This is a genomic window from Embleya scabrispora DSM 41855, assembly GCF_000372745.1.
Taxonomy (GTDB): Bacteria; Actinomycetota; Actinomycetes; order Streptomycetales; family Streptomycetaceae; genus Embleya; species Embleya scabrispora.
Genome location: NZ_KB889574.1, coordinates 1 through 229,393, shown reverse-complemented (window position 1 = coordinate 229,393; position 229,393 = coordinate 1). Strand labels below are relative to the sequence as shown.

The following is a 229,393-nucleotide window of genomic DNA, read 5'->3' as shown; positions in this document are numbered from 1 at the left end:
CGTGAGCGTGGCCATCTGTGCGTCCCCGCGGCGTCTTGGACCACGCTCGTGCGAACCCTCAAGGGTGAGCGCGGCCGCTGAGCGGCACACTCGGCCGGGCCCGGCAACCGTGGTCAGAACAGCGGTGCCAATGTGCGGTCGTAGCGCGGCTTGCAGGCTGTGCACGGGATCGGGCGTCCTTCGTGGTCTTCGCCGCGCCAACCGCCCTTGCAGCCGCAAGGGGGTGGCGCCGCCGGGGTGGGCGCCGGGTCTCCGCTCATGGATCGGCGGAACGTCTCGCGCATGGTGGTGTGTATCTCGATCGCCTCGTCGAGGCGGTACAGGAGGACGGCCAGTGGTGAGCGGATGCCGGGGCCGGTGAGTGGTCCACGGGTGCGGATCGTGTCCGCGAGGTCGTGGATCAGGACGTCGCGGTCGGCGCGTTGGGCGAGCTTGAGGGCGACGCGGTGCAGGCCGGGCATCAGGAATTCGTGGGACTCGGGCGGGAGTTGTTCGACCAGGACCTTCGCCGCTCGGAACGACGCGTTGTCCGGCGGGCTCGCGCGGGAGGGAGTGGGGGGAGACCCCGTTTCCTCCCTGATAGAGGTAACTACAGGGAGCGGCTCATCCAGATGAACCGTTGAGGCGCCGTGGTGAGCGGTTGAGCGCCTGCGGGTCGTGTCCGGTGAGGGGCTCAACGGCTCATCCCGGTGAGCGGTTGAGCCGGCACTCAGCGGTCCATCCGGATGAGCCGTTGAGGGGATGAGCAGGGCGTACTCGCTGGGTGATGAGGTGCCGTCCCCGAGCCGATGGCCGCGGTGGACCTGGAGCAGGAGCCCGCGTTGCTGCAACGTGTCGAGTGCGCGACGAACGGTGGAGAGGTGGAAGCCACCGTCGGCGGCGAGCATGGCGTGCGTGACGCGGATGCCGGTGCCGTCCGACTTCGCGTGGGATGCGAGCAACAGTGCGAACAGCAGCAGCGTTCGCTCGATCCCCGGATCACCGCGCACGACCTCCTGCCACCTGGCACGACGCGCATATGGGGGAATAGCGGGGGAATCGGTGGTCGGGAAGGAAGTGTTCAGGCATGCTTGTGCCTGAGGATGCGCCGTCACTTCGGCGTTGCCTTTCGGTCGATTCGCTGCCTGAACAGCGGGTTGACTAGCGGCGATCACCTTCTGAGGGGTGATCGCCGCTTTCCGTAGTCGAACCGTAACGGCCGTTTAATCGCCGATGCCCAACTTTCACCCGATCGAGCGACCAACCATTTTTTGACACCCCGTCACCGCTGAGCGCGGCGCCGATGTGTTCGCGGGGTGGGCGCCTGTATCCCTCGAACCACCCACGCAACGTGCCCAATTCGTGACTGTGTACCGGTGCGACCCATCAGCGCCCACGGCCGTTGTCTCCTGCGAACTCGCCTCAGAACCTGACCCCTGCTCCATGGCTGGTTCAGGGACTGCCGCGAATGTCCTTGCGGCGAGCTTGCATCGAGCATGGCGATTCACGCGCATACGCGACCGAACGATGGTTGGAGGAGCACCTTCAGCTCGGCCGAACCGAACCCGGTGTGTGGGAGGCGGTTGCTACGCCGGACCCAGTCGCGGCGAGCAGGAGCATCCTGCCGGGCGGGCGGCTGTCGGTCGTCGATCGGGAGCGGGCGGCGGCCGGAGAGGCCCTGACGCTTTGCGGCGTTCGCGGGTGGTCCTCCGGAGTGGGCAGATCGAGGAACACCTTGCCGTCGAGACGTTCGCGCGGATGCCGTCGGGCGGCAGACGCAGTACTTGAACATGTTGCCGCCGGCAATGCCTCGGATTTCCGTCGCGAGGCCAGCTGCTTGGCATTGCGCCGATCGAAGCGGCCGAGTTCGCGTGGAGAGGTGCAAAAATATTGCCCGGAATTTCCCAGGTCCAGGATTCCCGTGTGCCGCCGGGGCGTTTGCGCCACGCACCGCCCATGGCTTGATTATCGATGGGCGGCGCGTCGACGAGATTGCATCATTCTCCTATGAAACGTAGCAATCCGTAAGTACGGACGACCTCTTCTGCCGCGTTTCCGATATCTCGAATAATTTCCGTTGATTCCGCGGATGGAAGGGCTCTCAGTTCTTCGGCAAGCATTTCGGATTGAATTGGATTAAGCAAAGTCAGCCCGTACCTGGACACTCCTCGGCGGGTCGTTCCACGAGGAGCGGACTCGCATGCATGCAGAAAAGATTCGTCAGTGTCGTCCTGGAGAGTGCGAACGACCTGTTCGCCGCGATTTAGAACGTAGATTTCCATACCCCTTGCTCCTCCACTTTTCTATGAGCATGGCCTCGTGCCCGGGTGGGATGCGATCACTGTCCGGCGAACCGGAGAAATCCTCGCGTTTGGACGGCCTCATCCGCCGCAGCGCAGATGTCTTGAATTGCGGTGGACCACTCCGCTGCCGGCAAGGCTCTCAGTTCTTCGGCGAGCATTTCGCATTGAATGGGATTAAGGAAAGTCATCCCGTATCTGGATACCCCTCGGCGGGTGCTTCCTCGGGCGCCGGCCTCGCATGCATGCAGGAATGATTCGTCGTCGTCATCGCGGAGAATGCGAACGACTTCTTGTCCGCTATTGAGAAGATAAACTGTCATATTGGCACCCTCTTTCGGTCGTGGTGGCAGGAAGGGGTCAGCCCGGAACGGCGACCGGATACATGGTGATCACACTTCCCCACTTGTCGTGCACGATCATGACCCAACTGGTGGCACCACCGCCTGTCTTGCCGGAAGCTGTTCCGACGGTTTTCTTGAAGTCGAATATGCGCTCATAGTAGTTGGATTTGTTCATTGGCCCGGGGATTCCGTTTTTCATCCCGGTTTCGAAAATCTCATGGAGTTGCCCGTCTGTTACCGTCGAGTTGAAAACGCCCTTATTTACAGGGTCGCATAACGGGCCTCCGTCGAAATGATAATCTCGCACATTCTTGATGGACCATTCATCCAGTTCGGGAGGGGTGACATTCGCCGGTAGCTTCCATCCGTCCCCGTAATCGCCCGGTGCCAATCCAAGAGGATCGAATAGGATATGGGGATTTCGGGGGTAGGTATAATTATTTTCGGCGGGAGCCAGGCCCAGGGGATCCGGGCTGAGGAAGCGGCCCGTTTCCGGCTCGTAGTATCGCCAGGTGTTGAAGTGCAATCCGGTCTCGGCATCAAAATACTGACCCGGAAAGCGTAACGGGCACTGTATGGAACCGGTCTCCGGAAGAGTCGTCACTCCCCAAAGGCTCTTTCGCGCCTGCCAATTGACCCTGCCCGTTTCGTCCACAAGTCGAATCGGTGTGCCGACAAGGTCGGTGGCTACGGCATTAACGTGTTCCTGGGCCCCCCTCTCGCCTCTTCTGTGAAAGTCGGCTTGCAAAAGAGGATGAAAAGACCCTGGGCGGTACTCCCAAAGGGACTCATCGTTCTGCATTGTTGTTTGATATGCCAGGCGGGGTCCGTCCCAGTCGAAAGTAATTTCGAAACCGGCATCATCTGTGCGCTTGGCTACGCGCCGAGCGAGTGGGTCGTAGGTATAGTGCCACCGGGTTCCGTCGGGAGTGACCACGTTGAGCAGGCGGTCATCGGCGTCCCAAATATAGGACCACGTCAGCGATTTTCCGGACAGAGTTTTTCGTGAGCGACGGATGACGCGCCCCTGGGCGTCATGGGTGTAATGTGTACGACCAATCCTTCCGATCAATGTACCGGTGACATCGCTCGCGCCCTGGAAATCCTGATCCGGTCCAGGCCACGACGAGCGTACTTGATTTCCGGCCGCGTCATATGCGTAGTGTTCGGTCCAACCCTTGTTGCGAACGTCGGTGACCCGGCCGACTTCGTCCAGATCGTAAAGCGCGAGACCGGTTGTTGTCTCATCGATGGAGGATACGTATCCGTCGGCACGGTAGGTGTATGTGCGATTGTAGGTTTCGACGGATTCCAGGGTTGGATCCACCGTGAGAGCGAGTTTGCTGACGGGAAGGCCGACCCTGATTGCTTGACGTTCGAGTCGGTGAGTCTCGTTCCATTCCTGAGTGAAGGCGACCCGAGAGCCGAAGCGGCGCTGTACTTCGCGGTCGGCCGCATCATATGCGAACTCCAATGTATGGCCTGCCGCCGTCAGGGAGGAGGGCCGCCCTTTCGGGTCATAGGTCCATTCGCTCGTATGCCCCGACGGAGTGCGGCGGCGTATTCGTCGACCGAGCGCGTTGTACGTGCTGGAAAAGGTGCGGCCGTTACTGGACTCCTCGATGACGCGACCTAGCGCGTCTCGTGTGAAGACGAGATCCACATCCGCGTTGGTCGCCCGGATCAGGTAGCCTGCGGCATCGTATTGATGGGTGGTTTCGTGGCCGGTGGCTGCGTGTAGTTCGGCTGTCATCCTGCCCAGCGCGTCTCGGCTGTAAGTGATCACTTCCCCAGCGCCGTTGATGCGTTGTGTCAGCCGTCCCGCCGCGTCGTGGTGGTAGGTGAGTTTTCGGCCGTTGAAGTCGGTCTCGGCTAGCAGACGGCCTGCGGGGTCGTATTCGTAGTCCCAGGTGCGGCCCTGTGGGTTGGTGACCCGGGTCAGGCGTAGTTCCGCGTCGTAGGTGAACTCCAACCTTGCACCGTCTGGGTCGGTTCGGGCCGCGGGGAGGTCGAACCGAGTGCATTCGTAAGTGGTGATGAAGCCTGCCGCGTTGGTGTGCCGGCGGAGGGTGCCTTCACCATCCCAAGTCCAGGATTCTCGTGCGCCGTCCGGGCGTTCACGCCAGGCCGGTTTGCCCTCAATGGTCCAGGCCGTGTGGGTGGTGCCACCGATGGGGTCGACCGTCGCGATGCTGCGACCAAAGGCGTTGCGAATGACGGTGGTTGTCGCGCCGAGAGGATCAGTGATAGCGAGGGGAAGGCCGGACCCATCGGTGTCGACGGTTGTGGTGTGGCCGAGGGAGTTGGTGAGAACTGACATGCGACCGGCTTCGTCGTACATGTACGAGGTGACCGCGCCCAGTTCGTCGGTGGCCGTAAGGAGGTTGGCGCGCTCGTCGTACGTGTAGCGGCGCCGGCCGCCGTCCAAGCCCGTGACGAGGGTGGGGCGGCACAGCAGTGGGTCGAAGTCGGCGACGGTGAAGGTGCCGTTGGGGAGGACGACGCCGACCGTGTTGCCCAGGGCGTCGTACGAGTACCGCGTGGTGTGGCCGAGTTCGTCGGTGACGGCCACTCGGCGGTTGTAGGAGTCCCACTCCGTGGACCGGGTGCCGCCGAGGGGGTCGGTTTCGCGGATGACCTGGGACCAGTCGTTGTATTCGTACTCGCGGACCGCGCCGAGGGCATCGGTCATCCTGGTTATTCGGGCCGCGATGTCGTACTCGAACGTGTTGTCCATGATGCCGTCGACGCCCGAGCCGCGTACGCAGCGGCCCGCCTCGTCGTATTCGTACTGGTACCAGGTGCCGTTGCGGTCGGTCCACGACGTCATGCGGTGGTGCTCGTCGTAGGTGAAGCGGAGGGGGCGACCGGAGGAGTTGACCACTTCCAGCAGGTCGCCCGACTCGCCGTAGGCGAACGTGACCAGGTCGACCGAGGCCGTCGAGTCGTCGGACCTCATGTGGGTGACGGGGTCCGCGCCCAGCAGCCGAAACCCCGTGATCAGCCCGCCCGCCGTGTCCACCGCGACCCGATACCCACCCGAGTGGGTGACCTCGCACGGCACGCCCGCCTCGTCATACAGGTAGTCGATCCGGCTCCCGTTGCGATCGACCACCGCCCGCACCGGTATTCGCCGCGAGAGCACCTCCGGCAGTGCCGCGAACGACCAACTCCGTCCCCGCTGCGGATCGCTCACCGTGAACGTCCCGTTCGGCGCCCCGTCCCACACCAACGGCCACCGATACCCGCCCATCGGCATGACCCGCTCGCCCGGCCTGGGTACCGGATACCGCAGCACCATCCCGTCGGCGGCCGTGAACGTGACCCGGTCCGAGCCCAGTTGCAGGTACTGGTCGAACGTCGAGGCCCACCGCTCGCCGAACCACCGCCCGCCGCCGAACGCCGTCCGGTGATGCCGCTCCAGGACCAACGGCAGCGCGCCCGCCAGCGTCACATCGGTCTGCGGCAGCACCATCTCGCCGGTGACCACGTCGATCGGTTCGCCCTCGCGCGTACAGGCGTCCGCACCCCGGCAGCGCGGGTTGTCCCGCTTGGCGATGGCCTTCTCGGCGGGCGTCAACGCCTTGTTGCCACCGCGTGTCGCCAACGTCAGTGCCAGGTCGGGGGCGAGGTGGCCGAGGAAGCGCGCCGGGTTCTTCTTGAAGTCCTCCCACGAGGTGACGAGCGAGTCCTGGGCAAACCCGATCGGGTCCCGAGCCATGCCGAGCATGCCGGTCGCGATGTTCTTCAGGTCGGTCGCGTAGGCGGCCGGTTCGAGGTACGCCCGAGCCGGGTCGACGACCCCCGCGAAGCTCGCCAACTCGAAGAACGCGTCGGCCCCGCCCTTGAGGAATTCGATGCCCGCATTGCCCAGCGTCTTCCAGACGTCCGGGTCCAGATCCAACACGCCGACCGACTTCCGCAGCTCCAACATCGCGTGCGCGTCGGCCTTTTCCACCCGCTCCCGGACCCGCTTCAACTGCTCCTGGGCCTCGCGCAACATGTCGGCACCCGGATGCCCCTCGGGTTTGTGCGGTAGTTGCGGCAGGCACTCCTTGCCGACGCCGTTGGCCTTCTGTACGTCCTGATTGCGCTTCGCGAGGTCGTACGACTCCTGCTCGCGCGCCTGGGCCTCGATCAGCCAGAAGGCTTGCCTGGCCTTGGGGATGATCTCGTTCGCGCACTCGCCCTGGGCGAATCGGAGCACCTCGGCGAACTCGCGCAGCTTTTTGGCGACGCTCGGGTATTCCTTGCCGTGCAGCTTCAGGACCTCGGTGACCAGCTTCAGATCCTTGCGGAACCCCTCTGCGGCATCGCCCCGCCAGAGGTCCTTACCGTCGACCTTGCCGAGCCGATCCTTGGCCTCCAGCGCCTGGACCGAGAACCGGGTGAACACGTCGGCGACGGCGTGCAGTACCTCCCAGTCGCCCGGTATCAGACCCCGAGGCTGCGAATCGGGCGTGAGCGGTTCGCCTGACACCAACACGGTGAAGCCTCCGTCAGTCCGTCGTGCTCATGTCGTCGCCCGCATGGATCGAGGCCGCGCCGCCGGGCGTGAAGAACCTGGCCTCCGCGTCCCGTTCGGCCTCCTCGTACTGCTGGGCGGCCATCTCCAAGGTGATCGCGATGTTTTCGCCGAGGCTGACCAGCGCGGCCATCGCCTGCGCGGACTTCAGCACAATCTCGCCGGCCTGATACGGCGACGAGTAGTGCTTTTGCAGTGCCGCCAGTTGCGCCTGCAACGGCTGCTGCTTCTGGGCGATTTCGCGGGCGACCAGCAGTGCGTCGATCAACTCGGTACTCGCCCCGCGCACGAACGCGCTGTCGACCTTGAATCCGTCGTCACCCACCGGTGGCCTCCGTCTCCGGCTCGCCGTTCCACAGACTCGCCCGCAGCCGCACCGGTTGCGGGCCGGCCAGGTCCACCGCGATGTCGTAACCCGCCGGCAACAGCCGCAGCAGGTCCCCGCCCTCGCTCGCGAACCAGTCGCACGCCCCGCCGACGAACAGCGCCAACTGCTCCGCGGAGGTGAACACCGGTACGACCCCACCGCCGGGCGGTCCGATCGCGGCGAAGCCCACCTGCTCCGTGCGCTCGCAGTACAACCGGGCCGCGAGCAACGCGGCCAACAGCGCGGGCGGATCGCCGTCACCCGCGAGCAACCGGGAGATCTCCCGCTCCAGCGGCGAAGCGGCCCCGGCATCTCCGGCCGCCTCCGCCGCGCCCGCCGCCTCCGCGGCCCCCGCAATCCCGCCCTCCGGCTCGGTCATGTGTGCGCCCCCGCCTCTCGACCGAGCGTCACCCTAGCGAATTCGTTCACATTCGCGTCACCGACCGGTTGCCCACAGCTACCCGTTCCCGGGCGAACCGCGCCGTGCCCTGCTACTAGGCTGGCCGAGCAGACCAGCGTGCCCCTTGATCAAGGAGAAACTCGTGCCGTCCATCGACGTCATCCACGCCCGGGAGATCCTGGACTCCCGAGGGAACCCCACGGTGGAGGTCGAGGTCGTCCTCGACGACGGCAGCTCGGGCCGTGCCGCCGTGCCGTCCGGCGCTTCCACCGGCGCCTTCGAGGCCGTCGAACTGCGTGACGGCGACGAGACCCGGTACGGCGGCAAGGGTGTGCAGAAGGCCGTCGACGCGGTCAACGAGCGCATCTACGAGGAGATCGCCGGCACCGAGGCCGACGACCAGCGGCTGATCGATCAGGCGATGATCGACCTGGACGGCACCGAGAACAAGGCCGAACTCGGCGCCAACGCGATCCTGGGCGTCTCGCTCGCCGTCGCGCACGCCGCCGCCGAATCGGTGAACCTGCCGCTGTTCCGCTACCTCGGTGGCCCGAACGCGCACGTGCTGCCGGTGCCGATGATGAACATCCTCAACGGTGGCGCGCACGCCGACACCAACGTGGACATCCAGGAGTTCATGATCGCGCCGATCGGCGCGGAGACCTTCGCCGAGGCGGTGCGCTGGGGCACCGAGGTCTACCACTGCCTCAAGTCCGTGCTCAAGGCCCGCGGCCTGGCCACCAGCGTCGGCGACGAGGGCGGCTTCGCGCCGAACCTGGAGAGCAACCGCGCCGCGCTCGACCTGATCGTCGAGGCGATCGAGATGGCCGGCTACACCCCGGGCTCCGACATCGCGCTGGCCCTGGACGTGGCCGCGAGCGAGTTCCACTCGGACGGCGCGTACGTGTTCGAGGGCGCGAAGAAGACCTCCGCCGAGATGTCGGCCTATTACGCCGAGCTGGTCCAGGCGTACCCGCTCGTGTCGATCGAGGACCCGCTGGACGAGAGCGACTGGGAGGGCTGGGTCGCGCTGACCGCGCAGCTCGGCGACAAGGTCCAGCTCGTCGGCGACGACCTGTTCGTGACCAACCCGGAGCGGCTGGCGCGCGGCATCGAGGAGAAGGCGGGCAACGCGCTCCTGGTGAAGGTCAACCAGATCGGCACATTGACCGAGACTCTGGACGCCGTGTCGCTCGCCCACCGCAACGGCTACCGGTGCATGATGAGTCACCGGTCCGGCGAGACCGAGGACACCACGATCGCGGACCTCGCGGTGGCCACGGACTGCGGCCAGATCAAGACGGGCGCCCCGGCGCGCTCCGAGCGGGTGGCGAAGTACAACCAGCTGCTGCGCATCGAGGAGATCCTCGACGACGCGGCGGAGTACGCCGGCCGCGGCGCGTTCCCGCGCTTCGACGGCTGACCCCGGGTCGAGCGGAACATCGTCGGCGCCGAATCGAGGGAACGGCGGGAGGACGCGTGAGCGAGCAGCGCGAGGGGGGCCGCAGGACGGCCGCTCCGAGCAGGGCCGCCCGCGCGTCCCGGGCCGTCGCGCCGCCGCGTCAGGCGCGCGGTGACCGTCCGGCGGCACCGGCCAGACCGAAGGTCGTCGCCGCGGTCGGGTCCATCAAGGACTCGGCCGCGGCGGCGAGCCTGGGTCGGCTGCGCCGGCGCGGCGGCGGCAGGTGGATCGTGTTGACCCTGGTGGTCCTGAGCCTGGCCGTCGCGCTGGTGTACCCGCTGCGGCAGTACCTGGACCAGCGGGCCGCGGTGGACGACCTGCGCGAGAGCACCCGCAAGCAGCAGGCGGAGACCGAACGCATGCGGTCCGACCTGGAGCGCTGGAACGACCCGGCGTACGTGCGCCAACAGGCACGCGAGCGGCTGCACTATGTCTACCCGGGGGATACCGCCTACCTGGTGGTGCCGCAGTCGGGCAATCCGGGCAACCCGGCGCCGCCCACGCCCGCCCGGGCCGGTCCGCCGCCCTGGTACCGCAGCCTGTGGGACTCCACGCGCGACGCGGATCGGGCCGGCGCGCCGACCGCGAGCGCGACTCCCACACCCACGAGGACGCCGGCCGCGTCGATCGGGTAGTCGGCCGATTCCCCGGGTCGAGCGCGGCCGGGACGGCACCCGGATCGAACGTCGGTCCGAGTCACTCAGCGAAGCAGGAATACTTTCCTTCATGGATCAGCACGACATCGACGCCGTCAAGGCGCAGCTCGGCCGTACCCCGCGTGGTCTGCGCGGCGTCGCACACCGGTGCCCGTGCGGGCTGCCCGACGTCGTGGAGACCGCCCCGCGCCTGGAGGACGGCTCGCCGTTCCCGACGCTGTACTACCTGACCTGCCCGCGGGCGGCGTCCGCGATCGGCACGCTGGAGGCGAACAACGTCATGCGCGACATGAGCGCGCGCCTGGCCGAGGACGAGGACCTCGCGGCCCGCTACGCCGCCGCGCACGAGGACTACATCGCGCGCCGGGACGCCATCGAGGTGCTGGAGGGCTTCCCGTCGGCCGGCGGCATGCCGGATCGGGTCAAGTGCCTGCACGTGCTGGCCGGCCACGCGCTGGCCGCCGGGCGCGGCGTCAACCCGCTCGGCGACGAGACGCTGGACGCGCTGCCCGAGTGGTGGGCCAAGGGCCCGTGCGTGTGTGTGGACAAGCCGGCCGACGCCGAAGCCCCGGAGGACGAGACCCGATGACCCGACGCGTCGCCGCGATCGACTGCGGCACCAACTCCATCCGCCTGCTCGTCGCCGACCTGGACCCGGCCGCCGGGACGCTGGTCGACCTGGACCGCCGGATGCGGATCGTCCGGCTCGGCCAAGGCGTCGACGAGACCGGCCGGCTGGCTCCGGAGGCGTTGGAGCGCACCTTCGCCGCGTGCCGCGAGTACGCCAAGGCGATCGCCGAACTGGGCGCCGAGCGGGTGCGTTTCGTGGCCACCAGCGCGAGCCGCGACGCGGAGAACCGGGATGTGTTCCGGACCGGCGTGCGCGAGATCCTGGGCGTCGAGCCCGAGGTGATCTCCGGCGACGAGGAGGCCGCGCTGTCCTTCGCCGGGGCCACCCGGGAACTCGCCGGGACCGGCGCCGTGCAGACGCCGTACCTGGTGGTCGACATCGGCGGCGGCTCCACCGAGTTCGTCCTGGGCGACGATCGGCCCGAGGCGGCGCGATCGGTGGACATCGGCTGCGTCCGGATGACCGAGCGGCACCTGCGCGCGGACCCGCCGACGCAGGATCAGGTCGCCGCCGCGATCGCCGACGTCGAGGCCGCGATCGCCCGGGCCGCGGAGGTGGTCCCGATGGCTCGCGCCCGGACCCTGGTCGGCCTGGCCGGCTCGGTGACCACGGTCGCGGGCATCGCGCTGGAGTTGCCCGAGTACGACTCCACGGCCATCCACCACTCGCGCCTGACCCTCGACCAGGTCCGCGCGGTGACCGCCCGCCTCCTGGCGAGCACGCACGCCGAACGGGCGGGCATCCCGGTGCTGCACCCGGGCCGGGTGGACGTGATCGGCGCGGGCGCCCTGGTGCTGCGCACGATCATGGAACGCACCGGCATGACCGAGGTCGTGGTCAGCGAGCACGACATCCTGGACGGGATCGCCTGGAGCCTCGCCGAAGGCTGATCGGGTCGGCGAACGACCAGGGAACCATGTCCAACGTTCGGACACGGCGAAAAGTTTGTGAATCCCTTCACATGGTCGCGGAGGCAAAACTTGGCCATGTGGGGCCGTTTTCCTCTTGATGGGCCGGCCGGACGGGGGTATTGCCTTCGAACGCGATGGTCGCCGCCGGTTCGAGGTGGAGATCACATTGCGCCGTCCCCGGATGCCTCGGGCAGGATCGACGCAGGTCACCGGGACCGGGTCGGTGGACAAGCCGGCCGAATAGGGTCGAGTGGATCTTCCTCGACGGCACGCCGTGCACAAATGCACAAGCAAAAGGACGAAGGGTACCAGATGGCCCCTTCGGTACTGCGCGCGGCCTCAAAGCACCGGCGAGTTCGATCGGTGGATACTTCCAAACATGAGCAACACGGATCGCCCTCGCATCCTTATCGTCGGCGGCGGCTACGTTGGTCTGTACGCCGCGCAGCGCATCCTCAAGAAGATGCGCTACGGCGAAGCGACCGTCACGGTCGTCGACCCGCGGTCGTACATGACCTACCAGCCCTTCCTCCCGGAAGCGGCCGCCGGCAGCATCTCACCGCGCCATGTCGTGGTGCCGCTGCGCCGTGTCCTGCCCAAGGCCGAGATCGTCAACGGCCGGGTCACCTCCGTCGACCACGACCGCAAGGTCGCGCTCGTCGAGCCGCTCGCGGGTGAGTCCTACGAGCTCGGCTTCGACTACATCGTCATCGCGCTCGGCTCGATATCGCGGACCTTCCCGATTCCCGGCCTGGCCGAGAACGGCATCGGTCTCAAGACCATCGAAGAAGCCATCGCGCTGCGCAACCACGTGCTCGGACAGCTCGACCTGGCCGACTCCACCACCGACGAGGAGATCCGCCGCAAGGCGTTGACCTTCTGCTTCGTCGGCGGCGGCTTCGCGGGGATCGAGGCGCTGGCCGAGGTCGAGGACATGGCGCGCGACGCGGTGCGCTACTACAAGAACCTCAAGCGCGAGGACATGCGCTTCGTGATGGTGGAGGCGGCCAACCGCATCCTCCCCGAGGTCGGTCCGGAGCTCGGCGCCTGGACGCTGGAGCGCCTCAAGGCCCGGGACATCGAGTTCCACCTGGAGACGTCGCTCAAGTCCTGCGTCGACAAGCACTGTGTGCTCTCCAACGACGTCGAGTTCGACGCCTCCACGATCCTGTGGACGGCGGGCGTCAAGCCGAACCCGGTGTTGTCGGAGTACGGCCTGCCGCTCGGCCCGCGCGGCCACGTCGACACCCGCACCACCCTTCAGGTGGTCGGCATGGACAACGTGTTCGCCGCCGGCGACAACGCTCAGGTGCCGGACCTCGCCGCGGGCGAGGGTGCCTGGTGCCCGCCGAACGCGCAGCACGCGTTGCGGCAGGCGCGGGTGCTGGGCGACAACGTCGTCTCGGTGATGCGTGGGTTCCCGCCCAAGGACTACAAGCACAAGAACCTCGGTGCGGTCGCGGGCCTGGGCCTGCACAAGGGCGTCGCGGTGATGTTCGGCAAGTTCAAGCTCAAGGGGCTGCCGGCCTGGGTGTTCCACCGCACGTACCACGGGGCGATGGTGCCGACGTTCAACCGGAAGTTCCGGGTGTTCGCCGACTGGACGCTGTCGGCGTTCTTCCGGCGGGAGATCGTCTCGCTCGGAGCGATGGAGCACCCGCGGGACGAGTTCGCCGAGGCGGCGCTGCCGGCGCCGCGGCCGGCGGTCGAGCCCGCGGCGAAGGCCTGACTGTTGCGTTGGGGCCCGGTACGCACCGCGGTGCGTACCGGGCCCCTTCGCGTTTGTCCTCAGACGGTGCGGGTGGCTTCGAAGCGCTTCATGCGCTCCAGGACCAAGTCCGAAGTGGGGTCGTGCATTTCGTCGACGATTTTGCCGTCGGCCAGGAAGAGCACGCGGTCCGCGTAGGACGCCGCGTTGGGGTCGTGGGTGACCATCACGATCGTCTGCCCGCTTTCGCGCACCGATCTGCGCAGGAAGCCGAGCACCTCGGCGCCCGAGCGCGAGTCCAGGTTGCCGGTCGGTTCGTCGGCGAAGATGATCTCCGGCTTGCTCGCCAGCGCGCGGGCACACGCCACACGTTGTTGCTGTCCGCCGGACAGTTCGCTCGGGCGATGCGTGAGCCGATTCCGTAGGTCGACCGTCTCGATCACGTTGTCCAGCCATGCCTGATCCGGCTTCACGCCCGCGATGTCCATCGGCAGCGTGATGTTCTCCAGTGCGGTCAGCGTCGGCAGCAGATTGAACGACTGGAAGACGAAGCCGACCTTCACCCTGCGCAGCAGCGTCAACTGCTTGTCGCTCAGGGCGGACAACTCCACGTCGCCCAACCGCACCGAGCCCGCCGAGATCGAGTCCAGGCCCGCCAGGCAGTGCATCAGTGTGGACTTGCCCGACCCGGAGGGACCCATGATCGCGGTGTACTGGGCGCGTCGGAATCCGGCCGAGACGCCGTCGAGTGCGATCACCCGCGTCTCGCCCGTGCCGTAGACCTTGGTCAGGTCGGTGGCGACGGCGGCGAGCGCGCCGTTCGTCCCGGCGCCCGCGATGGGTTCGGTGGCGGTCACAGAAGACCTCTTTCGTCGCGATCGGATCCGATGCGGGGCGGCGTACGCACTCCGTCGTGCCGGGCGGCGAGGATCCGGGACCGGGACGACCGCGGTCACCGCGTGACGGTCGGCCCGACGGACTCTCGACCCCGTGGTCCTACCCGGGTTCGGCGGCCGAATGCGGCACGTCTCCTGCTCACCCGCCCCAAAACGCCCATTCGGCACCATCTATATCGCATGCGGACGGGTCGCCTCCCGTCGCTCTCCGCGATCGAACGTATCCGCGTAAGGGGTCTGCGGGGCCTCGAAACACTAGGGGTCAACCCGGTGCGCCGGGGCCGCTACGCTCAGCATCGCCCCCGGATGGTGGAACGCAGACACGAGGAGCTTAAACCTCCTTGGCCGCAAGGCCGTGCGGGTTCGAGTCCCGCTCCGGGGACAACTCGAAACGGCGGCTGACCTGCAAGAACGCCGTATCGTCGCGGACTCGCGACAGTGGGCCTCGGTGGTCTGGACCACCAACCGGATGATTTCCCGGGCCCGCGGGCCACCCTCACTCGCGCATAGCGCAGGGTGTTCCCGTGCTGACAGCGATCGGCTTCGCGATGGATTCCATCCGACTTTTTATGACCGGACAGTGACCACGGGCACAAATCGCGTGTCCGGACGCGTTGTAGGGGAAAGATGGAAGCCCCGAGCGCTTTACTCGGGGCTTACTCTCTTAAGCCACGACCCCCACCCGGGGGCATGGAGGAGATGACATGAGGAGCAGCAACCCGGTGCTCACGCGGCGGGGGGCGTTCGAGACCGGCCGGCAGGAGCAGGCCGGTTACGGAGCGCCGCAGCCCGGGCCGCAGGGCGCCCCGTACGGTGGGCCGCAGCCGCCGCCGATGCAGCCGATGACCCCCGAGCAGCTTCAGGAGATGTACCGGGCGCAGTCCGCCGGTCCGCTCCAGACCGGCCGGATGACCATCGACGATGTGGTCGCGCGCACCGCGATGACGCTGTTGACGGTGGTCGTCACCGGCGCGCTGTCGTGGGCCTTCCTGCCGTTCGAGAACTTCGGCTGGGCGGTCGGCGCGGCGCTCGCGGCGTTCGTCGTCGCGATGATCGTGACCTTCAAGCGTGAGGTCAGCCCCGCACTGGTGCTGACCTATGCCGCGCTCGAAGGCGTGTTCCTCGGCGCGATCAGCCACGCGTTCGAGCAGCAGTACAGCGGCATCGTGGTGCAGGCGGTGCTCGGCACGGCCTCCGTCTTCGTCGGTGTGCTGGTGGCCTACAAGTCCGGCTGGATCAAGGTGACGAGCCGCTATGTGCGGATCGGCATGGCGATCGCGATCGGCTTCGTCCTCCTCACGTTCGTCAACCTGCTCGCGATCCTGATCGCCGGTGGCGACGGCCTCGGCCTGCGCAGCGGTCCGCTCGGCATCGTGATGGGCATCCTCGGCATCCTCATCGGCGCCTTCTTCCTGTCGCTCGACTTCAACGAGATCGAGCAACTGGTCGCCCAGGGCGTGCCGCAGCAGGAGTCGTGGCGGGCCGCGTTCGGCCTGACCGTGACCCTGGTGTGGATCTACCTGGAGGTCCTGCGGCTGCTGTCGATCCTGCGGGACTGACGCGGCGCCGCATGACGGCCTGAAGCGCGAGTGGCGGTGCCCCCGAGAAGGGGCACCGCCACTTTCGCGTATACGGAGATGTGTGCGGATCCGCGGAGTCGACAGTGGTCAGCGTGGCAGGGGTCTTCGACGGTGGATCGGTGGCGCGGCGGCCTCGGGGCGGGGGATCAGCTGACCCCGCCCGGCGCGTGCCGGCGACGTTCGTGCTCGCGGACGATGGCGAGGGCGTGCCCGTGTCCGAGGTTGTGCTCGCCCTGGAGCCAGGAGACCCGGTCCTCGAACCGGGAGAAGGCCGGACCGGCCTCGATTTCCCTGAACCAGTCGGGGAGTTCGCGGCCGGTGCAGGCGGGCACCCGGGCCACGAGGTTCCGGTGGGTCTCTTCGGAGAAGTGCAAGGACATAAGCGCCTCCGGTGAGCGTTCCGTTACCCGAGCGTGCATGACGGGCGAACGGTTGGCAAGCGGTCGAAGCCGACCCGCACGCGGTGTGCGTACTGGGTACGCTCCGGTTATGTCGTCCCGCATCCCCATCCCACCGGTCGGGAAACCGTCCGTTTCCCTCACGGTTGACGTGGGCCCCTTCGTGAAGGAGTCCGGCGCGGTCGCCGATCGACTCCGGCACCTGTCCGAGGCCCGGTTGAAGGCGCCGCTGACCGCCCGTCAGGAGTCCTCGCCGACTCGGGCGGGCGCGGCCCTCGCGCTGGCCCAGTGTCTGGCCGACCTCGCGGCCGCGGTCGAGGGCGAGCCGCTGCGCGAGGTCCCGGATCTGGGTGTGTTCGTGGTGGGCGATCAGGTCGCGGTCACGTCCGGCGATCTCGCGTCGGCGTTGGGGGCGTTGGCCGAGGAGCACGCGCTGATCCTGCAGGACGGCGAGCCGACGACGGCCGGTGACGTGGTGCGTCGGGCGCGGGCGATGGTGCGCGAGTTGTCGGCGGCGATCTGAGTTCGCGGTGCGGCGAGGGGCGGTGCCGGGCGGTGCCGACCCACCGGATCCGGCGAGTGTGCCGGGCCTAAGCCGGCGGCCGCACGTACAGGCGGTCGGCCAGCGCGTACGTGGTGTCCTCGTCCGTACCGAAGGTCAGCGCCCAGCCGCCGCCGATCTCGGAGGTGCCGAGCAGGCGCACCGGCAGGCCCTGGGACAGCGCGACGTCGATCAGCGACGCCGCCTCCGGGTCGCCCGGCATCACCACGAGCGAGCTGCCGTCGGCGAAATCGACCACGTCCAGCCCGCCGGCGTCGCCGGGCGAGCCGGTGCGCACGCGCGTGATCGGGGTGGCGCCGGCGATCAGGCCGGTCAGGTAGCCGCCGGTGAGGTGGGTGGGCAGCAGCGGGGTCAGGTTCTCCGACGGGTGCGGACGCCGGCCGGTCGCGTCGTCGTCCGGGTCGACGTCGAGGAAGTCCTCGCGCCCGGTTCCGGGGACGGTCAGCGGTGGTCGCTCGGCGTCCCGGCTGCGGAAGAGATGACCGACGAACGCCTCGTCCCGGATCTCCGCCATCGCGCGGGCACGGCGTCGCCGGGTCAGTCGGCGCACGACGGCGGTCACCGCGACGGCGCACGCGGCGGTGATCAGGACGGGGACGATGTAAGCGTTCGGCATGACGTGATCCGCAACCCTTGGCCAACCCGAGGAACAGCTTCTTCATCCAGGGTCGCGCCGTCGGCGGCCTGCCGCCAGAGCGTGACGTCCCGACCGGGTGGGACTTCGGCACGACCCGATCGGGTGATGTGCGACGAAGCCCGCCCGGGGGTGTCCGGACGGGCTTCGCGCGGGTACCGGGCCGAGCCGGTGGGCCGGTCAGCTCAGGCGTTCGAGCACCATGGCCATGCCCATGCCGCCGCCGACGCACATGGTCTCCAGGCCCCACTGCTTGTCGTGCCACCGGAGCGAGTTGATCAGTGTGCTGGTGATCCGGGCGCCGGTCATCCCGAACGGGTGGCCGATCGCGATCGCGCCGCCGTTGACGTTGACCTTGTCCAGGTCGAAGCCCAGGTCGCGGTAGGAGGGGATGACCTGCGCGGCGAACGCCTCGTTGATCTCCACCAGGTCGATGTCGGCCGAGGTCAGGCCGGCTCGGGCCATCGCGATTCGTGATGCCTCGACCGGGCCGTAGCCCATGATCTCCGGCGACAGGCCGGACACGGCGGTGGAGACGATCCGGGCCAGCGGGGTCAGGCCCAGCTCGCGCGCCTTGGTGTCGGACATCACGATGACCGCGGCGGCGCCGTCGTTGAGCGGACACGCGTTGCCCGCGGTGACCGTGCCGTCCGGGCGGAAGACCGGCTTGAGCCCGGAGATGCCCTCCAGCGTGGTGCCCGCGCGCGGACCGTCGTCCTTGCTCACCACGGTGCCGTCGGCGAGCGTGACCGGGGTGATGTCCTCGGCCCAGAAGCCGTCGGCGATCGCCTGCTCGGTGCGGTTTTGCGAGCGGACCGCGAACTCGTCCTGCTCGGCCCGGGAGATGCCCTTGTGCTGGGCGAGGTTCTCGGCGGTGAAGCCCATCCCGATGTACACGTCCGGGAGCAGGCCCTGCTCGCGCGGGTCGGCCCAGGTCGAGCCCTTCTCGACGGCCTCGGTGGTGCGGGTCGCGGCCTCGGCGAACAGCGGGTTCCTGGTGTCCGGGATCGAGTCGCTGCTGCCCTTGCCGCGGGTGCTGGTGACCATCTCGACACCGGCGGAGATGTACGCGTCGCCCTCGCCCGCGCGGATCGCGTGCATCGCCATCCGGGTGGTCTGCAGCGACGACGAGCAGTAGCGGGTGATGGTGGTTCCGGGCAGGTGGTCGTAGCCGAGCATGACCGCGACGTTGCGACCCATGTTGAAGCCCTGCTCACCACCGGGCAGGCCGCAGCCCAGCATCAGGTCGTCGATGTCCTTGGGGTCCAGCGCCGGGACCTTGTCCAGGGCGGCGCGGACCATGAGCGCGGTCAGGTCGTCCGACCGCAGGTCCTTCAGGGAACCCTTGAAGGCGCGACCGATCGGGGAGCGGGCGGTGGCGACGATGACTGCTTCGGGCATCGGGACTCCTTGTTGGTCTTTGCGGCCGTCGGTACGAGGACCCCGGAGGGACTCTCGTCGGTGCGGAAGCGCAACTGACGCTGAAGTTACTGCCTGGTAGTCAAAAGTGGGAGGGGCGGATCGTGCGACCTGCCCCACGCCGTAACTGACGCCCAGTCAGATTTCTTCCGCCACATTACCCCGGGCGTCCTCGAACGGGGTTGGCGCAGTCCGCTCGACCTTCGAATCGCTCTCGGCGCCGTCCGGGTCGGCGCCCGACTCGGCATCCGGCTCCACCGTCGCGGGAGTCGGGATCTGCTGCCGCCGGCGGTGGCGCAACAATGCCCACCGGCCGCGCGGGCCGCGCTCGCGCCCGCCGACGTCGGTGCCGGTCACCTCGGTGCCACCCTCGGCGGCGGCCTCGATCGCGGCCTGGGCGATCGGCAGCACGCCCTCGCCGCGGAAGCTGTCCGGGCTCACCTCGTCCAGCGGCCACAGATCCAACGCGGCGCACACGGACGGCAGCGAGGCCATCGCGGCGGTCGCGTACCCCTCGACCGAAGGGTGGAAACGATCCGGACCGAACATCGCCTTGGGCCGGGCCAGGAACTCGGGCCCGAGCAACGAGCCGAGCGAGACGGTACGACCGCCCGCCTCGACCACGGCGATGGTCTGCGCGGCGGCCAGGTTGCGGCTCCACTGCCGGGCCAGGTAGCGCAGCGGCTGGGCGATCGGCTCGATCGTGCCCAGGTCGGGGCAGGTGGCCACGACGACCTCGACGCCGGAGGCGATCAGCCGGCGGGTGGCCTGTTCGAGGTGGCGCACCGACTCGGCCGGGCGCATCCGGTGGGTGACGTCGTTCGCGCCGATCATGATCATCACGACGTCGAGTTCGTGTTCGAGGGCGCGGGTGACCTGGCGTTCCAGGTCCGAGGACTGTGCGCCGGAGAGCGCGACGTTGACCAGTCGCACCGGCACCTCGGCGACGGCGGCCAGGCCGGAGGCGAGCAACGCGCCGGGGGTCTGCATCGGGTCCTCGACGCCGAGGCCGGCGGCGGTGGAGTCGCCGAGCACCGCGAACGTGATCGGCTCGCCCGGCAGGTCGCCGTACATCCCGTCGGCGGTCGGCGGTTCGCCGTCGGGTTCGCCCACCGTGCGGCGGGCCATCTTCGCCTCGGTGTACAACACCGCGAACATCGCCCCGGTCAGCACTCCCACGCCGCCGCCACCGAAGGCCGCGGCGGCCGCCACCCGGCGGGCCATCCGAGTGCGCATCATCGCCGGGTACCGCGGCCGGCCGTCGTGTACAAGACCTCGGGCTCCTCCCCGTCGCGAACTCCACGCCGACCCTAACCGAACCGTCGGGTTCGTCGGCGGACAGCCGGGGGCGTGGTGGGGGCGTGCGGCGTGGGCGCGGGTCGAGGCCGCGGTGTCGTGTCCGGCGCGAAAGCGCGGACTAGGCTGGGAGAAGTTAGCGCAATGTGAGGATTTTGGGCCATCCGGCCCCGGCTGATGCGCACTCATGGCGGAGGTTCCGTGCGGTACCACGAATCCATGCTCGACCTGATCGGGGACACCCCCCTCGTCAAGCTCAACTCCGTCACCTCGGGGTTGTCGGCGACGGTGCTGGCGAAGGTCGAGTACTTCAACCCCGGCGGCTCGGTGAAGGACCGGATCGCCGTGCGGATGATCGACGCGGCCGAGCAGTCGGGTGCGCTGCGTCCGGGCGGCACGATCGTCGAGCCCACCTCCGGAAACACCGGAGTGGGGCTGGCGATGGTGGCGCAGCGACGCGGTTACAAGTGCGTGTTCGTCTGCCCGGACAAGGTCAGCATGGACAAGATCAATGTCATGCGGGCCTATGGGGCCGAGGTGGTGGTCTGCCCGACCGCGGTCGACCCCGAGCACCCCGACTCCTACTACAACGTCTCGGACCGGCTGGTGCGCGAGACGCCCGGCGCGTGGAAGCCCGACCAGTACTCCAACCCGGAGAACCCGCAGTCGCACTACCTCTCCACGGGTCCCGAGTTGTGGGAGCAGACCGACGGTCGGATCACGTGCTTCGTGGCCGGCGTCGGCACCGGCGGCACCATCTCCGGGACGGGGCGCTTCCTCAAGGAGGTCTCGAACGGCGGCGTGCGGGTGGTCGGCGCCGACCCGGAGGGCTCGGTGTACTCCGGCGGCAGCGGCCGGCCGTACCTGGTCGAGGGCGTCGGTGAGGACTTCTGGCCGACCGCGTACGACAGCGGGGTGCCCGACGAGATCATCGCGGTGTCCGACCGCGACTCGTTCCTGATGACGCGCCGGCTCGCCCGCGAGGAAGGGCTGCTGGTCGGCGGCTCGTGCGGGATGGCCGTGGTCGCGGCGCTGCGTGCGGCGGAGCGGCTGGGGCCGGACGACGTGGTCGTGGTGCTGCTGCCGGACTCCGGGCGCGGCTACCTCAGCAAGATCTTCAACGACGAATGGATGGCCGACTACGGCTTCCTGGACGCGGACCCGAACGAGGCCACCGTGGCCGACATCCTGGCCCGCAAGCAGGGCGACCTGCCCGCACTGGTGCACGTGCACCCGGAGGAGAGCGTCGGCGACTCGATCGCGATCCTGCGCGAGTTCGGGGTCAGCCAGATGCCGGTGGTCAAGCCCGGTGCGGGCCACCCGGACGTGATGGCCGCCGAGGTGGTCGGCTCGATCGCCGAGCGCGACCTGCTGGACGCACTGGTGTCCGGCCGCGCGTCGGCGGGCGACCCGTTGGAGAAGTTCATGTCGGTGCCGCTGCCGGTGGTCGGCTCCGGTGAGCCGATCGCGCGCCTCGCGCGGGTGCTGGAGCAGGCCGACGCGGCTTTGGTGCTGGTGCACGGCAAGCCGCAGGGCGTGGTCACCCGGCAGGACCTGCTGGGTCACCTGGCGGGCTGAGTCGGCCGTGTTTCGCCACCGGGGCGGCGACGTCACCGGATCGGTTCGCTCCGGACACGCCCGCGTAGTCGATGTGTAACACCGCCTCGACACCGTGGGGGTTCGGCGGGGACGGACCGCGAGGGGACCGCTCCGGTGGCGAGAGGCGGTAGGGACATGACGGCGATGTCGATGCGGGGCCGGGCCAGGCTCACCGTGGTGAGTGCGGTCGGCGCGGGCGAGTGGCCCTCGCACGTACGGGTGCGGGTGGCTCGGGCCGAGGACGCCGCGCAGGTGCGCGCGATGCACGAGCGGTGCTCGCCGGAGACCCGTCGATTGCGCTACTTCACCTCGGCGCCCCGGTTGCCGGAGAGCGCGCTGAGCCGGTTGCTGGTGCCCGAACACGGGGTGAGCCTGGTGGCGGTCGCGCCCGACGGGGCGATCGGCGCGCTGGCCACCCTCTTCCACCCGGCGCACGAGTCGGTCGGCGAAGTGGCGCTGCTGGTCGAGGACGGGTGGCAGCGGCACGGGCTCGGCACCACGCTGCTGCGCTCGCTCGTCGAACACGCGGCCGCGCGCGGGGCGAGCGACCTGCGGGCGCACGTGCTGCCGTGGAACCGGCGGATGCTCGCCCTGTTCGACCGGGCCGGGCTGGTCAGTCGGCGCGGCTACGAGGACGGCGTGGTGCTGGTGGAGGCCGAGGTGCCGCCGGGCGTGCTCGCGTCGGGGCGCTGCGCCTGACGTGGGGCAGAGGGGCGGGGATTTCGACCCGTATATGCGCTATGCGCCGGATTGAAGAGGGCGAATTTGCCTCTGAGGCAAGTTTTTTGCCTCTCTGGTAGGGCCTGCCTAATCTCGAAGCATGGCCTCCTCCCAAAGCTACGACACCGACGAGCCGGAGCCGGCATCCGCCGAGGCGGTACCGACCGGGCTCGGCGACCGGTTGCGTGCGGCCCGTCGGGCGAACGGGTTCAAGCTCGACGAGGCCGCGCAGCTGACCAAGCTCTCCGTCGCCTACCTCTCCCGGCTCGAACACGAGCGCCGGCAGCCGTCGTTGCCCGCGCTGTTGACCCTGGCCCGGGTCTACAACACCACCGTCTCCGAACTCCTCGGCGAGGACGGTGCCTCGGCCGAGCCGGTGGTTCGGGCCCGCGCGGCCGAGCCGGTCGAGGCGCACGGCTGGACCTATTGGCGCGTGGGCAGTCCGCGCCGGGGCATGCAGGCGCTGCGTGTGCGGGTGCCGGCGGGCCGGGCGGACGGGCCCGGGCGAGTGCATCCGGGCGAGGAATGGCTGTACGTGCTGACCGGTCAGCTCCGGCTGACCCTGGACGGGGCCACCCACCTGCTCGCGCCCGGTGACGTGGCGCACTTCGACTCGGGTCTGGCGCATCGGATGGAATCCGCCGACGCGTATCTGCCCGTCGAGTTCCTGATGGTCCACGCGGCGCCGGCACTGGTCGCGTTCTCGCCGTGTCTGCCGGCTCATGTCTGAGCCGCTCGTCTGTGAGCGCGCCGGGGTCCGAGTCCGCCCAAGTCTGAGGAGTTCGCCGTGATGGAGAGCGAGAAGAGCCGGGCGACCGGGATGTGGATCCGGATCGCGATCTACATCCTCGGATTCTCCGTCGTCTTCGGGGCACTGATGTTCACCGCGGTGACCTACGGCCACCGCTGAGCGCCCGGCGCGTCAGCGCGCCGGCGGCCGGTCGCGGGCCCGTAGGCTCGCGCTCATGGAAAATGCGACTTCCTCCGACTCCACGACCCGCTATATCCGGCTCAACCTCGAAATCGTGCTGGAGGTCACCGACGCCGACGCGCTGCGTGCCGCGGCGTTGGACAGCGTCAAGGCCGACGAGGAGTTGTCCCCGGGCGACCGGGCCGACGCGACCGCCGCGATCGAGAGCGACCTGGCCGAGTCGGTCTCGTACCTGATCGACCCGTTCAGCCTCGTCGAGGACATCGCCGGCACGGAGCTGAGCGAGGCCGGCTGGCAGTCGGAGGGCGCCGAGTACCTGCCCGAGGACGATGACGAGGACGACGAGGACGCCTGACGTCCCGACGGTTCGTGCCCCGGTCGACCGGGCGCGGCCCGGCACTACCTTGCAGACCCTGCGCAGACCTGTTCGCCCCTTCGTCCCCCCTACGCCCCGCGGAGCCTCGGCTTTGCGGGGCGTCGATCGTTTTCGCGGTGGGGTGGTTCGCGCGGTGGAGTGGGAGTGGAGCCGGGGGTGCGCGGGCGCCTGTCACCGGCGTACGGCGCACGTGCGCGTCCTCGCATGGGTGAATCGGGAAGCAACCGAACGGTCGGGCGTTGCTCGTTGCAGCGGCCTTCGTTGTCCCATGTGCCGCATCCGTTCGTGCGGCAATGTGACATGGAGGAAATATGAACACGGTCAAGAAGGCGGCCATCATCACCGCTGCCGCCGGTGGCATCCTCGCCGCGGGCATGGGTGCGGCCAACGCGAGTTCCGATGCGGACGGTGCGGCCGTCGGGTCGCCGGGCGTGATTTCGGGCAACAACATCGAGGTTCCGGTGCACGTTCCGGTGAACGTGTGCGGCAACAGTGTCAACCTGGTCGGTCTGGTGAACCCGGCGTTCGGGAACGTTTGTATCAACCAGGGCTGAACTCGCACCTTCGGTGGGCGCTGTACGGGGTGACCGGTACGGCGCCCTCTGTGCGTCCTGGGTTCGCCTCGAGCGCCGGCGGGGCTGTTCGGCCTCAAGCGCCGGCCGGGCCGGGTTGCTCGGCCGGCGGTTCGAGGGGTGTTGGTGGGGCTTCGGGTCAGGCGTGTGTGCCGCCGTCGATGCGGAGGGATGTGCCGGTGACGAATTTGCCGTCGTCGGAGGCGAGGGCGGCGATCATGCCGGCGATCACGTCGGGGTGGGCCATGCCGTCGCCGATGATCGGCATCAGCTTGCCGAAGAGTTCCCAGTCGGCGTCGTCCGGGACCTGGTTCGGGGTGTCGTCGACGATGCCGCTGGAGATGCTGCCGGGTGCGACGTTGACCGCGCGCAGGCCCTGGCGGCTGTACTCGAGTGCGATCGCGTGGGTGAAGGCGTCGATCGCGCCCTTGCTGGCCGCGTAGGCCGCCATGTACGGGTGGGCGAAGCTCGCCGACGTGGAACTGAAGTTGATGATCACGCCGTTGCCGGTCTCCAGGAGCGGGGGCAGCGCGGCGCGGGTCATCAGGAACGTGCCCGTCAGGTTGACGGTGATGATCTGATTCCACTTTTCGAGCGGGAACGTGTGGGTGTGGCCGGCGCGCAGGATCCCGGCCGCGTTCACCAGCACGTCCAGGCCGCCCAGACGCTCGACCACCTCGGCCACGCCCGCGCCGACCGCGTCCTCGTCGGAGACGTCCAGCACGCCCGTGCTCAGCCGGGCGTCCACGCCCTTCTCCGCCGCCATCGCGCGGGTCTTCTCCAACCCGTCGGCGTTGACGTCCGCCGCGTGTACCGTGCCCGCCTCGCTCAGCAGCCGCAGCACCGTGGCCTGGCCGATGCCCGAGCCGCCACCGGTGACGATGATGCGCCGATCCTGGAACCGCTCCACAGTGTTTCCTCCTCGAACGGGGTGTACGGGTCCCATCACAAGCGGTTCCGACACGCAGGAGCAAGCCTCCTGAACGGTTGGCCGGGAGTGAAATGAAACATGTTCCAGCTCACTTTCGCGGCCGATCGGATTAATTCGCCCGGATTGCGTGACGAATCGATCGGGAAGGGGTCACTCCTCATGTGAGGGGAGCCCCATCCCTCACGAAGCGGCGAAAGGCGAGGTTCCAGCCATGGCAGACTCACCCGTCCACACACCCGACAAGAGCACCACCCGTTCGGTACGGGCCGAGCGGCCGGCGACCGGCTCCGGTCACCTCACCGAGGTGACCGCGCTGGCCACGGACCGAGGGCGGACCTCGATCGCGGACGGGGTGGTGGCCAAGGTCGCCGGACTGGCGGCGCGCGAGATCCCGGGCGTGTACGCGCTCGGCGGCGGGGTCTCCCGGGCCTTCGCGGCGATGCGCAAGGCCGTACCGGGCGGTCGTCCGGACGTGGCGCGCGGAGTCGGCGTCGAGGTCGGCGAGAAGCAGTGTGCCGTCGACCTGAGCCTGGTGGTGGAGTACGGCGCACCGATCGCCGAAGTCGCCGGGGCCGTGCGTGACCACGTGATCGAGTCGATCGAGCGCATGACCGGCCTCGAGGTGGTCGAGGTGGACATCTCCGTGGACGACATCCACATCGAGCAGGAGGACGACGACACCTCCTCGCGCAACCTGGCGTGAGACCGGGCCGGCGGCCCCGAAGCCGCGTGGGAAAGGGCGGGACCGGATCGCTCCGGGCCCGCCCTTTTGTGCCGCCGCGTCCGTCAGCGCCGTCGGCCGCGCAGACTCCGGCCGACCGCGCCCACCACGATCGCCACGATCGAGGCGGCGAACACCGACCAGGCCATCGTGGTCAGCGAATCCGTGAATACGTCGTAGATCGCCTCGATGCCGTCCCGGTTCAGGGTGTTCCGGGTGGCCAGTTCGTCGGCGACCGGTCCGCTCGCGGAGGAGACCAGGAGCAGCAGCAGGCCGCTTGTGACGAACAGGCCGACGCCGGTCATGATCAGCGCGCGGAAGCGGTTCACCGCGACCGCCAGGCCGACCAGCAGCAGCACCAGGGTCAGGATCGGCAGCCACTTGCCCGCGTCGTCGACGGCCTGGAACGCGTCCCGGCCCTGCTGGGCCTCGGAGGCGTGCGGCAGTTGGGCCAGGTCGATCGGGATGCTGGTGGGCAGGCCCGCCTTCGACACCGGGATGCCGGCCTTGTTCAATCGGGGCACGATCGCGTCGAGCGGGCTCTTGAGGTTGACCACCACCCGGTCGCCGTCCGTCGTGACGTTCTTGCTGTCCCGGCCGAGGATGGACGACATCACCACGTCGTGCGCGGTGGCGATGCCCTCCTTCCAGACCGCCTTGAACGAGGGCTTGCCGATCTCCTCGTTCACCGCGCTCTGCACCACGTCGCGCGGCACCTGACCGCGCACGGTCGTCGGGAGTTGCTTGATCAACTCCTCGGTCATCAGCCGGGCGACCTCACTACGGATCGCCGGCTCGTCGATCAGCGCCACCGCGTTGTCGGTGAACCCCTGCTCGGAGACCACCTCCCAGCGCAGCCACAGCGCGGACAGCGCCGGGATCGTCAGCAGCACCGCCAGCACCAGGCTGATCCCGGCGACGGTGCCGCGCAGCGCGCCGTACGCGGATCCCGAGGACTGCCGAGGCGGAGGTCCGTAGGAGCCGCCGCCGCCCGGACCGCCCGGTTGATACGGAGCGCCCGGATCGTATGCGGGCGGCGGGGCGGGCGTGGACGCATAGGGCGGGGGCGGGGGCGGGTAGCCGCCACCCTGGCCCGGATACGAGCCCGGGGACGAGTGCATCGCGCTTCCTCCGTCGTTGTGGTCGAACCGTCGTGGGATCGGTCCGGCATCCGAGAATCTCACCCGTATGCCGCTGCCACTGCCACGCGTGCGGTGTTGTGCCTGTTCGGTGACACCGGCCCGGGCCGATACCGGCGATCCGCGCACCCGGGCATAGCCTGCGGGGATGGACACTGTGGACAACGCGCCGCAACCCGGCCGCCGGCGACCCCGGGTAGGCCATATCCAGTACCTCAACTGCCTGCCCATCTACTGGGGCCTGGCCCGCACGGGTTCGTTGGTGGATCTGGACCTGACCAAGGACACTCCGGACAACCTCAACGACGCCCTCGTGCGCGGCGACCTCGACATCGCGCCGATCAGCGTGGTCGAGTTCCTGCGCCATGCGGACGACCTGGTGGTGCTCCCGGACATCGCGGTGGCCGCCGACGGGCCGGTGATGTCGGTGATGCTGGTCAGCCAGGTGCCGATCGACAAGCTCGACGGCGCGCGGGTCGCACTCGGTTCGCAAAGCCGCACGGGCGTTCGACTGGCCCGGCTGCTGCTGGAGGAGAAGTACGGCGTGCGGCCGGAATTCTTCACCTCGGCGCCCGATTTGGGGCTGATGATGCAGGAGGCGGACGCCGCGGTGGTGATCGGCGACGTCGCACTGCGCGCGACGCTGTACGACGCGCCACGCCTGGGCCTGCTGGTCTACGACCTCGCGTACGAGTGGAAGCAGTGGACCGGGCTGCCGTTCGTGTTCGCGGTGTGGGCCGCGCGCCGCGAGTTCCTGGCCGCGTACCCGGCCGAGGTGCACGCGGTGCACCGGGCCTTCCTGGAGTCGCGCGACCTGTGCATGCAGGAGGTGGACAAGGTCTGCGAGCACGTGGCCCGATGGGAGGCGTTCGACGCGGTCACGCTGGAGCGCTACTACACCGAGGCGCTGGACTACTCGCTCGGCGCGCGACACCTGCGGGGCATGGCCGAGTTCGCCCGGCGGACCGCGCACGACACCGGGTACCCGGCGGATGTGCGGGTGCGGCTGCTCGACGCCCCGCAGGTTCCGTGAGCGCGCCGGATAGGCTCGTTCACGAGCATTCGCACCGCGCCCACCCGCTGGGCGCTCGTTCGCTCGACGCGCACTCGTCGTACGCGCAACCGTTCCACTCGTATTCGTTCCATGCGGAGGCTTCCCCGTGATCAGCGATCTCCAGCCGGTCCTGGACCGGGCCGCCGGCGGTGGGCGGATCACGCCCGACGAGGCACTCGCCCTGTACGTGCACGCACCGCTGCACGCGCTCGGCCGCGCCGCCGACGCCGCGCGGCGCATGCGCTACGCGGACACCGTCGACATCGCGACGTACATCATCGAGCGCAACATCAACTACACGAACGTGTGCGTCACCGCGTGCAAGTTCTGTGCGTTCTACGCCCCGCCCAAGAGTGAGAAGGGCTGGGTCCGGGAGATCGACGACATTCTGCGCCGGTGTGCGGAGACGGTCGAACTCGGCGGCACACAGATCATGTTCCAGGGCGGGCACCACCCCGACTTCGGCGTCGAGTACTACGAGCGCGCGTTCGCCGCGATCAAGGCCGAATTCCCGCAGCTGGTCATCCACTCGCTCGGCGCCTCCGAGGTCGCGCACATGGCCAAGGTCTCCGGCGTGGGTATCGAGGAGGCCATCACGCGCATCCACGCGGCCGGCCTGGACTCGTTCGCGGGCGCCGGCGCGGAGCTGCTCCCGGAGCGCCCGCGCAAGGCGATCGCGCCGCTGAAGGAGTCCGGCGAGCGCTGGCTGGAGATCATGGAGACCGCGCACGGGCTGGGCGTGGAGTCCACCTCGACGATGCTGATGGGCACCGGCGAGACCAACGCCGAGCGGATCGAGCACCTGCGGATGATCCGCGACGTGCAGGACCGCACAGGCGGCTTCCGGGCCTTCATCCCGTACACCTACCAGCCGGAGAACAACCACCTGAAGGGGCAGACGCAGGCCACCCTGCTCGAATACCTGCGCCTGATCGCGGTCGCCCGCCTGTTCCTGCACAACGTCGCGCACATCCAGGGCTCGTGGCTGACCACGGGCAAGGAGGCCGGCCAGCTCACCCTGCACTACGGCGCGGACGACCTGGGCTCGGTCATGCTCGAAGAGAACGTGGTCTCCTCCGCGGGCGCCAAGCACCGCTCCAACCGGATGGAGCTGCTGCACCTGATCCGCGCCGCCGGCCGGATCCCGGCCCAGCGCGACACCACGTACAACCACCTGATCGTGCACGACGACCCGGCGAACGACCCGGTCGACGACAAGGTGATCTCGCACTTCTCCTCCACGGCCCTCGACGGGGGCACCGCCCGCACCGAACTCGAGGTCGTCGACGTCCGCTGAGACCGGCTTGGGATGATGGGCGCATGTCGTCGACCCTGCATGTTGCGCCCGTTGTGCTGTCCATGGTCGGGGCGGAGCCCATTCGTGACGGGGCCGTGCTCGTGGAGGACGGTCGGATCGTCGCGGTGGGCTCGCGGAGCGAGGTGCACTCGGCCGGGGCGCGGGAGCGGGTCTGGCGCGGGGTGCTGATGCCGGGGCTGGTGAACGCGCACGCACATCTGCAGTACACCGACTTCGGCGATCTCGCGCTGTCCGGGCTGGCCTTCCCGGAGTGGATTCGCACGTTGACCGCGCGGCGGGCCGACTTCTCCGAGGTGATGTGGCAGGAGAGCGCGCGCCGCGGGGTGCACCACATGTTGCGGTCGGGGACCACGGCGGCGGCGGACGTGGTCACCGACCCGTGCGTGCTCGTGCCGGTGGGCCGGTCGGGGCTGCGCGGGATCAGCTACGTCGAGGTGATCGCGGACGACGCGATGTGGGCGGGCGGGCGGCGGGCGGCCTTCCTGGACACGCTGGACGGGGCGAGCGGCGGGCGTGCGTTGGGCGTGTCGCCGCACACCCCGTTCACGGTCGGCACGGCGGTGTTCGAGGAGTGCGTGGCGATCGCGCGCGAGCGCGGGCTGCGGCTGCACCCGCACCTGGCGGAGACCGCGCACGAGGCCGAGTTCATCCGGCACGGCACCGGCCGGTTCGCCGAGTTGAACCGGGCCGTGGGGATGGCCCTGGAACTGCTCGACGGCGGCAGCGGCGGCGGCCCGGCGGCCTACCTGGCCGGGTTCGACGGGCTGGGCCCCGACGTGCACGTCGCGCACGGCGTGCACCTGGCCGCCGAGGATCGTGCGCTGCTGCGCGAGCAGGGCACGGCGGTCGCGCTGTGCGTGCGCTCGAACGCGATCCTGGCGGCGGGGGAGCCGCCGGTCGCCGACTACCTGGCCGAGGGTGCGCCGCTCGCGCTGGGTACCGACTCGCTCGCCTCCTCGCCGTCCCTGGACATGTGGGAAGAGGCGGCGGCGGTCCGCGAACTGGCGATCCGTCAGGGCTACCGCGCCGACGACCTGGACCGGCGCCTGGTCGAGGCGGTCACGGTCGGCGGTGCGGCGGCGATGGGCGGCCTCGACGGCGCGGGCGCCCTGCGCCCGGGCGGCCTCGCCGACCTCGCGGTGTTCGACGTGCCGACGCAGGGCGACCCGTACGCGGCGCTGCTCGCGCACGGCACCGGGTCGTGCGTGGCCACCGTGCTCGGCGGGCGGCTCGTGCATCGGCGGTGACGGCGGGCCCGAAGCAGTGACGCCGGTGGCGCACGGGGGTGGTGCCGGGCGGCGCACGATCGGTTCCGCACGAGCACGCATGGCCGCGCGGAGCCCGGGCAGGCGCCCGGTCGGAACGACACGGTTCCCCCCAAGGCACTTTTCCGACCCGGGCCCTGCCCGCTCGGGATGAGGAGGCACACCATGTCCGTCGCCACCCGCATGCGTTCCATCGTCCATGCCGTGACGCCGCGTCGTCGGGGCCGTCGCACCGGCGGCGGTGGCGACGGCGTGGGCATCGGCGCTCGCATCGGCCGCGTCGGCGGCGGTGTCGGAGCCGACAAGCGTGGCGTCGGCGGCGGCGTCGGGCGTCGGTGACCGCACGGCGCCGACCCGGCGGATACCGGGCGGGTCGCGTGCGTTACGCGACCCGCCCGGTGCGTTGCGTGCCCCCAGGGCCCGAGGGCGGGCCCGGGCGCGAGATGATGGCCCGGTGACCCGAGCCTCCCTGGACAAGCAACCGCGTGAAGTCGCGTCGATGTTCGACGCGGTCGCGGCGCGCTACGACCTGACCAACACCGTGCTGTCGATGGGCCAGGACCGGTCCTGGCGCAAGGCCGTCGCGCGTGCCGTGGACGCCCGTCCGGGAGAGCGTGTGCTCGACCTCGCGGCCGGCACCGGGACCTCCTCGTTGCCCTTCCGGGACGCGGGCGCGGAGGTGGTGCCGTGCGACTTCTCCGTGGGCATGCTGCGCGAGGGCAAGCGCAGGCACCCCGAACTGCCCTTCACCGCGGGCGACGCGACCAGGCTTCCGTTCAAGGACGCCACGTTCGACGCGGTGACCATCTCGTTCGGCCTGCGCAACGTCAGCGACACCGAGGGCGCGCTGCGCGAGATGTTGCGGGTGACCCGGCCGGGCGGGCGACTGGTCGTCTGCGAGTTCAGCCGGCCCACCTGGCGCCCGTTCGAGACCGTGTACGTGGAGTATCTGATGCGCGCGCTGCCGCCGGTGGCCACCGCGGTCAGCAGCAACCCGGACGCGTACGTCTACCTGGCCGAGTCGATCCGCGCGTGGCCGGACCAGGCGGGTCTGGCGGCGCTGGTGGGCAAGGCGGGCTGGGAACACCCGGCCTGGCGCAACCTCACCGGCGGAGTCGTCGCACTGCACCGGGGCTTCCGACCGTCCCGGTGACCCACGACGGGCCGGTCGGCACCCGGCCGCGGCTCCGGCGCCGTGCCGGCACCGGTGGCCACAGGCCGCCGCCCGCCCGCTCCTCATAGACTTGTCCGGCCGGAACCGTCCCGGTTTCGGTACTGCCGCAGAGACTTCCAGGGGAGTCGTCCGTGACCGACGCAGCGCCCGTCACAACCACCAAGCGCGCCGACTCGACGCATGAGGCCGACGTCATCGTGGTCGGGGCCGGTCCGGCCGGATCGACCACGGCGTATCACCTGGCCAAGTCCGGTGTCAGCGTGATCCTGCTGGAGAAGACCGAGTTCCCCCGGGAGAAGGTCTGTGGCGACGGGCTCACCCCGCGCGCCACCAAGCAGCTGATCGCGATGGGCGTGGACACCTCGGTCGAGGCCGGCTGGCTGCCGAACAAGGGGCTGCGCATCCTCGGCGGCGGCATGCGTCTGGAGCTGGACTGGCCCGACCTGGCCAGCTACCCCGCGCACGGCCTGGTCCGCAAGCGGGCCGACTTCGACGAGATCCTGGCCCGCCAGGCGGCCTCCGCCGGCGCCAAGCTGTACGAGCGCGCCAACGTCACCGGCCCGATCCTGGACGACCGGACCGGCCGGATCGTCGGCGTCAGCGTGCGGATGAACGGCTCCAAGGAGGAGACCGTCTTCCGCGCGCCGATCGTGGTCGCCGCGGACGGCAACTCGACCCGGCTCTCGCTCGCGATGGGCCTGCACCGCCGCGAGGACCGCCCGATGGGCGTCGCGGTGCGCACCTACTTCAAGTCCCCGCGCAGCGACGACGACTACCTCGAGTCGTGGCTGGAGCTGTGGGACCGGCGTGAGGGCCGGGAGAAGCTGCTGCCCGGCTACGGCTGGGTGTTCGGCATGGGCGACGGCACCTCGAACGTGGGCCTGGGCCTGCTGAACACCTCCTCCGCGTTCAAGGACATCGACTATCGCGACCTGCTCAAGGGCTGGGTCGCGGGGATGCCCGAGGAGTGGGGCTACACCGACGAGAATCAGGAGGGCCCGATCCGGGGTGCCGCGCTCCCGATGGGCTTCAACCGCCAACCGCACTACACCAAGGGCCTGTTGCTGGTCGGCGACGCGGGCGGGATGGTCAACCCGTTCAACGGCGAGGGCATCGCCTATGCGATGGAGTCCGGCGAGATCGCGGCCCAGGTGATCACCCAGGCGGTGGCCCGGCTCACGCCCGAGGGCCGCGAGCGCGCGCTGCACGACTACCCGCGCATCCTCAAGCAGACCTACGGCGGCTACTACACGCTGGGTCGGGTGTTCGTGAAGCTGATCGGCGACCCGCGGGTGATGAACTTCGCCACCAAGCACGGCCTGCCGCACCCGATGCTGATGCGGTTCGTGCTCAAGATGCTGGCCAACCTGACCGACCCGCGCGGCGGCGACGCGATGGACCGGATCATCAACGGCATGGTGCGGATCGCACCGGCGGCGTGATGCGCGCGTAGTGCGGGCGTAGTGGTGGTGTGCTTGGCTCGGCGGCGCACCATCACTACGACTTCGGAGGACTGCTCCCATGCGAGACGCCCGCGACATGCGCGACTTCATCGCCGGACTGCCCAAGTGCGAGCTGCATCTGCACATCGAGGGCACGCTGGAGCCCGAGTTGAAGTTCGCGCTGGCCGAGCGCAACGGGATCGAGCTGCCGTACTCCTCGGTCGAGGAGATGCGTGCCTCGTATCGGTTCGACAGCCTTGCCTCCTTCCTCACGATCTACTACGAGGGCATGCGGGTGCTGGTGCACGAGCCGGACTTCTACGACCTGGCCATGGCGTATCTGCGCAAGGCCGCCGCGCAGAACGTGCGTTACGTGGAGATGTTCTTCGATCCGCAGGCGCACACCGGTCGCGGCGTGCCGTTCGACGTGGTGGTGCGCGGGCTCACCCGGGCGATCGGGGACGCCCGGCGCGAACTGGGCATCCGGGCCCGGTTGATCATGTGCTTCCTGCGTGACTTCCAGGCCGAGTACGCGATGGCCACGCTGGTGCAGTCGCTGGCGTACCGGGAGTGGATCGTGGGGATCGGGCTCGACTCGGACGAGCGCGGAAACCCGCCGGTCAAGTTCGCCGCCGTGTACGCACGGGCGCGGGCCGAGGGCTTCCGACTCACCATGCACTGCGACGTCGACCAGGAGAACAGCGTCGAGCACATCCGCCAGGCGATCGAGGACATCGGCGTGGACCGGATCGACCACGGCTCCAACGCGTTGGAGGATCCCGGGCTGGTCGCGGCGATCAAGGAGCGCGGTCTCGGTCTGACCGTGTGTCCGGTCTCCAACTCCTTTGTGGTGGACGGGATCAAGGAGCAGGAGATCCGGCGGATGCTGGACGAGGGCATCCTGGTCACCATCAACTCGGACGACCCGGCGTACATGGACGCGTACGTGCTGGAGAACCTCGAACGCACCCAGGAGGTCCTGGGCCTGAGTCGGGCCGAGGTGGCCCGCTTCGAGTACAACGCGTTCGCGATCGCGTGGTTGCCGGAGGATGTGCGGGACGGGTATGTGGCGGAGTTGGACGCCTACGCGGCGGCTGCGGGCTGAATCCGAAGACGAGCCGAACTCCCATAATCTCTCTGGGAGTTTGGCTCATCGGGCGAACGGCGCGATCAGCGGAGCGGGGTGGTCCAGGTGTCCGGGGCCCGGCAGTTGCCGAAGGTCATCGACGCGAGCATGCGCTCGAGTGCCGCATGGGGCACCACGTCGGTGTCGGTGACGGTGATCAGTACTTCGCAGCCGTTCACCTTCGCGACCATGCTTGCGCCTCCTTCGGGCATGAACAGTCCGGCAGCGGGCCGGGTGAAGTACCAGGTGTCGTGTCCGGCGATCACCCGCGGCGCGCCGGACCGTTCGACCAGGCCCAGGTGACCGCTGTCCCCGGCCATGACCTGGATGCGCAGCGCGCCCTGTTCGGACAGGCTCAGCAGTGAGCTCCGCTTCGGCACGGGTTGCGCGGCGGCGCCGAAGACGAGCACGGAGTTCGCCTGGTTCGGGGTGCGGGTGTTCGAGCCGCCGTAGTCGAGCCGGAGGGTGTCCGGCACGAAGCCGAGCCGGTAGGGCGTGGTGGTGCCGGTCGGTTCGAGCCGGACCGCCTCGGCCAGGCGCAGCAGGTCGGTGCGCTGCCGGGGGCCGGAGACGATCACCCAGGAGCCGGTGGCCTCCCGCCAGGCGACCACCGACGCCCGTACGTCCGTGGGCGAGGCGGGCACCAGGTTTCCGTTCGCGTCGACCTCGCCCTTCTTGAGGGCGGAGGCATTCTCCGGACCGGTGTGGTTCGAGGCCGGATCGATCAGGTAGTTCTCGACGAGGCGGGCCGGATGCCCCTGCACGGTGATCGCCTCGCCGGCGTCCAGCGCGGCCACGTCCACGTCGGCCGGCGCGTAGACGCCGACGACCCCGCCCTTGTCGCCGACAGTTCGGGCCTCGTCGACCGGCCGAAGGCCGTCCGAGCGGATGGTGGCCAACGCGGTGCTTCCCGAGAAGCCCCGTTCCATGACGAACAGGCCCTCGGCCCCGTCGACGCCGATGGACACCGCGGGCGGCTTCACCGTGGGTGCGGCGGGGCCGGTCACGCGCTGTGGTTCGTTGTCGGTCAGCAGCGCGAATCCGCTCGGCGCGGCGGCGCCGATCGTGAGCGCGGCGGCCATGCCCAGTCCGGCCGCCACCCGGCGTCGTCGGCGTACCCGTCGGGCTCCGGTGTACGCGGCCTCGATCATTCCGTCGGCTGCGGGGGCGAGCTGCTCGTGGCGGGTGAACGCCTCTTCGAGGTCTCGAACGTCGGTCACGCCGGCTCTCCTTGGCTCATCGAGGGGATTTTTGGCACGTCCACGGTCAGTTCCACGCGCAGGGTGGCCAGGGCCCGGGACGCGTAGGCGCGGACGGTGCCGGGTCGGCATTTCAGGGTGTCGGCGATCTCGTCGTCGGTGAGTCCTTCGTAATAGCGAAGGACCAACACGGCGCGTTGTTGGCGAGGCAGGGCGAGCAGGCGCCGCCACAGGTCGTCTCCGGCGCCGACGGCGGCGGCGTGGTCCGGCACGCTGGGGGCGTCCGGGCCGCTGATCTCCTGGTGGGTCAGGGCCACCGTGCGCACGGCCTTGCGTCGGCGCAGGGACAGGAACTCGTTGGTGACCATCGCGCGGACATAGGCTTCCGGCCGGTCCAGGGAGCCGATGCGTTTCCAGCGCACGAGCGCCTTTGTCAGTGCTTCCTGGACGAGGTCCCGCGCCAACTCCCGTTCCCCGCACAGCAGCGCGGCATAGCGCAGCAAGGCCGGCAGCCGGGCCGCCGCGAAGTCCTCGAACCGCATCTGGTCGTCTCCTTGTTCGAAAGCCTTCTCCTCTACAAACGCGCGCGGGGGTCGATCCGCTGTGCGGGCCGCGCCGATATCGCGTTCGGCCGTGGGTTCCGTCACTACTACGCATTGCGTGGTACCGTGCAACGCACAAGAGCTGGAGGGGTCATGGATCCGAGTCAGTTGCTCAAGGGAGTGCTGGACCTCGCGGTGCTTGCCGTGCTGCGCGAGGAGGACGGCTACGGCTACGACGTACTGCGCAGACTGCGCAAGGCCGGCCTCGACGACGTCGGTGACGCGTCCGTCTACGGCACGCTGCGACGGCTGTACAACGCCGGGCTCCTCACGTCCTACGTGGTGGCCAGCGACGAAGGCCCGAACCGCAAGTACTACGCCTTGAACGAGCCCGGCCGAGAGCGGTTCCGGGAGTCCACCGACACGTGGAACTCGTTCGCCCGGACGATGTCGGAACTGGTGGGGGAGACCCGATGAAGGACACCGCACTGCACCCTGTCGCGGCGGACTACCGCGTCGAGGTGGCCCGCATTCTGGCCGACCTCCCGGCCTCCGAGGCGGAGGAGATCCTGGACGACGTCGAAGTGAACCTGAGCGAGGTGGTCGCCGAACTCGACGGCGCGGTCACCTCCGAGTCGCTGCGCGCACGTCTGGGCACCCCGCACGAGTACGCCGCCGAACTGCGTGCGGCGGCCGGGTATCCGCCGCTGACGCGGACCGGACCGGGCCGCCTGTCGAACTTCGGCAGGGCCGAACTCCTGTGCCTGGGACTGCTCGTGACGCTCGGGGCGGCGTTCGTGACCGGCATCGGGCTCGGTGCCGCGAAGGACGGGCAGGACCGGTGGTGGATCTTTCCGTGTCTGCTGGGCCTGGCTGTCGAGGCACTGAACGCACTGTGGTTGCGCGGCCGTGAGCCGGGACTGCCCGAGATCGCCGCGCTGTCGGTCGGCCGACGCGCGAGGGCTCTCGGGGAGTCCTTGCGCACGGGCCGATGGGCCGAACCGGTGCGCTTCCTGATGGGTCTGCAAAGCGCGTGGTGGGTGGCGCGGGCGCTGATCGTGGCCGTGCTGGCGTGGGTCGTGGCGGGCGGCGTGTGGTGGCCGGTGGGCGCCGGTGTCCTGGCCCTGATCGGGTCGTTGTGGCTGGGCCCGCGTGCGGCGCGCGATCGTCGACTGGTGTGGGCGGCGGTGCCGATCAACGCGCTCGTGATCGGGGCCGGCATCGGGATGCTCGGCGCGGGGCAACTGAAGCCGGACGCGGGCTCGATGGAGCATGTGAGCTACGCCCCGCAGTCGCAGTACCCGCCGAGCTTCCACACCCCGGAGGGTAGTCCGCTGGACCCCGGCTCCCTGCTGGGCACGCTGGACGGGCAACGACTGCAGAACATCTATCCCTTCGACGCGCAGGGTCGCCCGCTCAAGGACGTGCTGCTCTTCGACCAGAACGGCAAGCAACTCGGGCTCGCCGGGGCCGACCACGACTATCGGTGTGGGCCCGCGGGGTCGGAGCTGAACCTGGTGCCCAATCGGGAGAGCCTGCCGTTCCCGCAGCCCCGGTTGGTCGTCGAGCCGGGCGGAGCCAAGTGCCACGTCGAGGAGGGCACGGCGCCCTTCACGATTGCGATCCCGGTGCGACCGGGCAGGCAACCCTCGGCGAATCCGGGTGCGGTGCCGCCGCCCGGTACGCAACTGCCGCAGGGCGCACCGTCGACGGCCCCCTCGGCCGGCGCCTCGGGCGCGCCGAACCCGGCGAACCGGACCACCTTGCCGGTGCCGCCGAATTCGGCTCCGCCCGCCTCACCGGCGAACCCGAAGACCGCGGAGTCGGCGGAGTCGGCGACCGCGCCTGCACAGAGCGGGAGTTGAGGCTCGGGACCCGGGCCCCGATCCGGGTCCCGGGACCGACGGTCGTCGACCGTCCGGTCCCGGATGACAGGGCGCGGTGTCGGTGGGTGATGTGTGTCCGGCCGGCGCCGCGTTCGTGCCGGCCGGCGTCGCCCGCCCGGCTCGCGTTCGGCGAATCGGCGCCGGAGGGGCCGTTGTCGGGTGGATGGCGAGTGAGCGGTAGGACGACGGCAGGACGACGGCAAGGGTGTTCATCGGGCGTCGAGTGAGCGTTGAACACGACGTGGGACAACGGGCGGACGACTTCAGCCCCGGCCGCCGCTCGGTCGCTCGTGACGCATCAGTAAGGTCTCTTATCCATGCTGACGTTTCGTGTTCTGGGAGCGCTCGAGGCGTGGGACGGTGAGCGACCGGCCGACCTGCGCGGCCCGCGCCATCGGGCCGTTCTCGCTCGGCTCGTCCTGGCGCGGGGGCACGTCGTACCGGTCGACCGGTTGATCGAGGACCTGTGGCACGGCGAGTCGCCGCACCGCGCGCTCGGCTCCGTACAGACCTTCGTGTCGCACCTGCGCCGGGCGCTCGAACCCGACCGCGCGCCGCGCACACCCTCGACCGTGCTGGTGACCGCGCCACCGGGTTACGCCTTCCGGGTCGGCACGGACGAGGTCGACGCGTGGCGCTTCGAGGCACTGGTACACCGGGCCGGCGGCCTGCTGGCGGCCGGCGCGGCCGAGGAGGCGCTGCGTGAGTTGACCGCGGCGCTGGACCTGTGGCGCGGGCCGGCATACGCGCAGTTCGCCGACGAACCGTGGGCTCGGCCGGAAGCGGCCCGACTGGAGGAGTTGCGCCTGGTCGCGGTCGAGCGGCGGGCCGAGGCCGGCCTCGCCATCGGGCAGGCGTCCGGAATCGTGCCGGGCCTGGAGGCGCACGCGGCCGCGCACCCGCTGCGCGAGGAGAGCTGGCGACTGCTCGCACTGGCGATGTACCGATGCGCGCGCCAGGGGGACGCGTTGGCCGTACTGCGCCGGGTACGGACCGCGTTGCGTGAGGAGTTGGGGGTCGAGCCGGGCGCGCGGTTGCAGCGCCTGGAGGCGGATATCCTGGCGCACGCCGCGGAGTTGGACGCACCGACGGCGGTGTCGAGCGCGGCGGGGGCCGCCGCGCCGGCGCTTCGGGAGGCGCCGGGCGCCGCAGCTCAGGCCCCTCCCTCGATCTCCGCCGAGCACATGTCGGACCACACGTCCGACCACCTTTCCGAGCAGGGTTCCGAGCAGATTTCCGGCGACGCGACGGGAGGCGGGTTCGTGGCGCGCATGACCACCTTGATCGGTCGGGCCGAGGAGACCGCGACTCTGCTGGGCGCGGCGAAGCGCGCCGACGGGCGGCTCGCGGTCGCGCTGGTCAGTGGCGACCCGGGCGAGGGCAAGACCGCGTTGACCGAACACGTACGGGAGTTGCTGGCCGCCGAGGGCTGGCGGGCCGCGTGGGGACGCTGCCCGGAATCCGGCGGCGCGCCGGCCGGGTGGCCGTGGACGCAGATGTTGCGCACGCTCGCGGCGGTGAGTCCGCCGGACGAGGAGACCGCGCGCGTGCTGGCACCGCTGCTCGCCGACTCGTTCGTCCCGGTCGGTGATCAGGCCGCGGCGAAGCTGAGGCTGCATCAGGCAGTGGTGGGCTATCTGGCCCGCGCCACCGCGGAGACGCCGTGGCTGTTGGTCCTGGACGACGTGCACCGCGCGGACGAGGAGACGTTGGCGCTGCTGTGCCACCTGGCCACCGACCGGGACGCGGCCGGACGGGTGCTGCTGGTGGTCACCTACCGGCACAACGAGGTCGGCGACCTGCTCGCCGACGCGCTCGCCCGCCTGGCGCGCTGCGGCCCGGAACGCATCGAACTCACCGGCCTGGCCCCGGAGGCGGTCGCCGATCTGGTTCGCGGCGCGGTCTCGGCGCCGATCGACGAGGACACCGTACGAGCGATCGTGGACCGCACGGCGGGCAACCCGTTCTACGTCCTGGAGACGGCGCGGGTACTGGCGGCCGAGGGGGCGCACGCAGCGGTGTCCGAGGTCCCGGTCGGGGTACGGGACGTGATCCGGCGGCATGTCGCGGGTCTGCCGAAGGCCGCCCAGGAGGTGCTCAAGCAGGCCTGCGTGCTCGGCCGGGACATCGACGTCGACGTGCTGTTGGCACAGGGCGGCACCGACGAGGACACGGTGCTCGACGCGGTCGAATCGGCGCTGCTGACCGGGCTGCTCGTCGAGCCGGACGCCGGCCAGCTGCGGTTCACCCACGCGCTGGTCCGCGACACGCTCTACGAGGACCTGTCCCAGCTGCGCCGAGCCCGGATGCACGCCCGCACGGCCGAGGCGATCGAGGCCGTGCGTCCCCGGGACGTGGCGGCACTGGCGCACCACTACCTCGCGTCGGCGTCGCGCGCGACGGCGGCGAAGGCCACCCACTTCGCCCGCCTCGCCGCACTCGACGCGGAGATCCACTTCGCGTACCGCGAGGCGGCCGAGTTGTGGCGCGGGGCACTCGTGGCCTTCGAACGCTCCGGCGTCGCGGACGAGGCGGCCCGCAAGGAGATGGAGGCGGGAGTGGAACGCTCCCTCGCCCAATCGGGAGACCACAGCCACGACTGACGCCGCGAAGCCGCCGGCCGCCGGCCGTCGGAGGCACGCTTCACGACGCCTTCGAGCTCCGCGCAAACGCAGGGTGTCGTGGCCGCCGTTCGGCTCCGGAGGGTGCGTAGACTCGATGTCGCCATCCTTTGACAACGGTCATCCTCATGGTCGCTGTGTGATCGGGTGTTTCGGCGCCAGGGATGGTCCGGTGGGGGTGTGTTCTCGGCATGCCGACCGGTTGGGTGAACAGTGACCGAATAATTCTCCTTACCCTTGCCGCAGCCGGAGTGCTCACGATCGCCCTGTTCTCCATCAAGGGCATCCTGGACCAACTGCCCGAAGTGATCGCCTCGCTGGAGCGAGTGCGCAAAGCCTGGCGGAGGTTCAGGGGGCATCCGTAGCCGAACAGCGCCACCACAAGGCCCACTCGGGGAAGCCCGAGGGGCCTTGTGCACGACCGGGGGCGGTCGCGGTCCGGGGCGGTCGGCCCGCCGGCCCGGCCTCCGCTCCGGCCCGGGTCGGCTACGCGGGGATGTGGGGGGCGATGATCGTGGCGTAGTTGGCCTCGCCGCGGCGGTTGGGGTGCAGGGGGGCGGCCAGGTCGGTGGGGACATAGCCCTCGACCCACTTGGCGGCGGGAGCCTGGCACGCGTCGTGGCCCGCGCTGGGGCCGGCCACGTCCACGTAGTCGGCGCCGTGGGTGCCGGCCTGGGCGGCGATCGTTGCGTTGAGGCGGTCCACGCTGCCCTGGAGGTAGTCCGCGTCGACAGCGAGCACCGGCTGGTACGGCCAGCAGCCGCCGGGCCTGATGTACAGACCGTAGCCGGTGACCACGACCCGCGCGTGCGGAGCGCGCTGGTGGATGCCGGTCAGTACCGCACCGAGTTTGGGCGCGAACGCGTCGACGCGCTGGGCGATTTGGTCGACCCCGCCAGCCGTCCACCTGTCCCGGCACGGGGTCGCGAACGGGTTGAGCGTCGCGCATCCCTGGGCCACGCCCACCAGGCCCACGTCGTTGCCGCCGATGGTCAGGGTGACCAGCGTGGTGTGCGTACCCAGCGCGTCGAACTGCGGCGGCGCCTCGCCCATGTCGACGCCGGCCACCGACAGATGCTGCGGCGACGTCATGTCGTCGCTGTCCGCGCCGCTGCACGTGACGTCCCGCAACTCGGCGACGTTCAGGCGCGTCGCGAGGACGTGTGCGTAATTGTTGGTGGACCGGCCGCACGCGAGCGGCCCGGTGATGTCCGGGATCAGCGGACCCGAGGCCATCGAGTCGCCGAGCGCGACGTAGACCTGACGATCCGCCGCGCCCGCCGGCGCGGTCGCGGCGACCAGTCCGGTCAGGGCCAGCGCGCCGGCCGCGATCGCCGCCGCGGTGCCGCGGGCGAACCCGCGCAGCCGACGGCGTGGCTTCCGGGGACTGCCGTGCAGCCGACTCCTCGTACGTGCAGCAGAGTTCATGACGACTCCCGCCGGTCGTGGAATGTCCCACGCGTCATCATGCAGACTCGGACACAGTGGCTTAACTGGTGAGTAACACAGACTTTCCGGGAGGTCTCTGTGACACGTGCCAACTCGCCGCGTGACCGGACGCCCACCACCCGCGCGGCGCCCCACGTGCCCGATACACCCGCCGCACCCGCCGCACCCGCCGCGCCCACGGAACAGGCCGCGCCCGCCGCGCAATCGCACCCCGATCGAGCGCGCCCCGGGCCGCTGCGGATCGGCGGCCGGCCGGTGGCGGCCCGATTGCGGGCCGGCGCGCCCCGGTTGACCAGGGAGGTGCTCGATCGGCTGCCCGCCGAGTTGCCCGCGTACGCGGCGCTGCCGGCCGAGGAACTGGGCGGGGACATCGCCGAGATCGTGCAGCACACGGTGCGGTTGTTCGCCGACGTGGTCGAGGGTCGGCTGGCGGCCTGCGATGCGGACCTCGCGCCGCAGTGCGCGTCGGCGGCCCAGCGGGCGGAGGAGGGCGTACCGCTCGACGCGATCCTGACCGCGTATCAGATCGGCGTCGAGATGTGCTGGCGCGAGACGACCGGTCAGGCGCGGCCGGAGGAACTCGGCGATGTTCTGGTCCTGTTCGCCGACCTGCTCGGGCTTCAGCGGGCCATCGTCGCGGCGGTCAGTGCGGCCTACCTGGAAGCCCGTCGATCGCTGGAGGGACCGGAACAAAGCGGCCGACACGCGCTGTTCGCGGCCCTGCTCGCAGGCGAGTCGGCGGATACGGTCGCCGGCCGGACGGGGGTGCGCCCGGCCGCCCGCTACCTGGTCCTGACCCTCGTCCTCGCCGCGCATCCGGACGAGGCCCGCCCGGGCCCGTGCGCCGCCATCGCCGCACGGCGCAAGCTGCGTCGGATCCGGCAGGCCCTGGACGGCTTCACCGGCCACCCCGCGCTGACCGCGCTCGACCCGGGCGGCGGGACCGCGCTGCTGCCGGTGGACGCCGCGCCCGACTGGCCGAAGGTACGCGCCCTGATCGCGCACGCCGCCGACGCGGCCGACACCGCGATCACCGCCGCGGCCGCGCTCACCGAGCCGACCGGCATCCCGGATGCGGTGGACCGCAACACCGAGGTGATCCGGCTGATCCGCAGCAGCGGCCGCGGGCCGGGCCTGTACCTGCTCACCGACGTGCTGCTCGACTACCAACTCAGCCGCCCCAGCGCCGCGTTGGCCGGCCTGGCCGGCCTGCTCACGCCGCTCGACCGCAGGCCCGAGCTGTTGCTCACGCTGGAGACGTACCTCACCCACGGCCGCGACCGCCGGGCCACCGCCGCCACCCTGCACCTGCACCCGAACACCGTCGACTACCGCATCCGCCGGGTCACGGGCCTCACCGGCCTGTCCCCCAACCGCGTCGAGGACCTGCATCGGCTGAACGCGGCCCTGGTCGCCCGGCGGACGTTGGGCGCGGGGACGCCGGGCGGCTGACGGGGCCGTCGGTGTGGTTGTCATGAGTGGTTCTGTGAACGGTTCGTCCCCCGACGACTCCGGTGCGTCCTTCGGCAACGCCTCGGCCCGCCCGGGAGCCGCCTCCTCGGCCGCCACGAGCGGCGCGATCGGCGCCCCGGGGGCGGTGGACGGCGCGGCGGGCTCGGCAGGCGAGGTGGGCGAAGCGGCGAGTCGCGCACGCCGTACGACGGGCCCGAAGGTGACACCTCACGTCAGGGTGCCGAGGGCCGGTCGGGTGGGTCGGTCGAGACCTCCTCCGCCGAGGCGCCTGATCGTCGCGCCGGTGCGTCCCGCGCCGCCCGCGCTCCGTCGGGCGACCGTGTTCGGTCGCGGCGACGCTTGCCGTGGTGGGGGAGAAATGGGCGCTGTTGGCCGTCCGCGAGCTGAGCTTCGGCAACCACCGCTTCGACGCGATCGTCCGCAACACCGGCGCGCCGCGCGACATCCTCACCACCCGGCTGCGCGCGATGGAGGCGGCCGGCATCCTGGAGCGCCGCCGCTACCAGGACCGTCCGCCGCGCTTCGAGTACCACCCGACCGACCAGGGCCGCGACCTCGCACCCGTGCTGCAGACGCCGGCGTCCTGGGGCGACCGCCGGCTGGCCGAGGAGCCACCGGTGGTGTTCCGGCACGGCGACCACGAACTCGACGTCGCGGTGATGTGCCGGACCTGCGGCGCGGAGGTCGAGCCCGACAGCGTGCGGCTACACGCCCACGCGCAAGGATGGGACCGGACCGGGCCGGTGGGCTGAGGGCCACGCGCCGGACCCGTCCCTGGCCCGCCCAGGAATGACCGGCGCCTGATCGGGCTTGCGCCGTTGCGGCCGATCGGGTCTCCAGGTCCCGGCACGGATGACCGGAACGGCGCCACGGAGCGGACGCGCGACCGGCCGCTCCGGTCCAGGCGAACCGTGTGCCGCCGGCATCCGGGCCGCGTCTGCCTCTCGGAGTGCACAACGGGCCGTGCTCGGTGCGGGCGGGTCGTGCGCTGCTCCGAGGCATGAACACCGAGCACGAACGAGAGGACCGCTCTCGAACCGCCGTCTCGGATACCGGTGAAGAGGTGGTGTTCCGGCCGTGCGCTCTTCGTTGTCCCTGAGCTTGATCCTTATCCTCGGGCCGGACCGGGGCTGCGGGAGAAGCAGGCCGTGAGGCAGGCGGTCTCCCTACGATGTCGCCATGACGAGCTCTGGGCAGGAACAGCCGCTGATACGTGTCCTGTACGACGAGTCCCGCCGTGACCTACGGGATTCGGCTCGTCCGCGGCCCGTCCGTCTCTACCTGTGGGAACCGGGCCATCCGCCGGCTGCGCCCGCCCCGCTGGTCGTCGTCTCGCATGGCACCGGAGGTTCGGGCAGCGACATGGAATGGCTGGTACGCCCGCTGTGCGAGGCGGGTTTCCGTGTGGTCGCCCTTGACCACCACGGCAACAACTTCGTCGACGGCTACGAGCCGGAGGGCTTCCTCCACGTGTGGGAACGGCCCCGGGATGTCTCCTTCGCCCTCGACGTGCTCGCTCGAGAGCAGCTCCTCGGTCCGGTCGGCGCCGCGGGCTTTTCCCTCGGCGCCTACACGGTGGTGGCGCTTGCCGGGGCTCGCCTCGATCCGCGGGTCCTGTGGGCCGTGTCGACGGGGGCGGTGCCCCTTCCTGAAATCCCCGAATTCCCCGGCGTGCTGGAGGCGTTGCGGACGAAATATCCGGACGATGAGTCGTCGCGGCGTGCGATGGACGGCGTCGGAGCGGAGCTTTCGGATCCCCGAGTGCGGGCGGTCTTCCAGGTGGCTCCGGGAGTCGGCGGTTTCGTGACCCCGGAAAGCCTGGCAACCGTGCGGGTGCCGGTTGGGATCCGGTGGGGTGGAGCGGACACGGTCAACCCGTACGAGGTCGACACCAGGCCGTACCTGGAGCACATTCCCACGGCGAGTGGCCGCTCGGCCGGCCCCGACGTTCGCCACGACGACTTCTTCGCGCCGGAACCTGCCGACCCGGCCGTCCGCGTCCGGGTCGGCAGGGAAGCGGCCGCCTTCTTCCTGCAGCACCTTGGCTGATCCTGCGTGGCTCCTTGTGCTTGAGGGCCGCGGGTAGCCGGCCCGGCTGCCCTGAGCCGACTTCTCGCGCGTTGCCGCCACGAGGCCGGCCGGTTCGCGCCGGCTCCGCGTTCGCCCGCTCGGCTCACCGACTCGGCACCCGTTCCGCGCCCGCCCGCCCCGCCCGTTCCGCGCCCGCCCGGCCACCCTGCCCTGTCGGGCCCGCCGTACCGCCCCGCCCGATTGTCCGCCCCCGCTTGACCCTGACACCGTGTGAGGCACTGCACTGGGAGGCGTCATGTTCACCATCGGAGACTTCGCCCGGCACGGTCGCGTATCGGTTCGCATGCTGCGGCATTACGACGCGATGGGGCTGTTGCGGCCCGCCCGCGTCGATCCGGACAGCGGCTATCGCTTCTACGAGGCCGGCCAACTCGCCCGGCTGAACCGGGTGATCGCGCTCAAGGACCTCGGCTTCACCCTTCACCAGGTGCGGAGCATCCTGGACGAGCGGGTGAGCGTCGAGGAACTGCGAGGGATGTTGCGCCTGCGACGGACCGAACTCGCCGCCACCGTGGCGGCGGACGCCCTGCGGCTGGCCCAGGTCGAGGCGAGGCTCCGGACGATCGAGGCCGAGGGGCGGATGTCGGCCGACGACATCGTGGTCAAGCGCATCCCCGCGGTCCGGGTCGCCGAGTTGACCGTCACCACCACCGCCGATGCCGACGGGCCGGAGGGGATCGGGCCGATCATCGACCCGCTGTACGACGAACTGTGTCACCGACTGGAGGCCGCGGGCGTGTCGCCGACCGGGCCGGGGATTGCCTACTACGAGGCCGCGCCGGACGAGGACGACACCGTCGTCATCCACGCCGGCATGACGGTCGCGACGGAGCCCCGCGCCGACTTCGACTTCGCGATCGTGGACCTGCCCGAGATCGAGTGCGCCGCCACCTACGTCCATCGCGGCTCCATGGACCATGTGATGACCGGTGTCCAGGCGTTGGCCGGCTGGATCGACGCCAATGGGTACCGCTCCCTGGGTTACGCCCGTGAGCTCTACCTCGAGTGTCCGGACGATCCGGAACAGTGGGTTACGGAACTCCAGGAGCCGATCGCCGCCGGCTGAATCGGGATGCCGGCGGGGTGATCGCACGCCGGCGGTGGCGCGTTCGTCGATCGCCGCCGTCACCCGCGTGGGGTCGCCTCACAGCGGACGGAACAGGCGGGCCGGGTCCGGCCCGGCGGAGGTGGCGGCCGGCGCCGCCAACGCCCGTCGTACGACGACCACGTCTTCCGCGCCGACCTCCTGCGCCAACCTGCCCTCGTACTCGGCGTGGAACTCACGTACCACCGCCAACATCGCGACGCCGCCCGGCGCCGGACGCAACTGCTTGGCGCGCTTGTCCGCCGGGTCCGGGCGGCGTTCGACGTAGCCGGCGGCCACCATCTCGTCGATCACCTTCGCCGCGCCCTGCGTCGTGATCCCGAGCCGTTCGCCGAGCCGCGTGGCCGTTGCCGCCTCCCGGTCCAGTGTGCGCAGCACGAAGCCGTACGACGATCCCACCGCCGGGAACCCGCGTTCCGCCAGGTGCGCGTGCAATGCCTGGACGAAGGTCTGGTGGGCGTGCGCCAACAACAGTCCGAAGTCCACCCTTGACGCCCTCTCGGCATTATGTTCAACTCGGGTTGTATACCTTGGTTGAACACTCTAGTGGAAGGAAACGCCGTGCCTCTCGTCAAAGCTGCCGACGCGCCGCTCTTCGAAGCTCCGTTGATGACCGCCACCGGCCTCGCCGCCCCGAGCCGCGGCTCGACGGAGAACAGCGTCTGGCGCTTCACCATGCACCCGGGCAACCCCGGTCGCGAACACGCCGTCACCCGCGAGGAGATCTTCATCGCGATCAGTGGGAAGGCCGTGGTCACCCTCGACGGTGAAACGCGCGACTTCCACGCCGGTGACGCGCTCATCGTCCCCGCGCACGTGCCCTTCGGCATCGCCGTCCCGGGCGACGAGCCCTTCGAGGCGGTAGCGATCCTGCCTGTCGGCGGCCAAGCCGAGATGGGCGGCGACCTGATCGATCCGCCGTGGGCTCAGTAGACCCGTAATTACTGTTTCTCTCTGCCTCCGCTTCTGCCCTCCGCTTCTGCCCCCTGCCCTTGCTCTCTGCCTCAAGGAGACGATCCCCATGCCGTTCATCGCCGCAGCCGAAGCGCCCGTCTTCGACAACCCGCACGCGACCTTCGTGGGCCTCGCCGCCCCGAGCCGTGGCTCCACCGAGAACGCCGCATGGCGGCTCACCCTCAAACCGGGCACGTCGTCCCCGCCGCACGCGCTCACCCGGGAGGAGATCTTCGTCGCGCTGTCGGGTCGGCTCACCGTCACCATGGACGGCGACACCTTCGACGTCGAACCGGGCGATGCGCTGGTCGTCCCGGCCGACACGTCGTTCGCCCTGGCCAACCACGGCACCGACCCGTTCGAGGCGGTCGTGGTCCTTCCGGTCGGCGGCCAGGGGCTCATCCCCGGCCAGGAGCCCTTCGTTGCCCCGTGGGCCCGGTAGCGCGTACAACTCCCGGCCCGCGCGCGGCGTTGCCGCGTCGAGCACCCGGCCGTGCATGTTGCGGACCGCGCTCCCGGGACGGAACTTGCGGCCCTCGACGAGCGGTTCGGCAGAGACGACGGCGAAGCTCAGCGGGGTCGGCGCGCCCATTCGAAATCGGTGCCCTGGGCGCGGGCCGCTCCGTTTCCGCCGCCCCCGCGTCCCCGTACGTCGCTCAGCCGCCACAACGCGCCCCACTGCCCTGCGGTCAACTCCTTGGGCAACGCATATGGCGAGAGTCGCTCGTCCCCGAACCACTCGCGCAGCGCCGGACCCGCGAACCGCCCCGTCCGGGTGAGGATTTCACGCAACCCCCGCCCCGGCCCGGTGAACACCTGCCGCACCAGCTCCTGGTACGGGCCCCGCCGTCCCTCGACCAATGGCGCGTCCCGACGGGTGATCGACAGCAGCCCGCCGTCCACCGAAGGCATCGGCCGAAACGCCCGAGCGGGCACCCGGGCGTGCAACGCGAACTCGTACCAGGGCCACCAGGCAGCCGTCAGCATCGTGGCCCCGCCCACCCCGGCCCGCCGCCGGGCCACCTCCCACTGCACCAGCAACACCGCGCTCTGCCAGTACTCGGTCTCCAGCAACCGCCGCAGCACCGACGTGGTCAGATGAAACGGCAGATTGCCCACCACGGTGTGCCGCTCGCGAGGAAAGCGAAACCGCAGCACATCGGCGGCCACGACGTCGACATGAGCGGGCACCCGCCGCGCCAGCCGCCGGGCCCGCTTCGGGTCGAGTTCCACCGCGGTGATCGGTCGTCCGGTTCGACTCAGCGGCACCGTGATGGCACCGTCCCCGGGCCCGATCTCGACGATCGGCCCGGATGTACGCGCGACAAGATCCTCGAAAAGTGCGATCACCGCACGATCGACAAGGAAGTTCTGACCGAGCTCATGACGTCCACCATGAGTGGGATAAGGCACGAGGGGGCTCCGCAAAGGCAGTTCGGAGCCGGGCAGCACGAAGAAGCCGCACCGGCAAGGGATCCGAAGTGCGGCGGAACCAGGAGAGAGAAGTCCTCAGCCCGCCGCTAGAAGCGGCGAGTCCTCGTGAAAGCGAAAGCGAACATCCCACAACCATAGCCGGCCGGGTCGCCCACGCTCATCCCGTTTCTATCCGCGATCGGCCCGGCGGCTGTCCAGGAAGGCTCCGATGCCGTGATCACACCAGTCACTGCGTGATCATTCCACTGCTTCAGGTTCTCCCTGCTCGAACGCGATGCGGCAGCGTTCCACCTGGTCGGCCACCTGCTCCATGAACCAGCGCATGATCTCGTAGGGGACCACACGATCGTCAGGGCTGTAGACGCGGACGGTCGGTCGCAGGTTCGGGTCCTCGTCCGGGACAAGCGCCACCAGAAAGGCAGCGCCGGGCAAGTGCGTCACCACGGCATCGGGGTTCTCGTCCCCCTCGGCCGGCGCAGGAACAGCCTCGCTCAGCTCCACGGCCCAGGCATCGTCGGGCAAGGCGTAGTGAAACAAGACGGCGTAGTGACGACCCGCATGTTCTTGCAGCTCCCATGGCATGTCAGCAGGCTGCCACGGCTGCCGTGTCGGAGTCTCGCGGGTATCCCGGCTCTCACCCGGGCACAGGCCGGCCGGCGTTTACGGGACAACCCTCAGCTTGACTCTGTCGGTGATCTTGGTATTTCCCGGTGCGGCAGGCTGATCATCGGGCATGCTCGGGCTGTTCCGAAGGCCGAATCAGTTCGAGGTGTCTGTCGTCCCTCCGCCCCCGTTCCGGTGAGCAGGTCCCTTCCCTGACCGCGCAGGTCGCGCGGGCGAGCAACCCGGGTGGCACGACGGCGATATGGGTGCGGGACCGCCTCGATGGGCTGTGGAACGACGAGGACTTCGCCGACTGGTATCCACGTGACGGTGGTCCGAGCCTCGCGCCTGCCCAATTGGCCACCGTCTGCGTACTGCAGTTCCTGCTCGGCTTGTCGGACCGGCAGGCGGCTGAGGCGGTGCGCTGCCGCATCGACTTTAAGCTCAGGAAAGCTCGTGACCAAAACCAACATCGCCCGCACCCAGCCCTGCGAGTTTGGCGACGTCGACGCGGTTGGATCCTTGGCCGGATCCATCGGCTCTGTTCCACACGGCAGTTGGGTGCTGCGGGTGAGGGTGGGACTGATCATTGCGTGTGTTCCATGTGGTTGGATCTCTTCCACTCAACCAGGTACGCGGGCGCAGGAGCGGGCCAGGGCTCGTTCGGATGTCCGTCCGATGGGTCTCCGTCAGCGGGAGAGCTTGATGGCTTCTGTGAAGATCATCCACGCCCGACGGTCGTACGTGTGAATGGGTCCCAACCCAACTTTGCTGTCCCTGACCAGGACACCGGGGATGTCGAGGGCGGTTTCGACACAACCACCGCCGTCGCTGTAGGAAGAGGTTCTCCACGCCGGCGTGGTGTTTGGCTGCGACATGTGATCTCCCAAACTAGGCATGCCTTTCCTCCATCATGGGACCAGGTCCGGACTCGCAGGGACGCGGGGTGGCCGATCCTGCACATGTCGTTGCGCGGTTCCAGTATCGACTGATGCAAGACGGTGGCGGAATCCACCTACCTCAAGTGGAACTCCTTTGCGCTTCGCAGGAATTCCAGGCTGTCGGCCGGCCCGAGAGACAGTGTTTCGATGCTGGCGAAGGCATCGGCAAAGCCCGCGACCTGATCTTCTTTGGTGAAGTACGTGCTACCGCTGAGGCTTTCCGTGTAGACGACGTCCGGCATCTCCGTTTCGTGCGGCAGCTTGAGCCATAGGAAAGCGTTGGTCAGTCCTCTGTGGGCTCCGGCCTCGAACGTGACCACTCTGATCGTGATGTTGGGCAGCGCGGCAAGGTCGATCAGGCGTGAGATCTGGTCACGCATGACGGTACGGCTACCGATGACGCGGCGCAGGGCGCTCTCGTCAATGAGCGCCAGCAGGCGCGGCGGAGACTCACGTCGGAGCAATTCCTGGCGACGCAAGCGCAATCGAACACGGCCCTCGACAAGCGACTGATCCGTGGTGTGCACGCTGATGATCTCTCGGGCGTACTCCTCGGTCTGGAGCATGCCGAACAACATTCCGCTGCTGACAGTTCTGAGTTCGTCGGCCGCCGTCTCGACGGCGAACAGCTGGCCCAGGCCCCGGGGGACGACGCCGGCCTCGTCTTGCCACCAATCCGGCAGCTTCGCCTTCTCCATCAGAGCGAGCGTGTCCTCGACCTCATTGGGAGTTCGCTCGTACAAGCGAAGGAGTTCGGCGATCTCGATGCGCTTGAGTGGCCACTGGCGACCGGTTTCGTAGCGCGAAATCTTGGGTGTGGAACCGTCGATCGCTTCGGCCGCCGCCTTTGCGGAAACCCCGGCTTCGTCGCGGTACTTACGCATGCGACGACCGAGTTGAACGCTGGCCACCGTCGGCTCCGGCCTGTTCTCCGCCAACACGTCTCCTCGACTGCACGTGCCCAGATGTTCGCCGTCATCTTGCCGCATGGTGCTTCGCAGCGATGCCTCGTCCAGAGACTGCGGCGGCTGAATCGTCGCACGGAGTCACTCTTCTCGTTGAAATTTCAGAGATAAGCCTTGCTCTGAGGATGTTCACTTGTACCTTGAGGTTACCTTCGCGCCACTGATCGTGATCATGCGGGAAGGGCAGTTTCGGGCGGGCAAGTCCCCCTGCTGCAAGGGAGTTCGAGATGACGTCAGCCCCAGCCCCTCACTTGTACCTGTCTAGGGACACGGTCGTGACAACGGCCGCTCGTGCATACGTGTTCGACGTGTGCACCGTGTTGGGCGTCGACCGAACCACCGAGGGCCACGCCGATTGGCTGGATGGCGTCCTCGTGGTCGCAACCGAGTTGGTTACCAACGCCTGGAAGCACACCACCGGCGAGATCGCCGTCCACTGGTGGGTCGACGGGCAAACACTGACATTCGCCGTCACGGACACCAGATTCGTAGAGCTCGTGTGGACTCGTGACTCGGACGCCGTGCCGGCGGATGGCGAAGCGGGACGGGGGTTGGGGATTGTCGCGAACCTCGCGGACCACTTGGCCTACGGGCCCATCTGCAACGACGGCCACGAGGGCAAGTGGGTCGCTGCCGGATTCACACTTCCCGAGGCCCCACACGCTGTGCGCCATCGGCGCCAAGCAAAGAGAACCGACCGATGTGGCAGCGCAACGTGACCCTGCCCCAGCGCGCCTTGGGCTCGGCTGCCGATTGAACGAAAGAGAAGGATGACCGGGGCGTCGAATGTCGCCTCTTCGACCGGCAGCGGCCGGGCGTCTCGATTCCAGGCGTGAGCCCGGCCGCTGCCTCCATCTATCCACCGTGAGGCGTGATGGAGATTCAAGAATATCGAGCCGATGCACAGCCGCCGATTCGTGTCGGTTGTCGTGTTCGGCACGTCGACGCACATGCCGACCTTCCGGAGGGGACCGTCGTGGCCCTTCCTCCGGCGCCGGAGCGTGTTGCCGTGGTGCAACCGCATCGGGCGGGGCGGTCGCCTTACCTGTGCCCGGTCGGGCACTTGGTGGCGCTCGACCTCGATGTGGAACTGGGCAAGGCGGTAAGGCGGTTGATGCGGGTGGACCATCTCGGGCGGGAACTCGGTGCGGTGTTGTTGTCGGTGACATCGATCGGGGTGCCTTGCCTCCGTCTGCCCGCGGAAACCGAATCGATTCGGGAGACGGGATGAGCAGGCGTTACGCGTGGCTCGAACTCCCCTTTGCCGTCCACGGGTTCATCGAGAAGACGGCCGGACCCGTGCTCTCGGTCGAACCCATCACCGGCCCGTACACCAGTTCTTTCGCCGCGACCGTCACCACCCCGACCGGCTCGGTGTTCGTCAAGGTTGCCGAGGAGGCCACCGCGCCGCTGTCCGCGCGGGCGCAGACGAGCGAGATCGCGGCGAGTGCCGTCACGGGTGTGTTGTCGCCGCGATTGTTGCGGCACGGCACGGTCGACGGGTGGCGGGTACTCGTCTTCGAGCACGTGGAAGGCCGCCCCCTCCGGCTGTGCCTGGATTCGCCCGACATGGTGTTGGTGGTCGGTGCCCTCGACCGCATCGGGCGCATCCGACCCGGCCGCAGCGCGGGTCTGCCCACCCTGGCCGCGCGGCTGCGCGAGCACCTTCCCCCCGGACGGACCGGGCCATTGTGCGGCAACACCCTGCTGCACACCGACCTGACCTCGGCCAACATGATCGTCCGGCCGGACGGGAGGTTGTCCGTCGTCGACTGGGGGCAGGTGGCGCTCGGGCCGCCGTGGGCGGAGGTCGGCTACCTCGGTGCCAATCTGGTGGACGCAGGCCACAACCTCGGCGAGGTCCGCCGCTGGATGTGGCGATTCCCCGACCGGCGTCGGGCATCCCCCACCGCACGGCGGGCGCTCGCGAAAGCGATGGTCGGGCACTCCGGCGACCACTCGACCTGGTGGACCCTCCTGGCCGAACCGCCGATCGTCGGCTGATCCTTCGAAGCCCGCGCCGAGTGGGGCCACCTCGACGGCGGCTCCGCTCGGCGACGGCTCCGTCGGTGCCGGCGCGCGCGCCGACGGGGATCCGAATGCCTCCCGTGGGATCGAAACGAGGTCGGGATCGATCCGGGGCGGAGTGGTGGTCGGGGAGGGCCGGGCGTCGCGGAGTGCGTCGGGGAATTCACGGTGAGTCGGTTCGGCGCTCGGTTCTCGGTTGCTCCCCAGGCGCGGGAGGCGGCCGAGCGGGTACATCGCGGCCGCCACGGCGGCGGCGTAGGCGGCGAGGTTCAGCCCTGCTGGGCCTGCGGTATCTCTTCACTCCCAGGTCCTGCACCGAGGAGAGCGGGTGCGCGACCACGTGGCACCAGGCCGGCGCGGTGATCCTGTTGTCCGTGGGCGTGGCACTGGTCTCGTGGGCGTGGCCGCACACGTGCCGGGGCACCCGCCGCCGACGCCGACGCCGGGCCCGGGAGGTCGGTCGCGCACAGGCGGGGGTGAGCCGGCTTCGGTGAGCCGAAGCGCCGGGTGCCGCCGATCAGGACGCGCCGACCAGGGCCACGGCCTGGAGGATGACGCCGATGCCCAGGACCGGGAGGCCGACCTGCCAACGGATGCGGCGCGGGAGGGTCACGGTGAGGAAGAGACTCAGGAGGGCCGCGAGGCCGCTGAGTTTGGCCAGGAGGACCAGGCGGTTGCCGGCGGCGGTGGTGTCGGCCGAGCACGAGGGTGCGCAGGTGTCGCCGTCGGCGGCGAGGGTCAGCAGCACGAATGCGTCGACCACGGCCATGGCGAGGATCGCGGCGACGACCAGGGCGACGAAAGTGACGATCGGGCCGTGGCCGGTCTTGTGGTCTCCGTATGTGGCTTGGGGCATGGCTCGACGCTAGGGAGAGACGGGCTGCGCCGGCGTGAGCATCGGTACTCATGTGGCGGCCCGAGTACGGACCGCAGCACCGGGTGAGACGCCCATGGGTCGCCGGTGTGGGTGGCCGACTCGGCGGGTATCGGAATCTCGTCGCGGGGTTACGGTCCCGCGGGACACCCACGCGAGTGGTGTGGTGGGTGGGGTGGTCGGTCCCGTTGGGTGCGAAGGGGCGCCGCCCGCCGCGACCGGGTCGGCGCGTACCGGGTCCCACGAAGGGCGCTCCTGACCCCGCCCCGGTCGACCCCGCGCCGCCCCTCGGGGCCGCTGTGGATTCGGTGACCCCCGGCGCGTCAGCGCCCACGACTTGATCGTCGACCCGTGATCGACGAGCGAGCGAGGAGAGCGGCCGGAGGCCGCCGGCAGCGCAGCGGCCCGCGCGCAGCGCGGTCTCACGGGAGCGGCCGGAGGCCGCCGGGCGGCGCATCCGCCCCCGCGCAAGGCGCGGATTTCCGGTTACGCACCGTACGCAACCGGCCGGATCATTTATCACAACCGATCATGCTCGGCCAAATTTGATGCCCCTTCGGAACCGGTGGTATAGGCGAATCCCATGATCAACATCGTCCGTGAGCGGCGGATCGTTTAGTCGGCCGAATTTCTCACCCTGTGTGATTTTTGCCTGCACGCAACCGTTTCTGATCGATCATCAGGTGGGGAAGATCACACCATGATCGTTCCCTACCCGTGTCGCAGATCACATCGGAAGGGGCCTAGGATGGGCGCCGTTCCGGCAGCTTGTGAACCCGGTCACATGCGTGACTCCGGGGGACTGAGAAGGGAGATGGGAGCGCGGTGAACCTGTACGCGCCGATCCTCGTGCTCGGGGGCATTGCCCTGGCCTTCGGAGTGGTCTCCCTGGTGATGGGGGCGCTCACCGGGCCCAAGCGCTACAACCGGGCCAAGCTCGAAGCCTACGAGTGCGGCATCGAGCCGACCCCGCAGCCGATCGGCGGCGGGCGATTCCCGGTCAAGTACTACCTGACGGCGATGCTCTTCATCGTCTTCGACATCGAGATCGTCTTCCTCTACCCGTGGGCCGTCTACTTCGACTCGCTCGGGATGTTCGGTCTCGTCGAGATGGCCATGTTCGTGGCCGCGGTCTTCGTCGCCTACGCCTACCTGTGGCGTCGCGGCGGCCTCGAATGGGACTGACCAACCGGCCTCGAATGGGACCGACCAAGGAGTAGGCAAGGACGTGGGACCGATGAGCCGAGACGCCCAGGCTTCCCCACAGGCTTCCCCCAACGATTGACGGAGAGAGGGCATCCGCGTGGGTATCGAGGAGAAGCTGCCCAGCGGCTTCCTGCTGAGCACCGTGGAAGGGCTGGCCGGCTACTTCCGCAAGGGATCCTTCTGGCCGGCCACGTTCGGACTCGCGTGCTGCGCGATCGAGATGATGGCCACCGGCGCCGGCCGCTACGACCTGGCCCGCTTCGGCATGGAGGTCTTCCGGGCCTCGCCCCGCCAGGCCGACCTGATGATCGTCGCCGGCCGGGTCAGCCAGAAGATGGCGCCGGTCCTGCGGCAGATCTACGACCAGATGCCCAACCCCAAGTGGGTGCTGTCGATGGGCGTGTGCGCGTCCTCGGGCGGCATGTTCAACAACTACGCGATCGTCCAGGGCGTCGATCACGTGGTGCCGGTGGACATCTACCTCCCCGGCTGCCCGCCCCGGCCCGAGATGCTGATGGACGCGATCATCAAGCTCCGCGAGGAGATCCAGGCGATGCCGCTGGGCGTCAACCGCGAGAAGGCGGCCCGCGCCGCCGAGCAGGCCGCCATGAAGGCGCTGCCCACCATCGAGATGTTGCCCGCGAGCGCCCGCCGAGGCGCGCACGAGCTCAACCCCGGCATCCCGGTCGGCCACGCGCCCGAGGGGGGTGCCCGATGACCACCCCCGCCAACGGCGCCCCGAACCCCACGCCCGAGGAAAAGGCGCAGCTGCCCGCCCCTCGCGACAAGCACGGCGTACCGATCGGCGAACCCATCGAGGTCCGCCACGGCATGTTCGGCGCGAGCGGATCGGGCGACACCTCCGGCTACGGCAAGCTGGTCCACACCGTCGCCTTCCCCGGCGCCGCCGCCCGCCCGTACGGCGGCCCGCGCGGTACCGCGGCCGGCGAGGGCGAGTTCGACCTGGTCGCCGACGAGCTCTCCGGCGCCCTCGCGGAAGCCGGCATCGAGTTCGACGAGGCGATCGAGAGGGTCGTGGTCGACCGCGGCGAGCTCACCTTCCACGTGCGCCGCGAGTCGCTGCCGCGGATCGCGCTGACCCTGCGCAACGACCCGGCCCTGCGCTTCGAGCTGTGCACCGGCGTCTCCGGCGTGCACTACCCGCAGGAGACCGGCCGTGAGCTGCACGCGGTCTACCACCTGCGCTCGATCACCCACAACCGGGCGGTCCGGCTCGAAGTCTCGGTCCCGGACGCGGATCCGCACCTGCCGTCCCTGGTGAGCGTGTATCCCGCGCTGGACTGGCACGAGCGGGAGACCTACGACTTCTTCGGCCTCGTCTTCGACGGCCACCCCGCGCTCACGCGCATCCTCATGCCGGACGACTGGCCCGGCCACCCGCAGCGGAAGGACTACCCGCTCGGCGGCGTGCCCGTCGAGTACAAGGGCGCCCAGATCCCGCCGCCCGACCAGCGGAGGTCGTACAACTGATGAGCGATCAGACAACGACACCCCCATCCGCCGCGCACGCGCGGGAGACCACCGAGGGCCGGATCTACACGGTCACCGGCTCCGACTGGGACGAGGTGGTCCAGGCCGCGGCGGACGCCGAAGAGCGCATCGTCGTCAACATGGGCCCGCAACACCCCTCCACGCACGGCGTGTTGCGCCTGATCCTGGAGATCGACGGGGAGAACGTCACCGAGGCCCGCTGCGGAATCGGGTACCTGCACACCGGCATCGAGAAGAACCTGGAGTTCCGCAACTGGACCCAGGGCGTCACCTTCGTGACGCGCATGGACTACCTGATGCCGCTGCACAACGAGACCGCGTACTGCCTCGCGGTGGAGAAGCTGCTCGGCATCACCGACGACATCCCCGAGCGCGCGCAGGTGATCCGGGTCCTGCTGATGGAGCTCAACCGGATCTCCTCGCACATGGTCTGCCTGGCCACCGGCGGCATGGAGATCGGCGCGCTCACCGTGATGACCTTCGGGTTCCGCGACCGCGAGCTGATCCTCGACGTGTTCGAGATGATCACCGGGCTCCGGATGAACCACGCCTACATCCGCCCCGGCGGTCTCGCCCAGGACCTCCCGCCCGGCGCCGTGGACAAGATCCGCGAGCTGGTGAACATCCTGCCCGGCCGCGTTCGCGAGTACGAGCTGCTGCTCAACGACAACGCGATCTTCAAGGGCCGCACCCAGGGCATCGGCTACCTCGACCTGGCCGGCTGCATGGCACTGGGCCTGACCGGCCCGGTGTTGCGCTCCACCGGGCTGCCGCACGACCTGCGCAAGACCCAGCCCTACTGCGGCTACGAGAACTACGAGTTCGACGTGGCCACCGCGGACTCGTGCGACTCCTGGGGGCGGTACCTGATCCGCATCGAGGAAATGAAGCAGTCGCTGCGGATCGTCGAACAGTGCCTGGACCGGCTGGCCCCCGGGCCGGTCATGGTCGGCGACAAGAAGATCGCCTGGCCCGCCCAGCTCGCGCTCGGCTCGGACGGCCTGGGCAACTCGCCCGCCCACATCGCGAACATCATGGGCACCTCGATGGAGTCCCTCATCCACCACTTCAAGCTGGTCACCGAGGGCTTTCGGGTACCGCCGGGCCAGGTCTACAGCGCGATCGAATCACCGCGCGGCGAACTGGGCGTACACGCGGTCAGCGACGGTGGCACCCGCCCCTACCGCGTGCACTTCCGCGACCCCTCGTTCAACAACCTGCAGGCCATGGCCGCGATGTGCGAAGGCGGTCAGGTGGCCGACGTGATCGTCGCAGTGGCGGGCATCGACCCCGTCATGGGAGGTGTCGACCGATGAGTACGGACCTGGGCATGCCGATGCCCCCGGCCAAGCCGGCTCCGCCGTTTCCGCCCGAGGTGCGCGCCCGCCTGGAGGTGGACGCGAAGGAGGTGATCGGGCGCTATCCGCAGGCCCGCTCGGCGCTGCTGCCGCTGCTGCACCTGGTGCAGGCCGAAGAGGGCTATGTGACCGGCACCGGCATCGAGTTCTGCGCCGACATGCTGGGCCTGACCGCGGCGGAGGTATCCGCGGTCTCCACCTTCTACACGATGTACCGGCGTCGCCAGGGCGGCGACTTCCACGTCGGCGTCTGTACGAACACGCTGTGCGCGGTGATGGGCGGCGACGAGATCTTCGCGAGCCTCAAGGACCACCTCGGGATCGGCAACAAGGAGACCACCGCCGACGGCGTGGTCACCCTGGAGCACATCGAGTGCAACGCGGCGTGCGACTACGCGCCCGTGGTGATGGTCAACTGGGAGTTCTTCGACGACGCGACCCCGCAGTCGGCCAAGGAACTCGTGGACGACCTGCGCGCGGGCAAACACGCGGTACCCACCCGCGGCGCGCGCCTGTGCACCTTCCGGGACACCTCGCGGATCCTGGCCGGCTTCCCGGACGAGCGGCCCGGCGCGGTCGACGAGGGCGGCGCGGGCGGCGCCGCGAGCCTGGTCGGCCTGCGCATCGCCAACGGCACGCAGGCCGACGAACCGGCCCGCCTCACCCCCGCACGTCGGCCGCCCACCGAGGACGTGGCGAAGGACGCCCCGGCGTCCCCGAGTTCGCACGACGCTCCGGCGCGCACCGCCGAATCCGACCCGGCCCACCCCGCGCCGCCCACCGGGCCCGCGACCGACCAGGACGGGGACCAAGCGCCGTGACCGAGCCATCCCTCCTCACCCCCGTGCTCTCCGCGAACTGGGACGAGCACCAGCCGTGGACGCTGGACACCTACCGGCGCGGCGGCGGCTACGACGGCCTGCGCAAGGCGCTGGCGATGCACCCCGACGAGGTGATCCAGACCGTCAAGGACTCCGGTCTGCGCGGTCGCGGCGGCGCGGGCTTCCCCACCGGCATGAAGTGGGGCTTCATCCCGCAGAACGACGGCAAGCCGCACTACCTCGTGGTCAACGCGGACGAATCCGAGCCGGGAACCTGCAAGGACATCCCGCTCATGTACGCCAACCCGCACGTGCTGATCGAGGGCGTGATCATCGCGTCCTACGCGATCCGCTCCGAGCACGCGTTCATCTACGTGCGCGGCGAAGTGGTCCCGGTGCTGCGCCGACTGCACAACGCGGTCCGCGAGGCGTACGCCGCCGGCTACCTCGGCAAGAACGTGCTGGGCTCGGGCCTCGACCTCGAACTCACCGTGCACGCGGGCGCGGGCGCCTACATCTGCGGCGAGGAGACCGCGCTGCTCGACTCGCTGGAGGGCCGCCGGGGCCAACCCCGACTGCGCCCGCCGTTCCCGGCGGTGGCCGGCCTGTACGCGTCCCCGACCTGCGTGAACAACGTCGAGTCGATCGCGTCGGTGCCGCCGATCCTGAACAAGGGCGTCGAGTGGTTCCGCTCGATGGGCTCGGAGAAGTCGCCCGGCTTCACGCTGTACTCGCTGTCCGGACACGTCAAGCGGCCCGGTCAGTACGAGGCCCCGCTCGGGGTGACCCTGCGCCAACTGCTGGACCTGGCGGGCGGGGTGCGCGAAGGACACCGGATCAAGTTCTGGACGCCCGGCGGCTCGTCCACGCCGATGTTCACCGACGAGCACCTGGACGTACCGCTCGACTACGAGGGCGTCGGCGCGGCCGGATCCATGCTCGGCACCAAGGCGCTGCAGATCTTCGACGAAACCGTGTGCGTGGTGCGCGCGGTGCTGCGCTGGACCGAGTTCTACGAGCACGAATCCTGCGGCAAGTGCACGCCGTGCCGCGAAGGCACCTACTGGCTCACCCAGCTGCTCACCCGGCTGGAACGCGGCGAGGGCACCGAGCAGGACCTGGAGACCCTGCTCGACGTCGCCGACAACATCCTCGGCAAGTCGTTCTGCGCACTGGGCGACGGTGCCGCGAGCCCGATCCAGTCCTCGCTCAAGTACTTCCGCGACGAATACCTGGCGCACTTCGAGCACGGCGGCTGTCCGTTCGACACCGCGGCATCCACCGCGTGGGCGAGCACAGCCCCCGCTTCAACCGGGGCAGGAGCGCACAGCTGACATGACAGTCACGACCAACACCCCCGCGGGTGGGCCGCCGGCCCCCAAGCCGGAGGACCTCGTCACCATCTCGGTGGACGGGATCGACGTCTCCGTGCCCAAGGGCACCCTGGTGATCCGGGCCGCCGAGCTGATCGGCATCCAGATCCCCAGGTTCTGCGACCACCCGCTGCTCGACCCGGTCGGCGCGTGCCGGCAGTGCCTGGTCGACGTCGAGGGCCAGCGCAAGCCGCTCGCTTCGTGCACCACCACCGTCACCGACGGCATGGTCGTGCGCACCCAGCTCACCTCGCCGGTCGCGAAGAAGTCGCAGGACGGGGTGATGGAGCTGCTGCTGATCAACCACCCCCTGGACTGCCCCGTCTGCGACAAGGGCGGCGAGTGCCCGCTGCAGAACCAGGCGATGGGCGCGGGTCGTTCGGTCTCGCGCTTCGCCGAGGTCAAGCGGACCTTCCCCAAGCCGCTGCGGATCTCCTCCGAGGTCCTGTTGGACCGCGAGCGCTGCGTGTTGTGCGCGCGCTGCACCCGCTTCTCCGAGCAGGTCGCGGGCGACCCGTTCATCGCGCTGATCGAACGCGGCGCACTCCAGCAGGTCGGGATCTACGAGAAGCAGCCCTTCGAGTCCTACTTCTCCGGCAACACGATCCAGATCTGCCCGGTCGGTGCCCTCACCTCGGCCGCGTACCGCTTCCGGGCCCGGCCGTTCGACCTGGTGTCCTCCCCGACCACGTGCGAGCACTGCGCGTCCGGGTGCTCGCTGCGCGCCGATCACCGGCGGGGCAAGGTGCTGCGCCGGCTCGCCGGCGACGAGCCCGAGGTCAACGAGGAATGGAACTGCGACAAGGGTCGCTTCGCGTTCCGTTACGCCACGCAGCAGGACCGGCTCACCTCCCCACTGGTTCGGGACGAGGAGAGCGGCGAACTGGTTCCCGCGTCCTGGTCCGAGGCGCTGGGTGTGGCCGCGCGCGGGCTCGCCGCCGCACGCGGCAACGCCGGCGTCCTGGTCGGTGGGCGGGCCACGCTGGAGGACGCCTACGCCTACGGCAAGTTCGCCCGGGTCGCGCTCGACAGCAACGACATCGACTTCCGGGCCCGGGAGCACTCCGCCGAGGAGGCCGAGTTCCTCGCCGCCAAGGTGGCCGGCACCGGACTCGGCGTGACCTACGCGGACCTGGAGAAGGCCCCCGGCGTGCTCCTGGTCGGGTTCGAGCCCGAGGACGAGTCGCCGATCGTGTTCCTGCGGCTGCGCAAGGCCGCCCGCAAGGGCCTGAAGGTCTACGGCATCGCGCCGTTCGCCTCGGCCGGCCTGGTCCGGACGAAGGGCACGCTGCTGCGCGCGGCCCCCGGAACCGAGACCGAGTGGCTCTCCGCGCTCGGCGACCCGGCGGTCGAGGGCGAACTCGCCCGCGGCGCCGCCGACCTGCTGCGTACACCGGGCACCATCGTGCTCGTCGGCGAGCGCCTGGCAGGCGTGCCCGGCGCGTTGGCCGAGGTCACCGCGCTGGCCGCACGCACCGGCGCCCGACTCGCCTGGATCCCGCGCCGGGCCGGCGAGCGCGGCGCACTCGACGCGGGCGCGCTGTACAACCTGCTTCCGGGCGGGCGACCGGTCAGCGACCCCGCGGCCCGGGCCGAGGTCGCCGCGGCCTGGGCGGTCGCCGACCTGCCCGGCGGCTACGGCCTGGACGTCACCTCGATGCTCACCGCGGTCCGCGAGCAGCGCCTGGCCGCACTCGTGGTCGGCGGCGTCGACGTGGACGACCTGCCCGACCCGGCCGGCGCGATCGCCGCACTGGACGCGGCCCGCTTCGTGGTCAGCCTGGAACTGCGGCACAGCGCGGTCACCGAACGCGCCGACGTGGTCTTCCCGGTCGCCGCGCCCGCCGAGAAGCCCGGCACCTTCGTCGACTGGGAGGGCCGCGAACGCCCGTTCGCCACCGTGCTGAAGAAGGACCAGCTCACCGGCGACCTGGCCGCGGTGATGTCCGACCTGCGGGTGCTCGACGCGATCGCCGAGGCGATGGCCGAACAGCGCGAGGGCACCCCGATCGACCTGCCCTCGCTCACCGCCGCCCGCCGCGAACTGCGCCGGCTCGGCCGGTGGAGCGGCGACCGGGGGCCGGCCCCCGAGGGCCGGACCCGCGAACTCCCGCGCCCCGGTGTGGGCGAAGCCGTACTGGCCACCTGGCGGCTGCTCCTGGACGAGGGCCGCGGGCAGGACGGCGAACCCCATCTGGCGGGCACCCGGCGCGCGCCGGTGGTCCGACTGAGTGCGTCCACGGCCGCCGAGATCGGCGCCGAGGACGGGGGCGGCGTCACCGTGACCTCGTTGCACGGGGAGGTCACGTTGCCGCTGCGCATCACCGACATGACCGAGCGCGTGGTCTTCCTGCCCGCGAACTCGCCCGGCTCCTCGGTGCGTCGCGCGCTGCGGGTGGGCGCGGGCGAGGTGGTCAGGATTCGGCCGGCCGTGGCGGATCTCGCCCAGGCGGAGGGTCCCAACGGAAAAGAGCACGAAATGCTTCCGAGCAAGGGTGGGGGCGGGCGACGGGCGGGAGAGCACGAAGTGCTTCCGAACAAGGGTGGGGGCGGGCGACGGGCGGGCGGCACCGGCCTCAACGGTCGGACCGCACACGTTCATGAGGAGGAGCGGTGACGGACAGCGGCATGCAGCTCGCCGCGGTCGGGTTCGGTACCGATGTCTGGTGGCTGATCCTGCTCAAGGCGGTGCTCATCTTCGCGTTCTGCGTCGTCATGACGCTGTTCGCGATCTGGTGGGAACGCAAGGTCGTGGCCTGGATGCAGATGCGCATCGGGCCCAAGTACACCGGCCCGCAGGGCCTGCTCCAGTCCCTCGCGGACGGCGTGAAGCTCGCGCTCAAGGAGGACATCACCGTCAAGGGCGCCGACAAGGCCGTCTACATCATCGCCCCGATCGTGGCGATGGTCCCGGCGTTCATGGCGTTCGCGGTGATCCCCTTCGGGCCCGAGGTGTCGATCTTCGGGCACCGCACGCACCTGCAACTGACCGACCTGCCGGTCGCGGTCCTCTACATCCTCGCGGTCGCGTCCGTGGGCATCTACGGCATCGTGCTCGCGGGCTGGTCCTCCGGCTCGACCTACCCGCTGCTCGGCGGGCTGCGCAGCTCGGCGCAGATGATCTCGTACGAGATCGCGATGGGCCTGTCGTTCGCGGCGGTGTTCCTCTACTCCGGCTCGATGTCCACCTCGGAGATCGTCGCCGCCCAGCAGGACACCTGGTACGCGGTGCTGCTGCCGGTCTCGTTCATCATCTACGTCGTCGCGATGATCGGCGAGACCAACCGCGCGCCGTTCGACCTCCCCGAGGCCGAGGGCGAGCTGGTCGGTGGGTTCCACACCGAATACTCGTCGCTGAAGTTCGCGCTGTTCTTCCTCGCCGAGTACGTGAACATGGTGGTGGTCAGCTCGCTGGCGACCACGCTCTTCCTCGGCGGCTACCTCGCGCCGTGGCCGATCACCGCGGTCTGGGAGGGCGCCAACTCCGGCTGGTGGCCCTTCCTCTGGTACTTCCTCAAGGTCCAGGCGTTCATCTTCGTGTTCATCTGGCTGCGCGGCACGCTGCCGCGGTTCCGCTACGACCAGTTCATGAAGATCGGCTGGAAGGTGCTGATCCCGCTCTCGCTGGTGTGGCTGATGCTGGTGGCCACCGTGCGCGCGCTCAAGAACGAGGGCTACGAGCAGTCCCGGATCGTGCTGTGGGTCGCCGGCGGTGTGGTCGCCCTGCTCCTGCTGTCGATCCTGTGGGACGCGGTCACGCCCAACCGGGACGAGGAGGCGGACGCGAAGGCGGCCGGACCCGAACCGTTCGACCCGATGGCGGGCGGGTTCCCCGTACCGCCGATGCCGGGCCAACAACTCCCGCCGGTGCCGCGCCGCAACGTGCGCAAACCCGAGCCGGTCGGTGCGCCGGCCGCGGCGGAGCTTCCGGCCGACCGCACTGAAGGAGAGGCATAGACCCGTGCCCAAGTTCCTCGGACCGGTCGCGGGGTTCGGTGTCACCTTCGCGACGATGTTCAAGAAGGCGAACACCGAGTACTACCCGTACGAGAAGAAGGTCACCGCACCGCGATTCCACGGCCGGCACCAGCTCAACCGCTACGCCGACGGCCTGGAGAAGTGCATCGGCTGCGAACTGTGCGCGTGGGCGTGTCCCGCCGACGCGATCTTCGTGGAGGGTGCCGACAACACCGACGAGGAACGCTTCTCGCCCGGTGAGCGGTACGGCCGCAACTACCAGATCAACTACCTGCGCTGCATCTTCTGCGGCCTGTGCATCGAGGCGTGCCCGACCCGGGCGCTGACCATGACCAACGAGTTCGAGCTCGCCGACACCAGCCGGGCGAGCCTGATCTTCACCAAGGAACAGCTGCTCGCGCCGCTGTACGAGGGCATGGTCCCGGCACCGCACGAGATGTACCCGGGCACCACCGACACCGACTACTACCTGGGCAAGGTCACCGCGGCCGCACCCGGCACGGTGACCCAGGGGCAGCCCCGCGACCCGGCCGAGGCGCACAAGCAGGGGACGGAGGCGGGCCGATGAGTCCCGGAATCGACTTCGCGGCCGAGGTCACCAAGACCTCCACCGGCGAGGCGCTGCAGTTCTGGGTGCTCGCGGCCGTCGCGCTGATCGGCGCCCTGGCCACCGTCTTCATGAAGAAGGCGGTGCACAGCGCGCTCGCGCTGGTCACCACGATGATGTGCCTGGCGATCTTCTACCTGGCCCAGGGCGCGGTGTTCCTGGGCATCGTGCAGATCGTGGTCTACACCGGCGCGATCATGATGTTGTTTCTGTTCGTGCTGATGCTGGTCGGCGTCTCCTCGGTGGACTCGCTCAAGGAGACGCTGAAGGGTCAGCGGATCGCCGCCGTCGGGCTGGGCCTGGGCTTCGGCATCCTGCTGGTGGCGGGCATCGCCAACGCGTCCATCACGCACTTCACCGCGCTGGCCACCAAGACGCCGGGCGGCCGGCCGGTGTATCCGGCCGAGACGAACGACGAGGCGCTGCGCGCGGCGTCCCAGGGCAACGTGCAGGGTCTGGCACACCAGATCTTCACCAAGTACATCTGGGCCTTCGAGATGACCAGCGCGCTGCTGATCACCGCGGCGGTCGGCGCGATGGTGCTCGCGCACCGCGAACGCCTGGTGCCGCGCAAGACCCAGCGCGAGTTGTCCGAGGAGCGGGTGCGCGAGAACAAGCAGGTCGCGCCGCTGCCCACGCCCGGGGTGTACGCCCGGCACAACGCCGTGGACGTGGCCGCGCTGCTGCCGGACGGCAGCGTCTCGCAGTTGTCGATCAACGGCACGCTGCGCGCGCGCGGTCAGATCCGCGACGTCAGCGCCGAGGCGGTGCACAGCGTCGCCGAGCTGGAGAGCGCGGGCGCGGACGCCGACGACGAGGCGTGGCCCGACGAGTCGGACGGCCCCTCCTCCGCACCGGTGCCCACCGCCCGGCAGGAACACGACGACGCCGACTCTTCGTCGGGCGGCGGCTCGGGCAACGAGGTTGCCGCCGGCGCAGGCTCCAAGGAGGGGCGCCCGTGAACCCGGTGAACTACCTGTACCTGTCCGCGCTGTTGTTCACCATCGGCGCGGCCGGGGTCCTGCTCCGGCGCAACGCGATCGTGGTGTTCATGTGCGTCGAACTGATGCTGAACGCGTGCAACCTCGCGTTCGTCACGTTCGGCCGCATGCACGACAACCTCGACGGCCAGATCATCGCGTTCTTCACGATGGTCGTCGCCGCGTGCGAGGTCGTGGTCGGACTGTCCATCATCATCGCCATCTTCCGCAGCCGCCGTTCGGCCTCGGTCGACGACGCCAGCCTCATGAAGTGGTAGGTCGGAACCGGTGATCGAAACCTCCTCCCTGGCCTCCGGCGTCGTGCTCGCCAACGAGGGCGGCGGCGGGCTGCACTCCGTCGCGGCAAGTGGCGCGTACTCGGCGTTGTGGCTGGTCGTGGGCCTGCCGCTGCTCGGTGCGCTGCTGCTGCTCGTCGGTGGCAAGCGCACCAACGCCTTCGGCCACATCCTCGGCACCGCGATGGCCCTCGGGTCGTTCGCGGTCGGCGTGCTGATGTTCGTGACCATGCTCGGCAAGGACGACGCGGACCGCTCGGTCGACCAGCACCTGTGGACCTGGGCGCCGGTCAATGAGTTCCAGGCCGACATCGGCCTGCACCTCGACCAGTTGTCCGTGGTGTTCGTCCTGCTGATCACCGGTGTGGGCTCGCTGATCCACATCTACTCGATCGGCTACATGGCGCACGACGAGAACCGTCGGCGCTTCTTCGGCTACCTGAACCTGTTCGTCGCCGCGATGCTGCTGCTGGTGCTGGCGAACAACTACCTTCTGCTGTACGCCGGTTGGGAGGGCGTGGGTCTTGCCTCCTACCTGCTGATCGGTTTTTGGCAGCACAAGCCCAGTGCCGCGACCGCCGCCAAGAAGGCGTTCATCATGAACCGCGTCGGCGACTTCGGTCTGGCCGTGGCGGTCTTCCTGATGTTCACCACGTTCGGCAGCTTCGACTTCGCCGACGTGCTCGGTGGCAGTGCGAGCGCGAGCGACGGCACGATGACCGCGATCGGCCTGATGTTGCTGCTCGCCGCGTGCGGCAAGTCGGCGCAGTTCCCGCTCCAGGCGTGGCTCGGCGACGCGATGGAGGGTCCGACCCCGGTCTCCGCGCTGATCCACGCGGCGACCATGGTCACCGCCGGCGTGTACCTGATCACCCGGTCCGCGGAGATCTTCAACGCCTCGCCGGACGCGCAACTCGCGGTCACCGTCGTGGGCGCGATCACCGTGCTGTTCGGGGCGATCGTGGGTTGCGCCAAGGACGACATCAAGAAGGCGCTGGCCGCCTCCACGATGAGCCAGATCGGCTACATGATCCTGGCCGCGGGCCTGGGTCCGATCGGCTACGTGTTCGCGATCATGCACCTGGTCACGCACGGCTTCTTCAAGGCCGGGCTGTTCCTGGGCGCGGGCTCGGTCATGCACGGCATGAACGACGAGGTCGACATGCGCCGCTACGGCGGGCTGCGCAAGTACATGCCGATCACCTTCGTCACCTTCGGCCTGGGCTACCTGTCGATCATCGGCTTCCCGCTGCTGTCCGGGTTCTTCTCCAAGGACAAGATCATCGAGGCGGCGTTCGCCAAGGGCGGCACCTCGGGGTGGATCCTGGGTGCGGTCACCCTGCTGGCGGCCGGTCTGACCGCGTTCTACATGACGCGCGTGATGCTGATGACCTTCTTCGGCAAGGAACGCTGGAAGGAGGCACCGGCGGGCGCCCCGGCCGACTGGCACGAGCCGCACCCGCACGAGTCGCCGACCTCGATGACCGGGCCGATGATCCTGCTCGCGTTCGGATCGGTGTTCGCGGGTGGGCTGTTCGTGCTCAACGAGTCGTTTGTCAAATGGCTGACGCCCGTCACCGGCTTCTCGCACGGCGACCTGCCGATGAGCGAGTGGGCGGTCACCGGCATGGCGCTCTCGATGGTCGCGCTCGGCTCGGCGGTGGCCTACGTGCAGTACGCCCGTCGGGATGTGCCCGCGGTGGCGCCGGCCGCGAGCCTGGTCACCGTCGCGGCGCGGCGGGACCTGTACCAGGACGCGGTCAACGAGGGCCTGGTGATGCGACCCGGCCAGTACCTGACCCGCCTGCTCGTGTGGTTCGACAACCGCGGCGTGGACGGATTCGTGGGCGGACTCGCGGCGTTCATCGGCGGCACCTCGGCGCGCGTGCGCAAGGTGCAGACCGGGTTCGTGCGTTCGTACGCGCTGTCCATGTTCGGCGGCACGCTGCTGGTCGTGGCCTGCACGCTGATGGCTCGGATGGCCTGAACATGACCATCCGGACACGACCCCAGATCGCCCACCCCGTAGGCGCCTTGGCGGAGGGACTTCGATGAACGGCCACTTTCCCTGGCTGACGACGCTCGCGGCGCTGCCGTTCGTCGGCGGGCTGTGCGTCGCCGCCGTTCCGGCCGGCAAGCGCAAGCTCGCCAAGAACGTGGCGCTGCTGTTCAGCCTGCTGACCCTCGCCGTCGCGATCGTGGTGGCGGCCAAGTTCGACAATGACGGCGGCCGCTTCCAGGTCACCGAAAGCTACAGCTGGATCTCCTCGTTCGGGGTGCGCTGGTCGCTGGGCGTGGACGGGATCGGCCTGGTGCTGATCCTGCTCACCGCGGTGCTGATGCCGCTGCTGATCCTGGCCTCGTGGCACGACGCGGACGACGCCCCGGTGGGCGCCGACGGCGCGGCCGGCACCGGCAAGGCCGCGCCGCGCAGCACGCACGCGTTCTTCGCGCTGATGTTGCTGGTCGAGGCCATGGTCGTGGTGTCCTTCGCGGCCACCGACGTGTTCATGTTCTACGTCTTCTTCGAAGCCATGCTGATCCCGATGTACTTCCTGATCGGCGGCTACGGCGGCCCGCAACGGTCGTACGCGGCAGTGAAGTTCCTGCTCTACAACCTGCTCGGCGGTCTGGTCATGCTGGCCGCCGTGGTCGGGCTGTACGTGGCCACCGCCAACCAGGGCATCGGGATCGACGGGAACGGCACCTTCGACTTCGTGAAGATCTCGCAGGCCGTGGCCACCGGGCAGCTGGACATCGACCCGACCGCGGAGAAGGCGCTGTTCCTGGGCTTCATGTTCGCGTTCGCGGTCAAGGCCCCGCTGTGGCCGTTCCACACCTGGCTGCCGGACACCATGACCGAGGCCACGCCCGGCATCGCGGTCCTGGTCACCGCGATGGTGGACAAGGTCGGCACGTTCGCGATGTTGCGGTTCTGCCTGGAGATCTTCCCGAACGCCTCGAAGTTCTTCGCCCCCGCGGTGATCACGCTCGCGGTGATCGGGATCATCTACGGCGCGCTGCTGGCGATCGGCCAGACCGACATCAAGCGGCTGATCGCGTACACGTCCATCTCGCACTTCGGCTTCATCATCCTGGGCATCTTCGTGATGACCAGTCAGGGCCAGTCGGGCGCGACGCTGTACATGGTCAACCACGGCTTCTCCACCGCAGCCCTGCTGCTGATCGCGGGCTTCTTGATCACCCGCCGCGGCAGCAAGACGATCGCCGACTTCGGCGGCGTGCAAAAGGTCGCCCCCATTCTCGCGGGTACGTTCCTGGTGGCCGGACTCGCGACCCTCTCGATGCCGGGACTCGCCCCGTTCGTGAGCGAATTCCTGGTGTTGGTGGGCGCGTTCACGAAGTACAAGGTGGCCGCGATCTTCGCCACCACCGGCATCGTGCTCGCCGCCCTGTACGTGCTGATGCTGTACCAACGCACGATGACCGGCCCGCTGCGGCCGGGCAATGAGAAGCTCCGCGACCTGGTGCCGCGCGAACTGGCGGTCGTGGTACCGCTGATCGCGTTCCTGCTCGTGCTCGGCGTCTATCCCAAGCCGGTGCTCGACGCGGTCAACCCGGTCGTGGACCACACGCTCAGCCGGGTGGAGCAGAAGGACCCGGCGCCCACCAAGCCCATCGAACAGGCCGCGGGCACCGAGGCGCACACCACTGGAGGCTCCAAGTGAGCATGAGCACCGCCGCAACGGCAACGCTCGCCGTGACGAAGGTGGACGCGCCCACCATCGAGTACGGCAAGCTCTCGCCGATCCTGATCATCGCGGGCGTCGCGGTGGTGGGCGTGCTGATCGAGGCGTTCCTGCCTCGGCCGGCCCGCTACCGCGCGCAGCTCACGGTGGCCCTGGTCGGCATGATCGCCGCGTTCGGCGCGGTCGTCTGGCTCGCTCGGGACCTGCCGGACGACCACCGGGGCAGCGTCACCGCGATGGGCGCGGTCGCCGTGGACGGCCCGTCGCTGTTCCTGCAGGGCACGCTGCTGCTGATCGGCATCGCCTCGGTGCTGCTGATCGGCGAGCGCAGGCTGGAACCGGCCGGCGGCGACGCGTTCGCCCCGCAGGCCGCGGCGGCGCCGGGCAGCCAGCAGGAGAAGGACGCGGCGGCGGCGGGCTGGACGCAGACCGAGGTCTACCCGCTGACCATGTTCTCGCTGGTGGGCATGCTGCTCTTTCCGGCGGCGAACGACCTGCTGATGATGTTCGTCGCGCTGGAGATCCTGTCCCTGCCGCTCTACCTGCTGTGCGGGCTGGCCCGGCGCCACCGGCTGCTCTCCCAGGAGGCGGCGCTCAAGTACTTCCTGCTCGGCGCGTTCTCCTCGGCGTTCTTCCTGTTCGGCGTGGCCATGCTGTACGGCTACTCGGGCAGTGTCTCGCTGGACAAGATCGGGGTCGCCTCGGCCGGTGCGATGGACAACGACGCGCTGCTGCTGATCGGGCTCGCGATGGTGGCCGTCGGCCTGCTGTTCAAGGTCGGCGCGGTGCCGTTCCACTCCTGGACACCGGACGTGTACCAGGGTGCGCCGACCCCGATCACCGGCTTCATGGCGGCGGCCACCAAGGTCGCCGCGTTCGGCGCGATGATGCGCTTCTTCTACGTCGCGCTGCCGGGCATGCGCTGGGACTGGCGGCCGGTGATGATCGGCGTCGCGATCGTGACCATGGTCGCCGGCGCGATCATCGCGATCACCCAGACGGACGTGAAGCGACTGCTCGCCTACTCCTCGATCGCCCACGCGGGTTTCATCCTGACCGGAATGATCGCGATGAGCGACGCGGGCGTGTCGTCCACGATGTTCTACCTTGTGGCCTATGGGTTCGTCACTCTGGGTGCGTTCGCGGTGGTCACATTGGTACGCGACGCCCGCGGCGAGGCGACCCACCTGTCCCACTGGGCGGGTCTGGGCAGGCGTTCCCCGCTGGTCGCAGGAGTGTTCGCGCTGTTCCTGCTCGCCTTCGCCGGCATTCCGCTGACCAGCGGTTTCTCCGGAAAGTTCGCGGTCTTCCAGGCAGCGGCGCGAGGCGGTGCGGGCAGCCTGGTGGTGGTCGGTGTGCTGTGCAGCGCGGTCGCCGCGTTCTTCTACGTGCGGGTGATCGTGTTGATGTTCTTCTCGGAGCCCAAGGTCGACGGTCCGACGGTCGTCGTACCGAGCGTGATGACCACCGCTGCCATCGCGCTCGGGGTAGCCGTTACCGTGGTCCTTGGCATCCTCCCGCAGCCGGTACTGGACCTCGCGGACAAGGCAGCCCTGTTCGTCCATTAAGCAAGACGCAGAGACTCTGCGTGATCGACAGGAGAGAACCGTCATGGCGATCGTGGGGCCCTTCGGGCTGAGCGTCACGGACGAGACTCTCGACGCCGATATCAGGGCGGGGATGGCCGCCGTGGAGCAGGAGCTCCTGGCGGCCACCAAGAGCGAGTTCCCCTATCTGACGCAGACCTCGCGGCATCTGGTCGAGGCGGGCGGCAAGCGGTTCCGGCCTCTGCTGGTGCTGCTCGCCGCCCAATTCGGCGACTGGCAGGCACCGGGCGTGGTGCCGGCGGCGGTGGTGTGCGAACTGACCCACCTGGCCACGCTGTACCACGACGACGTGATGGACGAGGCGCTGCTGCGGCGCGGCGCACCCAGTGCCAACTCCCGGTGGGACAACTCGGTTGCGATCCTGACCGGCGACTTCCTGTTCGCCCGGGCCTCGGAGATCGTCGCCGACCTGGGCAACGAGGCGGTGCGGATCCAGGCGCGGGCGTTCGCCCGGCTGGTGACCGGCCAGATCCGCGAGACGGTCGGACCGGGCCCGGGCGACGACCCGGTCGAGCACTACCTGTCGGTGATGGCGGACAAGACCGGCTCGCTGATCGCGGCATCCGGCCAGTTCGGCGCGATGTTCGCGGGTGCGGACGAGCACGTGGTGGACATCCTGACCCGGTACGGCGAACGGTTCGGCGTCGCCTTCCAACTGGCCGACGACGTACTCGACATCGCCAGCGAGGCGACCGAGTCCGGCAAGACCCCGGGCACCGACCTGCGCGAGGGCGTACCGACGCTGCCGGTACTGCACCTGCGGGCCGGCGTGAGCGGTTCGTCGCCGGCGGCCGACCGACACCTGCTCGCCCTGCTCGACGGGCCGATCACGGACGACGACGAGCACGCGGAGGCGCTCGGGCTGCTGCGCGCGCACCCGGCGCTCGCGAAGGCCCGTGAGGACACCCGACGCTATGCCGCAGCCGCTCGGGAGGTTCTGGCGCCGCTGCCGGAGTGCAGTGCGAAGCAGGCTTTGGCCTCGTTGTGCGAACTGGTCGTGGAGCGTAGCGCGTAGTTTTTGGTGCCGGCCCGCCCACCCGTGACGTCATGTGGGCGGGCTGCGGTCTACCGCGGGAGTGCTCGACGGCTGCTCCCCCGGGAGTAGCGCGTGAGATGCCGAGTCACCATCAAGTCCCGTGTTCGCACGTCGCGCACGTCCTGAGGCGGACGTTTTCCCGTGACGTACGGCCGACGCCGAGTGCCCGGTCGCGATGATCCCCTTGTGGTGTCGCATTCGACACCCGAATCAGGGGGCAATCTCCATGACTCGCACCACCCGCCGATCCGTTCCGTGGCGCTTCGCGGTGCCGGCCGCGATCGCGGCCGCGACCGTCGGTGCCGTGACGTTCGGCCCGAGCGCGTTCGCCGACGACTCGCATCCGGGCCTACCGGAACAGACCGCCGAGCAACTCGTCGCCAAGGTCGCCGCCGCCCGGGCCGACGCGCTCACCGGCACCGTCCGCATCGACACCGACCTGGGCCTGCCCGCCCTGCCCGGCAAGGCCGGCGGCAACGGCCCGCAGGCACTGCTGTCCGGCACCAACAAGCTCCAGGTGGCCCTGGACGGCCCGGACCGGCAGCGCATCGGCATCATGTCCGATCTGGCCGAATACAACGTCATCCACAACGGCCGCGACGTGTGGACCTACGACAGCCGCGCGCACGCGGTGACGCACGGCACGTTCGACCACGGCCGCTCCGATGTCGCGTCGCTGGTGCCGACCACGCCGCAGGACGCGGCCCGGCAACTGCTCGACCTGGTCGGCCCGACCACCGACGTCCGGGTCGACGGGACCGGTCGGGTCGCCGGGCACGACGTGTACAAACTGCGCTTCGCGCCCAAGGCCCAGGGCAGCCTGATCGCCGCCGCGACGGTGTTCGTGGACGCGAAGACCGGGGTGCCGCTGCGGGTGACCGTGGACACCGTCAAGGGCGGCAAGCCCGCGATCGACATCGGCTTCGAGAACGTCTCGTACGACAAGCCGGCGGCCGGCACCTTCGACTTCAAGCCGCCGGCCGGGGCCCGGGTCGAGGAGGCGACGCCGAACGAGGCGCGGCCCGAGGCACCCGGCACGCCGGGTACGCCGGGCACACCCGCGGCGCCGACCGGGGAGCGGGCCGAACCGGGCCTGCTCGGCGAGGGTTGGGCGACCGTGGTCGAGCTGCCCGCCGGCGGCGAGGCCAAGGACGCCACCGGGCTGTTGGGCAAGCTGGGCAAGCCGGTTCCGGGCGGGACGCTGATCAACACGCGCCTGCTGAACGTGCTCGGCACCGACTCGGGCCGGATCTTCGTCGGCGCGGTCGACGCGGACACGCTCCAGCGGATCGCGGCACAGCGATGACCGCGTCCACGGCGGTCGGGACCGCCGCGATCCGTACCGAGGGGCTGTCCAAGCGCTACGGCCGGGACCGGCTCGCCGTGGACGGCCTCGACCTGATCGTGCCGGCCGGTTCCGTCTTCGGGTTCCTCGGGCCCAACGGTTCCGGCAAGACCACGACCATCCGGATGCTGCTCGGCCTGATCCGGCCGACCGGCGGTTCGGTCACCCTGCTCGACGGCCCCATGCCCGGGGCCGTCGGGCGGGTGCTGCCCAGGGTCGGCGCGCTGATCGAAGGCCCGGCCCACTACGGCTTCCTGACGGGTCGGCAGAACCTGGACCGGCTGGACGCCGCCGATCCCACCTCGGACCCGCGAACCCGCGACGCCCGGGTGGACGAGGCGCTGGCCAAGGTCGGCCTGACGGCGGTGGCCGGTCGCAAGGCGCGGGCCTACTCGCTGGGCATGAAGCAGCGGCTGGGCATCGCATCCGCGCTGCTGCGCCCGCGTGACCTGCTGGTGCTCGACGAGCCGACCAACGGCCTCGACCCGCAGGGGATGCGCGAGATCCGGACGCTGATCCGCGAGTTGGCCGCAGACGGCACCACGGTGTTCCTGTCCTCGCACCTGCTGGACGAGATCGAGCAGGTGTGCACGGATGTCGCGGTGATGAGCCACGGCAGGCTGATCACGCAGGGCACGGTGGAATCGCTGCGCGCCGGCACCCGGGCCCGGCTGGTCGTCACGACTCCCGACGCGGAGGCGGCGGTCGTGGTGCTGGGCAGGCTCGGCGCGAGCGACATCGTCACCACCCGCGACGGCGTCGAGGCCGACCCGGCGCCGCTGGAGCCCGACGAGGTCTGCGCGGCGCTGGTCCGCGCCGATGTCCGCGTCCGCTCGTTCACCCTCGCGCGACCGTCCCTGGAGGACGCGTTCGTCGCCCTGACCGGAGAAGGCTTCGATGTCACCGACTGACGCACTGCCCAAGACGGGTGTCCTGTCGCCCGCGTTCCGGTACTCGGCGGACAAGGAGGCGTTCGGGTCCGAACGTCCGCCGCGGTTGCGCGGGTTGACGCGCAGCGAGTTGCGGTTGGTCTTCCTGCGCCCGCGCACCGCCGCGATGCTGGGCTTCCTGGCCTTCGTACCGGTCATGCTCGGGGTCGCACTGCGCTACTTCCACGACGGCGGCTCCTCGGGCGGGGGTGGTGGCGGGGGGTCGATGGACTTCGTGAACCAGGTCACCGGCAACGGGCTGTTCCTGGTCTTCGCGTCGCTGGCCGCCGCGCTGCCGTTCTTCCTGCCGATGACGGTCGGCGTGGTGGCGGGCGACTCGATCGCGGGCGAGGCGCACGCCGGGACGCTGCGCTATCTGCTGGTCGCGCCGGCCGGTCGGACCCGGTTGTTGCTGGTCAAGTTCGCCGGTGTGCTGGCGTTCTGCCTGGCCGCGACGCTCACGGTGGCGGTGTCCGCGCTGGTGGTGGGCGCCGCGCTGTTCCCGATGGGCGATGTGCCGTTGTTGACCGGCGACACGATCTCGATGGGCGAGGCGTCCTGGCGGGCGTTGTTGATCGCGCTGTGTGTGGCGGCCTCGCTGGTGGGCCTGGCGGCGATCGGGTTGTTCGTCTCGACACTGACCACGGTGCCGGTGGCGGCGATGGCCACCACGGTCGGCGTGGTCATCGTGACCGCGATCCTGACCGGTATCCCGCAACTGTCGGCGATCCACCCGTGGTTGTTCACCGACGGCTGGATGAGCTTCGGCGACCTGCTGCGGAGTCCGATCCCGACCGACGAGATCATCCGCAACCTCGGTGTCCAGACGGCCTACACGGCCATCTTCGGCGCGGCGGCCTGGGCTCGGATGACCGAACGCGACATCACCACGTGAGCGGAGCCGGGCCGGTCGCGGGCGGCGACTCGTCCGAGTGAATGTCCGGTTGGCTCGGGTGTCTCGTGTGTACGTACGCCCACATGAGGATGCGTGCGGCGATCGCGATGGTGTCGGCGGCCGCGGCCACGCTGTTCGGGTCGACGCCCGCGGCGGCGGGATCGGCCGACGCCGCTCCGGCGAAGACCTATTCGTATCTGGTGTTGACCCCCTCGGCCGGGACGGCGCAGACGATGCTCGCCGAGTCGGCGGTGCGGCGGGCCGGGGGTGTGGTGGTGTACGCGTACGGGCGGGTCGGCGTGGTGGTGGCGCACGGTGGGCCGGGGTTCGCGGCGGCGGTGCGCGGGCGGCCCGGGGTGGCACGGGTGGGGGCCACGCGCACGGTGCCGCTGCGGGTGCGGGCGACCGGGCGGCCGGCGGCTCGGGTCGGCGGGGCCGTTTCGGATCCGGCCGAGGCGGCGCAGTGGAATCTGGCGATGGTGCACGCGTACGAGGCGCAGCGGATCACCGAGGGCAGTGCGGACGTGGTGGTCGCGGTGGCCGATTCGGGTGTGGACGATCGGCATCCCGACCTGGCGCCGAACTTCGATGCCGCGTTGTCCGTGGACTGCTCGACGGGCCGGCCGATCCAAGCGGGCGCGGCGTGGCGGGCGGCGCGCTCGGATCACGGTACGCACGTGGCCGGCACCATCGCCGCGGCGCGCGACGGGCGCGGCGTGGTGGGGGTGGCGCCCGGGGTGCGGATCGCGGCGCTGCGGATCGGTGACGAGGACGCGTTGTTCCACGGCGAGGCGAGCGTATGCGGGTTCGTCTGGCTGGCCGAGCACGCGCACCGGGGCCTGCGGATCGCCAACCACAGCTACTACAACGACCCGTGGTGGCTGCTGTGTCCGGACGACGAGGACCAGGCGGTGATTCACGAGGCGGTGCGCCGGGCGGCGGCGTACGCGGCGGCGCGGGGCGTGTTGTCGATCGCGGCGGCGGGCAACGACGCCTACGACCTCGCGCACAAGACGGTGGATCCGCACAGCCCGAACGACGCCGTCACCGGGCGCCCGGCGCGACCGCGGCCGGTGACAAACGCGTGCCGCGAGCTGCCCGCCGAACTCCCGGGCGTGGTCACGGTCGCCGCGGTCGGCGCGAACGCACGGCGGGCGAGCTATTCGAACACGGGCCTGGGCGTGGTGGATCTGGCCGGGCCGGGCGGCGACGTCGCGGCGGGTGGCGAGGGCGTGTTGTCCACGTCGGGCGACGGCGGCTGGGCGCGGAAGCAGGGCACGTCGATGGCGGCGCCGGCGGTGACCGGGGTGGCGGCGTTGATCGCCTCCCTGCATCCGACCTGGGGGCCGGACGCGATCACGGCCCGGTTGTACGCGACGGCGAGCAGACCGGCGTGCGCGGCACCGTGCACCGCGGCGGGCGACATCGACTCGTTCCACGGCCACGGCCTGGTCGACGCGTCGCGCGCGGTGCAGCCGGCGAACCGACCCCGCGCGCCCACCGACCGCCGGTCGGCGCGCGGTCCCGAGCCGTCGAGGGCGATCCGATCACGGGCAACACCGAAGAGGTGAACACCTACGGGTGCGGTCTGTGGGTGCAGTCGGCCCCGCTCGGCACGGGCACGCGCACACTCGCCGTCCGCGGCTCCTCGGGCACCTCGACGACCGTCGTCGACTACACCCTGGTCGTCACCGCGCGCTGATCGGTGGTCGGTGGGCGCGCGGGGCGGTGATGTGTGTGTCGCGTGAGACGGGGCCGCCGAAGCGGAGTCGGTCGTAGGCGGTGAAGTCCGGCTCCAAGGCGTCGAGCTCGTCGACCAGGGCATGCAGTGCGGCGGCCTGCGCGGGGGAGCCCGAGTCGGCCGCGGCCAGCGCGGCGTCGATCGCGGCGACCAGTTCGCCCTTGCGGCGAATGGTGGTCGGGGACACCGTGCGCAGGCAGACGTACCGGCCGCTGAGATAGGCGTCCCACTCCTGTTCGCCCTCGTGCTCATCGGACCAGTGCCCAACGAACCAGGCCCGCAGCCGATCCGGGCCGCCGGCCGCGTCGGCGAGGGCGAACAGGTCGGCGGGCACCATCTGGGCACCGTCCGCGCGCAGATAGGCGGGCAGCGGCAACAGCCCAGCCAGCATCAGCTCGCGCACCTCGTCCGGATCACGCCCGACCTCGGTGCACAGCGCGTGCAACTCGACGAACTGCCGACTCACGTACGCGTCGTCCGCCGGCGTCATCGCATGGTCCCCGTTGACCTCCCGAAACCGCCCGGCCACGGCCCGCGCAGCCGCCGAATCCCCATCGCCTCGCCCCATCGCGACCCACCTCTCACTCCGCCCCCGACCCGTCGCCGAAAGCCCCACGTCGTGTGCCGTGGACGCTAGCCTCGCGACCCTTCGCCGTTCACCGAAGGGTTTGCGTGCCGGCCGGCGCCGACCTGTCACAGTGGTGAGATGGGGGCTTTCACGCGCGGTTACGGGTATGTCGGACCGGCGGACATCCGGGCCGAGGTCGTGCGGGCCGCTACCGAGGGCCGACCGATCCGCTCGGCGGCCGAGTTCGCGGCCTGGGTCGAGGCGCAGGTGCACGACGAACCCTTTACTTATGTGGTGGGACTGGACGGGGTGTTGCGGCTCGCGCCGCGGCGCAGTGAGCACGTGGCCTGCGCGGGTGGCGAGCGCCTGCTCGCCGCGGGCGAGATCGCGTTCGGGATCGAGGACGGAGTGTGGGCGGCGGTCGAGGTCGGCAACCAGTCGACCGGCTACTGCCCGGAGCCGCGCTCGTGGCCGGCGGTCGTCGCGGCACTCGCCCGGATCGGGGTGGCGCGTCCCGAGGGCTTCACCCACGAGTTCGTCTTCCGTCGGTGCCCGGATTGTGGTGAGCGCAACGTGGTCAAGGAGGCCGACTTCGTGTGCGCGTGTTGTGCGGCGGAGCTGCCGGCCGACTGGAACTTCGGGTGAATGCCCAGGTCACAGGCATGCGCTGACAGTCCGGGCAGGGTCGGGGGCGGCGCTGACAGCAAGCTGTGTGGGTGGTCAGCGGTCTGTGCGGGGGCTGCCGGCGGTGCGGCGGATGCTCTTGGACATGGACACCACGAGCACCACCACCGCCAAGGCCCCCGGAGTGATCGGCTCCTTCGTCCGCTTCGTCGTCTTCGGCGGCGGTGTCGGCCTCGCGAGCAGCGCGACGCTGGTCCTGCTGTCCGGCCACGTGCCGTTCGCCGCCGCCAACGCGCTGGTGACCGTCGGCTCGACGCTGATCGCGACCGAGTTGCACAGCCGGTTCACCTTCGGCCAGGACAAGCCCGGCAAGAGCGACCACGTCAAGGCGGCGCTGACGGTGCTGGTCTGCTACCTCTTCACCACGGCCGCGATGCTGACCCTGCGGGCGATCGACCCGAACGCGGGCGTCCTGGTCGAACAGGCGGTCTACCTCTCGGCCTCCGGCCTGGCCGGCATCGGCCGGTTCGCCTTCATGCGGCTGGTGATCTTCGCGAAGAAGGGCCCGAAGAGCGCGCCGTGTGTGCTCGCCCGCGAAGCGGTCGTGACGGCGGCCTGACCGGCCCGGCGACAGCCGCGACGACCGACGGGTCGGCTCGCGGGGAACGGCGACAGTGTCCCGCCGACTCCCCGTTCGAGCCGACCCGTCGTCGCGTCAGGTGACGAAGCGTCAGGTGACGAAGCAGAACTCGTTGCCCTCCGGATCGACCATCACCCGGAACGACCCCTGCTCGTCGGTGATCACGGGTCCGCGCGCACTCGCCCCGAGGGAGATCGCCAGCGCCACCGCCGCGTCCAGGTCGGCCACCCGCAGGTCCAGGTGCAGCCGATTCTTCCCGGCCCTGTCCTCGGGCACCGGCTGGAACGCCATCCGCGCCGAGCCGGGCGGTTCGACGTGCGACCAACCCCGCTCCCGATCCACCGGCTCCCCACCCAACACCCCGGCCCAGAACCGAACCAACGACCCCGGCTCCCGAGCGTCCACGACGATCTGATGCAGCTCCACACGCATACGCGAGACCCTAGGGCGTGCCGCTGCCCGATCGGGTGAACCGGATTGTGAGGGGTACTGCGGGTCGGGAGGCGAAACTAGGCTGAAGGTGTTGTCTCGGGGAGGGGAGGAGCGGGTGTGATGTCCGTCGAAGCCGTGTACACACATGATGTGGAAACCGACGACGATGCGATGCCGGATCCGTTGCAGGTGTTCTTCGCCCTGTCCGAGCGACTTCACGACTTTCGCGTGGAGTTCATCGACCGGGAGACCAGCGTGACACCACCGCCGGATGGCGATCACGAGACGTTCATTTGGCGCTTGGTCAGACAACTGGCGCGCTTCGACGTGGACGAGCGTTTCGATGCGGCGATGAACAAGGGGCTGGCGACCCCGACAGGCGCTCGCGTCATTCCGGACATCACCGTGACCCTGTCCGGCGCGATGCGAGACGCCGAGCCCTGGATGCCATCCGCCGACGTGCTCATGGTGGTCGAGGTGACGTCGACCGCCCCGGGGCGGGATCGGTTCACCAAACGGCAGGTCTACGCCGAGGCCGCGATTTCGCTCTACCTCCTGATCGACCGCTCCGAAGCCAAGGTCACGCTGTTCACCGATCCGGAGAAGGGCAGCTATACCGGCCGTGTCGAGGTCGGTTTCGGTAAGCGGCTGACGATGCCGGATCCGTTCGGGTTCGTGCTGGACACCGCCGCGATCGTCGACTGAACCGTGGGGAGGTGATCCCGTGTCGGATGTTTCGGACGAGGGCCTCAGCCCGCTCGCGCGGCGAGTGCTCGCGTGCATGTTGGCGGTGCCGGAGGGGATCAAGTTCACCGGCAAGGACGTGGCCGACGTAATGCCCGAAGGGCCTTATCGGGTGCAGAAGGCGTTGCGTGAGCTCGGTGCCACGGGGCATCGGACCGTGCGCCGGTTGAAACGGCCGAACGGCCAGTTCTATGTCGAGGTCGAGTACCACGCGATACCCGTCCGGGCCGACGACTCGTCGCTGGACTAGCCGCCCTCGATGCGGGTCGCGCTGCTTCTGGTTGTCCTGTTCGCCTCGCGCCCCCGAACTCGCGCCGACTCACCCTGATTTCGTCGCCGTCCCGAGCCCGAGCCCGAGCCCGAGCCCGATCGCGATGCCGAGCCCGAGACCGACGCCACTCGCGGCTCCGCTCCGACCCGACCCGACCGCCGTCGCGGTCCGCGAACAGCCGCTCACTAGGATCTCGATCATGGGGCGAGCGACGGTCGAAACAATGCGAGGCCACTTCCACGAAGCCGCGAACACACGCGGCTTCGTGCTCGATCCGGCGCAGGAAGAGGCCGCCGATCGGCTCGCCGAACTCGGCGCCGCGCTGAGCCGGGGTCGCGGGCACGGCCTGTTCCACCGCCGGCCGGCGGCGGGGCTCTACCTGTGGGGCCCGGTCGGCCGGGGCAAGACCTGGCTGCTCGACGCGTTCTTCGCGGCCGTACCACTGCCCGCCGAGCGGCGCACCAGGGTGCACTTCCACGCCTTCTTCCGGCGCCTGCACGAGGCGGTCAACCGGCACCGCGACGACCACGGCCACGAGCACAGCGCCGTCGACGCGGCCGTGTCCGAACTGGTCGGCGACGTCGACCTGTTGTGCTTCGACGAATTCCACGTGCACGATCCGGGCGATGCGATGCTGGTCACCCGGCTGCTGCGGGAGTTGCACGCACGCGGCGTCGTGCTGGTCTGCACGTCCAACTATCCGCCCGGCGGACTGCTGCCCAACCCGCTCTACCACCACCTGTTCGAGCCGACGATCCGCGAGATCGAGGAGCGGATGACCGTGGTCACCGTGGCCGGCCCGCAGGACTATCGGACTCTGCCCCGGGCCGAGACGCCGGCCACCGAGTTCGGCCGAGGCGCGGTGTTGTGGCCCGGCGATTCCGAGCAACTGCGCGGACAGGGCCTGGTTCCACCCACCCCCGACGAGGCGGTCACGCTGCGGGTGAACCACCGCGACCTGGCGGTCGAGGCGGCCCGGCCGGGCGAACTGTGGGGCGGATTCGCCGCGCTGTGCGAGGGCCGGACCTCGCCGCTCGACTACCTCGTGCTCGCCGAGACGTACCCGACCTGGGTGCTCGGCGCGCTGCCCGCGCTGAAGACCGCGAGCGCCGAGGCTCGGCAGCGCTTCGTGAACCTGATCGACGTCTGCTGCGACGCCGACGTGCGGCTCTTCCTGTGCAGCGACCACGCCTTGGCCGAACTCCTCGCCGGCGACGACCTGCCGACCGACATCACCCGCACCGCCAGCCGACTGGGCCTGCTCCGCCGGGTGGGCCGGTCCGACGACCCCGAAAGCACGTCACAGCCGTCGAGCACGCCCTGATCGCCCTCGGCCATCCGGTCGTCCCCGGGCGATCACAGCAGCGCACCTCAAGCGACACAAGCAACACGAGCGACACAAGCGACACAAGCGACACAAGCGACACAAGCGACCACAGCCGCCCTCACTCGTCCTCCGGGAGCAAGTCATAGCTCGGATCGGACATCGCCAAGTGTCCCTCGGCCTCGCCCACCACACCCTTGACCCGCATTCGGCGGCCCGGTTCCACGCCGGCGAGCTGTCGGCGGCCGTGGAAGAGCAGCAGGAGACCGCCGGTGCGGTCGTACAGCTCGACCTCCAGGGCCGGCCGAGCGGTCTCCGGTGACGGGGACACCGAACGGACCCGGCCGACCACCTCGGCTCGTTGCCGCCACTTGAGCTCGGCCACCGAGGCGGCCTCGGCTGCCTGGGTGACCGGCCCCGGTTCCGCGTCCATCGCCGGCAACAACCGGGGCACACACCTGGCCCCGGTCGGCTCGTCGGACACGGGCGGTCGATGCGCCATCGCCGCGGCCACGTCGAACGGCACGACGGTGGCGATCGCGTGCGGGACCCGGGTCAGCGCGGACGCGATCGAGTCGGTGGTGCGGCCGTGCAACAGCCGGCCGATCACCGGCGGGTAGGTGTGCCGAGGCAGCAGCAGGGTGATCCCGGACGCGCCGTCCGCCACCTCTCGCGCGGCCAGTTCCATGACCGCCCGGGCGAGCCGCCGGTCCGGGCACTCGATCAGCTCCAGCGGGATGTCGGCCGCCCGGCTCGCCTCCCAGCGCTTGCGCAGCACCTTGGCCTGCCGACTGTCCAGCACGAAGTGCGCCGCGCGCAGATCGTCGGCCCGCAGGGCACGCGCGTAGCGCACCGCCTGGAGCACCGCGACGTCGAGCGAGTCGACCAGCACCACCACCACCGACCGGTCCCGCAGGCCGAAGTCCGCCGTGGCCGGCGCCGCCGCGAGCGCCGCCGCCTCCTCCCGGTAGCGCCGGTTGACCCCGATCAGCGCCCACACGCCCAGCGGGAAGAGCACCACCACCAGCCACGCGCCCTCGGTGAACTTGGTGATCGCGAAGATCAGCACCACCACCCCGGAGACCACCGCCGCGAGCGCGTTGACCACGAACCCGGCCCGCCAGGCGCCGACGCGGTGTGTCCAGTGATGCTTCGCCAGTCCCGCGCCCGCCATCATGAACCCGGTGAACACGCCGATCGCGTACAGCGCGACCAGCGAGTCCACACTCGCCTGGGTCACCAGCAACAGCGCGACGGCGGGCACCGCGAGCAGGATGATCCCGTTCGAAAAGGCCAGCCGGTGCCCGCGCCTGCGCAGCATCTTGGGCAGGAACGCGTCCTCGGCGACGAAGTCGGCCAGGAACGGGAATCCGTTGAACGGCGTGTTCGCGCCGGTGTACAGGATCAGCGCGGTGGCCAGCTGTACGAAGATCAGCCCGGCCCGACCGAAAACGCCCCCGCCGAGCACCAGGTGCGCCTCCTGCGCGATCACCGTGGGATCGCCGTCCACGTAGGGGATCGCGTGCGTGGCGCGCGCGAGCAGCGAGATGCCCAGCACCAGCACCGCGAGCACCAGGGACATCGCCACCAGCGTCTCGCGCGCGTTGCGGCCCTGCGGTTCGCGGAAGGTGGACACACTGTTGGAGAGCGCCTCCAGGCCGGTCAACGAGGACCCGCCGTTGGCGAAGGCGCGCAGCACCACGAACAGTGATGCCCCGTAGAGCAGTCCGCCGCCCGACTCGCCCAGTTGCACCGCGCCGGCCACATGCACGTCCGCCTGGGGCAGTGAGCCGTCGCTCGCCCAGCGCACCAGCGCGACCGCGAAGACCACCGCCATCGCGCCGATGAACAGGTACGCCGGCAGCGCGAACGCCCGGCCGGCCTCCTTGACCCCGCGCAGGTTGCCGTAGAACAGCACCGCGACCACACCGACGCAGATCTCCGGCTTCCAGCCGCTGATGTCGGTACCCCACACCAGGTGCAGCAGCGAGGCGATGGCGTCGGTGCCGGCCGCCGTCTGCACCGCGACGGTGACCACGTAGTCGATCAGCAGCGCGACCGAGGCGATCTGCGCGACGCGCGGCCCGAAGTTGTCGCGGGCCACGATGTACGAGCCGCCGGCCTTGGTGTACAGGCCGACCACGTCCCAGTAGGACAGCGTCAGCAACAGCAGCACCGCGAGGATCGCGTAGGTGACCGGCAGCAGCAGGGTGAAGGCGGCGACGCCGATGTAGGGCACCAGCGCGCGCAACATCTGCTCGGTGCCGTACGCCGAGGACGAGATGCAGTCCGAGGCCAGGACCCCGAGCGCGGTCGGGTTGGACAACTTCTCGCCGCGCAGTCGCGAGCTGACCAGGGGCGGACCGAGCAGTCGTTTCTTGATGCGGTATCCGACCGTCTCGGGAATCCGGACATCCACGCTGAGCGGAGCGGGCGGGCCGAGGGGTGACTGCATGACCCCTCGCCTGCCCGTGCGTCATCCCGCACATGCCCACGCTCGGCCGAACAGGGGCGGGCGCCCGAGCGGGGCCCGACGAAGGATCCGTCGGGCCCCGCTCGGTGTGGATGTGTCCGGACGTCGGGGTCCCGCTAGTCGATCGTCCAGGTGTCGTTGCCCCGGATCAGCGAGGACAGGTCGCCGGCGCCGGCACTGCTCGCCGCCTCGGCCATCTGGGCCGACATCAACCGGTCGTAGACCGGGCGCTCGATGTCGCGGAAGACGCCGATGGGGGTGTGCGTGTTGCTGGTCAGGTCGCCCAGCCGGGTCAGCGCGAAGGCCAACTCCGGGTTGTCCGCGTGTGCGTCGTGCACCAGCAGCGCGTCCTCGCCGACCTGTGCGACCTCGGCCACGTCCAGCGAACCGCGCGCGCCGCGGATGACGCCGAACTGGCCCTGCGCGCCGAACCGGATCGGCTGCCCGTGCTCCAGCCGGATGGTCACGTCGTCCCGCCGCTCGGGGTCCTTGAGCTGCTCGAACGCGCCGTCGTTGAAGATGTTGCAGTTCTGGTAGATCTCCACCAGCGCGGTGCCCTCGTGGGCCGCCGCCGCGCGCAGCACCGAGGTCAGGTGCTTGCGGTCGGAGTCGATCGACCGGGCCACGAACGACGCCTCGGCGCCGATGGCCACCGACAGCGGGTTGAACGGGTGGTCGAGNGAGCCCNNCGGGGTGGACTTGGTGATCTTGCCGGTCTCGGAGGTCGGCGAGTACTGACCCTTGGTCAGACCGTAGATCCGGTTGTTGAACAGCAGGATCTTCAGGTTGACGTTGCGCCGCAGGGCGTGGATCAGGTGGTTGCCACCGATCGAGAGCGCGTCGCCGTCACCGGTGACCACCCATACCGACAGGTCCTCGCGCGAGGTGGCCAGACCGGTGGCGATGGCCGGCGCGCGCCCGTGGATCGAGTGCATGCCGTACGTGTTCATGTAGTACGGGAAGCGGCTGGAGCAGCCGATGCCCGAGACCCACACGATGTTCTCCTTGCGGAGACCGAGCTCGGGCATGAAGCCCTGCACCGCCGCCAGGATCGCGTAGTCCCCGCAACCCGGGCACCAGCGCACCTCCTGGTCCGACTTGAAGTCCTTCATGGACTGCTTGCCGTCGGCCTTCGGGATCAGCGACAGCGAAGGGAAGCCGCCGGCGCCGTTCGCAGACTCAGACACTCTCGATCACTTCCTGGATCACGTGAGCCAGTTCCTCGGACTTGAACGGCAGACCGCGAACTTGGTTGTACGACATGGCGTCCACGAGGAACTTCCCGCGCAGGAGCAGGGCGAGCTGTCCCAGGTTCATCTCCGGGACGATCACCTTGTCGTACGACTTGAGCACCTCGGCCGTGTTGGCCGGGAACGGGTTGAGGTGGCGCAGATGGGCCTGCGCGACCTTGCCGCCCGCGGCGCGTACCCGGCGGACACCGGCGGCGATCGGACCGTAGGTGGAGCCCCACCCGATCACGAGCACCTTGGCGTCACCGGTCGCGTCGTCGACCCACAGCGGCTCGATGTCGTTGGCGATGCCGTCCACCTTGGCCTGCCTGGTGCGCACCATCAGGTCGTGGTTGGCCGGGTCGTAGGAGATCGAACCGATCCCGTCGGCCTTCTCGATCCCGCCGATGCGGTGTTCCAGACCCGGCGTGCCGGGGACCGCCCACGGGCGGGCCAGCGTCTCGGGGTCGCGCTTGTACGGCCAGAACTCCTTGGTCCCGTCCGGCATCTCCTGGTTCGGCTCGGTCGCGAACTCGACCCGCAGGTCCGGCAGTTCGGACGTCTCCGGGAGCCGCCAGGGCTCCGAGCCGTTGGCCAGGTAGCCGTCGGACAGCAGGAAGACCGGGGTGCGGTACTTCAGCGCGATCCGGGCCGCCTCGATGGTGGCCGCGAAGCAGTCGGACGGGGTCTGCGGGGCCACGATCGGCACCGGCGCCTCGCCGTTGCGGCCGAACATGGCCTGGAGCAGGTCGGACTGCTCGGTCTTGGTCGGCAGACCGGTCGAGGGTCCGCCGCGCTGCACGTCGATGATCAGCAGGGGCAGTTCCAGGGAGACCGCGAGGCCGATCGTCTCGGACTTGAGTGCGACGCCCGGACCGGAGGTGGTGGTCACGCCGAGCGCGCCGCCGAAGGAGGCGCCGAGCGCGGCACCGATGCCCGCGATCTCGTCCTCGGCCTGGAACGTGCGCACGCCGAAGTTCTTGTGCTTGGCCAGCTCGTGCAGGATGTCCGAGGCCGGGGTGATCGGGTACGAACCGAGGTAGACCGGCAGCTCGGACAGTTGCCCGGCGGCCACCAGGCCGTAGGACAGCGCGAGGTTGCCGGTGATGTTGCGGTACGTACCGGCCGGCAGCTTGGCCGGGGCCACCTCGTAGGAGACCGCGAAGTCGTCGGTGGTCTCGCCGAAGTTCCAACCCGCCTTGAACGCCGCCACGTTCGCCTCGGCGATCACCGGCAGCTTGGCGAACTTCCGGCGCAGGAACGCGATGGTCGCCTCGGTCGGCCGGTGGTACAGCCAGGACAGCAGCCCCAGCGCGAACATGTTCTTCGCCCGCTCGGCGTCCTTCTTGGAGATCTCGAACTCGGACAGCGAGCCGACCGTCAACGTGGTCAGCGGGATCGCGTGCACGTTGTAGGCGTCCAGCGAGCCGTCCTCGAGCGGACTGTTCGCGTAGCCGACCTTGGCCATCGCCCGCTTGGAGAACTCGTCGGTGTTGACGATGATCTCGGCCCCGCGCGGCAGGTCGCGGATATTGGCCTTGAGCGCCGCCGGGTTCATCGCGACCAGGACGGTCGGGGCATCGCCCGGCGTCAGGATGTCGTGGTCGGCGAAGTGGAGCTGGAAACTCGACACACCCGGCAGGGTGCCCGCGGGTGCCCGAATCTCGGCGGGGAAGTTGGGAAGGGTCGACAGATCGTTTCCGAACGTCGCCGTCTCGGACGTGAAACGGTCGCCCGTCAGCTGCATTCCGTCTCCGGAATCGCCGGCGAACCGGATCACTACCCGGTCGAGCTGCTTGACCTGCTTGGTCACGGGGAAGGACCTCCTCGGCGCTGCGGCGGTTGGTCCGCGCACCGCGCGGATGTCGCAGTTTTCATCGTACGGCGGTACAGATGGGGGCCGTGGCGCCCCCCGGAGCGGGCGAGGATCCGCCCTGCGCGCGACGTGAGCGGCGTCACGCTCCGGACATGGCCCGCAGGGGGGCACATATCCACCTATATCCGAGCAAACCAAGAGCCCGCCCCGATGTGGGGCGGCGGCTCCGATCGACCGGATGATTGCATGGGTCCAGTAATTCGATCCCTACGATGTCAGGATCCGAGATACGCGAGTACCGCGAGGACGCGTCTGTGATCGGTGTCACTGGGCGCGAGACCAAGCTTGCCGAAGATGTTGCTGACGTGCTTCTCCACCGCGCCGTCCGACACCACCAGAGCCTGCGCGACCGCCGCGTTCGTGCGTCCCTCGGCCATCAGACCGAGCACTTCGCGCTCGCGCGGTGTGAGCTTTTCCACCACGTCGCGCTTGCGGGAGCGGCCGAGCAGCTGGGAGACCACCTCGGGGTCGAGCGCGGTGCCGCCGCCGGCGACCCGCTCGACCGCCGCGACGAAGTCGCCGACGTCGGCGACCCGGTCCTTGAGCAGATAGCCCACGCCGCTGGTGTTGCCCGCGAGCAGTTCCGTCGCGTACTGCTCCTCGACGTACTGTGACAGGACGAGCACGCCCACCTCGGGCAGGGTCGCCCGCATCCGCACCGCGGCCCTGATGCCCTCGTCGGTGTGCGTGGGCGGCATGCGCACATCCACGACGCAGACGTCGGGGCGCAGTCGCCCCGCGACGGCGACCAGTTGCTCGGCGTCCCCGACCTCGCCCACGACCTCGTGGCCGCGAGCGGTCAGCAGGCGGGACAAACCGTCTCTGAGTAGTACGGAATCCTCAGCGATGACGACGCGCACAGCGTTCACATCCCCCAAATCCGATAGCCGCACCCGGAGAGCGGGTGCGGCTACAGTCTTCCGGATTCGAGTCGATGCGGCGTACCGCGGGCGGGTGCGATCTCAGGATCGGCGGATCATCACAGCGGCAGCCACACGGTGACCCTGGTGGGCCCGCCCTCGGGACTGTCCACGGTGAGCGTGCCGTCCACCCCGCGCACCCGCTCGATCAGGCCGGCCAGGCCGGACCCCTTGCCCGTGGCGGCGCCGCCCGCGCCGTCGTCGGCGACGATCAGATACATCCGGCCGTCCTGGTGCCCCACCGTCACCCACGCGTGCGAGGCGCGCGCGTGCTTGGAGACGTTGGTCAGCAGCTCGGACGCGCAGAAGTAGGCGACCGACTCGATCGGGGCGGGCGGACGATCGGGCAGGTCCACCTCGACCCGGACCGGGACCGTGCAGCGGGCCGCGATCGAGGACAGCGCCGCGTCCAGACCCCGGTCGGTGAGCACCGCCGGGTGGATGCCGCGGGCCAGGTCGCGCAACTCCTGGAGGGCGAGCTTGACCTCGTCGTGCGCGGAGGAGACCATCCGCGCGGTCTCGGTGTCCTGACTCGTGCTCAGGTTCTCCTTCGCCATGCCCAGGTCCATCGCCAGCGCCACCAGCCGGGCCTGCGCACCGTCGTGCAGGTCGCGCTCGATCCGGCGCAGGTCGGACGCGGCGGTGTCCACGGCGGCCCCCCGGGACACGGTCAGGTCGCGCACCTGCTCGGACAGGAACGCCGGACCGAGCAGGCCGCGCACCATCACCCGATCCACGTTGGCCATCCCGCGGACCAGCCACGGGGTCGCGAAGAACAACACCACTCCCGCCGCCACGGTCAGCGACACCGGGCCCGGCCCGGCCAGGTAGTGGTCGGTGCCCGGCTCGTGCGGCCCGTCGCCCCGGAGCATCGCGCCCGGCATGTCGGCCCGGCGGTACAGCGACTGGGTGAGCGGATAGGTGATCGCGCTCAGCGAGGTCGCCCACAGTGCCGTTGTGACGGCGAAGGTGAAGACCCCCCAGGGCAGCTGCAGGAAGAGATAGAGACTGGCCCGCCACCCGGTCCGGTCGGTCAGGCCGGACCGGATCCACCCGGTGGGCCCGGGCCGGTGCCGAAGCGGCGCCGGCGCACGCACGTGCTCGTCCAGCAGCGCGCTCGCCCGGGCCCGTTCCATCCGGCCGAACAGCCTGCTGCCCATCAGGGTCAGCGCCAACAGCGGCAATCCCAGCAGGAACAGCGGGGTCAGGCCGACGCCGAGGGCAATGAACAGCACCGCGTAGGTGAAACCGATGATGCCGATGGGCAGATTGAGCACCAGATGGATCGTGTCGGTCCACGTGCGCACCGTGAACGGCGCGCGCAGGATGCCCGGCCGCGCTCGGGCCGGGGCATCACCTGTGGACCCGTCGTAGGCAGTCGCGGGTGAGGGCATGGACATGGAGTTGCCTCGCTGGGAGAGAAGCCGATCCGTTGGGTCAACTCTGCCCGGTGCTCCGGGCGGCTCCCATGGCGCGGGTAGGTGTCTTGGGGGTGGGGTTGTCCCTACCACCTTCGGCTCGGGAGCGGTATCGCCGATCCGGCCGGTCGGTCGCACTGGACACTGGGGACAGGTCCGGCGCAACCCCCCTAGACTCCCGTGCCACAAACGTACGCAACGACCACGCAACGTTCGGGCAATGTCGATCGGAAGGCAGACGCCAGGTGGAGGGCTACTACGGAACGTACGCGCTCGTGGGTCTGGTGCTGCTCGTCGCGTCGGCCTTCGTCGCGGTGGCATTCGCCGGTGGGCGACTGCTGCGACCGAGCGTACCCACGCACGAGAAGCTCATGACCTACGAGTGCGGCGTCGACCCGGTGGGGGTGGGGTGGGCGCAGGTTCACATCCGCTACTACCTCTACGCCTATCTGTACGTCATCTTCGCGGTCGACGTGATCTACCTGTTCCCCTGGGCGACGGTGTTCGACGCGCCCGGTTTCGGCACCGCGACCCTGGTGGAGATGTTCGTGTTCGTCGGCTTCCTGGCCACCGGACTGCTGTACGCGTGGCGGAAGGGCGTGCTCGCATGGACCTGACCCCCGCACCGGTGGAGCGCACACCGGTCGACCTCCCGCCGCCCCGGCTCGGGGTGCTCTCCCGGCTCGCGCCGGACCCGGTGCGGCTGGTGCTGAACTGGGGACGGCGCTACTCCCTCTGGGTGTTCAACTTCGGCCTGGCCTGCTGCGCGATCGAGTTCATCGCGTCCTCGATGGCCAAGCACGACTTCATCCGGCTCGGTGTGATCCCGTTCGCGCCGGGCCCCCGGCAGGCCGACCTGATGGTCGTGTCGGGGACGGTCAGCGACAAGATGGCGCCCGCGATCAAGCGGCTGTACGAGCAGATGCCCGAGCCCAAGTACGTGATCTCGTTCGGGTCGTGCGCGAACTGTGGCGGGCCGTACTGGGATTCGTACTGCGTCACCAAGGGCGTGGACCAGATCGTGCCGGTGGACGTGTACGTGCCCGGTTGCCCGCCTCGGCCGGAGGCGCTGCTCCAGGGCATCCTCAAGCTCCAGGAGCGGATCGCGGTGGAGAACCCGGCGGCGCGATACGCGCGCAAGCTGCCGGCCGCCGCGCTCGGCCGACCGCTGGTCGCCCCGCCCACGCCTCCCGCGGGGGATGCCCGATGACGCCGGAGGAGATCCGCGCGGGACTGGGCGAGGACCTGGTGCTCGCCGTGTCGGACGCGTACGGGTTGGTCACCGTCGACGTCGCGCCGCAGCACTGGGTCGCCGCGCTGACCGCCGCGCGCGACGGGCTCGGCTGCGCGTTCTTCGACTGGCTCACCGGGGTGGACGAACTCGCCGACGGGTTCGACGTGGTCGCGCACGTGTGCGCGATCCCGACCGGGCCCAGGCTGCTGCTGCGCACCCGCGTGCCGCGCGAGGCCGCGGTGCTGGCGACCGCGACCGGGGTGTACGCGGGGGCTCGCTGGCACGAGCGCGAGACGCACGAGATGTTCGGCATCGACTTCACCGACCACCCGGGCCTGGATCCGCTGTTGTTGCCGGACGGCTTCGAGGGACACCCACTGCGCAAGGAGTTCGTCCTGGCCGCGCGGGTGGCCAAGGCGTGGCCGGGCGCGAAGGAGCCGGGCGAGTCCGAGCACGGCGCCGGGCCGGGCCGCGCTCCGGGCCGCCGCCGTACCCTGCCTCCCGGCGTGCCGGACCCGGCGACGTGGGGCCCGCACAAGGAGGAGGCGGCGGCCGAGGCCGCCGCTTCCGAGGAACGCCCACGCCGCGCCCGCAGCGCCGCGGCCGGCTCGGCGAGCCAGGCCACGTCTGATGGTCCACCGGCTCGCCGCACCCGCAGCGCCTCGGAGGGTTCGGCGAGCCAAGCGCCACCGACGCCTCCGAGCGACCCCGGCCCGGCCACCGAAGGGGACACCCCGTGAGTCTCCTCGACGTGTGCCTCCGGCTCGTACTCGTGCTCGGGGCGTTCCTCGTGCTGCCCCTGCTGATCGGGCAGACCGAGCACAAGGTGATGGCGCACATGCAGGCGCGGGTCGGCCCGATCTACGCGGGCGCCTTCCACGGCTGGGCGCAGCTGGTCGCCGACGGCGTCAAGTTCGCGCAGAAGGAGGACATCGTCCCGGCCGGCGCCGACCGCAAGGTGTTCAAGCTCGCGCCGGCCGTCGCGCTGATCCCCTACTTCGTGGTGCTGATCGCGATCCCGATCGGGCCGAACGGCTTCGTCGGTCGCACGATCGACGCCGGCATCGTATTCGTGCTCGCGGTGATGGGCGTGGGCGTGCTCGGTTCGCTGATGGGCGGCTGGGCCTCGGCCAACAAGTACTCGCTGCTCGGCGGCATCCGCTCGGCCGCCCAGCTGATGGCCTACGAACTGCCGATGCTGCTCGCCGCGGCCTCGGTCGCGATGGCCGCCGGGACGGTGTCGCTGCCCGGGATCGTCGAGGGCTTCGAGTGGTGGTGGCTGCCCTGGCAGGCGATCGGCGGCATGGTGTTCTTCACCGCCGGCCTCGCCGAGATCCAGCGCCCGCCGTTCGACATGCCGGTCGCCGACTCGGAGATCATCTTCGGCGCCTACACCGAGTACTCCGGCCTGCGCTTCGCGCTGTTCCTGCTGTCCGAGTACGCCGGGATCCTGATCGTGTGCGCGCTGACCACCGTGCTGTTCCTGGGCGGCTGGCACGGACCGTGGTCGGACTCGGTCGGCTGGTTGTGGACCCTGCTCAAGATCGGCGTGCTCGCGTTCGTGGTGATCTGGCTGCGGGTCAGCTATCCGCGACTGCGCGAGGACCAACTGCAAAAGCTCGCGTGGACGGTGCTCGTCCCGCTCGCGCTCGGCCAACTCGTCCTGACCGGCGTGGTAAAGGTGGCGACCTGATGAAGGGCCTGGCCAAGGGTCTTGCGGTGACCCTCAAGACACTCACCAAGAGGTCCGTCACACAGTCCTATCCGGAGGTCCTGCCGGAACTGCCGCCCCGCTCGCGCGGGGTGATCGCGCTGTTCGAGGAGAACTGCACGGTCTGCATGTTGTGCGCGCGCGAATGCCCGGACTGGTGCATCTACATCGACTCGCACAAGGAGGTCGTGCCCGCCCGCGAACCCGGCGCGCGCGACCGCACCCGCAACGTGCTCGACCGCTTCGCGATCGACTACGCGCTGTGCATGTACTGCGGGATCTGCGTCGAGGTGTGCCCGTTCGACGCGCTGTTCTGGTCGCCGGAGTTCGAGTACGCGACCGACGACATCCTCGAACTCACCCACGAGAAGGACAAGCTGCGCGAGTGGATGTGGACCGTCCCGCCGCCGCCCGCGCTGGACGAGCACGCCGAGGACCCCAAGGAACTGATCCAGGCCCGCAAGGCCGTCGAGAAGGCGGAGAAGGCCGCCGCCGCGGCCCGGGCCGCTGCGGCGAAAGCGGAGGAGAACCCGTGAACCTCGCCGTCGCCGAGCACGGTTTCCTCTCGCCCACCGGCGCCGAGATCGCCTTCGTCCTGATCGGACTCGTCGTGCTCGGCTCCGCGCTGCTCGTGGTGACCACCCGTCAGGTCGTGCACGCCGCGCTGTGGCTGGTGGTCACGCTCGGCGGGCTGGCCGCCGAGTACCTGCTGCTCACCGCCGAGTTCATCGCCTGGGTCCAGGTGCTGATCTACGTCGGCGCGGTCGTGGTGCTGCTGCTGTTCGGCCTGATGCTCACCAAGGCGCCGATCGGCTACTCCGAACCGCCCGACTCCGCCGCCCGGATCCCCGCCGCCGTGGTCGCGCTGGGCGCCACCGCGACCCTGCTCACCGTGATCGTGGACGCGTTCCGCACCGCCTACCTGCACCTGGGCGACGACACCGTGGGCAGCACCGAGGTCACCGGGCAGAGCCTGTTCAAGGTGTGGGTGCTGCCGTTCGAGGTGTTGTCCGTACTGCTCCTGGCCGCGCTGATCGGCGCCATCGTGCTCTCTCGCTCCCGCTCGCGCGCGCACTCGGGCCGGAAGGACTGACCCCGCGATGCATCTGGTCTATCCGCTCGTCCTCGCCGTCCTGTTGTTCGGCATCGGGCTCTACGGGGTGATCGCGCGCCGCAACGCGATCCTCGTGCTGATGTCGATCGAGCTGATGCTCAACGCGGTCAACATCAACCTGGTCGCGTTCGACATGTACCTGCGCGACACGCTGCACGCCGGTCAGGCGCTGACCCTGTTCGTGATCACCATCGCCGCCGCCGAGATCGGCCTGGGCCTGGCGATCGTGCTGATGGTGTTCCGCAACCGGGCCACCACCGACATTCCGGAACTGCGCGAGCTCGCCGAGCACAAGGAGGGATCGGTATGACGGTCGCCGCCGCCACGGCCACCGGCCTGCCCGCGCTCGCGGCCCTGCTCGGGCTGTTCCTCGGCCGCCGGGTGCGCCCGGTCCTGATCGCCGTACCCGCTGTGCTGGTCGCGACCGGGCTCGCGATCGCCGTGGCCGCCGGCATCGGCGACGACGTGCACGAGTCGGCGGTACGGCTGACCCCCACCGGCGCACTGGACATCACGCTGGGGCTGCGCGTGGACGGACTCGCGGCGCTGTCCGCGGTGCTGGTCACCGTGGTCGCGCTGCTGGTGCAGATCTACTCGGCCGCCTACCTGCGCGAGGATCCGCGCTACTCGTCCTACGCCGCGCTGGTGTCGCTGTTCACCGCCGCGATGCTGCTCGTCGTGTACACCGGCGACCTGATCGTGCTCCTGGTCGGCTGGGAGGTGATGGGCGTCTGCTCGTACTTCCTGATCGGCCACCACTGGGAGACCGAGGCGGCCCGCTCGGCCTCGATCAAGGCGTTCGTGGTCACCAAGCTCGGCGACGTGCCGTTCCTGATCGGCATCCTCGTGCTCGGCACGGGCGCCGACTCGTTCCGCATTCGCGACGTGCTCGCCGCGGTGCCCGAGGGCGGCGCGGGGTGGGTCACCGCCGGCACCCTGCTGCTGCTCGGCGGCGTCGCGGGCAAGTCCGCGCAGGTACCGCTGCAGACCTGGCTGCCGGACGCGATGGCCGGCCCGACCCCGGTGTCCGCGCTGATCCACGCGGCCACCATGGTCGCCGCCGGAGCCTACCTGGTGGCCCGCCTGTACCCGGCCTTCCTGGCCGCGCACGCGACGCTGATCGTGCTCGCGGTGCTGGCCATGGTGACGATGATCGGCTCGGCCCTGGCCGCGCTGGCCCAGGAGGACCTCAAGCGGGTGCTCGCGTGGTCGACGGTCGGCCAACTCGCCTACATGACCGGTGGGCTCGCGGTCGGCGGGCGCGACGCGGCGGTGTTCCACCTGCTCTCGCACGGCGCCTTCAAGGCACTGCTCTTCCTCGGCGCCGGAGTGGTCATCCACGTCGTCGGAACCGGCGCGCTGGCCGGCATGGGCGGATTGCGGCACCGGGCGCCGATCGCGTTCTGGACCATGACCGCCGGGCTCGCCGCGCTCGCGGGTCTCCCGCCGTTCGCCGGCTTCTTCAGCAAGGAGGCGGTGCTCGGCGCGGCCGAGCACACCGCCGCCGGGCACGGCCCGGTACCGCAGACTGCAGGGTGGCTGGTCCTGGTGGCCGGGCTGCTCACCGCCGTGCTGACCGCGGCCTACGCGACCCGGGTCTGGCTGCGGGTGTTCTTCGGACCGGCGCGCGAGACGGCGCCCGGCGCGGAGGTGCCCGCGCACGCGGACGCGGCGGACTACGGCAGGCCCACCCCTGCGGGTGAGGCGCCCGCCGCGATGGTGTGGCCGCTGATCGTGCTGGCGGTGCCGACGGTGCTGTTCGGTTTCGTGGCCTTTTCCGGCCTGCCGTCCCTGGGCGGCGACCTGGGCTACGACGAATTGACCCCGCACTTGCCGACCACGGTGCTCGCGCTGGCCGCGTTCGTGCTCGGCGCCGGTGTGGTCGCCGCGTTGTGGCGGCGCGACCCGGCCGCCGATCCGGCCCGGGTGCTGGGCCCGCTGCGCGGCCCGGCGCTGCGCGGATTCGACGTGGACGGGCTGTACGCGGCGCTGGTCCTGACCCCGACCCGACTCGCCGCCAAGGCGGCGCGGTTCAGCGACGGGGCCGTCGTCGACACCTACGTCAAGGGCGCCGCGCAGAGCGCGTGGCTGCTCGGCGGCGGCATTCGCCGGGGCCAGAACGGCAACACCCGGCTCTACCTGACCGGCCTGTTCGCGGGCGTGGTCGTGCTCGCCGTCGCAGTGGCGGTGGGCTCGTGACCCGCCGTCGATCGTTGCCCCCGACGCCCTCTCATGCCCAGGAGACCTCCCGGTGAGCGTCGTGCTGATCCTCGTCGTGGCCGCGCCGCTGCTCGGCGCCGCCATGCTCCTGCTGCCCGGGATCGCGGATCGCGCGGCCCGGCTGGTCGGCGTCGGCGCGAGCGCGGCGACCCTGATCGGTGCCGTGGTGCTCGCGTGCGGCTTCGACCGCGGGCGCGGCATGCAGTTCGAGACCGACGTGTCCTGGGCGCCCTCGCTGGGCCTGCGCTTCCACCTCGGCATCGACGGGATCTCGCTGCCGCTGCTGCTGCTCAGCGCGCTGCTCACGCTGCTGGTCGCCGTCCACAGCCTGTGGAACATTCCGCCCGGCGGCGACTCCCGTGCGTTCGTCGCGCTGTTCCTGCTCCTGGAGACCGGCACACTGGGCACCTTCGCGGCGCTCGACCTGATCCTGTTCTTCCTGTTCTTCGAGGTCGTCCTGGTCCCGATGTACTTCCTCATCAACCGCTGGGGCAGTCCGGGCGAACGCGGCCCGGCCTCGTACAAGTTCATCCTGTACACGCTGCTCGGCTCGGCCGTGATGCTGCTCGGCTTCCTGCTGATCCAGGCGGAGACCGGCACCTTCGACATGGTCGAACTCGCCGACCGGCACGGCGCGGGCATGTCGCACGGCGTCCAGGTGCTGGCGTTCCTGGCGATCGGCCTGGGCCTGGCGGTCAAGGTGCCGATGTGGCCGCTGCACACCTGGCTGCCGGACGCGCACACCGCCGCGCCGACGGCCGGCTCCGTGCTGCTGGCGGGCGTGCTGCTCAAGATGGGCACGTACGGCCTGATCCGGATCGCGGTGCCGATGTTGCCGGAGGGCGCCGAGACGTTCGCACCGTACCTGGCCGCATTCGGCGTGGTCGGCATCGTGTACGGCTCACTGGTGTGTCTGGCCCTGCTGCGCGACCCGGACGGCGACCTCAAGCGCATCATCGCCTACTCGTCGGTGGGTCACATGGGCTTCGCCCTCCTCGGCATCGCCACGCTCACCCCGCAAGGGATCAACGGCGCGCTGTTCGTCAACATCGGCCACGGCCTGATCACCGGCCTGCTGTTCTTCCTGGCCGGCGCGGTCAAGGACCGGCACGACACCGCACTGCTGGGCCGACTCGGCGGCGGGATGTACGGGCGCACCCCTCGACTCGGCGCGCTGGTCGCCTTCGGCGCGGTGGCCGGGCTGGGGCTGCCCGGACTGGCCGGCTTCTGGGGCGAACTGCTCGCGATGTACGGCGCGTACGAGCCGGCGGCCGGGCTGTCCACCGCCGGCTACCGGACCTTCCTGGCCCTGGCCGGCCTGGGCACCGTGCTGACCGCGGCCTACATGCTCGGCCTGGTCCGCCGGCTGTGCATGGGCCCCGCGGGCGAGGCCCCGACGGGCCGGCCGGAGGTCGACGTGACCGGCCGCGAGGTCGTGGTGTGGACCCCGCTCGTCGCGCTCACCCTGCTCGCCGGCCTGTGGCCGGCCACCGTGCTCGCGATCACCGACCCGGCCGTGCGTGCCCTCATGGGAGGCAGCTGACATGCCGTTCGACGTCCAGTCGATCGACTGGCTCGCGATCGGGCCGGTGGTCGCCGTCGCGGTCGCCGCGCTCGTGGTGCTGCTCGCGGACCTGTTCCTGGAGGGCGCGCGCAAGGCCGTGCTGCCCTGGCTCACCCTGGCCGGACTCGGTGCGGCGCTGGTGCTGTTGTTGCCGCTGCACGCGGACGACCTCGACGCGCGCGGCACGTTCTGCTCGCCGTCGGGCTGCTCGTACGTGGTCACCGACCTGACCCTGGTGCTCCAGTTGGTGCTGCTCGCCTCGGCGTTTGTGGTCGTGCTGCTGTCCATGCCGATGTTGTCGGTGCCGAAGACGCGGCCGACCGAGGACGGCGACGAGGGCGAGGTGCCCGGTGGTGAGTACCAGTTCCTGCTGCTGTCCTCGGTGACCGGCGCGGTCGCCCTGGCCGGCGCGCGCGACCTGCTGACCCTGGTGATCGCCCTGGAGACGTTGTCACTGCCCGCGTTCGCGCTGGTGGGCCTGCGCCGGGACGGCCCGGGCGGCGAGGCCGCACTGAAGTTCTTCCTGCTGTCCGTGGCCGCCACCGCGGTGATGTTGTTCGGCGTGAGTCTGGTCTACGGGAGCACCGGCAGCGTGCACCTGGCCAGGATCGCGAGCGACCTGGAGCACCTGGACCCGCGGTTGACCACGGTGGCCGCGACCGGGGCGGTGTTGACCATGGTCGGGTTCGCGTTCAAGGTCGCGGCGGTGCCGTTCCACTTCTGGGTGCCGGACACCTATCGCGGCGCGCCGATCCCGGTGGCCGCCTACCTGTCCGTGGTCTCCAAGACCGCCGGATTCGCCGGCCTGCTCCTGGTCGCCGGCATCGCCTTCCGGCCGTACGCGCACATCTGGGGTCCGGCGCTCGCGGTGCTGGCCGCGGTGACGATGACCGCGGGCAACGTGGCCGCGCTGCGGCAGACCGACGCGGTGCGCTTGTTGGCGTGGTCCTCGATCGCCCAGTCGGGTTACGTGCTGGTCCCGTTCGGGACGGCCGCCGGGCACGGCGAGGACCTGGCCGACACGCTGCCCGCGGCGATCGCCTATCTCGCGGTGTACGCGGTGATGAACCTGGGCGCGTTCGCGGTGGTGACCCTGGTGGCGCGCGAGCGCGGCGGCCTGGTCTCCGATCACCGCGCGCTGTTCCGCTCGCGCCCGGTCGGCGCGGTGGCGATGGCGTTCTTCCTGCTGTGCCTGGCCGGCGTCCCGCCGGGTCTGGCCGGGCTGTTCGCGAAGGTGACCGTGTTCCAGGCGGTGATCGACTCCGGCACCGGCTGGCTGGCGGTGGTGATGGCGGTCAACGTGGTGATCGGTCTGTACTACTACCTGGCCTGGACCGCACAGTTGTTCGCTCCCGCCGCGCCGGGGTTGCCGAGCCCGTCCGGCGGTGCGGCCGGCTCGGACGGCGCCTCGGACAGCGGTGTCCACGGTGTCGGCGGTGGCGGTGTCGGCGGTGGTGTCGCTATCGGTGGTGGCGTTCGGACGCCGGCCCCGCTGGTCGCCGCACTGGTGCTCACCGGGGCGCTCCTAGTGCTGCTCTCGGTTGCGCCACAGGTGGTGCTGCACGTGCTCACGGTGCCGGGTCTGCTCGGCTGACCTGCGGTTCCGACCCGGGGGCGGGGGGTTATGCCCGCCCCGGGAGGGAACTCTGCGAGGCGTTGTCCCGTTGCGAAAGAAGAGACAACGGGCAGAGGGCGACAAGCCGGCGGATACTCCGCAGGGACCCGCATTGTCACCCCTGGGACGCTTGCGAGAGGACTCTGCCGTGCACGGCCAGCACAACGGACTGAAGACCGCCGTACTGCTCGGCGGCATGTCGGCGCTCATCCTGGTCGTCGGCAGCTTCTTCGGTCGGACCGGGTTGATCATCGCCCTGTTCGTGGCCCTGGCCACGAACGGCTACGCCTACTTCAACAGCGACAAGATCGCGCTGCGCTCGATGCGCGCGCGCCCGGTCAGCGAGGCGGAGAACCCCGAGCTGTACCGGATCGTGCGCGAGCTCGCCAACGACGCCCGGCAGCCGATGCCGCGCCTGTACATCTCGCCCACCGAGGCGCCCAACGCGTTCGCCACCGGCCGCAATCCGCGCAACGCGGCGGTCTGCTGCACGACCGGCATCCTGCGCATCCTGGACGCGCGCGAGCTGCGCGGGGTGCTCGGACACGAGCTGTCGCACGTCTACAACCGGGACATCCTGATCTCGTCGGTGGCCGGCGCGCTGGCCAGCGTGATCATGTTCCTGGTCAACTTCGCGTGGTTGATCCCGTTCGGGCGCAGCAACGACGACGAGGGTCCGGGCCTGTTCGGCATGCTGGCGATCATGATCCTGGGCCCGCTGGCGGCCGGTGTCATCCAGTTGGCGGTCAGTCGTTCGCGTGAATACCAGGCGGACGCCTCCGGGGCCCGGCTCACCGGCGACCCGATGGCGTTGGCGAGCGCGCTGCGCAAGCTGGACGCGGGCACCCAGGCGCTGCCGCTGCCGCCGGAACCGAAGTTGCAGACCACCAGCTCGCTGATGATCGCCAACCCGTTCCGGCGTGGCGCGGGCGGGATGAGCAAGTTGTTCTCGACGCACCCGCCGATGGCGGACCGGATCGCCCGGCTCGAGGCGATGGCGGGGCACTGAGGCAGAGCGATGGGGGCGGGGCGGGACCCGGTGGCGGACCGGTGGCAGACCCGGTAGTGGACTCGGCGGCTGGCGGCGGGCTCGGGGCCGTCGGCTCGGGGGACCGTCAGTCCTGCGGGGGAGGTCAGGAGACGCCGGGCGGGGTAGAACAGCTCCGTGAAAACTGTCCTGAACATCATTTGGCTCGTGTTCTCCGGCCTGTGGCTGGCCATCGGCTACGCCGTCGCCGGCATCGTCTGCTTTCTGCTGTTCTTCCTCGTCGTGACCATCCCGCTGGGCATCGCGTCCATGCGGATCGCGGCATACGCCCTGTGGCCGTTCGGCCGCCGGGTGGAGTGGCGGCGCGACGCGGGTACCGGATCGATGCTCGGCAACATCCTGTGGATCGTGCTGTTCGGCTGGTGGCTGGCGCTCGCGCACCTGGTCACCGGCATCATCCTGTGCATCACCGTCATCGGCATCCCGCTGGGCCTGGCCAACTTCAAGCTCATCCCGGTCTCGCTCACCCCGCTGGGCCGCGAGATCGTCTCGACCGACGACCCGATGCACGTGGGCGTCTGAGCGGACCAGCGGCCCGGTGCTCGCCGATCGGGGTGCGCACCGATCGGGTGCCGGCCGGTCGGGCGGTCGCTGAGCCCGGACAGGCCAATCGCGTGATCTCGTACGGGGGAGACCCGGGCCAACCGCTGTAGCCGCGCCCCCGGTGTGTCGATATGTCCCGGTAGGCACGGGTAGATCCACTACAGCCCACACCGGGAAGCGCGGAGGTTGCCGTGGCGGCGACGGTCAGTGTCATCGTTCCGACCCGCGACCGCACGGCGCTGTTGGCCGATGCCCTGCGCAGCGTGGTTCTCCAGGGCATGCGGGACATCGAGGTCGTCGTGGTCAACGACGGCGGTGCGGACGTCGCGGGCGTGTTGCCGCTGGGCGTCCGGGGGATGACCGTGCGGCTGCTCTCCTTCCCGCGCTCGCGCGGCCCGGCGGCGGCGCGCAACGCGGGCCTGGAGATCGCCACCGGGCGCTTCGTCGCCTTCCTCGACGACGACGACATGTACCTGCCCGGCCACCTCGACCGGGCCTTGGCCGCGCTGGAGAGCACCGGCTCGGACGCGATCTACGCGGACTGCATCCTCAGCGGCGACCGGGCGATGCCGGGCGAGACGCCGGCCGGCCCGTACCACTACGACTTCCCCTACGACCCGGACATGCTCTCGGTGGCCAACTTCGTGCCGACCACCGCCGTGGTCGCGCGCAATCCCGCGCACACCGCGCCCGCGTCCTGGTTCCGCTTCGACCCCGAACTGCCACTGCTGGTCGACTGGTCGTTGTGGCTGCGCCTGGTGCACGACCGCGGCTGGTCGTTCGCCCGGCTGTCCGAGCCGGGCGTGGTCTACCACCGGGAAGCCGCCGATTCGAGCCTGTCCGGCGGCGCGGCGGCCCAACTCGACTCGCTGGACCGGTACGAGGACACCTACCGCACGATCGTCGCCCGCTGGCCCGTACCGCCCACCGGCCGCGTCGCCCGCTTCCGCCGGCACGCCCTGACCATGTTCGCGATCGCCCGCGAACAACTCTCCACGGGTGCTCACCTGGCCCCGTTCGCCTACGAGGACGCCCTCCGCGTCCTGCACGCGGGCTTCACCGGCCGCCTGGAGGAGGAGGACGTCCCCACCCGCCTGTCGGCGGTCCTGACGGGCGCGGCGGCCCCGACGATCGACGCGTGCGGGCCGTTGGTGGAGCGGGTGCAGCAGTAGCGGCGGGGATGGGGCGGGGTGGGCGACACGCACAAAGGGCACAGCGAGGACCCTGGACCCACCGTCGCCGGCGATCCGTCCTCGCTGTGCCCTCGACCCGGTACCACCGAGCCCGCCGCCACCGTCCCGCGCCGCCGCGCCGCCGCGCGTCACCGCAGGCCGACGGCCTCGATCAGCGGTAGTTCACGAACTGGAGCGCGAAGTCCAGGTCCTTGCCCTTGAGCAGCGCGATGACCTCCTGGAGGTCGTCCCGGTTCTTGGACGAGACCCGCAGCTCCTCACCCTGGATCTGCGCCTTGACGCCCTTGGGCCCCTCGTCGCGGATGATCTTGGAGACCTTCTTCGCGTTCTCCTGGGAGATGCCCTCCTGGATCGACGCGAAGATCTTGTACTCCTTGCCGGACGCCTTCGGCTCACCGGCGTCGAGCGACTTGAGCGAGATGCTGCGCTTGATCAGCTTGCCCTGGAACACGTCGAGGATCGCGTTCACACGCTCCTCGGAGTTGGCGCGCATCTCGATCTGCTCGCCGGTCCAGCCGATGTGCGCGCCGACGTTCTTGAAGTCGAACCGCTGCGCGATCTCCTTCGAGGTCTGGTTCAGCGCGTTGTCGACCTCCTGACGGTCGACCTTGGACACGATGTCGAAAGAGGAGTCAGCCAAGGCTCGGAATCGCTTTCTGTGGGAACTGAGTGGGAGGGAAGGCAACCCCTCCAGCCTAGAGCGTCCCCCACGACCCCGACTCCGACCGCATACCACCCACCCGATCCGATACCGAGTGGCGAAGCACCCCGGGTGGTCCGCTATTGTTGTCCCGTCGCGCCGCAAGGCGCACACGGCGGGTTGCCCGAGCGGCCAAAGGGAGCAGACTGTAAATCTGCCGGTGTATGCCTACGTTGGTTCGAACCCAACACCCGCCACACCGAGACGAAGGCCCCTGATCTGCGGAAACGCAGACAGGGGCCTTCGTCGTTCGAGCAAACGGGGCCGATGCTCGAAAAGTACGGCGTGTCTCGGCGTGTTGCGGGTGTGGATCAGTCGCTCAGGAACGTGGGATACCTCGTGCGATGATCAGCCTCCGTTCGTCGACTTCCCCGGCCGATAGTCGGGCGCCACCAGTCCGGAACGCCGCCACAGCGCCAGCCCGGGACCGCCCATGAGCCCGTTCTCCTCGTAGAACCCCACCAGGCGCCGCCCCCAGTCTTGCAACGCCCGACTCCGGTGCGGGTTCGTCCAGGCCTCGCGGGCGGCGGCCCGGGGATCCAGGCCCACCGCCGCGTAGACGCCCGGGTGGATCAGGTTGCGCGCGGTCACATGCGCCACCCGCGCGATGAGCAGCCGACACATGGCCCTCTGCGCCCGATTCAGGTTCGGCATGCGGCGCGCGACCTCCTCGCGGGCGTAACGGACGTGCCGCGCCTCCTCGATCACGTGGATGCGCGCGACGTCGCGAACCAACGGCTGGAGGGTCTCGTTGCGCATCATCTCGCGCTGCATGGCGTCGAGGATCTCCTCGGCGATGAGCGCGGCGGCGAACGGCTGAACGCCCGAGGCGACCGTCTTCAAGAACCGGCCGAGTGCGTGCGCGTGACGACCGGGACCGTAATTGGGGCACTCGAACTTCGTGATCATGCTCCCGAACATCGTGGAATGGCGACACTCGTCGGCGATCTCCGTGAAGGCGTACTGCACATGACGGCTTGTCATGTCCTGGTCATACACGTGTCTGACGAGCAGTTGCATCAGGATCACCTCGACCCAAATACCGACACTCGCCGTGCACGCCACCTCGTGGCGGGACAGGTCGATCCGCTGCTGCGGGCCGAGCCGGTCCCACATGGGAGTGCCGTACAGCGTGCACCGCTCCTCGTCGATGAAGAACGCGTCGGGGAGCAGTGGCGCTTCCCAGTCGATCTCGGTCAGCGGGTCGAACCAGTTCTTCGTGGACGCCGTCAGCAGGCGCTCCGCGGTGCGCTCACGGTCCTTGGTGTCGTCCTTGACTGGCATGCGCGGTCTCCTAGTCAATCCGTGCTGATCCAGCGGGTACGTCCCGCGCGACGCGAACAGGCGTCGGGAGGTAACAAAGTTACTTACAGTTATAATTCATGCTCATTCAGCTAATAGTGCAGGCGCGCCGAACCGCGCGTCCCGCATTTTCGGGTGGCATCCTCGGCGCGATCGACGACACTTCGACGCGGGCTCGGTATGGCGGCCGCGTCGGCCCGGTGGGGTGGATCAGAACTGGGCCGGGAGCTCGCGCGGTGGGGTGGTGGGCCCGTCGACGGCCTGGGTCGCGATGGTGTCGATCTCGTGCCGGGCGCCCTGGGCCATCGAGCGTTCGGTGGCGGCCGTCTCGGAGTCCCAAAGGTTGCGATTCGTCGTCCCGCCTATCCGGTTCGTGCGATCGATCGGCCAGGATGGGGCGGAACAACGGGCGGACGCGACGGGGGAGCGGATGAGTGGCAACGGCAATGACGAACCGGTATCGCAGGACCTGATCGACTACTGCGCGACCCTGCCGGGTGTGCTGGTGGGCGCCGGGGTGCTGCTGCGTGATCGGCACGGCGGGCTCGTGGTGGTGGAGCCCAACTACAAGCCCGGCCTGGAGCTTCCCGGCGGGACGGCCGAGCCGGGGGAGACCCCGCACGAGGCCGCCGGACGCGAGGTGCGCGAGGAACTGGGCCTGGACATCACCGTCGGCCGGTTGCTCGCGGTGTGTGTGACTGCGGCGGGGACGTACGGGCGGGTCGTCTTGGACTTCCTCTTCGACGGGCCGACGCTGACCGACGAGCAGGTCGCGGTGCTGGCTCCGGCCGATGCCGAACTGGACGCGGTGTACGTGCTCACCCCCGACCAGGCACTGCCGCGCTTCCCGGCTCCGACGCGGCGGCGGGTCTCGGCGGCGTTGGAGGCGTACGCGTCGGGGGCCTGCCTGTATGTGGTCGACGGGCGCGAGTACCGGCCGGCGAAGAAGCGGGTGTGGCACGAGGACGAGCCGATCCCGGACGGCATACCCGTCGGCCGGGCGGCGGGGTGGCTGTTCGATCCCGAGGGTCGGGTCCTGTTGGTCGGTGACCCGGACGGCGGGTACGCGCTGCCCGGCGGCGGCGCGGAACCCGAGGACGCGGACGCGTTGGCGACGCTCACGCGCGAGGTCGCCGAGGAGGCCAACGCGGTGCTCGGGAAGATCACCCACGTGGGCTATCTGTCCGACCCGGACGGCAGCGACGTCAGATCCCGCAGCGCCGCCCGGATCACCGCACTCGGCCCGCTCGCCCCCGACCCGGCGACGGGCTGGTCGTGGAGCCGCGCGCTGGTCACCCCGCGCCGCGCCGCCGCGCTCCTCGGCGACGGCTACGACGCGCGCCTGCCCCAGGCGCTGGCCGCCCAGCGCATTGCCCACGAACGCCTCGGCGTCCCGATCCTGGACGACGACAGCCGAGTCGACGTCCCCCCGGAGGGCATCACTTACGAGTAGGGCCCGGCCCCACTCGGCGGCCGCCCGGTCCACCCGGCAGCGGTCGCGCTCGCCGCGTCCGCCATGGCCGCGCTGTGGGCCGGAGCGCCGTGGTCGGTCGTCGGGGGGACGTTCGGACTGTTGTCCCTACAGCGATCGGTTCAGGTGGTGGGTCAGGTCTCCGACGTAGTCGGTGATCATGTGGCGCCGGGTGAACCGCCATGTTCCGTCGGCGCGTTCGAAGGTGTCGTGGTAGCGGCCGGTGAAGATCGGTTGGAGGGGGAAGTCGGGCAGGGCTTGGAAGACCGTCACGTAGCTGCGGCACGTGCCGGTGCCCACCTCGTCGTCCACGTCCAGGACCAGGTTCGTGGTGACGTGCCGGGTGTGCGGTGTGCCGTTGTCGGGGTAGCGGCGTGTCCACGCCTCGAACATCGCGCGCGCCCCCGCCGCACCGGCCACCTCCAGGTCCTGGCCCTCGGCGGTGATCACCGCGTGCGCGAACAACTCGCCCACGCCCGCGTAGTCGCCGGCGTCGATGCGCTCGGCGTACAGCCCGATCAGATTCGGAATCACGTGGTAACCGGACGGCATGACGGCGGCCTCCCGACCTCTCGACGGATCGTCCCTGCGGCAAGGCCGGCAGGCGGCGACCGCGGAGCAAGCAAAGCAGGACCGGCCGACGGTAACTGACATAGCGTCAGATGTCTTCGAACCGGACCGCATACGACAGGCCGCCCGCGACGTCCTCTGCCCCAGCCCCCAGCCCCCATCACCCCTCGCCGTCCACCCCGCCCCGGATGTCCCGCGTCAGCTCCAGCAACTCCGCCTCGCGGTCCGCGCGTTCCCGCGGCCACCCGAGGGCGTCCGGGCGGGTTTGCCATGGATGTGGGCCGTCCAGCGGCCGGTACTCCACGCCCAGTGCGTCCAGCCGGGCCAGATGTCCCGACGTCAACCGTGTCGTGAAGTCGGCGAAGTCGCCCGGCCCGGACCACACCGCCTCGGCGAACGCGCACAACCTCGGGAAGGCCATGTAATCGACGCGCCGGACCGAGTCCATGTGCTCGGTCCAGATCTGCGCCTGCCCGCCCAGTACTCGCGCGCCCTCCGCGGCGGACAACGCCGACGGCACCGGCCGGAACGCGTACACGTCCGCCAACGTCAGCAGCGGTCCGACCGGAATCGGCTCGTCCGCGCCCTCGCCCTGGCGGTAGTCGAGGTACACCGAGGTGTCCGGACACGCCACCACGTCGAATCCGGCCCGGGCCGCCGCGATCGTGCCGTGTTCGGCGCGCCACCCGCCGATCAGCGCGTCCGAGGGCACCGCCGCGCCGCCTGCCAGCACCTCGTCCCAGCCGAACAGCAACCGCCCGTGCGCGGCCAGCATCGCGGCCAACTCGGCCACGAACCAGCCGCCGAGCGAGCCCGGGTCGGGATGCCCCATCCGCTCCCACGGCCCGGTCGGCACCTCGTCGCCGCCCACGCACACATACCGGGACGGGAAGATCGCGCACACTTCGGCCAGCACGTCGCGGCAGAAGCCCAGCGCCTCCTCGGTCGGCGCGAGCACCCCGTCGGACAACCCGCCCCACCGGGTGCGCACCCCCTCCACCGGCACCGCGCCGAGGGACGGGTAGGCCGCCACCGCCGCCTGTACATGCGCCGGCAGGTCGATCTCGGGCACCACGGTGATGTGCCGATCGGCCGCGTACGCGACGATCTCGCGCAGGTCGTCGCCCGTGTAGTAGCCACCGTGCGGCCGCTCGTCGAACGTCTCGTGCTGCCGCGACCCACGCATGCTGCCCGTGCGCCACGCGCCCACCGAGGTCAGCCGGGGCCATTCCGGCACCTCGATCCGCCAGCCCTGGTCGTCGGTCAGATGCAGGTGCAGCACGTTCAACCGGTGCACCGCCATCAGGTCCACGAAGCGCAGCACGTCCTGCTTGGGCAGGAAGTGCCGGGCCACGTCCAGCATCACCCCGCGCCAGCCGAAGGCCGGCTCGTCCTCGATCACGCACACCGGCAGCGACCACTCGCCCACGCTCACCCGCGCGCGCCGGAACGCGTCCGCCGGCAACAACTGGCGCAGCGTCTGCAGGCCCGCGAACACCCCGGCCGCCGAGCCGCCGCGCAACTCGACCGTCGAGGCGGTGACCTCCAACCGGTACCCCTCGGCCGGCAGCGTGTCGGGGTCGAGCAGCAGCGCGATGCCCGGACCGGGGGCCAGGAGGCACCCGGTCGCCGGGCCCAGCGCACCGCGCAACCACGCGGCCTCGGCGGCCAACTCCGGCGCATGGGTCAGACCCGTGGCCGCCGTCAACACGAATGCCCCCGCAGCCGCGCCCGCCGTGACCCGAGCCGGCCGGGGCACCACACACACCGCCGCCGGCGTCCCGGAGGAACCGGCCGCAACGGACCCTGCCGAGAACGAAGCCGATGAAGCCGATGAAGCCGACGGCGAGGCCGACGAGGGCAGGGACGAGGAGGAGGTGGTCATGAGGGAATCAGTCCTTCACCGCTCCGCCGAGCCCCGAGACCAGGTGCCGCTGTACCAGCACGAAGAAGATCAGGACCGGAATGGTCATCAGGGTGGACGCGGCCATGATGCCGCCCCAGTCGTTCTCGTCCGGCTTGAAGAACACCATCAGCGCCGCCGGCAACGTCTGGTGGTCGGTGTCCAGGATGAACGTCTTCGCGAACACGAAGTCGTTCCACGCGGTGATGAACGAGAACACCGACGTGGCCGCGAGCCCGGGCGCTACCAGCGGGAACAGGATCCGCCACAGGATGGTGAACCGGTTCGCGCCGTCGATCCGGGCGGCCTCCTCCAGCGATTCGGGGATCGCCTTGACGAAGCCGCGCAACATCCAGATCGCGAACGGCAGCGAGAAGGCCAGATTGACCAGCATCAGCGAGCCGAGCGTGCTGAGCCCGAATCCGGGCGCGACCGTGCCGATGTCGCGGACCAGGAAGAACAGCGGGATGGTCAGCGCCTCGACCGGCACCATCTGGGCGACCAGGAACATCACCAGGATCGTGGTGCGGAACTTGAAGTCGAACCGGGTCAACGCGACCGCGGCCAGGAACGAGACCAGGCCGGAGAGTACGACCACCACGGTCGCCACGATCAGGCTGTTGAGGAAGTAGCCGCCGAAGCCGCTGACCCCGAACGCGTCGCGGAAGTTGTCCAGCGTGGGATGCCACGTCCACGGCCGCGGGTCGACCGAGTTGATCTCGCCGTCCGGCTTGAGCGCGGAAAGCACCATCCAGTACAGCGGGAACACGGTCAGCAGCGCGATCACGATCGCCGTCGTGTTGGCGATCCGCCGGGACACCTTGCGGTTCCCCTTCACGCGACGCGGCCCGACGGGGCGAACAGCGGAGGTACGGTTCACAGCTCCTCCCCGGAGCGACGCAGCGCGCGGATGTAGAAGACCGTGACGACGAGCAGGATCAGCGTCATCAGCACGCCGATCGCCGCGCCCAGGCTGTAGTCCGAGGACGCGAACGCCTTTTGGTACGCGTACACGTTGAGGACCAGGTTCTGGCCGGCGATGCCGCCGCCCCCGGTCATCACGTAGATCTGGGTGAAGACCTTGAAGTCCCAGATGATCGACTGGATCACCACGATGGTCAGGATCGGCCGCAGGATCGGCAACATCACGTGTCGGAAGGTGGTCCACGTGGACGCGCCGTCCAGGCGGGCCGCCTCCAGGACCGAGACCGGGATCGACTCGATGCCCGCGTACAGCGAGATCATCACGAACGGGAACGAGTGCCACACGACCACGACGCCGACCAGCGCGAACGCGGACCACTTCTCGTAGAACCAGTTGTGGCCCTGCATGCCCAGGACCTCGTTGACCAGCCCCAGGTTGGTGTCGAAGAGGAACATCCACACCGTCGAACCGGTCATCGCCGGAGCCGCCCACGCGCCGAGCGCGGCGAACAGCAGCAGCAGGCGCGGCCACTTGCCGACCCGGGTCAGCAGCACCGCGAGGGCCGCGCCGACCGCGAGGGTGGCCACGACGCAGGCCGCCGCGAAGATCACGGTCTGGGACAGCACGTCCCAGAACTGGTCGTCGCCCAGCAGGGTCGAGTAGTTGTCGAAGCCGACGAACTCCGCGACCTCGCCCGCCGACGCCTGCGGCTGCCCGAACTCCAGAAAGGAGAGCAGGCCCAGCTGGTAGAGCGGGTAGCCGAACAGCGGGATCAGGATGACCGCGGACGGCAGCAGCAGCCACAGCGGCATCCACGAACGGCGCCGCCCGGACTTGGTCTTGTTCGCGCCGCCGCGCGGGCGGACCGGGGCCGGGGCCGGCCGGTCCGCCCGCGCGGGCGTGGTGGTCGTGGTCACCGTGCTACTTCCCGGCGAACGCGTTGTCGATCGCGGTCTTGGCCTCGCCCGTGGCGCCCGAGACGTCGGACTTGCCGGTGACCACCTTCTGGAACATGGTCGGCACCACGGACTGCGCGTCGATCTTGGCCCACGCGGCGTCCTTGGGCACGAACTTGGTGCCCGCGTTCAGGGTGTCGATGAACGGCTTGAGCCACGGGTCCTTGGCGACCACGTCACCACGCGCCGAGGCGAGCGTGGGCAGGTTGCCCATCGCGTCGAACATCTGGAGCTGGTACTTCTTGCCGCCCAGGATCTTCATGAAGTCGACCGCGAGCGAACGGTGCTGCGAGGACTTCATCACGCCGAGGTCGTTGCCACCGGAGAAGGCCGGCGCGATCGAGCCCGGGGTGTTGCCCGGCAGCGGGACGACCGCGTACTTGCCCTTGGCCACGCCCGCCTCGACCGCGCTGCGCGAGGAGTTGGGCAGGATCGCCATGCCCGCGGTGCCGGCCGCGAAAGCCTCCACCGTCTTGCCGCCGGTGAGGTCGGCGCACTGCTGCGGGGGACAGATGTCCTTGCCGAACAGGTCGGTGTACGCCTTGACGCCGGCCTGCGACTGCGGCGAATCGATCGTGGCGACGTACTTGCCGCCCTGCTGGGTGGCGATGTCGCCGCCGCCCGCCCACACGAACGGCAGGCCACCGAAGGTGTACTTGCCGCCGACCGCGATGCCGAACATGTCCGGCTTGGCCGAACGCACCTTCTTCGCGGCCTCGACCAGCTCGGCGTACGAGGTCGGCGGCTTGATGCCGAGCTCGGTGAACACGTCCGTGCGGTAGTACAGCGAGCGCAGGCCCAGCCACCACGGCAGACCGTAGGTCTTGCCGTCGACCAGCGTGGTGTCCTTGAGGTCCTTGGGCAGGTCGCCCACCTCCGACCACGTGTCCAGGTCGGCGGAGATGTCCGCGAGGCCGCCGGCCGCGACGTAGCCGAACAGGTCGGTGTTGCCGAACTCGACCACGTCCGGCGCGCTGTTCGGGTCGTTGAACGCGCCCTTCATCTTCTCCGCGCGCGGGCCCGCGTCGGTCGGTATGTAGCCGACCTCGACGTTCACCTTCGGGTGCGCGGCCTTGAAGTCGGCGACGGCCGCGTTCACGACCTTCTCCTTGGGCGCGCGGTTCGCCTCGTCGTACAGCCACACCTTGAGCGTGCCGGTCTGTTCGTCGGCGGACTTCGACTTGGACGCCGTGCCCGGCGCGCACGCCGCCAGCGCGATGCCGGCCACTGCGACGGCGGCCAAACTCCGGATCTTCACGACAATTCCTCCTGCGGCGAGGCAGGCCGGAGCGACCGCGGGCGATGCCGCGACCCGAGGGTCGGCCTGTACGTCTGGACGTCTGCATCAATCGACACGAACGGGCCGCAAGGGGAAACATCCGGTGCGGCGTGAGCGGGACGTTAGAAAGCGGCGCCGCGTTCCGACAAGGCGTCCCGCCGAACGTTGTGCACTGCAAAACTGTGTGCTGCGAAAGTGGCACCAAGCGCTCACGGACACGTAACGTCCCTGCTCGGTCGCCCCGTCGCGGCCGGCGCACGGCAACAGCGCGTACATGGCAACACCGCGTACACGGCACCGCACACGGCGAAACCGCACGACACACGGCCCGACCCGGGACCCCGGGTCGGCCACGCACCGACACACCGACACACCGACACACCGGGGACACCGACACCCGGGACACGAGCGGACCACGAAGGGTAGGGAGGGCGCGCATGTACGACGTACTGCTGCGCGGCGGGCAGGTGCTCGACGGCACCGGCGCACCCGCCTTCCGAGCCGACGTCGCGATCACCGGCGACCGGATCGCCGCGATCGGCCGGCTGGACGGCGCACGCGCCCACACCGAGCTCGACGCGAGCGGCCGGTACGTGGCGCCCGGCTTCGTCGACGCCCACGTGCACGGCGACGCCGCCGTGCTCGACCCCGAGGTCCAGCTCGCCGCCCTGCGCCAGGGCGTGACCACCTTCGTGCTCGGCCAGGACGGCCTGTCCTACGCCCCCGCGACCCCCGCCGCGCTGGCCTACGCGACCCGCTACTTCGCGGCGATCAACGGCACCCACCCCGGCCTGGGCGAGGGCCCCGTCTCGGTCGCCGACCTGCTCGCCACCTACGACCGCACCACCGCGGTCAACACCGCCTACCTCGTGCCGCACGGCACCGTCCGGCACAGCGCGCTCGGCCCCACCGCGCGCGCCGCCGACGCCGCCGAACTGGCCGCGATGACCAAGGCGGTCGAACAGGGCCTGGACGAGGGCGCGTGCGGGTTGTCCACCGGCCTGGAGTACGTGCCCGGCCGCTACGCCGACGCCGCCGAGCTGGCCGCGCTGCTCGCCCCCGTCGCGGCCCGCGGCCTGCCGCACGTCTCGCACATGCGCGGCTACGAGGCCGCCGCCGGCCCGGCCATGGGCGAGATGCTCGACGTGGCCCGCGCCGCCGGCGTGGCCACCCACGTCTCGCACTACCACGGCCCGGCCGAAGAACTGATCGCCATGGTGGACGCGGCCCGGGCCGAGGGCCTGGACCTCACCTACGACGCGTACCCCTACCTGCGCGGCTGCAGCATCCTGGCGATGGTCGCGCTACCGCGCGCGCTGGATGATCCCGACCCCGACCGGGTGGTCGCCGCGCTGGCCGAACCGGCCACCCGCCGGCTCCTGGCCGGCGGGGTGGACCCGGCCCTGTGGCCCCGGATCACCCTCGCGCACGTGCCCGCCGCCGACTTCCGCTGGGCCGAGGGCCGGCGCCTCGTGGACGCCGCCGCCGAGGTCGGCGCGAGCCCGGCCGAGTTCTGCGCCGACCTGCTGATCGCCACCGACCTGGTGGCGAGCGCCGTGTTCGACCAGCCGCCGACCAACAGCGACGAGTCGGTCCGCGCGCTGCTGCGCCACCCCGCGCACATCGGCGGCTCGGACGGCATCTACATCGGCGGCAGCCCGCACCCGCGCGGCTGGGGCGCGTTCGCCCGACTGCTCGCCCGACACGTGGTCGAACTCGGCGACTGGACCTGGGAACAGGCCGCGGTGCACCTCGCGTCGCACCCCGCCCGCCGCTTCGGGCTGACCGACCGGGGCCTGCTCCGGGTCGGCCTGGCCGCCGACATCGCGGTGATCGATCCGACCCGGGTGGCCGACCTCGCCGACTACGGCGACGCCCGCCGACCCGCCGCCGGCATCGACGACGTGCTGGTGGCCGGTGTCCCCGTACTCTCGTCCGGAGCCCTGACGGGTCACACGCCCGGGCGCCCGGTCGGGCCGTCCTGAGGACATGCCAGTGAGCATCCACGAGCACGAGCGCGACGTCGACGACACGCCGAGCGAACCGGGCGCCGAGACCCGAGGCGGATCGCGCGCCGAGTCCCGGCCGGCGCCGCCGCGCAACCAGTCCGCATCGCTGCGCCGCGCCCTCGCCGTCCTGGAGCAGGTCCGTGACCACGCCGGCGCCGAGGGCCTGAACCTGACCGAACTGGCCGACGCGCTCGGCCTGTCCAAGAGCACCGTGCTGCGTCTGGCCCAACCGCTCCTGGACACCGGGCTGCTCGCCCGCGACCGCCGACACGGCCACTTCCGCCTCGGCCCCGGCGCGCTCGCGCTCGGCCAGGCGTACCTGGCCGGCATCGACCTGCGCACCGCCGCCGCGGAGGAGGCGCACCGGCTCATGCGCGAGGCAGGCGGCACCGTGCACCTGTGCGTGCCGGACGCGCCGCACATCGTCTACATCGACAAGGTCGAGAACGAGACCGCCGTGCGGATGGCCTCGCGGATCGGCAGCCGTGCGCCGATGTACTGCACGGCCGTCGGCAAGGCGATGCTCGCCTGGCTGCCGGAGGACGTGTTCGCCCAGGTGGTCGAGGCGGGCCTGCCCACCGTCACCGCCCGCACGCTCACCGACCCCGCGCTGCTGCGCACCGAACTGGCCCGGATCCGCAACCGGGGCTACTCCGTGGACGATCGGGAGAACGAGCCCGAGGTGCGCTGTGTGGCGGCGCCTATCTTCGACCACAACGACGTTGTGGTCGGAGCCCTGTCGGTCTCCGGTCTCACGTCCCGCGTCACCGCCGCGCGGGTCCGCGAACTGGGACCCGCGGTCGCGGCGGCGGCCCTCCGTGTATCGCGCACCCTGGGAGCGAACCGATGACCCTCGACTCGTACACCAAAGGCACCTGGCTGCCGTATGAGGAACTCACCGACGACGAACTCGGCGCTGCCGGACACAGCCTGTTCGACGGGCCGTTCACGTGGCCGGTGATGGTCGCGCGCAAGTCCGCGCTGCTCGCGAACGTGGCCACGATGGCCGAGTACACCGCGCGGCACGGCGTGTTGTTCGCACCGCACGGCAAGACCACCATGTCGCCCGAACTGTTCGCCGAGCAACTGGCCGCGGGCGCCTGGGGGATCACCGTGGCGACCGCGAACCAGGCGCTGGCCGCTCACCGGTTCCGGGTGCCGCGGATCCTCCTCGCCAACGAGGTCCTGGACGAGAAGGTGCTGCGCTGGGCCGCCACCCGGCCCGACCTGCTGTTCTACGTGGACTCGCAGGCCGGCGTGGAGGTGGCCGCCCGGGCGTTGGCGGCGGTGCCCGGTGGGAGGTTGTCGGTACTGATCGAGCTGGGCCGCACGGGTGGGCGGACCGGCTGCCGAGGCATCGTCGAGGGGGTCGAACTGGCCCGGGCCGCGGCCGCGGTGCCGGGGCTGACCGTGGCGGGTGTGGCCGGTTACGAGGGTGGCCTGCCGGACGCCGCCGCGGTGTCCGGATGGTTGCGCGAACTGGCGACCCTGGCCGACGAGATCGCCGACCTGGTGCCCGGCACGCCGATCGTCTCGGCGGGCGGCAGCGCGTGGTTCGACGCGGTCGTGGACGTGCTCGCGCCGGACGGCAAGCCGCTCGCGGACCGCACGATCATCCTGCGCAGCGGCGCCTACGTCTCGCACGACGACGGCCTGTACGCCCGCGTGACGCCGTTCGTGCGCCACCCCGAGGAGGGCTCGCTCGCGGGCGCCCTGGAGGTGTGGGCGCAGGTGGTCTCCGCGCCCGAGCCGGGACTGGCCGTGCTCGGCGCGGGGCGCCGCGACGTGCCCTTCGACCAGGACCTGCCGATCCCGTTGCGGGTGCGCGCGCTGGACGGGACGCTTCGCGAAGCGGGGCCGGCACGCGTGGTCAAGCTCGACGACCAGCATGCCTATGTCGACCTCGGCGACAGCACGATGGCCCCGGGCGAGCTGGTCTGCCTGGGGATCTCGCATCCCTGTACGGCCTTCGACAAGTGGCGCGCGGTGCCGGTGGTGGACGACGACCACCGGGTCGTGGACGTGCTGAACACCCACTTCTGAGCCGACCGCCGGACCCGAACCCGACACCCGGGCAAACCGGGCACCGGCTCCGAAACCGAACCACCGGGCACCCGGTCCCGGAACCCCCGCCCGACCCGATCTCGAACCGATCCGAACCGATCCGGGTCTACCCGGATCGACCCGGATCGACCCGGAATCCGATGCCACCGACGACGCGAATCTGGCGAGAGGACATCATGACCGCCGAACCCCGGGAAACCCCGGACGTGGTCACGCTCGGCGAGACCATGGTGCTGCTCACCGCGCCGCACATCGGCCCGCTGCGGCACGCCCGCACGCTCGACGTCGCCACCGGCGGGGCCGAGACCAACCTGGCGATCGGGATCACCCGCCTCGGCGGGCGGGCCGCCTGGATCGGTCGGGTCGGCGACGACGAGTTCGGCCGGCTCGTACTGGCCGTGCTCGGCGGCGAAGGGCTGGACACGCGCGGCGCGGTGGTCGACCCGGACGCGCCCACCGGGCTGATGGTCAAGGCCCGGCGGACCAGCGCGGCCACCGACGTGCGCTACTACCGTGCGGGCAGCGCCGGTTCCCGGCTCTGCCCCGAGGACGTGGACCCCGCGCTGGTGCGCTCCGCCCGCATCCTGCACATCACCGGCATCACGCCCGCGCTGTCGGCGACCGCGCGCGCGGCGGTGCGCGCGGCGGTGGCCGAGGCGAACGGGGCCGGCGTACCGGTCTCGCTCGACCTGAACTACCGGCAGGCGCTGTGGTCGGCCGAGCACGCGGCGACCGAACTGCGGGCGCTGGCCGCCGGTGCGGACATCCTGTTCGCCACCGAGGACGAGGCCCGCCTCGTGCTCAAGGCGCCGGCACACACCCCGGTGCTCGACCTCGCCCGCGATCTCGGCGCGCTCGGCCCCACCCAGGTGCTGCTCAAGCAGGGCTCGCGCGGCGCCGTCGCGATCGTCGAAGGCCGCGTGCACGAGGTGCCGCCGCACCGGGTCGACGCGGTCGACTCGGTGGGCGCGGGCGACGCGTTCGCCGCCGGCTATCTCGCCGAGCTGGTCGAGGGGGGATCGGTGGCGGCCCGGTTGGCCACCGCCGCCGCGGCCGGCGCGTTCGCGGTCACCGTGCCCGGCGACTGGGAGGGACTGCCCCGCCGGGACGAGCTGCGGCTGCTCCAACAGGACGACGCCGTCGCCCGCTGAACCATCGCCACACATACCGTCCACAACACCCGAGAACTCGATCGAGAAAGCGAACCACCATGGCCCACAAGGAAATTCGCACCGACGCCGCGCCCAAGCCCGGTGGCACGTACTCGCAGGGCATCGACGCCGGCGACTTCGTCTACACCGCGGGCATGGGCCCGATCGACCCGGCCACCGGGGCGACCGTCGGCGACGACGTGGCGACCCAGACCCGCCAGGTGTTGGACAACCTCAAGGCCGTGCTGGCCGAGGCCGGCCTGGACTTCAGCCATGTGGTGAAGGTGACCACGCACCTGGAGCACCTCAAGCGCGACTTCGCCGGCTACGACGAGGTCTACCGCGAGTACTTCACCGCGCCCTACCCGGTGCGCACGACGGTCGGCTCGGACCTGATGAACATCCTGGTCGAGATCGACGTGGTGGCCCGCCGCCCGTGACGTCGGCGGGAGCACGCGGTCACAGCGGCTGGAGGAATTCCAGCCGGTTGCCCACCGCGTCCTGCGCGTAGCACCGACGATGCCCGGGGAACTCGCCGTCGGGGACGACCTCGGTGCCGTTCGCGGTGAGCCGGGCGATCACCTCGTCCAGGTCACCGACCAGGATGCCGGGATGCGCCTTGCGCGCGGGCCGGAAGTCGGCCTCGACGCCGAGGTGGATCTCCAGTGTGCCGGCGCGCACCCACAGGCCGCCGCGCGCGGCCGACACCGGCGGCTTGGCGACCTCGGTCATGCCCAGGACGCCGAGGTAGAAGGCACGGCACGCGTCCTCGCTGCCGGCCGGGATGGCCAGTTGTACGTGGTGCAGGGCGAAGGATGTCATGCGCGCATCCCTACCCCGCCGCCGCGCCGGCGCCGACCCCGGTCCGGGCCCGGGCGCCGGGTTCGACAGGACCCGCCGTTCGGCACGGCACACATGGCACGGCCCCGTTCGATGCGTGGAAGAACGCACCGAGCGGGGCCGAGGTGTTTTCTCAGCGGGCGTTGATGCAGGTGTTGCCGAACGCCGGGTTGATCGCCGCGAAGAAGTTGACGGTGTTGCCGCACAGGTTGATGGGGATGTGAATCGGAACCTGGATGTTGTTGCCGGAGAGCACGCCGGGGGAGTCGACGGCCGCGCCATCCGCGTCGGAGCTGGCCATGGCGGGGCCCGCAGCGCCCGCGACAGCGGCGCCCACAGTGGCGGTCAGGACGGCGGCCTTGGCGATACGCGACATCTTGTGTCGGTCCTTTCGGTTCGTACAGGCCCACCCGCGGCGGGTGGGCCCTGCACAACGCGTCAAGGTGCCGTCGGATACGGCGACACGGCCGAACGATGGGTTGAACCGGTGGAATTACCCCGGATGGGCGGCGGCCCGCAGCCGCCGGGGGAAACCTCGCGGGCGGCCCGGGTGCGGTCCGCGGGCGCGGTCGCGCCCGGCGCCTCCGCCGCCGTCCCGCCACCGGCGCGGTGGCCGAACGTTGGTGCAACTGCCGCCGAGAGTTCGCCTGTCGGGCGCGATTTTCGGCCATCGCCCGCCGTTTCCCTCGGGGTTTCATCCTGCCGGGTGACGGCGCTGTCGGATTCGGCGGCTAACGTTCCCGCCAACCTGGTCACCGGCGCCGAGCGCCTTGTGCCGCTTGGCATTTGACGGGGTGTCACCGACATTCGCGGACAGCAGTGGAGGGAACGATCGTGGGATGGATTCCGGCGGGCGACTATGAGGTCGCCCTGCAGGACGGCAAGGTGGTGTGCCGCAATGCCAAGGGGCGGCAACTCAAGTCGGTGCCCGGAAAGCTCGGCGAGGACCCGGCAGTGGTGGGCCTGCGACAGCTCGTCGAGTGGCTGGAACGGCACGACCGCTCGTGCCTGGACGCGGTCGAGCGCTGGATGATCGGCTCGCTCCCGGTCCCGGTCGCGCTGCTCTCCCGAGTGTGGCCGGATCCCTCCTGGCAGCGGGTCCTGCGCGACCTGGTGGTCACTGCGGACGGTGCCGACGTGGCCGGATTCCTGCGCGGCGCGGACTCCGAGCGCGGCGTCGGCATCGTCGACCCCGACGGCGACACCGTCTACCTCGACGCACAGACCATCCGGATCCCGCACCCGGTGCTGCTGGCGGACCTGGAGGACCTGCGCGAGTTCGCCGTCGAACTGGGGGTCGAGCAGCGCGTGCAGCAGCTCTACCGCGAGGTGTGGCGCCGACCCGCGGACCTGGACGGCACCCGCAGCGGCGTCGAGGAGTTCGCCGGCGGGCGCTACGACCAGCTGCGCTTCCTGATCGGCCGGGCCACCCAGCTGGGTTACCAGGTGCGCGGCGGCCAGGCCGTGTGCGCGGTGCTGGACGGAGGCCGCGCGGTCGAGGCCCGGATGTGGCTGGGCGACTACGACGGCTACGAGTCGACCGAGACCGGCACGGTCACCTGGACCGAGGGCGGCAGCGCGCTGACCCTGGACCGGGTCCCGCCGGTGGCCTGGTCGGAAGGCATGCGCATGGGCGCCGCGCTGTACGCGGGCCGCACGATCGAGACCACGGAGGCCGCGGCATGAACAGCACCGGCATGAGCACCACCCCCGACACCTCGCGCGGCCTGCTGGACGCGGGCGGCATCCTCCCCGTCGGCACCCTGACCGGCGACGACATCGACACGCTCACCGTGCGCACCTACCTGCACCCCGTGTTCGAGGACCGCCCGATCGTGCGGCTGGTCCCGGCGACCCTGGGCGAGGCCGAGGACCTGGCGCTCGGCTTCCTGGGCCTGGCCCGCGAACCGGAGGCCCCCGAGGTCGGCCAGGTCCGCCGCGAGGCACTCGGCTTCCCGGCCTGGGCCCTGGTCAACGACCCGGCCAACGGACACCACGCGCTGGCCCTGGTCCGCGACATCGAGCGGCTGGACCGCCAGGCCAAGACCAAGCCGGGCGCGGCCAAGGACGGCTTCGGCGAACTGGCCGTGCGCCTGGGCCGGGCCGTACCGCACTTCCTGCCCACCTTCCACGAGCAGGCCGCGCGGATCTTCCTCAAGCACGACAACAAGACCTACGCGTCCGCCTTCTTCGGCAAGGCCCGCGAGGCCGAGCGGGTGCACAACCTGCCGATCGAGGAGGAGCGGCTGCGCGCGGTCTTCCTGGAGTTCGCCTTCGCCGGCGCGTTGACCGCCAAGGCGCTCAAGGAGCACGCCAAGGCGCTGGCCGCCCGACTGGGTCCCGCGCAGGCGTGGGTGCAGTTCCGCCAACTCGCGGTCGAGCGCTGCACCGCGGGCATGCCGCCGTACGCCGGACTGGCCGAGGACGCCCGCGCGCTGATCCGGGCGGCCGGCGGCGACGACACCGCCGAGGAGTTCGCGCTGCTGCGCGAACTGCTGGCCACGCCGGCGATCGGCCGCGCGCCGCTGTCCTTTTGGAAGGTCAACCGCAAGCCGCTGGCGACCCTGGCCGCCGCCGAGCCCGACACCCGAGCCCGCCTGCTGGAGATCCTGCCCACCCCCGGCGGCTCGACCCCGGACGCCGAACTCGACGACTTCTGGCTCGACCTGCTCGCCGAGGCCGGCGCGCTGGACCTGCTGGTCGACGGCGACCTCCCGGCCGGCGCCCGCGCGCAGTGGCTCACCCGCTGGGCCGCGCACTGCCGACGCGGCTGGCGGTACAGCCCGCGCAGCGAGCGCACCGCGAACCAGGTCGTGCGGATGGCCGCCGCGCTGCGGGCCGAGGCCGTACCGGTCAGCCTGTTCAGCGGCAACGGGTGGCACGCCGGCGTGGACGTCGACCTGCTCGATGTGGCGCTGACCGAGGGCATACCGCTGACCGACCCGGACCCCAAGGGCTCGTTCGATCTCAACGAGTGGTGGAGCGACCAGGCCGCGGGCCGTCGCGAGCTGGCCGCGATCGCCGCCGACGAGCGCCATCTCCCGCTGCTGTACCGGGCGATCGGCAACCTCAAGAGCACCCGCCACGCAGCCACCGCCGCGCATCCCGTGCTGCGCGGAGTACTCGCGAACTGGCTGACCGAGCAGGGTACCAAGGTCACCGCCGCGGCCGGGCTGCCCGACGCCGAGCGCGAGTTCAAGGTGCTCAACGAGTTCCGCGAGGTGGTCCTGGAGGTCACCCCGGACGTGGTGACCCGGGTCCGCGCGTTCGACGCGGTCGCGCTGCTGGCCGACACGCTGCGCGCCGGCGTCTACGACGAACTGGGCTGGTCCGCGCTGGACGAGGCGGTCGAACGCTTCGGCCGCAAGGGCGAGATCCGGCTCGACGAGGCATGGCCCGCGCTGGTGCTCTCCACCGACAAGCGCGCCGTCGTGGTCGGTCCCGAAGGCATCCTGCTCGAACACGAGCTGCGCCTGCCCAAGGAACGCGTCTCGTGGCAGCGCCCCGCCTTCCGTTACGTGGACGGACAACTCCTGGTCGCCTGGTACAACAAGGAATACGACTGGGAGGGGTACTGGTCCGGGCGCCCGAACGAGATCTTCCCGGTGACCGGCGAAAGCCCCAACAGCAACTCGGATGTCAATTCGACGTTCTCCCTCGCGCTGCCCGACGGCGGCCGCACCACCGGCGGTCGTCCGCTGTACGCCGGCGACACCAAGCTGCCGCCGCGCCGGGGCGTGCTCACCGACGGCACCACGCACTGGTCGCTCGACTCCGACCGCAGCGACCGCAAGTGGACCGAGTACGACCCGGCCACCGGGATTCACGGCCGGGCCTCGCTGCCCGCTCCGTTCGCCGCCGCAGTCGCCGACGGCGGCGCGCTCGTACCCGACCGGTGCGAGCTGCTGCCGCTGCTGCCCGGCCTGGAGCAGAGCCCGTTCGGCACCGACGGCAAGCTGCTGGGCCGCTGGGTCCGGATCGACGGCGACACGATCACCGCGGGTTCGGTGGCCGGGCACACCGTGAGTGCTCCCGTGCGCACCCGGCGACACTGGGACCGGATGCCGCTGGAGGTGCCGATCGGCGCACTGCGTTTGCCCGGCGGCGCGGCTCCCACCGCCGTGTTGGAGAACGGCAACGTGTCGCTGTGGGCCGGCGACGTGCTGCTGGGCCACTGCGTGGGCGACAAGGGCGGCGTCGATCTGGCCCTGGGCAGCCGGATCGTCCCGCCGCTCGCGTTCTGGCACGCACTGCGACCGCGCGACGAGGCCGGCTCGTTGGCGCTGCGCGCGATCACCCACGAGCGGGCCGCCGAACTGGTCACCGAGGTGCACGCGGACCACGAGCGCGCGATGGCCGAGTACACGATCGCCAAGAAGTCCTCCGACAAGGCGGTCCGCCCGGACACGCTGCGGATCGACCCGGTGCGCCGGCTGCTGCCCGAACTGGGCCACGCCGGCCTGGTGCGCTGCGTTGCCGGGCTGGCCCGGGACACCGCCCGAATGGTGCGGCGCCTGCGCGACTTCGGCACGGTCACCGTCAAGGAGCAGAAGGCCCGCGTGGTGCCCACCGGCCCCGCCCACGGCCAGGACGCCGAACTGAACGGGGCGCTCGCCGGGATCGCGGGCACCAGCCGATACAGCTACTACGGTACGGGCACGGCCACGTGGAACACGGTGAACCACATCACCGCGGTGGCCGCGGCCCTGGCCCGTACCGACGGCCCGGCCGAGTGGACCACCGAGCCCGATCGGCTCGCCGCATCACACCTCTCCTGGCACGAACTGCTCGACCACCGGGCCGCGATGCTCGCCCGCGCACTGTCCCCGTTCACCTCCGAGGAGCACCGCGCGTCACTGCTGGTGGCGCTGGAGGCGCTCGCCGCCGGGCCGCTGGGCAGGCCCGCCGGGACACTGCGCAAGGTCGTCCTGTGCGAGCCGAGCGCCAAGAAGGGCAAGGACCGCAAGCGCCAGGGCCGGACCATGCGGCGCGGCGACCGTACGGTGTTCATCCTGGACAGCAAGTACCACTACGGCGACAGGGACCACTGGATCGCGCTCGACCACGACCCCTCGGGACGGTTCGAGGCGATCGACGGCTTCACCACGCACGAGGAACACCGCTACGTCGAACCGATGTCCCCCGAGCGGGTCGCCGCCGTGGTGCACGGGGTCCGCGCGAACGGACCCGTCCCGTGGCGGCCGGAGGCGGTGCCGACCCTGGTCGAGGGCACCGGCCTGGGCCGCGCCGAGGCGAGCGTGCTGCTGGCCGGCCTGATCGCGGGCGATTTGGACAAGGACCAGCGGGCCGTACTCGGGCTCAAGGCCGCGGAGGCGAGCAACGCCCGCGAGCAGTTGGACCGGCTCGACGGCACCGCGCGGGCCGGCGTCCTGGGCGCGCTGATTCCCGAGCGAGCCGAGGATGTCCCCGGCCTGTGGACGACGGGTCACGACCTCGCGGCCGGCTGCCGGGCGTGGGACGCCGCGTTCGGCCGGGTGCTGCGGTTGCCCGAGGAGGTCGCGGCGGACGCCCGGGGCATCTCCTCCGCCGCGTTCGAGAACGTGCTCACGCCGGAATCGCGCAAGTGGATCACCGGCACCTCCACCCACACGATGGACAAGAAGGACGGCCGGCTGCGCGCCTCCGACGCCGAGGCGGTGCCCAGCGGCAACGTCCTGCACGTCACCGTGTCCGCGCTCGCGTGGCTCGCCTACCGACTGCCCTACGGCGACCCGCTGCGCGCACATCTGCCGCACGTGCTCGGCCTGCTGCGCACCCGGCTGGCCGATCCGGGCCTGGTGTTCGACCTGGACATCGAGTACTCGGAGAGCGGCTCCACCGCCACCCGACTGCGCGAGGCGGTCGGACTGCCCGCCACCGGCGGCGCGGACCCGGACGGCGTGCTGCGGATCGAGGACCGCTTCTGGCTCCGGCCCTGGTACGGCGAGAGCGAGTTCGCCGAGGTCCGGCCCGCCGGCTTCACCGGCGCCGACGACCCGTGGTTCGACCGGCTGATCGCGCTCCGCGGCGCCGCGAACTCGACCCACCTGAAGTCCTTCCGCCGGATCCTGGACCCGGCCTTCGAGGAACTCCTGCGCGCCGACGGCCCGCCCGGCATCCAGCAGGACCCGGCGTACGCGGTGCCCGACCTGGTCGCCGAGGTGGCCAAGGCGCACGGCATCGGCGAGGACGCGGCGGTTCTCTACCTCCAGTTGCTCGCCCTGCCGGACCCCACGGACCGTCAGGTCGCCCGCTGGACCGGCTGGAAGCCCGCACGGCTGAAGAAGGCCCGCACCGAACTCGCGGGCACCGACTTGGTCGTCGAGGCCAAGCGCTCGCGCGCCGGTCGCACGCTGTTCCTGCCCGGCGGCTGGAGCGCGCTGAAGAACCCGGCGCTGCCCCTGGAGACCTGGAAGGAAGGGCTGTACGCGCAGCCCGAGCACTCCGCGATCGTGCCCGACTGCCCGGTACCCGAACTCTTCCGCCGAGCCTGGCAACGCGTCCTGGACGGCGATGCGCCAGGCTTCGAACAACTCGTCACCCGCACCCCCCGGAAGGGCCGCCGCTGATGGCAACCGCAACCGAACCCGCCGCGAGCGCGCGCCAGGTACAACCCCCCGAGGACCTGTACGCGCGGGAACTCGCCTTCCTGGCCGCCTACGACCGCGGCCCGCGGCCGCCGGCCTGGCGGCTGACCCCGCGCGCGGTGGTCACCTTCGTGATGGGCAGCGGTGACGAACTCAAGCTGCCCGAACCGGTCGACGGCCTGCCGCGCACGCTGACCATCGGCGCCAAGTTCGTCGGCGAACGTGCCCTGGTCGAACGCTGCGTGGTCACCCTCGCCGGCGAACGCGGCCTGCTCCTGGTCGGCGAACCCGGCACCGCCAAGTCGATGTTGTCCGAACTGCTGGCCGCCGCCGTGTGCGGCACCAGCGGGCTCACCGTGCAGGGCACCGCCGGCACCACCGAGGACCAGCTCAAGTACGGCTGGAACTACGCACTGCTGCTCGCCCAGGGCCCCAGCCGGGGCGCCTTGGTGCCCTCGCCGGTGCTCACCGCGATGACCACCGGCGCGGTGGCCCGGATCGAAGAGGTCACCCGCTGCCTGCCCGAGGTGCAGGACGCGCTGGTCTCGCTGCTGTCCGAGCGCCGGATCGCCGTTCCGGAACTGGCGGGCGGCACCGACGCACAGGTGCACGCCGTGCCCGGCTTCACCCTGATCGCCACCGCGAACCTGCGCGACCGGGGCGTCTCGGAGATGTCCGCCGCACTCAAGCGCCGGTTCAACTTCGAGACCGTCGGCCCGATCGGCGACCACGACGCGGAGATCGCGCTGGTCCGCCGTCAGGCCAGGGCCGCGGTGGAACGCACCGGGACCGCCTATGCCGTCGACGACACGGTCCTGGAGGTGCTGGTCACCGCGTTCCGCGACCTGCGCACCGGCCGCTCGGCCGAGGGCTGGGAGATCGAGCGCCCCTCCACCGTGCTGAGCACCGCCGAGGCGGTCTCGGTGGCCTCCTCGCTCGCGCTGGCCGCGGCCTACTTCCCGGGCGACCGGGACGTGCTGAGCCTGCTGCCGGGACACCTGCTCGGCGTCGCGAAGAAGGACGACCCGGCCGACGCCGCCCGGCTCCTGTCCTACTGGGACGCGGCGGTACGCCGCCGGGCGGAACACGGCTCGGCCACCTGGCGCACCCTGTGGGACCTGCGCGGAGTCCTGGAGGGCTGACGAGGTGTCGACCATACGTACGGACGGGCCCATCGACGAGGCCCGTCCGGCCGCCGCGCGCCTGGCCGCGTCCCGGCAGCCGTACCTGATCGGCGTGCGCCACCACGCCCCATCGCTCGCCGCCGCGGTTCCGACCCTGCTGGACGCGGCCCGCCCCGACGTGCTCCTCGTCGAACTGCCGCACGAGGCCGCGCCCTGGCTGCAATGGCTCGCACACGAGGACACCCGCGCGCCGATCGCCCTGGCCGGCACCGGTCCGGGCGGGCTCGGCTTCTACCCGTTCGCCGACTTCTCGCCGGAGTTGGCCGCACTGCGCTGGGCCGCGCGAAACGGCGTCCCGGCGATCCCGTGCGACCTGCCGCTGGGCCACCCCGGATGGGATCGCAGCGACCGCGCGGCCGAGGGGGACACCGACGGCGACGGGAAGGACGCGGTGGCCGGCGTGGGCGGGCTGCACGCCGCGTTGCGCGACCGGCTCACCGGCCGGCCCGGCGACGACCTGTGGGACCGGCTGGTCGAGGCCACCGCACCCGGCTCCGCCGCCGAGGCGATCCGCCGGGCCGCGCTCACCGTCGGCTGGGCCCTGCGCCGCGACGCGGGCACCGTGGACCCGGTCGACCTGCGCCGCGAGGCGTGGATGCGCGCCACGCTGCACGAGGCGACCGCCGACGGTGCGCGCGCCGCGGTCGTGCTCGGCGCATTCCACGCGCCGGCCCTGCTCGACCAGGACACCACCGCACCGGCCGCCGAGATCGCCGACGTCACGATGTCGCTGATCCCGTACACCTACCCGCTCCTGGACGCGCGCTCCGGCTATCCGGCCGGCATCCGCGACCCCGAGTGGCAGCAGTGCGTCCTGGAATCCGGCGGCGACCCGGCCGCGCTGCACGAGGCGCTGATCGCCGCGGCCGTGCGGATCTGCACCGACCTGCGCGGCCAGGGCCATCCCAGCGGACCGGCCGACGCCCGCGAGATCGTCCGGCTCGCGGGCGACCTGGCCAACCTGCGCGGACTGCCCGCCGCGGGCCGCGGCGAACTGCTCGAAGCGGTACAGACCGTGCTCACCCACGGCGAGCCGCTGGGCCGGGGCCGATCGGTGGCCCGCGCGCTCGAACGTGTCCTGGTCGGCAAGCGAGCGGGCCGCCCCGCACCGGCCGCACCACGCAGCGGCCTGGGCCCCGAGGTGGAGCGCCGGATCGCCGAACTCGGCCTGCCCGGCCCCGCCGACCCGGCCGAGCGCGATCTGCGCCTGGACCCGCTGCGCAGCGACCTGGACCGGCGCCGCGAACTGCTCCTGCAACAACTGACCACCTGTCGGATCCCGTACGCCGAACCAGTCGCGGTGGTCGGCGCGGGCGGCGCGGACGCGGTCACCACTCGCTGGCGGGTGCGCTGGACCCCGTCCGTGGCGGCCCTGTCGGACGCGGCCGGTACCCGGGGGGTGACCCCGGAACAGGCCGCCGAGGGCACCCTGCGCGCGCAGCACCGAGCCGAACTCGACGAGGGCGGCCCCACCGCGGAACAGATCCTCACCGGCCTGGAACGCGCCGCGGCGTGCGGCCTGACCGAACTCACCGCCACCAGGATGGCCGAGACCGGCACCACCTTGCCGACCATCGCCACCCTCCCGAACCTGCTCACCGCACTGACCCTGACCGACCGCATCCACGCGGGCCACCTGGGCATCGCCCCCGGGACCACACCCGGCCCGACCACCCCGCAGGCGGCCGCCCCCGCCTCGGCCGGCACCACACCGGCCCTCGACCCGAAGTCGGACGCACGTTCCGCCACCGACCCGGCCGCCACCGACCCGGCCGCCCCCACGGCGGCCCTCGACCCGAAGTCGGCCACGTCTCCCGGCGCCGGCGAGGACGTCACCCAGACCCTGCTCACCGCGGCCGTTCGCCACCTCGACGGCCTGACCGGATCCGACGACCCGGCCGACGCCCGCGCCCTGGCCGATCTGGCGGAGCGCGCCGACATGTTCGGCGGGATCCGGCTGAACACGGGATTGGCCCGGCTGGCCGCCGACGGCTCGCCGCTGATGTCCGCCGCAGCCGGTGCGGTCCGGGTCCTGCTCGGCCACGAGGACGCGGCCGGCCTCGGCGACCGGATCGGCTCGTGGATCGACACCGCGACCACCCCGCCCGCCCGGGCCGACCTGACCCGCCGGCTCACCGGACTGCTCACCGCGGCCGGCCCGCTCCTGCAGACCGGCGGCCCGGTCCTGGCGGCGCTGCTGAACCGCGTCGACACCCTCGCCGACCGCCCGTTCCTGGACCGGCTGCCGGCCCTGCGCGGCGGCTTCGACACCCTCAGCCCCGCTGCCCGCGACCGCGTCCTCGACGCGGTGGCCGACCACCTGGGCGACCGGGTGGACACCGACGCCGACCCGATCGACCTGGCCCGCTGGACCACCGCCGACCTGACCGCCCGAGAAGCCCTCACCCACCGCGGCCTCCTGCCCCCGCCCGACCCGACCGCCGCCGGCACCAAAACCGCGCCCGACCCGGAAGCCGAACCCGCCCAGGGAACCGAGCCCGTCGCGGAAGCCACCTCCGCCACGGACATCACCCCCCTCGGCAGGCCGTGCGGCCCCATCGCCTCGCCCGACGCGGAAATCCCGCAGCCTCCGAACCCCACGGAACGGGTGGTCGGGCGGGCACAAATCCCACCCGAGCAAACCGCGACCGCGACCGCGGCCGCACTCCCCACTCACGACCTCCCAACCACCCACCGCTGGAAGCTGATCCTCGGCCGCCGCTCCGACCACCTCCAGGGCAACGCCCGCAAAATGGCCACCGCGCTCGACGAGCTCTACGGCACCGGCCGCGGCGAAGGCTCCCGCGGCGACCTCGGCGACGGCAACGGCGGCGGCCGGGAGGCCCCTTACCCCGGCGTCCGGGAATGGTCCGAGGACCTGATCGCCCTCTTCGGCTCCGACATCCGCGAGGAGGTCCTGGCCGCCGCCGCGGCAGCCGGCCGTACCGACGTCCTCACCCACCTCGACCCCGCCGCGGCCCGTCCCTCGGTGGACCTGCTCAAGACCGTACTGGCCCACGCCGGCGGCCTCCCCGAGGCCAAACTCGCGCTGCTGCGCCCGCTGATCGCCCGGATCGTCGCCGAACTCAGCCGCGAACTCGCCACCCGGCTGCGGCCCGCGCTCACCGGCATCACCACCCCACGCCCCACCCGCCGCCCCGGCGGCGCGCTCGACCTGCCGCGCACCCTGCGCGCCAACCTCACCACCGCCCGCCGGACCGCGGAGGGCACCGTGGTCGTGGTCCCGGAGCGGCCGATCTTCCGTACCCGGTCCAGCCGCAGCAACGATTGGCGACTGATCCTGGTCGTGGACGTGTCCGGCTCGATGGAGGCGTCGACCATCTGGTCCGCGCTCACCGCATCGATCCTGGCCGGAGTCCCTTCGCTGAGCACCCACTTCCTGGCCTTCTCCACCGAGGTGATCGACCTCACCGAGCACGTGCACGACCCGCTCGGCCTGCTTCTGGAGGTCAAGGTCGGCGGCGGCACGCACATCGCCGCCGGGCTGCGTGCCGCCCGCGAACTGGTCACCGTGCCCTCGCGCACGCTGATCACCGTGATCAGCGACTTCGAGGAGGGCTACCCCCTGGGCGGCCTGCTCTCCGAGGTACGCACGCTGGCCTCCTCCGGCTGCCACGTCCTGGGCTGCGCGAGCCTGGACGACGCGGGCCGCCCGCGCTACTCCGCCGCCGTCGCCGGCAGCCTCGTCGCCGCCGGCATGCCGGTCGCCGCCCTGAGCCCCACCGAACTGGCCCGCTGGGTCGGAGAGAAGGTCCGATGAGCACGCAGGGCCTGCCACCCGTCGCGCCGGACGTCACCGCCGACATCATCGAGGCGCTCACCCCGCGCCTGCGCAAACGCCTGGACGCGGCGATCGCCAAACTCGCCGCGTGCCCGATCGCACGCGACGGCGACACCGTACGGATCACCGTCGGCGAGGACGCCGAACTGACCCTGTCCATCCCGACCGGATCGGTCACCCGCGTCGAAGACCTGCGCTGCTCGTGCCTGCTCGCACCGGCCTGCGTACACCGCGCCGCAGCCGCCGCCTCGGCCCCGGTCGCCGACGGCGCACCCGAACCCGCACCGGATACCTCGAACGCCCCCGACACCCCGGACACTTCCACCGAGACCCCCGACCCCGGCACAACCGCGGGACAAGCCGGAGCCACCGAACCCACCGCCGCCGAACGCGCCGCCGCCGACGCGTTGTGGACCGCCGGCGCCGCCATCGTGGACGCCGGCGTCGACACCGCCGGCGCCGTCCTCCAGGCCGGCCTGCTGCGCGCCGCACACACCGCGCGCCTGGCCGGGCTGCACCGCGCGTCCGCCGCCGCCGTCGCGGTGGCCACCGGCCTGCGCGCCGCCCGGTCCGGCGACCCCGCGTACCGACTCGCCGAACTGGTCGCCGCGCTGCGCGAACTGCTCGACGTGGCACACGCCCTGCGTACCTCGACGGGGGAGTCGGCGCAGGTCCTCGACGGGCTGCGCGGCACCTCCCGCCGGGCCTACGCACCGGCCGGCTCGTTGCGGCTGTACGGGCTGTTCACCGAACCCGTGCTGACCGCCCGGGGCTTCGCGGGCGCGGTGACCACCACCGTCGACCCGACCGGCACCCTGCGCACCATCGGCGACGTCGCCCCCGGTGGCGCCGACCGGGCGGTCGGCGCCGCGACCCGCGCGATCCGGGTCGGCGACACCTCCATCGACCCGGCCGCGCTCACCCGCGCCGGCCTGGTCGTCTCCGGCGCCACCGCGTCCGCGGGCGGCCGGCTCGGCGCCGGCCAGGGGGTGCGCGCCGCCCGGGCGAGCGGGGCGGCCTGGACCGAGGAGCCGCTCCGCGCCCTGTGGGACGTCCCGCCGGCCACCCAGGTCGACCGCGTCGTCGGCCACCGCGACCTGCCCACGGACGACCGCCCCGCGGGCGTCGACCTGCTCTTCCTCGACGTCACCGTGCTCGGCCCGACCCCCGGCGCCCGGGACCGGGTCCGCGCCGTCTGCGCCGGACTGGACGTGCACCTGCTCGTCGCGCACGCCGATCCGGCCTTCGCCTACCGCGACAACCTGCGTCTGCTCGCGACCTGCCCGGGCCTGCGATTGCGGCTGATCGGCCGCCTCGAACCCGGCGCCGATCGGGCGATCCGGGTGCTCGCGGTCGGCATCCCGCCGGGCGAGGGCCCCACACTGCGGCTGGCCGAGGACCGACTGGGCCGCGTCGACCTGGGCCTGGACCGCCTGCACCGCGCCGACCTCCCGGACGCCGCCGCGATCCCCGTCGCGACCGTCGCGGCCGAGGAACTCCCGGCCGGCCCGCTGTACCTGATGCACCGTCACGTAGAGCGAGCGATCAGCGGCGGTCGGCCGGTGCTCGCGCTGGCCGGTTCCACCGCCGCCGACACCGCCCGGCTGCGCCGGGTCGGCCTGGCCACGGGAGCCGGCCTGGTCGAGCGCCTCACGCACGTCGCGGCGGGCCGCGAACGGGATGTTTTCGGGCGTCTTCGCGCGGGCGACAACGACCTTTTGTCCGCTGCGTGGCTGGCCGCGGCCGTCTACGCGCAAACCGTGGAAGGGGCTCTGACCAGGGCTGTCTGGTCCGCCGAGTAGTCGAGCCGAGGGCGTTGCGCCAATCGATTTCCGATCGGTGACAGGCAGCGTGTATGGTTTTCCTGCTCGCCCCAATAGCTCAGTCGGTAGAGCGTCTCCATGGTAAGGAGAAGGTCTACGGTTCGATTCCGTATTGGGGCTCAGACGATGGGATCCCCGCCTGGCAGCAGGCGGGGGCCTCGTCGAGGCGGCGTAGCTCAGACGGTAGAGCAAGCGGCTCATAATCGCTGTGTCACCGGTTCAAGTCCGGTCGCCGCTACCAAGCGAGCCGATTCGGGGGAGACTCCGCATCGGCTGCTTCTGCTGTATTCACCCCTGACCGCAAGGAAGGCACTCCAGTGGCTGCCACCGACGTCCGCCCGAAGATCACGCTGGCCTGCGTGGAGTGCAAGGAGCGGAACTACATCACCAAGAAGAACCGGCGCAACGACCCGGACCGTCTTGAGATGAAGAAGCACTGCCCCCGCTGCAACGCGCACACCGCGCACCGCGAAACCCGCTAGGCGATTCGCACCACGACACCGACGAGGCCACTCCCCACCAGGGGGGTGGCCTCGTTGTCGTATTCTCCGCAGCGTTGCCCGCACCGGCCCGCCATCCACCAGGGAGAACCGCTTCATGCCGCTGGACGCGAAGTTCATCGGGCGGACGTATCCGCCCACCGAGCCGTACGAGGTGGGTCGGGAGAAGATCCGCGAGTTCGCCGCCGCGATCGGTGACCCCGATCCCGCGTACAACGACCCCGAGGCGGCCAAGGCGCTCGGGCACCCGGACGTGATCGCGCCGCCGACGTTCGCGATCGTGGTCACCATGCGCGCCGCGGACCAGGTCGTCCACGACCCCGAGCTCGGTCTGGACTACTCGCGCGTCGTACACGGCGACCAGAAGTTCACCTACACGCGCCCGGTCCGCGCGGGCGACCGGCTGACCGTGGTGACCACCGTGGACAACATCAAGTCCCTCGCGGGCAACGACATCCTCACCACGCGCGCCGAGGTGACCACCGTGGAGGGCGAGCACATCGTCACCGCGCTCTCGTCCCTGGTGGCCCGCGCCGCGGCCGACGACTCGGAGGCATGATCATGACCGCCAAGATCTCCTTCGACGACGTCGCGGTCGGTACCGAACTGCCCGCCCGCAGCTTCCCGGTCACCCGGGAGACCCTGGTCCGCTACGCGGGCGCCTCGGGCGACTTCAACCCGATCCACTGGAACGGTCGGTTCGCCGCCGAGGTCGGCCTGCCGGACGTGATCGCGCACGGCATGTTCACCATGGCCGAGGCCGCGCGGGTGGTCACCGACTGGCTCGGCGACCCGGGAGCCCTGATCGAGTTCGGCGTGCGCTTCACCAAGCCGGTCGCGGTTCCGGACACCGTCGAGGGGGCGACCATCGAGGTCACCGGCAAGGTCGCGGTGCTTCTGGACGACCGCCGGGCCCGGGTGGACCTGCTGGTCACCTCCGGCGGCGCCAAGGTCCTGGGCGTGCCCAGGGCCGTCGTCCAGTTGGCCTGAGTCCCGCACCCGTCGGGTGATGCGAGAATCCAACGGTGCAGCCTGAAACCGACGCGCCTCTCGCCTCCCTGACCACCCTCCGCCTCGGCGGCCCGGCTCGTCGGCTCCACACGGCCACGACCACCGACGCGGTGCTCGCGACCGTTCGCGCCGCCGACGAGCAGGGCACCCCGTTGCTCGTGCTCGGCGGCGGCAGCAACCTGGTCGTCGGCGACGACGGCTTCCCGGGCGACGTGCTGCGGATCGCCACCACCGGGCTGCGCGTGGACGGCACCGACGTGAGCGTCGACGCCGGCGTGCCGTGGGACGACGTGGTCACCGCCGCCGTCGCCGCGGGCCTGTCCGGCATCGAATGCCTCGCCGGCATCCCGGGCAGCGCCGGCGCGACCCCGGTGCAGAACGTCGGGGCCTACGGCCAGGAGGTCGCCGAGACGATCACCTCGGTCGAGGTCTACGACCGGACCGAGCGCGGCGTGCGCACGCTGACCGCCGCCGAGTGCCGCTTCACCTACCGACACAGCGTCTTCAAGGGCGACGACCGCTTCGTGGTGCTGCGCGTGTGCTTTCGCCTGCGCGACGACGCGGGCCGCTCGGCACCGATCCGGTACGCCGAACTGGCACGCACGCTCGGCGTCGAGCCGGGCGAACGGGTCCCGGTCGCGGCCGCCCGCACCGCGGTGCTCGGCCTGCGGCGCGGCAAGGGCATGGTGCTGGATCCGGGCGACCACGACACCTGGAGCGCGGGCTCCTTCTTCACCAACCCGATCCTCACCCACGACGCCTTCGCCGAGCTGAGCGCGCGGACCGCGCGGCATCTGGGTCCCGACGTCACCCCGCCGAGCTACCCGTCCGGCGCCGACCACGTGAAGACCTCCGCGGCGTGGCTGATCGAACGGGCCGGCTTCGCCAAGGGCTACGGGCAGGGCCGGGCGCGCATCTCCACCAAGCACACGCTGGCCCTGACCAATCGCGGCCAGGCCAGCACCGAGGACCTGCTCACCCTGGCCCGCGAGGTCCGCGACGGCGTCCACGACACGTTCGGCGTAACCCTGATCAACGAACCGGTCCTGATCAACGCCAAACTCTGACCCGAAGCGCCCGGCCCGGGCCCGGGGGCCCGATCCGCCCACCAGTGCCCGAAACCCGCGGCCCGGTCACCTCAGGCAACGGGCGGGCGGGCCGGAACCAAACCCGCCTCAACCGAAGCGCCGGGTGACGTCAACCACCCGTCCACCCCGTCCAGCAGTGCCCGCTGCACAGGCGCAGGCGCCACCGAGCCCAGGATCGACTGCCGGGCAAGCTCGGCCAGCTCCGTATCGTCGAAACCGTGTTCGTCCCTGGCCAGCTCGTACTGCGCGGCCAGCCGGGAGCCGAACAACAACGGGTCGTCGGCGCCGAGCGCGATCGGCACCCCCGCCTCGAACAACTTCCGCAGCGGCACGTCCGCCGCCTTGTCGTAGACACCGAGCGCGACGTTGGACGCCGGGCACACCTCGCACACGATCCGCCGCCGCGCGAGCAGCGCCATCAATTCGGGATCCTCCACCACCCGGATCCCGTGCCCGAGCCGGCGCGCGCCCAACACGTCCACGCATTCGCGGATGCTGCGCGGCCCGTCCAACTCGCCGCCGTGCGGGTTCGCGAACAGCCCGGCGTGTCGGGCGATCTCGAAGGCCCGCTCGAACGCGGGCGCCCGACCCCGCCGCTCGTCGTTGGACAGCCCGAAGCCGACCACGCCGCGATCGGTGTACTGGGCGGCGAGCCGGGCCAGCGTGCGCGCCTCCAGCTGGTGCTTGGTGCGATTCGCCGCGATCACCACCGCGATCCCGATCCCGGTCGCCTTCCGAGCGGCCTCCACCGCGTCCAGCACGATCTCGACCGCCGGCGTCAACCCGCCCAGGCGAGGTGCGTACGAGGTCGGATCCACCTGGATCTCCAGCCAGCCCGAGCCCTCGGCCCGGTCGTCCTCCGCCGCCTCGCGGACCAGCCGATGCATGTCGTCCGGGGTGCGCACACACGAGCGGGCGATGTCGTACAACCGCTGGAACCGGAACCAGCCCCGCTCGTCGGTGGCCCGCAATCGTGGTGGTCGACCCGAGGTCAGCGAGTCGGGCAGTCGCACACCGTGCAGATCCGCCAGTTCCAACAGGGTTTCCGACCGCATGGATCCCGTGAAGTGCAGGTGGAGATGAGCCTTCGGGAGGGCGCGGACATCGCGTGCGGGACGATCCATCCACAGATCATGGACCACCGGGCCCGCGCACGTGAGGGGTACCGCGGATGATCCCCTGAAGGTGAGCCGAAACTTCGGGGGCCGGCACGTGAACGACCCCGCCGGCGCGCCGGGGCCGCCGCACGGTCACCCGTACGACGGCCCGGATCCGGGTCGACTACTTCGCCTCGCCCAACAGCCGGGCGATCCGGTCGACCCCCTCGACCAGATCCTCGTCGCCGAGCGCGTAGGACAGCCGCAGGTAGCCCTGGGTGCCGAAGGCCTCGCCCGGCACCACGGCCACCTCGACCTCGTCCAGGATCAGGTTCGCCAACTCGGCCGAGGTCGCCGGACGCACCCCCCGGATCTCCTTGCCCAGCACCCCCTTGACCGACGGGTAGACGTAGAACGCGCCCTTGGGCTCGGGGCACCGCACCCCCGGGATCTCGTTCAGCATCCGCACGATCGTGCGCCGGCGACGGTCGAAGGCCACCTTCATCGTGTCCACCGCGGCCAGATCGCCGGTCAGCGCGGTGAGCGCGGCGGCCTGGGCGACGTTGCACACGTTCGAGGTGGCATGGGACTGGAGGTTCGCGGCGGCCTTGATCACGTCCCGGGGACCGATGATCCAGCCGACCCGCCAGCCGGTCATCGCGTACGTCTTGGCGACCCCGTTGACGATCACGCAGCGGTCCGCCAGCTCCGGCACCACCACCGGCATCGACACGAATTCGGTGTCGTCGTAGACCAGGTGCTCGTAGATCTCGTCGGTCAGCACCCACAGCCCGTGCTCGACCGCCCAGCGCCCGATCGCCTCGGTCTGCTCCCGCGAGTACACCGCGCCGGTCGGGTTCGACGGCGAGACGAACACCAGCACCTTGGTGCGCTCGGTGCGCGCCGCCTCCAGCTGCTCGACGGACACCAGGTAGTCGGTGCCCTCGTCGGCGACCACGTCCACCGGGACGCCGCCCGCGAGCTTGATCGACTCCGGGTAGGTGGTCCAGTACGGCGCCGGTACGAGCACCTCGTCGCCCGGGTCCAGGATGGCCGCGAACGCCTCGTAGATCGCCTGCTTGCCACCGTTGGTCACCAGCACCTGGGCCGGGTCCACCGCCAGGCCCGAGTCGCGCAGGGTCTTGGCGACGATCGCGGCCTTCAGCTCGGGCAGCCCGCCGGCCGGTGTGTAGCGGTGGAACCTCGGCTCGCGACAGGCCGCCGCCGCCGCGTCCACGATGTAGTCGGGCGTGGGGAAGTCCGGCTCGCCGGCGCCGAAGCCGACCACGGGGCGACCGGCGGCCTTGAGCGCCTTGGCCTTGGCGTCGACCGCGAGCGTCGCGGACTCGGCGATGGCACCGACGCGGGCCGAGATCCGGCGCTTCGACGCGGGCACGGACGGGGAACTGGGGGTGGGAGCCGTCATGCCGGCCATGGTCCCATTCCACCCCGGCGCGGGCACGTCGCCGCGGAGCCGAAGCGCCTACCCACGCGGCACGGGTTCGACCTGACGCACTCGACCCCGTACACTCGACGCTTGGCGGTCCCAACCTGCATCCTGCCGCGCCCGAAAATCTTGTGTTCTCGGGTCGGCGACTCCGCTAGGTTGATGACCACGTGAAGGGCACTAGCTCAATTGGCAGAGCACCGGTCTCCAAAACCGGGGGTTGGGGGTTCAAGTCCCTCGTGCCCTGCGATGTGCGACCGCGGTCGATCCCCGGATCGATCGTGACTCGTACGCAGTCAGCGCAAACTGTCGGCGCCGACAACCCCGTCGGTGATCCACGGTCGGACCGGATCAGGTGAGGACGAGTTGACGGAGGCCCACGGCTCCACGGCTACGCCTGAGCACAGCAGCTCTGATGGCCGCGGCTCCGACGACGAGCCCCCCGGCGGTCGCCGGGCGAATCGCCCGAAGGGTTCTTCGGGCAAGCCGGAGCAGAAAAAGAAGAACCTGTTCGCGCGGGCGGCTCTTTTCTACCGGCAAATCATCGCCGAGCTGCGTAAGGTTGTTTGGCCGACCCGTAACGAGCTGAGCACGTACACCACGGTGGTCATCGTGTTCTGTCTGATGATCATCGGAATCGTCTACGGACTCGACCTCGGCTTCGCGAAGGCCGCGCTCGCCATCTTCGGCTGAGCCCCACCCTTTCGTAGCGCGCCTGCAACGACCGTTCGACCCCCAGCCAGGAAGAAGCACCCAACGTGTCTGACCCGAACCTGTCCGCCGACAACTCCGCCGACGAGACGGTGGCCCTGTCGGAGCAGGCGGAGGCCGCAGCTCTCGAGGACGCAGCTCTCGAGGCTGCAACTCACGAGGACGTGGCCGAGGCCTCGCCCGTCTCCACCGATGACGAAGTGGAAGACGCCGAGGCCGCCGAGGACGACGCCGAGGGCGCGGACGACGACGAGTTCGAGGACGACGACGCCGAGGCCGGCGACGACGCCGAACTCGAGGACGTCCCCGAAAGCGACCCGGCCGAGGACTTCAAGGACGCGCTCCGCCGCGCCCCGGGCGAGTGGTACGTCATCCACTCCTACGCGGGTTACGAGAACCGTGTGAAGGCCAACCTCGAGTCCCGCACCACCTCGCTCAACATGGAGGACTACATCTTCCAGGTCGAGGTGCCGCAGGAAGAGGTCGTCGAGATCAAGAACGGCCAGCGCAAGACCGTCAAGCGCAACAAGTTCCCCGGCTACGTGCTGGTCCGGATGGACCTGACGAACGAGTCGTGGGGCGCCGTCCGGAACACCCCCGGGGTCACCGGCTTCGTCGGCAACGCGCACGAGCCCTTCCCGCTCACCCTCGACGAGGTCGTCAAGATCCTCGCTCCCGAGGAGGAGAAGGCGACCGGCGCCGGCGGCGGCGCCAAGAGCACGACCGAGGTCAAGGTGCTCGACTTCGAGGTCGGCGACTCGGTCACCGTCATCGACGGCCCCTTCGCGACGCTGCAGGCGACGATCAACGAGATCAACGCCGACTCGCAGAAGGTCAAGGGCCTGGTGGAGATCTTCGGGCGCGAGACGCCGGTCGAGCTCTCGTTCAACCAGATCCAGAAGAACTGATACTTCCCCCAGGTGGGACCCCGTTTCGCCGGGGTCGCATCCGGGTGGTGGACAAGGCGCCCTCACAACGGTGGTTATCGTTGAGTGGGCGCCGCACCGCGTGGCGGGCCCGAACACGTCCGCGCTCCGCGTGGTGATCGGGACGTACATCTCGTCGAAGGACCCGGAAAAAAATGCCTCCCAAGAAGAAGAAGCTGTCAGCGATCATCAAGCTGCAGATCAAGGCCGGCGCAGCCACGCCGGCCCCGCCGGTCGGTCCCGCTCTGGGCCAGCACGGCGTCAACATCATGGAGTTCTGCAAGGCGTACAACGCGGCGACCGAGTCGCAGCGTGGCGACATCGTCCCGGTGGAGATCTCGGTCTACGAAGACCGTTCCTTCACCTTCGTGACGAAGACGCCGCCGGCCGCGCGCCTGATCCTCAAGGCCGCCGGTGTCGAGAAGGGCTCGGGCGAGCCGCACAAGACCAAGGTCGCCAAGGTCACCCGCGAGCAGATCCGCGGCATCGCGCAGACCAAGATGGCCGACCTGAACGCCAACGACATCGACGCCGCGGAGAAGATCATCTCCGGCACCGCGCGTTCGATGGGCATCACGGTCGAGGGCTGATCGAGCCCCGCAGTCCGGCAGTACCAGAACCGACGCGAGGAAGTGCGCGCAAGCCCACGACCTCGCGGAGTGGAAGGGTCCGCGCGACCCGCTCCCACCACAACTCCTTTCGGAATTCCAGGAGCTTTCAGTGAAGCGCAGCAAGTCCTACCGCGAGGCCGACACCAAGATCGACCACGAGCGGCTCTACTCGCCGCTCGAGGCCGTTCGACTGGCCAAGGAAACCTCGCCCACCAAGTTCGCCGGCACCGTCGAGGTGGCCATGCGCCTGGGTGTCGACCCGCGCAAGGCCGACCAGATGGTCCGCAGCACCGTCATCCTCCCGCACGGCACCGGCAAGACCGCCCGGGTCCTGGTCTTCGCGACCGGTGACCGTGCCGAGGCTGCCAAGGCTGCCGGCGCCGACATCGTCGGTTCCGACGAGCTCATCGACGAGGTCGCCAAGGGTCGGCTCGACTTCGACGCCGTCGTCGCCACCCCGGACCTGATGGGCAAGGTCGGCCGCCTGGGCCGCGTGCTCGGCCCGCGTGGCCTCATGCCCAACCCGAAGACCGGCACGGTCACGCCCGACGTGGCGAAGGCCGTGAACGAGATCAAGGGCGGCAAGATCGAGTTCCGCGTCGACAAGCACTCGAACCTGCACTTCATCATCGGCAAGACGACGTTCGACGACACCCAGCTCGTCGAGAACTACGCCGCCGCCCTCGAAGAGGTGCTCCGCGCGAAGCCGTCGGCCGCCAAGGGTCGCTACATCAAGAAGGTCGGCGTCTCGACCACGATGGGCCCCGGCATCCAGGTCGACCCGAACCGCACCCGCAACCTCCTGGTGGAGGAAGAGGCGGTCTGATCCGCCCCGCACGCGAACGAGGCCCGGCACACCGCACGGTGTGCCGGGCCTCGGCACGTCCGGACACCCACCACGCCCGGGCGAAGGGGAGGGAGAAACCTCCTGACGCGCGGTACGGCCGTCGGTAGGGTCGCCACGATCGTCGATCGACGACATGCCACGGGGAGAGCGTTATGCGTACGCGAGCACACCGGACCCACCTCACCGCCGCCGTCACCGCGGCCCTGCTCGCGCTCGGCGGACTGACCGCGTGCGGCGACGACGGCGAGAGCACGCCGAAGAAGGGCGCTGGAGGGGCCAAGAGCGCCGCGGGCGCCTTCCTGGACGACGTGGAGAAGGCCACCGCCCAGAAGCAGTCGGTGCAGTTCTCCGGCACCACCTCGATCCCCGGCCTCGCCTCGGGCGGGCAGTCCCCGGGTGGACAGTCCCCGAACCCGCAACTTCCGGCAGGCGCCCGGATGCCCGGCGGCGGAAAATTCGAGGGCCGGATGTCGTGGGCGGGCGGCACCAACCTCAGCGAGGTCACCATGGGCGAGCTGAAGTGTGTGACGACCAAGGACGCCGCCTACATCAACATGAAGACGCCCATGATGGGCGGCAAGTCCTGGATGAAGTCGGGCACCGCGGGAATGGCCGGGCGCGACGCGATGGGCAAGCTCATGGCCGACGTGATCGCGACCGGGAATCCGGCCAAGAGCGTGGCGCTGCTGCTCCAGGCGGGTGACCTCAAGGAGGTCGGCACCGAGGACCGCGCAGGTGTCCGCACCCGGCACTTCGCCGGCACCATCGAATTCGGCAAGCTGATCGCGGACATCGACGCCAACCTCACCGAGGCGGATATCGAGACCCTGCGGCAGCAGCAGGCGGCGCTGGGCGTGACGACCGAGAAGATCGACGTGTGGATCGGCCCGGACAAGCTGGTCACCCACGTGGAGAACCACACCCAGAGCAACCAGGGGCCGATGGTCTTCGCGGGTGACTACACGAACTGGGGCGCGAAGTTCGACATCGCGCCGCCGCCGGCCGACCAGGTCTTCGACATGAGCGACCTCACCAAGGGCCTGCCGAGCATGCCCGGCATGCCGTCGATGCCCGGGATGCCGTCGCTGCCGGTCCCCCGGTAACCGATTTGCTCCGAACGAGTGCCGTCGCGTACCTTGGCACCAAGCCAAAGACCGTCGGTCGTTGTCGTCGTGCCGTAAGGCAGGGTCGGCAAACGAAGGTTCCGCATCGCGGACGACCTGCGCAGGTGTGAACGTGAGACGTTGCCCCCGAAGCACGCGGATTCCGCGTGATTCGAGGATGTACGCCCCGTGCGCCTGCGCCGGGGCGTTTTTCGTATGTGGACCCCTTCCGCCCTGCGGACCGGCGTATTCATCCGGCACACGGTCGACCGCCACGGTCGATCGGCAATCGCATCGCGGAAGGAGGCCAGCCCTATGGCGAGGCCCGACAAGGCGGCCGCGGTCGCCGAGCTCACGGAGCAGTTCCGTGACTCGAACGCCGCAGTGCTGACCGAGTACCGCGGGCTCACCGTCGCGCAGCTCAAGGAGCTGCGTCGTTCGCTCGGTGAGAACGCGCAGTACGCCGTGGTGAAGAACACGCTGACCAAGATCGCCGCCAACGAGGCGGGCATCGATCAGCTGGACGACCTCTTCGAGGGCCCGTCCGCGATCGCGTTCGTCACGGGTGACCCCGTGGAGGCCGCGAAGAGCCTGCGTGACTTCGCCAAGGCGAACCCCCTTCTCGTCATCAAGGGCGGCGTCCTTGAGGGCAAGGCGCTCAGCGCCGACGAGATCAAGAAGCTCGCGGACCTCGAAACCCGTGAGGTGCTGCTCGCCAAGCTGGCGGGTGCCATGAAGGGATCCATGGCCAAGGCCGCGGCGACCTTCCAGGCTCCGCTCTCGCAGTTCGTCCGCACCGCGGACGCGCTTCGGGCGAAGGCCGAGCAGGGCGGTGCCGGCGAGCCGGCTCCCGCCGCCGAGGCCGAGACCGCCGAGTAGTTCGGCAGTCGCGACCGACGTCGCCGGGGGCAGCGCCCCCGCCCATCCACACCACCCGGCACCCGCCGAATTGATCAGGAAGGACCGCCGATCATGGCGCTCACCCACGAAGAGCTCATCGAAGAGTTCAAGGCCATGCCCCTCATCCAGCTCGCGGACTTCGTGAAGCTGTTCGAGGACACCTTCGACGTCAAGGCTGCCGCTCCGGTCGCCGTCGCGGGCCCCGCCGGCACGGGCGCCGTCGCCGAGGTCGTCGAGGAGCAGGACGAGTTCGACGTCATCCTCACGGGTGCCGGCGACAAGAAGATCCAGGTCATCAAGGAGGTGCGCGCGCTCACGAGCCTCGGTCTGAAGGAGGCCAAGGACCTCGTGGACTCCGCCCCCAAGGCGCTCCTGGAGAAGGTCTCGAAGGAGGCCGCCGAGAAGGCGAAGGCTGCCCTCGAAGGCGCCGGCGCCTCGGTCGAGGTCAAGTAATTCGACGCCGCCCTCCGGGTGGCATCACCGAAGGCGACCGCCCGTCAGGGCGGTCGCCTTCGGGCTTTTCCGGAGCGGTTCACGGACCGCCCGCCGGCGCCGGGCAACCCTCGCGACGACCCGTACAGAGTCGGACATACCCCTCTCGGCCTCGCTCGAAAGGGTGATACTCCCAACACTCTCAGCGCTCACCGGACCCCCTCGTACCAGGCCGGTCCCGCCCTGCCGAGGGCGCGCGCCAGGGCGCGCGGGTCGCCCTGCGAGCGCCCGATCCGGTCGTTGTCGGACCGGCGGTCTACCGTGTTTTCCAGGCTTCCCGAGGTTCCCCGCGGACCCGGTCGGCCACTGTGACGAGACTCTCGTCGCAGGCCGCGGGATCAGGACCTACGTCCGGTTTTCTCGGGGCGCGGAAGGGTTCCGTCGGCTCTGAGGGGGAAAGCAACCCCTTGACGAACGGATCGGGGCGCGCAATTCTTCGGACGCACCCCTGAAGCACGGTTGCCGGATGGTTTCTGAATCCGGGTGGTGGACCGGCCCTTCAATAGGGGCTGGACAGCGGTGTGCCTTGTGGCTACACTGACCCTTTGCGCTGCCTATTGACTTCTCCCGGTGTATGAACCCGGGCCGTCCAGTATGCGCATAGTGAGTCCGAGCCCTCGGAAGGACCCCTCTTGGCCGCCTCGCGCACCGCCTCCGCTACCAACCCCGGCGCCGCCACTGCCCCGCTCCGCATCTCCTTCGCCAAGATCAGGGAACCCCTGGAGGTTCCGAACCTTCTCGCGTTGCAGACCGAGAGCTTCGACTGGCTGCTCGGCAACAGTGCGTGGAAGGCACGGGTCGAGGCCGCCCTCGCGGGCGGACAGGATGTGCCCACCAAGTCCGGCCTCGAAGAGATCTTCGAAGAGATCTCTCCGATCGAGGACTTCTCCGGTTCGATGTCCCTGACGTTCCGGGACCACCGGTTCGAGCCTCCGAAGAACTCCATCGAGGAGTGCAAGGAGCGCGACTTCACCTACTCGGCGCCGCTGTTCGTCACGGCCGAGTTCACCAACAACGAGACCGGCGAGATCAAGAGCCAGACGGTCTTCATGGGCGACTTCCCGCTCATGACGAACAAGGGCACCTTCATCATCAACGGCACCGAGCGTGTCGTGGTGTCCCAGCTGGTTCGCTCCCCGGGTGTGTACTTCGACAGCCAGGTCGACAAGACGTCCGACAAGGACATCTTCAGCGCGAAGGTCATCCCCTCGCGTGGCGCCTGGCTCGAGCTGGAGATCGACAAGCGCGACACCGTCGGCGTCCGCATCGACCGCAAGCGCAAGCAGAGCGTCACCGTGCTGCTGAAGGCGCTCGGCTGGACCGACTCCCAGATCCTCGAGGAGTTCGGCCAGTACGAGTCGATGCGGCAGACCCTGGAGAAGGACCACACCCAGGGCCAGGACGACGCGCTGCTGGACATCTACCGCAAGCTGCGTCCGGGGGAGCCGCCGACCCGCGAGGCCGCGCAGACCCTGCTCGAGAACCTCTACTTCAACCCGAAGCGCTACGACCTCGCGAAGGTCGGCCGCTACAAGGTGAACAAGAAGCTCGGGGTGGAGCAGGCCCTGGACGCCGGCGTGATGACCGTCGAGGACGTCATCGCCACCATCAAGTACCTGGTCAAGCTGCACGCCGGCGAGACCGAGATGGCGGGCGCCTCCGGCCAGGAGATCGTGGTCGAGGTCGACGACATCGACCACTTCGGCAACCGTCGTCTGCGCAACGTCGGCGAGCTCATCCAGAACCAGGTCCGCACCGGCCTGGCCCGGATGGAGCGCGTCGTCCGCGAGCGGATGACCACCCAGGACGTCGAGGCGATCACGCCGCAGACCCTGATCAACATCCGGCCGGTCGTCGCCTCCATCAAGGAGTTCTTCGGCACCAGCCAGCTGTCCCAGTTCATGGACCAGACGAACCCGCTGTCGGGCCTGACCCACAAGCGTCGTCTGTCCGCCCTGGGCCCCGGCGGTCTCTCCCGTGAGCGGGCCGGCTTCGAGGTCCGTGACGTGCACCCGTCGCACTACGGCCGGATGTGCCCGATCGAGACCCCCGAAGGCCCGAACATCGGTCTGATCGGCTCGCTCGCGTCCTACGGTCGGGTCAACGCGTTCGGTTTCGTGGAGACCCCGTACCGCAAGGTGATCGAGGGTCGGGTCACCGACGGCATCGACTACCTGACGGCCGACGAGGAAGACCGCTTCGTCATCGCCCAGGCGAACGCGCCGCTGAACGAGGACGACTCGTTCGCCGAGGCTCGTGTGCTCGTGCGTCGCCGCGGCGGCGAGATCGACTACATCCCCGGCGACGAAGTCGACTACATGGACGTCTCGCCGCGCCAGATGGTGTCGGTCGCGACCGCGATGATCCCGTTCCTCGAGCACGACGACGCGAACCGCGCGCTCATGGGCTCGAACATGATGCGCCAGGCCGTGCCGCTGCTGAAGGCGGAGTCCCCGCTGGTGGGCACCGGCATGGAGTACCGCGCCGCGGTCGACGCCGCCGATGTGATCACCGCGGAGAAGCCGGGTGTGGTCCAGGACGTCTCGGCCGACTACATCACCGTCATGAACGACGACGCGACGTACACCACGTACCGCGTGCAGAAGTTCATGCGCTCGAACCAGGGCACGTCCTTCAACCAGAAGGTCGTCGTCGACGAGGGCGCTCGGGTCGAGGCCGGCCAGGTGCTGGCCGACGGTCCGTGCACCGAAGAGGGCGAGATGGCCCTCGGCAAGAACCTGCTCGTGGCGTTCATGCCATGGGAGGGTCACAACTACGAAGACGCGATCATCCTGTCGCAGCGTCTGGTGCAGGACGACGTCCTCTCCTCGATCCACATCGAGGAGCACGAGGTCGACGCCCGTGACACCAAGCTCGGCCCGGAGGAGATCACTCGGGACATCCCGAACGTCTCCGAAGAGGTCCTCGCGGACCTGGACGAGCGCGGCATCATCCGGATCGGCGCCGACGTCGTGCCCGGCGACATCCTGGTCGGCAAGGTCACGCCCAAGGGTGAGACCGAGCTGACCCCGGAGGAGCGCCTGCTCCGCGCGATCTTCGGCGAGAAGGCGCGCGAGGTGCGCGACACCTCGCTCAAGGTCCCGCACGGCGAGTCGGGCAAGGTCATCGGCGTCCGCGTCTTCGACCGCGAGGCCGGCGACGAGCTGCCGCCGGGCGTGAACCAGCTGGTCCGCGTCTACGTCGCGCAGAAGCGCAAGATCACCGACGGTGACAAGCTCGCCGGTCGCCACGGCAACAAGGGCGTCATCTCGAAGATCCTGCCGGTCGAGGACATGCCGTTCCTGGAGGACGGCACCCCGGTCGACATCATCCTCAACCCGCTCGGTGTCCCGTCCCGAATGAACCCGGGTCAGGTCCTGGAGACGCACCTCGGCTGGATCGCCAAGACCGGCTGGAGCGTCGAGGGCGACGACGAGGACTGGAAGGGTCGCCTCCGGGCGATCGCGGCCGACCAGGGTGCCCCCGGCACCAACGTCGCCACCCCGGTCTTCGACGGTGCGCGCGAGGAGGAGATCACCGGTCTCCTCGACTCGACCAACAAGACCCGCGACGGCGTCCGTCTGATCGACGGCACCGGCAAGGCGAAGATGTACGACGGCCGCTCCGGCGAGCCGTTCCCGCACCCGGTATCGGTCGGGTACATGTACATCCTCAAGCTGCACCACCTGGTCGACGACAAGCTGCACGCCCGGTCGACCGGTCCCTACTCGATGATCACCCAGCAGCCGCTGGGTGGTAAGGCCCAGTTCGGTGGCCAGCGATTCGGTGAGATGGAGGTGTGGGCACTCGAGGCATACGGTGCCGCCTACGCGCTCCAGGAACTGCTGACCATCAAGTCCGACGACGTCCTCGGCCGCGTGAAGGTGTACGAGGCGATCGTCAAGGGCGAGAACATCCCGGAGCCGGGCATCCCCGAGTCCTTCAAGGTGCTCATCAAGGAGATGCAGTCGCTCTGCCTCAACGTGGAGGTCCTCTCCAGCGACGGTATGTCGATCGAGATGCGCGACACCGACGAGGACGTCTTCCGCGCTGCGGAGGAGCTTGGTATCGACCTGTCGCGGCGTGAGCCGAGCAGCGTCGAAGAGGTCTGAGGCTCCCTCCCGGGTCCGGCCGTGAGGCCGGCCCCGGGATTTCGACCCCAGTCCTGATGAAGACACACACTGGTGAGCACGGCACAGCCCCCGCCGTGACCGCCGGGACCAAACCCCGAAAGAGGGATTGACGAAACAGTGCTCGACGTCAACTTCTTCGACGAGCTGCGTATCGGCCTCGCTACCGCAGACGACATCCGCCAGTGGTCGCACGGTGAAGTCAAGAAGCCCGAGACCATCAACTACCGCACCCTGAAGCCGGAAAAGGACGGGCTCTTCTGCGAGAAGATCTTCGGCCCGACCCGGGACTGGGAGTGCTACTGCGGCAAGTACAAGCGCGTCCGCTTCAAGGGCATCATTTGTGAGCGCTGCGGCGTCGAGGTGACTCGCGCCAAGGTGCGTCGTGAGCGCATGGGCCACATCGAGCTCGCCGCGCCGGTCACGCACATCTGGTACTTCAAGGGCGTGCCCAGCCGCCTCGGCTACCTGCTCGACCTCGCCCCGAAGGACCTCGAGAAGGTCATCTACTTCGCGGCGTACATGATCACGTACGTCGACGACGAGCGTCGCCAGCGCGACCTGCCGTCCCTCGACGCCAAGATCTCGGTCGAGCGTCAGCAGATCGAGCAGCGTCGTGACGCCAGCGTCGAAGAGCGCCAGAAGAAGCTCGAGACCGACCTCGCCGAGTTGGAGGCCGAGGGCGCCAAGTCCGACGTCCGCCGCAAGGTGCGCGAGGGTGCCGAGCGCGAGATGAAGCAGCTGCGCGACCGCAACCAGCGCGAGCTCGACCGTCTCGACGATGTCTGGACCCGGTTCAAGAACCTCAAGGTCCAGGACCTCGAAGGCGACGAGATCCTCTTCCGTGAGATGCGTGACCGCTTCGGCACGTACTTCATGGGCGGCATGGGCGCGCAGGCGCTCCAGCGTCGGCTGGAGTCGTTCGACCTCGACGCCGAGGCCGAGAAGCTGCGCGAGATCATCCGTACCGGCAAGGGCCAGAAGAAGACCCGGGCGCTCAAGCGCCTCAAGGTCGTCTCCGCGTTCCAGCAGACCCGGAACAGCCCCAACGGCATGGTCCTGGACTGCGTCCCGGTGATCCCGCCGGACCTGCGTCCGATGGTGCAGCTGGACGGTGGCCGCTTCGCGACCTCCGACCTGAACGACCTGTACCGCCGCGTGATCAACCGCAACAACCGGTTGAAGCGTCTGCTCGACCTCGGTGCCCCCGAGATCATCGTGAACAACGAGAAGCGGATGCTCCAGGAGGCCGTCGACGCGCTGTTCGACAACGGCCGCCGCGGTCGTCCGGTGACCGGCCCCGGCAACCGGCCGCTCAAGTCGCTGTCCGACATGCTCAAGGGCAAGCAGGGTCGTTTCCGGCAGAACCTGCTCGGCAAGCGTGTGGACTACTCCGCGCGTTCGGTCATCGTCGTCGGCCCGCAGCTCAAGCTGCACCAGTGCGGTCTGCCGAAGGCCATGGCGCTCGAGCTGTTCAAGCCGTTCGTGATGAAGCGCCTGGTGGACCTCAACCACGCGCAGAACATCAAGTCGGCCAAGCGCATGGTCGAGCGCGCCCGCCCCGTGGTGTGGGACGTGCTCGAAGAGGTCATCGCCGAGCACCCGGTGCTGCTCAACCGCGCACCGACGCTGCACCGTCTGGGCATCCAGGCGTTCGAGCCGCAGCTCGTCGAGGGCAAGGCCATCCAGATTCACCCGCTCGTGTGCACCGCGTTCAACGCGGACTTCGACGGTGACCAGATGGCCGTTCACCTGCCGCTCTCCGCGGAGGCGCAGGCCGAGGCGCGCATCCTCATGTTGTCGAGCAACAACATCCTGAAGCCGGCCGACGGTCGTCCCGTCACCATGCCGACCCAGGACATGGTGCTCGGCCTGTTCTTCCTGACCTCCGAGCGGGAGAACACCAAGGGCGACGGGCGCGTCTTCGCGTCCACGGCCGAGGCGATCATGGCGTTCGACGCCCGTGAGCTCGACCTGCAGGCGAAGATCGAACTCCGGCTGCCGGCCGGCATGGTCCCCTCGCGCGGCTGGGTCGCGCCGGAGGGCTGGGAGCCCGGTTCGCCGCTGCGCGTGCGCACCTCGCTCGGTCGCGCGCTGTTCAACGAGCTCCTGCCGGCGGACTACCCGTTCGTCGACGAGGAGATCGGCAAGAAGACGCTGTCGATCATCGTGAACGATCTGGCGGAGCGGTACCCGAAGGTGGTCGTGGCGGCAACGCTGGACAACCTGAAGGAGGCCGGCTTCCACTGGGCCACCCGTTCCGGTGTCACCGTCTCGATCTCCGACGTCGTCGTCCCGCCGGCGAAGAAGGAGATCCTGGAGCGCTTCGAGGCCCAGGCCGAGAAGGTCCAGAAGCAGTACGAGCGCGGCCTGATCACCAAGGACGAGCGTCAGCAGGAGCAGATTCAGATCTGGACCAAGGCGACCAACGAGGTTGCCGAGGCGATGAACCTGAACTTCCCCAAGACGAACCCCATCTTCATGATGGTCGACTCGGGTGCTCGCGGAAACATGATGCAGATGCGTCAGATCGCGGGTATGCGTGGTCTGGTGTCCAACGCCAAGAACGAGACGATTCCCCGTCCCATCAAGGCGTCCTTCCGTGAGGGCCTGTCCGTCCTCGAGTACTTCATCTCGACGCACGGTGCCCGTAAGGGTCTGGCCGACACCGCGCTGCGTACCGCCGACTCGGGTTACCTGACCCGTCGTCTGGTGGACGTCTCGCAGGACGTGATCGTGCGCGAGGAGGACTGCGGCACCGACCGCGGTCTGGTCCTGTCGATCGCCACCCGCGGCGCCGACGGCGTGCTCCGCAAGGACGACGACGTCGAGACCAGCGTGTACGCCCGCAACCTGGCCGAGGACGTCGTCGTCGACGGCAAGGTGCTGGCCCCGGCCAACGCCGACCTCGGCGACGTGATCATCAACCACCTCGTCGCCGAGGGCGTCGAGTCGGTGAAGACGCGTTCGGTGCTGACCTGCGAGTCCAAGGTCGGTACGTGCGCCATGTGCTACGGCCGCTCGTTGGCGACCGGCAAGCTCGTGGACATCGGCGAGGCGGTCGGCATCATCGCCGCCCAGTCGATCGGTGAGCCCGGCACCCAGCTGACGATGCGCACCTTCCACACCGGTGGTGTGGCGGGTGACGACATCACGCAGGGTCTGCCGCGTGTCGTCGAGCTCTTCGAGGCGCGCACCCCCAAGGGTGTCGCCCCGATCAGCGAGGCGGCCGGTCGGGTGCGCATCGAGGACACCGAGAAGACCCGCAAGGTCGTGGTGGTCCCGGACGACGGTTCCGAGGAACTGGCGTACGCGGTCAGCAAGCGCTCGCGCCTGCTGGTCGACGAGGGCGACCACGTCGACGTCGGTCAGAAGATGCTCGTCGGTGCGGTCAACCCGCACGACGTGCTGCGCATCCTCGGCCAGCGTGCGGTGCAGATCCACCTCGTGGCGGAGGTCCAGCAGGTCTACCGCTCGCAGGGTGTGTCGATCCACGACAAGCACATCGAGATCATCATTCGGCAGATGCTCCGCCGCGTGACGATCATCGAGTCGGGCGACGCCGAGCTGCTTCCGGGCGAGCTCGTCGAGCGCGGCCGGTTCGAGACCGAGAACCGTCGGGTGATGTCCGAGAGCGGGCACCCGGCCTCGGGTCGTCCGCAGCTCATGGGCATCACGAAGGCGTCGCTGGCCACCGAGTCGTGGCTGTCGGCGGCCTCCTTCCAGGAGACGACCCGAGTGCTGACCGACGCGGCGATCCACGCCAAGTCGGACCCGCTGCTGGGCCTGAAGGAGAACGTGATCCTCGGCAAGCTCATCCCGGCCGGTACGGGCATGCCCCGCTACCGCAACATCCGGGTCGAGCCCACCGAGGAGGCCAAGGCCGCGATGTACTCGATGTCCGGGTACGACGAGGCCGACTACTCCGCGTTCGGCACCGGCTCCGGCCAGGCCGTCCCGCTGGAGGAGTACGACTTCGGCGGCTACCAGGGCTGATCCGCCCATGGCCGGGCCGATTCACCGGTAGTAGCGACAGGGCCGCCATCCTTCGGGATGGCGGCCCTGTCGCATGTCCACACCTTTGTGTACGCGTACCTCTCCACCGCCCGCTCCGATCGGTGCGACGATGCTCCCAACGCGCCGTCCCACTCCGGGAGAACCCCATGAGCACCCCTGGCGGGTCCGAGTACGGTCCCCACCGAGAGCAGCCGCACGGCGATGCGCAGAGCCCCTACGGCGAGCCGTACCCGCCCTACGGCTACGGCTACGGGCCGGGGGAGTCGCCCGCCCCGTACGGCTACGGCCAGGCGCCGCAGTACGGGCACCAGCCGCCGTACGGCTACGGCTACCACCAGTACCCCGGCTACGGCGGCTACCTGCCCCAGCCGGGCACCAACGGCCTGGCCATCGCGTCGATGATCCTGGGCATCGTCTGGCTGTACTGGCTGGGCAGCCTGCTCGCGGTGATCTTCGGCCACATAGCGCTGGCCCAGACCGCCCGCACCGGTCAGCAGGGCCGGGGCATGGCGATCGCCGGCGTGGTCCTGGGCTGGATCGGCATGGCCCTCCTGGCGCTGACCATCGTGGTGCTCGTGCTGGACTCGAACCACCACGACTATTCGGAGCACCTGAACCTGTTCGGCGCGCTGCGCGCGGTGTGCTGAGTCACGTTCGGGCCGTGCGGCGCCGGCCGGGCGCGTGCTCGTTCGCCTCGGGCCGCAATGCCGGGTACGGTGGGGCTCGGAGGGTGATGTACCGCCCTGAACGATTCGGTGCTCCACGAAGGTGAGAGCGCCGAATTCGATGTCGTGGTGGGGGTCTTTCTTTTCGCTTTGACCTCTGCTGCTGTGGTAGGTAGTCTCTCTCCTTGTGCCTGGGGTGTCCCCGGGCTCTTGTGCCTGCGCTCACCGCAATCCCGACGGGATGCGTGCGTGAGAGGGCGCGGGAGACCGACCCGCAGCCTCCCGAACAAGCACACTCCCAAGACCGGGCGACACGCCCGACCGCGGGGGTCGGATCTTGCGGTTGGCTCCGGCGTCGACCGGGATGCAGGCCGATTCAGACATTGCAGTCGCTTCAAAAAGACCGCTCGGCACGAAGAAGACGGAGACGCGGTGCCCACGATCCAGCAGCTGGTCCGAAAGGGCCGCCAGGACAAGGTCGACAAGGCCAAGACTCCGGCGCTCAAGGGGAGCCCGCAGCGTCGCGGCGTGTGCACCCGTGTTTACACGACGACGCCGAAGAAGCCGAACTCGGCGCTTCGCAAGGTCGCGCGTGTGCGCCTCACGAGTGGCATCGAGGTGACGGCCTATATCCCCGGCGAGGGTCACAACCTCCAGGAGCACTCGATCGTGCTCGTTCGCGGTGGTCGTGTGAAGGACCTCCCCGGTGTCCGCTACAAGATCATTCGTGGTTCGCTCGACACCCAGGGTGTCAAGAACCGCAAGCAGGCGCGCAGCCGCTACGGCGCGAAGAAGGAGAAGAGCTAATGCCGCGTAAGGGCCCTGCCCCCAAGCGACCGGTCATCATCGACCCGGTTTACAACTCGCCGTTGGTCACCTCGCTGGTGAACAAGGTCCTGATGAGCGGCAAGCGCTCCGTCGCCGAGAAGATCGTCTACGGCGCGCTCGAAGGCTGCCGCGAGAAGACCGGTACCGACCCGGTCATCACGCTCAAGCGTGCCCTCGAGAACGTGAAGCCGACCCTCGAGGTCCGCAGCCGCCGTGTCGGTGGCGCGACCTACCAGGTGCCGGTCGAGGTCCGTCCGGGCCGCTCCACGACCCTCGCTCTCCGCTGGCTCGTCGGCTACTCCCGCGCTCGTCGCGAGAAGACGATGACCGAGCGTCTGATGAACGAGCTCCTGGACGCGAGCAACGGTCTGGGCGCCGCGGTCAAGCGCCGCGAGGACACCCACAAGATGGCCGAGTCCAACAAGGCCTTCGCGCACTACCGCTGGTAGTTCCACCCGCAACGACGAGAAGCCGAGAGAAGACAAGCCACGATGGCTACCACTGCTCTTGATCTGGCCAAGGTCCGAAACATCGGCATCATGGCCCACATCGACGCGGGCAAGACCACCACCACCGAGCGGATCCTGTTCTACACCGGGGTCAACTACAAGATCGGTGAGGTTCATGAGGGCGCTGCCACCATGGACTGGATGGAACAGGAGCAGGAGCGCGGCATCACCATCACGTCTGCCGCGACGACCTGTCACTGGACGCTCGACGACGTCGATCACACGATCAACATCATCGACACCCCCGGCCACGTCGACTTCACCGTCGAGGTGGAGCGTTCGCTGCGCGTGCTCGACGGCGCCGTCACCGTCTTCGACGGTGTCGCCGGCGTGGAGCCGCAGTCCGAGACCGTTTGGCGTCAGGCCGACCGGTACGGCGTGCCGCGCATCTGCTTCGTGAACAAGCTCGACCGCACCGGCGCCGAGTTCCACCGCTGTGTCGACATGATCGACGCGCGACTGGGCGCGGTTCCGCTGGTGATGCAGCTGCCGATCGGCACCGAGATGGACTTCCAGGGTGTTGTCGACCTGGTCGCCATGAAGGCGCTGGTCTGGTCGGCCGAGGCGGCCAAGGGCGAGATGTACGACGTCGTCGACATCCCGGCCACGCACACCGAGGCCGCCGCCGAGTACCGAGGCAAGCTGCTCGAGACGATCGCCGAGTACGACGACCAGATGATGGAGCTGTACCTGGAGGGCGAAGAGCCCACCACGGAGCAGCTGATCGCCGCGATCCGTCGCGCGACCATCGCCTCGACCAAGGGTGAGAACAAGGGCAAGCCCACGTTCACCCCCGTGTTCTGTGGCACCGCGTTCAAGAACAAGGGCGTCCAGCCCCTGCTCGACGCGGTCGTTCGTTACCTGCCGTCGCCGCTCGACATCGAGGGCATCCAGGGTCACGCGGTCAACAAGGAAGAAGAGGTCATCGTTCGCCAGCCGAGCGATGACGAGCCCTTCGCGGGCCTCGCCTTCAAGATCATGCGTGACCCGCACCTGGGCAAGCTCACCTTCGTCCGGGTGTACTCGGGCGTCCTGGAAGCCGGCAGCTCCGTGCTGAACTCGGTGAAGGGCCGCAAGGAGCGCATCGGCAAGATCTACCGGATGCACGCGAACAAGCGTGAGGAGATCCCGTCGGTCGGCGCGGGCGACATCATCGCGGTGATGGGTCTCAAGGACACCACCACCGGTGAGACGCTCTGCGACCCGGCGAACCCGGTGATCCTGGAGTCGATGACGTTCCCGGCCCCGGTCATCGAGGTCGCGATCGAGCCGAAGTCCAAGGGCGACCAGGAGAAGCTGGGTGTCGCCATCCAGTCCCTCGCCGCCGAGGACCCCTCGTTCCAGGTGCACTCCGACGAGGAGACCGGCCAGACGATCATCGGCGGCATGGGCGAGCTGCACCTCGAGGTGCTGGTCGACCGGATGAAGCGCGAATTCCGCGTGGAGGCCAACGTCGGCAAGCCGCAGGTGGCCTACCGCGAGACGATCCGCAAGGTCGTCGAGCGTGTGGACTACACGCACAAGAAGCAGACCGGTGGTACCGGTCAGTTCGCCAAGGTGCAGATCGCGCTCGAGCCGCTCGAGGGCGACGCGTACGAGTTCGTCAACAAGGTCACCGGTGGCCGTATCCCCAGGGAGTACATCCCCTCGGTGGACGCGGGTGCGCAGGAGGCCATGCAGTACGGCGTTCTCGCCGGCTACCCGATGGTCGGCGTGCGACTGACGCTGATCGACGGTGGCTACCACGAGGTCGACTCGTCCGAACTCGCGTTCAAGATCGCCGGTTCGCAGGCGTTCAAGGAAGCGGCTCGGCAGGCCAGTCCGGCTCTTCTCGAGCCGATGATGGCCGTCGAGGTCACCACGCCCGAGGACTACATGGGCGATGTGATCGGCGACCTCAACTCGCGTCGCGGCCAGATCCAAGCCATGGACGAGCGCTTTGGTGCGCGTGTCGTCAAGGCTTTGGTCCCGCTGTCGGAGATGTTCGGCTATGTCGGCGACCTCCGCAGCAAGACCTCGGGTCGCGCGAGCTACTCCATGCAGTTCGACTCCTACGCCGAGGTTCCGAGGAACGTCGCCGAGGAGATCATCGCCAAGTCGCGCGGCGAGTAATCACCGCCACCGCGGCATCAGCGATACCAGGGGGACCCGGGGTCCGCAGGACTCCGGTGCCCCCGCCCCGGCTCACCCCCGATACCCGACGTCGTACGGCGTAAAGAACCAGTCCACAGGAGGACCCCAGTGGCGAAGGCTAAGTTCGAGCGGACTAAGCCGCACGTCAACATCGGCACCATTGGTCACATCGACCACGGTAAGACGACGCTGACCGCGGCGATTACCAAGGTGCTGCACGACGCGTACCCGGACCTGAACCCCTTCACGCCGTTCGACCAGATCGACAAGGCGCCGGAGGAGCGGCAGCGCGGTATCACGATCTCGATCGCGCACGTCGAGTACCAGACGGAGAACCGTCACTACGCGCACGTCGACTGCCCCGGGCACGCCGACTACATCAAGAACATGATCACCGGTGCCGCGCAGATGGACGGCGCGATCCTCGTGGTCGCCGCCACCGACGGCCCGATGCCGCAGACCAAGGAGCACGTGCTCCTGGCCCGCCAGGTCGGCGTTCCGTACATCGTGGTCGCGCTGAACAAGGCCGACATGGTGGACGACGAGGAGATCCTGGAGCTCGTCGAGCTCGAGGTGCGCGAGCTCCTCTCCGAGTACGAGTTCCCGGGCGACGACCTTCCGGTCGTGCGGGTCTCGGCGCTCAAGGCGCTCGAGGGCGACAAGGAGTGGGGCTCCAAGCTCCTCGACCTGATGGCCGCCGTCGACGAGGCGATCCCGACCCCGCCGCGTGACACCGACAAGCCGTTCCTCATGCCCGTCGAGGACGTCTTCACGATCACCGGTCGTGGCACCGTCGTCACCGGCCGCATCGAGCGTGGCATCGTCAAGGTCAACGAGACTGTCGACATCGTCGGCATCAAGGAGACCAAGACCACCACCACGGTCACCGGCATCGAGATGTTCCGCAAGCTGCTCGACGAGGGCCAGGCGGGCGAGAACGTCGGTCTGCTCCTTCGTGGCATCAAGCGCGAGGACGTCGAGCGCGGCCAGGTCATCATCAAGCCGGGTTCGGTCACGCCGCACACCGACTTCGAGGCTCAGGTCTACATCCTGTCGAAGGACGAGGGTGGCCGTCACACCCCCTTCTTCAACAACTACCGGCCGCAGTTCTACTTCCGTACGACGGACGTGACCGGCGTGGTGACCCTCCCCGAGGGCACCGAGATGGTCATGCCGGGTGACAACACCGGCATGGACGTCGCGCTGATCCAGCCGATCGCCATGGAAGAGGGCCTGCGTTTCGCCATCCGTGAGGGTGGCCGCACCGTGGGCGCCGGCCAGGTCGTCAAGATCAAGAAGTGATGAAATCCCGCCCGCCGGTCCACCTGGGTCGGCGGGCGGGGCTTTGTCCGGATCGATTCCACCCCCAAGGTGGGACCGGATATCCATTGCTCGGGGGCTCTCTCAAACCTGGGAGAGTCGCTCGATTGGCCAAGCCCGCCATTCGTGGGGCATACTAGCCAAGTTGCTCGGATAGACAACGGGCTGCGCCGTGCCTGTCGCACAGACGGAATCGGGCGCCGGCCTTGTTGACTCCGAACAATCGGTGGACTTCTGTCCTGCCACCCATGCAGCCGGCGTCGTCGCTTAGCGACCTCGTGTCGTCCTTTCGCTTGCCGCAGCGAAGGTGATGCCGAGAGTACGTTGCCCAGGCCCCCAGGCCGCCCGTAAGGGTTTCCAAGGGGTGCTTGTGAGCAACAGAGCGACACGCCCGACCGCGGGGGTCGGCGGGGAAGGGAAACCCCAACGGGTTTTCAGCCCAAGTCTTCTCCCCGTGTCAGCGGGGGTGATCCGCAGCGGTACGAGAGAAGGAATTCGAAGCAGCCATGGCGGGACAGAAGATCCGCATCAGGCTCAAGGCCTACGACCACGAGGTCATCGACAGTTCGGCGAAGAAGATCGTCGAGACGGTGACGCGTACTGGTGCGCAGGTTGCGGGACCGGTGCCGCTGCCGACCGAGAAGAACGTGTACTGCGTCATCCGCTCGCCGCACAAGTACAAGGACTCGCGCGAGCACTTCGAGATGCGCACTCACAAGCGGCTCATCGACATCCTCGACCCCACGCCGAAGACGGTCGACTCGCTTATGCGTCTCGACCTGCCGGCCGGCGTCGACATCGAGATCAAGCTCTGAGGACGCACCGACGATGACGAAGCAGATGAAGGGCATTCTGGGCAAGAAGCTCGGCATGACCCAGGTCTGGGACGAGAACAACCGCGTCGTTCCAGTGACTGTGGTCGAGGCCGGGCCCTGCGTCGTGACCCAGGTCCGCAACGCCGAGGTCGACGGCTACTCCGCCGTCCAGATCGCGTTCGGCGCGATCGACCCGCGCAAGGTGAACAAGCCGCTCGCCGGCCACTTCGCCAAGGCCGGGGTCACCCCGCGCCGCCACCTGGTCGAGCTGCGCACCTCCGACGCCGGCGAGTACAAGCTGGCCGACGAGATCACCGCCGATGTGTTCGAGGCCGGCCAGAAGGTCGACGTCATGGGCACCTCGAAGGGCAAGGGCACGGCCGGTGTCATGAAGCGGCACGGCTTCAAGGGTCTCGGCAGCTCGCACGGTACGCAGCGCAAGCACCGCTCGCCCGGCTCGATCGGTGGCTGCGCCACCCCGGGTCGTGTGTTCAAGGGCGTGCGCATGGCAGGCCGCATGGGTAACGAGCGCGTCTCCACCCAGAACCTGACCGTTCACGCCGTCGACGCCGAGAAGGGCCTGCTCCTGATCAAGGGCGCGGTCCCCGGTCCGAACGGCGGCCTGGTTCTGGTGCGCACTGCTGCGAAGGGTGTGTGAATTTCATGACCAGCATTGACGTTCTTTCGCCCGCCGGCGAGAAGTCCGGGACGATCGACCTCCCCGCGGAGCTGTTCGACGTCCAGGTGAGCATCCCGACGATCCACCAGGTCGTCGTGGCCCAGCTCGCCGCGGCTCGTCAGGGCACGCACAAGACCAAGACTCGTGGCGAGGTCCGCGGTGGTGGGCGCAAGCCGTACCGCCAGAAGGGCACCGGTCGCGCCCGTCAGGGTTCGACCCGCGCGCCGCAGTTCGCCGGTGGTGGCGTCGTGCACGGTCCCGTGCCGCGTGACTACGAGCAGCGGACCCCGAAGAAGATGAAGGCGTCCGCCCTGCGCGGCGCCCTCTCCGACCGGGCGCGTCACGAGCGCATCCACTGCGTTTCCGCGCTGATCGAGGGCGACAAGCCGTCGGTCAAGGCGGCGAAGACGCTGCTCGGCAAGATCAGTGAGCGCAAGAACGTGCTCCTGGTCGTCGAGAAGTCCGACACCACTGCCTGGCTGAGCGCCCGCAACCTTCCGCAGGTGCACTTGCTCGAGGTCGGGCAGCTGAACACCTACGACGTGCTCGTCTCCGACGACGTGGTCTTCACGAAGGCCGCTCTGGAGCGCTTCATCGCCGGACCGGCGCAGGCCGCCTCGGCGGTCGCGAGCTCCGACGAGCTCGAAGGGAGCCACGCGTGAGCACCGACACCGTCGAGAGCACGACGAAGGTCACCAGCAAGACCTACACCGACCCGCGCGACGTGCTGCTGAAGCCGGTGATCTCGGAGAAGAGCTACGGGCTCATCGACGAGAACAAGTACACGTTCATCGTGCACCCCGACGCCAACAAGACCCAGATCAAGCAGGCCGTCATCGCGGTCTTCGGGGTCAAGGTCGAGAGCGTCAACACGATCAACCGCGTTGGTAAGCGCAAGCGCACCAAGACCGGTTTCGGCAAGCGCAAGGACACGAAGCGCGCGATCGTCACCCTTGCAGAGGGCGAGCGGATCGACATCTTCGGTGGACCCGTCGGCTGACGGCCGCTGATACGGACGAGGACTAAGAGAAGCCATGGGCATCCGCAAGTACAAGCCGACGACGCCGGGCCGTCGTGGCGCCAGCGTCGCCGACTTCGTCGAGATCACGCGGTCCGAGCCGGAGAAGTCGCTGGTCCGCCCTCTGCACAGCAAGGGTGGTCGTAACAACCACGGCCGTGTGACTGCTCGCCACCAGGGTGGCGGCCACAAGCGCGCGTACCGACTGATCGACTTCCGGCGCAACGACAAGGACGGCGTTCCGGCGAAGGTCGCTCACATCGAGTACGACCCGAACCGCACCGCGCGCATCGCTCTTCTGCACTACGCGGACGGCGAGAAGCGCTACATCCTTTGCCCGAACAAGCTGAAGCAGGGCGACCGGATCGAAAACGGTCCGGGCGCCGACATCAAGCCGGGCAACAACATGCCGCTCCGGAACATCCCGGTCGGTACGGTCATCCACGCCATCGAGCTTCGGCCCGGTGGCGGCGCGAAGATCGCCCGTTCCGCGGGTGTCAGCGTGCAGCTGCTGGCGAAGGAGGGCGCCCACGCGACCCTCCGCATGCCCTCGGGCGAAATTCGCCTGGTGGACGTGCGCTGCCGGGCGACGGTCGGCGAGATCGGCAATGCCGAGCAGTCGAACATCAACTGGGGCAAGGCCGGTCGCATGCGCTGGAAGGGCAAGCGCCCGACCGTCCGCGGTGTGGCGATGAACCCCATCGACCACCCGCACGGTGGTGGTGAGGGTAAGACCTCTGGTGGTCGCCACCCGGTGAGCCCCTGGGGTAAGCCCGAGGGTCGTACTCGCCGGCCGAAGAAGGCCAGCGACAAGCTCATCATCCGCCGCCGCAAGACGAACAAGAAGCGCTAGGAGCAGTCTCGATGCCGCGCAGTCTCAAGAAGGGACCCTTCGTCGACGGCCACCTCATCAAGAAGGTGGACGTACAGAACGACAAGGGAACCAAGAACGTCATCAAGACCTGGTCCCGCCGCTCGATGATCGTCCCGGCGATGCTGGGCCACACGATCGCGGTGCACGACGGCCGTAAGCACGTCCCGGTGTTCGTGACCGAGTCGATGGTCGGCCACAAGCTCGGCGAGTTCGCGCCGACTCGGACCTTCCGCGGTCACGAGAAGGACGACCGGAAGTCGCGTCGTCGCTGACGCGGCGAATCGCATGGATATCGAGATGAGCAAGGGGACGTCGATGGAAGCCAGGGCTCAGGCGCGGTACATCCGCGTCACGCCCATGAAGGCCCGCCGTGTGGTGGACCTCATCCGTGGCATGAACGCCGCGGAGGCCCAGGCGGTCCTGCGATTCGCTCCGCAGGCCGCGAGTGAGCCGGTCGGCAAGGTGCTGGACAGCGCCATTGCCAACGCCGGTCACAACCACAACCTGGACACGAACATCCTGTACGTGTCCGCCGCCTACGTGGACGAGGGTCCGACCCTCAAGCGTTTCCGTCCGCGGGCACAGGGCCGGGCGTACCGCATCCGCAAGCGCACCAGCCACATCACCGTGGTTGTCGCCGAGAAGGAGAGGACCCGCTAGTGGGCCAGAAGGTTAACCCGCACGGGTTCCGTCTCGGCATCACCACGGACTTCAAGTCCCGGTGGTACGCCGACAAGCTGTACAAGGACTACGTCGGCGAGGACGTCAAGATTCGTCAGATGATGACGAAGGGCATGGAGCGCGCCGGGATCTCGAAGGTAGAGATCGAGCGCACCCGTGAGCGCGTCCGCGTCGACATCCACACCGCCCGGCCGGGCATCGTCATCGGCCGTCGTGGTGCGGAGGCAGACCGCATCCGCGGTGAGCTGGAGAAGCTCACCGGCAAGCAGGTCCAGCTGAACATCCTCGAGGTGAAGAACCCCGAGGTGGACGCCCAGCTGGTCGCGCAGGGTGTGGCCGAGCAGCTCTCGAGCCGCGTGTCCTTCCGCCGTGCGATGCGCAAGGCGATGCAGAGCTCCATGAAGGCCGGGGCCAAGGGCATCAAAATCCAGTGCGGTGGGCGTCTGGGTGGGGCCGAAATGTCCCGCTCGGAGTTCTACCGTGAGGGTCGCGTGCCGCTGCACACGCTGCGCGCCAACGTCGACTACGGCTTCTTCGAGGCCCGTACGACGTTCGGTCGCATCGGCGTGAAGGTGTGGATCTACAAGGGCGACGTCAAGAACATCGCCGAGGTCCGTGCCGAGAACGCCGCGGCTCGTGCCAGCAACCGTCCCGCCCGCGGCGGCGCTCCCGAGCGTCCCCGTCGTGGTGGCGAGGGTGGCGGCGGCGGTCGTGGCGGCGAGCGCGGCGGCCGTGGTGGCCGCAGCGGACGTCCGCAGCAGAACGACGCGCAGGCCACCGGTTCCTCGGACACCGGCTCCGCGCCGGCGGCCGAGGCTGTGAACTCGGCGCCCGAATCCGGATCGGAGGCCTGACCCCGATGCTGATCCCCCGCAGGGTCAAGCACCGCAAGCAGCACCACCCCAAGCGTGGTGGCCGCGCCAAGGGCGGTACGGAACTGGCGTTCGGCGAGTACGGCATCCAGGCCCTCGGCCAGGCGTACGTGACCAACCGTCAGATCGAGTCCGCTCGTATTGCCATCACCCGGCACATTCGCCGTGGTGGCAAGGTGTGGATCAACATCTACCCCGACCGTCCGCTGACCAAGAAGCCTGCCGAAACCCGCATGGGTTCCGGTAAGGGCTCGCCCGAGTGGTGGGTCGCGAACGTCAAGCCCGGTCGGGTGATGTTCGAACTGTCGTACCCGAACGAGAAGGTGGCTCGTGAGGCGCTTACCCGCGCCGTGCACAAGCTGCCGATGAAGTGCCGGATCGTCCGGCGCGAGGCTGGTGAGGCGTGATGGCGGCCGTTACCAAGGCGTCCGAGCTCCGCGAACTCGGTGACGAGGAAATCGTCGCCAAGCTCCGCGAAGCCAAGGAGGAGCTGTTCAACCTCCGTTTCCAGGCGGCGACCGGGCAGCTCGAAAACCACGGGCGGCTCAAGGCTGTCCGTAAGGACATCGCCCGGATCTACACGCTGATGCGCGAGCGCGAGCTGGGCATCGACGTGCAGGAGACCGGAGGCGCGGCGTGAGCGAGAAGACTGAGATGACTGAAGCAGCCCGGGGTTTCCGCAAGACCCGTGAGGGCCTCGTCGTCAGCGACAAGATGGACAAGACCGTCGTTGTCGCCGTCGAGGACCGCGTGAAGCACCCGATGTACGGCAAGGTCATCCGCCGCACGAACAAGCTGAAGGCTCACGACGAGCAGAACGCCTGTGGCGTCGGTGACCGTGTCGTCCTCATGGAGACTCGGCCGCTGTCCGCCAGCAAGCGTTGGCGCATCGTCGAGATCCTCGAAAAGGCCAAGTAGCGAGCGCCGGTCGCCCCACCAACCGTGGGTCGTGACCGCGACGTGACGATCAGGAGTTAGACGTGATCCAGCAGGAGTCGCGACTGCGAGTCGCCGACAACACGGGTGCGAAGGAGATTCTCTGCATCCGTGTGCTCGGTGGCTCCGGCCGGCGCTACGCGGGCATCGGGGACGTCATCGTTGCCACCGTCAAGGACGCGATCCCCGGTGGCAACGTGAAGAAGGGCGACGTCATCAAGGCGGTCATCGTGCGGACCGTGAAGGAGCGCCGGCGTGTCGACGGCTCCTACATCCGCTTCGATGAAAACGCCGCCGTTGTCCTGAAGAACGATGGCGAACCCCGAGGCACCCGTATTTTCGGCCCGGTCGGCCGTGAGCTTCGTGAGAAGAAGTTCATGAAGATCATCTCGCTCGCGCCGGAGGTGCTCTAACCAATGGCGAAGGCGATGAAGATCAAGAAGGGTGACCTGGTACAGGTCATCACCGGCAAGGACAAGGGCAAGCAGGGCAAGGTCATCGCGGCCTACCCGCCGAAGGAGCGCGTCCTGGTCGAGGGCGTCAACCGGATCAAGAAGCACACCAAGGTCGGTCAGTCCGCCAAGGGTGCCAAGACCGGTGGCATCATCACCCAGGAAGCCTCCATCCACGTCAGCAACGTGATGCTGGTGGTGGAGAAGGACGGTAAGAAGGTCCCGACGCGGACCGGCTTCCGGTTCGATGACGAGGGCAACAAGATCCGGTACGCCAAGCGGACCGGTGAGGACATCTGATGACGGTCACCACTGAGGCGCGCGAACTGCCGCGTCTGAAGCAGCGTTACCGCGAGGAGATCCTCGGCAAGCTGCGTGAGGAGTTCTCGTTCGAGAACGTCATGCAGGTTCCGGGCGTCACCAAGATCGTGGTCAACATGGGTGTGGGCGACGCCGCCCGCGACTCGAAGCTGATCGACGGCGCGATCAAGGACCTGATGGCCATCACCGGCCAGAAGCCCCAGGTCACGAAGGCCCGCAAGTCCATCGCGCAGTTCAAGCTGCGTGAGGGTCAGCCGATCGGCGCGCACGTTACACTGCGCGGCGACCGCATGTGGGAGTTCCTCGACCGTCTGCTGTCGATCGCTCTGCCGCGTATCCGCGACTTCCGCGGCCTCTCGCCGAAGCAGTTCGACGGTCGTGGCAACTACACCTTCGGTCTCACGGAGCAGTCGATGTTCCACGAGATCGACCAGGACAAGATCGACCGCGTTCGCGGCATGGACATCACTGTGGTGACCAGCGCCAAGAACGACGACGAGGGCCGCGCTCTGCTGCGTCTCCTCGGCTTCCCGTTCAAGGAAGCGTGAGCAGTCGGCTCGCCGACTGAGGAACGCAACAAGGAGACTGAGACGTGGCGAAGAAGGCCCTGATCGCAAAGGCCGCCCGCAAGCCGAAGTTCGAGGTTCGTGGCTACACGCGCTGCCAGCGCTGTGGCCGCCCTCACTCGGTGTACCGCAAGTTCGGCCTGTGCCGCGTGTGCCTGCGCACGATGGCGCACGCCGGCGAGCTGCCGGGCGTCACCAAGAGCAGCTGGTAGTTCGCGGCGGCCGTTTCGGCGGCCGACGCGACCCGGCAACATCGCCCGTCCCGCGGGGACGGGCGAGAACAGTAACGACGTCGTAGGTCCCGCACCGCAGTCGTCGCCTCGCCGCCCTCTCTCGGGAGGGCGGCGGGGCGAGGGATCGCACGCCGGGAAACCACGGCGAGAAAGGCCTTGAGGCCGTCATGACCATGACCGACCCCATCGCAGACATGTTGACCCGTCTGCGGAACGCCAACTCGGCATATCACGACGACGTCGTGATGCCGTTCAGCAAGATCAAGTCGCACATCGCGGAGATCCTCCAGCAGGAGGGTTACATCCAGGGCTGGCGCGTCGAGGACGCGGAGGTGGGCAAGAAGCTCACCGTCGTCCTCAAGTACGGCCCGAACCGCGAGCGCTCGATCGCCGGCGTCCGCCGTGTGTCGAAGCCCGGTCTGCGGGTGTACGCAAAGTCCACGAACCTGCCGAAGGTGCTCGGTGGCCTCGGCGTCGCGATTATCTCGACGTCGACCGGTCTCCTCACCGACAAGCAGGCGGCCAAGAAGGGCGTGGGCGGGGAAGTCCTCGCCTTCGTCTGGTAAGGGAAGGGAAGGAGAGCAATGTCGCGCATCGGACGTCTCCCCATCCCGGTTCCCACCGGTGTGGACGTCACCATCAATGGCCGCGAGGTTGTCGTGAAGGGCCCCAAGGGTTCCCTGTCGCACACCATCGCCGCCCCGATCGAGATCGCAAAGTCGGATGACGGCACCCTCGCGGTGACCCGTCCCGACGACGAGCGTCGCTCGAAGGCCCTGCACGGGCTGTCCCGGACGCTGGTGGCGAACATGATCACTGGTGTGACCCAGGGATACATCAAGAAGCTCGAGATCAGCGGTGTCGGTTACCGAGTCCAGGCGAAGGGCTCCTCGCTGGAGTTCGCGCTCGGATTCAGCCACCCCGTCGTCGTCGAGGCCCCGGAGGGCATCACCTTCGTGGTCGAGGCCCCGACCCGTTTCTCGGTCGAAGGCATCGACAAGCAGAAGGTCGGTGAAATCGCCGCGAACATCCGCAAGCTGCGGAAGCCCGACCCGTACAAGGCCAAGGGCGTCAAGTACGCCGGCGAGGTCATCCGCCGCAAGGTCGGAAAGGCTGGTAAGTAGGCATGGCTGTCGGCGTGAAGACCGGCAAGGGCGTCGCGAAGAAGTCTGTCGCACGCAAGCGCCGGCACATTCGGGTGCGGAAGAAGGTTTCCGGCACCCCGCTGCGGCCCCGTCTCGTCGTGAGCCGCTCCACCCGTCACATGGTGGCGCAGGTTATCGACGACATCGCCGGCCACACTCTCGCTTCGGCCTCCACGATGGACCCGTCCATCCGTGGTGGTGAGGGCGACAAGACCGCTCAGGCTCGCAAGGTCGGCGAATTGGTCGCCGAACGCGCGAAGGCTGCCGGTGTAGAGGCTGTCGTGTTCGACCGCGGTGGTAACAAGTACCACGGTCGTATCGCCGCCCTCGCGGATGCCGCACGCGGAAACGGGCTCACCTTCTGAGCCCGCTGCTCCGGACAAGCTTCGAACGACAGATGAGGACATTCTGATGGCTGGACCCCAGCGCCGCGGTGGCGGCGCCGGCGGCGGCGAGCGGCGGGACCGGCGGGATCGACGTGATGGTGGCGCAGCCGCCGAGAAGACCGCTTACGTCGAGCGCGTCGTCGCGATCAATCGCGTCGCCAAGGTCGTGAAGGGTGGTCGTCGCTTCAGCTTCACCGCGCTGGTCGTGGTTGGCGATGGCGATGGCACCGTAGGTGTCGGTTACGGCAAGGCCAAGGAGGTGCCGGCCGCGATCGCCAAGGGTGTTGAAGAGGCCAAGAAGCACTTCTTCAAGGTCCCCCGTATCCAGGGCACCATTCCGCACCCGATCCAGGGTGAGAAGGCTGCCGGCGTCGTGCTCCTGAAGCCGGCTTCGCCGGGTACCGGTGTCATTGCCGGTGGCCCCGTGCGCGCCGTGCTCGAGTGCGCCGGCATCCACGACGTGCTGAGCAAGTCGCTCGGTTCGTCGAACCCGATCAACATCGTGCACGCGACCGTCGCGGCGCTCCAGGGGCTCGTTCGCCCCGAGGAGATCGCGGCTCGTCGTGGCCTGCCTCTGGAGGACGTGGCTCCGGCCGCGCTTCTGCGGGCCCGCGCGGGGGTTGGTGCGTAATGGCACGTCTCAAGGTCACGCAGACCCGATCCAAGATCGGTGGCAGGCAGAACCAGCGGGACACTCTCCGTTCGCTCGGTCTCAAGCGCGTCCACGACGTGGTCGTCAAGGAAGACCGCCCGGAGATCCGCGGCATGATCGCGACGGTGTCGCACCTCGTCACCGTCGAGGAGGTCGACTGACATGGGTGCTGACAACCCGCTGAAGGTGCACCACCTGCGGCCCGCCCCGGGCGCCAAGACCGCCAAGACCCGCGTGGGTCGAGGCGAGGGCTCCAAGGGTAAGACCGCCGGTCGTGGCACCAAGGGCACCAAGGCTCGTTACCAGGTGCCGGCCCGCTTCGAGGGTGGGCAGATGCCGCTGCACATGCGGCTGCCCAAGCTCAAGGGCTTCAAGAACCCGTTCCGGGTCGAGTTCCAGGTCGTGAACCTGGACAAGATCGAGTCCCTGTACCCCGACGGTGGCGAGGTCACCGTCGAGGGTCTGATCGAGAAGGGCGCGGTTCGCAAGAACCTGCCCGTCAAGGTCCTGGGCACCGGCGAGATCTCGGTCGCCGTTCAGGTGAAGGTGCACGCCTTCTCCGGCTCGGCGAAGACGAAGATCGCCGCCGCGGGCGGTTCGGCCGACGAACTGTCGGTCTGACCCGTAGGCGTGGACAAGGTTTGACCGTCATGGCCCGTTCGGATCGGTACCGAACGGGCCTTGACGTCGTTGGAGGCTATAGCGCAGGGGCGTCACGCCGGTAAGGTGGTGACGCCCCTGTGATTTGCTGTGCCGTGGGGGCCGGCTCATTGCTCCACCCCCACACATGACTTGCTCTGTTTTCACCGTGTGTTGCGTCATGTCGCAGGAACGTCGGACCGGGGCGATACTTCCGGGCCGTCGGCGCTGTTATTGTCCGTGAGGTTCCCTGTACGGGACCTGACCAGTGGTCCTATCCGGACCGACGACTCGATCGACTCGCCCCTAAGACGGGCGGGGCGCAGGAGGCAGTGTGCTCACCGCGTTCGCCAGGGCGTTCCGCACGCCCGACCTGCGCAAGAAGCTGCTGTTCACGTTGGCGATCATCGTCCTCTTCCGGATCGGGTCGCATATCCCGGTACCGGGCGTCTCGTTCGAGATGGTGCGCTCTTGCGTGGAGGACTCCAACCGGAACAGCCTGTTCGGCCTCGTGAACATGTTCAGCGGCGGCGCGCTGCTGCAACTCACGATCTTCGCGCTGGGGATCATGCCGTACATCACGGCGAGCATCATCCTGCAGCTGCTGACCGTGGTGATCCCGCGGCTGGAGGCCCTCAAGAAGGAGGGCCAGTCCGGCACCGCGAAGATCACCCAGTACACCCGGTACCTGACCATCGCGCTGTCGATCCTCCAGTCGACCGCGCTGATCGCCACCGCCCGCAGCGGCGCGCTGTTCTCCAGCGCTCGCAGCGCGACCTGCGACCCGCAGGGCATCGTCCCGGACGACTCGCTCTTCCGGGTGATCGTCATGGTCGCCGTGATGACCGCCGGCACCTCGACGATCATGTGGCTCGGTGAGCTGATCACCGACCGCGGCATCGGCAACGGCATGTCGATCCTGATGTTCGTCTCGGTCGCCGCCGGTTTCCCGGCCGCGCTGTGGACCATCAAGGAGCAGGGCACCATCGGCGGCGGCTGGGTGCCGTTCTTCACCGTCATCGCCATCGGCCTCGTGATGGTCGGCCTGGTGGTCTTCGTGGAACAGGCGCAGCGCCGGATCCCGGTGCAGTACGCCAAGCGCATGATCGGGCGTCGCGCCTACGGCGGGACCTCGACCTACATCCCGCTCAAGGTGAACCAGGCGGGCATCATCCCCGTCATCTTCGCCTCGTCGCTGCTGTACATCCCGGCCCTCATCGCTCAGTTCAGCGGTGGGAAATCGGACTGGGCGGTGTGGATCGAACGCCACTTCGTCAAGGGCGACCACCCGTTGTACATGATCACGTACTTCTTGCTGATCGTCTTCTTCGCCTTCTTCTACGTGGCCATCACGTTCAACCCCGAAGAAGTAGCCGACAACATGAAGAAGTATGGTGGCTTCATTCCGGGGATCCGCGCCGGCAGACCGACCGCGGAATACCTGAACTACATCCTCACCAGGATCACGTGGCCCGGATCGTTGTACCTGGGCATGATCGCGCTGGTACCCAGCATCGCGCTCGTGCTCTTCAACGCCAACCAGAACTTCCCGTTCGGCGGCACGAGCATCCTGATCATCGTGGGAGTGGGTCTGGAAACCGTGAAGCAGATCGAGAGTCAGCTCCAGCAGCGCAACTACGAAGGCTTCCTCCGCTAAATGCGTATCGTTCTCGTGGGGCCTCCCGGCGCGGGTAAGGGAACCCAGGCCCAGTACATCGCCGCCAACCTGTCGATTCCCGCCGTCTCGACCGGTGACATCTTCCGCGCCAACGTGAGTCAGGGCACCCCGCTCGGCCGCGAGGCGAAGACCTACATGGACGCGGGCAACCTCGTACCCGACGAGGTGACCATAGGCATGGTCCGGGAGCGCCTGGCGCAGCCGGACGTAGCCGCCGGTTTCCTTCTCGACGGGTTCCCGCGCAATACCGCCCAGGCCAAGGTGCTCGACGAGATCCTCGCCGAGAACGACAGCGAGCTCGACGTGGTGCTCGAACTCAAGGTCGACGACTCGGAGATCATCCAGCGCATCTCCGGCCGCCGGCAGTGCCGGGCCAATGGGCACGTCTGCCACATCCTGACCGACCCGCCGAAGGTGCCGGGCGTCTGCGACGAGTGCGGCAGCGAGTTGTACCAGCGCGACGACGACCGCGAGGAGACCGTCCGGCACCGCTTGGACGTGTACAAGGAGCAGACCGAACCCTTGGTCGGCTACTACTCCGAGCGCCACCTCCTGCTGCCCATCCAGGCGACGGGTCCGGTCAAGGAGGTCACCGGGCGCGCGATGACCGCGCTTCGGGAGTTCGGCGCCTGATCGGGCGTCGACCGCGACAGACATCACACATGGGCGATCCGGGGAAACCCCGGATCGCCCATCGTGTTTTTCAGCCGAGACCATTCGGCCGGGACAAGGCTTCGGCCGAGCGAAGGCTTCGGCGATATACAGACGAGGACGGCCATGCCGGTGTTCAGGAAGCGGCAGATGCGAATCGAACGCAAGACGCCCGAGCAGATCGAGAAGATGCGTCGTGCCGGGGCCGTCGTGGCGAACACGCTGGAGTTGCTGCGTGAGGCGGCGAAGCCCGGAGTGACCACGGCCGATCTGGATTCGATCGCCGAGCGCTCGATCCGCGCGGCGGGCGCGATTCCCTCGTTCAAGGGCTATCACGGCTTCCCGGCGTCGATCTGCGCGTCGGTCAACGACGTGGTGGTGCACGGGATTCCGGACGAGACGCCGCTGCGGGACGGGGACATCATCTCGATCGACTGCGGCGCGATCCTGGACGGCTGGCACGGCGACTCGGCGGTCACCGTGCCGATCGGTACGGTGCGGCCCGAGGTGCTCGAACTGAGCCGGGTGTGCGAGCAGTCGATGTGGGCGGGCATCGAGGCCGCGGTGGCCGGTGGTCGGCTGACCGACATCAGCCACGCGGTGGAGAAGTCGATCCGGGCCAATCCGCTGCCGGGCGGTGCCAAGTACGGCATCGTCGAGGACTACGGAGGCCACGGCATCGGCACCGAGATGCACCAGGACCCGCACGTGCTCAACTACGGGCCCGGCGGCCGGGGTCCGCGCCTGGAGGTCGGCGTGTGCCTGGCGATCGAGCCGATGGTCACCCTCGGCAAGCCGGACACCTACACGCTGCCCGACGAGTGGACGGTCAAGACCACGGCGGGCGGCCACGCGGCGCACTGGGAACACTCGATCGCGATCACCGAGAACGGGCCCGTGGTACTGACCCGTCCCTGATGCCAGGCCCCCCGTCGATGGTGGGGCTGGCACCATGTACGACGCCTCGGGGCCTGCCTAGTGTCGAAGCCATGGTGAGGCATCCGACCATGCGGGCATCCGACGTCGACCGTGAAGCGGCGGTGACGCTTCTGCGCGACCACCATGCGGTCGGACGGTTGACGCTCGCAGAGTTCAACGAACGTATGGGGGCCGCCTTCGGGGCGGTCACGCTGGGGGAGTTGGCCCGGCTGATCTCCGATCTGCCGCCGCCCGAACACCTGGAGGCGGACGTCGAGGTGATCCGCGCGCGGATGGCCTATGAGGTGGCCCGCACCCGGGCCGCCCTGGGGCGGCCGGTCGCCCCGGAGTCGCCGGTGCTCGCGGCGCCCGCGATGTGGCCGGCGCCCAGGCCGGCGCCGCCGCCGGTGCGGGACCGGGTGCGCCGGGATGCGGGCCCGGCGCCGCGGGAGCCGCGGGATCGGGACGGGTGGGTGGCCGGGGCGCGGGCCCTGCGGGCGGCGTGGACCGCGCTGAACGCGATCACCGCGTTGAACGTGGTGATCTGGCTGCTGGTCGCGGTGGCCGGCCCCGGAGTCGTGTACTTCTGGCCGGTGTGGGTCTACGGTCCGGCCGCGGCGGTGTTGGGCTCGATCCAGATGTGCCTGCGGCGGCACGGGCGCCCCTCGCCCTGATGACCGAGCGCCGCGACAGGGCCTACGCTCGTGGTATGGACCGTGATCGAAACGCGCCCGCGACCCCCGCGGACCGCGAACGTGTGACCGCCGAGCTGCGCGAGCACCTCGCGTCGGGCCGGCTTGCGCTGTCCGAATACCGGGCGCGCCTGGATGCGGTCCGCCGAGCGGGTACGGTGGGGGAGCTCGACGCGGTCACGGCGCAGTTGCCGGGCCGCGAGGATCGGGACGACGCGGCGGGTGCGACGCCGCCGCGGGAGTACCAGCCATACGTCGACGCGCCTCCACGACCCGGTGCCTACGGTCCGGCGGAGGGGCGGCGTCCGCGGGTTTCCAACGCGACGTTGAACAAGGTCTGGTTGGTCGTGATGTCACTCGGCGTGCTGGTGTGGGCGCTGGTCTACTTCGTGAGGTAGACCCGAAGGTCCCGGCGGGAACGGAACCGGTGGTTCCGGGCCCGGTTTCGCTTTCATCGGCCGAGTGCCTTAGACTGACTCGTCGGCTCACATGTAGCCAGGTTTGGCGCGCCCGTCATCTGGGCGCCAAAAATTTGAGCTTCGTCATGTGCGCCGGGTAACGGTAGCTGACCCCGAGATACGAAGCGCGGAGGACATGCCCAAGAAGCAAGGGGCCATCGAAATCGAGGGCACCGTCATCGAGTCGCTCCCCAACGCCATGTTTCGCGTGGAGCTTCAGAACGGGCACAAGGTCCTCGCGCACATCAGTGGGAAGATGCGGATGCACTACATCCGAATCCTTCCGGACGACCGGGTCGTCGTCGAGCTGAGCCCGTACGACCTGACCCGCGGCCGGATCGTCTACCGCTACAAGTAGGCGAGCCCCAGCCCTGCCCACGCCGTGCGTGGTGTGCGGGGCTTGGACGCAAACCGATAACCGACTCGGCGACGGCGGCGTGCCCGCACGCCTTCGTCACACGTACCGGAGAAATCATGAAGGTCAAGCCGAGCGTCAAGAAGATCTGCGACAAGTGCAAGGTGATCCGCCGTCACGGCCGGGTCATGGTGATCTGCGAGAACCTGCGCCACAAGCAGCGCCAGGGCTGAGCAACACCCCCTTCGCACAACGAGCGATCGACGCGCGACGCACCCCGTAAGAGCCGCAGCACCCGACCCCCGCCTCGTGCGGGACGCCACCCTCGGCCGGAGGCCGAGGACCGAGGACATCTCCAGAAGGTGTGCCGGACCGGTGCTGGGCCAGACCTCCGACTAAACCAGGAGCCACACATATGGCACGCCTCGTCGGCGTCGACCTCCCCCGTGAGAAGCGGGTCGAGGTCGCTCTGACCTACATCTTCGGCGTCGGGCGCACTCGTGCGCTGGACACGCTGAAGAACACCGGTGTCAACCCTGACACCCGCGTCCGCGATCTCGCCGAGGACGACCTGATCAAGCTTCGCGACTGGATCGAGTCGAACTACCGCGTCGAGGGTGACCTCCGCCGCGAAGTTCAGGCCGACATCCGCCGCAAGGTCGAGATCGGTTGCTACGAAGGTCTGCGTCACCGTCGCGGTCTTCCCGTCCGCGGTCAGCGCACCCACACCAACGCGCGTACCCGCAAGGGCCCGCGTCGCGCGATCGCCGGCAAGAAGAAGCCGGGCAAGAAGTAGTCCGCGTACGACGGATCACGCGGTCCTCAATTCGTAGCGGACCGACGACCTCAGGAGTTTCCAGCAGATGCCTCCCAAGAGCCGCGCGGGCGCCAAGAAGGTGCGCCGCAAGGAAAAGAAGAACGTCGCTCACGGGCACGCCCACATCAAGAGCACGTTCAACAACACCATCGTTTCGATCACGGACCCCAGCGGCAACGTGATCTCGTGGGCCTCCGCGGGCCACGTCGGCTTCAAGGGCTCGCGCAAGTCGACCCCCTTCGCCGCGCAGATGGCCGCCGAGTCCGCCGCGCGCCGTGCCCAGGAGCACGGCATGCGCAAGGTCGACGTTTTCGTCAAGGGCCCGGGTTCCGGTCGTGAGACCGCCATTCGTTCGCTGCAGGCCACCGGCCTGGAGGTTGGCTCCATTCAGGACGTCACCCCCGTGCCGCACAACGGCTGCCGCCCCCCCAAGCGCCGCCGCGTCTGACCAGCAGCTGACTAGGAGTTAAAGAACAATGGCGCGTTACACCGGCGCGGACTGCAAGCGCTGCCGTCGCGAGAAGATGAAGCTGTTCCTCAAGGGCAGCAAGTGCGAGGGCCCGAAGTGCCCGATCGAGATTCGGCCTTACCCGCCGGGTGAGCACGGTCGTGGCCGTACCAAGGACAGCGAGTACCTGCTGCAGATGCGCGAGAAGCAGAAGTGCGCGCGCATCTACGGTGTGCTCGAGAAGCAGTTCAAGGGCTACTACGAGGAAGCGAACCGTCGCCAGGGCAAGACCGGCGAGAACCTGCTTCGCATCCTCGAGTCGCGCCTGGACAACGTGGTCTACCGCGCGGGCTTCGCCAAGTCGCGTGACCACGCCCGTCAGCTGGTTCGCCACGGCCACATCGTGGTCAACGGCGTCAAGACGGACATCCCGTCGTTCCGGGTCTCCGACAACGACATCATCGAGGTCCGCAAGGACTCGGTCGAGCTGACCCCGTTCGTGGTCGCCCGTGCCGAGGCCGGCGAGCGCACCGTCCCGGCCTGGCTCGAGGTCATCCCGGGCAAGATGCGCATCCTCGTGCACTCCCTCCCCGCGCGTCAGGTCATCGACACGCAGGTGCAGGAGCAGCTCATCGTCGAGCTCTACTCCAAGTAAGAGCTCAGCGGGATCGGGCGGACCGAGCCGGGTTTTCGACAAACCTCGGCATCGGTTCGCCCGTATCCTTGTTTCCACTGGCGTCAAATAGCGGGCGCCATCACCAGGAGGCATCCCCATGCTTATCGCTCAGCGGCCGACCCTGACCGAGGACGTCGTCGACGAATACCGTTCGCGGTTCGTCATCGAGCCCCTCGAGCCCGGCTTCGGCTACACGCTCGGCAACTCGCTTCGTCGCACGCTCCTCTCCTCGATCCCGGGCGCGGCTGTCACCAGCATCCGGATCGACGGCGTCCTGCACGAGTTCACCACCGTGCCGGGTGTCAAGGAGGACGTCACCGACCTCATCCTGAACATCAAGCAGCTGGTCGTCTCCTCGGAGCACGACGAGCCGGTCGTGATGTACCTGCGCAAGCAGGGCCCGGGTGTGGTCACCGCCGGTGACATCGCGCCGCCGGCCGGTGTCGAGGTGCATAACCCCGACCTGGTCCTGGCGACGCTGAACGCCAAGGGCAAGCTGGAGATGGAGCTGACCGTCGAGCGCGGTCGCGGCTACGTCTCCGCGGTGCAGAACAAGCAGGCGGGCCAGGAGATCGGCCGCGTGCCGGTCGACTCGATCTACTCGCCGGTGCTCAAGGTCACGTACAAGGTCGAGGCCACCCGTGTCGAGCAGCGCACGGACTTCGACAAGCTGATCGTCGACGTCGAGACCAAGCAGTCCATGCGTCCGCGTGACGCGATGGCCTCCGCGGGCAAGACGCTGGTCGAGCTGTTCGGTCTCGCGCGCGAGCTGAACATCGACGCCGAGGGCATCGACATGGGCCCGTCGCCGACCGACGCCGCGCTCGCCGCCGATCTGGCGCTGCCGATCGAGGAGCTCGAGCTCACGGTCCGCTCGTACAACTGCCTCAAGCGCGAGGGCATCCACACCGTGGGTGAACTGGTCGCGCGCAGCGAGGCCGACCTGCTGGACATCCGCAACTTCGGTGCGAAGTCCATCGACGAGGTCAAGGCGAAGCTCAACGGGATGGGCCTGGCCCTCAAGGACAGCCCGCCCGGGTTCGACCCGACCGCCGCCGCGGACAGCTTCGGCGACGAGGACGACCACGGCTTCGCGGAGACCGAGCAGTACTGAGCTTCGCCGCGAGGCGTAGCCACCACCCGGGCCGACCGGCCCGGGTGGACTGACGCCGGTACCTGACACGGCCGGCGCAGGAATATCTAGGAGAGAACATGCCCAGGCCCACCAAGGGTCCGCGCCTCGGCGGCGGCCCGTCCCACGAGCGGCTGATCCTGGCCGCTCTCGCGACGGCGCTGTTCGAGCACGGTCGGATCACCACGACCGAGGCCAAGGCGCGTCGGCTGCGTCCCGTCGCCGAGCGACTGATCACCAAGGCGAAGAAGGGCGACCTGCACAACCGTCGCCAGGTGCTCACGATCGTTCGTGACAAGAGCGTCGTGCACTCGCTGTTCGAGGAGATCGCTCCCCGGTACGAGAACCGCCCGGGCGGTTACACGCGCATCACCAAGATCGGCAACCGCAAGGGCGACAACGCGCCCATGGCGGTCATCGAGCTGGTCGAGGCGCTGACCGTGGCGCAGACCGCGGTCGGCGAGGCCGAGGCCGCCACGAAGCGCTCGGTCAAGGAGCAGGAGACCGCCAAGGTCGAGACGGCGAAGGCCGTCGAGACCGAGGAGGCGCCCGCCGCCGAGGCCGAGCAGGCCGAGGAGAGCAAGGACGCCGACAAGGCCTGACGGTCTCGTCGGATGCTCCACGCGTTCTGAATCACAGTGCGAGCCCGTTCCCCGTATTCCTACGGGGGACGGGCTCGCGCCATGCCCGGAGGTGGTTGACGTGGTGCGCTTGCGCATCGATCTGTCGTACGACGGCACCGAGTTCGCGGGCTGGGCCCGACAGCGCGAGTTGCGCACCGTGCAGGGCACGCTGGAGAGCGCCCTGACCACCGTGCTGCGGCTGGCCGAGCCGGCCCAGCTCACCGTGGCCGGCCGGACCGACGCGGGGGTGCACGCGCGAGGCCAGGTGGCCCATCTCGATGTACCGGACGAGGTCTGGGCCGCGGTGGGCGACGTGGCCCTGCGCCGGGTCACCGGGGCGCTGCCGCGGGATCTGCGGGTGCGCGACATCACCGTGGCGCCCGAGGGCTTCGACGCGCGGTTCGGTGCGATCTGGCGGCGCTACGCGTACCGGGTGTGCGACGCGCCGGGCGGGGTGGATCCGCTGCGGCGGGGCAGCGTGGTGTGGCACGACCGGCCGTTGGACGAGACCCGGATGAACGCGGCGGCGCGGCGGTTGTTGGGCGAGCACGACTTCGCGTCGTTCTGCCGCAAGCGCGAGGGCGCCACGACGGTGCGCTGCCTTCAGGACTTCTCCTGGGCGCGCGAGACGCCGACCGGGGCCGAGGTGGGTCCCGCGTTTCGGCCGGTGATCGTGGCCACCGTGCGGGCGGACGCGTTCTGCCACAACATGGTGCGCTCGCTGGTCGGCGCGATGCTGGCGGTGGGTACCGGGCGCAAGCCGGTGGACTGGCCGCTGGAGGTGCTCGGGCGCGCGGTGCGCGACTCGGGCGTGCATGTCGCGCCCGCGCACGGGCTCACCCTGGAGGAGGTGGCCTATCCGGCGGACGCGTTGCTCGCGGACCGGGTCACCGCGACCCGGCGGCGCCGCGACGGCGGCTGAGTCGGGGCGGCGACCCGGACCGGGTCAGCCCTGGATCTGCTCCAGGGCCTTGCGCTTGTTCTCCTCGTCGATCTCCTTGGACTTCGCCTCGCCGCGCGCGGTGAGCGAGTTCCACAGGAACTTGTCCACGTCGTCCTGGGCCTGGGCCATCGGCTTGTCGTCGCCGACCGGGTCCTTGCCGTTGGCGTACCAGTCGAGGGTGAACAGGGCGTAGCGACCGACGGAGTTGCGCAGCTTGCCGTGCTTTTGCTTCTTGGTGTCCAAGACCTTGATGCCGGGGCCGGCCAGTGGCAGGAGTTCGCCGCCGTCCTTGCCGTTCTTGATCGCGTTCGCCTTGTCCGCGGACGGGAAGGAGGCGACCGCGGCGGTGGAGACGATGCCGTCCGGGCCGACCACCGCGAGCCGGATGAGCTGGGTGCACTGCTGATTGCGCGCGGCCGGGCCGAGCTTGCCGTCGGTACCGTCCGAACAGGTGTTGTCCAGCTTGCTCGCGACCACCGAGTACTGCCGCCCGTTGACGGTGAACTTCGAGCTGGGGAACAGCGATTCGACCGTGAACGGCGCGTTGTCCAGGGCCGGGTCGGCGAGCACGTCCTGGGCCGGGGGCGGCGGCGGGACGGTGGGTGCGGGTCGGAAGGTCGGCTTGGCCGGGGCGAAGGACGTGGGGGAGGGGCCGGTCGAGGAGCCTGGTCCGGCGCTCTTCTTGTCGTCGCCGCCGGACATCGCCAGGGCCGCGGCGACCACGCCGCCGACCAGCGCGAGGCCGAGCACGGCGCCACCCACGGTGAACAGCAGCCGACGGCGCCGGGCCGCCGAGTCCCGCTGCTCCGCCAGCGCGTCCCAGTCGGGCCCCGCCGAACCGGCGAACTGCTGTTGCTGCGTTGGCTGTTCGGGGACGGGCCGGGATTGCGCGAAGGGTTGCTGGGGCTGCTGATGCGGTTGTTGCGCGTGTGGGTCGTGCGCGTGCGAGGGGAACGGGTCCCACGTGTGCTGTGGCTGACCCGGCGTGCCGGGCCCGCCCGGGCGCACGCTCCACGGTTGCTGCCCGTCGTCTCCCGGTGGTGTACCGACCCCCGACATACCCGCCCCCTGCAAGGAATGACCCGCCTCGGCTCCCCATCCGCCGATGCTCCAGTCGTTCGGCGCATCGTACCTATCCGCCGATCCGGTCAGGGCCGGCGTGGCATGGCGGGAGCACCCATGCCGATGGCTTACGCTGGGGAGGGGCATGAGCAGATCATTGCCCCCTTGCTCGTTTTGACCGGCACCCCCTTGACCCGGTATTGTGCCGGTTCGTTGTGCGTATTGGCTTGCTTGAGTGGAGTCGGTACGCCGGGCCGCCGGCCACCGGAGTCCGCATTCGGTTCGGAATCACTCCCGGACAGCCAGTCGGCATCCGTCAGCACACACTCACGAAGAAGCGAAGGCTATCGACCGTGCGCACGTACAGCCCCAAGCCCGGCGACGTCCAGCGTCAGTGGCACGTCATCGACGCGACCGATGTCGTGCTCGGCCGTCTGTCCACCCAGGCTGCTGCCCTGCTCCGGGGTAAGCACAAGCCGGTGTACGCGCCGCACGTCGACACCGGCGATTTCGTCATCATTGTGAACGCCGACAAGGTGCACCTGTCGGGCAACAAGCGCAGCCAGAAGATGGCGTACCGCCACTCCGGCTACCCGGGTGGCCTCCGCGCCGTCCGCTACGACGAGCTGCTGGAGAAGAACCCCGAGAAGGCCGTGGAGAAGGCCATCAAGGGCATGCTCCCGAAGAACACCCTGGGCCGGCAGATGTTGTCGAAGCTCAAGGTGTACCGCGGTTCCGAGCACCCGCACTCGGCGCAGCAGCCGGTTCCGTTCGAGATCACCCAGGTCGCGCAGTAGTCACGGCCACCGCCTGACGAACGAATAGTTTGAGGAGAACAGTGGCCGAGACCATTGCAGAAACCCCGATCGAGGAGACCGAGGGTCTTCCGCTCGAGAGCTACACGTCCGAGTCGCTCGCCTCGCGCTTCAGCGAGCCGCAGGCGGGTTCGGCCACGGGTCGCCGCAAGGAAGCCGTCGCGCGCGTCCGCATCGTGCCGGGCACCGGCAAGTGGAAGATCAACGGGCGCACGCTCGAGGAGTACTTCCCGAACAAGGTGCACCAGCAGCTGGTCAACGAGCCCTTCAAGGTGCTCGAGCTGGACGACCGCTACGACGTGCACGCCCGCATCCACGGTGGCGGCGTCTCCGGCCAGGCCGGCGCGCTGCGTCTGGGTGTGGCCCGTTCGCTGAACGAGGCCGACGTCGAGGCGAACCGTCCGGCGCTCAAGAAGGCCGGCTTCCTGACCCGTGACCCGCGTGCCACGGAGCGCAAGAAGTACGGTCTGAAGAAGGCGCGCAAGGCGCCTCAGTACAGCAAGCGCTAAACAGCCTCGCAGCACCCTCTGCGGCTGTGCACAGCGTCATCAGGCCCCGGGGGCACGGTTCGTGCCCCCGGGGCCTGATGCGTTTTCCGGCGACACTCCTGCGGGAGTGGCGTCGGGAGTAGTGTCCGAGACATCCGGAATGTATGCGGGAGATCCAACTGTGGGACGACTCTTCGGTACGGACGGCGTGCGTGGCCTGGCGAATGGCCGGCTGACCGCGGAACTGGCGCTCGATCTGGCGGTCGCCGCCGCGCGGGTGTTGGGAGCGCGCGGTCGCAACGGGATTCCGCAATCAGGGCACGGTCGCCGGCCGTTCGCCGTGGTGGGTCGTGACCCCCGGGCGTCCGGAGAGTTCCTGGAGGCCGCCGTGGTCGCGGGTCTGGCGGGGGCGGGCGTGGACGTGTACCGCGCCGGTGTGCTGCCGACGCCGGCGATCGCCTATCTGACCGGGCTGCTCGGCGCGGACATGGGCGTGATGCTCTCGGCGAGCCACAACGCGATGCCGGACAACGGGATCAAGTTCTTCGCGCGCGGCGGCCACAAGCTGCCGGACGACGTGGAGAACGAGATCGAGGCGCTGCTGGGCACCGCGTGGGAGCGGCCCACCGGATCCGGGGTCGGCCGGGTGCAGGACCACCCCGAGGGCCACGAGCGTTACGTCGAACACCTGTTGTCCTCGCTGCCGCATCGCCTGGACGGGCTCAAGATCGTGGTGGACTGCGCGAACGGCGCCTCCTCGGCGGTGGCACCGGACGCGTTGCGCCGGGCCGGGGCCGAGGTGATCGCGATCCACGCGGAGCCGGACGGCCTGAACATCAACGACAACTGCGGCTCCACGCACATGGACGCTCTTGCCGCCGCGGTGGTCGAGCACGGTGCGGACGCGGGCATCGCGCACGACGGCGACGCGGACCGGTGCCTGGCCGTGGACGCGCGCGGCGAGTTGGTCGACGGCGACGCGATCCTGGCGGTGCTCGCGCTGGCGATGCGCGACGGCGGGCAGCTCGTGGAGAACACGCTGGTGGCCACCGTGATGTCCAACCTCGGGCTCAGGCTGGCCATGCAGGCCGCGGGCATCAAGATGGTGGAGACCGCGGTCGGCGACCGCTACGTCCTGGAGGCCATGCAGGCCTCCGGCCTGTCGCTGGGCGGCGAACAGTCCGGCCACGTGGTGCTGTTGGACCACGCGACCACGGGTGACGGCACCCTGACCGCGCTTCGTCTGCTGGCGCGCGTCGCGGAGACCGGCAAGCCGCTGCACGAACTGGCCTCGGTGATGACCCGGTTGCCGCAGATGTTGGTCAACGTCGCCGGGGTGGACCGCACCCGGGTGCACACCACGCCCGAGCTGGCCCAGGCCGTCACGCTGGTGGAGGAGCGCCTGGGCGAGACCGGTCGGGTATTGCTGCGCCCGTCGGGTACCGAGCCGCTGGTGCGGGTGATGGTGGAGGCGCGGACGCACGACCAGGCGCGCGACGAGGCGACGGGCCTGGCCGAGATCGTGCGGACCCTGCTCGCGCTCGAATAGCCGAGCCGAACTCCCACGGCTTCAGGAAGACTTGGCGACCCCCGTCGACGGTGACGGGGGTCGCCGCTTGGCATGTGCCGCCTGCAGGCTCCACAGGCCGCGCTGGAGGAGCAGGGTGAGGGTGCCCGCGAGCACGATGCCGACCAGGTTCAGGCCGAGTTGGCCCAGTGAGCCGGCCGCCTGCGCGTAGTCGGTGTACCGGATCGCCACCGCGGCGTTCGCGGCGGCGGGCACGGTGGTGACCGAGATCAGGACGCCGATCAGCGCACCGGACTTGGCACTGGTCAGCGAGAGCATGCCCGCGACGCCGGCGAGCAGCGCGACCCAGAACGAGAGCCAGTCCGGCTGGAAGATGAACTCGGTCAGCGGGCGCGGGCGTTCGAGCATTTCGCGGTCGAACAGGCCGAGCACGTCCAGGAGCGCGGTGAACGCCATGGTGATCGCGATCGCCACCGGGAAGCCGACGAGCAGGGCGAGTGCACTGCGGCCGGCGAGTCGGGGCCGGCGCTGCACCGCGGCCACGCACAACCCGGCGAGCGGACCGAATTCGGGTCCCACCACCATCGCGCCGACGATCAGGATCGGGTTGTCGAGCAGTACGCCGCACGCCGCGATCATGGTGGCCACCGCCAGGAAGGCCAGGAACGTCACGGAGAGCACGGACTCCTCCGAGGTGGCCGCCTCGATCTCCTCCCACACCACGGAGTCGGCGCTGTCGCCCGGTGCGTTCCGCTCCGCTCGGTCCGCGGACCGGGACAACATCACGTCCAGGTCCTCAAGCGCGATCGAGCCGTCCTTGTGCAGGTCCAACGCGCGCAGTTCGGTGAGCACCGCACTGGTGGCCTCGCGCGCGAGATCGCAGGCGATCACGTCGCCCGCGGGCTGCACCGCGGCGCCAGGCCACACCACGAGGTGGGTGGCCGCGGGTTCGGCGAGCAGCAGGTCGCGGACCGCGGTGCTGCGGTCGGCGGGCACGATCAGACGCAGATGGAACATTCGGTGAAGGTACCCGGGGTCACAGCTTGCGCAGCCGCAATCTGCTCACCGAGTGGTCCGCGTCCTTCTGTAGCACCAGGGTGGCCCGGGCCCGGGTGGGTCGGATGTTCTGCACCAGGTTGGTCTCGTTGATCGTCGCCCAGGTGTTCTCGGCGTAGCGCAGCGCGTCCTCGGGGGTCATCACCGCGTATTTGCGAAAGTACGAGGCCGGGTCGCGGAACGCGGTCTGGCGCAGTTTGACGAAGCGTTCCAGGTACCAGCGGCGGATGTCCTGGGTGCGGGCGTCCACGTACACGCTGAAGTCGAAGAAGTCGGACAGCGCGAGCCGGGGCCGGCCGTCGGCGGTGGGCGACGCGGGCTGCAGGACGTTGAGGCCCTCGACGATGAGGATGTCGGGCCGATGGATGGTCAGTCGCTCGTTCGGCACGATGTTGTAGGTCAGGTGCGAGTACACCGGCGCGGTGACCTCGGGTTTGCCCGCCTTGACGTCCGCGACGAAGCGGACCAGGGCGCGTCGGTCGTAGGACTCCGGGAAACCCTTGCGGTGCATGATCCCGCGGCGTTCCAACTCCTCGTTGGGGTAGAGGAAGCCGTCGGTGGTCAGCAGTTCGACGTGCGGGTGGTCGGGCCAGCGGGCGAGCAGTTCGCGCAGGATGCGCGCGGTGGTGCTCTTGCCCACGGCGACGCTGCCCGCGACGCCGATCACGAACGGTATCCCCGGGTTGTCGCCGTTGCCCAGGAACGTGGTCAGCGCGCGGCCCAGGCCGCGGGTGGCGCCGACGTAGAGGTTCAACAGCCGCGACAGCGGCAGGTAGACGTCGGAGACCTCGTCGAGGTCGACCACGTCGCCCAGGCCGCGCAGGCGTTCGAGTTCGTCGGCGGTCAGCGGGAGCGGCGTCCCGGCCCGAAGCCGGGTCCAGGCGGCGCGGTCGAGTTCGACGAAGGGGGACAGGTCGCGAGCCGGCCCCTGAGCCGCGAAGGAGTGCACGCGCCTATTGTCCCGAGTGTGCGCTCGCGACCCGTCGCCGGGCCGTCGAACGCGTTTCCGCCGGCCCGATGGCGACCCCGTAGGCTGGCCCCCATGTGCGGGATTGTGGGATATGTGGGCGCTCAATCGGCGCTGGACGTGGTCATCGGCGGACTCAAGCGGCTGGAGTACCGCGGTTACGACTCGGCCGGGGTGGCCGTGCTCTCCGCCGGTGCCCTGGTGAGCGAGAAGCGGGCCGGGAAGCTGGCGAACCTGGTGGGGGCGCTGGACGAGTCGCCGCTTCCGGCGGGGACGTGTGGCATCGGCCACACGCGGTGGGCCACACACGGTGCGCCCAACGATGCGAACGCGCATCCGCACCTGGACAACGTGGGCCGAGTCGCCGTCGTACACAACGGGATCATCGAGAACTTCGCGGCGCTGCGGGCCGAGTTGGCCGAGCGTGGGCACAAGCTGGGTTCCGAGACGGACACCGAGGTGGTCGCGCACCTGCTGGCCGAGGAGTTCCCGGGCGCGGGTGAGGACCTGGCCGAGGCGATGCGCCGGGTGTGCCGCCGGCTGGAGGGCGCGTTCACCCTGGTCGCGGTGCACGCGGACGCCCCCGACGTGGTGGTCGGCGCGCGTCGCAACTCGCCGCTGGTGGTCGGCCGCGGGGTGGGCGAGAACTTCCTCGCCTCGGACGTGGCCGCGTTCATCGAGCACACGCGCGAAGCGATCGAGCTGGGCCAGGACCAGGTGGTCGAGCTGCGCCGGGACGCGATCACGGTGACCGACTTCGACGGTGCGCCGGCGGCCTTTCGCGAGTACCACGTGGACTGGGACGTGTCGGCCGCCGAGAAGGACGGCTACGACTACTTCATGCTCAAGGAGATCGCCGAGCAGCCCAAGGCGGTCGCCGACACGCTGCTCGGTCGGATCGGCACCGACGGGCGCCTGGTGCTCGACGAGGTGCGGATCGCGGACGAGGTGCTGCGCGAGATCGACAAGGTGGTGATCATCGCCTGCGGTACCTCCTTCCACGCCGGGCTGATCGCCAAGTACGCGATCGAGCACTGGACGCGGGTGCCCTGCGAGGTCGAGCTGGCCAGCGAGTTCCGCTACCGCGACCCGATCCTGGACCGGCAGACGCTGGTGGTGACCATCTCGCAGTCCGGCGAGACGATGGACACCCTGATGGCCCAGCGGCACGCCCGTGAGCAGGGCGCCAAGGTGTTGGTCATCTGCAACACCAACGGTTCGACCATGCCGCGCGAGGCGGACGCCGTGCTGTACACGCACGCCGGCCCCGAGGTCGCGGTCGCCTCGACCAAGGCGTTCCTGACCCAGCTGGTCGCGTGCTACCTGGTCGCGCTGTACCTGGGCCAGGTGCGCGGCACCAAGTGGGGCGACGAGATCACCGAGGTGATCGAGCAGCTCGCGGCGATGCCGGAGATGGTGGAGAAGGTCCTGGACACCATGGAGCCGGTGCGCGAGCTGGCCCGTTCGCTCAGCGACGCCGGTTCGGTGCTGTTCCTGGGTCGGCACGTGGGCTACCCGGTGGCCCTGGAGGGTGCGCTCAAGCTCAAGGAGCTGGCGTACATGCACGCCGAGGGCTTCGCGGCGGGCGAGCTCAAGCACGGCCCGATCGCGCTGATCGAGGAGGGCCTGCCGGTGGTGGTGGTGGTTCCGTCGCCGCGCGGGCGTTCGGTGCTGCACGACAAGATCGTGTCCAACATCCAGGAGATCCGGGCGCGCGGCGCGCGGACCATCGTGATCGCCGAGGAGGGCGACGAGGCGGTCGTGCCGTACGCCGACCACCTGGTGCGCATCCCGGTCACTCCGGTGCTGCTCCAGCCGCTGGTGTCCACCGTGCCGCTCCAGGTGTTCGCGTGTGAGCTGGCCACGGCCAAGGGCCACGAGGTGGACCAGCCGCGCAACCTGGCGAAGTCGGTCACGGTCGAGTAGTTCGACCTGCTCTTCGGCCGCCCCGCGCCTCCTCGAACGAGGGGGCGCGGGGCGGCTTTTGCGTGGTGGGGCCGGACGCGTCGGGGCCTTCGCGGCGGATCAGCCCAGGTGGGTGTCGCCCTGGGCGATCAGGAGCTTGCGCAGCAGGCCGTTGAGCTGGTCACGCTCGGCCCGGTCGAGCACGGCCAGGAAACGGCCCTCGTTCTCCAGGTGACCCAGCATGATGTCGTCCACGAGCCGGACCCCCTCGGGAGTGAGCCTGACCAGGACCGAGCGGCGGTCCTCCGCGCTGACCGAGCGCTCGACCAGTCCCTTCCCGGCGAGCTTGTCCACCCGGTTGGTGATCGCGCCCGAGGTCACCATCGCCGAGCGCAGCAGGGTGCCCGCGCTCACCCCCTCGACGCTGCCGGAGCGGCGCAGGGTGGCCAGCACGTCGAACTCGGAGAAGTCGAGCCCGTACCGGGCGAAGTAGGTGCGCAGCGTCTGGTCGATGTACCGGCGCAGTCGGTTCATCCGACCCACGGCCGCCATCACGTCGAGGCTGCTCGGATCGATGTCGGGGCGCTCGCGGTGCCATTGGTCCCATACGTCGTCGATGGCGTCGCGGGTGTCCACGTCGCGTGTGTCGCGTTCGGTCATGCCGCCAATTTATCTCAACGCTCATCTACTTGACGCTCGCAGATCCAGGGTATTTACTTATCTCAACGTTCAGATAGTCAGTGCTCGCAAAACTAACGTTGAGGTGAATGTCATGGTGGTTCAGGGTGGTAGCAAGGGACTCGGTCGCGTGGGCATGCTCCTGGCGACGGCCGTGGCCCCGGCCACGTGGGGGACCACCTACCTCGTGACCACGGAGATGCTTCCGGCGGACCGCCCGCTGCTCGCCGCCGGCGTGCGGGCGCTGCCCGCGGGCCTGCTCCTGGTCGCCCTGTCCAGGAGACTGCCGACCGGGGTGTGGTGGTGGCGGTCGTTCGTCCTCGGCATGCTCAACGTGGGGCTGTTCTTCCCGCTGATCTTCGCCGGCGCCTACCGCCTGCCCGGCGGGGTCGCGGCCACGATCGGCTCGGTGTCGCCGCTGATCGTCGCGGGCCTGTCGGTCCTGATCCTCAAGGTCCGGCCACAGGCACGAGTGCTGCTCGCCGGCGTCGGCGGCGTGGTCGGTGTCGCCCTGCTCGTGCTCAGCTCGCAGGCCAGGATCGACCCGATCGGCGTCGGGCTGATGCTGCTGGCCACCACCTTGATGGCGATGGGCGTGGTGATGTCGGCGCGCTGGGGTCGGCCCGAGGGCGTCTCGCTGTTGGCCACCACCGGCTGGCAGCTCACCGTCGGCGGCATGGTGATCGTCCCGCTGATGTTCGCGATCGAGGGCATGCCGCCGGTGCCCACCGGCCGCAACCTGCTCGGCTTCGGCTACCTGGTCCTGATCGGCACCGCCCTCGCCTACGTGCTGTGGTTCCGCGGCATCGAGCGCCTCGGCGCCGGCGTGGCGTCCTTCCTCGGCCTGGTCAACCCGGTGGTGGCCACGCTCGCCGGCCTGGTCGTGCTGAGCCAGACGCTGACCCCGCTCCAGGTGCTCGGGCTGCTCATCGCCCTGGGCGCGATGTTGCTCGGCCAGCGGCAGCCCAAGCGGCGCACCGAGATCCGGGTCGACCTGCCGGTCACCCTGGTCAAGGGCGTCCGGGAAACGAAGGAGCGCAACCGGGCCGAGGTCGTCGAGGCATCGTGACCCGACATCACGATCACGCGGTGAGCCCACCGGGCCGCATCCCCTCCGGGATGCGGCCCGGGCTCGTGTGTGCCCGGGCTCATGTGTGCTCGGGACCGGGGCCGGGCGCGCGGTGTTCGTAGACGGTGTTTGTAGGCTCTGGACGTGATCATCGGTGTGGGTATCGACGTCGCGGACATCGCGCGGTTCGGACAGTCGCTGGAGCGGACCGCGGGGCTGGCCGACCGGCTCTTCACCGACGGCGAGCGCTGGGTGCGCCCCGGGCAGGAACGCGGCGTCGCGTCGCTGGCCGCCCGGTTCGCCGCCAAGGAGGCGCTGGCCAAGGCACTCGGCGCGCCCTCCGGGCTGCACTGGCGAGACGCCGAGGTGACCACCGAGGAATCGGGCCGGCCGCTGCTCACGGTCCGGGGCACGGTGGCCGCGCGGGCCGCCGAACTGGGCGTGCGGCACTGGCATGTGTCGCTCAGCCACGACGCGGGCATTGCTTCCGCTGTCGTGATCGCCGAGGGCTGAGGGGGCGCAGCATGCGGGCAGCGCACGAAGTCGAACGGGTACGGGCCGCGGAGGCCGCGCTGATGGCCACGCTGCCCGAGGGCACGCTGATGCGGCGCGCGGCGGCGGGCCTGGCCAACACGTGCGTACGACTGCTCGGCCGGGTCTACGGTGCGCGGGTCGTACTGCTCGTGGGCAGCGGCGACAACGGCGGGGACACCCTGTACGCGGGCGGTCTGCTGGCCCGACGCGGGGCGCGGGTGGACGCACTGCTGCTCGCGCCGGAGCGGGCCCATTCGGGTGGCCTGGCCGCGGCACGGCGGGCCGGTGTCCGGGTCCGCGACGCGCGCGATCCGGCCCGAACCGAGCTGATCGACCTGCTCGGGCGGGCCGACCTGGTGCTGGAGGGGATCGTCGGGATCGGCGGCCGCGGTGCGCTGCGCCCACCCGCCCCCGAGCTGCTCGCGCACGTACGGGACGCGATCGTGGTCGCGGTCGACCTGCCCAGCGGCGTGGACGCGGACACCGGGCGGGTCGAGGGCGCCGCGGTGCGCGCCGATGTGACGGTCACCTTCGGCACCTACAAGCCCGGCCTGCTGGTCGACCCCGGCGCGGCCCACGCCGGAGTGCGGCACCTGGTCGACATCGGACTCGACCCGCACCTGCCGGACCCGCGGCTGACCGTCCTGCAACACGCGGACGTGGCCCGCCTGTTGCCCGCGCCCTCGGCCGAGAGCGACAAGTACTCGCGCGGGGTGCTCGGCGTGGTCGCCGGCTCGCCCAGATATCCCGGCGCAGCGGTGCTCGTGGTCGGCGCGGCCGTGCGCGGCGGCGTGGGCGCGGTCCGCTGCGCCGGCCCCACCGACGTGCTGGGCCCGGTGCTGGCGGCCTGGCCGGAGACGCTGGCCACCACGTCGGCGCCCGCCGATGCCGGTCGGGTGCAGGCATGGGTGGTGGGTCCGGGGCTGGACACCGACCCGGACGGCGAGGCGCGCTGGACGAGCGTGTTGCACGCGCGGGTGCCCGTACTGGTGGACGCGGACGGGCTGACCCTGCTCGCCCGGACGAAACCCGGCACCTGGTCGGCTCCCGTGCTGCTGACCCCGCACGCGGGCGAGGCGGTGCGTCTGTTCGCCGCCGCCGGCATCGAGACGACCCGCGAGCGGATCGAGGCCGAGCGGCTGGAGCACGCGCGCCGGCTCGCCGCGCTCTACGACTGCGTGGTGCTCCTCAAGGGCACCACGACGGTGATCGCCGCGCCCGACGGCCGGGCCCGGATCAACCCCACCGGCACCCCGTGGCTGGCCACCGCGGGCAGCGGCGACGTGCTTTCCGGCCTGGCCGGCGCGTTGCTCGCGGCGGGCCTGGAGGCGCTGGACGCCGGCTCGGTGGCCGCCTACCTGCACGGTCTGGCCGCTCGCGCGCTGCCGGGCCCGGTGACCGCGCCGGACCTGATTCGGGCGCTGCCCACGGTGTGGGCGGACGTCACAGGCACGTGACGGGGACGCCGGCCCGGCACGGGCCTGCCACACTGGGAGTCTTGAACTCCGGGATGCGGACCCGGATCCGTCCGGGACCGAGGTCCGGACTCTCGTCGCTGATCGTCGTCGGAAGGACCACCAGCCACATGCGTGCCGAGGCGCGGATCGATCTCGATGCGATTCGGGGCAACATCGCGGCCGTGCGCGCGCGCGTGGGCTCGGCGGCGGTGATGACCGTGGTCAAGTCGGACGCCTACGGGCACGGCATGGTCCCGTGCGCGCGAGCGGCCCGCGAGGCCGGTGCCACGTGGCTGGGCACCGCGGTGGTCGAGGAGGCGCTCGCGCTGCGCGCGGCGGGCGACACCGGTCGGGTGCTCACCTGGTTGTGGGCTCCCGGGGACGCGTTCGAGGACGCGGTGCGCGCGGATGTGGACATCTCGGTGAGCGGGCTCTGGGCGATGCGCGAGGTGGTGGAGGCCGCCCGCGCGGCCGGCCGGACCGCGCGCGTGCACCTCAAGGCCGACACCGGCCTGGGGCGCAACGGCTGCATGCCCGCCGACTGGCCGGCCCTGGTGGACGCCGGGCTCAAGGCGCAGGCCGACGGCTTCGTCGAGGTGGTCGGCCTGTGGTCGCACTTCGCCTGTGCGGACGAGCCCGGGCACCCCTCGGTCCCGGCCCAGTTGGCCGAGTTCACCGCGATGCTGGCGCACGCCGAGGGCTGCGGGGTCACTCCCGAGGTGCGGCACATGGCCAACTCGCCCGCGACCCTGTTGTTGCCGCAGGCGCACTTCGACCTGGTCCGGGTGGGCCTGGTCAGCTACGGCCTCTCGCCCGTGCCGGAGGTCGGCGGCCCGGCCGACTTCGGGCTGCGCCCCGCGATGACGCTGGCGGCGAGCCTGGCCGGGGTCAAGCGGGTGCCGGCCGGGCAGGGCGTGTCCTACGGGCATTCGTGGATCGCGCCGCGCGACACCACGCTCGCGCTGGTGCCCACCGGCTACGCGGACGGCATCCCCAGGCACGCGAGCAACGTCGGCCCGGTCCTGGTGGCCGGCCGCCGGCGCACCATCGTGGGCCGGGTCGCGATGGACCAGTTCGTGGTCGACCTCGGCGACGACGACGCCGCCGCGGGCGACGAGGCGATCCTGTTCGGCCCGGGCGACGAGGGCGAGCCCACCGCCGAGGACTGGGCCCGGGCGATCGACACGATCAGCTACGAGATCGTCACCCGGATCGGCGTGCGGGTGCCTCGCGTCTACACCGGAGCGACCGGAGCGGCCGCCGCCGGAACGGCTTCCACCGGGACGGGTGCGCCGTGACCACCCCCGTACCGGTCGGCTCCGGCGGCGGCCGAGCGCTCGGCCGTCGGGCCGGCATCCTGGGCGCCGCGGTCGGCGTGCTCGCGGCCGGTGCCGCCGCGGGCGTGGCGATCGAGCGGATGACCGTCGGCCGGGCGTTCCGCCGGCGTACCGAGGCCCAGTTGGACGCGCTGGCCGAGTTCGGCACCCTGCGCGGCGAACCGCACATCGTCACCGCCGCCGACGGCGTCGAGTTGTACGCCGAAGTGGACGGCAACCGCGACGCCGAGGTGACCGTGGTGCTGTGTCACGGCTACTGCCTGGACATGGACTGTTGGCACTACCAGCGGGCCGAACTGCGCGAGGAATACCGCCTGGTCCTGTACGACCAGCGCAGCCACGGCCGGTCCGGCCGCGGCGCGCCGGAGACCTCGACGATCGACCACCTCGGCGCGGACATGTACACGGTGCTGACCGAATTGGCGCCCGAGGGACCGCTGGTGCTGCTGGGTCATTCGATGGGCGGTATGACCATCATGGCGCTGGCCGATCAACACCCCGAGTTGTTCGGGGAGCGGGTGATCGGTGTCGCGCTGATGAACACCTCGGCGGGCCGCTGGGCGACGGTGACGCTGGGCATCCCCGCGGCCGGCGCCCGGCTGGTGCACCGGGTGGCGCCGGGATTGCTGCGCACGCTCGGCCGCCGGGCCGCACTGGTGGAGGCGGGCCGGCGGGCCGCCCGGGATCTGGTCTACCTGTTCACCGAGCGGTACGCGTTCGACTCCGAGGTGGACCCGACCCTGGTGCGCTTCACCGACCGGATGATCTCCGGCACCCCGATCGACGTGATCGCCGAGTTCTTCCCGGCCTTCGAGACGCACGACAAGCTGGCCGCGCTGCCGGCGCTGGCGCACGTACAGACGCTCGTGGTGGCCGGCGAGGGGGACCTGATCGCGCCGGCATCGCACAGCGAGGAGATCAAGGAGGCGCTGCCGGGCGCCGAGTTGCTGGTCGTGCCGCAGTCGGGACACCTGACCCCGCTGGAGCATCCGGAGGTGGTGAACGCGGCGGTGCGCGGGCTTCTCGCGCGCGCCGCGAGTGCGTCGAGGCGGCGCGGCGGGCGATCCGGTGGCACACGTGCGACGAATCGACGGCACAGGTCGGAATCGACGGACACCGGGATCCTGATGGACAGTGATCCCGAGCAGTGACCCCGAGTCGCGCCCCCGAGCACAACCGGGGCCGGCCCGGGGACGGCGGGCCCGAGGCGGTTCGGGCCGTGAGTTCGGTGTGGTGGGAGTGCTGAAGTGGTGCGAAGTGTGACCGTCACGGTCGCCGGCGGCGCGGACACGCGCGCGCTCGGCGCGCGCCTGGCGAAGCTGTTGCTGGCCGGCGACCTGATCGTGCTGTCCGGTGGGCTGGGCGCGGGCAAGACGACGCTGACCCAGGGCATCGGGGTCGGCCTGGGCGTGCGCGGCGCGGTGACCTCGCCGACGTTCGTGATCGCCCGGGTACACCCGTCCGAGGTCGGCGGGCCGGCCCTGGTGCATGTCGACGCCTACCGGCTCGGCGGCTCGGCGGACGTCACCGCCGAGATCGACGGCCTGGATCTGGACGCGTCGCTGGCGGAGTCGGTGACCGTGGTCGAGTGGGGCGAGGGCATGGTCGAGGAACTGACCGAGGACCGCCTGGAGGTCGCCATCGCGCGCGATCCGGCCGGCGCGGATGAGCTCGCGGAGAGCCCGACCGACTTCGCCGGCGACGAGGTGCGCACGATCGTGGTGACCGGGGTCGGCGCCCGCTGGGCGAGCGCCGACCTGGACGCGCTGACCGGCTGACGGCTGACCGGCGGATCGACGGATCAGCGGCCGGGTGTCGCCGCTGATTCGGGGGTGTTCGGGGCGTTGGGCGAGTTCGGGGCCCGGCTGGGCGGGCGGCTGGTTCCTCCTCCGCCGCCGGAGCCGGTCGGTGCGACCGACGTGGTCGGCGGACTGGTGCCGGTCGCCGGGGGAGTGGTCGGCGGCGCGGTGGTGCCGGTACCGCCGCCGGCCGGCGGGCTGCTGCTCGCGGTGGCCGGGGCGCTGGGTGTGGCGGTGGAGCTGTCCGGCGGTACCAGGCTGGTGTCCGGCCCGCCGAGACCACCCGAGGTGTCCTCCGGGAACTCGGCGACCGGCTGCCCGGCGAGCGCGGCCCGCATGTAGGTCGTCCACATCCGGGTCGGCAGGTTGGCGCCGTCCACCCGGGGCAGGCCGGCGACCCCGGACATGGACAGGAACGCGTGGGTGTTCACGTTCTCGCGGAACATCCCCATCGAGGTGGCCAGGTCCGGGGTGTACCCGACGAACCACGCCGAGCGGTTGTCGTCGGTGGTGCCGGTCTTGCCCGCCGCCGGGCGGTTCAGCGCCTGCGCGCGAAAACCGGTGCCGCTGTCCACGACCCCGCGCAGGACCTGGGTGACGGCGTTCGCCTGCTGGGTGTCGTAGGCGTCCTTCGCGTCGTGCTCGGGCAGGTCGACGGTGTTGCCCGAGCGGGTCAGCTTGTCCACCGGGTAGGCGTCACGCCGCTTGCCCTCGGCCGCGAAGGTGGCGTACGCCGAGGCCATGTCCAGCGCACTGGGCGTGGAGGTGCCCAGCGAGACGGAGGGCACCGGTTGCAGGCCCGGCGTGCTCGCGGGCAGTCCCGCGTCCACCGCGGCCCGCACCACCCGGTCGGGACCGGCGTCCATGCCGAGTTGGGCATAGACGGTGTTCACCGACTTGTCCATCGCCCGGGCCAGGCTGATCTGCCCGTAGCTGACGCCGTCCTCGTTGCCGGGTTGCCACGGCACCCCGTCCTGGAGCACGGGCTTGCCGTTCGGGTAGCGGATCACCAGGTTGTCGTTGCCGTTGTACACGGTGCGCGAGCTGATCCGGTCCCGCCCGCCGTCCCCGTCCTGCACGCCGTCGCGCAGCCCCGCCGCGAGCACGAACGGCTTGAACGTGGAGCCGACCTGCACATCGCGGCGGGTGGCGTCGTTGACGAACTGCCTGACGTAGTTCGGGCCGCCGTAGACCGCGACGATCCGCCCGGTGTCGGGCTCCACGGACGCGGCGGCGACTCGCACGCCGACGTCGGCCGAGCGTTGCGCCGGGTCCAGCGACTGGGCGAGCTGGTCCTGCACGGTCTGGTAGAGCGCCTCGGTCTTGCGTTTGTCGAACGTGGTGGTGATCGCATAGCCGCCGGCGTCGAGGCGGTCCTCGTCGACCACCTTGTGGTCGAGCAGATAGCGCTTGGCCATCTCCACCAGGTAGCCGTTGACGCCGGCCAGGTTGGCCGCCGGACGCGGGTCGACGGGTTCGGGGAAGACCATGCCGACGCGTTGCTCGGGAGTGAGCCACTTCTGCTTGACCATGCCGTCCAGCACGTAGTTCCAGCGCGCGAGCACCCGCCGGCGGCCCGCCTCGGTGGTGTTGCGCACGTCGTTGGCGCTGGGCGCGTTCAGCAGCACCGCGAGGTAGGCGCCCTGTTCGACGGTGAGTTGCCCGACGTCGATGCCGTAGTACGCCTGTGCGGCCGCCTCGATCCCGTACGCGCCGCGGCCGAAGTACACGCTGTTGAGATACCCGCTGAGGATGTCGTCCTTGGAGACGGTGCGATCGAGCTTGACCGAGATGATCGCCTCCTTGAACTTGCGCGCCAGCGTCTGCTCCTGGGTGAGGTAGACGTTCTTGACGTACTGCTGGGTGATCGTCGAGCCGCCCTGGAGCCCGCCCGTGCCGCCCGCGGCGTTGCGCAGCAGGGCGCGTACGGTGCCGGTGATCGAGACGCCGGAGTTGGAGTAGAACGAGCGGTCCTCGGCGGCCAGCACCGCGCGTTGCACATCGAGTGGGATGTCGGACAGCGGCACGGTCTGTCGGTTGGTGGAGCCGGTGCGGGTGATCTCGGTGCCGTCGCTCCAGTACCAGACGTTGCTCTGCTGCCTGGCCTGGGCGTTGACGCTGTGCGGGACGGGAGTGACCGCGTAGACCAGGCCGACGGCGGCGAACAGGCCGGAGAGCACCAGCAGGACGAGGGTGAGCAGGTGCTTGAACGAGGGCAGCCAGCGCCGGAGTCCGTGCCGATTGCTGCGTGGATAGTCGAACAGCCTGCGCCGGGGAGTCGGCCCCTGGACGTCGCCGGGACCGCTCGGGCCGGAGGACTCGTGCGCCACGCCCGCCACCATTTCCTCGGTGCCATTGCCCTGACGGGCCCTGTCCGGTCAGTCGCGGGTGCCCCGTCGGGGCGGTGTGACCGGAGGGATCATCGTCCTGATGATAGGTGGGCGATGGTTGGAAAAGGCCGCCGAGTGGGGCAATGGTGGGCGTGGCGTGGCATATCGGACCGCGAGTGGGTCAGGGCACCACAATGACCGGTGTGCCGACCGGGGCGAAGGCCCACAGGGCGGCGCCGTCCTCCGTGTTGGAGCGGATGCCCGCGCTCTGCTTGCCGGGCGCGGTGGAGATCCGCGGGCGGGCGGTGCCGGTGGGTGAGGGGCCGGTCTTGTGGCTGCTGTCGATCTGGTCCAGCGGGGTGTCGGTGGCCGCGAAACCCAGCGGGATGCCCTGCACCGCCCCGAAGCGCACGGAGTAGCTGATCCGCAGGTTGTCGCTGCCGGTCTGCGCCTCCTCCTTCTTCAGGGTCACCTGGTACGAGCCCGTCTGCGGCTTGACCGGCGCGTTCGCGACCCGGTACTCGCGCAACATCCGCTCGGCCTCGTCGACCAGCCAGACGTGGCCGTCCTTGAGCGAGTAGACGACCCGCTTGCCGGTGCCGGAGTTGGCGGGAACCGGCGGCGGGACGTAGACCGGAGGCGCGGGTGACCCGGACACGGGGGACGGTGTCGGCGTGCTGGTCCGCGCTATTCCTCGGTTCTCCGGCGCCGAGTTCGCGGCCTGCGCCGCGAGGAAGCCGACGCCGACCAGCGCGGCGATGGTGATGCCCGCGACGGCCACGCCCGGGTTGAGCCGCTTCGCCATTGCCTTGGGTCCCTCTTCCGCCGTGTGGTGGCTCCATGGTGCCGGCAGGTGCGGTCCGCGCGTTGGAGCCGGGTGCACTTTTCGCTCACCGCGAGCGCGATTCGTTCGCCGCGGGCGCCGACGATCGGGGGCCGCGGGTGCTCGGACGCCCGGTGCGGTGTCGTGCTGTGCGCGTGGGTGCGCCTGGTGAAGGAGCGGGAGTGCCGCGTGTGGGTCGGTAGCCTGGTCCGGTGCTGCTGCTTGCCTTCGATACCGCGACCCCGGCCGTTACGGTCGCCCTCCACGACGATTCCGGCGTACTCGCCGATTCCACCCGGGTCGACGCACGTCGACAGGGCGAACTGCTCGCGCCCGGCATCGTCGACGTGCTGCGGGCGGCGGGCCGGACCCGCGCCGAGCTCACCGACATCGCGGTCGGTGTGGGCCCCGGCCCGTACACCGGCCTGCGGGTCGGCATCGTGACCGCGCTCGCGCTGGGCGACGCGCTCGGCGTCCCCGTGCACGGCGTGTGCACCCTCGACGCGCTCGCGTACGCGGCGCGCCGGGACGGCACCGTGACCGGGCCGTTCGTGGCGGCGACCGACGCGCGGCGCAAGGAGGTCTACTGGGCGCGGTACGACGAGGCGGGTGCGCGGGTCGAGGGCCCGGCGGTGGATCGTGCGGGCGAACTGGCCGAGGAGGTCCGGGGGCTGCCGGCGGTGGGGGCGGGGGCCGCGTTGTACGCGTCGGAGTTCGGTGATGTGCGGTTGCCGGAGCACCCGGACGCGGCGGCGCTGGCGGCGTTCGCCGTGGAGCGGTTGGTGGGGGGTGGCGGGTTGCTTGCTGCGGAGCCGTTGTATCTGCGTCGGCCCGATGCGCAGGTTCCCGTGGGGTACAAGGTTGTCACGCCCGGTGGGCCGGGGGGTCGGGCCTAGCGTCGCTGTTCGGCCTCGAGCGCCGGCCGGGCTGGTCGGGGCATGTGTCGGTCGGCTGGTCGGGCGCTGTGGGGGCCGGGGGATCGGGTCGGTTGGGCGTTGGGGGTTGTCGGGCTGTCGATAGACTTCGGGGATGGAAAGCGGGTCTCGGCTGCGGCGGATGCGGTGGTGGGACATCGAGGCCGTCATGCGACTCGAGCATGAGCTGTTCGTCGAGGACGCGTGGTCGGCCGGGATGTTCTGGTCCGAGTTGTCCGAGCCCGAGTTGCGCCATTACGTGGTCGCCGAGGACGGGACCGGGGGGCTGGCCGGGTACGCCGGGCTCGCGGTGATCGGGGACGAGGGCGACGTGCAGACGATCGGGGTGCGCCGCGATCGGTGGGGCAAGGGCCTGGGCGCGGTGCTGTTGACCGAACTGCTCGATCTGGCGGTCGAACGCGGCTGTCGGGACGTACTGCTGGAGGTGCGCGTGGACAACGCCCGCGCACAGGCGCTCTACGAGCGCTTCGGATTCAAGGGGATCGGCGTGCGGCGGGGCTATTACCAGCCCGCCAACGTGGACGCGCTGGTGATGCGCTGCGATCTCCGGGAACGTCGGGAAGGAACGGCCACCGGTGGCTGACGAACCACTCGTCCTGGGCATCGAGACCTCGTGCGACGAGACGGGCATCGGCATCGTGCGCGGCACCACGCTGCTCGCGGACGCGGTCGCCTCCAGCGTCGACGAGCACGCCAGATTCGGCGGTGTCGTGCCCGAGGTGGCCAGTCGTGCGCACCTGGAGGCGATGGTGCCCACGGTGCGCCGCGCGCTCGCCGACGCCGGCGTCACGATGCACGACATCGACGCGATCGCGGTGACCTCGGGTCCCGGTCTGGCGGGCGCGCTGTTGGTCGGCGTCGCGGCGGCCAAGGGCTACGCGGTCGCGCTGGACAAGCCGCTGTACGGCGTCAACCACCTGGCCTCGCACGTGTGCGTGGACCAGTTGGAGCACGGGAAGCTGCCCGAGCCGTGCATGGCGCTGCTGGTCTCCGGTGGGCACTCCTCGCTGCTCCTGGTCCCGGACATCACCGCCGACGTGCGTCCGCTCGGGTCGACCATCGACGATGCGGCCGGCGAGGCGTTCGACAAGGTCGCGCGGGTACTCGGGCTCGGCTTCCCGGGCGGGCCGGTGATCGACCGGTGGGCGCGTGAGGGCGACCGCTCGGCGATCGTGTTCCCGCGCGGGCTGACCGGCCCGCGGGACGCGCCCTTCGACTTCTCCTTCTCCGGCCTCAAGACCTCGGTCGCGCGCTGGGTCGAGGCCCGGCAACGGGCCGGCGAGACGGTGCCGGTGGCGGACGTCGCGGCCTCCTTCCAGGAGGCGGTCGTGGACGTGTTGACCCGCAAGGCGATCCGCGCCTGCAAGGAGAACGGCGTCGAGCATCTGATGATGGGCGGCGGCGTCTCCGCCAACTCGCGCCTGCGCGCGCTGGCGCAGGAGCGCTGCGACGCGGCCGGGATCGTGCTGCGAGTGCCGCGGCCGGGTCTGTGCACCGACAACGGCGCGATGGTGGCCGCGCTCGGCGCCGAGATGGTCGCCCGGGACCGGGCCCCCTCCACGCTGTCCATCCCGGCCGACTCCTCGATGCCGGTCACGGTGTCGCAGGCACTTTCCTAGCGGCGACACCGCACACCCCCGCCGAGGGCCGCGACGCCCGGCTCCGCGTCCGCCCACGGGTGTCCCGCTGCGCTCGCCGCACCGCCGAAACGTCCGAGCACGCCGGTACGCGGATCCGATACGAGAATGTTCCGGTGGCACGCCGAGGCACCGCACCGCGCACCGGGACGGGGCAAAAGCCGGGTGCGGCACCAGCGAACGAAAGAGGCGAGATGGCGATCGCGGCGATGTGGGAGGCCCGGACCGAGGCCGGTCGGGGGGCGGAGCTGGCCGAGTGGGTGCATGCCTCGGCGCTGCCGGCCGTCGTCGGCGCGCCCGGCCTGGAACGGGTCGAGGTGTTCGCCGCCACGGGCGCGCGGGACGGCGATCGGGTGGTGGTGATCGCGCTGTGGACCGGGTCGCCGGTGCCGCTGCCCGACCCGCCGGCCGCGCTGGTCGCCCGGCCGCCGCACGCGTGGAGCTTCGAACGGCTCAGCGTCGGTTCCTGACGGGCAGCGGATTCGGGGCGCGTTCTCGTCCGCGCAACACTCGACCCGCATCCGTCGAGGAGGCCATTCGCAAGCCGGACGCGGGTCGAGTGCCGTGGCTGATGGCTGCGTGCCGCCGCACGTGCCATTGGCCTTGCCCGGAGTGTGCCCAGCTCATCGGCTGCTCAACAGTCCTTCGACAGTCCCTTGAACAGGGCTTGTCCGGACCGTGACAGGCCGCTGCGGCGCGTAGCGTGGGCTGGATCGGACCAGGCGAACGAAAGGCCCCGGCGACAGTGGTGCATCGAACGGTACAAAAGCGGCGCGGCGCGGCCCTCGCCTCGACCCGGGTCGTCGTGGCCGGTCTCCTGCTGGTCGCGCTGACCGGCTGCGGCGGCTCCGACGAAACCGCGACGGTCAAGGCGACCGAGCGGCCCACGGGCGGCGCGTCCACCGGGTCCACCAAGCCCACGCCGGCCGCGAAGCCGGACACCCCGGGCGCCGACGCCGCCGCGCTCGCCGCGAAGTGGAATCTGAAGCCGTTCGCCCCGCCGCCCGCCCCGCCCGCGGTCAAGCCGATCAAGGCAGGCGGAGCCAAGCCGCCGGTGGTGGAGAAGATTCCCACCCAGGAGAAGATCGTGTTCATCACGATCGACGACGGGGCGGAGAAGGATCCCAAGTTCCTGGACATGATGCGGGACCTGCGGATCCCGGTGTCGATGTTCCTCAACGACACCTATGTGCGGCAGGACCCGGAATACTTCCGCAAGCTCCAGGCGCTGGGCGCCACGGTGCAGAACCACACGCTGTCCCACCCGGACCTCAAGACCCTGAGCGCGGACGCGCAAAAGCACCAGATCTGCGGCCAGCAGGACCGGCTCGCCGAGGTCTACGGCAAGCGCCCGACGCTGTTCCGCCCGCCCTACGGCAACTGGAACGCGACCACGCAGACGGTGGCCGGCGGCTGCGGCGGGATCGACGCCATAGTCAAGTGGCAGGAGTCGATGCAGATCAACGACATGCAGTACGTCGGCGAGAAGAAGCTGCACCCGGGCGACATCATCCTGGCCCACTTCCGCGGGCCGAGTGATCTCAAGGGCACCACGATGACCGAGATGTTCGGCAACATGCTGCGCAAGATCCAGGCCCAGGGCTACACGATCGCGCGCCTGGAGGACTACATCGGCTAGGGCCCGTTCGGCGGATCTCGGCGGATCTCGGCGAACCCGGCGGTTCCTGGCGGATTTTCGCGGGCCCGGCGGAGCCGGGCCCGGCTCGGCTCCGTCCGGGACGGGGGAAGGAGCCCGCCGGCTATCGCGACTGCCCCGGCGACACCGGCTGCCCGATCAGCATCGTGGGTGCGCCCGCCACCCGGGTCAGCAGCACCGTGGCCGCGTTCGGGCCGCTCGGCCTGACCCGGCGGCGGACCTCCTCGGGCTCGACCGCCGAGCCGCGCTTCTTGACCGTGAGGTTGCCCACGCCGCGCTCGCGCAGCAGGGCCTTGAGCCGCTTCAGGTTGAACGGCAATACGTCGGTGATCTCGTACACGCTCGCGAACTCCGTGCCCACCAGTCGGTCCGAGGTCAGGTAGGCGATCGTCTCGTCCACCAGGTTGCCGTCCACCAACTCGCCGACCTCGGACACCAGATGCGCCCGGATCACCGCGCCGTCCGGTTCGTAGAGGTAACGGCGGACCGGGCCCACCGGCGCCGGGCGGGCCCGGCCCGAGGTCAGCGCCGCGCCGCCGGGCAGCACGGTGGCGCGCAGGCCGGTGCGCGCGAGCCGGCCCCACCACAGCACCGCCTCCTTGACGTCGCCGCGATCGGAGACCCACTCGGCCTCCATGCCCGCGGGCACGATCTCGTGCGGGATGCCCGGCGCGACCTTGGCCGCGCCGCAGGGCACCCGGGCGGCCAGCGCGCTCAGGAACGAGAACGGCGGCGAGTACGCCTCGGGGTCGAACGTGCGCCCGCGTGCGGTGCGCCGGGCCGGGTCGATCAGCGCCGCGTCGTAGCCGTCGAGGTCCACCTCGGTCACGTCCGCGCACTCGACCGTGAGCAGTTGCGCCAGACCCAGCGCGTCGGCGTTGGCCCGGGCCACCGCGCAGGTCAGCGGGTCCAGGTCGACCGCGTGCACGGCTGTCCCGGCGCGGGCCAGCGCGAGCGCGTCGCCGCCGATGCCGCAGCACAGGTCCACGGCCCGGTCGATGCCGCCGGCCGCGACCAGCCGGGCGGCCCGGTGCTCGGCCACCGAGGTGCGGGTGGACTGCTCCAGCCCGTTGGGCGTGAAGTACATCCGCGCCGCGTCCGCGCCGAACTTGGCCCGCCCGCGCTGCCGCAACCGGGACTGGGTGAGCGCGGCGGCCACCAGCTCCGGCGGGTGCTCCCGACGCAGCCGGGTGGCCAACGACAACTCGTCGCCCACCTGGTGGTCGGCGAGCAGGTCCAGCAGCGAACGACCCTCGTCGGTCAGCAGCGCGGTGAAAGCTTCGGTGTGCACGCGGCCATTCTCGCCGAGCGCGCCGAGGCGCCGATCCGACGACCACCGGTATGAACAATGCGGTCCGACGCGCTGAATCTGGCACTCTGGTTGACGGAGTGCTAACCGCCACCTAGTGTCTGTGCTGGCACTCTCCCCATGAGTGTGCCAGTGCGATACGAGCAGGTCCGGCACCCGCGACGACGGATCTGTCCCAATCGCCGACAGACATTTTTCCGTGAGATCTCCGAAGGGGGAGGTCGCATCGTGACGACCACCAACACCAAGGTTGCCATCAAGCCGCTCGAGGACCGCATCGTGGTTCAGACGCTTGAGGCCGAGCAGACCACCGCGTCGGGTCTCGTGATCCCGGACACCGCCAAGGAGAAGCCCCAGGAGGGCGTCGTCCTGGCCGTGGGCCCGGGTCGTTTCGAGGACGGTCAGCGTCTGCCGCTCGACGTGAGCGTCGGTGACACCGTGCTGTACAGCAAGTACGGCGGCACCGAGGTGAAGTACAACGGCGAGGAATACCTCGTTCTCTCGGCCCGCGACGTGCTCGCGATCATCGAGAAGTGACATCGCGCTGACGCGCCGGAACCGGTGACGGTTCGACGACCCCGCCCCGGATCGCCCTGCCCTCGCGGCCGGTGGACCCGGGGCGGAGTCGGTTGTACGACGTCGACTAGCAACCTTTAAGGACGAAGACCCTCATGGCGAAGATCCTCCAGTTCGACGAGAAGGCCCGACGGTCGCTGGAGCGCGGCGTCAACGCGCTGGCCGACACCGTCAAGGTCACGCTCGGCCCCAAGGGCCGCAACGTCGTGATCGACAAGAAGTTCGGTGCCCCGACCATCACCAACGACGGCGTGACGATCGCCCGTGAGGTGGAGCTCGAGGACCCGTACGAGAACCTCGGCGCGCAGCTGGCCAAGGAAGTCGCGACCAAGACCAACGACATCGCGGGTGACGGCACCACCACCGCGACGGTGCTCGCCCAGGCGCTGGTACGCGAGGGTCTGCGCAACGTGGCCGCCGGCGCGGCCCCGATGGACCTGAAGAAGGGCATCGACCTCGCCGTCGCGGCGGTGTCCGAGCAGCTGCTGGGGACCGCCCGCGCGATCGACGGCAAGGACGACATCGCCGCCGTCGCCGCGCTCTCGGCGCAGGACAAGCAGATCGGCGAGCTGATCGCCGAGGCCATGGACAAGGTCGGCAAGGACGGTGTGATCACCGTCGAGGAGTCCCAGACCATGGGTCTGGAGCTGGAGTTCGCCGAGGGCCTCCAGTTCGACAAGGGCTACCTGTCGCCGTACATGGTCACCGACCAGGAGCGTATGGAGGCCGTCCTGGACGACCCGTACATCCTGATCCACCAGGGCAAGATCTCGGCCATCGCCGAGCTGCTCCCGCTGCTCGAGAAGATCATCCAGGCCGGCGCGTCCAAGCCGCTGCTGATCGTCGCCGAGGACGTCGACGGCGAGGCGCTGTCGACCCTGGTCGTGAACAAGATCCGCGGCACGTTCAACGCCGTCGCGGTCAAGGCCCCGGGCTTCGGCGACCGTCGCAAGGCGATGCTGGAGGACATGGCGATCCTGACCGGCGGTCAGGTCATCGCCCCCGAGGTCGGCCTCAAGCTCGACCAGGTCGGCCTGGAGGTGCTGGGCAGCGCCCGTCGCATCACCATCACCAAGGACGCGACCACCCTGGTCGACGGCGCCGGCGACGCCGCCGCGATCGCGGACCGGGTCAAGCAGATCAAGCGCGAGATCGACGACACCGACTCGGACTGGGACCGCGAGAAGCTCCAGGAGCGCCTCGCGAAGCTGGCCGGCGGCGTGTGCGTGATCCGTGTGGGCGCGGCCACCGAGGTCGAGCTCAAGGAGAAGAAGCACCGTCTCGAGGACGCGGTCTCCGCGACCCGCGCGGCCATCGAGGAGGGCATCGTCGCCGGCGGCGGCACCGCCCTGGTGCACGCCGTCTCCGTGCTCGCCGACAACCTCGGCCAGACCGGCGACATCGCGACCGGCGTCGCGGTCGTGCGTCGCGCCGCGGTCGAGCCGCTGCGCTGGATCGCCGAGAACGCGGGCCTCGAGGGCTACGTCATCGTCAACAAGGTGCAGGAACTCGGCGTCGGGCACGGCTTCAACGCCGCCACCGGCGAGTACGGCAACCTGGTCGACTCGGGCGTCATCGACCCGGTCAAGGTGACCCGTTCCGCGCTGCAGAACGCCGCGTCGATCGCGTCGCTGCTGCTGACGACCGAGACCCTGGTCGTCGAGAAGCCGGCCGAGGAAGAGCCCGCCGCGCACGGCCACGGCGGCCACGGCCACTCGCACTAGTCCCACCCGCGACACCCGCGACACCCCGACGGGCCCGACCGCTTCCCAGCGGTCGGGCCCGTCGGCCTTTCCGGTGCCGGCCCGATCTGCGAGAGTGCCCGGAGCCGATAACTGACGGTCCGTCAGGAGCCTGGTCGGGCGACTGTCGTCCAGTGCCGTCGGTCGAGCACCATCGAAGGAGAAGCATGGGCACCTACGCGATCACCGGCGCGGCCTCGGGCCTGGGCGCCGCCACCAAGGCCCGCCTGGAGGCGGACGGTCACCGGGTGATCGGCGTCGACCTGCACGACGCCGACGTCGAGGTGGACCTGAGCACCGCCGAGGGCCGCACCGAGGCGATCACGAAGGTCACCGAGCTGTCCGGCGGCGCGCTGGACGGCTTCGTGCCCTTCGCCGGCCTGGCGGCGGCCACCGGACGCCCGGGCGGCCTGCTGGTGTCGGTGAACTACTTCGGCGCGATCGCTCTCCTGGAGGGACTGCGCCCGCTGCTCGCGGCCGGGACGAACGCGTCCGTCGTGCTGATCAGCTCCAATTCCACGACGGCTCAGCCGAACTGGCCGGTCGAGGTGGCCGAGTTGTGTCTGGCGGGCGACGAGGCGGGCGCGGCCAAGGCCACCGAGGCGTTCGGCGAGCTCGCCGCGATCCAGGCGTACCCGGCGACCAAGGCCGCGCTCGCCTGGTACGCGCGGACCAGGTGCGCCGAGTACATCGCGGACGGGATCCGGCTGAACGCGATCGCGCCGGGCCTGATCGAGACCCCGATGACGGCCGAGGGGCGCAAGGACCCGCTGACCGCCGAGGGTATGGAGATGTTCCTGAGCACGATCCCGGCCGGCCGGGGCGGTCGCCCCGAGGAGATCGCCGCGCTGGTGGCGTTCCTGCTCGGCGGCGAGTCGTCGTTCTTCGTCGGCTCGGTGGTCTTCTGCGACGGTGGCACCGACGCGGCGTTCCGGGGCAAGGACTGGCCCAAGGTGTGGGAGATGGACATGTCCGCCTTCCGGTAGGCGACCGTCGGCCGCACGTGGTGACACGTGCGTGACGAAGCTCGGCGGCCCGTCCCGAATCCGGGGCGGGCCGCCGAGCTTCGTCGGTGGTGGCCTTCGATGTCTCAGTGCCTCAGCGCCTCGGTGCCGCGGTGCGCCACGGCCGCCGCCCGTTCCGCGGCGACCCCGTGTCGGCGGTCGCTGTCGAGTTCGACTCGTTCGTCCTCGGTGAGCCCGCCCCACACGCCATACGGCTCGCGCACCTTGAGGGCGTGCGTGGCGCATTGGCGACGGACCGGACACCGCATGCAGACTTCCTTGGCCGAAGCCTCCCGGGCGACCCTGGCGGCGCCGCGCTCGCCTTCGGGGTGGAAGAACAGTGCGCTGTCGACTCCGCGACAGGCTGCCGAGAGCTGCCAGTCCCACAGATCGGCGTTGGGGCCGGGGAGTCGCGAGAAATCAGCCATGACTCGTCCCTCTTGCTTATCGCGTACGAGTTGTCGGTGAGCAGGGTTGCCACCTCTGGTGCGGACCGTGCAGAACAGTCGTGATCAAGCGATCAGAAGTAGGTGCGACTGTGTCACGAATTGATCAGTTCCAATCCTAATTCCCACTTATGCACGGAAAGCAGAAAAAATTACTCACTCTGGTGGCGTATGGGGTCGTATGGGGGCGTGAGCGGGCGTACTCCGGGCGGGATTCGGGGAGGGATCGCGGTGGAATGTGACGGTGGGTACGCGAGAGATCACCCGTGCGTGTCCTCGGGCTCGGTCGTCTCGTTGTCGTAACGGCGGAGCGGAACTCCCCCCGTAACCCTTTCGAGTGATGCTCGTTGGGGTGGGTGAAGCGGTTGGCGATGAGGAGGGGCCGGGGTCGAACCCCGTCCACCGTCCTTCGGGACCACCGCAAAGGAAACGGTACGTACAGGCGTGGAGGCTCAACGTGACGCGGATCCACTGCGGAGGCCGGCGATGACGACCGTCCTGGTCTGCGACGATTCCCCGCTGGTCCGGGAGACCCTGCGGCGGGCGGTGGCCACGGTCCCCGGCGTCGAGAGGGTGACGACGGCCACGAGCGGCGAGGAGGTACTGCGGCGCTGGGGCGCGGAGCGGTCCGACCTCGTCCTCATGGACGTGCGGATGCCCGGGCTCGGCGGCGTCGAGGCGGTGCGCCGCCTTTTGGCCGGCGACCCCGGCGCACGGGTGATCATGCTGACGATGGCCGAGGACCTGGACGGCGTGGCCCTCGCGGTCGCCGCCGGGGCTCGGGGATATCTGCACAAGGACGCGTCGCGCGCGGAGTTGCGCGCGACCGTCTCCCAGGCGCTCGCCGACCCGACCTGGCGGCTCGCGCCCCGGCGACTGCGCTCGCCCGACATGGGCGTGGCGCCGACCCTGACGGCGCGTGAGATCCAGGTGCTCGAAGGCATGAGCCACGGGCGCAGCAACGCCGAGATCGGGCGTGAGCTGTTCCTGTCGGAGGACACGGTCAAGACCCACGCGCGCCGGCTGTTCAAGAAGCTGGGCGCATCCGACCGGGCCCACGCGGTCGCGCTCGGATTCCGGTGGGGACTCGTGCGATGACGCACGCACGCGAGGACTCCACCGGCCGTGGGGGCCCGGGGGGATGCTCCCCGGGTGGGCACGGTCGGTGGGGACTTGTGCGATGAGGCGCGTGCCGGCGGCCCCCGACGGGCGAGGGTCCGTGCCGTGATTGCCGTTGCCCGGGGGGCCGGATGAGTCCCCCGGGTCGGCATGGCCGCGATTCGGTCGCCGATCCCTGCATACTGAATGGCATGGGTGGGACCCCCGAGCGAATGCCGGACGAGCCGTACGAAGCACACGCGCAGGCCGACGACGGCATGCGTGCCGTCGTGGTTCGCGCGGTCCAGGGGGACGTGCAGGCGACCGACGAACTGCTCGCGTACGTCCGACCACTGGTGTTGCGCTACTGCCGGGCCCGACTGGGTCGGGTATCGGGCGCCGAGCACGCGGCGGACGACGCCGCGCAGGAAGTCTGCCTGGCGGTGTTGTCGGCGCTGCCGCGCTATCGCGACGAGGGCCGTCCGTTCGAGGCGTTCGTGTTCGGCATCGCGGCACACAAGGTGGTCGACGTGCAGCGCGCCGCGATGCGCGGCGCGGTGCCCACGTGCGATCTGCCCGAGGCGGTGGACGACCATCCGGGCCCCGAGGATCAGGTGGTGCGCCGCAGTGACGCCGCACACGCCCGGGCCCTGCTCGGCCGACTTCCCGACAACCTGCGCGAACTGCTCGTGCTGCGGGTCGCCGTCGGGCTCTCCGCCGAGGAAACCGGGCGGGCGATGGGCATGTCGCCCGGCGCGGTGCGAGTCGCGCAGCACCGTGCGCTGACTCGCCTGAGGGCGTTGGCGGGCGAGGAGAAGACCGCGTGAGCGGCGGCGGTGTGCGGCTCGGCGGCCGATCCGGCACCGCCGACCTGGGCCTGCTGCGGCAGGACGACGAACTCGTCGAGCAGTTGCGGCGGCGCCGTCCCACCCCCGCCCAGGACCGGGTCGCCCGGCTGTTCGGCGCGCTGCTCGCCGAGGTCGACGGCACCGCCGCGAACCGTCGCCGGGCGGTGCCCGACCGCTGCTGAAGCGGGCCGGGAATGGTGCGGACCCGGTAGGCGGTTGTGCTCACCATGGGCAAGCGGGCTCGAAGCACCGCGTGGGGCCAGTAGCATGAACCCTCAATCCACCCATCCGCTTGCCGAGAGCGCGTTCCGCCGTACCCGGGGGCCCGTCCCCGTCTTTTCGAGGAGCGGGCCGGCGGGGAGCGGGCCGACGGAGCGGTCCATCGGAATACCTTCGGAAGGTGTCATGAGTCTCACGGCCGACGGCGTACCCGAGAAGTTCGCGATGCTCGGGCTGACGTACGACGATGTCCTGCTGCTGCCGGGCGCGTCCGACGTCGTGCCGAGCGAGGTGGACACCTCCGCCCGGGTCACCCGCAACATTCGCGTCCGGATCCCGCTGCTGTCCTCCGCGATGGACACCGTGACCGAGGCCCGGATGGCGATCGCCATGGCCCGTCAGGGTGGTGTCGGCGTGCTGCACCGCAACCTCTCGGTCGAGGACCAGGCCGCGCAGGCGGACACGGTCAAGCGCTCCGAGGCCGGCATGGTGCTGGATCCGATCACCATCGGCGCGGACGCCACGCTCCAGGAAGTCGACGCGCTGTGCGCGCGGTTCCGGATCAGCGGTGTCCCGGTCACCGACGACAACGGTCGCCTGCTGGGCATCGTGACCAACCGCGACCTGCGCTTCGAGGTCGACCACTCGCGCCGGGTGCGCGACATCATGACCCCGATGCCGCTGGTCACCGGCAAGGTCGGCACCACCGGCGACCAGGCGATGGAACTGCTGCGCCGGCACAAGGTGGAGAAGCTGCCGCTGATCGACGACGCGGGCAAGCTGCGCGGGCTGATCACGGTCAAGGACTTCGTCAAGAGCGAGCAGTACCCGAACGCGACCAAGGACGCGGACGGCCGGCTCGTGGTCGGCGCCGCGATCGGCACCGGCGACGACAGCTACCGTCGTGCGCAGGCGCTGGTCGAGGCCGGCGTCGACTTCATCGTGGTGGACAGCGCGCACGGCCACTCGCGCAACGTCCTGGAGATGATCGCCAAGGTCAAGGCGAACACCAAGGTCGAGGTGATCGGCGGCAACATCGCCACCCGCGACGGCGCGCAGGCGCTGATCGACGCGGGCGTGGACGGCGTCAAGGTCGGCGTCGGCCCCGGCTCGATCTGCACCACCCGGGTGATCGCGGGCGTGGGCGCGCCGCAGGTGACCGCGATCTACGAGGCGGCCCAGGCGGCCCGCGCGGCGGGCGTGCCGGTGATCGGCGACGGCGGCCTGCAGTACTCCGGCGACATCGCGAAGGCGATCGCCGCCGGTGCCGACACGGTGATGCTCGGCAGCCTGCTCGCGGGCTGCGAGGAGAGCCCGGGTGACCTGATCTTCATCAACGGCAAGCAGTTCAAGTCCTACCGGGGCATGGGTTCGCTCGGCGCGATGCAGTCGCGCGGTCAGGCCAAGTCCTTCTCCAAGGACCGCTACTTCCAGGACGACGTGCTCTCCGAGGACAAGCTGGTCCCCGAGGGCATCGAGGGCCAGGTCCCCTACCGGGGTCCGCTCTCCGCCGTCGCGCACCAGCTGATCGGCGGCCTGCGCGCGTCGATGGGCTACGCCGGCGCCGCGACCGTCACCGAGCTCCAGGACAAGGGCCGCTTCGTGCGGATCACCTCGGCCGGGCTCAAGGAGTCGCACCCGCACGACATCCACATGACCCAGGAAGCGCCGAACTACCACTCGCGCTAGGTCGCATCGCACGCCGAGGGGCTTCGTCCGTACCGCGGGCGGGGCCCCTCGCCGGTTTTCCCGCCCCGTACCCTGGGACGCGGGGATTTTCCCATCCACCGATTCCAGCAGGAGAGGCGCAACGTGACTGAGGTCGAAATCGGCCGGGGCAAGCGTGGCCGGCGTGCCTATCACTTCGACGACGTCGCCATCGTCCCCAGCCGGCGGACCCGGGACCCCGAAGAGGTCTCGATCGCGTGGCAGATCGACGCGTACCGGTTCGAGCTGCCGTTCCTGACGGCGCCGATGGACAGTGTCGTGTCGCCGCAGACCGCGATCGAGGTCGGTCGCATGGGCGGCCTGGGTGTGCTCAACCTCGAAGGGCTGTGGACGCGCTACGAGGACCCGACGCCGCTGATCGAGGAGATCGGCGCGCTGGACGAGGACGCGGCCACCCGGCGGATGCAGGAGATCTACGCCGAGCCGATCAAGGAGGAGCTGATCGGCGCGCGGATCAAGCAGATCCGCGACTCGGGCGTGGTCACCGCCGCCGCACTGTCGCCGCAGCGCACCGCCCAGTACCACAAGGCCGTGATCGACGCGGGCGTCGACGTGTTCGTGATCCGCGGCACCACGGTCTCGGCCGAGCACGTGTCCGGCCGGGCCGAGCCGCTGAACCTCAAGCAGTTCATCTACGACCTCGACGTGCCGGTGATCGTCGGCGGCTGTGCGACCTACCAGGGGGCCCTGCACCTGATGCGGGCCGGCGCGGCCGGTGTCCTGGTCGGCTTCGGCGGCGGCGCGGCGCACACCACCCGCGGCGTGCTGGGCGTGGCGGTGCCGATGGCGACCGCGGTGGCGGACGTGGCCGAGGCGCGCCGCGACTACCTCGACGAGTCGGGCGGTCGGTACGTGCACGTGGTCGCCGACGGCAGCGTGGGTCGCAGCGGCGACATCGCCAAGGCCGTCGCGTGCGGCGCGGACGCGGTGATGATCGGCTCGGCCCTGGCCCGGGCGAGCGACGCCCCCGGCGCCGGTCAGCACTGGGGCTCGGAGGCGCACCACCCCGAGCTGCCGCGCGGTCGGCGGATGAACCTGGGCGCGGTCGGCACGCTGGAGGAGATCCTGCTCGGTCCCTCGCACGTGTCCGACGGCTCGATGAACCTGTTCGGCGCGCTGCGTCGGGCGATGGCCACCACGGGCTACTCGGAGCTGAAGAAGTTCCAGCAGGTCGAGGTCACGGTCTCGCCCGCGCACTGACCGAAATCCGCGAACGGCCCCGAACACCACCGGTGTTCGGGGCCGTTCGCGGTTGCGGCGACGAATCGCGCGGGCGCGGTGTCGGTGCCCGAACCCACCGGGAACGACGGAGCACGTGGTCCGGTCCACGGGCATTGGGTAGGCGGGGGAGGGGCGAGTCGCCCGATCGGTGTGGTCCGGTAGGTGAGGATCGGTTTCGGAGGTGGCTGATGCGGACCACGGCGATGGGACCCGAGGCGCGCACGCGGGCGCTGCGGCGGATGGCCGAACGCGAGTCGGACGTGGTCGTGGTGGGCGGCGGCGTGGTCGGTGCGGGTACCGCCCTCGACGCGGCCACGCGCGGCCTGTCGGTGGGCCTGCTGGAGGCGCGCGACTGGGCGTCCGGTACCTCCAGCCGATCCAGCAAGCTGATCCACGGCGGCCTGCGCTACCTGGAGATGCTCGATTTCGCGCTGGTGCGCGAGGCGTTGCGCGAGCGCGGGCTGCTGCTGCAGACGCTCGCGCCACACCTGGTCAAGCCGGTGTCGTTCCTGTATCCGCTGCGCCGGCGCGGCTGGGAACGGCCGTACGTCACCGCCGGGGTGACGCTCTACGACACGATGGCGGCCTCCGCCGGGCGCAGCCGCGGACTGCCCCGGCACCGGCAGTTGACTCGGCGTCAGGCGCTGCGCCTGGCACCGGCGTTGCGCAAGGACTCGCTGGTGGGCGCGGTGCAGTACTACGACGCGCAGATGGACGACGCGCGCTACACGATGACGCTGGTGCGCACCGCGGCCGGCTACGGCGCGCAGGTGGCCTCGCGCGCCGCGGTGACCGGATTCCTGCGCGAGGGCGAGCGGGTGGTGGGCGTGCACGTGCGCGACATGGAGACCGGTGGGACGTACGACATCCGGGCCGGGCAGGTGGTCAACGCGACCGGGGTGTGGACGGACGAGACGCAGGCCATGGTCGGCGAGCGCGGGCAGTTCCATGTGCGCGCGTCCAAGGGCATCCACCTGGTGGTGCCCAAGGACCGGATCCACTCCTCGACCGGCCTGATCCTGCGCACCGAGAAGAGCGTGCTGTTCGTGATCCCCTGGGGGCGGCACTGGATCGTGGGCACCACGGACACCCGCTGGGACCTGGACAAGGTGCACCCCGCGGCGAGCCGGGCGGACATCGAATATCTGCTGGAGCACGTCAATCGAGTGCTGGCGGTGCCGCTCACCCGCGAGGACGTCGAGGGCGTGTACGCGGGCCTGCGGCCGCTGCTGGCGGGCGAGTTCGACGCCACGTCGCAACTCTCGCGCGAGCACACCGTCGCGCACCCGGTGCCCGGCCTGGTGGTGGTCGCGGGCGGCAAGTACACGACGTATCGGGTGATGGCCTCGGACGCGGTGGACGCGGCCGTACACGGCCTGGATCGCAAGGTTGCGCCGAGTTGCACCGAGACGGTGCCGCTGGCGGGCGCGGAGGGGTATCCGGCGCTGTGGAACGCGCGGGCCTCGATCGCGGGCCGAACCGGGCTGCACGTGGCCCGGGTGGAGCACCTGCTGAACCGGTACGGCTCGATGATCGAGGAACTGCTCGCGCTGATCGCGAACGAGCCGGAGTTGGCGTATCCGCTGGACGGCGCGGACGACTATCTGGCCGCCGAGGTGGTGTACGCGTGCACCCACGAGGGCGCGCTGCACCTGGACGACGTGCTGGATCGGCGGACCCGGGTGTCGATCGAGATGTTCGACCGCGGCGCCCGGGCCGCCCGCGCGTGTGCCGCACTGATGGCTCGGGAACTCGGGTGGGAGGAGGAGCGGCAACGGCGGGAGGTGGACTACTACCTCAAGCGGATCGAGGCGGAGCGCTCCTCGCAGGAACAGATGGACGACCACACGGCGGACGCCGTGCGGCTGGGTGCGGAGGACATCGTGCCCGGCTGAGGGTGCGTCGCGGTCGGGAGCCGCCCACCCGGAGCCGATTCGGCCGCGGTGCGGGTCCGGGCGGTCGGGCCCGCAACGGTTGATCGCCGGGCGGTGTGGGCACCTTCCCGGGCGTCGCCGCGTTCCACCGATACGCCGGCCAGGTGTCTTTCGGCGATGTTCGTCCCCGAACCGGTGGACCCCGCGAGCCGCCGGACTGGAGTATGGGAATGGCAACCACCCGATCGCGGGGCGGGGCCGCGGCTGCATGGGGAGCGAGAGACTTGACCGACCCGGAAGCACCCGAGCGTTTGGTCGCGGGGCGATATCGCCTGGGTGACCGACTGGGCCGGGGCGGGATGGGCACGGTGTGGCGGGCCGTGGACACCATGCTCGACCGCGACGTGGCGGTCAAGGAGATGCGGCTGCCCCGCTATGTGGACGACGACGACCGCAGCACGCTGAGCGCGCGGATGTTGCGCGAGGCCCGGGCGGCGGCCCGGATCGACCACCCCAACGTGGTGACCATCTTCGACGTGGCCGAGGAGGACGGGCGGCCGCTGATCGTGATGGAACTGGTCCGCGGTCTCTCGCTGGCCCAGGAGTTGGACAAGGAGGGGCCGATCCCGCCCGAGCAGGTCGCCGAGTTGGGCCTGCGGCTGCTCGCCGCACTGGAGGCCGCGCACGAGGCCGGTGTCCTGCACCGCGACGTCAAGCCCGCCAACGTGCTGCTCGCGCGCAACGGCCGGGTCGTGCTCTCCGACTTCGGGGTCGCCTCGGTCGAGGACAGCGCGACCCTCACCCAGGCCGGCGCGATGGTGGGATCGCCCGAATACCTGGCACCCGAGCAGATCGCGGGCGAGCAGCCGGGGCCGGAGGCCGACCTGTGGTCGCTGGGCGCGACCTTGTTCGAGGCGGTCGAGGGCCGCCCGGCGTTTCGCCGCAACACGCACGCGGCGACGCTCGGCGCGGTCGCCGCGGGCCGCTTTCCGGAGATCTTCCTGGCCGGCCCGCTGACCCCGGTGCTCAAGGCGCTGATGGTCAAGGACCCCGCTCGGCGCGGCTCCGCGGAGGAGGTGCGCGATCTGCTCATGGAGGTCGCCGAGGGGGCGCCCACACCCGCCGCCGGTCTGATCGCGGAGCGCTTCGTACCGGACCGGACCCGACCGGGCACGGTCCGTCGGCACGGCGTGCGAGTGTCCGGCCGGTCGCAGCCGGCGGTCGCGCGGCGGGCCCCTCGCCCGCCGGGCAAAACCGGCACCGGTGCCTCTTCGGTGCGCCGGGGCAGTCTGCACGAGACCTCGCCCAACGTGCGGCTGCCCCGTGAGGGCGGCGTCTTTCGGGCGCGCTACCGGCGCTGGCCGCGCTGGTGGTTCCGACACTGGACGACCATCCTGACCTCGGTCGGCATTGCCACCGCCGCCGGCGCGCGCTGGCTGGCCGCGTTCGGCAGCTGGACCGGGATGTACACGATCGTGCTGCTCGCGCTCGCCTTGAGCGTGTGGCTGGTGCTGCCGCACCGGCGGATCTCCCGGTCCGTACCGGTCGCGATGTTGCTCGGAGTGATCGCCGGGGGCGCGCTGGAGGCAGCGCAGATCAATCCGAACCCGATCGTCGTGGGGGCCCTGATCGGCGGCTGCCTGGTGGTCGGCCCGCTCGTGGACAACAAGGTGATACCGCGACTGCGCCGACGGCGACGCACCGATCTCGGCTTCGCCCTGCCCGTCCCGGAGGGCTGGACCTGCACGGACAGCCCCAGCGGACTGACGGTGGCCGATCCGGACCGGCTGATCTCGGTGACCGTCACCGTCGACCGGGGCATCGTGATGGCCCCCGAGGAGTCCGTGGCGCACCGCGAGCACGGCAGCGTCGGCGGCCGCGAGCGGTTGGACGGCGAGGACTACGAACGCCTGCTCCTGCGGGCCACCGACTACCGCGGGCACGAGGCCGCGGAGTGGGAGTACGTCTGGCGTGGGCAGGACCTGACCACCTACCACGGCAAGGACCTGGTGGTCCGCACCACGTCCGGCGTCCGCTACTGGCTGACCGTACGCGGGCGGGACGACCTGTGGGGCACCGCCGGTGCGTACTACGAGCACGCGCGCGGACACCTGTCGATCGCGGGCTGAACCGGGTCGACCCGGAATCGATCGTGTCGAGGGGTCGGAATGAGTGAACGTGTGCTCGCCGGGCGATACCTGCTTGTCGAGGTGCTCGGACAGGGCGGCATGGGAGTGGTCTGGCGCGCGCACGACCCGACCATCGGGCGGGACGTGGCGATCAAGGAGCTGCGGCTGCCGACCTATCTGGAACCGGACGAGGTCGAGCGCCGCTCGGCGCGGATGCAGCGCGAGGTACGGGCCGCGGGCCGGGTGCGGCATCCGAACGTGGTCACCGTGTTCGACGTCGTGGTCGAGGACGGGCGCCCGTGGATCGTCATGCAACTGCTGCCCGGCCGGCCGCTCACCGCGCTGATCGCCGAGGGCCCGATGCCGCCGGCCCGGGCCGCGCGGATCGGCGCCCGGATGCTCGCGGGCCTGACCGCCGTGCACCGGGTCGCCATCGAGCACCGCGACGTCAAGCCCGCCAACGTCATGGTCGACGAGGACGACGGCGTGGTGCTGACCGACTTCGGCATCGCCACCCATCCGGATTCGCCGGCGGTCACCGAGACCGGCGCCACGGCGGGCACTCCCGAGTACATGGCGCCCGAACGCGCGATCGGGCAGGCGTCCGGGCCGGCCGCCGACCTGTGGTCGCTGGGCGTGACGCTGTACGAGATGGTCGAGGGGCGTTCGCCGTTTCGCCGGGACAATCCGCTGGCCACGTTGCAGGCGGTCGCGCAGGGGACGTGCCCGCCGCCCGAGCACGGCGGCCCGCTGGGCGAGGTCTTGGTCGGGCTGCTCACCCGGGATCCGGCCGCGCGGATGACGGCGGCGCGGGCCGCACCGCTGCTGGCCGAGGCGGGCGCGGAGCCGGCGCCGAGCCCGCGCCCACACGTCGAACCGACCGACGTGCGCGGGTCGCTGTCCGCGGCGCCGGCATCGCCGGGCGTGGCCGCGCCGCCGCCGCGGCCGACCGCTCCGCCGCCGGCGCCGGCCCCACCGGCGGTACCGTCGGTGCCGGTCGCGTCGCACCCGCCGCCCGCACGGGTCGGGCGCCCGACCCGGCTGTTCGTCGTGCTGGGCACGGTGGTGGCGGTGCTCCTGTCGGCCGCGGGCGTGACGATCGGCGTGCTGATCGGCCGGAACGGGTCGGGCGACCGGTCGGACCACCCGGGTGCGGTCGCCTCGGCGTCGGTGACCAAGTCGGCCGGCCCGGGCGTCGCACAACCGGACACGCCGGCCGGCGCGACACCCGCCATCGGCGCACCGGCAGGCGGCGGACCGGCCACGGCGGCCCCCGCGTCGGTGCCGCCCGCGACGACCGACGCACGGGTGGACACTCCTGTCCCGACGAGCCCACCGGGTGGCTTTCGCCGGATGACCGCGCGCGGCGCGTTCACCGTCCTGGTGCCGGCCGGCTGGTCGGTGCGCGACGCCGCCGGCGAACGGGTCTACTATCGCTCCCCGGACGACCTGTACCGCCTGGGCGTGCGCCCTGACGCGTCCGACGCGAAGGGCGATCCGTGCGGCGAATTGGCCGTACAGGCATCCAAGGGCCTGGGACCGGGCACCTTCATCGGAAACGGAACGGACTACCGCCAGATTCGTCTCGCCTGCACCACGGTGCACGGACTGGTCGCCGGTCTTTGGGAGTTCACCTGGAACGACCGGGGCTCCGTGCGCCGCTCGATCAACATGCGCTTCGTCGAGGATGGCCGGACCTGGGACTTCTGGGTCTCCGGCCCGGACTCCGGGTCGGCGCTGGTGCGTTCGGCGTTCGATACGGCCCGGGAGAGCTTCGCGCCGGGTGGCTGAACGAACCCCCTCGGGCGGAACCTTCGGAGCGCGCCGGACGTCCTACACGTGACGCCAATGACGCGCCGACAAGGCGGATCGGGAGGTGTCCACGGTCTTGGGGAGGACCTCGTGGCACACGACAGCGGCACGCATGGCCGCCTGGTGGATGGGCGCTACCGGCTGGGCGAGCCGCTCGGCCGCGGCGGGATGGGCACGGTCTGGCTCGCCTTCGACGAGCTGCTGCGCCGGGACGTCGCGGTCAAGGAGGTCCGGATACCGGACGACCTGGACGAGATGGAGACCCAGGGGCGCTGCGAGCGCGCACTGCGCGAGGCCCGCGCGGCGGCCCGGATCACCCACCCCAACGTGGTCACCATCTTCGACGTCGCCGAGGACGACGGGCGCCCGTGGATCGTGATGGAGCTGGTCCGCGCCCCCTCGCTCACCGACGTGCTGGACGAGGGCCGGATGGCCCCGCACGAGGCGGCCGAGGTCGGCTTGGCGGTGCTTGCCGCCCTGCGCGCCGCGCGGGCCGCCGACGTGCTGCACCGGGACGTGAAACCCAGCAACATCCTGATGGCGCCCGGCGGTCGGATCGTGCTGACCGACTTCGGCATCGCCACCGTGGCCGGTTCGGTCACGCTCACCGCGACCGGGATGCTGGTCGGCTCGCCCGAATACCTCGCGCCGGAACGGGTGCTCGGTCGTCGGCCCGGCCCCGCCTCGGACCTGTGGTCGCTCGGGGTGACGCTGTATCAGGCGGTGGAGGGATTCTCGCCGTTCCGGCGCACCGGTGCGATGGACACGCTCAGCGCCGTGCTCACCGACGAGCCCGCGCCGCCGCGCCGATCCGACGCGTTGTGGCCGGCGATCGAGGGGCTGCTGCGCAAGGACCCGCTGGAGCGGGTCGACGAGGACGAGACCGAACGACTGCTGATGGCGGCTCTGGTCGGCGGCGGTGCGCCGGCTCCCGAGGAGCCGGGCGTGGACCTGCCGATTCCGCCGGGCACCGCGACGGTGGCGGACCCCGGCGGGGTGCGGGGTGTCACCCACTCGTCCCGGCAGCCGGCGCCGCAGTCGATTCCGCAGACCCCGCAGACCCAGCCGGTGTGGCAGCAGGGGCCGCCGGTGACCCCGGCGCCGCCGTTCGGCGCGGTGAGTCGGGCCGACCCGGAGGGGCCGACCGGCGGCTACCCGATGACCGGGGCGCACGCGTACTCGCCCGCCGACGCGCTGCACGATTCGGCCACCGCCGACGACCGGCCCAACCCGGTACTGATCGGCGCGCCCACCGGCCCCTCGGTGCCGAATGCCGCGGCCAGGAAGCGGCGTCGAACCGTCGTGCTCGGCACCATGGTCGTCGCCGCCGTGACCGCGTTGGCGATCTGGGTGCCATCCGCGCTGGGCAAGCAGGGCGGTGGCGGAGCCGGCTCGGACTCGCCCGACAAGGGCGGCACGTCGCAGGGCGCCTCGGTGGCCCCGAACGGGCCGGGCACCCAGAGCCGCGGCGACGTCCTGCACACCACCGGCACCTCGGGCGGCGCCGGGCAGGTCGACACCGGGACGTCCGGCAACAGCAGCCAGGGCGGTGGTTCGACCCGCACCACGCGGCCGACCCACAGCAGCACGGGAACGGCCCGTCCGTCCACCACGGCCCCGACCACATCGCGGCCGCCGACCACCAGCCGACCGCCGATCACGACTTCGGCTCCGGTGACCACGCGTCCGCCGGTCGACTCGTCCAAGGGCGGCAGCGGTGGCGCGCAGAGCGGCGCACCGCGGGACCAGGGTGGTGCGAGTACGACGAACTGACCCGGTGCGAGCCACGCGCCGACCCGCCCCTCGGCCGACCCGACGGTCGCCGCGGGGCGGGCCGGCGGGCCATCGGCGCACCCGAGGTTTCGATCCGCCCGCCGAACCCGGGGCCGTCGCATCTAATGTGACGGGTTCTAGTCTGGTGATGGCCGGCGGAACAGTCGGTTGACGCGGGGAGGGTAAGTGGCACAGACCGGGGGCACGCGCGGCCGGATCGTCGGCGGGCGCTACCGGTTGGGCACCATGCTCGGCCGAGGCGGCATGGGCACGGTGTGGCGTGCCGTCGACGAAATGCTGCACCGCGACGTCGCGATCAAGGAATTGCGGCTGCCGGACCACCTCGACGACGAGGAGAAGGACCTCGCCCGCGAGCGCACGCTGCGCGAGGCCCGCGCGGCCGCCCGGATCGGCCACCCCAACGTGGTGACCATCCACGACGTGGTCGAGGAGGGCGGCATCCCGTGGATCGTGATGGAACTCGTCGAGGCCCAGTCGCTCGCCGAGATCCTGGAGACCCAGGGCACGCTGACCCCGGCGGACGCCGCCGAACTCGGTCTCAAGGTGCTCGACGCGCTGCTCGCCGCCGACGACAAGGGCGTGGTGCACCGCGACGTCAAACCCGCGAACATCCTGGTCACCGCGCACGGGCGGGTGGTGCTCACCGACTTCGGCATCGCCACCGCGACCGGCACCGCGACGCTCACCACGACCGGCATGCTGGTCGGCTCGCCGGACTTCCTGGCACCCGAGCGCGCCGAGGGCAAACGTCCGTTGCTCTCCGCCGACCTGTGGTCGCTGGCGGTCGTGCTCTACATGGCGGTGGAGGGCCGGAATCCGTTCCGCCGGGGCACGATGATCAGCACGCTGAACGCGATCTTGACCGATCAGGCCGATCCGCCCCGGCACGCGGGCGGGCTCGACGCGGTGATCGCCGGCTGGCTGGTCAAGGACCCGGGCCTGCGGATGGGCGCCGAGGAGGGGGCCCGGATCCTGCGCGAGGTGGCCGACTCGACGCCGTCCCGGCAGTTCGACGCGGTACCGCCGCCGCCCTCGCACAGCCCCGCGGCGCCCGAGCAGCCGACCACGCCGGCCGGCGCGTACGACCCGCACCAGCACGCGCACCCGGGTTCGGACAGCGGCGCGGCCCAGCACCCGGGCGGCAACACGCCGCCCGGCGCGTGGTCGCAGCCGGGGTATTCGCCCGCCGAAGCGGGGACGTCGGCGACCCGCACCGCATCGATGGCCGGTGGGCCGCCGCACCCACCGCAGACTCCGCCGGAGCCGTACCGCCCGGTGCCGGAGCCGCGCCGCGGCGGCACCGGGCGCATCGTCGCGGTCGTGGCGCTCGTGGTCGCGCTGATCGTGGGCGGGGTCGTGGTGGGAATCGTGGTCACCAGGAGCGACGGCAAGGACGACACGGCGACCACGGGCCCGTCCGCGTCGGAAAAGGTCACGACGCCGCCGCCGGGCCGGTCCCCCGAACCCACCGCGTCCACCGGCGCGTCCGCGCTGCCTCCGGCCAAGCCGCCGTCGCAGGGCAACCAGGGCGGCACGACCGCGCCGACCACGCTGCCGGGCTACGTGTGGACCAAGGACTCGGCGGGCTTCAGCCTGTTCGTACCGTCCGGCGCCAGGCGTGAGGTGACCGGGGCGCAGAAGGACCAGGTCGACTACCGCACCGCCGACGGCAAGGTGTTGATCCGGATCGGCATGACCAAGGTCGGCGGGAACCCGCTGGCCAACTTCCGCGCCAACGAGGGGAGCTTCAAGTCCGCCTACCCGACCTACAGGCAGGTCCAACTCAAGGATTACGCCGGATATCGGCCGGGTTGGCAGGCGGCGGTCTGGGAGTTCACCTGGAGCGGCGACCCGCTCGCCACCGGCACCAAGAAGCCGGCGCACGCCATGGACCTGGGCATCGTCACCGACCGGAGCACCGACTACGCGATCTATGTCGCGTCCTACGAGGCCGACTGGTCCACGGCACAAGACGCGTTCCAGAAGGTCGCGGCCTATTTCAAGCAGGACTGAGCCGGCGAGCACGGCTGAACCGCAAGCAGGACCGAGCCTCGGGCGGGAATGGGGCTTTCGACGCTTCGAGCAGGACGTCCACCGGGCGGCCGGCGCAAGCGAACGGCCGCCGACACCGGGCGTGCGGCGCCGACCGCCGAATCGGATCCCGGCGGGGTACCGTGCGAACTACCCGACCCACCCGGAGGTACCCGTGAGCCCGCAGTCCAGCGACCCCATCGACGTCGACGTGATCGTCCTCGGTCTCGGCGTGGGTGGTGAGGCCGTCGCCGGCAACCTGGCCACAGCCGGGCTCGACGTGGTGGGCATCGAGGACGGCCTGGTCGGCGGCGAGTGTCCGTACTGGGGCTGCATCCCGTCCAAGGCGATGGTGCACGCGGCCGGCGAGGTCCGGCACCAGGAGCATCCGGACTGGTCGAAGGTCGCCGCGCGGGTGCGTGAGCTCACCGCCGACTGGGACGACCGGGCGGCCGTGGACCGGCTGGTCGACAAGGGCGTGACGTTCGTTCGGGGCGCCGGCCGGATCACCGACGTGAACGTGGTCGAGGCGACCGACGCCGACGGCACCGTGCGGCACTTCCGGGCCCGGCACGCGATCGTGGTCGGCACCGGCACGAAGGCTTTCATCCCGCCGATCGAGGGCCTGGCGGACACCCCGCTGTGGACCAACCGCGAGGCGATCGAGGCCGACGAGGCGCCGCGCTCGCTCGCGGTGCTCGGCGGCGGCGCGATCGGCCTGGAACTCGCCCAGGTGTTCGCCCGGTTCGGCACGCACGTGACGATCGTGGAGTCCGGCGACCGGGTGCTGGCCGTCGAGGATCCCGAATCCTCGGACCTGGCCGAGTGGGCGCTGGGTGACGACGGCGTGGAGATCCACCTGCGCGCGCGGGCCGAGGCGGTCGCGCACGACGGCAAGACCTTCACCCTCTCGCTGTCCGACGGGCGCTCGATCGAGGCGGAGAAGCTGCTGGTGGCCACCGGCCGCCGGGTGGACCTGGTCGCCATCGGCGCCGAGGCGCTCGGTGTCGACCCGCACGCGCACGCGCTTCCGGTGGACGGGCAACTGCGGGTACGCCCCGGTGGCGAGCCGCCGGCGGTCTGGGCGGTCGGCGACATCACCGGGCAGGGCGCGTTCACCCATGTGGCGATGTACCAGTCGGCCATCGTGACCAAGGCGATCCTGCACAGGACCGGACGCGGTGCGGCCGGTCCCGACGCCGACCACAGCGCGCTGCCGCGGGTGACGTTCGTGGACCCGGAGATCGGCGCGGTTGGCCTGACGGAGCATCAGGCCCGGGCCGCCGGCCTCACCGTGCGGATCGGCATCGCCGATCTGGCCGCCTCCTCGCGCGGGCACATCACCGGTGCGCGGGGTTTCGTGAAGGTGATCGAGGACGTCGACCGGGGTGTGCTCGTCGGCGCGACCGCCGCGGGTCCGGCCGGCGGCGAGATCCTGGGCGCGCTCGTGGTGGCCGTCCGCGCGGCGGTGCCGGTGGCCACGCTGCGGGACATGATGTACGCGTATCCGACCTACCACCGCACGATCGAATCGGCGCTGGCGGACCTCGACACGGACTGAGCACGGCGGGGGCGGGCGTGGGCTTCCGGCCGCTCGTCCCGGGCGGGAGCGCGGATTGTGGCCCCGACGCGACGGGCGGTCCTTGTTACCGCCAAGTAGTGCTGTCTACGCTGGTGCCATGACGGACATCGCAGCGCCCGCCCCCGCAGCAGCATCCATCGTCGTGTCGAGCCTGCCTGCCGAGCGGCTCGTCCGGCGCGTGGTGACCGGACCCGTGCCGACCATGGTGACCACCCGGAGTCCGTTCGACGGGTCGCCGGTCGCCGAGCTCCCCGAGTCCACGCCGGAGAACGTGACCTCCGCGTTCGCCCGCGCCCGGCTCGCGCAGACCGCGTGGGCCAAACGTTCGGTGCGCGAGCGGACGGCGGTGTTCCTGCGCTTCCACGACAAGGTCCTGGAGCGTCAGTCGGAGATCCTGGACATCATCCAGACCGAGACCGGCAAGGCGCGCAAGCACGCGTTCGAGGAGGTCCTGGACGTCGCGCTGTGCTCGCGGCACTACGGCCGGCGGGCCGCGGGCTACCTGCGCGAGCGCCGTCGGGCCGGTGCGCTGCCGGTGCTGACGAAGGCGATCGAGGTACGGCACCCCAAGGGCGTGGTCGGCCTGGTCTCGCCGTGGAACTATCCGCTGGCGCTGTCCATCGGCGACGCGATTCCGGCCTTCATCGCGGGCAACGCGGTGGTGATGAAGCCGGACACGCAGACCGCGCTCACCGCGCTGTGGGCGCAGGACGTGCTGATCGAATGCGGCCTGCCCGAGGACCTGTGGCAGATCGTGCTCGGCGACGGCCCGGTGGTCGGCACCGCCGTGGTCGAAGGCGCGGACTACGTCGGCTTCACCGGCTCCACTCGCACCGGCCGCGAGGTGGCCCAACGGGCCGCCGCGCGCCTGGTCGGCGCGTCGCTGGAACTGGGTGGCAAGAACGCGATGATCGTGCTGGCGGACGCGGACCTGGACCGGGCCGCGGAGGGCGCGGTGCGCGCGTGCTTCTCCTCGGCCGGCCAACTGTGCGTCTCGATCGAGCGGATGTACGTGCACGCCGACGTCCACGACGCGTTCCTGGACCGCTTTCTGGCCCGGATCCAGACGATGAAGCTCGCGGCCGGTTACGCGTGGGACACCGACATGGGCTCGCTGGTCTCGCGCCGCCAGTTGGACGCGGTCACGCGCCATGTGGACGAGGCCCGGGCGGCGGGCGCGCGGGTGCTGATCGGCGGCACCGCGCGACCGGACCTGGGGCCGCTGTTCTACGAGCCGACGGTGCTCGCGGACGTCACGCCCGAGATGGCGGTGTGCGCGGAGGAGACGTTCGGCCCGGTGGTGTCGGTGTACCGGTTCACCGAGGAGGAAGAGGTCGTCACCCGGGCGAACGAGACCGCGTACGGGCTGAACGCGAGCGTATGGACGCGGAATACCCGGCACGGCGGCGCGCTCGCACGGCGGCTGCGGGCGGGCACGGTGAACGTCAACGAGGGCTACGCGGCGGCCTACGGGAGCGCGGGTGCGCCGATGGGTGGCATGGGCGACTCCGGGCTCGGCCGGCGGCACGGTGCCGAGGGCATCATGAAGTTCACCGAGGCCCAGACCGTGGCGACCCAGCGACTGCTGCCGATCGCGGCCCCCTTCGGGATGAGCGACGAACAGTGGGCCCGATCGCTGACCCTGTCCCTGCGGGTGATGAAGACCCTCCGCGTGCGGTGACGCTCCGCCGAGGTGGGTGGGGCCCACGGGGCCTGCCCGCTTCGGGGCGTGGGCCGGGGTGGGCGCTGCGTCGGTCGCGGGTGGTTCTCGGTGAGGGCTGCTCCCCGACCCGCGCTCGGGGCCGGTTGTCGCGAGGCTCCGCACGGGCACGGGCACGGGCGCGGGCACGGGCGCGTGAAGGCGCGCGGCGCGGTGCGCGAAGGCGCGGGGTGTGGCTCGCGGGGCGTGTGGGCGCGCAAGGGTGAATTCCCGGTGGTGGGTGGGGCCGGAGTGAGCGACGCCAAGTCGGGACAAAATGACATCTATCAACCGGTTAATGATCATCATTTGCGCTAACCGGACGTCTCCGGCCCGGGGGTGCGGTTCCGTGGAGCCACCGATGTGGGCCGGGAATCCCGCTATTCTTGGCGCTGCCGACGGCAATGGCGTGAAAGATCCGCTTTGCGGTGAATGCTTTGCGGTGAATGAGGCACGTCGGAGTTCGGTGCGTTCGGGGCGGTCCCTGGACCGGCCCAAGGCGCGGCGGCCGGTGTCGAGCGTCCTCGACACCGGCCGCCGGCGGGGTTGTGACCGGTTGCTGTCCCCTGCGTCCCGGTCACGACACCAACGCGAGGTCCCACGGCGCACTGATTGAGCGCGCCTCATCGCGTCGGCGGCCTTGCGTTGCCCGGCCCACGCATCAAGCGGGCCGGCCATCAGTCACAACGACGGCCGGCGCGGTGAGGTTACGCCTGCGGGCGGACCCGACCGCGGCACAGTTCGAGAAGTGTCAGCGCGACGGTCGTACCCGGCTTGCCCAACCCCTCGCGGTAGCGGGCGATGACCTCCATCTCGCGGGCCAACTGCACGCGCGCGCCGCCGGACGCGACGCGGACCCGCTGAATCTCCGCGGAGGTGTCCACCCGCTCGGTGATCAGCGCGATGATCCGTCGGTCGAGATCGTCGATGCGGGCTCGGCCGGCGCCGATCACGTCGGCGGGGGACTGCGGGTCGGTGGTGGTGTCTTCCATCGATGGCCTGCTCTCCGGAGGGGGTCCCTGCTCCGGGGCGTCGGTGGAAAACGCAAGACGCCCCGGGTTCCGGACCCGGGGCGTCTTCGTCTGCCTTGGCGGTACTCGTTCAGGCGATGACGGCGGCGCCGAGGATCCCGGTGCCATAGCTGAAGCTGCGCGTCACGTCGAACGAGGACATGGCGCAAGTATGCCGGGCCCGCCGGCGCGGATACCAGCCGGGGTCACCCGCGCGACGCCGGTAGAATCGGCATCCACCCCTTTTTTCGCTTCGCCGGAAGGCCCCTCGTGACCTTTGCCAGCCCGGACGGGGGCGGCACCGAGACCGTCCTCGTCGTCGACTTCGGTGCCCAGTACGCCCAGCTCATCGCTCGCCGGGTGCGCGAGGCACGCGTGTACAGCGAGATCGTGCCGCACAGCATGCCCGTCGCGGAGATGCTCGCGAAGCGGCCGGCCGCGATAATCCTGTCCGGCGGCCCCTCGTCGGTGTACGCGGACGAGGCGCCCAGCATCGATCCGGCGCTGTTCGAGGCCGGCGTCCCGGTGCTCGGCATCTGCTACGGCTTCCAGGCCATGGCGCAGACTCTGGGCGGCGTGGTCGAGAAGACCGGTCTCGCCGAGTTCGGCGCGACGCCGTTGACCGTGACCGGCACGGCGAGCACCCTGTTCGACGGGCTGCCCGCCGAGTTGTCGGTGTGGATGTCGCACGGCGACTCGGTCTCCGGTGCGCCGGCCGGCTTCGGGGTCACCGCGACCAGCGCGGGTGCGCCGGTCGCCGCGATCGAGAACGACCAGGCGCGGCTGTACGGCGTGCAGTACCACCCCGAGGTGATGCACAGCGAGCACGGCCAGGCCATCCTGGAGCGCTTCCTGAAGGTGGGCGCGGGACTCGCGGCGAACTGGACGATGGTCAACATCGTCGAGGAGCAGATCGAGCTGATCCGCGAGCAGGTCGGCGACAAGCACGTGATCTGTGGCCTGTCCGGCGGGGTCGACTCCGCGGTCGCCGCGGCGCTGGTGCAGCGCGCGGTCGGCGACAAGCTCACGTGTGTGTTCGTGGACCACGGTCTGCTGCGCAAGGACGAGCCCGAGCAGGTCGAGCGCGACTACGTCGCGGCCACCGGCGTCTCGCTCAAGGTGGTGAACGCGCAGGAGCGGTTCCTGACCGCGCTCGCCGGGGTCACCGACCCCGAGGAGAAGCGGAAGATCATCGGGCGCGAGTTCATCCGCGTGTTCGAGCAGGCCGCGGCCGAGGTGGTCGCCGAGGCCGGCGCGCACGGCGAGGAGGTCGAGTTCCTGGTCCAGGGCACGCTGTACCCGGACGTGGTCGAGTCCGGCGGCGGCACCGGCACCGCGAACATCAAGTCGCACCACAATGTCGGCGGGCTGCCCGAGGACCTCCAGTTCAAGCTGATCGAGCCGCTGCGCAAGCTGTTCAAGGATGAGGTGCGCGCGGTCGGCGAGCAGCTGGGCCTGCCGTCCGAGATCGTCTGGCGCCAGCCGTTCCCGGGCCCGGGCCTGGGCATCCGGATCATCGGCGAGGTCACCGCCGACCGGCTGGAGATCCTGCGCGAGGCGGACGCGATCGCCCGTGAGGAGCTGTCCCGGGCGGGCATGGATCGGGAGATCTGGCAGTGCCCGGTCGTGCTGCTCGCGGACGTGCGCTCGGTGGGCGTACAGGGCGACGGCCGCACCTACGGCCACCCGATCGTGTTGCGCCCGGTGTCCTCGGAGGACGCCATGACGGCCGACTGGTCGCGCCTGCCCTACGACCTGCTGGCCCGGATCTCCAACCGGATCACCAACGAGGTCCGGGAGATCAACCGGGTCACGCTGGACGTCACCAGCAAGCCCCCGGGCACCATCGAGTGGGAGTAGTCCCCGGGAGCAGTCCCCGGGAGTAGTCCCCACCGGTCGACCGCACGTGTTCGCCGCCGGCCCCCGTCCCGTCCCGGGCGGGGGCCGGCGGCGTTCGCGGGGTTCGTCGAGACCCGGCCGAGGGGCCGGCGGGTCGCCTTGTGGGGCACCGGGGTTGACGCCGCATCAGGTGTTCGGTCGACAAACCGTCCGGTCCCTCGACCGGGCCCATGCGACCCCCTCGGATGCGGCACAATGTGCCGCTGAACGAGCACGTTCGTATGTGGTGGTGGGGAGGGCGTGGCGAAGTGGCGCACGGTGTCGGTGTGCACGGACCGGACTGTCATTGCGTGGTCCGGGAGGAATACCGCAGGACCGTCGCCGATTTCGAGACGCTCAGGCGGGCACTGGCCCACAAGGAGGGCGTTCCCTCGGCCGTCGCCCACTCCGATGGCGGCGCACGCCAGTGGATCTCCGACGAACTGCGCGGCAGAGCGCAGGAGTTGGCGGCCATGCGGCGGGCCCAGGGGCGCGCCTGGCTGCAGGTGCTCGGTGGGCGCGCGCTGATCGTGTTGTGGCTCCTGGTCGCCGTGCTCGTCCTGGTTCAGGCCCTCACCGCGATCGGCGCCGGTTGGACCGGCTCGCGCACCGCCGGGATCGTGGCCGCCGTGGTGGTCGCCGGAGCGCTCAGCGTGGTCGGCTGGGCCGCCCGGGCGAGTGGTGGCGTGTTCGCGCCCGTACGCGGGCTGGACGGCCGTCTGTCCACCTCCAAGGCGGTCGCCGCGCTGTGGATGGTGGCGCTGATGTACTGCTTCGCCTTCCTGGGCATGCGGCTCGCCTCCGCCTCCGGGGACGGCGAGCGGGACCGGCTGCTGGAGCGGCTCGGCAACGTCGCGCTGGACCAGATCACCCTGGTGGCCGCGCCGCTGCTGGCCGCGGTCGCGGTCCGGCGCATCGTCGGCGACAAGGTCGGCCGGCGGGTGTTGCAGAAGCTGCGCGCCGACCAGGCCTCGCTGCGCGACCTGGTCACCGACGACGCCGGCCGGGCCTCCTTCGTGGACGCGCAGTACGTCCTGGTCAACCTGGTCGCGGTGGGCTTCGTGGTGGTCGGCCTGGCCCGCGACCCGGATCGGCTCCCGGACATCCCGGCCACGTTGGTCGCGCTCGCCGTGGTCTCGGTGATCACCTACCTCGCGGGCAAGCTGGCCGAGAACGACCGCCCGGTGATCCTGTCCGTGGTCCGCGTGCGCACCCGCGGCGACCTGGACTCCGCCGTCCGCCAGGGCGACGACATCGAGGTGCGCGGGATCAACCTCGCCGCGGGCGGCTCGCACGAGGCGGACCTGCTCGCACGCGTGGTGGTCAAGTTCGGCGCGGTACACGTGCACGCCCCGCTGATCCCGGCCGACACCGGCTTCGCCAACCCCTCCGACGCGTGTGTGGTCGTCCCGGTCCCGGTCGACGTCGAGCCCGGCCGGGTGGAGCTGTGCGTGGTCTCGGCGTCCGGCGTGGAGTCGGCGCCGTACGAGATTCAGATCGCCGGCTAGGTTCCCTCCGACCGGATACGCGGGTGGGGCCGGGCCGATTCACTCGGCCCGGTCCCACCCGCGTATCGACGGGTCCTGCGCTACAGCTTCTGCACCGGTGCGTAGCGCAGCAGCAGGGTCTTCTCGCCGCCGGCGCCGAAGTCGATGGTGGCCTTGGCCTTGTCGCCGGTCTCGGCCGTGGAGACCACCGTGCCCAGGCCGAACTTGTCGTGGGTGACCCGGTCACCCGGAGACAGCGCGACGATCGGCCGTTCCTTGATCTGCGCGCCCTTGCCGAAGCCGCCGCGCGAGCCGACGGTCGACTTGGTCGCGGACAGCGCCTTGGCCGCCGACGGGGACGTGCCGCGCCAGTCGACCAGCTTCTCGGGCAACTCGCCCAGGAAGCGCGACGGCGGGTTGTACGACGGCGCGCCCCACGCGCTGCGCATCTTCGCGAGTGTGACGTAGAGCCGCTCGCGGGCCCGGGTGATGCCGACGTAGGTCAGCCGGCGCTCCTCCTCCAGCTCCTTCGCGTCGCCCAGCGAGCGCATGTGCGGGAAGACGCCGTCCTCTAGGCCGGTCAGGAACACCGTGGGGAACTCCAGGCCCTTGGCGGTGTGCAGGGTCATCAACGTGACCACACCGCCGTCGTCGCCATCGGTGGGGATCTGGTCGGAGTCCGCGACCAGGGAGACCCGCTCCAGGAAGTCGGCCAGCGTGCCGCCGCCGCCCTCCTGGGCCTGGGCCTGCTCGAACTCCAGCGCGACCGCCGCGAGTTCTTGAAGGTTCTCGATCCGGGTCTCGTCCTGCGGGTCACTCGACGCCTGCAACTCGGCCAGGTAGCCGGTCTGTTCCAGGATCGCCTCCAGCACCGTGGCCGGACCCGCGCCGCCGTCCACGACCGCGGTCAGGTCGTCCAGCAGTTGCACGAAGCCCTTGACCGCGTTGGCGGACCGCTTGGCCAGACCCGGCGCGTCCTCCGCGCGGCGCAGCGCCTGGGCGAACGGGACCCGGTCGCGGGCGGCGAGCACGTCCAGGCACGCCTCGGCCCGGTCGCCGATGCCGCGCTTGGGCACGTTCAGGATCCGGCGCAGCGAGACCGTGTCGTCCGGGTTGGCCAGCAGCCGCAGGTAGGCGAGCACGTCGCGGACCTCGCGGCGCTCGTAGAAGCGCACGCCGCCGACGACCTTGTACGGCAGCCCGACCCGGATGAAGACTTCCTCGAACACCCGGGACTGGGCGTTGGTCCGGTAGAACACCGCGACCTGTCCCGGCTTGGTCTTGCCGGCGTCGGTGAGCCGGTCCACCTCGTCCGCGACGAACTGGGCCTCGTCGTGCTCGTCGTCCGCGACGTAGCCGACGATCGGGGTGCCCGCGCCGGCGTCCGTCCACAGGTTCTTCGCGCGCCGGTTGCTGTTGCGCTCGATCACCGCGTTGGCCGCGCTCAGGATGGTCTGCGTGGAGCGGTAGTTCTGTTCCAGCAGGATGGTCTTGGCGTTCGGATAGTCGGCCTCGAAGTCGAGGATGTTGCGGATGGTCGCGCCGCGGAACGCGTAGATCGACTGGTCCGCGTCACCCACCACGCACAGCTCGGCCGGTTCGATCTCGGCGAGACCGGCCTCGGCCGGGTCGACCAGGTCGCCGTCGATCGTGCGCCGGGGACCACTGCCCGCCGCGCCGCCGACCAGCTCGCGTACCAGCATGTACTGCGCGTGATTGGTGTCCTGGTACTCGTCGACCAGCACATGCCGAAAGCGCCGCCGGTAGTGCTCCGCGACATCCGGGAACGCCTGGAGCAGGTGCACCGTGGTCATGATCAGGTCGTCGAAGTCCAGCGCGTTGGCCTGGCGCAGCCGCTCCTGGTACATCGTGTACGCCTGGGCCAGTATCCGCTCGGTCTCGTTGATCGCCTTGGCGGCGAAGTCCTCGTGATCGATCAGCTCGTTCTTGAGGTTGGACACCTGCGCGTTGAACTTGCGCGGCGGGAACTTCTTCGGGTCCAGGTCCAGGTCGCGGCAGACCATCGCCATCAGCCGCTGCTGGTCGGCCGAGTCGTAGATCGAGAACGACGAGCTCATGCCGAGCTTCTTGTACTGCTGCCGCAGGATGCGTACGCACGCCGAGTGGAACGTGGACACCCACATGGCCTTGGTGCGCGGCCCGACCAGCGCCTCGACCCGCTCGCGCATCTCGGCGGCGGCCTTGTTGGTGAAGGTGATCGCCAGGATCTCGCCGGGATGCGCACCGCGGGCGGCGAGCAGGTGGGCGATGCGGTGGGTGAGCACGCGGGTCTTGCCGGAGCCCGCGCCGGCCACGATGAGCAGCGGGGACCCTTCGTGCACGACCGCGGCGCGTTGTTGTGGGTTCATCCCGTCGAGCAGCCGCGCCGGATCCACGACCGGGCGCGGGGCGCCGTTGCGGTAGTAGGCGTCGCGCGGCTCGGCCGGCGGCGCGTACTGCCCTTCGTACAGGTCGTCCGGATAGTCCTCCGGCAGGCCGTATACGTGGTTGTCGTCCGGCTCGGGCGGCAGCGGGATGTCGTCCGCGGGGCTCGTGGGGGACTTCTTGGCCGCGGTCTCGAAACCGGGCAGGGGGATGTCGTCGAAGAGGCTGCTCATCGTTCCCCGAGTCTAGGTGGGTAACAAGCGAGTCGTGCTCGGCCCTTTGTACAGAGCGGAGATCATTGCGCCGGCGACGGGTTTTCCCGCCGTCGTCGGATCGATCGGATCAAGGGAGTACATCGTGCTGGACGATCGCGACGTGGAGCGGGTCCTGGTGCTGGCCGCGCATCCGGACGACATCGACTACGGGGCGGCGGGAACGGTGGCGACCTGGACCGAGGCCGGCATCGAGGTGAGCTACTGCCTGGTCACCGACGGGGACGCGGGAGGTTTCGACCCGGCGGTGCCGCGATCCGAGATCGGCGGGATCCGCCGGGCCGAGCAGAGCGCGGCGGCGGCGCATGTGGGGGTGCGGCAGCTGTATTGGCTCGGTTACCCGGACGGACGGTTGGCCGCGACCTTCGAGCTGCGGCGCGACATCACCCGGGTGATCCGGCAGGTGCGACCGCAGCGCATGGTGATCCCGAGCCCGGAGCGGGACTGGGCCCGGCTCGCGCCCAGTCATCCGGATCATCTGGAGGCGGGCGAGGCGGCGATGCGGGCGATCTATCCGGACGCCCGGAATCCGTTCGCGCATCCGGAACTGCGGGACGTGGAGGGGCTGAAGGAGTGGACCGTGTCCGAGACGTGGTTGTCGCCGACGGGGGCGCCGGACCACGCGGTCGAGGTGAGCGCGGTGTTCGAGCGCAAGATGGCGGCGTTGTTGTCGCACGCGAGTCAGACGGGTCATCTGTCCGGGCTGCGCGAGGAGGTCTCGGCGATGCTCGCCCGCAACGCCGAGCGGTTCGGCCTGGGCGCGGGGCTGATGGCCGAGGTGTTCCGGGTGGTCGACACCCGCTAGCGCGGCGGGTTCACGGGGCTCGGTGGGATCTCAGGTCCACATGACCGCGATGGCGATGTTCGCCACGGTCAGCAGGCCGATCGCGCCGAGCACCTTCGAGGACACCCGGTCCGCGGCGCGGTTTCCCCAGACCAGCAGCAGGATCACCAACAGGATCACCAGCTTGGTGCCGATCTTGGCGTTGTCCACGTCCTTGTCCAGACCCGCCTGGACCACGCCGACCAGGGCCAGGCCGGTGACCAGCATGGTCAGCGCGCCGTGCGTCATCGCGGGCACGATCCGCCCGTCGCCGGTGCGCAGCGCGGACATCTGGGTGAGGAAGCCGCCGAGCAGGGACGCGATGCCCACGATGTGCAGGACCAGCAGGATCTGCCGCAGAACGTCCACGTCGTACAACTCCTCGTCGACCGTCGCGCGGCACCGGGAAGCCGCTGTCGTTGCCGGCCGCAGCTTAGCCGGCACCCGGGCGGCAGCCGCCGGTGGGTCATAGGCGAGCAATATTCGCCAAACTTCTCAAGATCGACTTTCGGTACGCGGAGTGCTTTTCCCGCGATAAGCAGGTGAAAGGAAACGGTGACATTGGTAAAGTTTCGGTAATGTGGAGGCCGATGGGGATGGTCTTGACACGCCTGTGACTAGTGTTCTCCGACAGGCGATCGGCTCGAGGTCGGCCACCCGGTCGACACGATCGCCTCCGCCGAATTCGGGGACGAGTTTCGGTGACGGTGGGTAACCGCGGTCATCGCGACGAGAAGCCGGAACCGGGGACCCTTGCAGTCCCTGGGGTGAATCGGTGCTTCGGCACCGTAGGGCGCCTTCTTCCGCCCGAACCCGTCAGCTAACCCGGTAGGCGGCCGAGGAAGGAGACCCGCCACCAGTGGCGTCCCAACGTCGACCCGGGCAGCACCGCAAGCCCAAGCCGCGCACCGCCGTGCGTACCGCAGCGACCGTGGTCACGGCCGCCGCGACGATGACCGGCGTGATGACCTTTGCCGGCACCGCGAGCGCGGATCCCGCGCAGTCGTTCCAGCAGACCAAGGAACGCGTCAA

The 229,393-nt window shown here is 70.2% G+C and carries 215 protein-coding genes, 5 tRNA genes, 2 pseudogenes and 1 riboswitch (1 of these 223 cut by a window edge); of the genes and pseudogenes, 173 read left to right on the top strand and 49 right to left on the bottom strand.

Annotation, left to right across the window (positions count from 1 at the left end):
- Positions 1-81: the final stretch of a DUF397 domain-containing protein gene (locus A3IC_RS64360; protein WP_079026290.1), read on the top strand. 117 nt of this gene lie to the left of the window's left edge; only the last 81 of its 198 coding nucleotides appear in the window; its start codon lies off the left edge, out of view; the stop codon is at positions 79-81.
- A 32-nt stretch (positions 82-113) separates the two neighbouring features.
- On the opposite strand, the gene A3IC_RS68385 is transcribed toward A3IC_RS64360, so the two are convergent.
- The 4 genes from A3IC_RS68385 to A3IC_RS52955 form a co-directional block, all read right to left on the bottom strand.
- Complete coding sequence (locus A3IC_RS68385) at positions 114-989, bottom strand: hypothetical protein (RefSeq protein WP_158695836.1); 876 nt, start codon at positions 987-989, stop codon at positions 114-116.
- Between the two features lie 1,650 nt (positions 990-2,639).
- Complete coding sequence (locus A3IC_RS52960; protein WP_020549379.1) at positions 2,640-7,109, bottom strand: DUF6531 domain-containing protein; 4,470 nt, start codon at positions 7,107-7,109, stop codon at positions 2,640-2,642.
- 13 nt (positions 7,110-7,122) lie between these two features.
- The gene (locus A3IC_RS0107150; protein WP_020549378.1) at positions 7,123-7,473 is read right to left on the bottom strand and encodes a hypothetical protein; all 351 of its coding nucleotides are present in this window, start codon (positions 7,471-7,473) and stop codon (positions 7,123-7,125) included.
- Positions 7,466-7,894 carry an SseB family protein gene (locus A3IC_RS52955; protein ID WP_020549377.1) on the bottom strand — a complete coding sequence of 143 codons (429 nt, stop codon included), beginning with the start codon at positions 7,892-7,894 and terminating at the stop codon, positions 7,466-7,468. The genes A3IC_RS0107150 and A3IC_RS52955 overlap by 8 nt, the downstream gene beginning before the upstream one ends.
- Positions 7,895-8,057: 163 nt before the next feature.
- On the opposite strand from A3IC_RS52955, the gene eno reads away from it, so the two are divergent.
- The 5 genes from eno to A3IC_RS0107120 all read left to right on the top strand — a co-directional run bounded on the left by eno (position 8,058) and on the right by A3IC_RS0107120 (position 13,304).
- Entirely contained in the window at positions 8,058-9,338 is a 1,281-nt protein-coding gene (gene eno / locus A3IC_RS0107140) for a phosphopyruvate hydratase (protein ID WP_026217965.1), read from the top strand.
- A gap of 56 nt (positions 9,339-9,394) precedes the next feature.
- A complete protein-coding gene (locus A3IC_RS64355; RefSeq protein ID WP_020549375.1) occupies positions 9,395-10,012 on the top strand; it encodes an FtsB family cell division protein in 618 nt (205 codons plus the stop codon).
- A gap of 91 nt (positions 10,013-10,103) precedes the next feature.
- Positions 10,104-10,622 (top strand): DUF501 domain-containing protein, encoded by a 519-nt coding sequence (locus A3IC_RS0107130; protein ID WP_020549374.1) that lies wholly within the window; start codon positions 10,104-10,106, stop codon positions 10,620-10,622.
- Positions 10,619-11,554: a Ppx/GppA phosphatase family protein gene (locus A3IC_RS0107125; RefSeq protein WP_020549373.1), complete on the top strand. Its 936-nt coding sequence runs from the start codon at positions 10,619-10,621 to the stop codon at positions 11,552-11,554. Before A3IC_RS0107130 ends, A3IC_RS0107125 begins: the two co-directional genes overlap by 4 nt.
- Positions 11,555-11,954: 400 nt before the next feature.
- The gene (locus A3IC_RS0107120; protein WP_020549372.1) at positions 11,955-13,304 is read left to right on the top strand and encodes an NAD(P)/FAD-dependent oxidoreductase; all 1,350 of its coding nucleotides are present in this window, start codon (positions 11,955-11,957) and stop codon (positions 13,302-13,304) included.
- 59 nt (positions 13,305-13,363) lie between these two features.
- Here the strand turns inward: A3IC_RS0107120 and A3IC_RS0107115 are convergent, their stop codons facing one another.
- Positions 13,364-14,140, bottom strand: coding sequence for an ABC transporter ATP-binding protein (locus tag A3IC_RS0107115; protein ID WP_020549371.1), 777 nt, complete (start codon positions 14,138-14,140; stop codon positions 13,364-13,366).
- Between the two features lie 339 nt (positions 14,141-14,479).
- Between A3IC_RS0107115 and A3IC_RS68380 the strand changes: the two genes are divergently transcribed.
- Together A3IC_RS68380 and A3IC_RS0107110 are read left to right on the top strand one after the other, a co-directional pair.
- Positions 14,480-14,561: transfer RNA gene (locus tag A3IC_RS68380), tRNA-Leu, on the top strand.
- A 322-nt stretch (positions 14,562-14,883) separates the two neighbouring features.
- The gene (locus tag A3IC_RS0107110) at positions 14,884-15,738 is read left to right on the top strand and encodes a Bax inhibitor-1/YccA family protein (protein ID WP_020549370.1); all 855 of its coding nucleotides are present in this window, start codon (positions 14,884-14,886) and stop codon (positions 15,736-15,738) included.
- A 167-nt stretch (positions 15,739-15,905) separates the two neighbouring features.
- On the opposite strand, the gene A3IC_RS0107105 is transcribed toward A3IC_RS0107110, so the two are convergent.
- Positions 15,906-16,139 carry a DUF4287 domain-containing protein gene (locus A3IC_RS0107105; protein ID WP_020549369.1) on the bottom strand — a complete coding sequence of 78 codons (234 nt, stop codon included), beginning with the start codon at positions 16,137-16,139 and terminating at the stop codon, positions 15,906-15,908.
- A gap of 169 nt (positions 16,140-16,308) precedes the next feature.
- On the opposite strand from A3IC_RS0107105, the gene A3IC_RS52945 reads away from it, so the two are divergent.
- Positions 16,309-16,680 (top strand): hypothetical protein, encoded by a 372-nt coding sequence (locus A3IC_RS52945; RefSeq protein ID WP_020549368.1) that lies wholly within the window; start codon positions 16,309-16,311, stop codon positions 16,678-16,680.
- 67 nt (positions 16,681-16,747) lie between these two features.
- On the opposite strand, the gene A3IC_RS0107095 is transcribed toward A3IC_RS52945, so the two are convergent.
- The 3 genes from A3IC_RS0107095 to A3IC_RS52940 all read right to left on the bottom strand — a co-directional run bounded on the left by A3IC_RS0107095 (position 16,748) and on the right by A3IC_RS52940 (position 20,011).
- Positions 16,748-17,335 carry a hypothetical protein gene (locus tag A3IC_RS0107095; RefSeq protein WP_020549367.1) on the bottom strand — a complete coding sequence of 196 codons (588 nt, stop codon included), beginning with the start codon at positions 17,333-17,335 and terminating at the stop codon, positions 16,748-16,750.
- Positions 17,336-17,533: 198 nt separating this feature from the next.
- A complete protein-coding gene (locus A3IC_RS0107090; RefSeq protein WP_020549366.1) occupies positions 17,534-18,754 on the bottom strand; it encodes an acetyl-CoA C-acetyltransferase in 1,221 nt (406 codons plus the stop codon).
- Positions 18,755-18,910: 156 nt separating this feature from the next.
- On the bottom strand, positions 18,911-20,011 hold the full coding sequence (locus tag A3IC_RS52940) for an SGNH/GDSL hydrolase family protein (protein ID WP_020549365.1): 1,101 nt from the start codon (positions 20,009-20,011) through the stop codon (positions 18,911-18,913).
- A gap of 258 nt (positions 20,012-20,269) precedes the next feature.
- Here A3IC_RS52940 and A3IC_RS0107080 point away from each other — a divergent pair, with 258 nt between their 5' ends.
- The 6 genes from A3IC_RS0107080 to A3IC_RS0107055 all read left to right on the top strand — a co-directional run bounded on the left by A3IC_RS0107080 (position 20,270) and on the right by A3IC_RS0107055 (position 24,248).
- Positions 20,270-21,646 carry a cystathionine beta-synthase gene (locus tag A3IC_RS0107080; protein ID WP_020549364.1) on the top strand — a complete coding sequence of 459 codons (1,377 nt, stop codon included), beginning with the start codon at positions 20,270-20,272 and terminating at the stop codon, positions 21,644-21,646.
- A 156-nt stretch (positions 21,647-21,802) separates the two neighbouring features.
- Positions 21,803-22,366, top strand: a complete 564-nt coding sequence (locus A3IC_RS52935; RefSeq protein WP_020549363.1) for a GNAT family N-acetyltransferase — start codon at positions 21,803-21,805, stop codon at positions 22,364-22,366.
- A gap of 121 nt (positions 22,367-22,487) precedes the next feature.
- The gene (locus A3IC_RS0107070; protein WP_020549362.1) at positions 22,488-23,117 is read left to right on the top strand and encodes a helix-turn-helix domain-containing protein; all 630 of its coding nucleotides are present in this window, start codon (positions 22,488-22,490) and stop codon (positions 23,115-23,117) included.
- A gap of 57 nt (positions 23,118-23,174) precedes the next feature.
- The gene (locus tag A3IC_RS72420; protein WP_268812492.1) at positions 23,175-23,297 is read left to right on the top strand and encodes a hypothetical protein; all 123 of its coding nucleotides are present in this window, start codon (positions 23,175-23,177) and stop codon (positions 23,295-23,297) included.
- Between the two features lie 55 nt (positions 23,298-23,352).
- Positions 23,353-23,673, top strand: a complete 321-nt coding sequence (locus A3IC_RS0107060) for a hypothetical protein (RefSeq protein WP_020549360.1) — start codon at positions 23,353-23,355, stop codon at positions 23,671-23,673.
- Positions 23,674-24,005: 332 nt separating this feature from the next.
- The gene (locus A3IC_RS0107055; protein WP_020549359.1) at positions 24,006-24,248 is read left to right on the top strand and encodes a chaplin; all 243 of its coding nucleotides are present in this window, start codon (positions 24,006-24,008) and stop codon (positions 24,246-24,248) included.
- Positions 24,249-24,405: 157 nt separating this feature from the next.
- Here the strand turns inward: A3IC_RS0107055 and A3IC_RS0107050 are convergent, their stop codons facing one another.
- A complete protein-coding gene (locus A3IC_RS0107050; protein ID WP_020549358.1) occupies positions 24,406-25,176 on the bottom strand; it encodes an SDR family NAD(P)-dependent oxidoreductase in 771 nt (256 codons plus the stop codon).
- 232 nt (positions 25,177-25,408) lie between these two features.
- On the opposite strand from A3IC_RS0107050, the gene A3IC_RS0107045 reads away from it, so the two are divergent.
- A complete protein-coding gene (locus tag A3IC_RS0107045; protein WP_020549357.1) occupies positions 25,409-25,900 on the top strand; it encodes an Asp23/Gls24 family envelope stress response protein in 492 nt (163 codons plus the stop codon).
- Between the two features lie 83 nt (positions 25,901-25,983).
- Here the strand turns inward: A3IC_RS0107045 and A3IC_RS0107040 are convergent, their stop codons facing one another.
- The gene (locus A3IC_RS0107040; RefSeq protein WP_020549356.1) at positions 25,984-27,039 is read right to left on the bottom strand and encodes a hypothetical protein; all 1,056 of its coding nucleotides are present in this window, start codon (positions 27,037-27,039) and stop codon (positions 25,984-25,986) included.
- 166 nt (positions 27,040-27,205) lie between these two features.
- On the opposite strand from A3IC_RS0107040, the gene A3IC_RS0107035 reads away from it, so the two are divergent.
- The 7 genes from A3IC_RS0107035 to add all read left to right on the top strand — a co-directional run bounded on the left by A3IC_RS0107035 (position 27,206) and on the right by add (position 34,415).
- Positions 27,206-28,090, top strand: a complete 885-nt coding sequence (locus A3IC_RS0107035) for a menaquinone biosynthetic enzyme MqnA/MqnD family protein (protein WP_020549355.1) — start codon at positions 27,206-27,208, stop codon at positions 28,088-28,090.
- Between the two features lie 127 nt (positions 28,091-28,217).
- The gene (mqnC, locus tag A3IC_RS0107030; protein ID WP_020549354.1) at positions 28,218-29,408 is read left to right on the top strand and encodes a cyclic dehypoxanthinyl futalosine synthase; all 1,191 of its coding nucleotides are present in this window, start codon (positions 28,218-28,220) and stop codon (positions 29,406-29,408) included.
- Positions 29,409-29,431: 23 nt separating this feature from the next.
- Positions 29,432-30,676: an amidohydrolase family protein gene (locus tag A3IC_RS0107025; protein WP_040876232.1), complete on the top strand. Its 1,245-nt coding sequence runs from the start codon at positions 29,432-29,434 to the stop codon at positions 30,674-30,676.
- Between the two features lie 183 nt (positions 30,677-30,859).
- Entirely contained in the window at positions 30,860-31,033 is a 174-nt protein-coding gene (locus A3IC_RS68375) for a hypothetical protein (protein ID WP_020549352.1), read from the top strand.
- Positions 31,034-31,148: 115 nt separating this feature from the next.
- On the top strand, positions 31,149-31,847 hold the full coding sequence (locus A3IC_RS0107015) for a demethylmenaquinone methyltransferase (RefSeq protein WP_020549351.1): 699 nt from the start codon (positions 31,149-31,151) through the stop codon (positions 31,845-31,847).
- 122 nt (positions 31,848-31,969) lie between these two features.
- Positions 31,970-33,310: a geranylgeranyl reductase family protein gene (locus tag A3IC_RS0107010; RefSeq protein WP_205354304.1), complete on the top strand. Its 1,341-nt coding sequence runs from the start codon at positions 31,970-31,972 to the stop codon at positions 33,308-33,310.
- Between the two features lie 79 nt (positions 33,311-33,389).
- Positions 33,390-34,415, top strand: a complete 1,026-nt coding sequence (gene add, locus A3IC_RS0107005) for an adenosine deaminase (protein WP_020549349.1) — start codon at positions 33,390-33,392, stop codon at positions 34,413-34,415.
- Between the two features lie 65 nt (positions 34,416-34,480).
- On the opposite strand, the gene A3IC_RS0107000 is transcribed toward add, so the two are convergent.
- Positions 34,481-35,656 (bottom strand): hypothetical protein, encoded by a 1,176-nt coding sequence (locus A3IC_RS0107000; RefSeq protein WP_020549348.1) that lies wholly within the window; start codon positions 35,654-35,656, stop codon positions 34,481-34,483.
- A complete protein-coding gene (locus A3IC_RS0106995) occupies positions 35,653-36,177 on the bottom strand; it encodes a SigE family RNA polymerase sigma factor (protein WP_020549347.1) in 525 nt (174 codons plus the stop codon). The genes A3IC_RS0107000 and A3IC_RS0106995 overlap by 4 nt, the downstream gene beginning before the upstream one ends.
- A gap of 153 nt (positions 36,178-36,330) precedes the next feature.
- Between A3IC_RS0106995 and A3IC_RS0106990 the strand changes: the two genes are divergently transcribed.
- The 3 genes from A3IC_RS0106990 to A3IC_RS52930 all read left to right on the top strand — a co-directional run bounded on the left by A3IC_RS0106990 (position 36,331) and on the right by A3IC_RS52930 (position 40,666).
- Positions 36,331-36,654: a PadR family transcriptional regulator gene (locus A3IC_RS0106990; protein ID WP_020549346.1), complete on the top strand. Its 324-nt coding sequence runs from the start codon at positions 36,331-36,333 to the stop codon at positions 36,652-36,654.
- Entirely contained in the window at positions 36,651-38,042 is a 1,392-nt protein-coding gene (locus A3IC_RS0106985; protein ID WP_020549345.1) for an HAAS signaling domain-containing protein, read from the top strand. Before A3IC_RS0106990 ends, A3IC_RS0106985 begins: the two co-directional genes overlap by 4 nt.
- A 338-nt stretch (positions 38,043-38,380) precedes the next feature.
- The gene (locus tag A3IC_RS52930; RefSeq protein WP_020549344.1) at positions 38,381-40,666 is read left to right on the top strand and encodes an ATP-binding protein; all 2,286 of its coding nucleotides are present in this window, start codon (positions 38,381-38,383) and stop codon (positions 40,664-40,666) included.
- Between the two features lie 504 nt (positions 40,667-41,170).
- Here the strand turns inward: A3IC_RS52930 and A3IC_RS0106970 are convergent.
- The gene (locus A3IC_RS0106970) at positions 41,171-42,112 is read right to left on the bottom strand and encodes an SGNH/GDSL hydrolase family protein (protein ID WP_020549342.1); all 942 of its coding nucleotides are present in this window, start codon (positions 42,110-42,112) and stop codon (positions 41,171-41,173) included.
- A 255-nt stretch (positions 42,113-42,367) separates the two neighbouring features.
- Here A3IC_RS0106970 and A3IC_RS0106965 point away from each other — a divergent pair, with 255 nt between their 5' ends.
- The 4 genes from A3IC_RS0106965 to A3IC_RS0106950 all read left to right on the top strand — a co-directional run bounded on the left by A3IC_RS0106965 (position 42,368) and on the right by A3IC_RS0106950 (position 46,763).
- Positions 42,368-43,585: a PucR family transcriptional regulator gene (locus tag A3IC_RS0106965; protein ID WP_026217961.1), complete on the top strand. Its 1,218-nt coding sequence runs from the start codon at positions 42,368-42,370 to the stop codon at positions 43,583-43,585.
- Positions 43,586-43,950: 365 nt separating this feature from the next.
- A complete protein-coding gene (locus A3IC_RS52920) occupies positions 43,951-44,358 on the top strand; it encodes a winged helix-turn-helix transcriptional regulator (RefSeq protein WP_020549340.1) in 408 nt (135 codons plus the stop codon).
- Between the two features lie 427 nt (positions 44,359-44,785).
- Complete coding sequence (locus A3IC_RS0106955; protein WP_245599167.1) at positions 44,786-45,655, top strand: alpha/beta hydrolase family protein; 870 nt, start codon at positions 44,786-44,788, stop codon at positions 45,653-45,655.
- A 277-nt stretch (positions 45,656-45,932) separates the two neighbouring features.
- Complete coding sequence (locus A3IC_RS0106950) at positions 45,933-46,763, top strand: MerR family transcriptional regulator (protein ID WP_020549338.1); 831 nt, start codon at positions 45,933-45,935, stop codon at positions 46,761-46,763.
- A 78-nt stretch (positions 46,764-46,841) separates the two neighbouring features.
- On the opposite strand, the gene A3IC_RS0106945 is transcribed toward A3IC_RS0106950, so the two are convergent.
- Positions 46,842-47,288 carry a MarR family winged helix-turn-helix transcriptional regulator gene (locus tag A3IC_RS0106945; RefSeq protein WP_020549337.1) on the bottom strand — a complete coding sequence of 149 codons (447 nt, stop codon included), beginning with the start codon at positions 47,286-47,288 and terminating at the stop codon, positions 46,842-46,844.
- A gap of 75 nt (positions 47,289-47,363) precedes the next feature.
- Here A3IC_RS0106945 and A3IC_RS0106940 point away from each other — a divergent pair, with 75 nt between their 5' ends.
- Positions 47,364-47,735: a cupin domain-containing protein gene (locus A3IC_RS0106940; RefSeq protein WP_026217960.1), complete on the top strand. Its 372-nt coding sequence runs from the start codon at positions 47,364-47,366 to the stop codon at positions 47,733-47,735.
- An 88-nt stretch (positions 47,736-47,823) separates the two neighbouring features.
- The gene (locus A3IC_RS0106935; protein ID WP_020549335.1) at positions 47,824-48,198 is read left to right on the top strand and encodes a cupin domain-containing protein; all 375 of its coding nucleotides are present in this window, start codon (positions 47,824-47,826) and stop codon (positions 48,196-48,198) included.
- 128 nt (positions 48,199-48,326) lie between these two features.
- On the opposite strand, the gene erm is transcribed toward A3IC_RS0106935, so the two are convergent.
- Together erm and A3IC_RS0106925 are read right to left on the bottom strand one after the other, a co-directional pair.
- Positions 48,327-49,169: a 23S ribosomal RNA methyltransferase Erm gene (erm, locus tag A3IC_RS52915; protein ID WP_079026287.1), complete on the bottom strand. Its 843-nt coding sequence runs from the start codon at positions 49,167-49,169 to the stop codon at positions 48,327-48,329.
- Positions 49,170-49,427: 258 nt separating this feature from the next.
- Positions 49,428-49,772 (bottom strand): hypothetical protein, encoded by a 345-nt coding sequence (locus A3IC_RS0106925; RefSeq protein ID WP_020549333.1) that lies wholly within the window; start codon positions 49,770-49,772, stop codon positions 49,428-49,430.
- 128 nt (positions 49,773-49,900) lie between these two features.
- Between A3IC_RS0106925 and A3IC_RS72950 the strand changes: the two are divergent.
- A pseudogene (locus A3IC_RS72950) lies at positions 49,901-50,176 on the top strand (hypothetical protein); the annotation flags it as partial.
- A 306-nt stretch (positions 50,177-50,482) separates the two neighbouring features.
- Here A3IC_RS72950 and A3IC_RS64345 read toward each other — a convergent pair.
- On the bottom strand, positions 50,483-50,671 hold the full coding sequence (locus A3IC_RS64345) for a DUF397 domain-containing protein (RefSeq protein WP_086018410.1): 189 nt from the start codon (positions 50,669-50,671) through the stop codon (positions 50,483-50,485).
- 137 nt (positions 50,672-50,808) lie between these two features.
- Positions 50,809-51,672: a helix-turn-helix domain-containing protein gene (locus A3IC_RS0106920; protein ID WP_158695835.1), complete on the bottom strand. Its 864-nt coding sequence runs from the start codon at positions 51,670-51,672 to the stop codon at positions 50,809-50,811.
- 254 nt (positions 51,673-51,926) lie between these two features.
- Between A3IC_RS0106920 and A3IC_RS0106915 the strand changes: the two genes are divergently transcribed.
- Both A3IC_RS0106915 and A3IC_RS0106905 read left to right on the top strand, forming a co-directional pair.
- Complete coding sequence (locus A3IC_RS0106915) at positions 51,927-52,418, top strand: ATP-binding protein (protein ID WP_079026284.1); 492 nt, start codon at positions 51,927-51,929, stop codon at positions 52,416-52,418.
- A gap of 508 nt (positions 52,419-52,926) precedes the next feature.
- A complete protein-coding gene (locus tag A3IC_RS0106905; RefSeq protein WP_020549329.1) occupies positions 52,927-53,703 on the top strand; it encodes a phosphotransferase in 777 nt (258 codons plus the stop codon).
- A gap of 541 nt (positions 53,704-54,244) precedes the next feature.
- Here A3IC_RS0106905 and A3IC_RS0106900 read toward each other — a convergent pair.
- On the bottom strand, positions 54,245-54,583 hold the full coding sequence (locus tag A3IC_RS0106900; protein WP_020549328.1) for a hypothetical protein: 339 nt from the start codon (positions 54,581-54,583) through the stop codon (positions 54,245-54,247).
- An 843-nt stretch (positions 54,584-55,426) separates the two neighbouring features.
- Here A3IC_RS0106900 and A3IC_RS0106895 point away from each other — a divergent pair.
- From A3IC_RS0106895 to A3IC_RS72415, 20 genes are all read left to right on the top strand, one after another.
- Entirely contained in the window at positions 55,427-55,786 is a 360-nt protein-coding gene (locus A3IC_RS0106895; RefSeq protein WP_020549327.1) for an NADH-quinone oxidoreductase subunit A, read from the top strand.
- Positions 55,787-55,904: 118 nt separating this feature from the next.
- Positions 55,905-56,525, top strand: a complete 621-nt coding sequence (locus tag A3IC_RS0106890) for a NuoB/complex I 20 kDa subunit family protein (protein WP_020549326.1) — start codon at positions 55,905-55,907, stop codon at positions 56,523-56,525.
- Entirely contained in the window at positions 56,522-57,298 is a 777-nt protein-coding gene (locus A3IC_RS0106885; protein ID WP_020549325.1) for an NADH-quinone oxidoreductase subunit C, read from the top strand. Before A3IC_RS0106890 ends, A3IC_RS0106885 begins: the two co-directional genes overlap by 4 nt.
- Positions 57,298-58,635, top strand: a complete 1,338-nt coding sequence (locus A3IC_RS0106880; protein ID WP_020549324.1) for an NADH-quinone oxidoreductase subunit D — start codon at positions 57,298-57,300, stop codon at positions 58,633-58,635. Before A3IC_RS0106885 ends, A3IC_RS0106880 begins: the two co-directional genes overlap by 1 nt.
- Positions 58,632-59,498 carry an NADH-quinone oxidoreductase subunit NuoE gene (nuoE, locus tag A3IC_RS0106875; protein WP_020549323.1) on the top strand — a complete coding sequence of 289 codons (867 nt, stop codon included), beginning with the start codon at positions 58,632-58,634 and terminating at the stop codon, positions 59,496-59,498. The genes A3IC_RS0106880 and nuoE overlap by 4 nt, the downstream gene beginning before the upstream one ends.
- The gene (nuoF, locus tag A3IC_RS0106870) at positions 59,495-60,832 is read left to right on the top strand and encodes an NADH-quinone oxidoreductase subunit NuoF (RefSeq protein WP_020549322.1); all 1,338 of its coding nucleotides are present in this window, start codon (positions 59,495-59,497) and stop codon (positions 60,830-60,832) included. Before nuoE ends, nuoF begins: the two co-directional genes overlap by 4 nt.
- 1 nt (position 60,833) lies before the next feature.
- Positions 60,834-63,488 carry an NADH-quinone oxidoreductase subunit G gene (locus A3IC_RS0106865; protein ID WP_020549321.1) on the top strand — a complete coding sequence of 885 codons (2,655 nt, stop codon included), beginning with the start codon at positions 60,834-60,836 and terminating at the stop codon, positions 63,486-63,488.
- Between the two features lie 11 nt (positions 63,489-63,499).
- Entirely contained in the window at positions 63,500-64,828 is a 1,329-nt protein-coding gene (gene nuoH / locus A3IC_RS0106860; protein WP_052173248.1) for an NADH-quinone oxidoreductase subunit NuoH, read from the top strand.
- A gap of 4 nt (positions 64,829-64,832) precedes the next feature.
- Entirely contained in the window at positions 64,833-65,417 is a 585-nt protein-coding gene (gene nuoI, locus A3IC_RS0106855; RefSeq protein WP_020549319.1) for an NADH-quinone oxidoreductase subunit NuoI, read from the top strand.
- Positions 65,414-66,418: an NADH-quinone oxidoreductase subunit J gene (locus A3IC_RS0106850; RefSeq protein ID WP_020549318.1), complete on the top strand. Its 1,005-nt coding sequence runs from the start codon at positions 65,414-65,416 to the stop codon at positions 66,416-66,418. The genes nuoI and A3IC_RS0106850 overlap by 4 nt, the downstream gene beginning before the upstream one ends.
- Positions 66,415-66,714 carry an NADH-quinone oxidoreductase subunit NuoK gene (nuoK, locus tag A3IC_RS0106845; protein WP_020549317.1) on the top strand — a complete coding sequence of 100 codons (300 nt, stop codon included), beginning with the start codon at positions 66,415-66,417 and terminating at the stop codon, positions 66,712-66,714. The genes A3IC_RS0106850 and nuoK (A3IC_RS0106845) overlap by 4 nt, the downstream gene beginning before the upstream one ends.
- A 106-nt stretch (positions 66,715-66,820) precedes the next feature.
- Positions 66,821-68,719 (top strand): NADH-quinone oxidoreductase subunit L, encoded by a 1,899-nt coding sequence (gene nuoL, locus A3IC_RS0106840; protein ID WP_026217956.1) that lies wholly within the window; start codon positions 66,821-66,823, stop codon positions 68,717-68,719.
- A gap of 64 nt (positions 68,720-68,783) precedes the next feature.
- Entirely contained in the window at positions 68,784-70,421 is a 1,638-nt protein-coding gene (locus tag A3IC_RS0106835; protein ID WP_020549315.1) for an NADH-quinone oxidoreductase subunit M, read from the top strand.
- 2 nt (positions 70,422-70,423) lie between these two features.
- Complete coding sequence (nuoN, locus tag A3IC_RS0106830) at positions 70,424-72,010, top strand: NADH-quinone oxidoreductase subunit NuoN (RefSeq protein ID WP_020549314.1); 1,587 nt, start codon at positions 70,424-70,426, stop codon at positions 72,008-72,010.
- A 43-nt stretch (positions 72,011-72,053) separates the two neighbouring features.
- Positions 72,054-73,064, top strand: coding sequence for a polyprenyl synthetase family protein (locus A3IC_RS0106825; protein ID WP_020549313.1), 1,011 nt, complete (start codon positions 72,054-72,056; stop codon positions 73,062-73,064).
- Between the two features lie 247 nt (positions 73,065-73,311).
- A complete protein-coding gene (locus tag A3IC_RS52905; protein WP_020549312.1) occupies positions 73,312-74,391 on the top strand; it encodes a LolA family protein in 1,080 nt (359 codons plus the stop codon).
- On the top strand, positions 74,388-75,341 hold the full coding sequence (locus tag A3IC_RS0106815; protein WP_020549311.1) for an ABC transporter ATP-binding protein: 954 nt from the start codon (positions 74,388-74,390) through the stop codon (positions 75,339-75,341). The genes A3IC_RS52905 and A3IC_RS0106815 overlap by 4 nt, the downstream gene beginning before the upstream one ends.
- Positions 75,328-76,254, top strand: coding sequence for an ABC transporter permease (locus A3IC_RS0106810; protein WP_020549310.1), 927 nt, complete (start codon positions 75,328-75,330; stop codon positions 76,252-76,254). The genes A3IC_RS0106815 and A3IC_RS0106810 overlap by 14 nt, the downstream gene beginning before the upstream one ends.
- Positions 76,255-76,337: 83 nt before the next feature.
- Complete coding sequence (locus tag A3IC_RS52900; RefSeq protein ID WP_158695834.1) at positions 76,338-77,825, top strand: S8 family peptidase; 1,488 nt, start codon at positions 76,338-76,340, stop codon at positions 77,823-77,825.
- Positions 77,822-77,956 (top strand): hypothetical protein, encoded by a 135-nt coding sequence (locus A3IC_RS72415; protein ID WP_020549307.1) that lies wholly within the window; start codon positions 77,822-77,824, stop codon positions 77,954-77,956. The genes A3IC_RS52900 and A3IC_RS72415 overlap by 4 nt, the downstream gene beginning before the upstream one ends.
- Here the strand turns inward: A3IC_RS72415 and A3IC_RS0106795 are convergent.
- Complete coding sequence (locus A3IC_RS0106795) at positions 77,943-78,485, bottom strand: DUF6058 family natural product biosynthesis protein (RefSeq protein ID WP_245599166.1); 543 nt, start codon at positions 78,483-78,485, stop codon at positions 77,943-77,945. The genes A3IC_RS72415 and A3IC_RS0106795 overlap by 14 nt on opposite strands.
- A 216-nt stretch (positions 78,486-78,701) precedes the next feature.
- Between A3IC_RS0106795 and A3IC_RS0106790 the strand changes: the two genes are divergently transcribed.
- Both A3IC_RS0106790 and A3IC_RS52890 read left to right on the top strand, forming a co-directional pair.
- A complete protein-coding gene (locus A3IC_RS0106790; RefSeq protein WP_020549305.1) occupies positions 78,702-79,208 on the top strand; it encodes a hypothetical protein in 507 nt (168 codons plus the stop codon).
- A gap of 124 nt (positions 79,209-79,332) precedes the next feature.
- Entirely contained in the window at positions 79,333-79,806 is a 474-nt protein-coding gene (locus A3IC_RS52890; protein ID WP_106668808.1) for a GtrA domain-containing protein, read from the top strand.
- Positions 79,807-79,917: 111 nt separating this feature from the next.
- Here A3IC_RS52890 and A3IC_RS0106780 read toward each other — a convergent pair whose 3' ends face one another.
- Positions 79,918-80,259 (bottom strand): VOC family protein, encoded by a 342-nt coding sequence (locus tag A3IC_RS0106780; protein WP_020549303.1) that lies wholly within the window; start codon positions 80,257-80,259, stop codon positions 79,918-79,920.
- A gap of 120 nt (positions 80,260-80,379) precedes the next feature.
- Here A3IC_RS0106780 and A3IC_RS0106775 point away from each other — a divergent pair, with 120 nt between their 5' ends.
- The 3 genes from A3IC_RS0106775 to zapE all read left to right on the top strand — a co-directional run bounded on the left by A3IC_RS0106775 (position 80,380) and on the right by zapE (position 82,598).
- The gene (locus A3IC_RS0106775; protein ID WP_052173239.1) at positions 80,380-80,964 is read left to right on the top strand and encodes a Uma2 family endonuclease; all 585 of its coding nucleotides are present in this window, start codon (positions 80,380-80,382) and stop codon (positions 80,962-80,964) included.
- Between the two features lie 19 nt (positions 80,965-80,983).
- Entirely contained in the window at positions 80,984-81,253 is a 270-nt protein-coding gene (locus A3IC_RS0106770) for a hypothetical protein (protein WP_020549301.1), read from the top strand.
- Between the two features lie 220 nt (positions 81,254-81,473).
- Complete coding sequence (zapE, locus tag A3IC_RS52885; protein WP_245599165.1) at positions 81,474-82,598, top strand: cell division protein ZapE; 1,125 nt, start codon at positions 81,474-81,476, stop codon at positions 82,596-82,598.
- A gap of 499 nt (positions 82,599-83,097) precedes the next feature.
- Here zapE and A3IC_RS52880 read toward each other — a convergent pair.
- From A3IC_RS52880 to A3IC_RS0106735, 5 genes and pseudogenes are all read right to left on the bottom strand, one after another.
- Positions 83,098-85,053, bottom strand: a pseudogene (locus tag A3IC_RS52880) (APC family permease); the annotation flags it as partial.
- Between the two features lie 134 nt (positions 85,054-85,187).
- The gene (locus A3IC_RS0106750; RefSeq protein ID WP_245599175.1) at positions 85,188-86,183 is read right to left on the bottom strand and encodes a 2-oxoacid:ferredoxin oxidoreductase subunit beta; all 996 of its coding nucleotides are present in this window, start codon (positions 86,181-86,183) and stop codon (positions 85,188-85,190) included.
- Between the two features lie 67 nt (positions 86,184-86,250).
- Positions 86,251-88,113, bottom strand: a complete 1,863-nt coding sequence (locus A3IC_RS0106745) for a 2-oxoacid:acceptor oxidoreductase subunit alpha (RefSeq protein ID WP_020549296.1) — start codon at positions 88,111-88,113, stop codon at positions 86,251-86,253.
- Positions 88,114-88,391: 278 nt separating this feature from the next.
- Entirely contained in the window at positions 88,392-89,036 is a 645-nt protein-coding gene (locus tag A3IC_RS0106740; RefSeq protein WP_026217954.1) for a response regulator transcription factor, read from the bottom strand.
- Between the two features lie 119 nt (positions 89,037-89,155).
- A complete protein-coding gene (locus tag A3IC_RS0106735; protein WP_020549294.1) occupies positions 89,156-90,490 on the bottom strand; it encodes a sensor histidine kinase in 1,335 nt (444 codons plus the stop codon).
- Positions 90,491-90,759: 269 nt separating this feature from the next.
- Between A3IC_RS0106735 and A3IC_RS0106730 the strand changes: the two genes are divergently transcribed.
- The 13 genes from A3IC_RS0106730 (at position 90,760) to A3IC_RS52875 (ending at position 102,735) form a co-directional block, all read left to right on the top strand.
- Complete coding sequence (locus A3IC_RS0106730; RefSeq protein ID WP_020549293.1) at positions 90,760-91,131, top strand: NADH-quinone oxidoreductase subunit A; 372 nt, start codon at positions 90,760-90,762, stop codon at positions 91,129-91,131.
- Complete coding sequence (locus tag A3IC_RS0106725) at positions 91,122-91,724, top strand: NADH-quinone oxidoreductase subunit B (RefSeq protein ID WP_020549292.1); 603 nt, start codon at positions 91,122-91,124, stop codon at positions 91,722-91,724. Before A3IC_RS0106730 ends, A3IC_RS0106725 begins: the two co-directional genes overlap by 10 nt.
- Complete coding sequence (locus A3IC_RS0106720; RefSeq protein WP_020549291.1) at positions 91,721-92,488, top strand: NADH-quinone oxidoreductase subunit C; 768 nt, start codon at positions 91,721-91,723, stop codon at positions 92,486-92,488. Before A3IC_RS0106725 ends, A3IC_RS0106720 begins: the two co-directional genes overlap by 4 nt.
- Positions 92,485-93,441, top strand: coding sequence for a complex I subunit 1/NuoH family protein (locus A3IC_RS0106715; RefSeq protein ID WP_020549290.1), 957 nt, complete (start codon positions 92,485-92,487; stop codon positions 93,439-93,441). The genes A3IC_RS0106720 and A3IC_RS0106715 overlap by 4 nt, the downstream gene beginning before the upstream one ends.
- Positions 93,441-93,995: a NuoI/complex I 23 kDa subunit family protein gene (locus tag A3IC_RS0106710; protein ID WP_020549289.1), complete on the top strand. Its 555-nt coding sequence runs from the start codon at positions 93,441-93,443 to the stop codon at positions 93,993-93,995. Before A3IC_RS0106715 ends, A3IC_RS0106710 begins: the two co-directional genes overlap by 1 nt.
- The gene (locus A3IC_RS0106705; protein WP_020549288.1) at positions 93,992-94,552 is read left to right on the top strand and encodes an NADH-quinone oxidoreductase subunit J family protein; all 561 of its coding nucleotides are present in this window, start codon (positions 93,992-93,994) and stop codon (positions 94,550-94,552) included. Before A3IC_RS0106710 ends, A3IC_RS0106705 begins: the two co-directional genes overlap by 4 nt.
- A 7-nt stretch (positions 94,553-94,559) precedes the next feature.
- Entirely contained in the window at positions 94,560-94,883 is a 324-nt protein-coding gene (gene nuoK / locus A3IC_RS0106700; protein WP_020549287.1) for an NADH-quinone oxidoreductase subunit NuoK, read from the top strand.
- Positions 94,874-96,772 (top strand): NADH-quinone oxidoreductase subunit 5 family protein, encoded by a 1,899-nt coding sequence (locus A3IC_RS0106695; protein ID WP_425387313.1) that lies wholly within the window; start codon positions 94,874-94,876, stop codon positions 96,770-96,772. Before nuoK (A3IC_RS0106700) ends, A3IC_RS0106695 begins: the two co-directional genes overlap by 10 nt.
- Before the next feature lie 103 nt (positions 96,773-96,875).
- On the top strand, positions 96,876-98,336 hold the full coding sequence (locus tag A3IC_RS0106690; protein WP_245599174.1) for a complex I subunit 4 family protein: 1,461 nt from the start codon (positions 96,876-96,878) through the stop codon (positions 98,334-98,336).
- 1 nt (position 98,337) lies between these two features.
- Positions 98,338-99,951, top strand: a complete 1,614-nt coding sequence (locus A3IC_RS0106685; protein WP_020549284.1) for an NADH-quinone oxidoreductase subunit N — start codon at positions 98,338-98,340, stop codon at positions 99,949-99,951.
- A 169-nt stretch (positions 99,952-100,120) separates the two neighbouring features.
- On the top strand, positions 100,121-100,981 hold the full coding sequence (gene htpX / locus A3IC_RS0106680) for a zinc metalloprotease HtpX (RefSeq protein WP_020549283.1): 861 nt from the start codon (positions 100,121-100,123) through the stop codon (positions 100,979-100,981).
- A 156-nt stretch (positions 100,982-101,137) separates the two neighbouring features.
- Positions 101,138-101,542 (top strand): YccF domain-containing protein, encoded by a 405-nt coding sequence (locus tag A3IC_RS0106675; protein ID WP_026217953.1) that lies wholly within the window; start codon positions 101,138-101,140, stop codon positions 101,540-101,542.
- A 212-nt stretch (positions 101,543-101,754) separates the two neighbouring features.
- Positions 101,755-102,735: a glycosyltransferase family 2 protein gene (locus A3IC_RS52875; protein WP_020549281.1), complete on the top strand. Its 981-nt coding sequence runs from the start codon at positions 101,755-101,757 to the stop codon at positions 102,733-102,735.
- Between the two features lie 172 nt (positions 102,736-102,907).
- Here A3IC_RS52875 and A3IC_RS0106665 read toward each other — a convergent pair whose 3' ends face one another.
- The gene (locus tag A3IC_RS0106665; protein WP_026217952.1) at positions 102,908-103,396 is read right to left on the bottom strand and encodes a YajQ family cyclic di-GMP-binding protein; all 489 of its coding nucleotides are present in this window, start codon (positions 103,394-103,396) and stop codon (positions 102,908-102,910) included.
- Positions 103,397-103,570: 174 nt separating this feature from the next.
- Between A3IC_RS0106665 and A3IC_RS0106660 the strand changes: the two genes are divergently transcribed.
- Positions 103,571-103,653, top strand: a tRNA-Tyr gene (locus tag A3IC_RS0106660).
- Between the two features lie 151 nt (positions 103,654-103,804).
- Here A3IC_RS0106660 and A3IC_RS0106655 read toward each other — a convergent pair.
- The gene (locus A3IC_RS0106655; protein WP_020549279.1) at positions 103,805-104,740 is read right to left on the bottom strand and encodes an AurF N-oxygenase family protein; all 936 of its coding nucleotides are present in this window, start codon (positions 104,738-104,740) and stop codon (positions 103,805-103,807) included.
- Between the two features lie 448 nt (positions 104,741-105,188).
- On the opposite strand from A3IC_RS0106655, the gene A3IC_RS52870 reads away from it, so the two are divergent.
- The gene (locus tag A3IC_RS52870; protein WP_158695833.1) at positions 105,189-106,211 is read left to right on the top strand and encodes an NUDIX hydrolase; all 1,023 of its coding nucleotides are present in this window, start codon (positions 105,189-105,191) and stop codon (positions 106,209-106,211) included.
- A gap of 126 nt (positions 106,212-106,337) precedes the next feature.
- Here A3IC_RS52870 and A3IC_RS0106640 read toward each other — a convergent pair whose 3' ends face one another.
- From A3IC_RS0106640 to A3IC_RS0106620, 5 genes are all read right to left on the bottom strand, one after another.
- Complete coding sequence (locus A3IC_RS0106640; RefSeq protein WP_020549276.1) at positions 106,338-106,781, bottom strand: nuclear transport factor 2 family protein; 444 nt, start codon at positions 106,779-106,781, stop codon at positions 106,338-106,340.
- 178 nt (positions 106,782-106,959) lie between these two features.
- Positions 106,960-108,567 carry a beta-N-acetylhexosaminidase gene (locus A3IC_RS52865; RefSeq protein ID WP_040876227.1) on the bottom strand — a complete coding sequence of 536 codons (1,608 nt, stop codon included), beginning with the start codon at positions 108,565-108,567 and terminating at the stop codon, positions 106,960-106,962.
- A gap of 124 nt (positions 108,568-108,691) precedes the next feature.
- Positions 108,692-109,540 (bottom strand): carbohydrate ABC transporter permease, encoded by an 849-nt coding sequence (locus tag A3IC_RS0106630; protein ID WP_020549274.1) that lies wholly within the window; start codon positions 109,538-109,540, stop codon positions 108,692-108,694.
- A 38-nt stretch (positions 109,541-109,578) separates the two neighbouring features.
- Positions 109,579-110,544, bottom strand: a complete 966-nt coding sequence (locus A3IC_RS0106625) for a carbohydrate ABC transporter permease (protein ID WP_020549273.1) — start codon at positions 110,542-110,544, stop codon at positions 109,579-109,581.
- Positions 110,545-110,548: 4 nt separating this feature from the next.
- Positions 110,549-111,841: an extracellular solute-binding protein gene (locus A3IC_RS0106620; RefSeq protein ID WP_020549272.1), complete on the bottom strand. Its 1,293-nt coding sequence runs from the start codon at positions 111,839-111,841 to the stop codon at positions 110,549-110,551.
- Positions 111,842-112,299: 458 nt separating this feature from the next.
- Between A3IC_RS0106620 and A3IC_RS0106615 the strand changes: the two genes are divergently transcribed.
- From A3IC_RS0106615 to A3IC_RS0106595, 5 genes are all read left to right on the top strand, one after another.
- The gene (locus tag A3IC_RS0106615) at positions 112,300-113,847 is read left to right on the top strand and encodes an N-acyl-D-amino-acid deacylase family protein (RefSeq protein ID WP_020549271.1); all 1,548 of its coding nucleotides are present in this window, start codon (positions 112,300-112,302) and stop codon (positions 113,845-113,847) included.
- 10 nt (positions 113,848-113,857) lie between these two features.
- Positions 113,858-114,721, top strand: a complete 864-nt coding sequence (locus A3IC_RS0106610) for an IclR family transcriptional regulator (RefSeq protein WP_020549270.1) — start codon at positions 113,858-113,860, stop codon at positions 114,719-114,721.
- Entirely contained in the window at positions 114,718-115,914 is a 1,197-nt protein-coding gene (locus A3IC_RS72410) for a type III PLP-dependent enzyme domain-containing protein (protein ID WP_020549269.1), read from the top strand. The genes A3IC_RS0106610 and A3IC_RS72410 overlap by 4 nt, the downstream gene beginning before the upstream one ends.
- A gap of 197 nt (positions 115,915-116,111) precedes the next feature.
- Positions 116,112-117,086 carry a sugar kinase gene (locus tag A3IC_RS0106600; protein ID WP_026217951.1) on the top strand — a complete coding sequence of 325 codons (975 nt, stop codon included), beginning with the start codon at positions 116,112-116,114 and terminating at the stop codon, positions 117,084-117,086.
- A 59-nt stretch (positions 117,087-117,145) separates the two neighbouring features.
- Complete coding sequence (locus tag A3IC_RS0106595; protein ID WP_020549267.1) at positions 117,146-117,526, top strand: RidA family protein; 381 nt, start codon at positions 117,146-117,148, stop codon at positions 117,524-117,526.
- Between the two features lie 19 nt (positions 117,527-117,545).
- Here A3IC_RS0106595 and A3IC_RS0106590 read toward each other — a convergent pair whose 3' ends face one another.
- Both A3IC_RS0106590 and A3IC_RS0106585 read right to left on the bottom strand, forming a co-directional pair.
- A complete protein-coding gene (locus A3IC_RS0106590; RefSeq protein ID WP_020549266.1) occupies positions 117,546-117,908 on the bottom strand; it encodes a VOC family protein in 363 nt (120 codons plus the stop codon).
- Positions 117,909-118,059: 151 nt separating this feature from the next.
- Entirely contained in the window at positions 118,060-118,302 is a 243-nt protein-coding gene (locus A3IC_RS0106585; RefSeq protein WP_020549265.1) for a chaplin, read from the bottom strand.
- A 458-nt stretch (positions 118,303-118,760) separates the two neighbouring features.
- On the opposite strand from A3IC_RS0106585, the gene A3IC_RS0106580 reads away from it, so the two are divergent.
- The 11 genes from A3IC_RS0106580 (at position 118,761) to A3IC_RS0106530 (ending at position 133,900) form a co-directional block, all read left to right on the top strand.
- A complete protein-coding gene (locus A3IC_RS0106580) occupies positions 118,761-119,612 on the top strand; it encodes a DUF4132 domain-containing protein (protein WP_026217950.1) in 852 nt (283 codons plus the stop codon).
- On the top strand, positions 119,609-124,495 hold the full coding sequence (locus A3IC_RS0106575) for a hypothetical protein (protein ID WP_020549263.1): 4,887 nt from the start codon (positions 119,609-119,611) through the stop codon (positions 124,493-124,495). Before A3IC_RS0106580 ends, A3IC_RS0106575 begins: the two co-directional genes overlap by 4 nt.
- A complete protein-coding gene (locus tag A3IC_RS0106570; protein WP_020549262.1) occupies positions 124,495-125,655 on the top strand; it encodes an ATP-binding protein in 1,161 nt (386 codons plus the stop codon). The genes A3IC_RS0106575 and A3IC_RS0106570 overlap by 1 nt, the downstream gene beginning before the upstream one ends.
- 4 nt (positions 125,656-125,659) lie before the next feature.
- Positions 125,660-129,478, top strand: coding sequence for a vWA domain-containing protein (locus A3IC_RS0106565; protein ID WP_020549261.1), 3,819 nt, complete (start codon positions 125,660-125,662; stop codon positions 129,476-129,478).
- Positions 129,475-131,301: an SWIM zinc finger family protein gene (locus A3IC_RS0106560; protein ID WP_020549260.1), complete on the top strand. Its 1,827-nt coding sequence runs from the start codon at positions 129,475-129,477 to the stop codon at positions 131,299-131,301. The genes A3IC_RS0106565 and A3IC_RS0106560 overlap by 4 nt, the downstream gene beginning before the upstream one ends.
- 68 nt (positions 131,302-131,369) lie before the next feature.
- Positions 131,370-131,442: transfer RNA gene (locus A3IC_RS0106555), tRNA-Thr, on the top strand.
- Between the two features lie 45 nt (positions 131,443-131,487).
- A tRNA-Met gene (locus tag A3IC_RS0106550) sits at positions 131,488-131,563 on the top strand.
- A gap of 76 nt (positions 131,564-131,639) precedes the next feature.
- The gene (gene rpmG, locus A3IC_RS0106545) at positions 131,640-131,804 is read left to right on the top strand and encodes a 50S ribosomal protein L33 (RefSeq protein ID WP_004571794.1); all 165 of its coding nucleotides are present in this window, start codon (positions 131,640-131,642) and stop codon (positions 131,802-131,804) included.
- 115 nt (positions 131,805-131,919) lie between these two features.
- The gene (locus A3IC_RS0106540) at positions 131,920-132,381 is read left to right on the top strand and encodes a MaoC family dehydratase N-terminal domain-containing protein (RefSeq protein ID WP_020549259.1); all 462 of its coding nucleotides are present in this window, start codon (positions 131,920-131,922) and stop codon (positions 132,379-132,381) included.
- A 2-nt stretch (positions 132,382-132,383) separates the two neighbouring features.
- Positions 132,384-132,812: a MaoC family dehydratase gene (locus A3IC_RS0106535; protein WP_026217947.1), complete on the top strand. Its 429-nt coding sequence runs from the start codon at positions 132,384-132,386 to the stop codon at positions 132,810-132,812.
- Positions 132,813-132,847: 35 nt separating this feature from the next.
- Positions 132,848-133,900, top strand: coding sequence for a UDP-N-acetylmuramate dehydrogenase (locus A3IC_RS0106530; protein ID WP_020549257.1), 1,053 nt, complete (start codon positions 132,848-132,850; stop codon positions 133,898-133,900).
- A 71-nt stretch (positions 133,901-133,971) separates the two neighbouring features.
- On the opposite strand, the gene A3IC_RS52860 is transcribed toward A3IC_RS0106530, so the two are convergent.
- Entirely contained in the window at positions 133,972-135,045 is a 1,074-nt protein-coding gene (locus A3IC_RS52860; protein ID WP_052173233.1) for an adenosine deaminase, read from the bottom strand.
- 157 nt (positions 135,046-135,202) lie between these two features.
- Complete coding sequence (locus A3IC_RS0106520) at positions 135,203-136,444, bottom strand: pyridoxal phosphate-dependent aminotransferase (RefSeq protein WP_026217946.1); 1,242 nt, start codon at positions 136,442-136,444, stop codon at positions 135,203-135,205.
- Positions 136,445-136,639: 195 nt separating this feature from the next.
- On the opposite strand from A3IC_RS0106520, the gene A3IC_RS0106515 reads away from it, so the two are divergent.
- From A3IC_RS0106515 to truA, 49 genes are all read left to right on the top strand, one after another.
- Positions 136,640-136,712, top strand: a tRNA-Trp gene (locus A3IC_RS0106515).
- Between the two features lie 119 nt (positions 136,713-136,831).
- Positions 136,832-137,158, top strand: coding sequence for a preprotein translocase subunit SecE (secE, locus tag A3IC_RS64340; RefSeq protein ID WP_079026295.1), 327 nt, complete (start codon positions 136,832-136,834; stop codon positions 137,156-137,158).
- 80 nt (positions 137,159-137,238) lie between these two features.
- Positions 137,239-138,084: a transcription termination/antitermination protein NusG gene (nusG, locus tag A3IC_RS0106505; RefSeq protein WP_205354287.1), complete on the top strand. Its 846-nt coding sequence runs from the start codon at positions 137,239-137,241 to the stop codon at positions 138,082-138,084.
- A gap of 173 nt (positions 138,085-138,257) precedes the next feature.
- A complete protein-coding gene (rplK, locus tag A3IC_RS0106500) occupies positions 138,258-138,692 on the top strand; it encodes a 50S ribosomal protein L11 (protein ID WP_020549250.1) in 435 nt (144 codons plus the stop codon).
- Positions 138,693-138,822: 130 nt separating this feature from the next.
- The gene (gene rplA / locus A3IC_RS0106495) at positions 138,823-139,539 is read left to right on the top strand and encodes a 50S ribosomal protein L1 (RefSeq protein WP_020549249.1); all 717 of its coding nucleotides are present in this window, start codon (positions 138,823-138,825) and stop codon (positions 139,537-139,539) included.
- Positions 139,540-139,712: 173 nt separating this feature from the next.
- Complete coding sequence (locus tag A3IC_RS0106490) at positions 139,713-140,663, top strand: SCO4651 family lipoprotein (RefSeq protein ID WP_020549248.1); 951 nt, start codon at positions 139,713-139,715, stop codon at positions 140,661-140,663.
- 315 nt (positions 140,664-140,978) lie between these two features.
- Positions 140,979-141,542, top strand: coding sequence for a 50S ribosomal protein L10 (rplJ, locus tag A3IC_RS0106485; RefSeq protein WP_020549247.1), 564 nt, complete (start codon positions 140,979-140,981; stop codon positions 141,540-141,542).
- A gap of 93 nt (positions 141,543-141,635) precedes the next feature.
- Entirely contained in the window at positions 141,636-142,016 is a 381-nt protein-coding gene (gene rplL, locus A3IC_RS0106480) for a 50S ribosomal protein L7/L12 (protein ID WP_020549246.1), read from the top strand.
- Between the two features lie 671 nt (positions 142,017-142,687).
- Positions 142,688-146,167, top strand: a complete 3,480-nt coding sequence (gene rpoB / locus A3IC_RS0106475; protein WP_020549245.1) for a DNA-directed RNA polymerase subunit beta — start codon at positions 142,688-142,690, stop codon at positions 146,165-146,167.
- Positions 146,168-146,305: 138 nt separating this feature from the next.
- A complete protein-coding gene (locus A3IC_RS0106470; RefSeq protein ID WP_020549244.1) occupies positions 146,306-150,181 on the top strand; it encodes a DNA-directed RNA polymerase subunit beta' in 3,876 nt (1,291 codons plus the stop codon).
- A 167-nt stretch (positions 150,182-150,348) separates the two neighbouring features.
- Positions 150,349-150,849, top strand: a complete 501-nt coding sequence (locus A3IC_RS61895) for a DUF4190 domain-containing protein (RefSeq protein ID WP_020549243.1) — start codon at positions 150,349-150,351, stop codon at positions 150,847-150,849.
- 450 nt (positions 150,850-151,299) lie between these two features.
- The gene (gene rpsL / locus A3IC_RS0106460) at positions 151,300-151,674 is read left to right on the top strand and encodes a 30S ribosomal protein S12 (RefSeq protein ID WP_020549242.1); all 375 of its coding nucleotides are present in this window, start codon (positions 151,300-151,302) and stop codon (positions 151,672-151,674) included.
- Positions 151,674-152,144: a 30S ribosomal protein S7 gene (gene rpsG, locus A3IC_RS0106455; RefSeq protein WP_020549241.1), complete on the top strand. Its 471-nt coding sequence runs from the start codon at positions 151,674-151,676 to the stop codon at positions 152,142-152,144. The genes rpsL and rpsG overlap by 1 nt, the downstream gene beginning before the upstream one ends.
- Positions 152,145-152,186: 42 nt before the next feature.
- A complete protein-coding gene (gene fusA / locus A3IC_RS0106450; RefSeq protein WP_026217945.1) occupies positions 152,187-154,316 on the top strand; it encodes an elongation factor G in 2,130 nt (709 codons plus the stop codon).
- A gap of 129 nt (positions 154,317-154,445) precedes the next feature.
- Positions 154,446-155,639 (top strand): elongation factor Tu, encoded by a 1,194-nt coding sequence (gene tuf, locus A3IC_RS0106445; protein ID WP_020549239.1) that lies wholly within the window; start codon positions 154,446-154,448, stop codon positions 155,637-155,639.
- Positions 155,640-156,163: 524 nt separating this feature from the next.
- Positions 156,164-156,472 (top strand): 30S ribosomal protein S10, encoded by a 309-nt coding sequence (rpsJ, locus tag A3IC_RS0106440; protein ID WP_020549238.1) that lies wholly within the window; start codon positions 156,164-156,166, stop codon positions 156,470-156,472.
- 13 nt (positions 156,473-156,485) lie between these two features.
- On the top strand, positions 156,486-157,130 hold the full coding sequence (rplC, locus tag A3IC_RS0106435; RefSeq protein ID WP_020549237.1) for a 50S ribosomal protein L3: 645 nt from the start codon (positions 156,486-156,488) through the stop codon (positions 157,128-157,130).
- Positions 157,131-157,135: 5 nt separating this feature from the next.
- Entirely contained in the window at positions 157,136-157,813 is a 678-nt protein-coding gene (rplD, locus tag A3IC_RS0106430) for a 50S ribosomal protein L4 (RefSeq protein ID WP_020549236.1), read from the top strand.
- The gene (gene rplW / locus A3IC_RS0106425) at positions 157,810-158,151 is read left to right on the top strand and encodes a 50S ribosomal protein L23 (RefSeq protein WP_020549235.1); all 342 of its coding nucleotides are present in this window, start codon (positions 157,810-157,812) and stop codon (positions 158,149-158,151) included. Before rplD ends, rplW begins: the two co-directional genes overlap by 4 nt.
- Positions 158,152-158,185: 34 nt before the next feature.
- Complete coding sequence (gene rplB, locus A3IC_RS0106420) at positions 158,186-159,022, top strand: 50S ribosomal protein L2 (RefSeq protein ID WP_020549234.1); 837 nt, start codon at positions 158,186-158,188, stop codon at positions 159,020-159,022.
- 11 nt (positions 159,023-159,033) lie between these two features.
- On the top strand, positions 159,034-159,315 hold the full coding sequence (rpsS, locus tag A3IC_RS0106415; RefSeq protein ID WP_020549233.1) for a 30S ribosomal protein S19: 282 nt from the start codon (positions 159,034-159,036) through the stop codon (positions 159,313-159,315).
- A gap of 43 nt (positions 159,316-159,358) precedes the next feature.
- Entirely contained in the window at positions 159,359-159,703 is a 345-nt protein-coding gene (rplV, locus tag A3IC_RS0106410; RefSeq protein WP_026217944.1) for a 50S ribosomal protein L22, read from the top strand.
- Entirely contained in the window at positions 159,703-160,578 is an 876-nt protein-coding gene (gene rpsC, locus A3IC_RS0106405) for a 30S ribosomal protein S3 (protein ID WP_020549231.1), read from the top strand. Before rplV ends, rpsC begins: the two co-directional genes overlap by 1 nt.
- A 5-nt stretch (positions 160,579-160,583) precedes the next feature.
- Positions 160,584-161,003, top strand: a complete 420-nt coding sequence (rplP, locus tag A3IC_RS0106400) for a 50S ribosomal protein L16 (protein ID WP_020549230.1) — start codon at positions 160,584-160,586, stop codon at positions 161,001-161,003.
- The gene (rpmC, locus tag A3IC_RS0106395) at positions 161,003-161,236 is read left to right on the top strand and encodes a 50S ribosomal protein L29 (RefSeq protein WP_020549229.1); all 234 of its coding nucleotides are present in this window, start codon (positions 161,003-161,005) and stop codon (positions 161,234-161,236) included. Before rplP ends, rpmC begins: the two co-directional genes overlap by 1 nt.
- Positions 161,233-161,514, top strand: coding sequence for a 30S ribosomal protein S17 (rpsQ, locus tag A3IC_RS0106390; RefSeq protein WP_020549228.1), 282 nt, complete (start codon positions 161,233-161,235; stop codon positions 161,512-161,514). The genes rpmC and rpsQ overlap by 4 nt, the downstream gene beginning before the upstream one ends.
- Positions 161,515-161,576: 62 nt before the next feature.
- Positions 161,577-161,945, top strand: coding sequence for a 50S ribosomal protein L14 (gene rplN / locus A3IC_RS0106385; protein WP_020549227.1), 369 nt, complete (start codon positions 161,577-161,579; stop codon positions 161,943-161,945).
- A gap of 15 nt (positions 161,946-161,960) precedes the next feature.
- Positions 161,961-162,284 carry a 50S ribosomal protein L24 gene (gene rplX, locus A3IC_RS0106380; protein ID WP_026217943.1) on the top strand — a complete coding sequence of 108 codons (324 nt, stop codon included), beginning with the start codon at positions 161,961-161,963 and terminating at the stop codon, positions 162,282-162,284.
- Entirely contained in the window at positions 162,284-162,853 is a 570-nt protein-coding gene (gene rplE, locus A3IC_RS0106375; RefSeq protein WP_020549225.1) for a 50S ribosomal protein L5, read from the top strand. Before rplX ends, rplE begins: the two co-directional genes overlap by 1 nt.
- 44 nt (positions 162,854-162,897) lie before the next feature.
- Entirely contained in the window at positions 162,898-163,083 is a 186-nt protein-coding gene (locus A3IC_RS0106370) for a type Z 30S ribosomal protein S14 (protein ID WP_020549224.1), read from the top strand.
- 188 nt (positions 163,084-163,271) lie between these two features.
- Positions 163,272-163,670, top strand: coding sequence for a 30S ribosomal protein S8 (rpsH, locus tag A3IC_RS0106365; RefSeq protein WP_020549223.1), 399 nt, complete (start codon positions 163,272-163,274; stop codon positions 163,668-163,670).
- A gap of 18 nt (positions 163,671-163,688) precedes the next feature.
- Complete coding sequence (rplF, locus tag A3IC_RS0106360; RefSeq protein WP_020549222.1) at positions 163,689-164,228, top strand: 50S ribosomal protein L6; 540 nt, start codon at positions 163,689-163,691, stop codon at positions 164,226-164,228.
- A 2-nt stretch (positions 164,229-164,230) separates the two neighbouring features.
- A complete protein-coding gene (gene rplR / locus A3IC_RS0106355) occupies positions 164,231-164,614 on the top strand; it encodes a 50S ribosomal protein L18 (RefSeq protein ID WP_020549221.1) in 384 nt (127 codons plus the stop codon).
- Between the two features lie 46 nt (positions 164,615-164,660).
- Positions 164,661-165,266: a 30S ribosomal protein S5 gene (gene rpsE / locus A3IC_RS0106350; RefSeq protein WP_020549220.1), complete on the top strand. Its 606-nt coding sequence runs from the start codon at positions 164,661-164,663 to the stop codon at positions 165,264-165,266.
- Positions 165,266-165,448 (top strand): 50S ribosomal protein L30, encoded by a 183-nt coding sequence (rpmD, locus tag A3IC_RS0106345; RefSeq protein ID WP_020549219.1) that lies wholly within the window; start codon positions 165,266-165,268, stop codon positions 165,446-165,448. Before rpsE ends, rpmD begins: the two co-directional genes overlap by 1 nt.
- A 1-nt stretch (position 165,449) precedes the next feature.
- A complete protein-coding gene (gene rplO, locus A3IC_RS0106340) occupies positions 165,450-165,908 on the top strand; it encodes a 50S ribosomal protein L15 (protein WP_020549218.1) in 459 nt (152 codons plus the stop codon).
- A 352-nt stretch (positions 165,909-166,260) separates the two neighbouring features.
- Positions 166,261-167,583: a preprotein translocase subunit SecY gene (secY, locus tag A3IC_RS0106335; RefSeq protein WP_020549217.1), complete on the top strand. Its 1,323-nt coding sequence runs from the start codon at positions 166,261-166,263 to the stop codon at positions 167,581-167,583.
- Positions 167,584-168,237, top strand: a complete 654-nt coding sequence (locus A3IC_RS0106330) for an adenylate kinase (protein ID WP_020549216.1) — start codon at positions 167,584-167,586, stop codon at positions 168,235-168,237.
- A gap of 168 nt (positions 168,238-168,405) precedes the next feature.
- Positions 168,406-169,173, top strand: coding sequence for a type I methionyl aminopeptidase (gene map / locus A3IC_RS0106325; RefSeq protein WP_205354265.1), 768 nt, complete (start codon positions 168,406-168,408; stop codon positions 169,171-169,173).
- Between the two features lie 71 nt (positions 169,174-169,244).
- Positions 169,245-169,847 carry a DUF1707 SHOCT-like domain-containing protein gene (locus A3IC_RS61890; protein WP_158695832.1) on the top strand — a complete coding sequence of 201 codons (603 nt, stop codon included), beginning with the start codon at positions 169,245-169,247 and terminating at the stop codon, positions 169,845-169,847.
- 35 nt (positions 169,848-169,882) lie between these two features.
- Positions 169,883-170,263, top strand: coding sequence for a DUF1707 SHOCT-like domain-containing protein (locus tag A3IC_RS0106315; RefSeq protein WP_158695831.1), 381 nt, complete (start codon positions 169,883-169,885; stop codon positions 170,261-170,263).
- Between the two features lie 196 nt (positions 170,264-170,459).
- Positions 170,460-170,681, top strand: a complete 222-nt coding sequence (gene infA, locus A3IC_RS0106310) for a translation initiation factor IF-1 (protein ID WP_018382544.1) — start codon at positions 170,460-170,462, stop codon at positions 170,679-170,681.
- A gap of 116 nt (positions 170,682-170,797) precedes the next feature.
- Positions 170,798-170,911 carry a 50S ribosomal protein L36 gene (gene rpmJ, locus A3IC_RS0106305; RefSeq protein WP_009740505.1) on the top strand — a complete coding sequence of 38 codons (114 nt, stop codon included), beginning with the start codon at positions 170,798-170,800 and terminating at the stop codon, positions 170,909-170,911.
- A gap of 182 nt (positions 170,912-171,093) precedes the next feature.
- Complete coding sequence (gene rpsM, locus A3IC_RS0106300; protein WP_020549212.1) at positions 171,094-171,474, top strand: 30S ribosomal protein S13; 381 nt, start codon at positions 171,094-171,096, stop codon at positions 171,472-171,474.
- A gap of 67 nt (positions 171,475-171,541) precedes the next feature.
- Entirely contained in the window at positions 171,542-171,943 is a 402-nt protein-coding gene (gene rpsK / locus A3IC_RS0106295; protein WP_020549211.1) for a 30S ribosomal protein S11, read from the top strand.
- A gap of 28 nt (positions 171,944-171,971) precedes the next feature.
- Positions 171,972-172,598: a 30S ribosomal protein S4 gene (gene rpsD / locus A3IC_RS0106290; protein ID WP_020549210.1), complete on the top strand. Its 627-nt coding sequence runs from the start codon at positions 171,972-171,974 to the stop codon at positions 172,596-172,598.
- Between the two features lie 118 nt (positions 172,599-172,716).
- Positions 172,717-173,733 (top strand): DNA-directed RNA polymerase subunit alpha, encoded by a 1,017-nt coding sequence (locus tag A3IC_RS0106285; protein WP_020549209.1) that lies wholly within the window; start codon positions 172,717-172,719, stop codon positions 173,731-173,733.
- 98 nt (positions 173,734-173,831) lie between these two features.
- Positions 173,832-174,353: a 50S ribosomal protein L17 gene (gene rplQ, locus A3IC_RS0106280; RefSeq protein ID WP_020549208.1), complete on the top strand. Its 522-nt coding sequence runs from the start codon at positions 173,832-173,834 to the stop codon at positions 174,351-174,353.
- A 100-nt stretch (positions 174,354-174,453) separates the two neighbouring features.
- Positions 174,454-175,296, top strand: a complete 843-nt coding sequence (gene truA / locus A3IC_RS0106275; protein WP_020549207.1) for a tRNA pseudouridine(38-40) synthase TruA — start codon at positions 174,454-174,456, stop codon at positions 175,294-175,296.
- A gap of 24 nt (positions 175,297-175,320) precedes the next feature.
- Here the strand turns inward: truA and A3IC_RS61885 are convergent, their stop codons facing one another.
- Complete coding sequence (locus A3IC_RS61885) at positions 175,321-176,376, bottom strand: hypothetical protein (protein WP_158695830.1); 1,056 nt, start codon at positions 176,374-176,376, stop codon at positions 175,321-175,323.
- Between the two features lie 356 nt (positions 176,377-176,732).
- Here A3IC_RS61885 and rplM point away from each other — a divergent pair, with 356 nt between their 5' ends.
- The 3 genes from rplM (at position 176,733) to glmM (ending at position 179,231) form a co-directional block, all read left to right on the top strand.
- Positions 176,733-177,176, top strand: a complete 444-nt coding sequence (gene rplM, locus A3IC_RS0106265; RefSeq protein WP_020549205.1) for a 50S ribosomal protein L13 — start codon at positions 176,733-176,735, stop codon at positions 177,174-177,176.
- A gap of 41 nt (positions 177,177-177,217) precedes the next feature.
- Positions 177,218-177,703 (top strand): 30S ribosomal protein S9, encoded by a 486-nt coding sequence (gene rpsI / locus A3IC_RS0106260; protein WP_020549204.1) that lies wholly within the window; start codon positions 177,218-177,220, stop codon positions 177,701-177,703.
- 160 nt (positions 177,704-177,863) lie between these two features.
- Positions 177,864-179,231: a phosphoglucosamine mutase gene (glmM, locus tag A3IC_RS0106255; protein ID WP_020549203.1), complete on the top strand. Its 1,368-nt coding sequence runs from the start codon at positions 177,864-177,866 to the stop codon at positions 179,229-179,231.
- A 21-nt stretch (positions 179,232-179,252) separates the two neighbouring features.
- On the opposite strand, the gene A3IC_RS0106250 is transcribed toward glmM, so the two are convergent.
- Together A3IC_RS0106250 and coaA are read right to left on the bottom strand one after the other, a co-directional pair.
- Entirely contained in the window at positions 179,253-180,227 is a 975-nt protein-coding gene (locus A3IC_RS0106250; protein ID WP_020549202.1) for a DUF389 domain-containing protein, read from the bottom strand.
- Positions 180,228-180,246: 19 nt separating this feature from the next.
- Positions 180,247-181,215, bottom strand: coding sequence for a type I pantothenate kinase (coaA, locus tag A3IC_RS0106245; protein ID WP_020549201.1), 969 nt, complete (start codon positions 181,213-181,215; stop codon positions 180,247-180,249).
- 93 nt (positions 181,216-181,308) lie between these two features.
- On the opposite strand from coaA, the gene glmS reads away from it, so the two are divergent.
- Positions 181,309-183,159 carry a glutamine--fructose-6-phosphate transaminase (isomerizing) gene (gene glmS / locus A3IC_RS0106240; protein WP_026217942.1) on the top strand — a complete coding sequence of 617 codons (1,851 nt, stop codon included), beginning with the start codon at positions 181,309-181,311 and terminating at the stop codon, positions 183,157-183,159.
- A gap of 99 nt (positions 183,160-183,258) precedes the next feature.
- On the opposite strand, the gene A3IC_RS0106235 is transcribed toward glmS, so the two are convergent.
- Positions 183,259-183,798 carry a MarR family winged helix-turn-helix transcriptional regulator gene (locus A3IC_RS0106235; RefSeq protein ID WP_020549199.1) on the bottom strand — a complete coding sequence of 180 codons (540 nt, stop codon included), beginning with the start codon at positions 183,796-183,798 and terminating at the stop codon, positions 183,259-183,261.
- Between the two features lie 112 nt (positions 183,799-183,910).
- On the opposite strand from A3IC_RS0106235, the gene A3IC_RS0106230 reads away from it, so the two are divergent.
- The 6 genes from A3IC_RS0106230 to tsaE all read left to right on the top strand — a co-directional run bounded on the left by A3IC_RS0106230 (position 183,911) and on the right by tsaE (position 189,991).
- A complete protein-coding gene (locus A3IC_RS0106230; protein ID WP_052173230.1) occupies positions 183,911-184,885 on the top strand; it encodes an EamA family transporter in 975 nt (324 codons plus the stop codon).
- Positions 184,886-185,029: 144 nt separating this feature from the next.
- Positions 185,030-185,398, top strand: coding sequence for a holo-ACP synthase (locus A3IC_RS0106225; RefSeq protein ID WP_020549197.1), 369 nt, complete (start codon positions 185,030-185,032; stop codon positions 185,396-185,398).
- Positions 185,399-185,409: 11 nt separating this feature from the next.
- Positions 185,410-186,876 carry a bifunctional ADP-dependent NAD(P)H-hydrate dehydratase/NAD(P)H-hydrate epimerase gene (locus tag A3IC_RS0106220; protein WP_020549196.1) on the top strand — a complete coding sequence of 489 codons (1,467 nt, stop codon included), beginning with the start codon at positions 185,410-185,412 and terminating at the stop codon, positions 186,874-186,876.
- Positions 186,877-187,004: 128 nt separating this feature from the next.
- Positions 187,005-188,174: an alanine racemase gene (alr, locus tag A3IC_RS0106210; RefSeq protein WP_020549194.1), complete on the top strand. Its 1,170-nt coding sequence runs from the start codon at positions 187,005-187,007 to the stop codon at positions 188,172-188,174.
- The gene (locus A3IC_RS0106205) at positions 188,171-189,364 is read left to right on the top strand and encodes an alpha/beta fold hydrolase (RefSeq protein ID WP_020549193.1); all 1,194 of its coding nucleotides are present in this window, start codon (positions 188,171-188,173) and stop codon (positions 189,362-189,364) included. The genes alr and A3IC_RS0106205 overlap by 4 nt, the downstream gene beginning before the upstream one ends.
- Positions 189,365-189,472: 108 nt before the next feature.
- The gene (gene tsaE / locus A3IC_RS0106200; RefSeq protein WP_020549192.1) at positions 189,473-189,991 is read left to right on the top strand and encodes a tRNA (adenosine(37)-N6)-threonylcarbamoyltransferase complex ATPase subunit type 1 TsaE; all 519 of its coding nucleotides are present in this window, start codon (positions 189,473-189,475) and stop codon (positions 189,989-189,991) included.
- A 23-nt stretch (positions 189,992-190,014) separates the two neighbouring features.
- On the opposite strand, the gene A3IC_RS52840 is transcribed toward tsaE, so the two are convergent.
- Both A3IC_RS52840 and A3IC_RS0106190 read right to left on the bottom strand, forming a co-directional pair.
- Positions 190,015-192,342, bottom strand: a complete 2,328-nt coding sequence (locus A3IC_RS52840; RefSeq protein ID WP_158695829.1) for a transglycosylase domain-containing protein — start codon at positions 192,340-192,342, stop codon at positions 190,015-190,017.
- Between the two features lie 181 nt (positions 192,343-192,523).
- Positions 192,524-193,147, bottom strand: a complete 624-nt coding sequence (locus A3IC_RS0106190) for a hypothetical protein (RefSeq protein WP_020549190.1) — start codon at positions 193,145-193,147, stop codon at positions 192,524-192,526.
- A gap of 230 nt (positions 193,148-193,377) precedes the next feature.
- On the opposite strand from A3IC_RS0106190, the gene tsaB reads away from it, so the two are divergent.
- From tsaB to A3IC_RS0106165, 5 genes are all read left to right on the top strand, one after another.
- A complete protein-coding gene (gene tsaB, locus A3IC_RS0106185) occupies positions 193,378-194,061 on the top strand; it encodes a tRNA (adenosine(37)-N6)-threonylcarbamoyltransferase complex dimerization subunit type 1 TsaB (protein ID WP_020549189.1) in 684 nt (227 codons plus the stop codon).
- 133 nt (positions 194,062-194,194) lie between these two features.
- Positions 194,195-194,683: a ribosomal protein S18-alanine N-acetyltransferase gene (gene rimI, locus A3IC_RS0106180; RefSeq protein ID WP_026217940.1), complete on the top strand. Its 489-nt coding sequence runs from the start codon at positions 194,195-194,197 to the stop codon at positions 194,681-194,683.
- Positions 194,676-195,719, top strand: coding sequence for a tRNA (adenosine(37)-N6)-threonylcarbamoyltransferase complex transferase subunit TsaD (tsaD, locus tag A3IC_RS0106175; protein WP_020549187.1), 1,044 nt, complete (start codon positions 194,676-194,678; stop codon positions 195,717-195,719). Before rimI ends, tsaD begins: the two co-directional genes overlap by 8 nt.
- A gap of 212 nt (positions 195,720-195,931) precedes the next feature.
- Positions 195,932-196,207 carry a hypothetical protein gene (locus tag A3IC_RS0106170; protein WP_020549186.1) on the top strand — a complete coding sequence of 92 codons (276 nt, stop codon included), beginning with the start codon at positions 195,932-195,934 and terminating at the stop codon, positions 196,205-196,207.
- 275 nt (positions 196,208-196,482) lie between these two features.
- Entirely contained in the window at positions 196,483-197,376 is an 894-nt protein-coding gene (locus A3IC_RS0106165; protein WP_020549185.1) for a polysaccharide deacetylase family protein, read from the top strand.
- Between the two features lie 121 nt (positions 197,377-197,497).
- Here A3IC_RS0106165 and A3IC_RS0106160 read toward each other — a convergent pair whose 3' ends face one another.
- Entirely contained in the window at positions 197,498-198,685 is a 1,188-nt protein-coding gene (locus tag A3IC_RS0106160) for a THUMP-like domain-containing protein (RefSeq protein ID WP_020549184.1), read from the bottom strand.
- A gap of 246 nt (positions 198,686-198,931) precedes the next feature.
- Between A3IC_RS0106160 and groES the strand changes: the two genes are divergently transcribed.
- From groES to A3IC_RS0106145, 3 genes are all read left to right on the top strand, one after another.
- On the top strand, positions 198,932-199,240 hold the full coding sequence (gene groES / locus A3IC_RS0106155; protein WP_020549183.1) for a co-chaperone GroES: 309 nt from the start codon (positions 198,932-198,934) through the stop codon (positions 199,238-199,240).
- A 134-nt stretch (positions 199,241-199,374) separates the two neighbouring features.
- Positions 199,375-201,003 carry a chaperonin GroEL gene (gene groL / locus A3IC_RS0106150; RefSeq protein WP_020549182.1) on the top strand — a complete coding sequence of 543 codons (1,629 nt, stop codon included), beginning with the start codon at positions 199,375-199,377 and terminating at the stop codon, positions 201,001-201,003.
- A gap of 185 nt (positions 201,004-201,188) precedes the next feature.
- The gene (locus tag A3IC_RS0106145; RefSeq protein ID WP_020549181.1) at positions 201,189-202,007 is read left to right on the top strand and encodes an SDR family oxidoreductase; all 819 of its coding nucleotides are present in this window, start codon (positions 201,189-201,191) and stop codon (positions 202,005-202,007) included.
- A 104-nt stretch (positions 202,008-202,111) separates the two neighbouring features.
- On the opposite strand, the gene A3IC_RS0106140 is transcribed toward A3IC_RS0106145, so the two are convergent.
- Complete coding sequence (locus tag A3IC_RS0106140) at positions 202,112-202,453, bottom strand: WhiB family transcriptional regulator (RefSeq protein ID WP_020549180.1); 342 nt, start codon at positions 202,451-202,453, stop codon at positions 202,112-202,114.
- Positions 202,454-202,957: 504 nt separating this feature from the next.
- Between A3IC_RS0106140 and A3IC_RS0106135 the strand changes: the two genes are divergently transcribed.
- From A3IC_RS0106135 to A3IC_RS0106080, 12 genes are all read left to right on the top strand, one after another.
- A complete protein-coding gene (locus tag A3IC_RS0106135; protein WP_020549179.1) occupies positions 202,958-203,569 on the top strand; it encodes a response regulator transcription factor in 612 nt (203 codons plus the stop codon).
- Positions 203,570-203,802: 233 nt separating this feature from the next.
- A complete protein-coding gene (shbA, locus tag A3IC_RS0106130; RefSeq protein ID WP_205354273.1) occupies positions 203,803-204,396 on the top strand; it encodes an RNA polymerase sigma factor ShbA in 594 nt (197 codons plus the stop codon).
- On the top strand, positions 204,393-204,599 hold the full coding sequence (locus A3IC_RS0106125; RefSeq protein ID WP_020549177.1) for a hypothetical protein: 207 nt from the start codon (positions 204,393-204,395) through the stop codon (positions 204,597-204,599). The genes shbA and A3IC_RS0106125 overlap by 4 nt, the downstream gene beginning before the upstream one ends.
- Before the next feature lie 223 nt (positions 204,600-204,822).
- A complete protein-coding gene (gene guaB, locus A3IC_RS0106120; RefSeq protein ID WP_020549176.1) occupies positions 204,823-206,325 on the top strand; it encodes an IMP dehydrogenase in 1,503 nt (500 codons plus the stop codon).
- Positions 206,326-206,448: 123 nt separating this feature from the next.
- Positions 206,449-207,564, top strand: a complete 1,116-nt coding sequence (locus A3IC_RS0106115) for a GuaB3 family IMP dehydrogenase-related protein (RefSeq protein WP_020549175.1) — start codon at positions 206,449-206,451, stop codon at positions 207,562-207,564.
- Positions 207,565-207,773: 209 nt separating this feature from the next.
- Complete coding sequence (locus tag A3IC_RS0106110; protein WP_020549174.1) at positions 207,774-209,480, top strand: glycerol-3-phosphate dehydrogenase/oxidase; 1,707 nt, start codon at positions 207,774-207,776, stop codon at positions 209,478-209,480.
- A 263-nt stretch (positions 209,481-209,743) separates the two neighbouring features.
- The gene (locus A3IC_RS61880; protein WP_245599161.1) at positions 209,744-211,588 is read left to right on the top strand and encodes a serine/threonine-protein kinase; all 1,845 of its coding nucleotides are present in this window, start codon (positions 209,744-209,746) and stop codon (positions 211,586-211,588) included.
- A 39-nt stretch (positions 211,589-211,627) separates the two neighbouring features.
- Positions 211,628-213,379, top strand: a complete 1,752-nt coding sequence (locus A3IC_RS70000) for a serine/threonine-protein kinase (RefSeq protein ID WP_020549173.1) — start codon at positions 211,628-211,630, stop codon at positions 213,377-213,379.
- Between the two features lie 111 nt (positions 213,380-213,490).
- Entirely contained in the window at positions 213,491-215,173 is a 1,683-nt protein-coding gene (locus tag A3IC_RS70660) for a protein kinase domain-containing protein (protein WP_020549172.1), read from the top strand.
- 186 nt (positions 215,174-215,359) lie between these two features.
- Positions 215,360-217,207, top strand: coding sequence for a serine/threonine-protein kinase (locus A3IC_RS69995; RefSeq protein ID WP_020549171.1), 1,848 nt, complete (start codon positions 215,360-215,362; stop codon positions 217,205-217,207).
- A 193-nt stretch (positions 217,208-217,400) separates the two neighbouring features.
- Complete coding sequence (locus A3IC_RS0106085; RefSeq protein ID WP_040876233.1) at positions 217,401-218,786, top strand: dihydrolipoyl dehydrogenase family protein; 1,386 nt, start codon at positions 217,401-217,403, stop codon at positions 218,784-218,786.
- 118 nt (positions 218,787-218,904) lie between these two features.
- Positions 218,905-220,488, top strand: a complete 1,584-nt coding sequence (locus A3IC_RS0106080; RefSeq protein WP_052173225.1) for a succinic semialdehyde dehydrogenase — start codon at positions 218,905-218,907, stop codon at positions 220,486-220,488.
- Positions 220,489-221,213: 725 nt separating this feature from the next.
- On the opposite strand, the gene A3IC_RS0106075 is transcribed toward A3IC_RS0106080, so the two are convergent.
- On the bottom strand, positions 221,214-221,498 hold the full coding sequence (locus tag A3IC_RS0106075; protein ID WP_020549168.1) for a chorismate mutase: 285 nt from the start codon (positions 221,496-221,498) through the stop codon (positions 221,214-221,216).
- 288 nt (positions 221,499-221,786) lie between these two features.
- On the opposite strand from A3IC_RS0106075, the gene guaA reads away from it, so the two are divergent.
- Together guaA and A3IC_RS0106065 are read left to right on the top strand one after the other, a co-directional pair.
- Positions 221,787-223,376: a glutamine-hydrolyzing GMP synthase gene (gene guaA, locus A3IC_RS0106070; RefSeq protein ID WP_020549167.1), complete on the top strand. Its 1,590-nt coding sequence runs from the start codon at positions 221,787-221,789 to the stop codon at positions 223,374-223,376.
- A 329-nt stretch (positions 223,377-223,705) separates the two neighbouring features.
- A complete protein-coding gene (locus A3IC_RS0106065) occupies positions 223,706-224,902 on the top strand; it encodes a hypothetical protein (protein WP_086018407.1) in 1,197 nt (398 codons plus the stop codon).
- Positions 224,903-224,982: 80 nt separating this feature from the next.
- Here A3IC_RS0106065 and pcrA read toward each other — a convergent pair whose 3' ends face one another.
- A complete protein-coding gene (pcrA, locus tag A3IC_RS0106060; protein WP_020549165.1) occupies positions 224,983-227,499 on the bottom strand; it encodes a DNA helicase PcrA in 2,517 nt (838 codons plus the stop codon).
- 124 nt (positions 227,500-227,623) lie between these two features.
- Between pcrA and A3IC_RS0106055 the strand changes: the two genes are divergently transcribed.
- A complete protein-coding gene (locus tag A3IC_RS0106055) occupies positions 227,624-228,343 on the top strand; it encodes a PIG-L deacetylase family protein (RefSeq protein ID WP_020549164.1) in 720 nt (239 codons plus the stop codon).
- 30 nt (positions 228,344-228,373) lie between these two features.
- Here the strand turns inward: A3IC_RS0106055 and A3IC_RS0106050 are convergent, their stop codons facing one another.
- Positions 228,374-228,730, bottom strand: coding sequence for a hypothetical protein (locus A3IC_RS0106050; RefSeq protein ID WP_026217937.1), 357 nt, complete (start codon positions 228,728-228,730; stop codon positions 228,374-228,376).
- Positions 228,731-229,086: 356 nt separating this feature from the next.
- Positions 229,087-229,211, top strand: a riboswitch (cyclic di-AMP (ydaO/yuaA leader).
- The last annotated feature ends 182 nt before the right edge of the window (positions 229,212-229,393 follow it).

Bases quoted from the DNA above. Each gene is read 5' to 3' on its own strand.
- A3IC_RS52955 (WP_020549377.1), bottom strand. From the start codon at position 7,894: ATGACCGAGCCGGAGGGCGGGATTGCGGGGGCCGCGGAGGCGGCGGGC.
- A3IC_RS0107130 (WP_020549374.1), top strand. From the start codon at position 10,104: ATGGATCAGCACGACATCGACGCCGTCAAGGCGCAGCTCGGCCGTACC.
- A3IC_RS0107125 (WP_020549373.1), top strand. From the start codon at position 10,619: ATGACCCGACGCGTCGCCGCGATCGACTGCGGCACCAACTCCATCCGC.
- A3IC_RS0107120 (WP_020549372.1), top strand. From the start codon at position 11,955: ATGAGCAACACGGATCGCCCTCGCATCCTTATCGTCGGCGGCGGCTAC.
- A3IC_RS0107110 (WP_020549370.1), top strand. From the start codon at position 14,884: ATGAGGAGCAGCAACCCGGTGCTCACGCGGCGGGGGGCGTTCGAGACC.
- A3IC_RS0107105 (WP_020549369.1), bottom strand. From the start codon at position 16,139: ATGTCCTTGCACTTCTCCGAAGAGACCCACCGGAACCTCGTGGCCCGG.
- A3IC_RS0107095 (WP_020549367.1), bottom strand. From the start codon at position 17,335: ATGCCGAACGCTTACATCGTCCCCGTCCTGATCACCGCCGCGTGCGCC.
- A3IC_RS0107090 (WP_020549366.1), bottom strand. From the start codon at position 18,754: ATGCCCGAAGCAGTCATCGTCGCCACCGCCCGCTCCCCGATCGGTCGC.
- A3IC_RS52940 (WP_020549365.1), bottom strand. From the start codon at position 20,011: ATGATGCGCACTCGGATGGCCCGCCGGGTGGCGGCCGCCGCGGCCTTC.
- A3IC_RS52935 (WP_020549363.1), top strand. From the start codon at position 21,803: ATGACGGCGATGTCGATGCGGGGCCGGGCCAGGCTCACCGTGGTGAGT.
- A3IC_RS0107070 (WP_020549362.1), top strand. From the start codon at position 22,488: ATGGCCTCCTCCCAAAGCTACGACACCGACGAGCCGGAGCCGGCATCC.
- A3IC_RS0107060 (WP_020549360.1), top strand. From the start codon at position 23,353: ATGGAAAATGCGACTTCCTCCGACTCCACGACCCGCTATATCCGGCTC.
- A3IC_RS0107055 (WP_020549359.1), top strand. From the start codon at position 24,006: ATGAACACGGTCAAGAAGGCGGCCATCATCACCGCTGCCGCCGGTGGC.
- A3IC_RS0107045 (WP_020549357.1), top strand. From the start codon at position 25,409: ATGGCAGACTCACCCGTCCACACACCCGACAAGAGCACCACCCGTTCG.
- A3IC_RS0107040 (WP_020549356.1), bottom strand. From the start codon at position 27,039: ATGCACTCGTCCCCGGGCTCGTATCCGGGCCAGGGTGGCGGCTACCCG.
- A3IC_RS0107035 (WP_020549355.1), top strand. From the start codon at position 27,206: ATGGACACTGTGGACAACGCGCCGCAACCCGGCCGCCGGCGACCCCGG.
- A3IC_RS0107025 (WP_040876232.1), top strand. From the start codon at position 29,432: ATGTCGTCGACCCTGCATGTTGCGCCCGTTGTGCTGTCCATGGTCGGG.
- A3IC_RS68375 (WP_020549352.1), top strand. From the start codon at position 30,860: ATGTCCGTCGCCACCCGCATGCGTTCCATCGTCCATGCCGTGACGCCG.
- add (WP_020549349.1), top strand. From the start codon at position 33,390: ATGCGAGACGCCCGCGACATGCGCGACTTCATCGCCGGACTGCCCAAG.
- A3IC_RS0106995 (WP_020549347.1), bottom strand. From the start codon at position 36,177: ATGCGGTTCGAGGACTTCGCGGCGGCCCGGCTGCCGGCCTTGCTGCGC.
- A3IC_RS0106990 (WP_020549346.1), top strand. From the start codon at position 36,331: ATGGATCCGAGTCAGTTGCTCAAGGGAGTGCTGGACCTCGCGGTGCTT.
- A3IC_RS0106985 (WP_020549345.1), top strand. From the start codon at position 36,651: ATGAAGGACACCGCACTGCACCCTGTCGCGGCGGACTACCGCGTCGAG.
- A3IC_RS52930 (WP_020549344.1), top strand. From the start codon at position 38,381: ATGCTGACGTTTCGTGTTCTGGGAGCGCTCGAGGCGTGGGACGGTGAG.
- A3IC_RS0106970 (WP_020549342.1), bottom strand. From the start codon at position 42,112: ATGAACTCTGCTGCACGTACGAGGAGTCGGCTGCACGGCAGTCCCCGG.
- A3IC_RS0106955 (WP_245599167.1), top strand. From the start codon at position 44,786: ATGACGAGCTCTGGGCAGGAACAGCCGCTGATACGTGTCCTGTACGAC.
- A3IC_RS0106950 (WP_020549338.1), top strand. From the start codon at position 45,933: ATGTTCACCATCGGAGACTTCGCCCGGCACGGTCGCGTATCGGTTCGC.
- A3IC_RS0106935 (WP_020549335.1), top strand. From the start codon at position 47,824: ATGCCGTTCATCGCCGCAGCCGAAGCGCCCGTCTTCGACAACCCGCAC.
- A3IC_RS0106925 (WP_020549333.1), bottom strand. From the start codon at position 49,772: ATGCCATGGGAGCTGCAAGAACATGCGGGTCGTCACTACGCCGTCTTG.
- A3IC_RS64345 (WP_086018410.1), bottom strand. From the start codon at position 50,671: ATGTCGCAGCCAAACACCACGCCGGCGTGGAGAACCTCTTCCTACAGC.
- A3IC_RS0106915 (WP_079026284.1), top strand. From the start codon at position 51,927: ATGACGTCAGCCCCAGCCCCTCACTTGTACCTGTCTAGGGACACGGTC.
- A3IC_RS0106905 (WP_020549329.1), top strand. From the start codon at position 52,927: ATGAGCAGGCGTTACGCGTGGCTCGAACTCCCCTTTGCCGTCCACGGG.
- A3IC_RS0106900 (WP_020549328.1), bottom strand. From the start codon at position 54,583: ATGCCCCAAGCCACATACGGAGACCACAAGACCGGCCACGGCCCGATC.
- A3IC_RS0106885 (WP_020549325.1), top strand. From the start codon at position 56,522: ATGACCACCCCCGCCAACGGCGCCCCGAACCCCACGCCCGAGGAAAAG.
- A3IC_RS0106880 (WP_020549324.1), top strand. From the start codon at position 57,298: ATGAGCGATCAGACAACGACACCCCCATCCGCCGCGCACGCGCGGGAG.
- nuoE (WP_020549323.1), top strand. From the start codon at position 58,632: ATGAGTACGGACCTGGGCATGCCGATGCCCCCGGCCAAGCCGGCTCCG.
- A3IC_RS0106865 (WP_020549321.1), top strand. From the start codon at position 60,834: ATGACAGTCACGACCAACACCCCCGCGGGTGGGCCGCCGGCCCCCAAG.
- nuoH (WP_052173248.1), top strand. From the start codon at position 63,500: ATGCAGCTCGCCGCGGTCGGGTTCGGTACCGATGTCTGGTGGCTGATC.
- A3IC_RS0106850 (WP_020549318.1), top strand. From the start codon at position 65,414: ATGAGTCCCGGAATCGACTTCGCGGCCGAGGTCACCAAGACCTCCACC.
- A3IC_RS0106835 (WP_020549315.1), top strand. From the start codon at position 68,784: ATGAACGGCCACTTTCCCTGGCTGACGACGCTCGCGGCGCTGCCGTTC.
- nuoN (WP_020549314.1), top strand. From the start codon at position 70,424: ATGAGCACCGCCGCAACGGCAACGCTCGCCGTGACGAAGGTGGACGCG.
- A3IC_RS0106825 (WP_020549313.1), top strand. From the start codon at position 72,054: ATGGCGATCGTGGGGCCCTTCGGGCTGAGCGTCACGGACGAGACTCTC.
- A3IC_RS52905 (WP_020549312.1), top strand. From the start codon at position 73,312: ATGACTCGCACCACCCGCCGATCCGTTCCGTGGCGCTTCGCGGTGCCG.
- A3IC_RS0106815 (WP_020549311.1), top strand. From the start codon at position 74,388: ATGACCGCGTCCACGGCGGTCGGGACCGCCGCGATCCGTACCGAGGGG.
- A3IC_RS0106810 (WP_020549310.1), top strand. From the start codon at position 75,328: ATGTCACCGACTGACGCACTGCCCAAGACGGGTGTCCTGTCGCCCGCG.
- A3IC_RS52900 (WP_158695834.1), top strand. From the start codon at position 76,338: ATGAGGATGCGTGCGGCGATCGCGATGGTGTCGGCGGCCGCGGCCACG.
- A3IC_RS0106795 (WP_245599166.1), bottom strand. From the start codon at position 78,485: ATGACGCCGGCGGACGACGCGTACGTGAGTCGGCAGTTCGTCGAGTTG.
- A3IC_RS0106790 (WP_020549305.1), top strand. From the start codon at position 78,702: ATGGGGGCTTTCACGCGCGGTTACGGGTATGTCGGACCGGCGGACATC.
- A3IC_RS52890 (WP_106668808.1), top strand. From the start codon at position 79,333: ATGGACACCACGAGCACCACCACCGCCAAGGCCCCCGGAGTGATCGGC.
- A3IC_RS0106780 (WP_020549303.1), bottom strand. From the start codon at position 80,259: ATGCGTGTGGAGCTGCATCAGATCGTCGTGGACGCTCGGGAGCCGGGG.
- A3IC_RS0106775 (WP_052173239.1), top strand. From the start codon at position 80,380: ATGTCCGTCGAAGCCGTGTACACACATGATGTGGAAACCGACGACGAT.
- zapE (WP_245599165.1), top strand. From the start codon at position 81,474: ATGGGGCGAGCGACGGTCGAAACAATGCGAGGCCACTTCCACGAAGCC.
- A3IC_RS0106735 (WP_020549294.1), bottom strand. From the start codon at position 90,490: ATGCCCTCACCCGCGACTGCCTACGACGGGTCCACAGGTGATGCCCCG.
- A3IC_RS0106725 (WP_020549292.1), top strand. From the start codon at position 91,122: ATGGACCTGACCCCCGCACCGGTGGAGCGCACACCGGTCGACCTCCCG.
- A3IC_RS0106720 (WP_020549291.1), top strand. From the start codon at position 91,721: ATGACGCCGGAGGAGATCCGCGCGGGACTGGGCGAGGACCTGGTGCTC.
- A3IC_RS0106710 (WP_020549289.1), top strand. From the start codon at position 93,441: ATGAAGGGCCTGGCCAAGGGTCTTGCGGTGACCCTCAAGACACTCACC.
- nuoK (WP_020549287.1), top strand. From the start codon at position 94,560: ATGCATCTGGTCTATCCGCTCGTCCTCGCCGTCCTGTTGTTCGGCATC.
- A3IC_RS0106690 (WP_245599174.1), top strand. From the start codon at position 96,876: ATGCTCCTGCTGCCCGGGATCGCGGATCGCGCGGCCCGGCTGGTCGGC.
- A3IC_RS0106685 (WP_020549284.1), top strand. From the start codon at position 98,338: ATGCCGTTCGACGTCCAGTCGATCGACTGGCTCGCGATCGGGCCGGTG.
- A3IC_RS0106655 (WP_020549279.1), bottom strand. From the start codon at position 104,740: ATGCCAGTCAAGGACGACACCAAGGACCGTGAGCGCACCGCGGAGCGC.
- A3IC_RS52870 (WP_158695833.1), top strand. From the start codon at position 105,189: ATGAGTGGCAACGGCAATGACGAACCGGTATCGCAGGACCTGATCGAC.
- A3IC_RS0106640 (WP_020549276.1), bottom strand. From the start codon at position 106,781: ATGCCGTCCGGTTACCACGTGATTCCGAATCTGATCGGGCTGTACGCC.
- A3IC_RS0106615 (WP_020549271.1), top strand. From the start codon at position 112,300: ATGTACGACGTACTGCTGCGCGGCGGGCAGGTGCTCGACGGCACCGGC.
- A3IC_RS72410 (WP_020549269.1), top strand. From the start codon at position 114,718: ATGACCCTCGACTCGTACACCAAAGGCACCTGGCTGCCGTATGAGGAA.
- A3IC_RS0106600 (WP_026217951.1), top strand. From the start codon at position 116,112: ATGACCGCCGAACCCCGGGAAACCCCGGACGTGGTCACGCTCGGCGAG.
- A3IC_RS0106595 (WP_020549267.1), top strand. From the start codon at position 117,146: ATGGCCCACAAGGAAATTCGCACCGACGCCGCGCCCAAGCCCGGTGGC.
- A3IC_RS0106590 (WP_020549266.1), bottom strand. From the start codon at position 117,908: ATGACATCCTTCGCCCTGCACCACGTACAACTGGCCATCCCGGCCGGC.
- A3IC_RS0106585 (WP_020549265.1), bottom strand. From the start codon at position 118,302: ATGTCGCGTATCGCCAAGGCCGCCGTCCTGACCGCCACTGTGGGCGCC.
- A3IC_RS0106575 (WP_020549263.1), top strand. From the start codon at position 119,609: ATGAACAGCACCGGCATGAGCACCACCCCCGACACCTCGCGCGGCCTG.
- A3IC_RS0106570 (WP_020549262.1), top strand. From the start codon at position 124,495: ATGGCAACCGCAACCGAACCCGCCGCGAGCGCGCGCCAGGTACAACCC.
- A3IC_RS0106560 (WP_020549260.1), top strand. From the start codon at position 129,475: ATGAGCACGCAGGGCCTGCCACCCGTCGCGCCGGACGTCACCGCCGAC.
- A3IC_RS0106540 (WP_020549259.1), top strand. From the start codon at position 131,920: ATGCCGCTGGACGCGAAGTTCATCGGGCGGACGTATCCGCCCACCGAG.
- A3IC_RS0106535 (WP_026217947.1), top strand. From the start codon at position 132,384: ATGACCGCCAAGATCTCCTTCGACGACGTCGCGGTCGGTACCGAACTG.
- A3IC_RS52860 (WP_052173233.1), bottom strand. From the start codon at position 135,045: ATGGATCGTCCCGCACGCGATGTCCGCGCCCTCCCGAAGGCTCATCTC.
- A3IC_RS0106520 (WP_026217946.1), bottom strand. From the start codon at position 136,444: ATGACGGCTCCCACCCCCAGTTCCCCGTCCGTGCCCGCGTCGAAGCGC.
- rplK (WP_020549250.1), top strand. From the start codon at position 138,258: ATGCCTCCCAAGAAGAAGAAGCTGTCAGCGATCATCAAGCTGCAGATC.
- A3IC_RS0106490 (WP_020549248.1), top strand. From the start codon at position 139,713: ATGCGTACGCGAGCACACCGGACCCACCTCACCGCCGCCGTCACCGCG.
- rplJ (WP_020549247.1), top strand. From the start codon at position 140,979: ATGGCGAGGCCCGACAAGGCGGCCGCGGTCGCCGAGCTCACGGAGCAG.
- rplL (WP_020549246.1), top strand. From the start codon at position 141,636: ATGGCGCTCACCCACGAAGAGCTCATCGAAGAGTTCAAGGCCATGCCC.
- A3IC_RS61895 (WP_020549243.1), top strand. From the start codon at position 150,349: ATGAGCACCCCTGGCGGGTCCGAGTACGGTCCCCACCGAGAGCAGCCG.
- rpsG (WP_020549241.1), top strand. From the start codon at position 151,674: ATGCCGCGTAAGGGCCCTGCCCCCAAGCGACCGGTCATCATCGACCCG.
- fusA (WP_026217945.1), top strand. From the start codon at position 152,187: ATGGCTACCACTGCTCTTGATCTGGCCAAGGTCCGAAACATCGGCATC.
- rpsJ (WP_020549238.1), top strand. From the start codon at position 156,164: ATGGCGGGACAGAAGATCCGCATCAGGCTCAAGGCCTACGACCACGAG.
- rplC (WP_020549237.1), top strand. From the start codon at position 156,486: ATGACGAAGCAGATGAAGGGCATTCTGGGCAAGAAGCTCGGCATGACC.
- rplD (WP_020549236.1), top strand. From the start codon at position 157,136: ATGACCAGCATTGACGTTCTTTCGCCCGCCGGCGAGAAGTCCGGGACG.
- rplB (WP_020549234.1), top strand. From the start codon at position 158,186: ATGGGCATCCGCAAGTACAAGCCGACGACGCCGGGCCGTCGTGGCGCC.
- rpsS (WP_020549233.1), top strand. From the start codon at position 159,034: ATGCCGCGCAGTCTCAAGAAGGGACCCTTCGTCGACGGCCACCTCATC.
- rplV (WP_026217944.1), top strand. From the start codon at position 159,359: ATGGAAGCCAGGGCTCAGGCGCGGTACATCCGCGTCACGCCCATGAAG.
- rplP (WP_020549230.1), top strand. From the start codon at position 160,584: ATGCTGATCCCCCGCAGGGTCAAGCACCGCAAGCAGCACCACCCCAAG.
- rpmC (WP_020549229.1), top strand. From the start codon at position 161,003: ATGGCGGCCGTTACCAAGGCGTCCGAGCTCCGCGAACTCGGTGACGAG.
- rplX (WP_026217943.1), top strand. From the start codon at position 161,961: ATGAAGATCAAGAAGGGTGACCTGGTACAGGTCATCACCGGCAAGGAC.
- rplE (WP_020549225.1), top strand. From the start codon at position 162,284: ATGACGGTCACCACTGAGGCGCGCGAACTGCCGCGTCTGAAGCAGCGT.
- rpsH (WP_020549223.1), top strand. From the start codon at position 163,272: ATGACCATGACCGACCCCATCGCAGACATGTTGACCCGTCTGCGGAAC.
- rplF (WP_020549222.1), top strand. From the start codon at position 163,689: ATGTCGCGCATCGGACGTCTCCCCATCCCGGTTCCCACCGGTGTGGAC.
- rplR (WP_020549221.1), top strand. From the start codon at position 164,231: ATGGCTGTCGGCGTGAAGACCGGCAAGGGCGTCGCGAAGAAGTCTGTC.
- rpsE (WP_020549220.1), top strand. From the start codon at position 164,661: ATGGCTGGACCCCAGCGCCGCGGTGGCGGCGCCGGCGGCGGCGAGCGG.
- rpmD (WP_020549219.1), top strand. From the start codon at position 165,266: ATGGCACGTCTCAAGGTCACGCAGACCCGATCCAAGATCGGTGGCAGG.
- rplO (WP_020549218.1), top strand. From the start codon at position 165,450: ATGGGTGCTGACAACCCGCTGAAGGTGCACCACCTGCGGCCCGCCCCG.
- A3IC_RS0106330 (WP_020549216.1), top strand. From the start codon at position 167,584: ATGCGTATCGTTCTCGTGGGGCCTCCCGGCGCGGGTAAGGGAACCCAG.
- map (WP_205354265.1), top strand. From the start codon at position 168,406: ATGCGAATCGAACGCAAGACGCCCGAGCAGATCGAGAAGATGCGTCGT.
- A3IC_RS61890 (WP_158695832.1), top strand. From the start codon at position 169,245: ATGGTGAGGCATCCGACCATGCGGGCATCCGACGTCGACCGTGAAGCG.
- A3IC_RS0106315 (WP_158695831.1), top strand. From the start codon at position 169,883: ATGGACCGTGATCGAAACGCGCCCGCGACCCCCGCGGACCGCGAACGT.
- infA (WP_018382544.1), top strand. From the start codon at position 170,460: ATGCCCAAGAAGCAAGGGGCCATCGAAATCGAGGGCACCGTCATCGAG.
- rpmJ (WP_009740505.1), top strand. From the start codon at position 170,798: ATGAAGGTCAAGCCGAGCGTCAAGAAGATCTGCGACAAGTGCAAGGTG.
- rpsM (WP_020549212.1), top strand. From the start codon at position 171,094: ATGGCACGCCTCGTCGGCGTCGACCTCCCCCGTGAGAAGCGGGTCGAG.
- rpsK (WP_020549211.1), top strand. From the start codon at position 171,542: ATGCCTCCCAAGAGCCGCGCGGGCGCCAAGAAGGTGCGCCGCAAGGAA.
- rpsD (WP_020549210.1), top strand. From the start codon at position 171,972: ATGGCGCGTTACACCGGCGCGGACTGCAAGCGCTGCCGTCGCGAGAAG.
- A3IC_RS0106285 (WP_020549209.1), top strand. From the start codon at position 172,717: ATGCTTATCGCTCAGCGGCCGACCCTGACCGAGGACGTCGTCGACGAA.
- rplQ (WP_020549208.1), top strand. From the start codon at position 173,832: ATGCCCAGGCCCACCAAGGGTCCGCGCCTCGGCGGCGGCCCGTCCCAC.
- A3IC_RS61885 (WP_158695830.1), bottom strand. From the start codon at position 176,376: ATGTCGGGGGTCGGTACACCACCGGGAGACGACGGGCAGCAACCGTGG.
- A3IC_RS0106250 (WP_020549202.1), bottom strand. From the start codon at position 180,227: ATGTTCCATCTGCGTCTGATCGTGCCCGCCGACCGCAGCACCGCGGTC.
- glmS (WP_026217942.1), top strand. From the start codon at position 181,309: ATGTGCGGGATTGTGGGATATGTGGGCGCTCAATCGGCGCTGGACGTG.
- A3IC_RS0106235 (WP_020549199.1), bottom strand. From the start codon at position 183,798: ATGACCGAACGCGACACACGCGACGTGGACACCCGCGACGCCATCGAC.
- A3IC_RS0106230 (WP_052173230.1), top strand. From the start codon at position 183,911: ATGGTGGTTCAGGGTGGTAGCAAGGGACTCGGTCGCGTGGGCATGCTC.
- A3IC_RS0106220 (WP_020549196.1), top strand. From the start codon at position 185,410: ATGCGGGCAGCGCACGAAGTCGAACGGGTACGGGCCGCGGAGGCCGCG.
- alr (WP_020549194.1), top strand. From the start codon at position 187,005: ATGCGTGCCGAGGCGCGGATCGATCTCGATGCGATTCGGGGCAACATC.
- A3IC_RS0106190 (WP_020549190.1), bottom strand. From the start codon at position 193,147: ATGGCGAAGCGGCTCAACCCGGGCGTGGCCGTCGCGGGCATCACCATC.
- rimI (WP_026217940.1), top strand. From the start codon at position 194,195: ATGGAAAGCGGGTCTCGGCTGCGGCGGATGCGGTGGTGGGACATCGAG.
- A3IC_RS0106170 (WP_020549186.1), top strand. From the start codon at position 195,932: ATGGCGATCGCGGCGATGTGGGAGGCCCGGACCGAGGCCGGTCGGGGG.
- groL (WP_020549182.1), top strand. From the start codon at position 199,375: ATGGCGAAGATCCTCCAGTTCGACGAGAAGGCCCGACGGTCGCTGGAG.
- A3IC_RS0106145 (WP_020549181.1), top strand. From the start codon at position 201,189: ATGGGCACCTACGCGATCACCGGCGCGGCCTCGGGCCTGGGCGCCGCC.
- A3IC_RS0106140 (WP_020549180.1), bottom strand. From the start codon at position 202,453: ATGGCTGATTTCTCGCGACTCCCCGGCCCCAACGCCGATCTGTGGGAC.
- A3IC_RS0106135 (WP_020549179.1), top strand. From the start codon at position 202,958: ATGACGACCGTCCTGGTCTGCGACGATTCCCCGCTGGTCCGGGAGACC.
- shbA (WP_205354273.1), top strand. From the start codon at position 203,803: ATGCCGGACGAGCCGTACGAAGCACACGCGCAGGCCGACGACGGCATG.
- guaB (WP_020549176.1), top strand. From the start codon at position 204,823: ATGAGTCTCACGGCCGACGGCGTACCCGAGAAGTTCGCGATGCTCGGG.
- A3IC_RS0106110 (WP_020549174.1), top strand. From the start codon at position 207,774: ATGCGGACCACGGCGATGGGACCCGAGGCGCGCACGCGGGCGCTGCGG.
- A3IC_RS70000 (WP_020549173.1), top strand. From the start codon at position 211,628: ATGAGTGAACGTGTGCTCGCCGGGCGATACCTGCTTGTCGAGGTGCTC.
- A3IC_RS0106080 (WP_052173225.1), top strand. From the start codon at position 218,905: ATGACGGACATCGCAGCGCCCGCCCCCGCAGCAGCATCCATCGTCGTG.
- A3IC_RS0106075 (WP_020549168.1), bottom strand. From the start codon at position 221,498: ATGGAAGACACCACCACCGACCCGCAGTCCCCCGCCGACGTGATCGGC.
- pcrA (WP_020549165.1), bottom strand. From the start codon at position 227,499: ATGAGCAGCCTCTTCGACGACATCCCCCTGCCCGGTTTCGAGACCGCG.